Source organism: Marinomonas sargassi (genome assembly GCF_025716875.1).
GTDB classification, from domain to species: domain Bacteria; phylum Pseudomonadota; class Gammaproteobacteria; order Pseudomonadales; family Marinomonadaceae; genus Marinomonas; species Marinomonas sargassi.
The window spans coordinates 1-230,686 of record NZ_JAOVZB010000002.1 but is presented as its reverse complement, the minus strand read 5'-3'; the positions used below and the strand labels follow the sequence as shown (position 1 = coordinate 230,686).

Below are 230,686 nucleotides of genomic sequence, written 5' to 3'. Positions count from 1 at the left end.
CGCTGGTATTGCGGTGGGTATGGCGACGAACATTCCGCCACACAACTTGGGTGAAGTAATCGATGGTTGTCTAGCGGTAATTGATAATGCAGATATTACGGTCGATGAGTTGATTGAGCATATCCCGGGTCCAGACTTTCCAACCGGCGCTTACATCAATGGTCGCGCAGGTATCGTTGAAGCATACAAAACAGGCCGTGGTCGCATCTATATGCGTGCTCGCCACCATGTTGAAGATATGGAAAAAGGCAATCGCCAGTCCATCGTCTTTACAGAAATCCCTTATCAGCTAAATAAAGCTAGAGTAATTGAGAAAATTGCGGAGCTGGTTAAAGAGAAGAAGCTGGAAGGTATCAGTGAGTTGCGTGATGAGTCCGATAAAGACGGCATGCGTATTGTTATTGAACTGCGCCGTGGTGAAAACCCAGAAGTTGTAGTGAATAACATTTTCTCGCAAACACAGCTTCAGTCTGTATTCGGTATGAATATGGTGGCCTTGGTTGATGGTCGCCCACAGCTATTGAATCTGAAACAAATTCTTGAGTGCTTCGTTAAGCACCGTCGTGAAGTGGTTACCCGCAGAACAATTTTTGAATTACGTAAAGCGCGAGAGCGTGGTCATATTCTTGAAGGCCTTGCGGTTGCTCTTGCCAATATTGACCGTGTCATTGAATTGATTAGAACTTCTCCAACTTCAGCAGAAGCGAAAGAGAAGTTGGTAAGCGAGTCTTGGCAGCCGGGTAACGTAGTCGCTATGTTAGAACGTGCTGGCGCTGACGCTTGTCGCCCAGATGATCTTGATGAAGGTTATGGCTTTGTTGGTGGTGCTTATCACTTGTCACCAGACCAAGCTCAAGCCATTCTTGATTTGCGTCTTCACCGCTTAACTGGTCTAGAGCATGAGAAGCTGCTAGGTGAGTATAAAACGCTAATCGATTTGATTGCTGAACTACTTAATATCCTTTCTAACCCTACGCGTTTGATGGAAGTGATCCGTGAAGAGTTGGAAGAAGTTCGTGATAGTTTTGGTGACGTACGCCGTACTGAAATTTTGACGTCGCGCCAAGACTTAACCATGGCAGACTTGATTGATGAAGCGCCAATGGTAGTGACAATTTCTAACACTGGTTATGCTAAATCTCAGCCTTTGGAAGAGTATCAAGCTCAACGCCGTGGTGGTCGTGGTAAGTCTTCAGCAAGCATGAAAGAAGAAGATCATATTGAGCACCTATTAGTGACTAGTAGTCATGACACCATCATGCTTTTCAGTAACTTCGGTAAAGTATATTGGTTGCGCGTTTTTGATATCCCTGTAGCGAGTCGTAATGCCAAAGGTCGACCTATTGTTAACCTATTGCCGCTTAGCGAAGGTGAGTCTATTTCTGCATTGTTGCCTTTGCCTGTGGTTGAATCAGGTGAAACAGCAGAGGGCGAAGAGTCCTCTGAAGACGTTGCTGAAGAGTCTAGTAGTTATATCTTCATGGCGACAGCGAACGGTACTGTGAAGAAAACCGCAATGGAAAACTTTGCTCGACCACGTTCTACTGGCTTAATTGCTCTTAGCCTAGATGAAACGGATGAGTTGGTTGGTGTTTGTGTCACCAACGGCGACGATGACATTATGCTAGTGTCGTCTGCCGGTAAGACTATTCGCTTTAAAGAAGGTGATGTACGCCCAATGGGTCGTACTGCTGCAGGTGTTCGAGGAATTCGCTTGGCTGATGGCGCTAAAGTCGTATCGCTTATTGTTCCTCATGATGACGCGGCAGTCTTGTTTGCTTGTGAAAACGGTTACGGTAAACGAACTTCTGTAGACGACTTCCCAGTTTATGGGCGTGGTGGTCAAGGTGTGATTGGTATTCAAGTTTCTGAACGTAATGGCCCAGTAGTGGGTGCTGTACAGGTAGATGAAACAGACGAAATTATTTTGATCACTGATCAGGGGACTCTAGTGCGTACTCGTGTTACCGAAGTATCTTGTCAAGGTCGAAATACTCAGGGTGTAACTCTGATTCGTCTAACCAATGAAGAGCGCTTGGTGGGTATTGAACGTGTCGTTGAAGACGATGAAGAAGAGATTCTTGATGAGGAGCAGGCTGAAACTAGTGAGGCGGAAGTCGCTGAAAAGCCGACTGAGGCTGACGAAGGCTCTTCTGAATCCTAATTAGTAATTGAATATCATTAATAAAGCGGCGCACCTAGGTGCGTCGCTTTCGTAGATAAGTATTGAAAATATAGAGGTTATCAGCGGAATGAGCCGAGTATATAATTTTTGTTCTGGTCCAGCAGCGCTTCCTGAAGCTGTGTTGAAAAAAGCGCAAGCGGAAATGTTAGATTGGCATGGTACTGGTGTTTCTGTAATGGAAATGAGTCACCGTAGTACTGAGTTTATGTCTATATTGGCTTCTGCAAAAGCGCGCTTGGCTCGATTACTCAATATTAATGACGATTATGAAATCTTGTTTGCTCAAGGTGGCGCGTCGACTCTGTTTTCTCAAATTCCAGCCAACTTGGCGAATGGCTATGATTCTGCTTGTTATCTTGATACTGGTGTTTGGTCAACAAAGGCAATTAAAGAGGCGAAGAAATACCTTGATGTGAACCTGGTAGGCTCATCGAAAGATGTTAATTACATCACAGTACCAAACCTAGATACTTTGCCTCTAGATGAAAGTGCGGCTTATTTGCATATCTGCCCAAATGAAACTATTGGTGGTGTGGAGTTCTCAGGGTTGCCTAAAACAGATTTGCCAATCGTTGCCGATCTGTCTTCGACCATTCTTTCAAGAAAGATTGATGTTTCTCAATACGGCATGATTTACGCTGGTGCCCAGAAAAACGTTGGCCCTGCTGGCGTAGTGATCTGCATCATTCGTAAAGACCTGTTGGCTCGTAGTGGTGACAATCTTCCTTCTACGTGGAGTTTTGCAAACCTCGCTGCTAATGATTCCATGATCAATACACCGCCAACATTTGCTATTTACTTGGCTGATCTGGTTTTTGAATGGCTAGAAGAGCAAGGTGGTGTTGATGCAATGGAAGCGGTCAATATTCAAAAAGCCAAAGCGTTATATGACTTTATTGATTCAAGTGATTTTTATGCTAACCCTATTGAACCTGCCTATAGGTCTCGTATGAATGTGCCTTTTACATTGGCGGATAAGTCTCTGGAGTCTTTATTCCTTGAAGAGTCTGAAGCGGCAGGCTTACGCACTTTAGCCGGTCACCGCTCGGTTGGTGGCATGAGAGCCAGTATTTATAATGCAATGCCAATGGAAGGTGTTTTAGCTTTAATTGATTTTATGAGCGCCTTCGAAAAGCGTCACGGGTAATAAAAAGATGTCGAACTCTAATAAGCAGTCAGTGCCAGATACGTTGCCTTTACTAAGAGACCGTATCGATTCTATAGATTCTCAAATACAAAGCCTCATTAACGAGCGTGCCAGATGTGCTCAAAAAGTAGCCGATGTGAAGTTGGCTGAACAAGGCGATGAAGCGGTTGTGTTTTATCGTCCAGAGCGTGAAGCGCAAGTATTGCGCCGCGTTATGGAGCGTAACGAAGGGCCACTTGGTAACGAAGAGATGGCGAAGATTTTTCGTCAGGTCATGTCTTCATGCTTAGCGCTTGAAAAACCAATGCGTATTGCCTTTTTAGGACCTGAAGGGACTTTTACTCAGCAGGCGGCAATTAAGCACTTTGGTAAGTCTGTGATTAGTGCGCCTATGGCGGCAATTGATGAAGTGTTCCGTGAAGTGGAGTCTGGGGCGGCAAATTATGGTGTTGTGCCCGTTGAGAACTCTACGGAAGGTGTTGTTAATCACACACTGGATACCTTTAGAGATTCGCGCTTAAAAATCTGTGGTGAAGTTGAAGAAAGAATTCATCATCATCTGCTTGTTAGCCCAAATATTAATGCGGACGATGTTACCCATATTTATTCTCATCAACAGTCGTTGGCTCAATGTCGCGCTTGGCTAGATCGCTACTGGCCACATGTTGAAAGAGTGGCAGTAAGCTCAAATGCGGAAGCGGCTCGACTAGCGGCTGATGCAGGTCGCAGTGGTCGTGCAGTGGCTGCTATTGCGGGTGATGTGGCGTGTGAGCTATATGGCCTTATAACGCTATCTGCCAATATTGAGGATCACCCTGATAATACCACTCGATTCTTAATTGTTGGTAATCAAGAAGTGCCAGCGAGTGGTAAAGATAAAACGTCTCTATTGGTAAGTGCGAAAAATGAGCCTGGTGCATTGTATCGCTTGCTGGAAGCTTTTGAGCGCCACAAGGTAGATATGACTCGCCTAGAAACAAGGCCATCTCTCATGAGTCGCTGGGGTTATATTTTCTATATAGACTTCTTGGGACATCACTCAGATGAGCAAAGTGCAGCAGTTATAAATGAGTTGTGCGAGAGAGCATCGGAAGTGAAGGTGCTTGGTTCATACCCTATCGCTGTATTGTAATTTTGCCTTGTTTCAATTTTTAAAGAGTAGCTGTTTGTGACTGCAACAACCGTATCGCAAGAAAAAAATCAATTTGGTAATGTCATGATCGTTGGTCTTGGCATGATTGGTGGTTCTTTTGCCAAAGCGTTAAAGCTTAAAGGTTTAGCAACTTTATACGGTGTAGATAGGCGCCAAGGCGAGCTTACGCTAGGTGTCTCTACTGGAGTTATTGATTTTGCTGCAGAGTTAAATGCAGAAACCGTAGGTAAAATGGATGTTATTGTTCTTGCTACCCCTGTGAGAGCAATGGCATTAGTCCTCTCGGAACTAAAACCTTTCCTATCCAGTACTACCTTGGTGACCGATGTCGGCTCGACAAAAGGTAGTGTGGTTGCTGCTGCTCAACAAGTGTTTGGCCATGTGCCAAAGAACTTTATTCCTGGTCATCCTATTGCAGGGGCTGAAAAAAGTGGCGTCTTGGCGGCTAACCCACATTTATTTGAAAAGCATATGGCGATCGTTACGCCGCTGGTTGATAGTAACCCTGTGTTGCTTGATCGATTACATCGCCTATGGCGTGCTGTTGGGGCGGATGTAGTGAGTATGGATGTGGAGCATCATGACCATGTGCTCGCGTCTTCTAGTCATTTACCCCATTTGCTGGCTTACACCTTGGTGGATGCTTTGGCGAATGGTGAGCGGAATCAAGATATATTTAAGTTTGCAGCAGGTGGTTTTAGGGACTTTACCCGCATTGCGTCCAGTGACCCTGTCATGTGGCGAGATGTATTTCTTGCGAATAAAGAAGCCACATTAGAAACGTTAGATCATTTTACCGATCGACTGGCTGATATGCGTAAGGCCATAGAATCAGGAGATGGGGCAAGCATGTTTGGGGTCTTTACCCGTGCTAAATCTGCCCGAGATCATTTCCTGAGGCTGTTAGAGTCTCGTACTGGTGTTGCGGAAAAAGAAGTGAAGCCTGTTTCTGTTTCTCTGTTGCCTGCCTCAGCAGTGCAGGGTGGAATTTCTTTATTGGGCGACAAATTTCTGTCACATAAAGTGATTACCATAGCTGCGCTTTCTGAAGGGGTGAGTAACCTTCGTAATATCAACCTAGGTTCTGATGTCAAAGTGACCATTCAGGCTTTGCGCGATATGGGTGTGGTGATTGAAGCTCTGGCTGAGAATCAATTGCGTGTACATGGTGTCGGTTTGCGCGGGTTAAAAGCGCCTATTGGGCCGATTAATGTACACACCTCCCGAGAGAGTTTGTATTTGTTATTGCCCGTGCTCGCTGGTCAGTCATTTTCTGTGACGGTTATTGCGGAAGATAACCTGCTGAATGTGCCAATGAATGAGTTGTTAGCTCTGGTACGTGAAATGGGGGGCGAAGTGCGCTCTGAAGTAGGGGATTGTTTGCCTATTTCTCTATCACCAAGTGAACCTAAAGATATATCGATACGTTTAGAAAGTGGCTCCGAGCCTTTACGAATGGCGGCTTTTCTTGCCTCTTTGTATGCACCAACAATGGGGAATGTTGTTCCACTATTCGGTGGTGTGTCTCATTGTGAAGTGCTGTTGCGATATTTTTCGGCGAAAGTAGATTTGGCTAGCGATGGCTTTACTGTGTCATCGGGCCCTCTAGTTGCAAAAGATATGCTGCTGTCTGGTGATGAGTATGCGTCCTCTTGGTTAGTTTTGTTAGCAAACCTTTTACCGGGCTCTGAGTTGATGATTGCTAATGTAGGTCTTGATTCAGTGTCCTATGACTTTATGTCATTTTTACAGTCGATCGGTGGCAACTTAGCGCTCCCTGCTAAAAATGAGCTGGGTATATATGGGGGGCGAGTTGAAGCAGGATTTGCTGAGTTTAAAGGCTTCTCTTTAACGGCAGAGCAGAGTTATCAATTTAGGGATGAGCTGCCTTTACTTTGCGTTGCTGCCGCCTATGCAATGGGTGAGAGTCAGTTAAAAGGTCTGAATGCTTTGCCTTATCATCATGAAGATAGAGTGTTGGCAGTGGTAGAGGCGCTAGAGCAAATGAATATTAAGTGCTCTTACTCGAATGGTGAGCTTTCCGTTCAGGGTGGGGTGCCGAGTGGCGGTGAGTTGGATTGTGCGGGTGACGATAAGCTCGCTCTTGCTTTGTTGGCGTTAGGGGCAAGATCTCAATCCGTTATAAAAGTAAATGACTGTCAAAAATTATTAGAAGAATTTAATGAATTGGAGAGTGTTGCTAGGCAATTAGGTTTTCGTTGTCTAGTGGCTCAGTAGTTTTAAGAGGATTAACTATGATCAATCAAGGCCCAGTAATAACTATTGATGGCCCGAGTGGCGCGGGTAAAGGGACGGTAAGTCAATTAGTTGCGGATAAGCTGGGGTGGCACATTCTTGATAGTGGTGCTTTATATCGCTTACTAGCACTGGCTGTTACTCATCACGGTATGTCTTTTGAAGATGCTGAAACATTAAAGGTGTTAGCTGAGCATTTGGATATTCAGTTTGAACAAACTCCAGAAGGGAAAATTGACATCATCCTTGAAGGGGAAACCGTGACTCAAGCATTGAGAACAGAAGAGGTCGGTAACTTTGCTTCTAAGTTAGCGGCTATTCCTGAAGTTCGAGAAGGTTTGTTAGTTCGTCAAAGAGCGTTTTCACAGATGCCTGGTTTGGTGGCGGATGGTCGCGACATGGGTACAGTGGTGTTTCCAGCGGCTCAAGTTAAGGTGTTTTTAACCGCGTCTGCTGAAGAGCGTGCGCAACGACGTTTTCAGCAATTGCAGCAAAAAGGCGACACGGTCGATCTAGAAGAATTGGTTGCTACGATAAAAGAGCGCGATGAGCGAGATGCCAATAGGCCAGTAGCGCCATTGGTGCCTGCCGCAGGTGCTTTAGTGATCGATAGTACGGATTTAACGATTGAAGGCGTTGTGGATGAAATTATGTCTGAAATAGTCAAGGCAGGACTCATCTAATAGGTTCTTTTTTAGCATGAGATTGTGCTAAAATAGATCGGATATTGTTCAAAGTCGATAAAGAACCAGCAGAGCTTTATCGCATCATTCATAAAACTGTCCCGTATTCGCTGGTAATACGGTTAGGGCTTAGTTTTTACTAACCCCAATATATAGGAAATACAATGACTCAAAGCTTCGCAGAACTGTTTGAAGAAAGCCTGTTAACAGTAGATATGTCACCAGGTTCAATTGTTACCGGTATTGTTGTTGATATCGACAGCGAATGGGTAACTGTTCATGCAGGTCTTAAATCTGAAGGCGTAATTCCTCGTTCTCAGTTCCTAACGGATAGTGGTGAGTTCGACTTAAACATCGGTGACGAAGTTAAAGTTGCACTTGACGCTGTTGAAGATGGTTTCGGTGAAACTAAGTTATCTCGTGAAAAAGCTAAGCGCTCTGAGAGCTGGTTAGTACTTGAGAAAGCTTACGAAGAAAATGCCATCGTTAACGGTGTTATCAACGGTAAAGTTAAAGGTGGTTTCACTGTTGATATCGGTAACATCCGTGCCTTCTTGCCAGGCTCTTTGGTAGACGTTCGCCCAATCCGCGATACGACTCACTTGGAAGGTGTAGACTTAGAATTCAAACTTATTAAGCTTGATCAAAAACGTAACAACGTTGTTGTATCTCGTCGCGCCGTTATGGAAGCGACTAACAGCGCTGAACGTGAAAACTTGTTGGCTTCTCTTGAAGAAGGTCAAGAAGTTAAAGGTATCGTTAAGAACCTTACTGATTACGGTGCATTCGTTGACCTTGGTGGTGTTGATGGTCTTCTACACATCACTGATATGGCTTGGAAGCGCATCAAGCACCCAAGCGAAATCATTGCTGTTGGTGATGAAATCGACGTTAAAGTACTTAAGTTTGATCGTGAGCGTAACCGTGTGTCTCTTGGTCTTAAGCAATTGGGTGAAGATCCATGGGTTGCTATCAAGGCTCGTTACCCAGAGAACACCAAAGTTACTGCTAAGATCACTAACTTGACAGACTACGGTTGTTTCGCAGAGCTTGAGCTAGGTGTTGAAGGTCTTGTTCACGTTTCTGAAATGGATTGGACTAACAAAAATATTCACCCATCTAAAGTAGTTCAGATCGGTGAAGAAGTTGAAGTTATGGTTCTTGATATTGATGAAGAGCGTCGTCGTATTTCTTTGGGTATCAAGCAATGTACTATGAACCCATGGGAAGAGTTCGCTACGTCTTTCAACAAAGGCGATAAGATCTCTGGCGCAATCAAATCTATCACTGACTTCGGTGTATTCATCGGTCTTGACGGTGGTATTGATGGTTTGGTTCACCTTTCTGACCTATCTTGGGATGAAGCTGGTGAAGACGCAGTACGCAACTACAAGAAAGGCGATATGCTAGAAACAGTTGTATTGTCTATCGATGCTGAGCGTGAGCGTATCTCTCTAGGTGTTAAACAACTAGAAGAAGATCCTTTCCTTGCTTATGCAGCTGAAAACGACAAAGGTGCAATCGTAACTGGTTCCGTATCTGAAGTTGATGCGAAAGGTGCTGTTGTAACTCTTGCTGAAGGCGTTGAAGCTTCTTTGAAAGTTTCTGAAATCAGCCGTGACCGCGTTGAAGATGCAAGTGCTGTATTGAACGTAGGTGATGAAGTTGAAGCGGTAATCACAAACGTTGATCGTAAAGCGCGTACAATCGCTATCTCTGTTAAGCAGAAAGCTGCTTCTGAAGAGAAAGCTGCATTGAAATCTCACGCAGAGAAACAACAAACTGAAGCAAACGGTCCTACCACTATCGGTGATTTGATCAAAGCACAGTTAGATAACCAAAACTAAGATACATTTTAGTTTGGTAAAAAGCGGGCTTTAAGCCCGCTTTTTTTATGGCTTATTTTAAAGTTTTTAATAGGGTTTGAACGTCTTCTTCTGTCCACTCATCTTTATCGGTAAGTGCTTTGAAGTCTGGGTTGTCCTGTAGTTGATCGCGGTTCTTTTGGAACTGGGCAAAGTGAAAGTCTTTGATAAGTTTTTCATCATGCTCTGTTTTGTACAGTGATGGCTTCTCTACTTCGTTTTCTTGTTTTTTATGAAGGGCACCTATTTTTTTGTAGGTATTCAAAAACTGCTTTTTATTCATATAATTTGTCCCTCGTGCTCAGCTCTTCTGTCTTCTATTTCAATGACTTCAAAGTGATCCTCCCTTGCACACCATTTAATATTTAAGTCCCAAAGCTGGATTCCGTGGACTCTGTCTGTTTGATCGGATAAGTACGATGGTCTAGGGTCTTGCCCAATAACTTGCTCTATTAATAGTAGGGCATTTTGTTTGGTTTGTTGTTGAAAGTCTTTTCCTTTGCGTAGAGCTTGTTCTGAAAAACGGACGGGTTTAAGGACTATTTTATTAGGTGTTGGCACTTGGCCTTCCGTCGCTTCTTTTATGTTGTCTGAATAAGGTAGGTAAGGTTTGATATCCAGCACTGGGGTGCCATCCAAAAGATCGGCCCCATATAAATCTATAAAAACACGGTTGTTCTCATGGTGAATTTTGCCGATTTTAACGGCGGAAAGGCCTATGGGGTTTGGGCGGTGTGTTGAGCGTGTGGCAAAAACCCCTAGCTTTTTTTTGCCACCTAGTTTTGGTGGGCGAATTTTGGCTTTCCATTTTTCAGAGAGTGTTGCATGAAAAACAAATTGGATCCAAATATGCGAGATGTCCTCTAGTCCATCTAATGTGTCGAGTCGGTTGTATGGGGCGATAAGCTCTAAGCGTGCTGTGGCAGCGGTTACGACACCAGGTTGCCTAGGGATGCCAAATTTTTCTTTGTAGCAAGAGTGTACTATGCCAATAGGAGAGAAAGTATATGGATTATGGGTTGGCACTTGTCTTCCTTATTCGTATAAAAGGGCACTAAATGAATGAAAATATTATGTTAGTATAACGTCTTCGATAAATTGGCCGCAGACTTATTTGAGTCTCTGCTGCTTTTATTCTTTTACTTTTATTTTGAGATTGAACATGTCTTTAGAATCTTATATGAATCAAATTGGTCAACAAGCAAGGGCGGCTTCTCGTTTACTTGCGAAAGCGTCTACACAACAAAAGAACATGGCTCTATTGGCTATGGCTGATGCGTTGGAAACCGCTCGACCTAGGTTGATAGAAGAAAATCTAAAGGACATGCAAAACGGCAAAGAAAAAGGCTTAGATGCAGCCATGCTAGATCGCTTACTGCTTAATGATGCCCGTATTGATGGCATGATTGAGGGGTTGAAGCAGGTCGCAACTTTACCTGACCCAATTGGTGAAATTACAGGTATGGAGTATTTACCTTCTGGCATTCAGCGTGGACAAATGCGTGTGCCATTGGGTGTAATCGGGATTATTTATGAGTCTCGTCCTAATGTGACAATCGATGCTGCAAGCTTATGTTTAAAGTCTGGTAACTCAACCATTTTACGTGGCGGCTCGGAAGCCTTCTATTCAAATCAAGCAATTGCGTTGGCTATTAGCGAAGGCTTGTCTGCTGCAGGTTTACCTCCTGAAGCGGTGCAAGTTATTAATACCACAGACCGTGAAGCCGTCGGTCAACTGATCACTATGCCTGAATACGTTGACGTCATTGTTCCTCGTGGTGGTAAAAGCCTTATTGAAAGAATCAGTAAGGATGCCCGAGTGCCAGTGATTAAGCATTTAGATGGTAATTGCCATGTTTATGTCGATAACGAAGCGGATGAAGCTAAAGCTCTGAAAATTGTGTTGAACGCGAAAACACGTCGCTATGGTGTGTGTAACGCTATGGAGTCTTTATTGATTCACAAAGAGGTGGTTAACCAGCAGCTTCCTGTACTTGCCTCAGCACTAGAAGAAAAAGGTGTTGAGCTAGTGGGCTGTGTGCAATCTCAAGCGGTTGTTAGCTCTATTTCTCCAGCAACGGAAGAGGATTGGTATACGGAATATCATGCGCCTAAGTTGTCCGTGAAAGTCGTTGATAATATGGATGAAGCCATTGCACATATTAATAAATATGGCTCTCACCATACTGACGCTATCGTATCGCAAGATTACACTAAAGCTCGTGCTTTTATGACGGAAGTGGACTCTGCTTCTGTTATGGTTAACGCTTCAACGGCATTTGCTGATGGTTTTGAATATGGATTTGGCGCGGAAATCGGTATTTCGACCGATAAAATTCATGCTCGTGGACCAGTAGGTTTGTTGGGACTAACGAGCCAGAAATATATTGTATTAGGTGACGGTCATACCCGTGACAATTAAGGAATCGGCTGTTACAAAAGGCTCAGGAGTGGCCATTATGGGAGGGACCTTTAATCCTATTCATAATGGCCATTTACGTACCGCGGTGGAAGTATTGGAGAAATTTGAGTTCTCATCAATACGCCTCTTGCCCTGTTTTCAACCTGTTCACAAAAATAGCCCTAGTGCTTCGCCTTCCCAGCGTTTGGATATGGTTGCTTTAGCTGCAAATAGTTGCTCAAAAATAGCGGTTGATTCTCGTGAAATAGAACGGCAAGGTCCCAGCTATAGTGTTGATTCGCTGAAAGAAATCCGCGAAGAGGTTGGGCCAGATGAACCGATTATTATGGTGTTAGGGATGGATAGTTTTTTATCTCTATCGACTTGGCATAAGTGGCAAGAGCTTATTCAATATGCTCATTTGCTTGTGGTTTCTCGCCCCGGCTGGGAGCCAGACTTCATTTCTGAACTAGAAAGCTTTTACGAAAACCATCGTGCCCCTTCTTCTGATGCGCTACAATGCGCGCCATCAGGGCTGGTTTGGCTTGAAACGTTAACGCCCTTGGCTGTTTCTTCTAGCATGATAAGAAAGCTGGCATTTCAGCATAGATCAATTGCTTATTTGTTGCCTGAATCCGTTCAGCAATATATAGAGCGAAATAAATTATACCAATAGGATAACCGAATTATATGAGTGAGCAGAACCTTACCGCTGACCAAATTTTGACTCTTGCTGTTGAGGCATTAGAAGACGTAAAAGGCGATAAAATTACAGTGCTAAATGTGGGTGAATTAACCGACATGATGGATCACATGATTATTTGTACAGGTACATCTAAAAGGCATGTAAATGCATTAGGCCAAAACGTTTTCGAACATCTAAAGCAGCATGGAATGCAGCCGTTAGGTTCTGAAGGTCGTGGCATGGGAAGCGATTGGGTGTTAGTGGACCTGCATGATGTAGTGGTTCATGTTATGACAGAGGAAGCCCGTGCTTTTTATGACCTAGAAAAACTTTGGGATATTAAGCACGAGTCTATTTAATTTTGGAAAGTGAAGGTTTCATATCATGCGAATTCGTTTGATTGCTGTTGGTGTGAAAATGCCAAAATGGATTACGGAAGGATATGAAGATTATGCGAAACGCTTGCCTAAAGACTTTGCCTTAGAATTGATCGAAATTCCCATGTCTCCTCGAGGTAAAAATACGGATATAGCAAAAGCAATTCGTAAAGAGGGTGATGCCATGCTAGATGCGATTCCAGCAGGGGATAAGGTGATTGCCATGGAAGTGCTAGGTAAAGAGTGGTCGACAGAGCAGCTAGCTAAGCAAACAGAGACATGGCGAATGGACGGTTATAATGTGAGTTTGCTAGTGGGCGGGCCTGATGGGCTTGACCCTCGTTGCTCGGCACGAGCTGATCAGAAGTGGTCCTTGTCTCGTCTGACTTTACCGCATCCTATGGTGCGGGTCTTGTTATCCGAGCAAATTTACCGAGCATGGACCTTAATGAATAACCACCCATATCACAGATAAAGGTTAGGACGTGAAGGCTAGGTACCAACACTTTAGAAATTACCATCAGGAGCAGCGTTTAACGAAATTTCGTTTGCTAGCTGCTTTTCTTTTTGTTTTGGTGCTTTCTGGTGTCTTGATAGCTCGTTTGTTTTTTCTGCAAGTGGTAGAGCATGAGCTTTATCAAACCAAGGCCGATGAAAATCGGGTGATGTTAGTCACTGAGCCACCACCACGGGGCTTGATATATGACCGTAATGGCGTGGTGCTAGCCGATAATCGGGCTATACATAGTCTGACTGTCATCCCTGAGCGAGTGAAAAGTTTCGATGAGCTGAAACTTACACTGCAGAATATTATCGAAATTTCTGATGCCGAATGGGAAAGCTTCCATAACCGCCTTAAAGAATACCGTCGCCCTTATCAATCCATCACACTAAAGTCTCAGCTTACTGATGAAGAGTGGGCCAAAATTTCAGTTGATCTTTATAAGCTTGATGGCGTTCGCGTTGAAGATCAATTAACTCGCTTTTATCCCCACGGTGAAGCCTTTGTTCATGCTATTGGTTATGTGGGTCGAATTACCAAGAAAGACTTAGAAAAGGTTGATCAGCAGGCTTATCAAGGGGCTTTATTTATTGGTAAAACCGGTGTTGAAGGCTTTTATGAAGACGAGCTCTTTGGTAGTCCGGGGTTAAGTAAGGTTGAGGTAAATGCCCGTGGTCGTATTATGTCTGAGCTTGGACGTCAGAACCCTACGCCGGGTAAAGATTTGCATCTTCACCTTGATGCTCGACTACAACAATATGCCTATGACTTACTAGGAGACTATGTTGGGTCTGTGGTCGCGCTGGATCCTTCCACTGGCGGTGTGCTTGCTTTAGTTTCTAAGCCGGGCTTTGACCCCAATTGGTTTGTCCGTGGTATTTCTTCAAAAAACTACTCTCTGTTGCGTAACTCACCAAAGTTGCCTCTATTTAATAGGGCATTACGTGGTGGTTATCCCCCTGCATCGACAATAAAACCTTTTATGGCACTGTCCGGTCTGGAATACGGCTTTGCGAGTTGGTCTGAGCGTTATTTTGCCGGAGGGTATTACCAAATCAACCCAGGTGGTCGTCGTTACCGAGACTGGAAAAGAGAGGGGCATGGTTTAATTGACTTAGAGCGCTCGATCATTGAATCAGTCGATACTTATTATTATCAATTAGCTCATAAAATGGGAATCACCCCCATTCATAATTTCTTATCCCGTTTTGGTTTTGGGCAGACAACTTTGCTTGATTTACACGGTGGCAGTGTTGGCTTATTACCTTCGAATGAGTGGAAAAAAGCCAAATATAATGAACCTTGGTACACGGGAGATTCTTTAAATATTGGTATTGGGCAGGGGTATATGGTCGCGACGCCTGTTCAAGTTGCTGCTGCGACATCTGCTTTGGCTGGGCGAGGGCGTTATTATCAGCCTCGCATGGTGGATACAATAGGGGACGAATCAGTTAATTTTGAAGGTGCGGGTGAAGAGAAAAAAATTCAACTGAAAGACTCGCGTAACTGGGAAAAAATGGTAGTGGCTATGAAAAAGGTCATTACAGATTCAAAGGGAACCGCAAGACGTTTGCAGGGCACACAATACGATATTGCTGGTAAAACCGGTACGGGGCAGGTTTTTAGTCTACAAGAAGATGAAGAATACGATGCAGATGCGCTAGCGAAAAAGCTCCATGACCATGCATTGTTTATCGGGTTCGCTCCCGCTGAGAAACCTAAAATTACTGTTTTTGCCATTTTTGAGAATGGTGGTAAAAGCTCCAAACCAGCAGACCTCAGTAAAAAGTTGTTCGACGCTTACTTATATGACGACTATCCAGAAAAATATAATTATCTAAAGGGTAAAGCAGAATGAGAGGTAGCTTATATAGCCGAGCATTAGCTTTTACCAATGCACGTTTATGGCAGTTGACCCATATAGATGTGTTGTTAATTGGCTCATTGTTATTGCTTATTGGCGGTGGCTTGTTTGTTTTGTACTCAGCTTCAGGTCAGAACGAAGCCATGGTTGAACGTCAGGTGTTTCGTTTAGGCTTGGGGATGCTTTTTTGCTTAGCCCTTGCACAATTACCCCCCAAATATATGCGTAGAGCCTCGCCTATTTTGTTCGTGTTTATCACCATGTTATTAATAGGGGTGTTGTTGTTTGGGGTTGGTGCGAAAGGGGCTCAACGGTGGTTGTCTTTACCTGGTGGCCTTAGGTTTCAGCCCTCAGAGTTAATGAAGATTTTTATGCCGATGATGATTGCTTGGTACTTTTCTGATCGTCCATTACCTCCCAGCTTTAAACAAATTTTGGTTGTCTTAGTTTTGATTGCGACGCCTGTTTTGCTGATTGCTAAGCAGCCAGACTTAGGTACGTCACTAATAGTCGCTGTGTCTGGAATTTTTGTACTTTTCCTTGCAGGTTTAGGTTGGCGATACATTTTAGGCGCTGCCGCATTAGCCCCCATTGCTGGTTACAGTTTATGGCAGGTAATGCATGATTATCAAAAACAACGGGTTATGACTTTTTTAAACCCTGAAAGTGACCCACTGGGCTCTGGTTGGAATATTATCCAGTCTAAGACAGCCATAGGTTCTGGTGGGGTGCAAGGGAAAGGTTGGCTGGAAGGTACACAAGCACAACTGGATTTCTTACCTGAAAGTCATACAGACTTTATTATTGCCGTATTTGCGGAAGAATTCGGGTTGATTGGTTGCAGTGTGCTAATTCTGTCTTATTTGCTGGTTATAGCCCGCGGTTTATACATAGCAGCAAATGCTGAGGATAATTACGCTCGGCTACTCGCAGGCAGTCTGACCTTGACCTTCTTTGTGTATATGTTTGTAAACATTGGTATGGTGTCAGGTATCTTACCTGTTGTTGGTGTACCCTTACCTTTGATCAGCTATGGTGGTACTTCAATTATTACTATCATGGCGACATTTGGGATTTTAATGTCAATACAAACGCATAAAAGAGCTAGATAATGATTAGGATAATCTCCTCAATATTTGTTGTGCTTGGTTTGGCCGCATGCAGTGGGTCTGGACAGAAAGGTAATACTTTACCTGCAGGTGTTAGCTCATCTCTACTGGTTGAACAGCCTAGTGATTGGTCTGGGTCTTATGCGTCTAACTCGGAAGTACAGGCTTTTATAGATCGCATGGAAAGTGTCCATGAATATGATAGGCATCAGCTTGAACAAGCTTTTTCTTATATTAAACAGCGCCCTAAAGTCATTGAAAAATCTAATAATCAACCAGAAGTAATCACGCCTTATTACGAATATAAAAAACGCTTCGTAAATGAATCTCGCATAAAGGCGGGAGTGAATTTTACTAAGAGAAATGAAAGTTGGTTAAAAAAAGCAGAGCTTGAATTTGGTGTCGACCAAAACGTAATCGTTGCTTTGCTTGGGGTTGAGACTTATTACGGGCGAATTACTGGCTCAAAAGATGTTTTCACCTCTTTGACGACACTTGCCTTTGATTACCCAAGACGTAAAACCTATTTCCAAAGCGAGTTGGAAGCTTATTTATTGCTCGTGCGAGAAAATGGGTGGAACATTGGCGAGACAAAGGGGTCGTATAGTGGTGCAATGGGAATGACCCAGTTTATGCCCAGTAACTATCGAACTTTGGCGATTGATTATGATCAAGATGGTAAGGTAGATTTGTGGGGCTCCAATGCAGATGCGATTGGCAGTATTGCAAATTATCTTAAGCACCATGGCTGGCAAACTGGGCAGCCGTGGGGAGTAATAGCAAGTGTTACTGAACCAGAGAAAGTGAAAGAATATATAAACAGAGGTCGTAGCCCTAGTCAAAAAATCACTGCTTGGTCTTCATTGGGAGTATTACCTCTTCAAAGTCCAAGCGAAGAGAAAAGTGGCTTGATCGCATTAAGAACCGAAGAAGACATCGTTTCGTATTGGTTAGCCTACGAGAATTTTTTTACTATTATGGATTATAACCCGAGTAGACGATATGCCATGTCAGTTTTAGAGCTTGCTGAGAGTATTTGAATTAATGAAGAATTGTAATCTAATCTGTGTAATTTTTGCCTGTATTATGTTGAGTGGCTGTATGAGTACAGAGCATGTGCTAGGTAAGAAAAATATTGATTATGATAAGGCATCTGGTGGAGGTCGATATTCCATTTTGCAAGACCATGCACCATCAGGCGATATTAAAGTCGACCATTTACCAGATCTAGTCCCCAAATGGGAGCCAAAAAGTCGTGGCGGTAATAAAAACCCATATGAAGTTTGGGGGAAAAAATATTGGGTGTTGGACTCTGCTAAAGGTTATGTAGCAGAAGGTACGGCATCTTGGTACGGTAAAAAGTTCCATGGCCACAAAACTTCAAATGGTGAAATTTATGATATGTATGCTTTTTCAGCAGCACATAAATCTTTACCTATACCAACGTATTTAAAGGTGACTAATTTAGATAACCAGCGAACGATTATTGTCAGGGTTAATGATAGAGGGCCTTTTCACGGTGATCGTCTGATTGATTTATCTTATGCTGCTGCTGCGCGTTTGGATTATCACAAAAAAGGTTTGGCTCGGGTCAAAATCGAAGCTATTACCCCTGAACCAAATGAAACTTATACGCCTACTCAGTCTATTGTAAAAAGTAATGAGAGTACCAGCCAAACTTCCCCTGCCGTTTTGCCTGCACAAGAGCCAATATCAAGTACGGCCAGTAATAGCTCTGCGAACATGGTTTTCAGTCACCTTCAGTTAGGGGCATTTAGCTCAGATGAATCGGCTAGTAGACTTAAAAATCGACTGTTTGAAGCCTATGACATGCAAGTGAAAGTCTTTATTAATAAACAAAATGACAACTTGTATAAAGTATTGGTTGGCCCGTTTGAGGAACTAGGTGATCTAACTCAATGGCAAGAAAAACTTGAGTTAGACGGTTTTGGAAAACCAGTACGAGTGGCTTTATTGCCCAACTAACGTGACCTATGGACTAGAGATTAAGGTCTCTCTCTAGTATTATTTAGCAACTTTTTAATCGATGACATTTTTAATATGAAAAAAATTTGGCTTGTTCTATTTTTTATATTCAGCATAGCGAGTAGTTCAGTTTTTTCTGCTGTTTCACTTATTCCTGCGCCACCTCAATTATCTGCTAGTAGTTATATATTGATGGATGCCTACACGGGTGAAATATTGGTGGAGCACAATGCAAACACGGCTTTGCCTCCAGCTAGTATTACTAAGTTGATGACGGCCTATATCATTGAATATGAGTTAGCGCGTGGCAATATTACTTTAGCCGATAAAGTGCGTATTAGTGAGAAGGCATGGAGAATGAAGGGCTCACGTATGTTTATACGTGAAGGGACTCAAGTCTCCGTAGAAGATCTGCTGCGAGGCATTGTTATTCAATCGGGCAATGATGCTAGTGTTGCTATGGCTGAATATGTTGCAGGTAGTGAGTCGGCATTTGCTGATTTGATGAATCAACATGCGCAATTACTTGGAATGACAAATACTTATTTTGTGAACTCAACAGGTTTTCCTGCTGAAGGGCACTATTCTAGTGCCAGTGACATTGCAAAATTATCCAGAGCAAAAATACTACAGTTCCCTGAGAACTATAAAATGTACTCTGAAAAAGAGTTTACCTATAACAATATTCGCCAGACGAATCGAAATAAACTGTTATGGCAAGACAAAACAGTAGATGGTCTAAAAACGGGTCATACAGAAGAAGCAGGTTATTGTTTGGCCGCTTCTGCGATACGTAATGGCACACGCTTAATATCTGTTGTTATGGGAACAAATTCAGATAAAGCTCGTGCAGCAGAGTCGCAAAAACTACTTAATTATGGTTTTAGATACTTCCAAACACGCAAACTATATAGCCGTGGACAAGTCATTAGTAATGCCCATGTTTGGGGTGGCAGTGCAAACAGTGTGAAAGTTGGTTTTGCTGAAGATGTGTTGGTTACTATGCCTCGCCAACAAAGTGACTCAGTTCCTGCATCACTTGAATTGAATAAAGAGATCACAGCTCCTATCGCTGTTGGTGATGTTCTAGGGAAAATTGTTGTAGGAGTTGATGGTGATGTTCTAGTGGAACGCTCTGTTGTTGCATTAGAAGCGGTTGAAGAAGGCGGATTTTTTAAGCGACTCTTCGATAATATTAAACTTTTCTTTATGAATTTGTTTTAGGTCTTAGCGAGTAAATATAGGTAATGGCATTAATTACAAAAAATGGTGATCAAGCAGCGAATGCTGAGGATGCACCTAAAATAGAGTTTCCTTGTGAGAATTATGTGATCAAAGTAGTTTCTCAGGACCTAGAAGGAATTCAATCTAGTATTACTAATTGCTTGTTAGTTCATGCTCCAGAGATGGATGTGAGTGCAATTAAAGTTAACCGTTCCAGCAAAGGTCGTTTTATTAGCTTTAGTTTTCGTATCGTAGCGCAAAGTGAGAAACAGCTCGCAGCACTACATAGTGACCTAATGTCTATTGAAGCTGTTAAGATGGTCATGTAATGGCATTAAATTTGGTTTGCCGAGATTTAGGGACAATTGAATACTCGGAAACATGGCAACGGATGAAAGAGTTTACACAAACTCGGACTAAAGAAGATGCCGATGAAATATGGTTGTTAGAGCACCCGCCTTTATTTACCCAAGGTCAAGCAGGAAAAGCCGAGCATCTTCTTGCTCCTGGTGATATTCCTGTTGTGCAAGTCGACCGTGGTGGTCAGGTGACCTACCATGGCCCAGGTCAATTAGTGGCTTATGTCCTAATTGACTTAAAAAGGCTTGGGATTGGTGTTCGAGATTTAGTAACAGCGTTAGAAAACGCCATAGTTAGTACTTTATCTATCCATAATATAGAAGCTTATCCTAAACCAGATGCCCCAGGTGTTTATGTTGATGGACATAAAATCGCTTCTTTAGGCTTGCGTGTCCGTCGTGGGTGCTCATTCCATGGTTTAGCATTAAATGTGGATATGGATCTTTCACCGTTTAATCGTATTAATCCATGTGGTTATCAAGGTTTGCAGATGGTGCAAATGGCTTCTTTTAATAAAGAGGTCAAACTACAGAATATTAAAGTTCAACTGGCTAAGCAGCTAGCTGAACAACTCGGATTTGAAAATCCGACGATCCAACAAGGGTGGAAATAGAATGACAGCAGAACGCAAACGCGTTGTTCAAGGGGAAAAACTACGTGGCGCTGAAAAGATGGCACGTATCCCAATTAAAATTATTCCTACAGAAGAGATTCCACGTAAGCCGGATTGGTTACGAGTTAGAATGCCTGCATCACCAGAAATTGCTCGTATAAAAAGTACTTTACGTGAGCATAAACTGGCCTCTGTATGTGAAGAAGCTAATTGTCCTAACTTAGGTGAGTGCTTTAGTAATGGTACTGCCACCTTCATGATAATGGGTGAGATTTGTACTCGTCGTTGTCCTTTTTGTGATGTTGCCCATGGTAGACCAAATCCATTAAGCCCAGACGAGCCAAAAGAACTGGCAGCGGCAATTAGAGACATGAAGTTAAAATATGTTGTTATTACTTCTGTTGACCGAGATGACTTACGTGACGGTGGTGCTCAGCACTTTGTTGATTGTATCAATGAAACTCGTGCAGCGAGCCCAAATATAGAGATAGAGACACTAGTGCCAGACTTTAGAGGGCGTATGGATGTAGCTGTAGATACTTTACAGATGGCTCCACCAGATGTTTTTAACCATAACCTTGAGTCTATACCACGTTTATACCGTCAAGTTCGACCAGGCTCGGACTATCAGTGGTCTTTGGATTTGTTGAAAAACTTTAAAGATCGTTGTCCTGATGTACCAACAAAATCAGGTTTGATGGTTGGTATGGGTGAAACTTTCGAAGAGATTGTGGAAGTATTGAAAGACCTGAGAGCCCATAATGTCGATATGTTGACGATTGGTCAGTATTTGCAGCCTTCTAAACATCACTTCCCTATGGATCGCTTTGTTCCGCCAGAAGAATTTGCTCGTTATGAAGAAGTGGCAAAAGAGTTAGGCTTTACACATGCCGCATGTGGCCCTCTTGTTCGTTCTTCTTACCATGCAGATAAGCAAGCCCATGGTGAGCGAGTTTCATAGTTTAATTTGTTATTGCTAAAAACGGAGTTAAGGAAACTTAACTCCGTTTTTTTATTTATGGGGGGCTTATTTTAGATAAAAAAAACCCGCTAAGGAGGCGGGCATAAAAGCTATCCATATCCCTGATTATTAAGGGGCAAATAATCAGGTAGACCTATTTCAATACTTGGTACTTTTCCTAAAATAAAAGGTGTTTTACTCTGACAGTCTGTTTTTATGAGGTGGAGTTCATTCACAGAATAAGTTTCGATGTCTATAATTTGTCAGTATAGGCCTGTCCATAATATTCTAGACATTAACTATAGTCCTAAAGTTCAAAAAGAGTGCCTAAATGGCTATTTTTATCTAATACTTTTTCATACTTAGAGTTTTTATGACCATATTTAGTTCTCCAGAAAAAGCTCCGTACTACGCTGTTAGTCTATCTAGTTGCTTGATAATCGAAGATATTACATACCGAATTTTACTTGAAAAAATGCTTCAGCTAGCGACAGAGCAAGATGGCTTTCTTGGTCTTGAAAGTGGCGGCGGAGAAGTGGGTTTTGTAAATACCTATTGGCGGACGAAAGAGGCGGCGCAGGCTTGGATAAATCATCCGACTCTTAGAAGGGTGCTCTCAATAGGAGAAAATGTCTGGTATCAAAGTTACTCAGTGAAGCTTGTTGAGGTTTTAGAGTCTAGCGAATTTAAAAATACTTCGATTGATCCGCATGGAGGGCGTTATCCAAAACTTATTACTCCACGTGGCGTTCTCACTATCCTGAATGAATCGCAAGCTCATTTATTACATGAATACGTTAATGAAGAAAAAGCCTTTCTCGCACCTTGGGAGCCATTCCGTGATGAAGGTTATTATTCCTTGGGTACATGTCTGTTAAGAGTTAAGGAAATGCGTCGAGATTTTCTTGAGGATAAGGCTGTCACATTTTGCTTTTTATCTCCTGATGAAAGCAAAATGCTGGGCTATACAAACTACTCAGGCTTTGTCCGCGGTGTGTTTCATGCTTGTAATTTAGGTTATAGCTTACGTGAAAAGGAGCAAGGAAAAGGCTTGATGAAAGAAGCACTTGAAGAAGGAATTAAATACTTACAGCAAAAGTGCCATATGCATCGTATCCAAGCCAGCTATATGCCACGTAATGAAAAAAGTGCCTCTGTGCTGAATAATTTAGGGTTCGAGAAAGAAGGTCGAGCTAGGGACTACTTAAAAATAAATGGAGTATGGGAAGACCATATTTTAACGTCTTTAATATTAGATTAGAGAGTACTTTCAAGGTCTTTTTAGAATCAGTACCCGACCTTTTGATGAGCGTTGGCTTGTTGTGATAGAAAGTGCAATAACGCTTGTGGTGCTCTGGTTCGCTATTGCTCTTGCGACTTTTTTGAAAAATACTTTTCCTAGTGCATCGCATTCTTCCATCTTTGTTTTTTTGTCGGAAATTAAGACCTTTCCATTTAGAGGTAGAAGGTATTGGGTTGCTTCTTTTTGATAATAAAGTGGCTCTGTGTAATGGGGTGGGTAAAGCTCTAATGAGATTCTGCCTAACTGCCCTTGCCATAGTGGCCAGGATTGAGTGTGATTTCGACCTACAACGGACTCCACTGTCCCAGAAGAGACCTTTTGCAGTGGGATTGCGGCATTGTTTGAATGACTTTTTTTAAATTGAATGAGGCAGATCTCTGTGCTCGGAGAGAGAAGAGTGGCAATGTTGAGCTCTCGCGCTCCTAGCCAGACACCTTGTTGCTCCTTTAAGGCTGTTTCTTTGTCATTTTGTTTTAAGTAGATAGACCCTTTAATCACAAAGCAGAATGTATCTTTTTCATACTGGTAGAAGCGTGTAGGGGTTGCGGTTTGGTATAGGTATTCGTGAGTGATATAGAGTTCATCATCTTGAAGGATAATAACGCGTTCGCTTGGTTCACCTAAACTGTAGCGAATTGGCTTGGGCGTTATTGGATTATCTTCCTGCATATGAGTAAACCTTTTTTGAGCAGTCCCTATCGAAAGGGGTTAATATACTTATTTTCATGGTAATCTTATAGACAGTTTTCTGGCCTATAAACATTGTGTCAAATGTTTAAGGTATTGTAATAATTTGAGAATATACTTGTATTGTTTTATTTATACATGCAAATGTTGATAGAAGGAAATCTTCCTTGAGTGAGTTGTCAAATTTTGAGTCTAATGAAACCCTTTCATTAAAAGACTACACCGAAAAAGCGTACCTCAATTACTCCATGTACGTAATTCTAGATCGAGCATTACCCCACATAGGTGACGGTTTGAAACCAGTTCAAAGGCGTATCGTCTATGCCATGAGTGAACTGGGTTTGAAGGCGACAGCCAAATATAAAAAATCCGCACGTACTGTGGGTGATGTGTTAGGTAAGTTTCACCCACATGGTGATAGCGCTTGTTATGAAGCCATGGTTTTGATGGCTCAACCTTTTTCATATCGCTACCCTTTAGTTGATGGTCAAGGTAACTGGGGGGCTCCAGATGACCCTAAGTCCTTTGCTGCGATGCGTTATACGGAATCCCGTTTATCAAAATATGCAGATGTACTCTTAAAAGAAGTTAGCCAAGGCACGGTTGATTGGGTTCCCAATTTTGATGGCACGATTCAAGAGCCATCCGTTTTACCTTCACGACTTCCCAATCTGCTGTTAAATGGTACAACAGGTATTGCTGTTGGTATGGCGACGGATATTCCGCCCCATAACCTACGTGAAATAGGCAGTGCTTGTATTCATCTTTTAAATAACCCAAACGCTGAGTTAGAAGACTTGTTGGAGTTTGTGCAAGGGCCTGATTTTCCTACCGGTGGCGAAATTATTACCCCAAAGAGTGACATCGTAAAACTCTATGAAACGGGTAAGGGCCAAATCAAGTCAAGGGCGCGATACACCTTGGAAGAAGGTGAAATTGTCGTTAATGAACTTCCTCATCAAGTATCGGGAAGCAAGGTTCTCGAGCAAATTGCAGCACAAATGCAATCGAAAAAGCTGCCAATGATTGTTGATCTTCGAGATGAATCCGATCATGAAAACCCGACGCGTTTAGTTATTGTGCCTAAGTCGAATCGTGTCGATATCGAAGCAGTTATGACACATTTATTTGCTACGACTGATTTAGAAAAATCTTATCGCGTCAATATGAATGTCATTGGCCTAGATGGTTTACCACAGGTTAAACCGCTAAAGAACTTTTTAACTGAATGGCTAAAATTCCGCATCGATGTCGTTCGTCGTCGTCTACAATTTCGTTTGGATAAAGTGTTAGACCGCCTGCATATTTTAGAAGGTTTGTTGATTGCCTATCTAAATATTGATGAGGTTATCGATATTATCCGTACAGAAGAGAAGCCAAAGCTTGAGTTAATTTCGCGTTTTGGTTTAACGGATAAACAGGCTGAATCTATCCTAGAGTTAAAACTTCGTCACCTTGCTAAGCTCGAAGAGATGCGTATCAAGGGTGAGCAGGATGAGTTAGATAAAGAACGAAAAAGCCTTGAAGGTTTATTATCTTCAGATAAAAAGCTGAAAAAGCTCATTACTGATGAAATACAAGAAGCGGTTGATCTATTTGGTGATGATAGGCGTACCCCTATTGTTGCTCGAAAGGATGCTCAGGCGTTTAGTGAAGAAGATTTACTATCTAATGATCCAATTACTGTCATTATATCTAAACAAGGTTGGATTCGAGCAGCAAAAGGTCATGAAATTGATGTTCAAGGCCTGAGTTATAAATCAGGGGATGAATTCTCCATTAGTACGAAAGGCCGCTCTAATCAAACATTAGTATTACTTGCTTCAAATGGTCGTACGTATTCTATAAAAGCGCATACTTTGCCTTCTGCTCGTGGACAAGGTGAACCTATTACTGGGCGTATATCATTAGATAAGGGCTGTACTATTGTGGCCGCTATGCTCAATAGTGATGACTCCTATTGCCTTATAGCCAGTGATGCAGGTTATGGCTTTGTGGCCCAGTTGAAAGATCTTTATGCTAAAAACAAAGCAGGTAAAGCAACACTAACCCTTCCTTCTGGCGCAAGAGTGATACCTCCAGTATTGGTTGAAAACCCTGAAGAGGGTCGTGTCGCCGTGGTATCCAATGAAGGGCGCATGTTGGCCTTTCAAGTGGCTTCTCTGCCTAAAATGGCAAAGGGTAAGGGAAATAAGATGATTAATATCCCTGCATCAAGAGCGGCAGAGCGAGAAGAGTTGGTTGTTGCTATGGCTTGTGTGCAACCAAATGACTTATTAACAGCTTATGTCGGTAAGCGTTTCATGTCTTTTACAGAGAAAGACTTAGAAGAATATATGGGAGAGCGAGGCCGTAGAGGTCTGAAGCTTTCAAGAGGCTTCCAGAGAATAGATCGCCTTGAAGTGAAAGTTGGGGAAGGTAAATTGTCGAAAGGGGATTTAACACCTAAACTTGACTTACTTTAAAGAGAAGTCAGGAGAGTTTTAAAGTACAAGTAAGGCTTCTATGTGGCGTTTAGGCATAGAAGCTGATTGTGGATGTTCGTTTCAATAAGAGGAAATAAAAATGAAGGGCAGTCAAAAGGTAATAGACAGTTTAAATGCACTGTTGGCAAATGAGTTAGCGGCGATCGACCAATATTTCATTCATTCTCGTATGTATGATGATTGGGGCTTAGATAAATTATATGAACGCCTCAACCATGAGATGGAAGAAGAGACTCAACACTCAGATTGGCTTATTAAGCGAATTTTGTTTTTAGAGGGTGTTCCTTGCATGACGAAACGCCGTGACCTTCTTGTTGGTTCAGATGTTAAATCTATGATGTCTAATGATTTAACACTTGAATTGGAAGTGGTTGAAAGCGTGCGTAATGCCATTGCCATTTGTGAGTCAGAAGGTGACTACCAAACTCGTGAAACATTAGAGAAGTTGTTGTTCGATACTGAAGAAGACCATGTTTATTGGTTAGAGAAGCAGCTTGGCTTGATCGAAAAAATTGGTATTCAGAATTACCATCAATCTCAAATGGCTAACTAATTAGGAGGCTATGATGAAAGGTGATCTTGAAGTAGTTGCTAGCTTAAATAAAGTATTGGCAAATGAACTTGTTGGTATTAACCAGTATTTTTTACATGCACGCATGTTTAAAGATTTTGGCTTTGAAGCTTTAGATAAAGCGGATTACAAAACATCGATTCAGAAAATGAAAAATGCCGACAGGCTAATTGAGCGAGTGCTATTTTTAGAAGGCTTGCCAAACCTGCAGGACTTAGGTCGTTTGCGCATCGGTGAGACAAGTGAAGAGATGATCTCTGCTAATCTGGAATTTGAATTGGACACTTTGCCTGCTCTAAAAGCAGCAATTGATTTGTGTGAACAGAAAAAAGATTTTATGAGTCGAGATGCGCTTGAGAAAATCTTAGAAGAGCAAGAAGAGCAAATTGATTGGCTTGAAACACAGCAGCACTTAATTAAGAGCTCAGGATTGGAGAATTATTTACAATCAAATATGTAATTTGTTGAGGGTGAATGCATTAAGCCACTTGAACTTGAACTTCTGCAATTTTAATTAGTTCACTATTTAGTAGTTTTTTAGTGCACTGACAGCATTTTCCGCACTGGCTTCCTATGCTGTGTTCTTTGTATAGTTCACGCATGGAAGTCAGGCCTTCTTGGATTGAAGCTTTAATGTCTTTATCTGATACCTGATTACATATGCATATGTACATAAATGAAAATCACTCGCGCTAATGTTCCGATTTTTTGATTCTATTATCAATAGGAATGATTATCAATAGTTTATCTCTTATTATTTTATTAGTAAGTTTAAAAAGATGATTTACGCGATATAAGAAAACAGATATGGAGTTGCTTCCATATCTGTTTTCTTGAAAAAAGATTTTTTTATAGAATAGATTGCAGTGAGAGAATTACTACTTTGGACTGTCTTTTGTAGCAATGTCTGTAAGAACTTTTAGAAAAGATTCCGGATCATGGGCACCGTGAACCATATATTTGTCGTTGATTACATAAGTTGGTGCAGACTTAATATCCAATTGATGCAAACGTTCTAATTTTTTTTCCACAATAGATTTTGCTTTCTCGGTCTGAGCATATTCAATATCTGTTTCCTTCATCCCAATACTCAACGCCACTTCTGTAAGAATACTGTTTGAACCAATATCTTTGCCATCAGTAAAGTAGGCGCGATAAAGCGCTGTTGAAAATGGTGTGGCTAAACTTGATTTGGTTGCCGCTAAAATAAATTGGTGCGCTAACCTTGTGTTTGGAATACGGTCTTTTTCTGAAAAGTTAAACTCTATTCCAGCTTCGATACCAACTTGTTGTAATGCATGAGTCGCTTCATTCAGTTTCTCAGGGCTGCCAAATTTTTTAGCTAAATAGGTTTCTCTGTCTTCTCCAGTAGGGGAAACCTCAGGATGCAATTCAAAGGGTTGCCAGCGTATGTCGATGCGATAGTCATCACCTAGCTGATCGATGGCTTGTTTTAAACGAGTGTATCCTAGGTAACTCCAAGGGCAGGTTACGTCTGCAATGATGTCGATGCGAAGATCGGCCATGGTTTCTCCAAGTAAATATGTTTTTAAGATTAGTTGACGCTAAATGCAATGCATTGGCTGATTTCAGTTAAGGACCGTCCACTTTCTTTATGCCAGTGATTGAAGGCGTCTTGGGCACAGTTTAATGCAGATAAAGTGTTTTTTCCTGTGGTTATTATTCCATGCTGGCGTAAATACCTTTCAACATCTTTAGTTAATAGAAATGTGTCTTTTCCCATAACTCGTAATGTATAGGGGCCAGTATTACCGCCTAAGCGAGCTCCACTCTTTTTTAGGTAAGCCCATAAGTTCACAATATCATTAACAGGCCAGTCAGCGATGAATTGACTAAAAGAAGAGTGATTTTTTTGGCGGTTATGAATCATGAAAGCGTTTTCTTTTATGGTCAGAACTTTGCCAAAATGTCGAATGATACGAGGGTCTTGAGCTTTTTTCTCCCATACTTCATCAGGAAGGAGTAACATTTTCTCTATATCAAAATTAAAGAATACTTCCTCGAAGGCAGGCCATTTATTACGTACCACTTGCCAGCTAATACCGGATTGAAATATTTTTTGAGAAAAAGCCGCTAGCCATCTGTCATCTTTATGTTGGAGGAGCTTTTCTTTAGTGAGAGGCTTTATAAGAGTTGCTTCTAGTTGCTGTATTCCGCCATGGCGTATAACGGCACGTTGATAGATGGTTTCGAACGGTTCGTATTGCATTGCTGACTCCTTGGGGCAGAATGAAGTTTATCATAAGGTCTTTAATAGTTGCAGGCTCGCAGAGTTCTTTGTTGTTTTGCTGCTGATAGAGTTACTTTATAATGCAGATAAATAATTGAATTGAGTAAGAAAATAATGACACATTTAAGTGTGAACCTAAATAAGATTGGCTTGTTGAGAAACTCACGGGGTAGAGATTACCCAAACTTAGTCGATATGGCTGAGCGAACATTGAAGTTGGGTGCGTTTGGAATCACGATTCATCCAAGACCTGATCAAAGGCATGCAACTTATCAGGACGCTTATGATCTAAAAGAATTGATGAAGCGATACCCAGAAGCTGAATTGAATATAGAAGGCTTTCCAGATGCTCAATTTCTTTCAGTCGTTTTAGAGGTTGAGCCTCATCAATGCACATTGGTGCCAGATGACCCTAATCAACTTACATCCGACCACGGCTGGAATGTTGCAAGAGATCAAGATGCCCTAAGGCCTGTTATAGCAAAACTTAAAGAGAAAGGAATTCGTGTTGTTCTGTTTATGGATCCTGTGGCTGAAAATATGGCTATAGCGAAAGAAGTTGGAGCAGACCGTGTTGAACTTTATACGGAGGCTTACGCGAATTCATATGGTAAAGAAGGTTCGACTGACGTGCTCAACCAATATCAGGAAGCGGCACAAGCCGCATTGGATGCTGGCTTAGAAGTTAATGCTGGTCATGATTTAGATTTGGATAATGTACAAGCATTATGTGAATCTGGACGCATCGCTGAAGTGTCCATTGGTCATGCATTGACAGTTGAGGCTTTAAATTACGGTTGGGATAATGTTGTAAAAGCGTATCTAAATAAGCTGGCGTAGTGATGCCTGAAGATATACATCATTGTAAAAGGCAAAAATGCTCACGATGTGATTTTTTGGTGAGCCAGTGTGTGTGTAAGTGGCTGCCAGATCTGGCGACAAAGTTAGACATAATTATTTTGCAAGATGAGAGAGAGGCTAAAAATGCAAAAAACACAGTTTCTCTATTGCGTTTAGCTTTACCGCAAGTAAAGTGTATTTCAATAAAAGACACGAGTAGCGTTAGGAGTACTCTAAACAGCTTAGATAAAGGCTATTGGTATTTGGTGTTTCCTTGCGATAGATCTACACCAATCGAGACCGTAAAGGAATCCGAATTGAAGCAGATGAAAGGGGTTGTATTGCTAGATGCTACATGGCGGAAGGCAAAGAAAATGTATATTACAGAGCCTAGTCTACAATTATTTAAGTCCATTGAGTTTACTTCTGCTCCTGCAGGTAATTATGTCATTCGAAAATCACCGGATGCTCAATCCTTATCAACATTAGAAGCTTGTGCTTATGCTATAGAGAAAATTGCAGGCGAGGATATGGAAGCGTTACGTGTATTTATGAGTAAATCGCAAAGCTGGCAATGGCGAAAACAGCCGGCAGCGCATAAGCATTCCTAACTTTTGTCTTAAATAACAAATGATTTAGAGGGTTATATGGATAATCAAACTGAGATAGAAGCGGCTGTTTTTCGTCGTTTGCTTAAACATTTAGATGAAAATAAAAATGTGCAGAACATTGATTTGATGAATCTAGCAGGCTTTTGTCGTAACTGTTTGAGTAAATGGTATGTGGCAGAGGCTCAAGAGCGGAATGTGGATGTATCATATGATAAGGCTCGAGAGTTTGTTTATGGTGAGCCGTACGAGTCGTGGAAGGTTAAACATCAGCCTAAAGCAACGGCTCAGCAACTTGCAGAGTTTAATAGTAAAATGGTTACTGGTAAGTAACTAGTAGATGAAAAGTTGGCTGCTTTCATCTTTTGGTTTTGTAAAAGCATACAGGCTTTTGGTTTGTATGCTTTTTATGCTGTTAGTTTTGCCTGTGTATCTTTCTGCGAATATTTCAAGTAAATATCAACAATTGGCAAAACAGGCAGGTACAGTTTATGGTGGGAGTGCGGAACAGCGTGTTTTAGCTTGGCGTCAGCTTATTAATGAGTCTCAGTCTTTTACGGTCGCGCAGAAGTTGAAAGCTGTTAATGATTTTTTTAATCAGATGGAATTTGTGAACGACATCGATTTGTGGGGGAAAGAGGATTATTGGGCGACCCCTATTGAATTCTTAGGAATGCAAGCGGGTGATTGTGAAGACTATACCATTGCTAAGTATTTCACTTTAAGAGAGTTGGGCGTTCCAGATGAAAAGTTGCGTTTAGTGTATGTTAAAGCATTAAGTTTAAACCAGCACCATATGGTTGTTGCCTACTATCATAAACCCACTTCTATCCCTGTTGTTTTGGATAACCTTGATAAAGAACTGAAGCCTACGTCCAAGCGTAGAGACTTGTTGCCTATTTACTCTTTCAATGCTGAGAATTTGTGGTTGTCGAAAGAAAAAGGGCGTGGTGTGTTAGTCGGAGGCTCATCAAGATTGAGCTTATGGACAGATTTGAATAACCGTTTAAATACGGTTACCAATTAGGAGAATGTAGATGACACTGTTTCGCCAGTTGATGTTGACAATTATAGCTATCTTTTCATTGATGCTAGCGGTTGTTATGGCAATCAATTTTAATACTACGAAAGGGTATTTGATTGGGCAGTTAGAATCGACCACTCAAGATTCAGCGACATCATTAAGTATGTCTGTTTCTGATTTTATGGCTTTGGAAGATTATGCGTCTGTTGAGAGCAGCATTAATGCTGTTTTTGATAGCGGTTATTTTTCTGAAGTCAAAGTGCATGTCTACAATACGGAGTCTGATATTGTCCGTAGTAATAAGACTCATATTGTAGGGGTGCCATCTTGGTTTGTTGACCTTATTGATTTTGATGTGCCTGTTGCTAAAGCCATTATCTCTAACGGCTGGAGTGAGCTTGGTCAGGTGTATATAACTGGTAGTGCAGGATACGGGTACAATCAGTTGTGGTTGGCGACACGAGATCTCCTTATCTGGTTTTTTGCTATTGGAGCTATCACGCTTGTTTTAGGTAGTATTGCCCTTCGCTATTTGTTTAAGCCCTTATCCGAGTTAGAAAAGCAGGCAGAAGCCATTCAGCAAAGACGCTTTATAAAAATGACGAACATACCGAAGACCCGGGAGTTACGATCGGTTGTTCTGTCTATGAATCGCATGGCAGAGAAACTTGAAAAAGAGTTTGCATCAGAAGTGCAGACAGCGGAATGGCTACAGCAGAAAGCTTTTAGGGATTCTGTTAGTGGCTTAGGCAATCGTAATTTCTTCGAGAGTCAAATGAAGTCTCATTTTGCTGAGCCAGAACGCGGGCAAGATGCATTGGCGCTGATTAGTCTTGCAGACTTAGCAAAGCTAAACAACGAAAGAGGCTATGAATCAGCGGATATGTTTATCCAGTCCGCAGCTGAAATCTTATCTAAAAAAATATCCGCTATTTCTTCTTTTGCTATCTTGGCTCGGTTGTCGGGTGCGGACTTCGTTGTTCTTATTCCAAACTTTGGGCGTAACCAGTTTGAATTGGTATTGTCTGAAATAATGAAGGAGCTTCTAGAGCTGCATACGGCAAGTATTAGCTATTCGTCTGCAGTGGCTAATATTGGAGCGGTTATTATTGATGCAGGTGTTGAGCGCTCAAATGCGATGTCACAAGCTGATGAGGCTTTACGGGAGGCTAAGCGTCAAGGTGAGAACTCAACCAATATTATTGACCTGCAGGCTGTTGGGCGTAGTGTGGCTATTAGCCGGACAGATTGGAAAGGAATTCTCGAGCAGGCCATAGAGCGTCGTTCTTTTTATCTCAAAAAACAGAAAGTAGCGTCTTTGATTGATGGTGGTGAGTCTGTTCTGCATGAAGAAGTTTTTATTGGGCTAGCTCATGGGGATAAACAGTACCATGCAGGCCACTTTATCGGCTTAGCTGGTCAATTTGATTTAATTAGTCAATTAGATCAAGTGATTATCGAGAGGGTGATAGATTGGCTCAAGTCTAAGCATCAATCTGCGCCACTTACGGTGAATTTATCTGCTTCCTCATTTGCTAAACCTGATTTTATTGATTGGTTAGGTGGAGTTTTAAATGGGCTTACGAGCGATGTAAAAAGTAAGCTCATGTTTGAGATGTCTGAGCAAGGTGTTCTAGCAGAAGAGGATCAAACAAAAGTTTTGGTTGATCTGCTTAAGTCCCATCAAATAGCTTTTGGTATCGATAATGTGGGCAAGCAAATATCTGCTTTCCAATATTTACAGGTACTCATGCCAGATTATGTGAAGATTGATTCGTCCTATACACGCATGGCTGCTGGTAAAGAATCTGAAGCCTTCTTTATGCATACGCTATGTAAAGTCTTTAATAGTTTGAATATTGAAGTAATTGCAACGGGCATTGAGAAGCCCGCTCAACTTAAAGCCCTAGCGAGTTTTGATGTTGTGGGTGGGCAGGGGTACTGTATCGGGCGAGCAGAAGAAATGTAATTAAAGCCCTCTTAAAGGACTTTAATGTAGTGGTTAGCGGTGACTCTTATACACAGATGATTAAATAAAATATGGGCATGTAAATTAGATTAAAGAGTCACCATCAATATCTTCATCGTCTGAAATTAGTGTGTCATCGAAGCCGCTATGAACATTACGTACCCATTTTCTACTAAGAAGCTTTTTCTGCGCAGGTATAGGAAGTTCAGTGAAACGGATCAAACGTTTTTCAGTAAGAAGATCGATAAGGTCTTCTATGATACGAAGCATGTCAGAGTCTGAATTCGATAGCATTTCCTGCGTGTCTGCGGTTGTCGACGCAAATTTCTTTTCTAGAATAGCTGCAACAGCGGGTTCGTCAGGGGCAACTAGTAACTTGTAGTCGTCAGATTGCTCTGTTGCGACATCTAGTATCTTTCCTTCCCCGTTTACTTTTGCGTATAACATGTTGATTTCCTTTTATGCGTGGAATAGTATCGAACAGGCTTATTAATTCCATGGTACTAAATAAATAAGGTCTTGATCTAGAGGCATTATTACATTGATTGAGAAAAATTTTAGTTTAGGAGAAATATAGAGTATGTCTGACTCTAAGCAACAGAAACAGGATTCTCGCTCTCCCATCAAAGCTGACCCCTCAAAAGAAAAGGTAGCTGCTAAGGCTAAAGCACCCGACGCATTGGCCAGTGATGCGTCAAAAGAGAAAGTCGCGCCTAAACAGCAAGCAGGAGCGCAAGAACAAGGTGTTTCTAAAGAGCAAGGTGTTTCTAAAGAGCAAGGTGTTTCTAAAGAGCAAGATGTTTCTAAAGAGCAAGATGTATCGGAACAACAGGAGTGGGATACAGAAACTATCCATTTGGAATACCCCAACCCACTTTTAGATTGTTTAGTGCTATTAAGTAAAATTTTCCACAATCCTTATAGTGCGGATGGTGTGGCGTCAGGCTTGCCTATTAACGAGCAAGGCATGACCCCTGAGCTTTTCAGTCGTGCGGCAAAGCGTATTGGCATTAACACTCGTTTTGTTAAAAGATCGTTTAATAAAATTCCAGATATGATCTTGCCTGCTGTATTGTTGCTTAAAGACAAGCAAGCTTGCGTATTAGTTGAGGTAGATCGTAAAAAAAATATTGCGAAAATTTTACGCTCTGAGTCTGGTGAGGGTGAAGTCACCTTATCTCTTGATGAGTTATCTGAGTCCTATACTGGCTATTGTTTCTTTGTTAGACCTGTCTACCGTTTTGATAAGCGTTCTGAAAAGCACCATGAGAAAGCGAAAAAAGGTCATTGGTTCTGGGGAACTATTTCGCAATCGTGGCGTATTTATCGTGACGTTTTTATCGCCTCATTAATTATAAATATCTTTGCAGTCGCCAGTCCTTTATTCGTGATGAACGTTTATGACAGGGTCGTGCCTAATAATGCTTTTGATACCTTATGGGTGTTGGCAATAGGGGCGTCAGTCGTTTATTTATTTGATTTCTTGCTGAGAACTCTGAGGTCTTACTTTATTGATATAGCAGGAAAAAAATCAGATATTCTTATTTCTGCAGCCATTTTTTCGAAAGTAAATAATATTACTATGGCTTCCAGACCTCAATCGATAGGGGCTTTTGCGAAAAACCTCCAAGAGTTTGAGAGTATTCGAGATTTTATAACGTCAGCGTCGGTCACGACTCTTGTCGATATCCCCTTTATGTTTTTGATCATTGCTGTGATTTGGATGATTGGCGGGCCTGTTGGTTACATTCCTTTAGTGACTGTCGGCTTGATTATTATGTATAGCCTGATTATTCAAATACCCTTGCGCAAATCGATAGAGGAAGGTCAGAAAACGGCTTCTCAAAAGAATGCTGTACTGATTGAAAGTCTCTACAACGCTGAAAGCGTTAAACTAAACAATGCAGAAGGTGTATTTCAGACACAATGGGAAAATGCAGTCGGAAACATTGCTGATTGGGGGGTGAAAACTCGCCAGCTATCTCAGTCATGTTCTGCTTTTGCTATGGTGGCTCAACAGTTAACTACTGTTGTCATTGTCGTAGTGGGGGTTTATCAAATATCAGAAGGTTTAATGAGTATGGGGGCCTTGATTGCAACGGTTATGCTTACTGGGCGTGCTCTTGGCCCTATGGCTCAAGTAGCAAGCTTAGCGACACGCTATAACCAAGCTAAGTCTTCATTCGCTTCACTTAATGAAATCATGGCCTCTCCTGTAGAAAACCCTGACGATGTTAAATTTGTTCACCGCCCAGCATTTAAAGGAAACTTTCAGTTCGATTCGATCAACTTTGCATACCCTGAGCAAGAGCAGTCTGCAATTAGTGATATAAATATTAATATCAAACAGGGTGAGAAGGTGGCCATTATCGGCCGTATAGGTTCAGGTAAGTCGACTTTAGGTAAGCTAATGACTGGCTTATACACCCCTGCTAGTGGCGCTATTCGTATTGATGGGGTGGATATTCGTCAAGTTAACCCAACTGACTTAAGGCGTAACATAGGTTCTGTGTCTCAAGATGTGAACCTTTGTTATGGCTCAATAAAAGACAATATAGTAATGGGCGTTCCTTACATGGAAGATGAGGCGATCATTCGTGCGGCTGAGCTTTCAGGAGTTTCTGAATTTGCTAACCGTAAACCGAGCGGTTTAGATAGTTCAGTGGGCGAACGTGGTGCGTTACTTTCAGGTGGCCAAAGGCAAAGTATTGCTATTGCTAGGGCTCTACTGTTTGATCCGCCGATTCTTATTTTGGATGAGCCTACAGCGTCAATGGACAATACCACTGAGACTCGTATGAAACGTCGTCTTATGAACTGTGTAGAAGATAAAACCTTAATACTGATTACTCATAAAGCATCCATGTTGGACATGGTTGATCGTATTATCGTAATGGATAATGGGCGCTTGATAGCTGACGGACCAAAAGCTCAAGTACATGAAGCACTTCGTCAAGGTAAGTTGAAGGTTAGTTAATTATGAGCAGTAATAGCCAGATTTCCCAAACCGACTTGGATTATTTAACCGATCGAAATGCCGCGCTTATGCTTAAAACACCGAGAGGTGGGCGTATCATACTTTGGGTTATTTTTATTTTTGTCGCTACCGCTTTAGTGTGGGCAAATTATACCTCTTTAGATGAAGTTACTGTCGGCGACGGTAAAGTTATCCCATCGAGTCAAGTGCAACAAATTCAAAACCTCGAGGGGGGGATACTTAAGGAAATTAATGCTCAAGTAGGTCAGGTGGTCGATAAAGGCCAAATCCTAATGACGATCGAAAATACTGAAGCCTTATCTTCGTTGCGTGAACAGCAGGCAGAGTATATTAACTTGCAAGTTAGAGCGATCCGTTTACAGGCAGAGTCTTATGGTGAAGCGCCTAAATTCGATACCGATGAGGTGAAGGATTATCCCTTAGTTATTAATCGTGAGTTAGATCTCTATAAGAACAGGGTGGAATCCTTGCGTGCAACTCAGGTGAGTTTTCAGCAGCAAATTGAGCAAAAGAAACAAGAGATTGTTGAGCTGCAAGCCAAGTTGGAAAACTTAAGGCAGAGTTACGGCTTTTCAAAAGAAGAGCTTGATTTAACACGACCTGCTTTCCAGCAAGGGGCGGTATCTAAAGTAGAAATGCTTCAGTTAGAGCGAGAAGTGAATCAGCTAAAAGGCGACTTGAGTGCTACTGAGTTGGCAATTCCTAGAGCTCGTTCTGCATTACGTGAAGTGGAAGGTAAACTGGCTGAAAGTGAGGCGACTTTCCGTACCGAGGCTCAGGAAGAGCTGACTAATGTGCGAAGTAAGTTAGACCAATTGAAAGAAGCCACGGTGTCTTTAGAGGATAAGGTTTCTCGGACACAAGTTCGTTCTCCAGTAAAAGGGATAGTAAAACAAATCCAAACAAATACCGTGGGTGGCGTTATTAAACCTGGTGTGAATATGATGGAAATTGTCCCTATCGAAGATTCATTGTTGATTGAAGCAAAAGTTCGACCAGAAAATATTGGCTTTATTCAGCCTGGGTTTAATGCAGTAGTAAAATTGTCGGCTTATGACTTTGCAATATTTGGCGGCTTACGAGGCAATGTTGAGAATATTAGTGCCGATACTATTCTTGATGAGGAGGGTAATAGCTTTTATCTCGTAAGGGTAAGAACGGACAAAAACTATTTGGGCCCTGAAGATGCGAAACTATCAATCATTCCTGGTATGCAGGCGACCGTAGATATTCTTACCGGTAAAAAAACTTTGTTAGATTATATGCTTAAGCCTATTCTGAAAGCGAAGAATAATGCCTTGCGAGAAAGGTAGTTATAAATAGTTATGATAACAAATGTTAACAGTTAGGCTCTTTGTTACATTTTGTCTTTGTGATGTACTTCTTGGCCTAAGGTTTTCTTTGATAATTTAATTGTAGTATTTGAAAAGGCGAGACTGGTTTGAAAATTTTGTGCTGGAACACTGATGATGCTGTATGGAAACATTGGAGCCAAGTGAGTAGTGAAGAGTCGTCTTTAGTTCGAGTGAATAGCTATCCTGCACTACTAGAAACGCTTGAAAACTCCGTTTTTCAGTATTGTTTTATTTATCTGCCAGAAAAAAACTTTTCTCAGCAGGTCGAAGAAGTCATTGCTTTACGTTCTAAATACTCGAACTTAAAAATTATTGTATTCCCATACCAGTTAGATCAGAGTTCAGCACTTAGGTTGTTTGCTGTAGGTGTTAATGGACAATGTGCTCCTTACATTGGCGAAGAGCAGCTTGGCTTGGTTTTATCTGTTGTTAATTCTGGTGAGATCTGGGGCGGGAAAGCATTTATTCAACAACTTATATCCCAGTCATCTGCAAACGCTGTTTTTGATGAGAAGCCAGAAGATAATCAGCTTCAAGATTTATCTGAGCGTGAGTTGGATGTTGCACGTCTTATTGCCAAAGGCTTTTCTAATAAACAAATCGCTATTGATATGGATATTACTGAACGAACAGTCAAAGCGCATATGACCTCGATTTTTAAAAAAACTCATACCAAAGATAGATTGTCTCTTGCGCTGTTGGCGCAATCTTACTTCCCCGATTAGTCTTGATAGCGTATAGCTAAGAGCAAACTTATCCACTCAGCTAATGATGTTTTGCTCTTTAATCTTTTGTGAAAGATTGTTACGCATTGTTCTCTGCATTTGATAATATATTTTTATTGCGCTCTAAAATGATGCGTTTTGAATGCTCGTTGTAGTAGTTACGTACTTATTTATGCTTTTAGGGAATGTTCTATGTCTCCTCCCCCAGTTAAAGAATTAACCGTCATGCTTGTAGATGATGAGCCTGCACGAGCGGCCATTGTTGAACAGGCTATGAAAGATAGTGGTTATCGAGTTATTAGAAAGTTGGAGAATGCAAAATATTTAACGGAAGCAGTTAATCAGTTTCAGCCTGACATGGTCATTATTGATATTGAGTCGCCAGATCGCGACGTATTAGAGAATATGTCTAGGCTTACGCAAGATAATCCCCGTCCTATTGTGATGTTTGCTGAAGAAGATGACTCTAGGCATGTTGAAGCCGCTATTAGAGCGGGTGTGAGTGCTTATGTGGTTGATGGGGTGAATAGCAGCAGCGTCAAAGCGATTATGCAAGTTGCTATTGCACGTTTTAGAGAGTTCCACGCCCTTCGCTCTGAATTAGAATCCGTAAAAACACAATTAGAAGATAGAAAATTAATAGATAAAGCCAAAGGTTTGATAATGAAGCATCAAAAATGTGATGAGCCTGCTGCCTATCAAGCACTAAGGAAGCTTGCTATGGATCGTAGTCAAAGAATGACGGATGTGGCTAGAAACATCATATCCGTGATGGAATTGATGGGGGATCCAAAATGAGCTTAGTTACTCCAGGTTCTTTAAGTTCTGCATCCGTGCGTATTGGTTTTATCCCACTTATTGATTGCGCCCCTTTTGTTATTGCCCAAGAAAAAGGCTTTTTTAAGAATGAGGGCATTGATGTTGTGCTCTCCAAAGAGGCTTCATGGGCGAGTATTAGGGATAAGGTGGCTTTTAATTTATTAGATGGTGCTCACATGCTTGCTTCTATGCCAATTGCAGCAAGTTTGGGAGTTGGCACCTTGAAAATGCCAATGCAAACAAGCTTTACTGTTAGTCATAATGGTAACGGTATAACCATTGGCAATGCTTTGTATAAGGAGCTGGAGAAGTATGCAGAGTCATCAGTTGATATTCGCACAGGCGTTGCTCTAAAAAGGTTTATTGACGCTCGCCAAGGTAAAACGACACCTTTACGTTTTGCTATCGTTTACCCATATTCATCTCATAATTACCAATTGCGAGACTGGTTTAGTCAGGCTGGTATTGATTCAGACCGAGATGTGCAAATAGTGGTTGTCCCGCCTGTAAAGATGGTAGATGCACTAAAAGAGGGGGATATCGACGGTTATTGTGTTGGTGAGCCTTGGAATAGTCTTGCTGTAGAGCAGGGTGTTGGCCATATGCTCGTAACGGGTTATGAGATTTGGGGAAGCACTCCCGAGAAGGTCTTCGGCGTTAACTCAAAATGGGCTGAGAGCAATGAGTCATCTCACCTCGCTATTATTAGGGCGCTAGAGAAAGCGTGTGTTTGGGTTGATGATGAAGCGAACCAGAAGGAGTTGCTGAGCATTTTAAGCCACCCTGATTATTTAAATTGTACTGTTGAACAGCTTATTTATGGCTTTAGTGTCATTAAGCCTAAGGGGTTGTTTGATTGGCCAATGGAAGCATATCAGCGCTTTTCTGGCGGCGAGATTAATAAGCCATTGCCTAGTTATGCTCTATGGATAATGGGGCAAATGTTTCGTTGGCAACAATTGAGTCAGGTTGATTCATTGAATTCAGTTGCTGAACAGGTCTATAGAGAAGATTTGTACTATAAAGCACTCGGCTTACCTTCGGATCAAGATGATAGCTGGCGTTTGAATGCCAATAGAGAGGAGAAGTGGTTGGCTGATGTCGCTTGTGGGAATGTGTGTTTGCACTCGGATGGAATACTTAAGGGATTTCGATAGTCGTTTTGTGTGCTCTAGTGGTGCAAGATGACTATCTTTGTGCACAAAAAGTAAGTTAAATATCACTTTTTGTTCTTTTTGTATGGCAAAAGCTATGTTTAACAATGGTTTGTAGTTTTTGGCATGGTAAATGCTTTCAAATAGATGAATACATTTTAGAAAGGTTGGCAATGACGCCAACTTATTCGAACTCATTATTTGGTAACTTGATGAAGAGTTACTTAGAAATGGCAAAGGCGCCTACAGACACATTAATTTGTGATCTGTATGCGCCTTTTTTGTTTTTGTTGTATTTATCTTAAGCGGAGCGTAACTATGTATAGGTCTTTGAAATCAGTGTTTTCACTATCGGAATTAGCGTTATCGACAAGGAAAGTTGGTGTTTCTTTATTGGTAGGTTCTGCATTTTTGTCTGGTATCTCCCATGCTGAGTTGGGTTACCCAGAAAAAGAAGAGTTGAAGTTTGGTTTCATTAAACTGACTGATATGGCGCCATTGGCGATTGCATACGAGAACGGTTATTTTGAAGATGAAGGCTTGTACGTTTCAATTGAAGCGCAAGCAAACTGGAAGGTTCTTTTAGACCGAGTGATTGATGGTCAACTTGATGGTGCGCACATGTTGGCTGGTCAGCCTATTGGTGCAACGATCGGTTACGGTACTAAAGCTGACATCATTACAGCTTTCAGCATGGACTTGAACGGTAACGGTATTACTGTTTCAAATGACATCTGGGCGAAAATGAAAAAGCACATTCCAAACGGTGCTGACGGCAAGCCTGTTCACCCAATTAGTGCCTCTTCATTGAAGCCTGTTGTTGATGAGCTTAAAGCGGAAGGTAAGCCATTCAAAATGGGTATGGTATTCCCAGTTTCTACACACAACTACGAGTTACGTTACTGGTTAGCAGCTGGTGGCATCCACCCAGGTTATTACGCTCCTGCTAAAGGTGATACAAGTGGGCAAATTGATGCAGATGCATTGCTTTCTGTAACACCTCCACCACAAATGCCTGCCACTATGGAAGCCGGTACTATCCATGGCTACTGTGTAGGTGAACCTTGGAACCAGCAAGCTGTATTTAAAGGCATTGGTGTTCCAGTTATTACCGATTATGAAATCTGGAAAAACAACCCAGAGAAAGTATTTGGTGTGAGTAAGTCATGGGCTGAAAAATACCCGAATACACACATTCGTGTCGTTAAAGCTATGATTCGTGCTGCAAAATGGTTGGATGAGAATAACAATGCTAACCGTCCTGAAGCCGTTAAGATCCTTGCTAAAAGTCAATATGTTGGTGCCGATTACGACGTAATTGCTAACAGTATGACGGGTACTTTTGAGTATGAGAAAGGTGATAAGCGTGAGATTCCTGATTTCAACGTATTCTTCCGCTACAACGCAACTTACCCATACTACAGTGATGCCATTTGGTACCTAACTCAAATGCGTCGTTGGGGACAAATTGCTGAGCCTAAATCTGATGAGTGGTTCATGGAAACTGCGAAGAAGGTTTACCGCCCAGATATCTATGCTCAAGCAGCACAATCTCTAATCGAAGAAGGTTTGATGGATGCGTCTGAATTCCCTAACTTCGACACAGAAGATGGATTTAAACCTGCAACAAGTGACTTCATTGATGGCGTTACTTATGACGGTAAGCGTCCGAATGATTACCTGAAAAGCTTTAAAATTGGTCTGAAAGGCGATGACCAAATTTAAGTAAGGTATGTATAAGGTGGCCACATAATGGCCACCTTATTATTAATGATATATAGCCTTATTTTATTGAGTAGTGAGAATTGATATATGAATATACCAAGCCTATTTATGGCGTCTTTGAAAGATAGAATCGAAAACTTTTCTATTAAGAGTCTTTTGTTTCCTCTTTTCGGTATTGTTGTTTTTATTTTGTTATGGCAAGTCGGTGCGAGCCGAGTTAATACTTCATTGGGTGTGTTTCCAGGGCCAACTATTGTCTACCAACAATGGAATGGGCTGGTTCAAGAGCACCAAGATGAGCGTTTAAAAGAAGATAAATTCTATGAGCGCCAATATAAACGAATAGAAGCACGTCAAGCCAAAGACCCAAGCTATGTAGGTAAAATAAGAAGCTATACAGGTAAACCGACGTTTTTTGATCAAATTTTTACTAGCTTATACACAGTATTGGCTGGTTTTATTTTGGCTAGCGTATTAGCTATTCCAATAGGTATCTTAATAGGCCTGAATGGTTCTGTGTACAGTGCGCTTAACCCAATTATTCAGGTGTTTAAGCCAGTATCTCCTCTTGCATGGTTGCCTTTGGTTACCATGGTGGTAAGTGCGACTTACGTGTCTGCTGACCCTATGTTCTCAAAGTCCTTTTTAACTTCTATGTTCACCGTGACCTTGTGTTGTATGTGGCCCACGTTAATTAACACTGCTGTTGGTGTGGCTGCTGTCGAAAAAGATTTGTTAAATGTTTCTAAAGTGTTGCGTCTTAATTGGATGACACACGTTATTAAAATTGTTATCCCGTCTGCTATTCCTCTTATGTTTACAGGTTTGAGACTTTCTCTTGGTATCGCTTGGATGGTATTGATTGCGGCAGAAATGTTGGCGCAAAACCCAGGTTTAGGGAAATTTGTATGGGATGAGTTCCAAAATGGTAGCTCTAACTCTTTAGGGCGAATCATGGTTGCAGTCTTGATGATCGGTTTTATCGGTTTTCTATTAGACAGAGTCATGCTGACTATTCAACGTTTTGTCTCTTGGGATAAAACACAAGTATTACGTTAAGGGAGAGCGGCATGCAAACGCATCTTAATATTAGTAAAGTTTCTATTGATTTTCCTACTCCAAAAGGGCCATTTCGCGCTCTGAATGATGTGAGTTTAAAGATTAACAAGGGTGAATTTGTTTCTTTGATTGGTCACTCTGGTTGTGGTAAATCCACCGTATTGAATATTGTTGCTGGCTTATATGATGCAACGGAAGGTGGAGTGCTGTTAGATGGAAAAGAAATACAAGGTCCAGGTCCTGAGCGAGCGGTTGTTTTTCAAAACCATTCACTATTGCCTTGGTTGACCTCTTACCAGAATGTAGAGCTTGCAGTTAAGCAGGTTTTTAATAAGACTAAATCGAAAAAAGAAATGCATGATTGGATAATGCATAACTTAGAGTTGGTGCATATGACACATGCAGCAGATAAGCGCCCAGATGAAATATCTGGTGGTATGAAACAGCGTGTGGGTATTGCTCGAGCATTGGCAATGGAACCAAGTGTTCTATTAATGGATGAGCCTTTTGGTGCCTTGGATGCTTTGACACGAGCGCACCTGCAAGACTCTTTGATGGAAATTCAAAAAGATCTAAATAACACGGTCATTATGATCACCCATGATGTTGATGAAGCCGTACTGCTATCAGATCGAATTGTGATGATGACAAATGGTCCAGCAGCGACAGTAGGTGAAATCCTTCATGTTGATCTGGAGCGTCCTCGCGACCGTCTAGCTTTAGCAAGTGACCCTAAATACGTTGATTATCGTGCTCAAGTATTGACCTTCTTGTATGAGAAACAGCGTAAAGTAGAGCCTATTGCTGCTGGTAAAGACGCTAAGGCATCTGATAAGGGTGAGAAGGCGAGTGCTTAATAGTTTTCCTTCTGACAGCGAACACCTTGTTATTATTGGTGCAGGCATGGCAGGCAGTAAGCTTGCCCATGACCTAATACAGGAGGGAAATGCTCGTTATTCTGTAACCTTGATCGGAGAAGAGGCTCAGGTAGGTTATAATCGCATCATGTTGTCGTCGCTATTGGCTCAAAACATCACCAATGATGAAATGGCCTTAGTTGATACAAGCAAAATGCAAGATGAAGGCGTGAACATTATCTCCGGTGATGGCGCCGTCAATATAGATATAGAAGCGAAATGTATTCGTCTGGAAAGTGGCCGTATTGTCTCCTATGACAAGCTAGTGATGGCCACAGGTTCTCGATCTAGAATGTTGCCAATTCCCGGATCAGATGCCCCAAATGTAATGGGGTTTCGAACATGGGAAGATGTTGATGCAATGATAAACCTTGCAGGCCAACAATCGGTCAGTGTGATTGGTGGTGGTTTATTAGGTTTAGAGGCAGCAGTAGGCTTGGTAAAACAAGGTCATAAAGTGACTGTTTTCCACCTTGCCGAATGGTTGCTGAATCGGCAGCTGGATGAGGAATCTGCAAGCCTTTTATTAAAGCGCATGGAGCAAATGGGAATTGAATTCCGCCTAGAGGATTCGCCCACAGAGTTTATTCAGTCCGAAAACGGAGTGGTTACCCATGCAATTTGTAAAAGTGGCGATAAAATAGATGCTAACTTGGTTGTTATGGCAGTGGGCATTGTACCTGAAGTTGAACTGGCAAAAGTGTCTGGTCTAGAGGTACAGCAAGCTATTTTAGTTGATGATAAGATGCAAACCTCTCACCAAGACGTTTATGCTTTGGGAGAGTGCTGTGAGTTTGATGGGCAAACATTTGGCTTAGTTGCTCCAATATGGGATCAAATTAAAGTACTCATTAACGAATTAAACGGCAATGGTGGTCGTTTCGTTATTGAACCAACTCCAACGAAATTAAAAGTTTCTGGTGTAAATCTTTTTTCAGTCGGAAGGATTGAACCAACTCAAGAAGACTCATGCATCTTTTTCAAGGATGTAGGAGCAAATCATTATCGCAAACTGGTAGTCAACGACGGCTTACTGGTTGGCGCAATTCTATATGGCAACGTGGCCGATGGAAGCTGGTATTTCCAGCTTATTCAAAATAAAACCAATATCTCAGATATGCTCAATATGCTTGTCTTTGGTGAGGCTTATTGTCTTTCTAAAGTCGCATAAAGCTTGAGAATATTGCGTAGTAAAGCAAGGGGAAACTAAATGAGTGCTAATTCACCTCTATCGACCAAAAAACCACGTCTTGTTGTTGTGGGTAATGGCATGGTCGGCCACCATTTTGTAGAACAAATTATTGAGAAGGGCGGCCACGAGAATTTTCATATTACCGTTTTTGGCGAAGAGCCACACTTAGCTTATGACCGAGTTCATTTAAGTGAATATTTTACTGGTAAAGGCGCTGCTGACTTGGCAATGACCGACGGTACTTTATACGATGATAATGGCGTTCAATATTTTACCAACAGCCTAGTGACTGAAATCGACCGCGATAACAAGCAGCTTCTTTTGCAAAGCGGTGATTCGGTTTCTTATGACAAGCTAGTATTGGCAACAGGTTCTTATCCATTTGTTCCTCCTATTCCAGGTCACAAGCGTGATAACACATTTGTGTATCGTACATTAGAAGACCTTGATGATATTCGTGATTGTGCAAAGCAAGTCTCTAAAGGTACAGTCGTTGGTGGTGGTTTACTGGGTTTAGAAGCAGCTAATGCCTTGAAAAATCTAGGCCTTGAAACAAGTGTGGTTGAGTTCGCACCACGTCTAATGCCTGTGCAGCTTGATGAGAAAGGCGGTAGCGTACTGAAAGAAATGATCGAAGGTCTTGATGTAACGGTTTATACCGATACTGCAACACAAGAAATTGTGGATGGTGAATCTTCGTTCCACCGTATGAACTTTGCTGACGGCACCCACCTAGAAACTGACCTTATTTTATTCTCGGCAGGCATTCGTCCACAGGATGCTCTTGCAAAACAGTCTGGTTTGGAAATGGGCGAGCGTGGTGGTATTACCATCAACAATAACTGTCAGACAAGCGATGAAAATGTATACGCGATAGGTGAGTGTGCGTTATGGAATAACAGCATTTATGGTTTGGTTGCCCCGGGTTATACCATGGCGAAAGCAGCAGCAGGACACTTGTTAGGCGATGAGAGTATCTCATTCACTGGTGCTGACATGAGTACTAAGCTGAAGCTTCTTGGCTGTGATGTAGGTTCTATCGGCGATGCACACGCTAAATCTCAAGGTTGTAAAGTCTTTGTATACCAAGATGAAATTCAACAAAGTTACCGTAAAATGGTTGTCTCAGAAGACGGTCAAAAGCTGCTAGGTGCTGTTTTAGTTGGAGATAACAGCTTCTACGATACGCTTCTGCAGTACTACTTAAATGCGATGGACCTTCCAGAACAGCCGCAATCTTTGATCTTACCTGCAATGGATGGGGCACCTGCTGCATTGGGTGCAGATGCATTACCTGCAACGGCCTCTATTTGTAGTTGTCACAACGTAACTAAGCAAGACATCAGTGATGCCGTAGCCAATGGTGCTATGTCCGTTGGTGATGTGAAAGGCATTACTAAAGCGGCTACAGGCTGTGGTGGTTGTGCTGCCTTGTTGAAAAATGTTGTTGATAACGAATTATTGTCACTCGGTGTAGAAGTGAGCACAGACATCTGTGAACATTTCGCTTTTACTCGTCAAGATTTGTACAACATCATCAAAATTGAAGAAATTAAAAGCTTTGCTGAGCTGTTAGAAAAGCACGGTAAAGGCCATGGTTGTGAGATTTGTAAGCCAGCGGTAGGTTCGATTTTGGCATCTGTTTGGAACGAATATGTATTGAAAAAAGAGCATATTGTTTTGCAGGATACCAATGACCGTTTCCTAGGTAATATGCAAAAAGATGGAACTTACTCCATCGTACCTCGTATTCCAGGTGGTGAAATAACGCCAGAAAAACTTATTGTTCTGGGAGAAGTTGCTAAAGAGTACAAGCTGTACACTAAAATCACGGGCGGTCAGCGTATCGACTTATTTGGTGCAACCTTACCCCAGCTTCCTGAAATTTGGACAAAGTTGGTAAATGCTGGCTTTGAGACGGGTCAAGCCTACGGTAAATCACTACGTACCGTTAAATCTTGTGTTGGTAGTACATGGTGTCGCTTTGGTGTTGATGACAGTATGACAATGGCTGTCGACCTTGAGAACCGTTATAAGGGGTTACGTTCACCTCATAAAATTAAGTTTGCGGTTTCTGGCTGTACTCGTGAATGTGCTGAGGCTCAAAGTAAAGATATTGGTGTTATTGCAACGGAAGGTGGTTGGAACCTGTATGTGTGTGGTAACGGTGGAATGAAGCCTCGTCATGGTGACTTGTTCGCTACTGACCTTGATCGTGAAACTTTGATCAAGTACATCGACCGTGTCCTTATGTTCTACACAAAAACAGCCGATCGTTTACAGCGTACTTCTGTATGGATGGACGGCCTAGAAGGTGGTTTGGAATACCTTCAAGAAGTGGTCATCGAAGACAAACTCGGTATGTGTAGCGAGTTGGATGCGGCTATGGATTATGTTGTTGATACATTCCAGTGTGAGTGGAAAACAACTCTTGAAGATCCAGAGGCACTAAAAACATTCCGTCAGTTTGTTAACTATGATGGTGAAGATGAGAATGTTGTGTTTGTTGAAGAGCGTGATCAGATACGCCCAGCAACAGAAGAAGAAAAGCAAAATTTGATAGCGAAGGTGGGTTAAATAAGATGACAATGCAGTGGAAATTAGTGTGTAAGCAGAGTGATCTTGTTAAGGGTGCTGGAGTCGCTGCCATGGTAAATGGTCAGCAAGTAGCGCTTTTCTACGTACCTGAAGCGGAAAGTCAGATCTTTGCGATTAGTAATTGGGACCCGTTTGGTAAAGCAAATGTTTTATCTCGTGGTTTAGTTGCGCACCTTCAAGGTGAATGGACAGTTGCTAGCCCTCTATATAAGCAACACTTTGTTCTTTCATCTGGTAAGTGCTTAGAAGACGATGTGACTATTCCTTCGTGGCAAGCCAAATTAGAAGGTGAAAACGTTTATATAGCAGAGAGTTAATATGTGGATTTGGTAAGGCACAAAGCTCTTTTTGTGCCTTATTGGTGCATTAGAGTTAGATGGAGAAAAATAGGCCTCATTGGTTTTTTTAACATATTGATATATAAGGATTATTTTTATATGTTTTAACTGTTTTTATTGGCTTGTTTATTGCTTGGTATATAATTAAATTATGCATAGCAAGCCGACGAAGGTTTGCACACACAGCATATAGATATTCCAAAAGGCAACGAAGCCCAATCGCTTTCTTTGAAAGCGATTGGGCTTTTTTTGTTTTTGAACATAGTTTGAGGAAGAATCATGTCAGCAACAACTACAAAAACGACTTGCCCATATTGTGGTGTAGGGTGTGGGGTTAAGGTAACGGTGCCTTCTTCTCAATCTGAACCTGTGCCGCCAGTTTCGGGTGATATAGATCACCCTGCTAACTTTGGTCGTCTTTGTGTAAAAGGCAGTAGTCTTGCCAGTACCCTCAAATCGGATGATAGGCTCCTAACGCCTATCGTAGACGGTAAGCAGGTAAGCTGGGACTCCGCACTGGATTCGGTCAGTGAAAAAATATCTCAAGTGGTCAAAGACCATGGCCCAGATGCTTTTGCTTTTTATCTTTCGGGGCAGATTCTTACAGAAGATTATTATGTCGCTAATAAGCTAGCGAAAGGCTTTATTGGTACGGCAAATGTTGATACCAACTCTCGACTTTGCATGGCGTCAGCCGTGGTGGGTTATAAGCGAGCGTTTGGCTCCGATACAGTGCCCTGTAATTATGAAGATTTAGAGCTGTGTGATCTTTTGATTATGATTGGCTCTAATGCTGCTTGGACTCACCCTATATTGTTCCAGCGTATTGTTGAAGCTAAGAAGCAGCGCCCTAATATGAAAGTGGTGGTGATTGACCCTCGTGAGACAGCAACGTGTGATATTGCCGATCTGCATTTAGCCATCACACCCGGTACGGATGCAGCTGTGTTCTCTTATTTGCTGCAACGATCAGCTGCTGAAAATATTCTCGATACAGACTTTATTACAGAACACACCAATGGTTTCCAAGGCACTCTAGATAAAGCCCTAGAAGTCACTCCAGACCTGTCTTCAGCGGCTGAGTTTTGTGGTGTAAGTGAAGAGAGCTTAGAGCAGCTTGCTCGCTTGTGGCTTGCAACAGATAAATCCATTAGTTTTTATTCACAAGGTGTGAATCAGTCTTCATCTGGCGTGGATAAGTGCAACGCGATTATTAACTGCCACCTTGCTACTGGCCGAATCGGTAAAGAAGGTGCGGGACCGTTTTCTATAACAGGCCAGCCTAATGCTATGGGTGGCCGAGAAGTGGGTGGCTTAGCAAATCAACTGGCTGCACATATGGATTTTGCAACACCGGGAGCGCAAAAATTAGTACAGCGTTTTTGGCAAGCACCGAATATGGCGACTGAAAATGGCTTGAAAGCGGTTGACATGTTTCAAGCTGTTGAAGAAGGTAAAATTAAAGTTATCTGGATTATGTCCACAAATCCTATGGTGAGTTTGCCAGATACTGCACAAGTTAGGCGAGCGCTTGAAAAGTGTGAATTGGTTATCGTCAGTGACTGTAAAGCCCACACTGATACTACGGCCATGGGTGATGTTCTATTGCCAGCGACAGGTTGGAGTGAAAAAGATGGAACAGTGACAAACTCGGAACGCAGAATTTCTCGCCAACGTGGTTTATTGCCTGCACCGGGTGAAGCTCAGCATGACTGGTGGGCGATCTGTGAGGTAGCTAAACGCCTTGGCTATCAGTCGGCTTTTTCATACCGTAGTGTTAATGAGATTTTTGTTGAACATGCGGCACTGTCTGCTTTCGAAAATAATGGTAAGCGTGATTTTGATATTGGTCACTTTAGCCAAATGAGTAAAGAAGAATACGATGCTTTAGTTCCTGTTCAATGGCCTGTACCGAAAGGGCGACCAGAGGGAACCAAGCGTATGTTTGAAGATGGACGCTTTTTCACACCGGATAAAAAAGCCAAGTTTATTCCCATCACACCACAACTGCCTATTAACAAAGCTTCTTCTGAGTGGCCTTTTACCTTCAATACTGGTCGAGTACGAGACCAGTGGCATACCATGACTAGAACGGGGGATTCGGCTTTATTAACAAAGCATACGGATCAGCCTTATGTAGAAATACACCCGAAAGATGCCAAAATGTTAGGGATTGGAGATAAATCCTTAGTTCGTTTGATTTCTTCGGTTGGCGAAGCCTTGTTGAAAGCAAAAATTAGCCAAGGTGTTGCACCGGGTAATGTGTTTTCACCTATCCATTGGACACAGCAATTTGCCAATTCAGCCGTAGTATCTAACTTGATACCTCAAGTTTTTGACCCTTTATCTGGTCAACCAGAATCAAAGCATGCACAAGTGAAAGTCGAGGCAGTTAATGATGTGTCATATGGATTAATTATATCTGCCAAGCCATTGTCGAATCTCGATTTTATTTATTGGTGTCTGGTGCCATCGGACGAAGGTTATCATTACGAAGTGGTTTGCCCTGAAGGCCAAAGTGTTGATTCAATTCAGTCTATGTTGAATAAAGAGGAAGATGGAGGAGAGTGGCTAGAATACACTAACCCGACAACTCATCAGGTTAGGTTAGCAAATGTGGTAGATCATAAACTTACCGTTGCTGCGTATTTGCACCCTAAACCAGAGTCTATTTCGTGTGATTGGTTAGAGTCTAAGCTCGTTAAATCTGAGCCACTAACAGACCTAGATAGAATGGCTATATTGGTTGGTATTCCTTCTAATGTTGAAGATAAAGGTGAGATTGTTTGTTCTTGTTTCCAAATTGGCTCTAAACAGATAGAAAAAGCCATTGCTGAAGGCGTGGATTCTGTTGAAGGCTTAGGAAATAGCTTAAAATGCGGCACCAATTGTGGGTCCTGTATACCCGAGCTAAAACAATTTATACCTATTAAGGCGGATCTTGCAGTATGAGTAATGCGTTTACCCAATATGTAAAAATATTAGGTCGAGGAAAAAAAGGGTCTCGAACCCTAACAGTAAGTGAAGCCCACCATGCCATGTCTCTCATACTTTCTGGCGATGTTGAACCAGAACAGTTAGGGGCTTTTTGGATGTTAATACGTATTCGTGAAGAAACCGTTGAAGAAACGGTTGGTTTTACAAGTGCGACACGAGAATTTTTAGCAACTAAGAAAGATGTAAACATCGAGGTTGATTTGGATTGGCCTGCTTATGCAGGCAAGCGAAATGAATTGCCTTGGTTCTTATTAGCTGCGCTAGCCTTGGCTAACAATGGCGTTAGAGTTGCCATGCACGGCCACGCTTTTAAAGAAGAGAATCGAATCTTTGTTGAGCAGGTAATTCAAGCTTTTAAACTGCCGCTTTGCCATACTTTCGATGATGTGCAAGAGGCACTTGATAAGCACCTATTTTCCTATATTGCATTAGAAGATATCGATTCGAAGCTTAGTGAAATGATGGATTTAAAATACACCCTTGGGCTGCGTTCCCCAGTAAATACTGTGGTTCGAATGATGAACCCTTTCTCAGCGAAGCACAGTGTCCACGGTGTCTTTCACCCAGGTTACGATACCTTACACATAGAAGCGAGTGAGCAACTTAAGGACGCTTCTGTATTAGTGTTCCGTGGTGGCAATGGTGAAGCTGAGGTGAATCCAGAGCGTGATGTGACTTTATTGAAATGGCAAAACGGCGAGTCTAACGCGGCCAGCTGGTCAAAGGCCGAGAAAGAGCATAAGAGATTAAAGGATAATCTAGATTTTTCTCGTTTGACGGATCACTGGAGTGGAGAACATATCGATCAGTTTGGTGAGCAAGCTGTGCGTCAGACCCTCGCCTCTGTGGCTGGTTTAGTATACGGCGTATCTTCCCATGAGGAATGTTTATTGTTGGCAGATGAAATCTGGTCAAAGCGTGACCTACAGCTACTCAAATGATTTTTGACTCCTGTTCAGCGGCCATTCTATCAGGGGGGCAAGGTGAGCGAATGGGGCGACAAGACAAAGGCTTGTTGCTTTATCAAGGCAAGCCTATGGTCTCCTATGTAGCTCATGCCTTACGGCCATGTGCTGAATCTCTTTGTATTAATGCCAACAGAAATATTAGTGACTATGCCTCGCTTGGTTTTAAGGTAATTGAAGATGCTTGCGAGGCCTCAGGTAAAGGGCCCTTATCAGGCCTATTTTCTTGCCTTAAGTCTGCTTCTAGCACTCACTTAATTATTTCACCCTGCGATACGCCTCTTATTAGTTGTCAGGCATTTGAAGCATTGCAGCAAGCCTGTAAGAACTCCCCTGAATATATTCACTTTTTATCCACTTCTTCTGGAAAGCATCCGCTTCATGCAATTTTACCTGTTGATTCTGCGTTGAAAGCACTTGTGACGTTTTTTGAGCAGAGCGAGCGCTTTAGTGTGATGGCTTTCTATGATTCGTTTAGCTATCAACCGGTATTATGGGAAAACGAAGAAGAGCTATTGAACGTGAATACGCTAGAGCAGTTGTATTAAGGTGCTTGTTGTTACTTTAAAGACTCTATATTGAGTTGGTAAAGCTCTTTATCTTCTTTGTGTTCAAGCTTTACTAATAAGTAATCGTATTTTGGTGCGAACCAAAAAAAAGTCTGTTTACCTTTGTGCAAATTATCCGTTCTCATGACTTTGATAGCGGATATGTCGCCTATTTTTGTACTTACCTTCTCTGTTCCCTGTTGCTCGAACGTCCAGTTTTTGATGCGGCCACCATCGGCGATTTGATAATCAAGAATGTCTTTTTGGTTTTTTAGGTCTTGGCGGATCTGTAATTGCACCGACAGCTTATCTAAAGTGTCTGGCTGGATTGAAAGATTCCAAGGCTTGTTTTTAATGTCATTACGGACAATGTTTTTGTCCCAGTTAAAAGTAAGAAGAGCTGTTTTTTTCTTACCGAAAACAGAGCTTTTGTATTCATATTCTTGTGGGATTATTTGCCCTTCAGTAACTTGAAATGAGGAGGATTCATAAAGAGAGGCAAAGAAGTTCTTAGCTGAAAAGGTAAATACCCATAAAGATTCAGATTTCTTCTTTAGGGTTTGTGTGCCTTTTACTTTTAAGCTGATGCCTTTTTTCCAAAGGGTGCTGTAAGTGGCTGTGTAGTTAGGAAGGAAGGCGGTTTTCTGCGCATTAGACGCATGAGAGAGGCTAGTATGGCAGCTCAAAAATATACCAAATGCTATTATGGAAATTTTAAGCGCTGCCATACTATCTCCTTAATTACTTCAAGTCGTTATGGTAACGAATACCCGTTTCTGGAAGTGGTGAGCTATCAAAATACGCTTTGCCTGATTCGTAAGAAAGTCTATTTTCACTGAACCATTTAACGGATAAAGGGTAGATTATATGCTCTAAGGAATGCACTTTGGCCGCTAATGACTCTGCTGTTTCCCCTTCTTCAATTGCTGTTGAGGCTTGAAGAATAACGGCACCAGCGTCTAGTTCAGGGCTGACAAAATGAACTGAAACGCCATGTTCCTTTTCATTGTTATCGATTGCTCTTTGGTGTGTATCTAGACCTTTGTATTTTGGTAACAGGGAAGGGTGTATGTTTAACATCTTGCCTTCAAAATGCTTGGTAAAGCCCTCGGTCAGTATTCTCATGAAGCCAGCAAGAATCACCAACTTAGGTTGGTAAGTGTCGATAATGTCTTGTAGCTTTTTGTCGAATTCTTCACGGCTAGAAAATGCTTTATGGTCTAAAACATGAGTATCAATATTGGCTGCTTTAGCGCGCTCCAAGCCATAGGCTTGGGCTTTATTGCTAATGACCGCAGAGATATTAATATCCAGCTTACCTTGCAAGCTTTGATCTATTAAAGCTTGCAAGTTGCTGCCGCTGCCAGAAATTAGGACAACGACGGGGAAACTCATGCTTGGGCCTCAAGGTCTGAGATTAGAACCTCTTTATCACCTTCGCGTGGGCAGATTTCGCCAATGATCCAAGCTTCTTCGCCTTCTGCTTTCAGAATTTCTAAAGCTTGTTCTGCTTTTTCAGCGTCAATCGCTAGCACCATGCCTACACCGCAGTTTAGAACGCGATACATTTCTTCTTGTTCCACATTACCTTGTTCTTGAAGCCAATCAAAAACCGCGGGGCGTTTCCAGCTATCAGCATCAATTTTTGCTGCTGCAGATTCAGGTAATACACGAGGGATATTTTCTAACAGACCGCCACCAGTGATGTGTGCCAGTGCGTTTACTGAAATGCTTTCCATTAATTTCAAAATGGATTTTACGTAAATACGAGTTGGCTCCATTAATGCGTCTTTTAATGGTGTGCCTGCAATCTCTTGATCTAAGTCTGCTTTACTGACTTCCAAGATTTTTCTTATTAAAGAGTAGCCGTTAGAGTGAGGGCCAGAAGAGCCTAATGCGATCAGTTTATCGCCAGCTTTCACTTTAGTGCCGTCAATAATGTCTGCTTCTTCAACAACGCCTACACAGAAGCCTGCAAGATCATAATCGCCATCGTGGTACATGCCAGGCATTTCAGCTGTTTCGCCACCAACAAGAGCACAACCTGCTTGTGAACACCCTTCGCCTATACCAGCAACAACATCAACAGCAACATCAATATCTAGTTTGCCTGTCGCGTAGTAATCTAGGAACAAAAGCGGTTCAGCGCCAGCCACTACCAAATCGTTAACACACATGGCAACAAGATCGATACCAATAGTGTCGTGTTGATTCAAATCCATCGCTAAGCGTAACTTTGTTCCGACACCATCTGTGCCAGAAACAAGAATTGGATTTTTGTATTTTGTTGGCAGACGAGTTAAAGCTCCAAAACCTCCTAGGCCTCCCATTACTTCTGGACGACGGGTTTTTTTGCTTACGCCTTTAATACGTTCAACAAGTTGGTTGCCAGCATTAATATCTACGCCAGCGTCTTTATAACTAATTGATGGTTTGTTCGACTTGGTCATTGCCTATGCCTTATCATGGTACGGAGAAAGTGGGCATTTTAGCATAGTAATATTTAAGGGCTATGGTTCTTTGCTATTAAGACAGTAGAATAGGGAAATAATCGAAGGAAGGGCTATGAATTTTCGTATATTTTTACTATTTATGTGTGTTTTTGGGGCTTCATTATCGAATGCGGTTCCTGTAATTGGGCTTTATGAGGCAGAAATTAAACTGCCGGCATCGGAACCTGAAGATAAAATATTAACAAAAGCGTTTGGCTTGGCAGTGGAGTCGGTTTTAGTCAAGGTCTCAGGGGATAAAGTAGCAATTTCTGCAGACTTACTAAAAGAAGCCAAGTCTAAAGCGCCTACTTGGGTGGCTCAACATTCAGTGGCCTCTTTGAGTGAACTTTTGATGTCAAACGGCGAGTTGGTTGCTGGTAAACAGGTACGCGTCGCTTTTTATGAGGCTTCTATAGATGAGTTTTTGTCAAAGAATAATTTGCCTGTATGGGGGAGTGATCGCCCATCTTCCCTTGTTTGGCTAGTGAATGAGGATAATGGTCTAAGGTCTTTGTCAGGAACGAAAGCGCCGTCAGAAGCTCTTAACATCTTGGCTCGCGCTTCCGGTGCTATTGGATTGCCCGTATATGCACCATTGTTAGATGATGAGGATCAACGCACTATATCGACGACAGATGTGTGGGGCTTTTTTGAAGACAGTATATTAAAAGCCAGTGAACGTTATCAGACAGATGCTGTAGCAGCGTTAAAGATCAGTAATTATGTCGGTAAAGTATCTGGCGGTTTACTGGTTTTATTGAAAAATGGTGAGACCGAAAGGTTTGATTTGAGCGGTGATACACTGAATGATGTGCTGGGTTTGGCTAGTGTGCACATTGCAAAAGTTTTGTCTTCTCGGTATGCCGCGGTTCGCTCGTCAGACTCCATTAATGTTCTTGATGTCCAAGTATCTGGCGTTAGTGATTACGCCATTATGAGAGAGACGCAATCTTACTTAGAAGCTTTAGGTGTGGTTAAAAGTGTTAATCTTGCACAGATTAGCGGTGAAAACGTTAGATTCTCGCTCGAAGTGAATGGAGATAAAGAAAGGCTTCTTAATGGCATTTCATTGAATCGTTTATTGGTAAGAGAGTCGCCATCCACCAGAGAAGTTGAAGATAATAATTTGATAGCTTATCAATACGTTGGGGAGATTAAATGAGTGATTTTTTAGAGGAAGAAGTGATAGAACGTGACTTCTTCTCAAGACCCTTAGAAGTTCAAGAAGACCTATTGCAGCAGACTTGGTGTAATAACTGTGCTGAAGTGGACCTTGGGATGAAGAATCCCAAAGAGTATGAGAGTAAAGATCGTGTATGGATAGAAGGTGAATGCTTGAAGTGTGGCCAATCTACCGTTACCGAAATTGATGAAAGTGAAGAATGATTTGAGCATTAATTAGATCAAAAAAAACCGCATATTAAATGCGGTTTTTTTTGATCTGTTGCGAGCTTTATTTATCGCTTGGGTAATCGCGCTGAGGCTTACCAACATAAAGCTGACGAGGACGACCAATCTTGTAAGGCCCACTGATCATTTCGTTCCAGTGAGTGATCCAACCAATCGTTCTAGACATAGCGAAAATCACTGTAAACATACTTGTTGGTATGCCAATCGCTTTCATGATGATGCCAGAGTAGAAGTCAACGTTAGGGTAAAGCTTACGCTCAATGAAGTAAGGGTCTTCAAGGGCGATTTGTTCAAGGCGCTTAGCAATTTTGAGAAGAGGGTCGTTAGACATACCCAACTCAGCAAGTACTTCATCACAAGTCTCACGCATAACTTTTGCACGTGGGTCGAAGTTCTTGTAAACGCGATGGCCAAAGCCCATTAGGCGGAAAGGATCGCTCTTATCTTTTGCTTTAGCTACGAACTTATCGATGTTTTCGACATCACCGATTTCTTCAAGCATAGTCAATACAGCTTCGTTTGCACCACCGTGAGCAGGCCCCCAAAGTGTCGCGATACCAGAAGCAATACATGCAAATGGATTGGCACCAGAAGAACCCGCTAAACGTACTGTAGAAGTAGATGCGTTTTGTTCGTGATCAGCGTGAAGAATAAAGATCTTGTCCATTGCTTTCGCAAATACTGGGTTCACTTTGTATTCTTCACATGGTGTTCCAAACATCATGTATAAGAAGTTTTCTGCGTAAGATAAGTCGTTACGAGGATGCATAACAGGCTGATCTTTAGAGTACTTGTAGCATGTAGCTGCAAGTGTAGGCATTTTGGAAATCAAACGGAATGCTGCGATTTCGCGATGTCTAGGGTTGCTGATATCCATTTGATCTTGATAGAAAGCAGATAATGCACCTACTAAGCCACACATAATAGCCATTGGATGGGCGTCATTTCTAAAGCCTTCGATGAATTTGTGCATAGACTGGTTAATCATTGTGTGATTTTTAACCGTCTTAACAAATTCTACTTTTTCTTCTTTGCTAGGAAGTTCTCCATAAAGCAATAAGTAACAAGTTTCTAGGTAATCTGAGTGCTCAGCGAGTTGAGCAATTGGATAGCCACGGTGTAAAAGCACACCTGCTTCACCATCTATATAAGTTATAGATGATTCGCATGAGCCAGTAGACATAAAGCCTGGATCGTAAGTGAAAACACCTTGTGAGCCTAAGCTACGAACGTCTACAACATCCGCACCTAGTGTACCTGAAAGAACAGGGAGTTCGATGGTTTTATCGATCCCGTCCACTGTAAGTGTTGCTTTTTTATCAGCCATTTATGGTCTCCTTCGTATTCTGTTTCTAGTGCTTAGAGGTCTTAAAGTGCCTCTTTAGTTCTAGAAGGTGCGGAAAAAATACTGTTTATGTAGTACAAAAGTCAATCTTGATAATTATGACTTGAGATGATTTTAAAGAACATATTTTGTAAGAAACTAACAAAAATTTAGGCTTAATGTTTTTTTTGGATTTGGATTTAACTATTAAGTGTATGATTTATAGGGATTTTTGGTTTTTTCGTTGTTTTTGTTGGGTTGTAATTTTGTACCATTATTGTTTTGGCTTATGCCTACATTCATTTACTGAATGGCGATCATTGAAAACCTCTGCTCTTGTCTATTTGTCTTAATATTTTTTGCTGGTCTATAATTAGCCTCCGAAGTTTTCGTACCGCCTTTATTTTAAAGGTAAATAAAGGATAGTCGCCTTTATTTTGTATTTTGGTTTATGAGACGGTAAGTGAAAAACGGTTTTGTACTAATATGTCAATGCGTCGTGTTTTTACCGATTTGCTGGACTTAAGTACTAACGCCATTAATGGTTAACCGATTGTCTATTTTGATTATGAGCATAAGCGGTGGAGCTTTTTGTCATTAGGTAGCAAAGGTGAAGTTATTTTCATTAATGGTATTTGATTTATAGGTATGCATTTTGGATCCTTGATTGTTGGCAGATCAAGCTGGCTTCATAGATTCATAATTGCAGGTTTTTTCTTTCAGTCAGTATGCGCTCTAGCAGTGTGATTTACATTGTGTGGAACGTTGAAGTTATTTGGGGATTATTAAGTAATGGCAAATATTCGTACGATATCATTCGATGCCATTGTTATTGGAGGCGGTGGCGCGGGCATGCGTGCAGCTCTTCAATTGACAGAATCAGGGTTGAATACAGCTTGTGTAACAAAAGTATTTCCAACTCGTTCACATACAGTATCTGCTCAAGGTGGTATTACTTGTGCGATTGCCAGTGATGATCCTAATGACGATTGGCGTTGGCACATGTATGACACGGTGAAAGGTTCTGATTACATCGGTGATCAGGATGCTATTGAGTACATGTGTTCTGTAGGTCCTCAGGCCGTTTTTGAACTAGAGCATATGGGGTTGCCTTTCTCTCGTACTGATCAAGGTCGTATTTATCAGCGCCCATTTGGTGGTCAGTCTAAAGATTTCGGTAAAGGTGGTCAGGCTGCTCGTACATGTGCTGCGGCTGACCGTACAGGACATGCGTTATTGCATACCCTTTATCAAGGTAACTTAAAAGGCGGTACTACTTTCTTCAATGAGTGGTATGCGACAGATTTAGTTAAAAATAATGAAGACGCTGTTGTTGGTGTGATCGCTATTTGTATCGAAACAGGTGAAACCGTTTACCTAAAAGCGAAAGCGACTGTTATTGCAACAGGTGGTGCGGGTCGTATCTATCAATCAACAACCAATGCTCACATCAATACAGGTGATGGTGTTGGTATGGCGTTACGTGCTGGTTTCCCTATGCAGGATATGGAAATGTGGCAATTCCACCCAACTGGTATTTACGGTGCTGGTACCTTGGTAACAGAAGGTTGCCGTGGTGAAGGTGGTTATCTAATCAATAAAGACGGTGAGCGCTTTATGGAGCGTTATGCGCCAAACGCAAAAGACCTTGCAGGTCGTGACGTGGTAGCGCGTTCAATGGTCCTTGAGATTCTTGAAGGTCGTGGTTGTGGTCCGGATGGTGACCACGTATTGCTTAAATTGGATCACTTGGGTGAAGAAACGCTTAATAAACGTTTGCCTGGTATTCTTGAGTTGTCTCGTACCTTTGCGCACGTTGATCCAGTGAAAGAGCCAATTCCTGTTATTCCTACTTGTCACTATATGATGGGTGGTATTCCAACGAATGTTGGTGGTCAAGCGCTGGCTATGAATGAAGCGGGCGAAGACGTTATTATTGATGGTTTATATGCTTGTGGTGAAGCGGCTTGTGTATCTGTACACGGTGCTAACCGCCTAGGTGGTAACTCATTACTTGATTTGGTTGTATTTGGCCGTTCTGTAGGTATTCAGGTTAAAAAGTCCCTAGATGAAGGTTTTGACTCCCTTGATGCTGACGATACTAATGTTGAGCAAGCTTTGTCTCGTTTGAATCGTTTGAATGCATCCACAGGTGGTGAAAGTGTTGCTGCTGTTCGTGCTGATCTTCAGAAGGTTATGCAGCTTTACTTCGGTGTATTCCGTGACGGTGATGCAATGCAAAAAGGCTTGTCTCAGCTAGCAGAAATTCGTACACGTGTTGAGAATCTACACCTTGAAGATAAGAGTGAAGCATTCAACACGGCGCGTATCGAAGCGCTTGAACTTGAAAACTTGCTAGAAGTTGCAGAAGCGACTGCGATACCAGCAGAATTCCGTAAAGAAAGTCGTGGAGCGCACGCTCGAAATGACTTTACTGAACGTGATGATGAAAATTGGTTGAAGCATTCATTATTCCATCCAGCGGACAAGAAAGTGACTAAGCGAGATGTAAACTTTGCGCCTAAAACAATGGACGCTTTCCCGCCTAAAGTCCGTTCCTACTAAGGAGTTTTGAAAATGTTAGTTAGTATTTATCGCTACAATCCTGAGAAGGACGATGCTCCTTATATGCAGGACTACAACATTGAGTTACCAGAAGGTAAAGACCTGATGGTTCTGGATGTTTTAAATTTATTAAAAGCTGAAGACCCAAGTATTTCATACCGTCGCTCTTGTCGTGAAGGTGTGTGTGGTTCAGATGGTATGAATATGTCAGGCAAAAACGGCTTGGCGTGTATTACGACAGTATCGGAAGCGTCTAAAAACGGTAAGTTGATTTTGCGTCCTTTACCAGGCTTACCTGTTGTTCGTGACTTGGTTGTGGATATGGCGCAATTCTATAAACAGTACGAGAAGATTCGTCCGTACTTGTTGAACGAAGATACTCCGCCGGCAATTGAGCGCTTGCAAAGTCCTGAAGAGCGTGAAAAGCTAGATGGGCTTTATGAATGTATCCTATGTGCTTGTTGTTCAACAGCTTGTCCTTCTTTCTGGTGGAATCCAGATAAATTCATAGGACCTTCTGGTTTGTTGCAAGCATATCGTTTCTTGGCTGATAGTCGTGATACTTCAACCCAAGAGCGTCTTAGTGATTTAGACGACCCATTTAGTGTTTTCCGTTGCCATGGTATTATGAATTGTGTCAATGTATGCCCTAAAGGTCTTAATCCAACTAAGGCAATTGGTAATATCCGTACAATGCTTTTGCAAAGAGCGACTTAATAGATGCTCGTAATGGTCTTCAATGAAAAATTTGTTAATTGACCAATAAAAGTAGGCGGCTTGAACAAAGATTCAATGCCGCCATTTTTGCATGTGTATACCCTCTATATGGACCATGCATTATTATAGAATTTAAAATTTGGCCTTTGTGAATAAGGATGTGCTAAGAAAAGTGACTGGCTTAGTGAAAATGGATTCAGGGTATCTAATTAATAGATAGTCTCAGTTACTTAGTATTGAACACATAAGGTCGAAATAAGCTGTAAGTAAATAAAAAAATCGAGGCTTTAAGCCTTACGAGTCTAATATACGAATGATCTGACTTAATAGATCTCAGTCGTTATATCTATAGTTGGCTCGAATATAAGGGTGATCGAGAATGCACGAAAGTTTAATGGAGTTGCTGTGGGGCACTTCACACTTTTCAGGTGGCAACTTGGAATATGTGGAAGATCTCTTTGAAAGCTACCTTGTTGATCCGAACTCAGTTTCGGAAGAATGGCGTAAATGTTTTGATCAATTGCCTCGCATTAGCGAAGCGCAATCAACTGATCTACCACACTCAGTTGTCCGCGAGCAATTTTTAGAAATTGGTAAAAATAAATTTCGTTCTATGCCCGCATCAGCCGGTCCTGCTATTGGCTCTGACCATGAACAAAAGCAAATCAACGTTGTACAGTTGATTGATGCTTATCGTGTTCGTGGTCATCAACATGCCTCCCTTGACCCGCTTGGACTACAGAAACGCGAGAAAGTTGCAGATTTAGATCTAAGTTATCACCAGCTAACAGGTGCAGATTTAGATACACCTTTCAGTGTTGGTTCTTTGTTTTTCAATAAAGACAATATGAAGTTAAGCGAAATTATTGCTGACTTAGAGAAAACCTACTGTGACACGATTGGCTATGAGTTCATGCATATCGTTGATACGCAAGAAAAAGCATGGTTACAACAACGTGTTGAATCGGTTCGTTCTCGTCCTAAATATTCAAAAGAAACACGTGAAGCGCTGTTAGAGCGTTTAACCGCTGCTGAAGGTTTAGAAAAATACTTAGCAAGTCGCTATCCAGGAGCAAAACGTTTTGGTCTTGAAGGTGGTGAAAGTTTAATTCCAATGGTGAATGAACTGATCCAGCGCTCTGGTACCCTAGGGGCCAAAGAAGTGGTTATCGGCATGGCTCACCGTGGTCGATTAAACGTTCTTGTGAACACGCTAGGTAAGAACCCGAAAGACTTATTTGATGAGTTTGAAGGTAAGAAACTTGTTAACACATCTGGTGATGTTAAATACCACCAAGGTTTCTCTTCAAATGTGATGACGGCTGGTGGCGAAGTTCATATCGCTCTAGCGTTTAACCCATCCCACCTTGAAATCGTTTCACCTGTAGTAGAAGGCTCTGTAAGGGCTCGACAAGATCGTCGCCTAGATGATTCAGGTAAAACAGTTGTTCCTATCTCTATTCACGGTGATGCTGCCTTTGCAGGTCAGGGTGTGGTGATGGAGACATTCCAGATGTCTCAAACACGTGCTTACCGTACAGGTGGTACTGTTCATATCGTCATCAATAACCAAGTTGGTTTTACAACAAACCGCCAAGAAGATTCTCGTTCTACTGAATATGCAACTGATGTAGCGAAAATTATTCAAGCACCTATTTTTCATGTTAACGGTGATGATCCAGAAGCTGTATTGTTTGTTACTCAACTTGCTCTTGATTACCGTTATGAGTTTGGTCGTGACGTTGTTATTGATATGGTTTGTTACCGTCGTCGTGGTCATAATGAAACGGACGAACCGTCTGGTACACAGCCATTGATGTACGGCATCATCAACAAACTTAAAACGACTCGTACTTTGTATGCTGAACGTTTGGTCGCTGAAGGTGTGTTGTCTCAAGCCGAAGCGGATAAGCTGGTTAATGAAAACCGTGAAGATCTGGATAATGGTCGCCACGTTGCCAAAAGCCTCGTGCTTGAATCTCAGACTGGCTCTTTTGTTGATTGGAAACCTTACCTAGGCGTTGAGTGGACTGATGCAGGTGATACTCGTTACCCATTGGCTAAGCTACAAGAAACAGCGAAAAAGCTAACAAACATTCCTGATGGTATTGTTGTTCAGCGTCAGGTTTCGAAGATTTATCAAGACCGCGATAAAATGACAGCAGGTGCGCTTCCTTTAAACTGGGGTTATGCAGAGACTTTGGCTTTTGCTTCCTTGCTTGAAGAAGGTTACCCAATCCGTATTACAGGGCAAGACTCTGGGCGTGGTACTTTCTCCCATCGTCACGCGGTTATTCACAGTCAAAAAGACGGCGAGTCTTACATTCCTCTGAAAAACTTATCTGCGGATCAGCCAACCTTAGACCTTTATGATTCTTACCTTTCAGAAGAAGCGGTTCTTGCTTTCGAATATGGTTATGCAAGTACATCTCCTAAAGGTTTGGTTATCTGGGAAGCGCAATTTGGTGATTTTGCCAATGGTGCACAGGTAGTAATTGACCAATTTATTACCAGTGGTGAGCATAAGTGGGGGCGTCTATGTGGCCTTACTATGTTGCTTCCTCATGGTTATGAAGGGCAAGGTCCAGAACATTCGTCTGCACGTTTAGAACGTTTCATGCAATTGTGTGCGGAATACAATATTCAAGTATGTGTTCCTACAACACCGTCGCAAATCTTCCATATCATTCGTCGTCAGGCGATTCGACCAATGCGTCGTCCTCTGATTATCTTATCTCCTAAGAGTTTGTTGCGTCACAAGCAAGCAACTTCAACATTAGAAGATTTGTCTGAAGGAAGCTTTAAAACAGTATTGCCTGATTCATCAGAAAGCATTGCTGCAGATAAAGTAAAACGCATCGTCCTGTGTAGCGGTAAAGTATATTACGACCTAATTAATCGTCGTGAAGAGCTGAAGAAAGATGATGTTGTCGTGGTACGTTTGGAACAACTATACCCGTTCCCATATGCAGATCTTGAGTCTGTATTGGAACAGTATAAAAATGTTGAAAGCCTAGTTTGGTGTCAAGAAGAGCCGAAAAACCAAGGCGCTTGGCATTCTAACCGTCACCGCATGAATAGAGTATTGGAAAAACTGTTCCCTGAATTGAAAATCCGCTTTGCGGGTCGAATTTCGTCTGCAGCACCTGCAGCGGGTTACATGTCAATCCATGTTGAAGAGCAAGAAGCACTGGTCAACGACGCATTAGTTGGTTAGTACCATCGCCTGTTAGAGATATAAGGGTATAAAATGAGCATTGAAATTAAAGCACCTACTTTTCCAGAATCTGTAGCAGACGGCACCGTTGCTACTTGGTACAAGCAGCCAGGTGAAGCCTGCGCACGTGATGAGCACATTGTCGACATCGAGACAGATAAAGTTGTCTTAGAAGTTGTTGCACCTGCTGATGGCGTTCTTAAAGATATTTTAAAAGGCGAAGGCGATGTTGTATTAAGCGACGAAGTCCTAGCTATGTTTGAATCTGGCGCGGCAGCAGCGTCTGCACCTGCAGAAGCTCCGGCGGCGGCTCCAGCTGCAGCAACAGAATCTGTTGAAATCAAAACACCTACTTTCCCTGAGTCTGTAGCGGATGGCACAGTAGCAACTTGGTACAAGCAGCCAGGTGAAGCTTGTTCACGTGATGAGCACATTGTTGACATCGAAACAGACAAGGTTGTTCTTGAAGTGGTAGCTCCTGCTGATGGCGTTATTGGCGCAGTAGCGAAAGCGGAAGGCGAAACCGTATTAAGTGATGAAGTCCTTGCTACTTTCTTAGTTGGCGCATCTGGTTCTGCAGCAGCGCCTGCAGCGGAAGCGGCTCCAGCAGCAGAATCTGATGACGAAGACGGTGTTGCAGGTCCTGCAGCTCGTAAAGCATTAGCAGAAGCTGGTTTGACTGTTGCGCAAGTGAAAGGTACTGGCAAAGGTGGTCGCATCACTAAAGAAGACGTAGATGCAGCAGCGAAGAGCAAAGCGGCAGCGCCTGCTCCAGCAGCAACGAAAGCGGCTCCTGTAGCAGCGGCGACACCTGCACTTGGTGCAGATGGTCGAGTTGAGAAGCGTGTTCCAATGACACGTCTACGTGCCACTATCGCGAAACGTCTTGTAGAAGCACAACAAACAGCGGCAATGTTAACGACATACAACGAAGTTAACATGGGTCCTGTTATGGAAATCCGTAAGAAGTACAAAGACCAGTTCATGAAGACCCACAACGGCACTAAGCTTGGTTTCATGTCTTTCTTTGTTAAAGCAGCAACTGAAGCACTTAAACGCTTCCCAGCAGTAAACGCATCTATCGATGGTAACGACATGGTTTACCATGGTTACCAAGATATCGGTGTTGCTGTATCAACAGACCGTGGTCTGATGGTTCCTGTTCTTCGCAACACTGAAGCAATGGGGCTTGCTGACGTTGAATCTACTATCATGGACTTCGCTCTTCGCGGTCGTGACGGTAAGTTGGGTATGGATGACATGCAAGGCGGTACTTTCACTATTACTAATGGTGGTACTTTCGGTTCTTTGATGTCTACTCCTATTATCAACCCACCACAAACAGCTATCTTGGGTATGCATAAAATCCAAGAACGTCCGATGGCGGTTAATGGTCAAGTTGTTATCCAACCAATGATGTACTTAGCACTTTCTTACGACCACCGTATGATCGATGGTAAAGAAGCCGTACAGTTCTTGGTAACAATTAAAGAGTTGCTAGAAGACCCAGCTCGTCTTCTACTTGAAATCTAAGAATTCATACCCAAGTACTTGTGTGAATTGAATGCTGATGCGGTGTTTAAAAATAAATGCCGCTCAGTTTGACTGAAAAATGGGACCTGTTATGTCTGATAAATTTGATGTTGTTGTAATTGGTGGCGGCCCTGGTGGCTACGTTGCTGCAATCCGTGCTGCTCAGCTAGGTCTGAAAACAGCTTGTATCGAAAAATGGCTAGATAAAGATAGCAAACCTCGCCTAGGCGGTACGTGTTTGAACGTTGGTTGTATTCCATCTAAAGCATTGCTTGATTCTTCTCACAAATACCATGATGCGAAAGAAGCATACGGTGTTCACGGAATCAGTGTTGGTGAAGTTGGCATGGACGTAAATGCCATGGTTGATCGTAAAGACAAAATTGTTGATCAACTAACAAGCGGTATCACTGGTCTTTTCAAAGCAAACGGTGTTACAAGCTTTGAAGGTTTCGGTAAAGTTTTAGCGAACAAAAAAGTTGAGTTTACTGCTCACGATGGCACGGTAACTGTTATCGAAGCTGAAAACGTAATCTTGGCAACAGGCTCTATTCCTGTAAACATTCCACCTGCACCACGTACAGGTGACATCATTGTTGATAACGAAGGTGCATTGGACTTCCGTGAAGTACCTAAGCGTCTAGGTGTTATCGGTGCTGGTGTTATCGGTCTTGAGCTTGGTTCTGTATGGTCTCGCCTAGGATCTGAAGTTGTTGTTCTTGAAGCACAAGACGCATTCCTAAGTGTTTGTGATCAAGATCTTGCTAAAGAAGCAGCAAAAATCTTTAAGAAACAACATCTAGATATTCGCCTAGGTGCACGTGTTACTGGTAGCCAAATCAATGGTGAAGAAGTAGAAGTAACTTACCTTAATGCGAAAGGCGAAGAGCAGAAAGAAACATTCGACAAGCTAATTGTAGCGGTTGGCCGTAAGCCATTCACTCAAGGTTGTTTCTCTGAAGACTCTGGTGTGAAACTAGATGAGCGTGGCTTTGTATTCGTTGATGAGCAATGCCGTACATCGGTTCCTGGCGTATTCGCCATCGGTGATATCGTTCGCGGTCCAATGCTAGCGCACAAAGCATCTGAAGAAGGTGTAATGGTTGCAGACATTATTGCTGGCCATAAAGCGCAAATGAACTACAGCTGCATCCCATCTGTTATTTACACACACCCTGAACTTGCTTGGGTTGGTAAAACAGAGCAAGAACTTAAAGCAGAAGGCGTTAAATACAAAGTGGGTAAATTCCCATTTGCAGCGTCTGGCCGTGCTATGGCAGCAAATGACACTGACGGTTTCGTTAAAATGATCGCTTGTGAAGAAACAGATCGCATTCTAGGTTGCCATATCATTGGTGGTCATGCGGCTGATTTGATCGCTCAAGCGGTTATTGCAATGGAATTCGGTTCTACAGCGGAAGATATCGCATTGACTGTATTCGCTCACCCAACAGTAAGTGAAGCAGTACATGAAGCCGCACTAGCGGTCGATAACCATGCGATCCATATCGCAAACCGTAAAAAGCGTTAATTAATTCGATTTGCCGGCGTAAGCCGGCAACTTCTGTCTGTTAAAGGGCAGAGCTTATATCAATCACTCAGATGAGCGGAAGAATCAAATGAACTTACATGAATATCAGGCTAAACAGCTTTTTGCTGAATATGGCCTGCCAGTATCTACAGGGTACGCAGTTGATACGCCAGAAGCGGCGATTGAAGCAGCGAAAAAAATTGGCGGTGACAAGTGGGTTGTTAAAGCTCAGGTTCACGCTGGTGGTCGCGGTAAAGCGGGCGGTGTTAAGCTAGTTGATTCTTATGATGATGTTGCTGCATTTGCACAAAACTGGTTAGGTAAAAACCTAGTTACTTACCAAACTGACGAAAATGGTCAGCCAGTAACTAAGATTCTTGTTGAATCTTGTACTGATATTGCTAACGAATTGTACCTAGGTGCTGTTGTAGACCGTTCAACTCGTAAAGTTGTTTTCATGGCCTCTACTGAAGGCGGTGTTGAGATTGAGAAAGTAGCTGAGGAAACTCCTGAGCTAATCCACAAAGCGATCATTGATCCTTTGGTTGGTGCTCAACCTTACCAAGCTCGTGAAATGGCATTCAAAATGGGTCTTAACCCAGCTCAAATCAAGCAGTTCACTAAGATCTTCCTTGGTTTGTCTCAAATGTTCCACGACTACGATTTCGCATTACTTGAAATCAACCCTCTTGTTATCACTGATGAAGGTGACCTTCACTGTCTAGACGGTAAGATCAACATCGATAGCAACGCGGTTTACCGTCAGAAGAAAATGCAAGAGTTCCACGATCCATCTCAAGAAGATGAGCGTGAAGCACATGCTGCACAGTGGGAACTTAACTACGTAGCGCTAGATGGTAACGTAGGTTGCATGGTAAACGGTGCTGGCCTAGCAATGGGTACAATGGACATCGTTAACATTCACGGTGGTAAGCCTGCTAACTTCCTAGACGTAGGTGGTGGTGCAACTAAAGAACGTGTTGCTGAAGCATTCAAAATCATCCTTTCTGATGACAATGTTAAAGCCGTATTGGTTAACATTTTTGGTGGTATCGTTCGTTGTGACATGATCGCAGAAGGTATTATCGGTGCCGTTGAACAAGTAGGTGTTAACGTACCTGTTGTTGTTCGTCTTGAAGGTACAAATGCTGAACTAGGTCGTGAAGTTCTTGCGAAATCTGACCTAGATATTATTGCTGCAGCAAGCTTGAAAGACGCCGCTGAGCAAGTTGTTAAAGCTGCGGAGGGCAAATAATAATGTCTGTCTTAATCAACAAAGATACTAAAGTAATCTGTCAGGGTTTCACTGGTGGCCAAGGTACGTTCCACTCTGAGCAAGCAATTGCATACGGAACAAAAATGGTTGGTGGTGTAACTCCTGGTAAAGGTGGTCAAACTCACCTAGGTCTTCCAGTATTCAATACTGTACAAGAAGCTGTTGAAACAACAGGCGCTGAAGCATCTGTTATCTACGTTCCAGCTCCTTTCGTTAAAGACTCTATCCTAGAAGCAGCGAACGCTGGTATCAAACTTATCGTTTGTATCACTGAAGGTGTTCCAACTCTAGACATGCTTGACTGTAAAGTTGCATGTGACGCTCTTGATGTTCGTCTAATTGGCCCTAACTGCCCAGGTGTTATCACACCAGGTGAATGTAAGATCGGTATCATGCCTGGTCACATCCACTTACCAGGTAAAGTAGGTATCGTATCTCGTTCAGGTACTTTGACTTATGAAGCAGTTAAGCAAACTACTGATGCTGGCTTCGGTCAATCTACTTGTGTAGGTATTGGTGGTGACCCAATCCCAGGTACTAACTTCATCGACGTATTGGAAATGTTCCAAAACGATCCTCAGACTGAAGCGATTGTTATGATCGGTGAAATCGGTGGTACTGCTGAAGAAGAAGCGGCTGCTTACATCAAAGCAAACGTTACTAAGCCTGTTGTATCTTACATTGCGGGTGTTACTGCTCCTGCTGGTAAGCGTATGGGGCACGCTGGTGCAATCATCTCTGGCGGTAAAGGTACTGCTGATGAGAAGTTTGCAGCACTAGAAGACGCAGGTGTTAAAACTGTTCGTTCTTTGGCTGACATCGGTGCAGGTCTTAAAGAGATCACTGGCTGGTAAGCACTTTTTCTTTAATGCAATTTGCATTTAAGATTTAAAAAATCCCTGCTTCGGTAGGGATTTTTTTTGCCTGTATCACCCCTAATAAGGCTAAAGTAGCAGTGGTATTTGAAGCTTTATCTTTTAAGCTAGACACTACCTAGTAGTAGATTTTGATGTTGATCTAAGGAAGTAACATGTCTGCATACGACATTGCGATAATTGGTGCGGGAATAGTAGGTCTGTCTACGGCTTGGCAATTAGCACAAAGCTACCCAGATAAGCGCATTGTGCTCATTGAAAAAGAGGCCAATGTTGGCTTGCATCAGACGGGCCATAATTCAGGCGTGATTCACGCAGGTGTTTACTACGCACCGGGAAGTTTAAAAGCGGACTTCTGTAAAAGAGGCGCTGCAGCGACCAAAGCCTTTTGTCAACAACATCAAATCCCTTTTGATGAGTGCGGCAAGTTACTTGTTGCGACTTCTGAAGAGGAAGTGGTGAGAATGGAAGCGCTTTACCAGCGCTGCCAAGAAAACGAGTTAGAAGTACATAAACTTAGTCAGCGAGAGCTTAATCAGCGTGAGCCTAATGTAAAAGGGCTTGGCGCTCTATATGTACCTTCTACTGGCATAGTAAATTACCGCTCAATATGCCAAAAACTAGCTGAGCTTTTCCTCCAACAGGGTGGTGTAATTCGCTTTGAAAGTGAAGTCATTGGTCTCGAAGAGGACAAGAATGAGGTCACTATATTCCTTAATGACACTCAAATAACTTGTTCTCATTTAGTGAGCTGCAGTGGTTTGATGGCAGATCGTTTGACAAAAATGCTAAACATTCCAACTGACTTTCAAATTATTCCGTTTCGTGGTGAATATTATCAATTACCAGAGAAGCACAATCAGCTTGTTAAGCATCTTATCTATCCCATACCAAACCCAGATTTACCTTTTCTAGGTGTTCATTTAACGCGAATGATTGATGGCTCGGTAACCGTTGGTCCCAACGCAGTGCAAGGCTGGAAGCGGGAAGGTTATGGTCCAATTAACTTCAGCTTCAAAGACACCTATGAAATGATCCGATTTATAGGCTTCTGGAAATTGCTCAAACAATACTGGCGAGTTGGACTTACCGAGACAAAAAACTCTTGGTACAAGCCGGGGTATTTAGATCAAGTTAAAAAATATTGTGACATGGTGTCGTTAGAAGATTTACAACCATACCCAACAGGGGTGAGGGCACAGGCTGTTATGAAAGATGGCAGCTTAGTTCATGACTTTTTGTTTGCGGAAAGCCAGCGAACACTTCATGTCTGCAATGCGCCTTCTCCTGCAGCAACAAGTGCTTTTCCTATTGGTGAATATATTATCGAAAAACTCAGTGCTAAATTTAAAAGTTAATAGTTTTATATGAATTTTAAAAGTTAATTTAAATAGACTTTTACTAGATATATGAATAATTAAATAGCAATAAAAATGGTATTATTTAAATACAGATTTTTAGTTTTATTATTAAAGGGCTAGGTCAATGGAATATAAGAATAAACTAGTACGTTTTACGTCAAACCGTGTTTGGCGAACCTATACTGGCGGTAAAATACTCGACCAATTAGAGAATAAAGCTCACCCTGAAGATACTCACTTTCCAGAAGATTGGATTGGCTCAACTACCCAAGCGATTAATTCAGGGAGAGAAGAGGTTTTTGAAGGCGTTTCCCATGCACTGGTGGGAAATGAGGCAGTGCGCTTTGACCATTTGATCGCCCAAGACCCAAGTTATTTTCTAGGTGATGCACACACCAAAGCCTTTGATAAGAACCCAATGTTATTGGTGAAGTTCTTAGATTCTTCTGTACGTCTGCACTTTCAAGCTCACCCAACAGCAGAGTTTGCTCGCGAGCATTTGGACAGTAATCACGGCAAAGCGGAAGGTTATTATATTCTCGATGTCAGAGAAGGTGTCGATCCTTATGTGTATGTTGGTTTTCAGCATCCACCTTCACGAGAAAGCTTCAAGAAAATGATCGAAGAGCAAGACATCCCAGCTATAGAAGCTTGCTTCGAAAAAGTATCCGTTAAGCCGGGTGACTGCTTGTTCATACCGGGTGGATCACCCCACGCCATCGGTGAAGGTATCCTAATGGTTGAGATTATGGAGCCTTCGGATTGGGCGGTGCGTTTTGAATTCACCAAAGCGGGTTACACCATGCCAGAAGAAGCTCGCTTCATGAAACGAGACCTTGAGTTCTGTATGGATGTGTTCGACTTCTCACAAATCTCAGTGGAACAAGCGTTTGAGAAGTTCTATCAGCAACCTAAAGTAGAGCGTCAATACACAGAAACAGCGTATCAGGAAAGCCTGATCAATGAATCTGTAACGGATAAATTCCGTGTAAAGCGTTCCAAAATTTCGGGGAGTGTTGATAAAGCGGAAAGCGACTTCTACATAGGTATAGTGACAAAAGGTGAGTGTGATCTCACCATAGGTGAAGAGACGATACACTTGAACAGGTTGGACAGGTTCTTTTGCCCAGCAGGCGTTGATAATGTTCATATCGAATCAGAATTGGGTGTTGAAATTCTAGAATGCTATCCACCAGCTATTTAATATAGTTGGTGAATAGAATTTAATATTTTTTATATTCTTCAGACAAAGAAAAAGGAACTAGATATCTAGTTCCTTTTTTTGTTTTATATAAATATCGATTAGATATTAATACACTTCAATTCTATTTAAATGAGTTAGGCATCAATTGAGTAGGTAGCCATAGTGCAATCTCTGGGAAAAGAATAATCAAGAAGAGGATTAATAACATTGGTAATAAAATAATTAACACTGTTTTTAATACGCTTACGACATTCATACCACCAATAGAAGCTGAAATTAACAAACAGAGTCCATAGGGGGGGGTCACCAGTCCGAATGCTAAAGAAATAATACCGATAATAGCAAAGACAATTGGAGATATATCCGCTTGAATCGCAACTGGTAGTAATACCGTACCTAAGATGATGATAGTTGGGATCGCATCAATGAATAGACCAAAGAATAGAAATAGCGAAGCAATGATGAGTGCTGTGCCAAGGGTGCTTAAATTCATTTCCGTGATAAGGCTAATGATCAAGCGTGGCACATTATAGTAAGCCAACAACCAGCCAAAGATAGAAGCGGTACCTATGGCAAATAAAGAAATAGAAGCAAAGCGCCCAGTTTCATAAAGGATAGTACCTACTTCACGAACCGTTACTGTACGGTAGACAACCATACCTAGGAAAAGTGAATAAGCTGCAGCAATGATGGCACTTTCCGTTGGAGTTACAATACCAGCAACGATACCAACGATAACAAATACCGGTGTTAGCATAGCTAATGCAGCACCTTTGAAGGCTTTAAAAGCAGTTCCCCATGTTGGTTTCAAAGCGATTGGGTAGTTATACACTTTAGCGAAACCATATACTGTCGCCATAAGAGCGATACCAATCATTAGGCCGGGAACAGCACCTGCTAAGAATAGGGCACCCACTGAAACCTGCATGACACCACCCCAAACAATCATCAAGATACTAGGTGGGATGATAACGCCCATTACAGAAGAACAAGCCGTGATAGCGATAGCAAAGCGGCGGTCGTAACCTTCTTTAATCATCGAAGGAATAAGAATCTTGCCACAACCGGCAGCATCCGCTGTTGAAGAGCCAGAAATACCAGCAAACAACATAGAAACGGCAACATTAACATGACCTAGACCACCCGGCATCCAACCAGTAAGCACTTTAGCTAGATCAATGAGTTTGTCGGTTATCTTGCCCGAGTTCATCAAGTTGGCGGCTAACAAAAAGAAAGGCACGGCCAATAGGATGAAAGAGTTATAAGACTGGAACATGCGGTCGATGATTAAGAAGGGCGTTAAGCGCACATCAAGGAAGACCACGGGAATGGTTGCCAAGCCTAAAGCGAAGGCAACAGGTACACGTAGTACCACTAAAAGAATAAAACAACCCACTAATAATGAGCAGGCGAGTCCAGTAGAAAGAATCATACGGTAACCTTTTTAGATTGTCTGTATTGTTGGAATGCTTCAACAAGGCGATAAAGAGAGAAGATAGTCCATAAGCTTCCAGCAATAGGAACAGTGACATGAATTGCAGCTAGGTTAGCTTGCATCATCACTGAGTTTTGATTGCTACCAAATTCCGTGTAATCAATGCCGTACCAAAAGAACATAACGCCAAATGCGCCAACTAAGACCATTACGAGTGCTTTTTGGAAAAATAAAATAAGAGGGTTACTGCTTTCAGGAATAACTTGGACATCGAAATGCATCCCATCCCAAACTGCAATAATAGAACCTACCATCACCACCCATACAAAAATAAATGTGGCTAATTCTTCGGTCCAAAGAAATACAGGGATAATGCCAGTGTAGCGTGCAAGAACCTGCATGATAACAGGAATAATGAGAGCGCCTACTAAAGTGCCAAGTAACACTCGTAATGCATTACATAGCAAATCCAAACTGCGTTTAATCATAAAACAACCTTACCATTACATAAAAACCTCCCTGCAGTCATAGACCACAGGGAGTAGAACAAGCTATATCGCTATTATTTGCTGCGGATCGCAGAAAGTAACTCTGTAGCATTGATGCTTGCTGCAAACTTATCTTGAACAGGTTTAACCATGTCTAGAAGTTTTTCGCGGTTAGCGAATTCAGCCACTTTGATTTGACCAGCATCAGCCATTTGTTGAAGCTTGATACCATCTTCACGAGACTCTAGCTCACGACCGTATGCACCCGCTTCTTTACCAGCTTTCATGATGGCAGCTTGAAGGTCAGCAGGAAGTTTACGGAAAGTTTTACCACTGAATACTAGTGGGCGAACTGTGATAGTGTGAGATGTTTTTGTAACGTGAGGTGCTACTTCATAGAACTTCAAGTTCTGTAAGCTTGCTGCTTCGTTTTCAAGTCCGTTTACAACGCCTGTTTGGATAGCATTGTATACTTCGTTGTAGGCAATGGCAGAAGGTGCTGCACCGATAGCGTTAAATACTTGTGCTTGGATTGGCGCACCCATTACACGCATTTTGTGACCAGCAAGCTCGTCCATATTACTAATACGCTTGCTAGAAATAAGGTTACGAGTACCGCCACCAGCGTAACCAACGATTACGATGTCAGCTTTGTCAGACAGTTCTTTTTCTAGAGGAGATAGAACGTCGCTAGACAATACAGTGTTCCAATGATCTAGGTCACGGAACAAGAAAGGCATATCCATTAGCGGGATTGAAGGCGCGAAACGAGCCATGTTTGATGGCGCTAGGATAGTGTAGTCAATCGCCACACCTTGGTTTAGGAAAGTAACGTAATCTTTCTCAACACCAAACTCGCCGTTTAGACGCAAGTCGAATTCCACATCACCTTTATAGTATTGGCCAACTAGCTCGTTGAACTTAACCATAGTTTTAGTAAAAGTATGGTTCTCATCGAACATACTTGCACCGCGTAATGTTTCAGCTGTTGCTGTTGAGGTGATAGCTGCAAAAGCTGCACCGACTAGAGTAGCTTTGAAAATTTTCTTAATGCTTTTATTAAACGTCATGATTTTTATCCTTATTATTTTAGAAAGTTTAAATTTTCTATTTGTATTGCAATAGTACTTAAGCGAACGCTGAAAACTATAGTTAAAAAGTCCTAAGCAGGCTACGCATAATTGCACGATTCGGCTCGTATCCTATTAGACTTTTGTCTTATATGAGGGTTTTTAGCCGATTTTTGATATTTTTTAGCTATCTATTTCGTTCTTTTTATTTTCAATAACTATAGTTTGACGTGTAAGGAAAATACCTTTTGCCTTGTCAGTATAGCCCCAACTTTTGAGGCTGCTTGAATATTCAGGTGGGAGATTGGGTATTAGTGGATAATAAAAGTTTATATTTGAACTGGGTTGCTGCTAAACAAAAAACCGTCAAAGTTTGGGTCTTGATGTTCTGAGAGTGCTAATAGTGAATCCTTCACATTTTCTAAATGTCGCCACATGGACTGGCGAGCAAGGTCAGGTTTTTTTTGTTGTATTGCGAGCAATATATTCTCATGGTCAACCAGCCACTGCTTTCTATAACTTGGGTCAGTGATGTGAGTATGCAGCTGCTTCCACATGGGGCTATTTTCGCGGCGTGTCCATAGGTTTTCAACAAGGTCTATCAAAACGCTATTTTGAGTGGCCTCGGCAATGGCTAGATGAAAAAGCTTATCTCCATCATGGCTTGGCGTTTCCATATTTAGATTAGACGTTCCTATATTTAGATCGCTCATTTCAAGGTTCTGCTTTTCTAGCTCCAATGCCTGACGCATTTTTAAAATGTCTTTCTTAGTCGCTTGGGTCGCCGCAAACTCAGCCACATGGCTTTCTAACAGCTGCCTTGCTTGCATCATCTCAAAAGGACCCACATCGTCTTTTTCAATAGAAGACGCAAGTTCACCTTCTGGTTGCTCTTCGTCTAATTGCTTTATGAGATAAATACCGCTGCCTTTGCGAATCTCTATAAGCTCCATAAGCTCTAGCATAATGAGGGCTTCTCGAACTACAGCTCGGCTGATATCAAAGCGCTCAGCTATGTCACGCTCAGTGGGGAGTTTGTCTCCAACTTGGAAATTTTTTCGGCAAAACTCCTCATAGAGCTTAATGCCGATTTCTTGATATTGACGCTTAGGTTGAGGAAAGGTTTGTATCATTATCTGTCCATGGAGGTATTGTAAATTGGTTGACCAATTTTTAATAATTGGTTGACCTTGTATTTCGATTCCCCCAATATACCCTGCATAAATCAAATATCAAGTTCACTTTTGTTTAAATCTAAAGCTATTTTGACTAGGTAGAACTAAGTGAGTGATGTTGTTAAGTGGCTATTTTTAAAACTCAGCAAGCTAAGGAATCATTGTGATTAAAACAATCACCCGTTCAATCTATGCAAGAGAGAATGTGACTACTGGTATCGTTCATATCGGCTTAGGGGCATTTCACCGAGCACATCAAGCGGTCTATATAGAAAAGAACCTTAATCGTCATAATGGGGGAGACTGGGGGATTTGTGCGGTGAATATCCGTTCAAACCACAAGTTGGTGGATTTACTGACCTCTCAAGATTGCCAATACCATGTTGCTGAGTACACAGATAGCCAACAAGCCCACTTACGAGAAGTGAGCGCCATAAAAGAGGCTCTATTCGCAGGCGAAGATAAAGAAGCATTGTTTGCGCGACTCATCTCATCAAGTACAAAAATTGTGACTTTAACGGTGACAGAGAAGGGCTACTGCTTAACACCGGCAGATAAAAAATTGCGTCTTGATGATAGCAATGTAAAACACGATATAGACAACCCAAGTACCCCGAAAACAGCACCGGGTATTTTGGTGGAGGCACTCTATCGTCGTAAAGCCGCAGGCCTAGCACCCTTTACCATCTTATCTTGCGATAACATGCCTAATAACGGTCAGTTAACGCGCCAAGCGGTATGCCAGTTAGCCTCTTACCGTTCAAAAGACTTTGGCCAATGGGTAGCAGATGAAGTGGCTTTTCCCTGTTCCATGGTCGATCGAATCGTACCCGCCATGTCGGATGAATCATTAACCCGTTTACAAACTGAACTTGATTGCTATGACCCCAATGCTGTGATGTGTGAAGCCTTTAGCCAATGGGTGGTGGAAGATAACTTCCCACTAGGCCGACCTGATTGGGAATTGGATGGCGTGCAAATGGTCAAAGATGTCCACCCATTTGAAACCATGAAACTGCGCTTGTTAAATGGTAGTCACTCATTATTGGCTTACGTAGGGCTAGCGGCGAACTATAAAACCGTGGCGCAAGCGGTGACCGACGAGAAATTGGTCGGCTTAATTCGTGACTATATGAAGCAAGAAGCCGCTCCAACATTGAGCTTGCCAGACGAAGTGAATGTAGAAACCTATATAGAGAGCCTCATTAGTCGCTTTGCCAACGACAGCTTACAGCATCAGCTGGCACAAATTGCCACAGATGGCTCGCAGAAAATCCCCCAGCGCTGGCTAAATGGCTCACAAGAAAGGCTTGATCAAGGTAAGAGTGTATCCGCCGTAGCACTTGGTTTAGCGGCTTGGTTGTTATACAGCTGTGGTGAAAACTTACAAGGTCAGGCGCATTCCGTAGATGACCCAATGGCAGCGACGTTAAAAGATCTTCATGATCAAACAACAGATACGCACCAGCTAGTTCGTCGCTTTTTAGACTTAACGGATGTGTTTCCCAGTCAATTGGCAAATACACCAGAATTAGCTGAATTAATTCATCATATATACCAAACACTTTTATCAAAAGGCCCTCAAGATTGTTTGCCACTTGATCGGTTTTTAGTAGATACGAATTTAGTGAATACGAAAGTACTACCTTCAGGAGAATAACAATGGAACATACTTGGCGTTGGTTTGGACCAAACGACGACACGACTTTAACCGACATTCGTCAGTGTGGCGCAACAGGTGTGGTCACAGCACTACATGAAATTCCCAATGGACAAGTCTGGTCAGTGGAAGCGATTCAAGCTCGTAAAGAGTTAATTGAAAGCTACGATCTTCGTTGGTCTGTTGTGGAGAGTGTGCCAGTCCATGAAGACATTAAAAAACGTACAGGTAATTATCTAGAGTACATCGAAAACTACAGACAAACGCTGGTGAATCTAGCTCAATGTGGCATAGATACTGTGTGTTATAACTTCATGCCTGTGTTGGATTGGACACGTACCGACCTTGCTTATGAGTTACCAGATGGCTCAAAAGCCCTTCGCTTTGACCAAACTGCCTTTGCGGCTTTTGAACTCTATATTCTAGAGCGCAAAGGGGCTGAGTTGGACTACAGTGATGATGAAAAAGCCGCTGCAAAAGCCTTTTTAGACAATGCCACAGAAGACGAAAAGAATCTTTTAGTGGCTAACATTATTGCCGGTCTACCGGGCTCAGAAGAAAGCTACACCCTAGAGCAATTCCGTGACAAGTTAGCGGAATACGACCACATAGACAAAGGCACATTGCGCCAAAATATGAAGCTCTTTTTGGAGGCGATTTTACCGTCGGCCGAGCAGGGTGGTTTAAAATTGGCTGTTCATCCTGATGATCCACCACGCCCAATTCTTGGTTTGCCGCGTATTGTTTCTGTGAAAGAAGACGTGGAATGGTTACTGGATGCGGTACCGAGTCCAGCCAATGGTATTACCTTATGTACTGGGTCTTATGGGGTACGTGCGGATAATGACCTAGTGGATATGATACAGCAATTTGGCGACAGCATTTACTTCACTCATTTACGTTCTACAAAACGTGAAGAGGTGGCAGGCAGTTTCCATGAAGCCGCACACCTTGAAGGGGATGTAGACATGGTTGGCGTAGTAAGTGCGATTTTGCAAGAAGAGCAGAAACGGGAAGGCAAAGGACGTGCTATTCCTATGCGACCCGATCATGGGCATCAGATTTTGAATGACCTCGCGAAAGATGCGAAGCCGGGGTATTCGACTTTGGGGCGAATGAAGGGCTTGGCGGAAGTTAGAGGGTTGGAGCTTGGGCTTAAGAGTTTGATGGGGTCCAAATAGGTTCTTCTTTTTTGTTATATAAACCGCTCTATATGAGCGGTTTTTTTGTTTTTGTAGTTAATAGAGTTTTTTAGGTTTCATTGAAGGGCTTTGTTTGGGGAGCATTTTTCCGCCCTGCTGGGCGGGTAACTTTTTGCTAGCGCCCAAAAAGTAACCAAAAATTCGCTTTAAGACCTTGAACGCCTCGTTTTCTTTTTGTGTATTGTTTATCTCCTACGCGGTATTTAACGTAAGGTATTTAGTTTATTTTTGGTGGTTTTAGAGGCTTTCAAACACGGTAACCCGACTATCGAGCTGTCGTGCAATCGGGATTGCATCGAATTATTTACTAGAGAGTATTAGTTTTTAATTGGATGTATGTCGTACTGGCGATGTTTTTCAAGTACTTTAGTATCAATGAGTAAGGACGTTCACAGAATAAATAACGATCTGTGGACAAAAGAAATGAAGCTCATACGCACTATTAAAAAACATGGAGGCAATGTGCCAATTTCAGAGAAAAATCGCAAAATACTTTGGGGTAAATCAGGAAATAAATGTGCTATATGCTGGCATACCTTAGTCCTAGAGAGTAACGATTTTGATTCTGAGTCAGTTGTTGGAGAAGAGTGTCATATTGTTTCTGGTGCTAAAAATGGCCCTAGGAGTAGCTCTGATTTCCCTTCAGGTAAGATTGATGATGTATCCAACCTGATTCTACTTTGCCGAGTTCATCATAAACAAATCGATGACCAGATTGGAACATACACCGCTGAATTATTGAGAGCAATAAAGGCAACTCATGAGGCTAAGGTTGAAAGAAAGCTGAAGCTTGAACCTCAAATCGGGCTAAGTAAAAATGAAATTCCTGATAAGCTGCCAGTAATTTTAACTGGAAAGGAACTTTTTAATTTGGCCACTAGTGCTTATGCTTTTTGCAATGATTATGGTGACAACTTTACATCTAAAGAGTTAGATGAAGTTGCTGAATTTATTCAAAATGTTAAAGATTGGGGGGAGATTGGTAGAGATCTAGAACCTATAGAGCAGATCAAAGCGGCCAAAGCTCTCGATGACTATTTAAAATTACTACATGATCTTGATATTTTTGTCTTTGCAGCAATAGACAAACAAAAAATTGGAGGGGTGTCTGTGTTTCCCGTTCTCCATTTGTCAGTTCAAAAATCAAGTGATCCAAATGTCAGTGTAATGAAATAAACTTGGGCGGAGTAAACTTAATCTATTTTCAGCCCCTTTATCCAAAGCAGGTTAGAGTTATCATAAGCCGTTGTTAAAGTGGCTTTGGGTCAGTGGTATGAGAGCTTTTAGAAGCAATTACGTAAGATAGCTTATGGTGGAGAGGATGATCATCGTATATTCCCATTTGAAAATGTCAAATTATGAACGTAAATGTGTTTAAGTTCAGTTATGGTGATCTTGCGATGTATCTTCTACAACGTATGATTAATACTTAAGCTATTTAATAAGGAAATTACAATGAGACTAATACTTGCGATATTTTTACCTTGGCTTCAGTTCTTTACTATAGGAAGACCAATTGCTGGTATTGTTTGTTTGATATTACAAATTACATTGGTGGGTTGGATACCAGCTGCAATCTGGTCAGTATATGCCTTAAGTCAGTATAAAACAGATCAGAAAATAAAAAATTCCCTAGGTGGTGAATGATTTTAATAAATTGGGTCGAGTAAAATTCATTTATTTTTAGTCCCTTAATTTGAAGCAAGTTAGAGCCACCATAAGCCACTTATCAGAGTGGCTTTTTTGTTTTTGGCTGGTGGTAGTTGGTGAAAGGTTTTAGTATTGAGTATTAGAGTGTTTTAAAGTTTCAATGTGATAAGTCGGGTTGTAATAAAATTTATTTAATGGTGATTCGTTATGAATAAAATAATAAAAATATTTATGTTGGGGGTTATTTTTAGTTCTTTTACTGCCTCTGCTTCAGAAGAGGTTCTAATCGATTCTGATAGGATTGTTTTTGTAGGGGAAATAAGTAAAGAAAAAGTAGATGAGGTGGTTTTTAAGTATAAGAAAGCAACCCAAAAACCAAAGCTTTTAAGGATAAAAAGTAGTGGTGGAGATCTTTATCAGTCAATAAGGTTGGGGAAATGGGTATACTTAAATGGCCTTGATGTAGAGGTAGCAGAATATTGTTATTACTCTTGTGCTAGCTATATATTTACAGCAGGGAATAAAAAATATCTCGATACTAATAGTTATATTTTTTGGAATGGCGGGGCTTTATCTAAATTTTTGCAAGATGATTACTACTTTCAAAAAATACAAGACAAGTTTATTGCACGACATAGCATAATTGACCCTGAGGAAATTTCTTTAACTCGAGCAAGATTGGATCGACGTAGACAGTTTTTTATCGCGGAAGAAAAAGGCTTTTTTGATTTTGTGAAGGTTGACCCTATGATCACTTTAGCTGGAGCTAGAGAGGGTCAGTATCTTAGTAAAAAGTTTTTTGGTATAAGCTATGTAGATGTGGATAAGTTTAACGGAAAACCTATTGTGTTAGGTTTTTATTATACACTCAAAGAGATGGAAAAATTTGGAGTTAAAAATGTTGTTCTAAAGTCATCAGAGTGGAAACCTCAAACATCTTTTAATCATGGTTTTTATAAAATCATACCTGCAGAAATTAAATAGAGATTAATAGCTTAAGTATTCTTAGAAAAAATAAATGAGGTCGAAGTAGAATTTAGCTTATTTTGATCTCATTAATTCGAAGCAAGTTAGAACCAGCATAAGCCACTTTGAAAGTGGCTTTTTTGTTTTTGCTGGTGGTGCTACAGGTGGTACTAGATAGTAAAAGGTTTTAGTATCGAGGAGTGGGATGTTTTACAGTTTCAATATTACTCATGTGGGTGATTTGGCTGTTATAGGGGGGAGTGATGGATAGTTATTTGTTGTATGTGGGTGTTGCTGCGGCGACGATTTTGTTACCGGGGCCTGCGGTTGTGTTGACGGTTAATAATGCCATTCAGCGAGGTTTGTTAAAGACCTTTGCAGGTATATTTGGTGTGGCGTCGGCGATTCTTTTGGTGGCAGCTATTTCAGCAACGAGTCTGGGGATTATTCTGGCGAGTTCGGTCATGGCCTTTACTGTGGTTAAGGTGATTGGTGCAGCTTATCTAATTTATCTTGGTGTAAAAATGTGGCGCTCTAAAGAAGGTAGTAAAGCGCAATCAAACCATAAAGAAAGCTCGGTATTTAAGTGCTTTGTTGAAGGCTTTTTAGTGTCTAGTTCAAACCCGAAAGCTATTATTTTCTTTATGTCTATTTTTCCTCAGTTTATTGATTTGACACAAGACTACCAGCCACAATTTATCTTATTAGCGGTGACTTTCAGTCTATTAGTTATTGCCATTCATACTGTCTATGCGCTCTTTTCTTCCTTTGCGAAAGCGACGTTGTCTTCGTCGAAAAGTCGTCAACTTATTAATAAAGTAAGTGGTGGCGTATTTATGGGATTTGGGGTTGGGCTAGCTGCTTCGAGCCGCTAAAGTTCAAATATATAAGGCAGTATCCAAATCTAGAACTTTAGTCGGTATTAATTAGCGCTCGACGATACTGAGTAACTTGTAAAAAGGAATCTAAAGTGAAACCACCAGTCGTTACTTTATGTGGAAGTATAAAGTTTAAACAGGCGTTTATTGATGCAAATTACAATGAAACTATGATGGGAAACATTGTATTAAGTGTAGGTGGCTTTGGTCACTCAGAACATCTCAATTTAACAGAGCAAGATAAGCAGATGCTGGGTGACCTTCATAAGCGAAAAATAGATATTTCTGATGAAATTCTTGTTCTTAATGTTGGCGGATATATTGGTAAAAGTACCGAGATAGAAATTCAATATGCCCGCGAAAAGGGTAAAGCTGTTCGGTTTCTAGAAGCATGATTGAGTGTGAGGCAAGAACTAAACAGGGAAAGAACCTTAATAGTCCTCAACCGACTTTATGTGTTGAAGACCGACAATATGAATGAATTTAAGGGGGATATTAAATGACTGAAGATGAGAGTCTTGTGATGATTCATGGCCTTCTTGGTTCATTATCATATTTTGAACCCACAAAGTATCTATCGGGAATGACTACTTATTTGCCTGATATGTACTGCTACGGCGATTCATCTTGTTTAGATAATCTGTCCTTGCAAGATCAAGCAGATTACATTGAAAAAGTGATAATGGAAGACACAAAACAACCTGTCTGGCTACTTGGGCACAGTGTGGGTGGGGCTGTGGCTGTACTGCTTGCCTCAAAGGCGCCGAACTTAGTGAAAGGCATAATAAGTGTAGAGGGGAACTTTACTTTAAATGATGCATTCTGGTGCCAAAAAATAGCCAACATGGATAGTGAAGCTTGGAGCATTGAATACGATAGGATGCGTAGCAGCCCCGAAAACTGGTTAAAAGAATCTGATATCGCTGTTACACCTGAAAGGGCGGCTTGGGCGAATGAAATTTTGAATTATCAAACAGCGCTTTCTATCCAGAAGGTGGCGAAAGCGGTTATAAGCTCGACAGGTTCAGCAGACTATGAGAGTAAATTAGAAAGCCTAAAAAATAGCAAAATACCCATGCACTTAATCGCAGGGGAGTTTTCTGTAGAAGGATGGGATGTCCCTAAGTCATTTATGGGAACGGCTGTAAGTTCGACCATAATGGAGAAAGCAGGTCATATGATGATGCTGGAACAACCAAAAGCGTTTTGCGCCATAGTTCAGAAGATTATTAATGGTTCAATTTAATTTGGTGACAGTGATGGATTCTCTTCACTAATAAATATGCCCCGCAAGTACTATCAACGCTATCTAATGATGAATAAAGCAGAGCCATCATAAGCCACTTTTATAGTGGCTTTTTTGTCTTTGGCTTGTAGATAAGAGGCGAGTAGACTGGTTGGTGACTTTGTGTGTTTGAAGTCGCTGAGTCTTGGTGGCTTATGATTCTTTAAGGTTTATCTGAATCATTAAGCTTGGGTTCCCAGAGTGTTACAAGGTTTCTGCCATTGGACTTGGATTTGAACAGCGCTTTGTCCGCTTGGTCAATCAACTCTTTTGGGGTCTCAGTGTTAAATTGTGCAGAGCTAATACCAAAGCTGCATGTTAATGAAATTTGTTCGAAGCTGTGATGCTCGATGTTGTGTCGCAAGCTTTCTGCAATTTCTACGGCTTGTTCAATAGATGTGTTCGGTAAGATAATACAGAACTCTTCCCCACCAAATCGTGCCACAATATCATTTTCACGAACATTCTTTTGTAATACATTGGCCGCAGCACAAAGTACGGAATCCCCTTTGCTATGGCCATAATTGTCGTTAATAGATTTAAAATGGTCTATGTCGGCAAGAATAATACAGTATTCTTTTGTTCGCTCTGGATCGGCAAAATATCGTGTCATAAAGTCGAATAAAATACGTCGGTTATAACAATTGGTGAGAGAGTCTCGAGCGGCTAAATAATCGAGTTCTTTATTACGTTTGTTGGAATCGATAAAGCGACGGTAAATATACAATGCCGCGATCAAGCAGATAGCCAGCAGTGATGCTAGTGCGACACTGGCATATTTGTTTTTGGTTAAATTAAGCTCTGAAATTTTTCTAGCTTGTTCTGCCATGGCTGTTTCAAAAGCTTGTTGCTCTAGGGCGACTTGATCCAATTGTACTTTATGTTTGAGTGTCTCCAATTCTACCTCCTTTTTATGGGAGTAGAGCTTCGCTCTTTCGAGTATGAGTTGATTCTTTTCGTTCTCTTCTTGTATAGCTTGAGTGAGATAAATTTCTTTTTCTGCATATGCCAATGAAGCTTCGAAATTTCCTCGCCACTTTTCTGTTTCACGAAGTTGGGTGTAAGCATCAAGTTGGTGATAGGTGTGGCCAATTTCAATGGATATTTGAAGCGCTTTTTCTAAAAGGCGCATTGCTTCATCTACATCAGTGTGTCGTAACATGGACGCTAGAGGTATTTGAGCTTTCATTTGATATATTTTGCTGCCAATTTGGCCTGCTAATGCTAAGGATTCCTTGTAATACAAGACCGCATTCTCATTATCACCTAAGCCGCGGTACGCATTAGCAAGGACTCTCGCTGTCAATGAACCTTTCTCCAGCTCATTTTCTTTTTTGTAAATATCGTGGGCTTTCATAGCCATTATTTTCGCAGACTCGTACTGAAGCGAGTTTAGGTCAATGACGGCCATTTCACGGAATGCGGTTGCTAGGGTTTTAGGTTCGATCTGACTTTCTTGTAGGTCAATCGTATGCTGAAAAAATGACCTAGCTTGATTAAATTCTTTGAGCTTAGAGTAGAGTAACCCCATTTCATTTGAGGTTTTAGCGATGCCAATTTCATCATCTATGTCTGTATAGACTAAATAGGCCTGATGGATACTTTTAAGGGAGTTTTCATAGCGTTCGATATGCCGATAAATTATACCTGCCCCCATTAATGCTTTTGCTTGACCTTCTTTATCGCCCGTTCGTTGATGTATATCTAAGCTACGACGTGAATAATCTAGGGCTTTCTCATAATTACCTAAATAGCGTTCGGCTTCAGCTAATGTCTTAAGCGTTCGGGCCATGTTTTTTATGTCGTTTAGAGAGGTGAAAATTGCCAATGCTTCTTTATAAAAAAATGCAGTCTCTTCTCTATTTTTTAAACGTTTATGAATTTCGGCTATCTTGCGAAAGACTGCACCACGTTTCTTTTGTGTCATTTCATCTGGGGCGGTGAGGACTGATAGGGCTTTTTTATACTCTTCTTCGGCTTCTTTGAAATGCTTTTGAGCGAAATAAACCTGAGCTTTCATGGACAGAACCATGCCGTTAAAGAAATCAGACTTCTTCTTATCAATCGAACCAATAAGGTCGTTCACCGCTGAGTCAGCAAGCTCATCGTTTTTGTTTTTTAGCAGTAAGATGACATATTCATTTAGGTATCGAATTTGGTCAATATCACTTTGCATGATGGCATAGGTCTGAGCCGCTTGCCGATAATGCTCTATACCTTTAGATATATTTTTTTCTTTACTGGCAAGTTCTGCTAGTAATACGTGAGTTTGAGCTTTGGTCTTTAGGTTATTGTTGCCTTGAGCCAAAAGAAGGGCTTGGTTTGCCAGTTCGTTACTTTTTTCATACTGGTTATTGTTGAAAAGTGATAAAGCTCGTTGAAGCGTATTTTTGGCAGAAACCGGTACATCTGGGTTCATTTCTGACGAATAAGCTTGTGTAAAGGCGAAAGCGAGCAATATATAGGTAATACACTTAAGTACATAACCACCCAAAGTATAGGGTTTTGTATTTGTGTGTTTTAAAACTTCAACGTGTTGAGTTGATCCTATTTCTTTTGACATACTTGTCCAAGCCTTGACTGTTTTATAAAAGAAAGACGCTTGAATCAAAGACTTTCTATAAGCTTACACTTTATAAGATATGGTAAATATTCAGATTCTTATATTCTCATACAAATAAGCTAAACACACTACTTCATCACTCTATTAATAACGATAAATAGGTTCAGAGCAAAAGCTATTCTATCAAATTTACCAAGACAGTTCCTTATTAGAGCCCGCCTATAAAGTCTGCCATCTTAAATTAATGGATTACTTGAGCTGATGGATATGATAAGTAGATTGATCGAGAAGACAAATTGGCACTATTGATGCTTCGTTACTTCTAATGTTTTATCAATGAAGATGAAGTTATATATGGATATAATGCTACTGTTAAAAAATGATTTTTTTTGTAGTTGTGGTGCTTTTCATAGAAATTACATAGTGATGGAGTGTTATATTACTAAAATATATCTGACACTATTTAGTCTGAAGGGTTTCAAATTCTCTAATCTAGGTAACATAGTAATATGCAAAATACTTTAAGCCAGCTGGGTAATGAAAAGACATTTGATGAGACGACTAAGCTTGTTTCAACAACTGACCTAAAAGGAAATATTGTTCACTGTAATAATGACTTTATTAAGATTAGCGGATTTGATAGAGAGGAGCTGGTCGGTAGCCCCCACAATATTGTGCGTCATCCAGATATGCCTAAAGAAGCCTTTGAAATAATGTGGAAAACCTTAAAAGAGGGTAAAGCTTGGATGGGGCTGGTAAAAAACCGTTGTAAAAATGGTGATTTTTATTGGGTGGATGCTTATGTAACTCCTGTAATGGAGCATGGAAAGGTCGTCGGCTATGAGTCTGTTAGGACATCACCAAAAAGAGAAGATGTTGCTAGGGCTGAGAAGGTTTACCGAAAGATCAATAATGGGCAGAGAATTTTCCCTTTACCATTGTTGTCATGGAAAACTATTGTGCCTATTGTGGGTGGTTTATTGGCATTAATCGCATCTAGCGTTAGCTTTACGTATGGTGTTGGTGTTGTAGCTGTCACCAGTGTCATTATGAATTTACTGTTTATACGTAATGACATGAGCATGAAAAAGATTTTTGAAAAGCGTTTATCTTCTTCTTTTTTGCACCCTTTGGCAGGAATAACATATTCAGATGCGAATTTGGGTATTGCCACGTTAGATGTGGGAATTAAAAGCATGTTTTCACGAATGGACGCTGCTTTAACGCGTTTTGAAGATGAGTCATTAAAGGTTTCCGAACAATCTAAAGCGGGTTTGGAGCTTACTGTCGATATGAGTAAGGCGATGGTAGCGCAGAAAGACCAAACACAAAATGTCGCTAAAGCTATGCAGGACATGGTTGCTACAGTGGATGGTGTGGCAAAGAAAGCACTGGAAACTGAAGACAGCGCAAAATCTTCTTTGTCTTCTGCTCAGACGGGACAAAAAATTGTCAAAGAAACTCGCCAATCTATTAGAGAGTTGAGTGACACCGTAAATAATATTAGTTCGGCAGTTCAAGATCTTGCTAATGAGTCTGAAGAAATTGCTCAAGTCGCGCAAATGATTGATCAAATAGCTGAGCAGACAAACCTATTAGCTTTAAATGCAGCGATAGAAGCCGCTCGTGCTGGTACTTATGGTAGAGGCTTTGCTGTTGTGGCAGATGAGGTTCGTCAGTTAGCTCAGCGCACACAGGGGTCGACTAAGGATATACATAAAATTATCAATACTTTACGCAGTGGTGCACAAAGCTCTGTTGCTGCGGCTGAAAAAGGTAAAGAAGACGCTGTGCAAGGCTTGGATAAAATCATCGAAATGGAAGAGGCATTTGTTAATATTGTGGACTCGGTTTCAAACATCTCTGATATGGCAACTCAAATTTCTGAAGAAGCTCGGCAGCAAACAGAAGTTTCAGAAAGTGTTGGTCAACAAGTGAAAAGTATTTCAGAACTCTCTTCTGAAAGTATGTTGAAATCTGAGCAGTCTAAATTAGGTATCGAGACTTTACAGGGCGTTTCGCAAGGTATGTATGACCTGATTTTACGCTTTAAGTAAAATTTACTTTATAAAATATAGAATGCCATTCTTTTATCCAGAAAGAGTGGCATTTTTTATGCTGCAACCATAAGCCACTTTTATAGTGGTTTTTTGTTTTAGTTCTGCGGTTGTTTTATCCGATGATTTGAGCTGTTCCAGCTCAGGGCGATGTAATAAGATGGTGGAATTCAGTTTTAATTTTTAGCACAGGAAGAGCCTCCGATTTATGTCTACTACTTCATCAAATCATTACGATCAACTTGTTTCCTATTATCAAACCATTAACCACTTTAATCATGCTCAAGCCATGTTGGGTTGGGATGCAGCGGCGAATATGCCAAAGGGCGGCAGTGACGCGCGTTCAAATGCGATGGCTGAGTTGTCTGTCCATGTACATCGTTTATCTACTCAACCTCAACTAGCAGATTGGTTTGCTAATGCGGAACAAGAAAGCCTTACGTCAGAACAATCATCCAGCCTTCGAGAAATGAAACGCCAGTGGCAGCAAGCGGCATTATTGCCAGAAGACCTTGTACAAGCGCAATCTATAGCAGGTTCTAAATGTGAGCATGCATGGCGTACACAAAGACAAGAAAATGATTGGTCGGGTTTTGAAAAAAACTGGAAAGAGGTGGTTAGCTTATCCCGCGAAGAAGCCAAAATTCGTGGTGAGGCATTGGGTCTAACATCTTACGATGCCATGCTAGACAAGTTTGAGCCCGGTACCAGCACCGCGTCATTAGATACTTTGTTTTCCAATGTGAAAACATGGCTGCCTGAGTTAATTGAAAAAGCGTTAGATAAGCAAGCAGCGGAACCCATTATTTTACCCTCTGGCACTTTTTCGACAGAGCAGCAAAAGAGCCTTGGCTTAGAGGTGATGAAACTGCTGAAGTTTGATTTCGACCATGGTCGATTAGATCAAAGTGTCCACCCATTTTGTGGCGGCGTACCATCCGATGTGCGTATTACCACACGTTACGATGAAAGCGATTTTGTGCAAGCACTTATGGGCATAGTGCACGAAACAGGCCACGCCCGTTATGAGCAAGGCTTACCAAAAGCTTATACAGGTTTACCCGTTGGTGAAGCACGTTCTATGGGTATTCATGAGTCTCAATCTCTATTCTTTGAAATGCAGATAGGCCGCAGTAAAGACTTTATTACCCACCTATCACGATTGTCGAAAGAAGCTTTTAATGCCCAGCAAAATCCTGTGTTTGCCGAAGCTAACCTGTACCAAATTTACACACGAGTAAACAAAGGCTTTATTCGAGTGGATGCGGATGAGCTCACGTACCCAGCCCATGTCATCCTGCGTTATGAAATAGAGCGTGACTTGATAAACGGTGTGATAGAGCACACAGATGTGCCAGCCCTTTGGGATGAGAAAATGAAAGCTTCCCTTGGATTGTCAACTCAAGGCAATTATAAAAATGGCTGTATGCAGGATATCCATTGGACAGACCCCGAAGGCAAGAAAGTAGCTCACAATTACAAAAATGGCTGTATGCAAGACATCCATTGGTCTGGAGGAAGTTTTGGCTACTTTCCAAGCTACACTCTAGGCGCTATGTATGCAGCACAATTTATGTCAACGATGAATAAAACAGTGAATGTAGAAGCGGCTATTCAAAGCGGTGATTTGTCGCCAATATTTCAATGGCTCAGCGACAACATCTGGTCACAAGCTTCGCTTCACACCACCGATGAGCTGGTAAAACGTGCTACTGGCGAAACGCTAAATGCCGCACATTTTAGAAAACACCTAGAAGGGCGATACTTGTAGTTAGCAAGCCTTGAAAGTGAGGCAGACTTTAGTGATTTGGCTTGGAAAAAAGCAAATGCCACCGCTCGACATTACTTGTATGAATTGTCGTTTGACCTCGCTCTTGGCGTTCGCTTTGCTCCTTGCTGCTGAAAATAAACACCCTCACTCGTAGGGCACGATAAGTGAAGCGTAATCTGCCTTTGTTCGTAAACGCATAACTCATAAATACTGCTGCCAAGTATCTTCCCCTTTTTCAAGGGGAAGATGGGGGGTTATGAGTCTTAAGTTTCTTCAATTCCCTAAAAGTCTTATGGTTTTACTAGGATTTTCATAGTATTGTCAGTTTAGCGTCATTATGAGATTAGATAAAACATTGGTAAAAATTGTTTGGGCGATACTTGCACGAGATAGAAAATATCAGACTCAAACGGCCTAAGTTTAAAAGAGTGATACACCAAGTTTTGCTGAGTAAAAAAGAGTGATGATAAGATAGGCAAGACGGTGACTTGGAAATTCTGGGACTAACATCGTTTCGTTGAAAACGCCAAAATGATTAGAACCAAGTCAGCGCTTTTATTCGTTGGAATAGCATCAGGGATAAAAGCTAAAAAGCTTTGCCAAAATTCCGAATAGATGACAGCAAAACTACACTAGTTAAAGTTTGATTTTTCTTGCAGAAATTGGGGGGACATAGATGTTAGGGTGTATGCCAGTTTCGTGCACATGAGTCGTCAACCATTTAGTCGACCTTAGTATAAATATAATGATGCTTTGTTATTAATCAATTGGCAGGAGCCACCAGATGAGCGAACGTGATGACCTACTAATTTCCGTCGCGAATGAGATCAAGACATATCGAGAAGGGGACCTTCCAAAGCCGACTCCGGAGCATGTCGACCGTTGGCTTCATCAGTTCACGCCTGCTCAGCAGTTACCGTTCCTGCGTGAGTTTGAGCATGTCATAAAGCAGACCTTCTTCACACAAAAGAACGTAAAGGATTTTCTCCTTGCCCTAGTGACCAACGTAAAGCTGGCTGGTGCCGACCCTGCCGCGTACTGGTCGTCCACGAACTTCCTGAGCATCCAACAGAATGGACAGAGCCAGAAGGAGATGCTGAGGCTCTTCTCGAAGTGTCTCGAAGATAAATGTGGCCTTGACCTTGCTGGTTGTGGAGAAGAAGGTGGTGACTTTATTTACCTAGACGACGTGATGTTCAGCGGCAACCGCGTAGGCAATGACCTTGAACTGTGGGTCGTCAATGACGCGCCGCAGTCGGCTACGGTTCATGTCATCGTTGCTGCACTTCATTCTGGAGGGAGTTACCTAGTTGATAAAAGAATTAAAAGTGTAATTGAGCAGTCGGGGAAGAGGATCGCCGTCAAGTATTGGAGAGCCCTAACGATTGAGAACCGCAAGTGGTACAAGAACAGCTCAGGAGTGCTTTGGCCCACGGCAGTCCCTGAAGTAGACGAGGTTCAATACTACATGGCTCTACCGACGAAGTTCGCTTTCGAATCTCGACAGCAAAGCGCAGCGGCTATCAAACCGTTCTCCTCTGAAGCAGGCCGTCAAGTCTTGGAGAGCGAGTTCCTTATTGCGGGGGCTAAGATCAGGTCGATGAGCGAGAGTCCGAAGCAGTCGATGCGCCCTCTCGGATTCAGCCCGTTCGGCGTCGGTTTTGGCTCGATGATTGTCACCTATCGGAATTGTCCGAATAATTGTCCACTTGCGATGTGGTGGGGAGATCCAGAAGCGACCTCGGGCGCCCTACACTGGTACCCGTTACTACAGCGTGAGGGCTATTCTTCCGCGAGGAATATCTTCGATGACCTCACGCTCTAGCCTAGATCAACATGAGCAAAGTCTCCTGCGGACCTACGTCCGCAGCGAGGTTGTCGTTGTCTACAAAACGAAGGAAGCCTTTGGCGGGCTGTCCAACATGGCGTCGGGCTACCCCTTGCATATCAACGGAGTTAGAATCTTGACGACAGAGGCTCTGTATCAAGCTTGTCGCTTCCCTCACACGCCGGAAGTCCAGCGGGATATCATCGGACAGCACAGCCCGATGACCGCTAAAATGAAAAGTAAGCCACATCGTAAGACCACAAGGCCTGATTGGTACGAGGTCAGGCACAAGATCATGCGCTGGTGTCTGCGCGTGAAGCTCGCTCAGAACTATGAGGAGTTTGGTCGATTGCTACTTTTAACTTGTGATAAGTCGATTGTAGAGCAATCACGCAAAGATGATTTTTGGGGAGCAAGGTTAGCAGACGAGGCTGGCGATACATTGGTTGGACAGAACGTACTAGGCAGGCTCTTAATGGAATTGAGAGAGAAACTCAAAGAGGATGCGGAAGGTGTGTTGAAGACGGTGCCACCTCTTGGCATTCCCGACTTTCTGCTACTAAATAAACCGATTGAGAGAGTCACTGCTAATAGTTCAAGCGACAGTCAAAGACCACAGTCTGAATTATTCTAAGGGCTTCGTTTTATCCGCTATTGAGCCCTAACAATCGGCTGCACGACTACCGATTTTCTGCCGCCCAGCGGCTCCAAACTGGCGCGTGAGCAAGGCGTTAGAGCAACCCCATAGAGCAGAGGGAAGATTTGAAGATTAGTGAAATTTGGGAAAAGTTCGAGCTATATATACTGTCTTTATGGCTTCTCTTTTTCTTAATAATTGTTATTACTGCTGATTTCCCTATATGTTTTGGGGAGGGTTGCTCATTTATTGGCTGGAAATTGCTCTTGTCTAAGAATTGGATTCCATTGGTGTCGCTGTTATTTCTACTTCTTGGAGTGTTTTACTATTTTAGGTTCGACTACAGAATTTCAGGCAGTAAGAAGCTACCTGCAAAAATTGAAAAAATCGAAGACTTAAACTACGAGCATCTTACATTTCTAACTACCTATATTATTCCGCTAATTTGTTTTAATTTAACAAGCGCTCGCTATGTTTTTGCGCTGATATTTTTACTGATAGTTATTGGGATAATCTATGTCAAAACCGATAAATTTTATGCCAACCCAACATTGGCTGTACTCGGCTATAGATTATATAAAGTAACAATAGCAACCAGAACCACAAAAAAGGAAAATATAGTCGTAATAACAAAAGATAGATTGGTGGAATCAGATCAAATAAGAATGTTGGATTTGGATAAAAAAGTTTGCTTTGGAAGGAAAATAAAAAATGGCAATTGATACGTTTAAAGAAAAGGTCTCTGGTGTGCTGTCTGCTGGTGGATGTTCGGCTGAGTTTTTTTTTCTGTTGGATAGCAATGAAGGAATGAACGTAAAATCAGTCGATATTAATGATGAAGATCATGCTGAGCTTGAAAAAATATTTATTAGCTCAGTAAGCGAAACTTTGCTTTTAAATGATGATTTGTCGCTAATACCACTTTCAAGTGCTGACGACCGAAAGAATGCTGTTTATGAATATGATTTGGATGATATCCCACAAGAACTATTGAATCTGAAGTATGTTATTGAAAATGAGGATTTTGAAACGTTTGACTTGAATTCTGATGATTTATCTCATTTGGAAGGGATATTGATTCTTCTGGGGAATCAAGATATTCAACTTGCTTTGTACAAGTATCAATACCCTGTGACGCTTCTTAAAAAAGATAATGGCTTCAATCTAATGAAGCCAAAAGGCGGGAACCGCTTTAAAAAGCTAGATGCTGACATCTTGAAAATAAATTCAAAGTTTGAATTTATAAAAATTGACGGGAAATACTACATTCTTGACATAAAAGTGCTAGAGAGATTTTTTGGTTTTCATGATGCGGTGAAAAATGTCGCTGAGAAAGGTGTTGAAAATATAAAAGCCGCAGACCTTGTGATGGATTGCGCTGTTTTAGAGGCAAGGCTTGACGACATCTCATTTGCTCGGAAATTGGTTAAATCTGCGAGCAATTCACCTGTTCTCGGAAAAATACCAAATGAACAAGTTATTGGGTTTACAAAAAACCATCCTGCATTGCGAGGAAAGTTTAAATATAGTGATGACGGTAGTCAGATTAATCTCAAGACCAAAAAAGCACAAAATCTATTTTTGAAATTACTAAACGATGATTTTTTGCAATCTGAACTAACGAGACTCTACTACGATAGCATTGCTAAGGATAGTGTTGATGAGGCTGAAGCTGCTGGAGCATAAAGCCTTTAACAAGGCGGTCAACGCTTTGCTCACTGTACTCCACCACGTGTAGTTCTTTAACTTGAAGTTAAGTGTCATTTTAGCTCGTGGGATGATTTTTGTATTACTACCCCCCCTTATATTAATTGAATGTTAGAGATCGAATTATGAGTGAAAAATGTCCTAAATGCGGTGCTGAATTCTCTGTTTCAGTCATCGGAGGTGGAGGATTCTGTGGAGCATGTCTAGAACCTATTAACTGCCCTTATTGTTGTGAAACAGTTAGAGAAGAGCGTACAACGGGAACTTTTATGGAGAAACTTTTAAAAGCTCCAGATAGTGCTCTTTCTCAGTATTTTGGAATTTCTGATGCGGAATGGGAAGAGTTAGGCGCAGAACTTAATGCAAATACCGGTAATGATGAAATGACTTATTGTTATTGGTTCACAGTGCCAGACGATACATCAGAAGAAATTTTAGAGAAAACTGGCTGGCAAGTAGGGCAAATTGTCGATGATATACCCGTTGAATTAGTTGATAATAATTAAAGAATCACACGATGAAGAATACTTAACAAGCGCTTGCAGTCTGACGCCCAAACTTTTGCATTACTTGCTTATCAATACAAAAATGCCGACTACTCGGCGTGTGGGCGTTAGGATTTTAATTATACTCCAAGTATGGCCTAATAATTTGCCATAAAGAAAATTAATACTGTTTACACAACTGTTTTGATAAGTGTTCCAATTACTTTTCCTATGACTCGAATCGATTGATTAAAGTCATCTTTACTCAATGTCTCATCATCATATTGTTCAGAATCACAACACACCTTAATCTGTGTAGCTGCTACATTAGGTTTTAAACGTCTTATAGTAACTTCCGTGCTTGTTTCTACAAGAAATAGTCCTGTTGATAGAGTTGCCTTGCTATCTGCTTTTGACACTAAAATGACTTCGCCAGAACTTATAGTAGGCTGCATGGTATTATCTGGCATTTCTAGAGCGAATAGCTGGTTTTGCTCAGTGTGAGGCAAAGGTTTAGGTAAAAAAGCCTTAGGTAGCATCATATGAGCTACTGCCCTAGCTTTACTCCATGTTTTAGCTTTGGCTGAATAAATTTGAATAGTAACCATATCAGAGTCGCTATTTTCCGCTTCTACAGGCTTGTCTAGGCCTTCCAGCCCAAGTGCTACTTGAGTTTCTTTTGGTAGGCTACTTGCGTGATATTCAAAATTAACACCTCGTAAACCCGCTATTTGTCTGTGTTGCCAATTTTTATTCTTCGCTTTGCGTGTCACGTTTGTTGCGTGTGCAGGCATACCGTCGAGTCCGGCGAGCTCTGCTGCTGTAAACCATTCTTTTGTCATTATCACACCGTTAATTTGTGGGTGAAAAATGATTTTGAATAATTTGTGAAATCTTTTTGTGGGATCTTTATTGATTTTAAAAGATTTCACAGATATGATTTCACAACACTGACCAAGTGGTATTCAAAATCTAATTAATTCAATCCTACAAGGTAACTAGAATGCATTGTTTATGTAACCCAGCCGAAAGCGTTTGGGGCGGGTTTTTACGCCTAAAATTTAGTAAAAATAGAAAAAACACTTATTTTTTTAATTTTAAGAGGATATTTCAGATTGTTATGACTACTTTCTGTATATCTTATCTGAGTGTAGTTCATGCTAATGATAGTGTTGTTCGTGCAGGGGATAATCTTCAAATAGGGATTCCAATAGTTGCAGGAGTGATTTCACTGTTAAAGGAAGATAATGAAGGCACCGCTGAATGGGCTGAAGGAGTTTTATGGACTGGAGTTGCAACGCACACACTGAAATTTGCAGTAGATGCAGAGCGCCCCAACGGTAATGACAATAACTCTTTCCCATCAGGCCACACATCCGCGGCGTTTCAAGGCGCGGCCTTTTTACAAATGCGTTATGGCTGGGAGTATGGTTTACCTGCTTATGCTGCTGCTTCATACGTGGGTTATTCACGTGTGCATGGTGAATATCATTATTGGCGTGATGTCGCAGCAGGTGCTGCGCTAGCTGTAGGTATTCAGTATGCAATTACAGGAATGGGAATGAGTGCTAGAAATTTTTTCATTACTCCAGTTGTTACTGATGATCAATTTAGCTTGCATGCATCTTTACACTATTAGCTAACAGGAGTTAGAAATGAAAAAAGCTTGTTCTGTTAGCAGAATAAGCTTTTTTCGTTTTAGGGTGGGGGTCAAAAAAAAGGTTTTTTTTGTTTTTCTTTTGATTTCAAAAAAAGATCTCTTTTTTTTCCGCTTCGCGAAAGATCCAGATATGTGTTTGTTTCAATGTTTTTGTAGATTTTTCTCTCTGTTTTTAAGGTTTTTATAAATTTATTTTCAAGAAGTTTTTTTGTTTTCAAACCAGATATTAGTTAAAGGGTAGCATACAATAATGCAATAATTATGAATCAATTAATTAAATATGTAGAAAAAAGTGGTTGTATTTTTCGTTTTTTAAATAATGAAATTAATTTTAAAAAAATTTTTATATAGATTTATATCTTTATTTATATGAGAGTGTTTAAAAAACTATTATTATACAATGTATTAATTATTTTTATTTTTATTTACGATTTTAATATTATGTTTTTATTGATATAAACTCGATTTTTATATGAGTCTTTATATTATCTATCTCAAAATTCATTTGTTATTATTGTTCTGAATGAATTAGGAGAAGGATTTATGTCGGGGTATCAATTTATACATGTTGAAGCTTATTCTCGTATTCCAAGTAAAAATAATAAAAAACAAAGTGCTAAAGGTATGATTAAAGAGTTAATTAGAGATTCTGATGCATGTTCCCATGTTCCGAAAATCATAAAGCCAATTTTAGTTCATGGTGCAGAACCTTCAGATGTACTTAAATCTGCCGAGAATCAAGCGGATATAGCTAAAGATAATCTTGGGCGAAAATTTCGTAAAGATGGTTTGATACTTGTTTCAGGTGTTGCTTCATATCCTGTTCGTACAGATGAAGTCTCTTTTGAAAATAAAGATCTACAAAAGTGGCTAAAACTTACTATTGAGTTTCTTTCTAAAAAATATGGTGATCAGTTAAAGTCAGTCGTTGTTCATTCAGATGAACCATATTGGCATTGTCATTTCATGCTCGTCCCTAATTTAGATGAAAATAGGAGATTGGATATCGGACAAGTTCATGATGGCATTTATGCTAGGAGTGTAGAGGGTTATAAGTCTAGCGCAAAAGCCAAGCTGAGAGTATACAGTGAAGCTATGAGAGCTTTCCAAGACGCATATTATGCAGATGTTGGTATTCCTTGTGGGCTTACAAGAGACGGTCCTAAACGTCGGCGATTAACGAGAAAAGAATGGAAGATAGAGCAAGAAGCTTCTAAGCGTTTAGCTAATAATTTAAATAGATCTGATTCTATAAAGAAAAAGGTAAAATATATTTATTCTGAATTAGATAAGAAAAGAATAAATCTTAATAGGTATGAAAAAAAATTAATTTTAATTCTGAAAAAAATTGGAATGTCAGATCAATTTATAGAAAAGATAGCTAAAAAACTAAACGATTCTGATGATAATAAAAATAACGTGGAGAATGTAATATGAAATATTCTGAAATAATAATGCTACAAAATAGTCATTATATATATCTTGAGAAGATTAAAAAGATAAGTATTGATAATGAAATTATTAGTGAGCTTCAAAAAGAGCATATGCTGTTTATTGAATTAATGATAAAGCATATGATAAAAGAAAAAACTATTCATAGAGTTGATGAAATGATTGCTATTCAGAAAAAAATGACTAATTTAATGTATGTGCTGTTTTCATCAGAAGCTTCTACTGTTGCTTTCGTTGATTCAATAAAATCATCATTTGTAAAAGTAGATGATAAAAAAAAATCTGATCCACTCGACGGTGAAGGAAACTGTAGCATTGAACAAGCATTAAATGAACTGGATTTATTCGAATTTTAGTTTTTAATAAGAAAGGATCTAATGAGATCCTTTCTTATTAATGGATATTGATTAAAGAGTTTACTCGGTGTTTCTCTGAAAGAGGAAAAATAAAATAATGTATGATTTTTTATAGGTCTAAGAGATACACATAGTGACCGACTATGCTTATTCGTTCCTCATAAGCGTCGGTATAAGACGCTACGCCCTTGTAAATCCAGTTTTACACAGTGAAAAACTATTCCATTTTGTTCATTTTTCTATATATGTTTTTACCATATTTGTCATTCACATACAGATGACTTTGATATGTTCCATTTTTATAGTTGATTGTAAGTATACAGCCATTGTAAAAATCTGCTGTTAAATTTAGTCCTATTAAGTCGACTTTTATTGTTTTTATAGATTGCATTAATATTTGTTTTAGCTGTGATCTATCATGAAAATTATCGATATTTTCTGCTTTAATCGCTAAGGACTGAATTTTTCTTTGCTGTTCTTCATCTATTTTCCAATGAGATTTTTTGCTTTTTAAGCTCTCAAGTTCTTTTTCTTTTATTTCTAGAATCTCACTTGCTTCAATGATTTGCTTTTGTGCTATTTTACGTATGCTTGGAATATCGCTTTCTGAAAATTCATTCATTAAAGAAGATATTTTTTTTTCTTGTTTCTCTATAGTAGCTTGTACAGCTTCAATTGACTTTTGATCATATGCTGGAGGTTCAAAAAGTTGGTTTTCTACATTTCCTATTACAGAATGAATGAAGTGTTTTTCTAACTCATCTGCTTTTATACTACTACAACAATCACCAGTCTCTCTATGTTTCGTGCAATGTAGCCTTAATACACTTTTAGTGTATTCCTTTTGTCGATTCATTTGTTTTTGTAATTGACTAACAAGTGCTTGACCGCAAACTGCACAGATCGAACGACCTTTACCGTATGAAGTTAGTAGATACACGCTTTTTTTATATGACTCTCTGCTACTCGCCTTTTTTTTCTTACGCTCTTGAATTAAATTGTAATATTCCTCAGATATTATAGAAGGGTAATAGTTTTTTAATTCGTGATTTTCACTTATTTTAGTACCATCGATCAGATAACTTAATTTAAAACTGTTACAGCCATATAGCGCTTTACTGTCTAATATTTTTCTTATTGTTGTCACGCCCCATGAGTTGTTTTTTCCGGTTGGGGTTTTTATTTTTGATAAGGTAAGCTCTCTAGCAATAAGATTTAGACCTGTATTATTCAAATACATTTCTATGATTTTTTTCACTATTTTAGATGACTTATTTAATTCAAACCCAGATTTTGTTCTTGTAATCCAAAATGGCACGGATCCAGCGATATCACCTTTACCATTTTTTTCAAAATCATCTATTTTTTTATGAATATATTTTACAGATCTTTTTTGTTTGGATAATGATTCTTCATGAGCTCTCATCATTACGCCTATAGAGATAAACATTTTAGAAGGGTCTTTAGATAAAGTCTTCATGTTATAAACTTGATCATCATTTGCTGTGATGATAGTGATGCCTTTTCCAATTAATTCATTAAATTGTGTCTGTGCCTGCCAAGGTGTTTGTCTACTTAATCTATCTAACGATTCAACTATAAGTATCGAACCAGCTTTAACTATCCCTTTTTCAACTGCTTTTATGAATATGCCTAGTGCGCCTTTGGTTACATGTTCTGCATGAAAGGCCGAGAGCCCTTTATCTGTCATGACTAAATCTTTATTCAATCTTAATTCATGTTTTTCTGCGACTTCGATTGCATAGTCTGTTTGTCTTTTTAAAGATGTTCCTTTTTCTTGGAGAGGGCTAGAAAACCTTTGATATGAATAAACTTGAGCGTTCATGTTAATACCTTACTCTATGATAAAGAATATAATAAATGCAGGTTACTTTTAACACAAGACTGACGGCGCCTTTGGTTACTTCCCGTCCTACACGCTAGGAGCCATGTACGCGGCTCAATACAAGGCCACCATGACAAACACCGTCGACATCGAAACTGCTATCCAAAGCGGTGACTTAAGCCCAATCTTCCAATGGCTCAGCGACAACATCTGGTCACAAGCCTCACTTCACACCACAGATGAATTGGTGAAACGCGCCACAGGTGAAACACTCAATGCAGCGTATTTTAGAAAGCATTTAGAAGAGCGGTATTTGTAGTTTACAAGGGGTATAGGGAGAGGTTTTGTCTCTCCCTTTTATTATATCATTACATAAAGGAGCTGTTATTTATTAGCTTTCCCCGTTGGTGATTTGCCAAAGACTTTTTTAAAGGCATACCCAAAGGCGCTTTCTGATGCGTACCCTACTGTTTCGGCAACGGTCGCTACTCTTTCGCCTCCAATAAGTTTTTTACGGGCAACTTGCATACGCCACCTAATTAAATATTGAAGTGGTGGAATACCAACACAGGTTTTAAAGTGTTCTGAAAATGCTGACCGCGACATTCCTACTTCTTGAGCAAGACTTGCGACTGTCCATTTACGATCTATTTGGTTATGCATTAAGTGTAATGTAGCGGCTATTTTAGAATCTCCCAACGCGCCAAGCCAGCCAACTTGATTGTCTCTATGCGAATTATGTGATGAATAAGCCCTAAGAAATTGTATAAGTAATATTTCGGCTAAATATTGACGCATTAAATTAACGCCAAACTCGGACGTTTGTAGTTCTTGATCCAGTATCTCGATCGACTTTTTCAAGGTCTGTGCCGTAAGGTGGCTCGCGTCAATGAGAAAAAAACTGGGTAAAGCGTCAATTAAGAGACTTGCATTATCAGTATCCAGTTCGAAGCTGGCGGCAAGCAATACAGTATCAGAACCATTGTAATGACCAACATTGATATGTTGCCAATCAAATACACTAGCTGACTCCAGCGAAGGAAGGATAGGGTCGCTTGTAAGTGTGTAGGAGGGCGAGTGGCACAGTAAAAAGGTATCACCGACCGATATCCAGACAGGCGCTTCATTTGCCTGAACCATCCAGCAGCCCCCAGATAAAACCGTGACCAATTTTATAATGTCTCTTTGAGGCAGCCGAAAAGACCAATCCCCACCGGCTTCAAGTCGAGTGCAGCGAGTGGATTTCAAATCTACGACTGCAAAAATGTCTGTCAGTATATCGAGCATAATTTGGATGATTTAGATGAATAAATGGATTTATATGCTATATAGTATTTATTGTTTGTCTATATAGTCAATCACTTCCGTAAAATATGTTGAGAGGCTATCTGATGAGTATTGAAAATAAAGTTGTCGTTATTACTGGGGCAAGCAGTGGTATCGGTAGAGCAACCGCTATTATGTTGGCGAGGCAAGGTGCAAAGCTGGTATTGGGAGCAAGAAGAGAAGCGCCTCTTAAAGAACTGGTTAATGAAATTTCTGCTTACTCTTCAGAGGTAACTTATGCGTTAACCGATGTGAGTAATAGAGAGGATATGCAGTGCTTGGTTAATTTTGCCTGTTCGAGGTTTGGTCGACTTGATGTGTTAATTGCTAACGCAGGGATTGGTCCAATTTCTCCGCTAGATGAATTACGAGTTGATGATTGGGAAGCGATGATAGATATCAATCTTAAAGGCTATCTTTATGGCGTTGCCGCGGCCTTGCCTATTTTTAGACAACAAGAAGCTGGTCATTTTGTCAGTGTTATTTCTACATCAGGGCTTAGGATTGTAGCTGGCCAAGCAGTGTATGCAGGAACAAAAAATGCAGTTCGAACCATTAATGAAGCGTTGCGTATAGAGGCAGGCGAAAAATTGAGAGTGACTGGTGTTTCACCTGGCTTTGTAAAAACACAGTTTGCGGATTCAATGACAGATCCAGCCACACAAGAAAAAGTCAAAGCAGCGATGGATATGATGGGAATGTCGCCTGATGCTATTTCGAGAGCGATTGTGTTTGCTATCGATCAACCAGATGATGTTGATGTGGGAGATATTGTTGTTCGTCCAACAGCGCAAGCTTAGACATGGGTTACAAATATCGAGCGTCGTTACGTTAATTATGTAAGTCACTTTTAGCATGAGATCGACGGAGCCTTTGGTTACTTCCCAAGCTACACCCTAGGAGCCATGTACGCAGCCCAATTCAAAGCCACTATGGCGAAAACGGTGAACATAGAAGCCGCTATCCAAAGTGGTGACCTAAGCCCAATCTTCCAATGGCTAAATGACAACACCTGGTCACAAGCCTCGCTTCATACTACAGATGAATTAGTGAAACGCGCCACAGGTGAAGTATTGAATGCAGAACACTTTAAGAAACATTTAGAAGGGCGTTATTTGTAAGGACAAAAATACTGTAGATGCATGATCAAAGTAAATGCCAACGCTTAATATTTGGTGTTTGCTTTGCTGGCTTTTTACAGGGCTTAATTACTGTATTTCAAGGAGAGGGTGTTTTCGAATGGAACTGGATTTTAGTCAATATACATTAGGTGAGTTGTATGAAGCCCATGAGTACATTGATGCTAAAGCATACCCAGAAAGACTTGCTGAAATAGAAAGGCAAATTCGTAAAAGGGAAAGCGAATCGTTCCATAGTTTTAGTAGCGATGAAAATGGTGTGTCATTAACTATCAATAGGGCAAGTAATGACACTTTTAATGTGGCAATTCATGTTACTTACAACTTTCTTATTTTCTATCAAAAAAATGGTTTGGTCATCTGTCTAACTACTCAAGAGTTAAAGCATTTAATACATTGCTTAGAAAAAGGGATTGAATCTAAACATGGATCGTCAAATATTTGGGGCGCAGATCAGATCATAGTTAAAAATCGAAAGAGGCCTGCTAATTACTGCGCTATAAAAATACATCACAGGCTTTTTGTATTTGGCTTTTTTACTGTGCCTGCAACATTGTCAGGAAAAGCTATCGCTGCTTTAAAGGGGATAGTTGATGAACTGTAAAATAATTAAACTTTTATACTTAAAGGTGTTTCAGTGCTGAAATCCATTCATCATGCCGCGATAATTTGCTCTGATTATGAAAAGTCTAAACACTTTTATACCTCAATATTGGGGTTAGAGATAATTGCCGAAAACTATAGAGAAAACCGAGATTCCTTTAAGCTTGACCTGAAATTGCCCTATGGTGGTCAAATTGAACTCTTTTCCTTTCCTAATTCACCTGAGAGACCTAGCTTTCCTGAAGCTCAAGGGTTGAGGCACTTAGCGTTTAACGTGGATTCCGTTGAGTCGGTGAAAGAGTACCTCTTGTCTCAGGGCGTAGAGGTGGAGCCTATCCGTGTAGATGAATACACCAACAAAAAGTTTACCTTTTTTAGTGACCCTGATGGTTTGCCATTAGAGCTATATGAGCAGGCTGAAATATAGACTATTTACTTTAGTGAATGAGTTCATTAAATGGGCTTAGCGGTTTAATGGCGAGCCATGACAAGACAAAAAAGGCCGATCTTAACTTCATAACATCGGTCTTTTTTAGTTAGGAACGTTTTAGGCTTTCAATGCCATTTCTGCCATTTTCATGGTGTTTTCAAATGAGACACAGCCAGCGATAAACAAACCGTTGTGGCAGAATGTTGCATCTTCTAATCCTGTTACTGCTTGGAGTTCTTCATTAGATAAACCGGCCCAAGGTGCAGGGAGTTTTTTACGGTCTTCAAAGGAGCCTAGTTCAACAGGCACGGTTTGAATACGCCATTGACCTTGTGATGGGTAGACCATGAACAAGGCTTCTTCTGACAACCTAAGCACTGTCGTTTTCCATGGTGTGTATTGCTCTAATACTATCACTCTTGGATCAGCGGATTTTTCGATGGCATTGGCTACTATACTCTTAGCATTTACGCCGCCACTTGCTGTAGCAATAAAGCGAGTTAATAGTCGTGATGCAAAGGCGACGGCTTCATCAAAGCAAGCGTCAAAATCGCTTTCTTCCTGCCATGTAGGGTTAAACATGGAAATGGTTTGACTAAGGCTGATGCCTGTTGAAACACCTTCTACGTGACCACAATCTATCGCATCTATGGTAGAGACTAAGTTCTTGTCTAATGAATGGGCGATTTCTTTATTGCCACCACATATTTCTAAGCCGTATTTTTGCCAAATTAACCCAAATGATGAAAAGGGAATACCGTTTTCACGGGCACCCGCACCGCCTTTTTGGTGGTGATCGAAACGGTCTGTTTCTGCGTCGTATATGCCGCCTACGTCGACGACTATGTCAGCCTTGGCGATGATTTCTAAGTCTCGTGTACGTATTAATTCTACCGATGGGAATATACTTTTCAGTGCTGCTACCGCAAATACGTCATCTGCGTGGAAGTTGCCATTGTGTGTTGCGATTACTTTAACTTGTTCGGTCATTCTATCGTCTCTTGTATGGGTAACATGTTGCTTAAGGAAGGCACGAACAAGTCCACTGGCTTCAGCGTGTGAATAACTCTTTATTATTCGAGGCAAGTTTCGCCGTCCAATATTGAGCATATTGGCAAGAAGCTTAACAAAGAATAAAAAGAGTTTGGTCACGCCCTTCGGGTCTTTCAGAGAAACGCTCTCTCTGTGTTAAGAGTGATTGAAAGGTATTAACATTCCTACTCACTCTTGCCTTGATAGATCGTTTCTCTGAGGAGACTGAAGTTCAGAAGACTTATTCGTACCTTCCTTATCTGCACACGTACTAAAGGCCGAATTTTACGGGGTTTTTAGTGCGGGGGACACTGTTCATTTTAAAGTGTACGTTTTATCTCTAGCGCAACTAGACAGCTGGCCAAGAGATTGGCTGCCTTTTATATAGTCGTCTCTTATATTATATATTTTTAGTAATATCTTAAATTATGCGTTTTGCTCTAGTAGAAGGTGGTATGGCACTTTAGTATCAATCAATAAGGGTGTTCGCAATAGGGAGAAATGCTTGTTGGGAAGGTGAAATAATAGGTTCAATCAAAGGAGCAGTAATTTAAATGGAAACATTACTCCATTCCATACAGAAGTGTTCATCGGGAAAGTTCGTAAGCATATTATTTATATTAACTATGGGGATTTATGTTGGGATGCTTTCCTACACTATGCCTGCGGTTTCAGTGTTCGCCCCCGACTTCTTACTGTTCGATTCATTACCTTCTGGCTATTCGTTTAATTATGCTTATGAGTTACTAGACTCATTAGGCGTAGACGGTCGAAATGTATATCTAACGACTCAATTGCCCTTAGATTTCATTTATCCTGGGTTATTTTCTATCACATACTCATTAATGCTAATTTGGCTATACAGCAAAACGCTCTCTAGAAGCTTCAAAGCTTACTACTTCGCATTAGTGCCTTTTTTAGCGGGTGTCTTTGACTACATTGAGAATATATTTATCATCCGAATGATAAATTCGTTTCCAGATTTACAATTATCAACGGTTAAGTTAGCGAGCATATTTACTGTTTTAAAAAGCAGCTTTACTATGGTTTTCTTTGTCTTGCTACTCGTAGGTTTTATCCTATTGCTGAAGAAAAAACTGTTCAAAACCCCCTGACTTACTCTACTTTGTTTTGATAAAACTTAAGATAGTTTTATCAGTCAGTGACAATGAGGTCTAATCGGAACAAGGGAAAGATCTCATTTAACACGTAAAATACGAATTAAATACAGCTATAAAGTGAGTATGCTTTTTATGATTGACTCGTCCATTTTACCCATTTTTTTTACTGCCATATTTTTTCTTGTCATCTCTCCTGGGCCTGACTTAATTTTGATTTCCACTTACTCCTCAACGAGAGGCTTTAAATCAGGCTTGATGATATCTGTGGGGATATTTTTAGCAGGAATAATACAAACTCTATTGGTCGCTTTTGGCTTAGGGCAGTTGATGGAATCGACGCCTTTGCTTGCTTATACGATTAAAGCGATAGGGGCGCTTTATTTAATCTGGCTCGGTATGAAAATGCTGAAAAGTTGGGTGAAACCTCAGGGTTCTGCTCAACCTAGCAATATAGAAGCTGTCAGTCGATCTAACTTAGTCAGTAAGGGACTACTTAATAATTTATTGAATCCTAAAGCATTGGTGTTCTTTAGCTCATTCTTGCCTCAGTTTATTAATGGAACAGGCTCTATTCCTTTACAGATTTTGGTATTGGGAATACTACTAAGTAGTTTTGCTCTAATAATGAATATTGCCTTCTCATTATCTTTTAGTAAATTAGGCCGACTTGTTGGGAAGAAGTTTAATATGGGGCGTCATATTGATGGTTTGTTAGGTGTTGTTTTTTTGGGGTTAGCAGCACGCTTGGCGGCCAGTAAATAAAAGAATTCTTACTCCAAACATAAGGAACTATTGATATGTCAGAAACAATTGGTCTTAATCACTTAGGGCTTTCCGTTAGTGACTTGCAAGCCAGTAAATCTTTCTTTGTTGATGTGCTTGGTTGGAGTGAGTCTGGTTATGATCCATCTTACCCTAGAACGGCTGTATCGGACGGAAAGCTACGTTTAACTTTATGGCAGGTTGATAAAAGTCTTAACGGTGCTGATTTTGATCGTAAGAAAAACGCAGGCTTGCATCATCTCGCTATACAGGTTGAGTCAGAGCTTAAGCTTGATGAGTTATTTAAAAAGATTGATGAGCATCCATTGTGTGAGATTGAGTTTGCTCCTGAATTGTTATCAGGTGGTCCTCGTAAACATATGATGTTCAGTGAGCCTTCAGGGTTACGATTAGAACTAATCTGGCAGGGTGAGTAAGGGCTAAGTGGCAAGCCTCTATTGTGTTTGTCTGTAGCATCTCCCCATCAATCTATGGAAGTCAGTGATTTAATTATATGAAATTGTAAGGAGTTTAAGGTGAGTTTAGAAACTTGGTTATTGTTTTTTGTTGCTTATTTAATTGTGACTCTCTCTCCAGGTCCTAATGTTTTATTGGTTGTAAAAAATGCAGTACGACATGGTTATAAAGCAGCGAGTGTGACTATTTTAATGAATTTATTATGTCAGCTCTTTATCATTATTTTGGTCGCTTTGGGGGCTGGTGCTTTATTGGCAAGCTCACCTATGTTGTTTTTCTTGCTGAAGTTAATTGGAGGTGTGTATCTAATTTATTTAGGGGTCACAGGCCTCCTCTCAAAACGAAACTCTCGAAGAGTTGGAGTCAAAGAGGTTATCACTACATTCTCCTATAGGAAATTATCTAAAGAAGCATTTTTTGTTTCTGCCAGTAACCCTAAAACAGTTATTTTCCTTTCTGCTTTTCTACCGCAGTTCCTATCTCCCGATTCATCTATTCTGATTCAATTTGGAGCCATGTTTTTAACTATCTGCTTTATTGTTGCTTTGGTTCATTTAGCCTATTCGTATATCACCAAAAATATCAGCAATAAATGGTCGGAGTTAGGGTCGAAAAAGCTATTTTCTAACATAACAAATAGTGCATTTATTGCTTTTGGCTGCGGTGTTCTATTCAGTCATAGGGCGACGTAAGACGAGTTGAGCGGCCAGTTTAGTTTTAGCTCTAATTGTCTTCTGAATAGAAAAACAGTTGTTTTTAGGAGTGTCTAGTTTGAATGTAATAAGTTTAACGGTTTTGTCTTCACCAGTGCTAGAAAGCGAGGCTGGTTCTGAAACTGGGGCTTCAGTTTTTAGTGAGGTTTCCTATTCATTAGAGGATTACAACGGCTTGTTTATAACTGAGCGAATGGATGCGCTTAATTTCCGTCACCGTATTAGCGAAGCTGGTTATTTCAGTTCATGGCATGTGGCGGGCGACCCTACCTTAATTATTATTCGTTCTGGCACCTTGCGGATTACACTGCGCAGCGGGGAATACCGTGACTTCTCAGCAGGGGGTATGTTTATCGCCCAAGATCGTTTACTCCCTAATGAAGAATTTAATGATGAGGTGCATGGACACACAGCAGAGTTGGTGGGCGAGCAAACACTGGCAGCGGTTCATATTAAGTTATCTAACCAAGAAACTAGTTGATCGGACATGATTAAAATCCGCGAATACAAAGAATCCGATGCTAGTGAATTATGGTCGATTTTTTATAATACTGTTCGTTGCGTTAATATCCGAGACTACACCCAAGAGCAAGTAGAAGCTTGGGCACCAGATACATTTCCTTTTGATATTTGGCAGCAAAAAATGCATGAGGCTCAGCCGTTTATTGCAGAGATAGGTAATGACATTGTGGGATACGCTGATCTACAAGAGAATGGCTTAATTGACTACTTCTATTGTCATTCGGAGCATCAGGGGAAAGGCGTTGGCCGCCGTTTAATGGAGCGCATTCTCCATTTTGCTGAATCGAAAGGCATGGCGTACTTTTACTCAAATGTGAGTATTACTGCACGGCCTTTTTATGAGAAGTTTGGTTTTAAAGTAACACAAGAGCAAAGAGTCCAAGTTAGAGGCCAACAACTTATAAACTTCGTCATGGAAAAGAGAATTTAATCTCTTAATTTACTACTGGTAGCTAAAGTACCACTAATGGAGACTCATGAAATTATCATTGATCGCAGCTGTTTCTGAAAATGGAATAATAGGTTCGGGCTTAGATATACCCTGGTCAGTTAAAGGGGAACAATATTTGTTTAAAGCCATGACATTTAATCAATGGTTAATTGTCGGTAGAAAGACGTTTGAGTCAATGGGCAAGCTTCCCAATAGAAAATATGCGGTTATTACTCGTTCTGAAATGAAATCAGATGATAAAGACGTGTTCTATTTTTCTTCTATTGATAATGCGCTATCCACACTGAAAAACATTACCAATCATGTGTTTGTCTCTGGTGGCGGTGAAATATATAAAGCGCTGATTCAGCGTGCTGATACACTACATATATCGACAGTGCATGATGAAATAGAAGGTGATGTGTTTTTTCCTGACATTCCAGAAGGTTTTAGCAATGTATTTGAGCAAGCTTTCCAATCCAACCTAGATTACACCTATCGAATTTGGCAGAAGACTGAGTAAACCATACTAGGTTCTCTGGTTAAACTGGCGTTATCTTATTAAAGTACCTTCACCTTGAATATTGACACACAAGTAAATTATGACTGAATTAATTGAAAACATGCTTTCTGGAAAGCTCTCAGATGAAGAAATAGCCGAATCGATAATTTCCCTTCGAGAAAAGGGCGAGACCTCAGATGACATTTACAACTATGTTGGATGTATCAATAAACATGCGAAACCTATATCCACCTCAGAGGAATTGTTAGATGTATGTGGCACAGGGGGAAGTGGATTAAGTCGATTCAATGTTTCTACAGCAAGTGCTTTTGTTATCAGTGCGCTTGGTGTTCCTGTTATTAAGCATGGTAATAGAGGGTCACGAAGGCCAAATGGCAGTTTTGATTTGCTTGAAGGACTGGGTATTGGTATTGAGCAATCACCCGAGCAAATTAAGGCAACAATTAAACAGACAAACCTTGGGTTTGTCTTTGCAAAGCATTACCACCCTAGCTTAAAGTCAGTTGCTAATGGTAGAAAACTGGCTGGTGGAAGAAGCATTTTTAACTTGGCAGGGCCTTTGAGTAACCCTGCTCAAATCACTTATCAGGTGATTGGCACAGCAGATCAGAGTAAAGCAGAAGCACTTGCAAAGGCATGTATTAAACTGGGAAGAAAAAGAGCTGTTGTGGTTTATGGTGAACCAGGTATTGATGAGGTCTCCATTTCTGGGGTGTCTCATATATATGAATGTTCAGAAGGTCAAATTAAGTACTATAAAATTACCCCTGAGGAATTTGGCATTTCACCCGTGAAATACGATGATATCCCCGGTGGGTATGTAGAAGCAAATAAAGCGATTTTTATAAAACTGCTGAATGGTTCAGCTGAGCAATCCATTATTGATATGGTGGCGATTAACTCGGGTATTGCCTTGTATATATCGGGGCAAAGCTCTTCTATTAAAGGGGGTTATGACTCAGCTAAGGCGTGTATTTTATCGGGCAAAATGAAGGCTCAATTTAATACCTACTTTTCTGCTCTGGAAAAAGTGTAAAACGATTTATAAGGCAGATTATGAATACAGGTAGTTGTCACTGCAAGAAGGTGGTGTTCGAGGTTCAAGAGCCTTTGTCAGCAGTGAATCTTTGTTATTGTCATTCATGCAGGCATTTAAGTGGGGCTGCATATTCTGTTGTGGCGCGTATTCCTAAAAATGCGTTTCGAATGTTAAAAGGTAAAGAGTCCCTTCATATATATGAGTCGAGTACAGGTAAGTTTCGTCACTATTGTCGGGATTGTTGCTCTCCTATATTTGTTACCGTTAAGTCACAGCCAGAGTTTGTTCGTATTCGCCTTGGAGTGTTAGATTTTAACCCTGTCGTGAATATTGTTGGCCATATTTGGGTCAGTGAAAAACCGAACTGGCATACTATCAATGATCAGCTCCCTCAATATGCTGAATGGCCAGATACTATTTAAGAACTTTATTTTTCTTTTCTCTAATCCACAAACAATCGAATACCAAAACCCGTTAAGAAAACACCCGATACTCGTTCAATCCATGCTTTTAAGGTTTGGGTTTGTTGTTGAACTCTCTCTGCGGTGAGTAGACAGGCAACAAGGGAAAACCACACGAAATGAGCCAGAGCGATATAGAGACCATAAGCCAGTTCCATTTGCCAAGATGTGCTTGTTGAGATGACTTGGCTAAATAAGGAAACGATAAAAAGCATAGTTTTAGGGTTAAGAGCATTACAAGTAAACCCTGTCCAAAAAGGCGACTGACTGTTTATAGTTCTGGTGTTTGAATTGCTATTTATCACTGATTTGTTGCGCTTGCCGAGAGCGCGTTTTATATCGGGCCATAATGCAGAAAGTCCTAGCCAGATTAAGTACATAGCACCTAAATAGCGTAATGTATTTAATACCCAAACATTTTCTGCAAAAAGTATTCCTAAGCCAAATAGAGTGTATGCAAGATGAACGCTAATGGCGGCACCTATTCCTAATGCACACAACATGCCTTCTTTTCTGCCGTTCAGTAATGCCATTTTTGACACCATCGCGAAGTCTGGTCCTGGGCTAATGACGGCTAAAATCGTAATAATGGCGACGGAATAAAGTTCAAAGTGATCGATATTTAACATGGAAACGCTTCCTTATTTGTGAATAATAAGATCATGAACTCTTCTGTAATTTAATAAAAACGATTAAAAGTGAGAATATCTGTGAGTAAAATTCACAATAAGAGACAGCTACCTCCTTTAGGGGCGTTAACGGCTTTCGAAGCGGCGGCTAAACACCAAAGTTTTTCTCGTGCCGCGGAGGAGGTCAATCTAACTCACGGGGCAATTAGTCGAGCGGTTGCTCAGCTGGAAGAGCGCATAGGTGTTGAATTGTTTGTTAGGCGTAATAGACGTGTCTATTTAACTATGGCTGGTCGGCGCTTATTAAAAACCGTGAGTGAATCCTTAAATGCACTAAGTGACACAGTTGAAGAAATACATAGGCACGACAAAAATTCTCCTTTTTTAACTGTATCCTGTGAACCCAGTTTAGCAATGAGGTGGTTAATGCCTCGTTTAGGAAGCTTCAAAGAACAACACCCTGAATTGAATATTGATTTACGCATGGCGGGTGGCCCAATAGATTTATTGTCAGAAAACTGCGACCTTGCAATACGTCGTAATGATTTTGGTATTCCTGATAACTATTCTCAGACTTTTTTATGCTCCGAAATGGCGGGGCCAGTTTGTACTGATAATTATTGGCAAGAGCAAGCTAATCAAGCGTTAGATCAAGCGCACTGGCTACACAGTCGTACTCGTCCAAATGCTTGGGAGGACTGGAGGAAGCAGCAAGAGCTAATGGCGCTAAAACCCCAAAGTGAACAATATTTCGATCACTTTTTTTATGCCTTGCAAGCCGCTCAGGCAGGTTTAGGGATTGCTATAGGTTCAACGCCATTAGTTTCGGATGACTTAGTCTTAAATCAGCTTGCCCCTCAAACATTGATTAGTCCAATGGGAATGCAGTTAACGGGCTATGATTATGTGCTTTTATCCCTCACCGAGCCTACACAAGACCAAAGAATAGATGCTTTTACTCGTTGGTTAATTGTACAATTTGAGCAATCAAATTGTTAACGAGTTTATATTTTTGAAAAGGTACTGTTTATTAATAGCAACTTTTGTACTTTATTCTTCACAAAGTTTTGCAGAAAGTCGTATTCAGCTGGGTATCAACACCTCTTCAATTACTTACACCGAACCAGGTGTAATGAAACAAGAAGGGAGTATGAGTGGGTTTCATGGACGGTATGCTTATATATCACATGAAAGGTTTCGAGCTATAGAAGTGCATTACTCCACAGGGTTTGTGGATTACCAAGGCTCTGGCACCATAGAAAATATCCCAGATACTTTGCTTGAAGTACGAGGCTTGTTTGGGGGAAAGGCGGATATAAATCCAACCTACGATACATTTGTTTATATTGGTATTGGCTATCGAAACCTTAACGATGATATGAGTGGTAGAGTATCGAGTACATCTGCGCTGGGGTATGAAAGAGACCAAACCTACATTTATATGCCTATTGGCTTGGAATTTCAGCCAAAGCAGATAGATCGACGTTGGGGGCTAAGTGGACGCATTGAATACGACCTTTTTCTTTCGGGTACAAACCATAGCTATTTAGGTGAAATAAGTGGTTACGATGATATCACTTTGCACCAAAACTCAGGTTATGGATATCGAGTGAGTTTGGGTCTAACACGGCACTTTCAAAATGCATCTGTTAGCGTTGAGCCTTTTTACCGCTATTGGTACCTAGATGATTCTATGGTGACTTATGACAGTAAAAACGAGCCACGGATTGAACCCTATAACAATTCTAAAGAGCTAGGCATTTCTTTCTCTGTCACTTTTCATTGAGTCTCTAAAAATAGACATTTTTTTGGTGTGGCTTAGTATAGGAAGAAGCCTTGTTAATACCCCAGAGGAATAGCAAGAATTCAACTTGCTGCAAGAAGTGAGTAAGGAATAAACATGAAATACCTTGTTTCGATGATTTTGATTTTACTTACTGCCTGTGCGAGTCAACCTCAGCCGCCTCCGGCTCATTTAATTCCTTATCTTGGAGACTGGTACGAAATCATTCGTCAGGATCACGCCTTCGAAGAAGGGCTTACCAATGTCACCGCCAGCTATGTGTTTGATCAAGGCACGATCAATGTCAAAAACCGTGGTTACTCTTCCTTTGATAAAGAGTGGCGAGAGGTGAAAGGGCGAGCAGAATTAGCCAGTTCAGATGGACATGATTACTTGAAAGTATCTTTCTTTCGCCCCTTTTATGGCTCTTATGTGGTGTTTGAACTAGATAAAAAAAGTGACCAATACGCGCTGGTTATGGGGTTGAATGGCGAGCACTTTTGGTTATTATCCAAGACACCTACTATGCCAAAAGCCGTAAAGAACAGGTTACTAGCTCGTATTAAAGCACTAGGCTTTCACATGGATAAACTGGTTGAAGCGAAACATGCTGCTTTATAAAAATTAACCAAGTAGATTTCCTAAAAGAGGGAGCAGGTCACGGTACTTTTATTGTTTCCTGTTAAACACACGGCTTGGTAGGCTTTTGAGTTATTAATCATCTGATAGTGGGTATCTGAGTCACGGCACAAGGCAAAAAAGTCGGCCTGCTGTTGCTCAAAGCTTTTTGAGGTGATGTCGTCTTCTGCTTCGTTTGAACTCTCAAAATAGTTGAGTTTATCTTTTTGCTCTTGTATTAAACGGGTTATTTCATTGTATTTTTTGCGAGTGTCATGGCAAAAAACGCTATTGGGTTGGGTCTAGGTACACTCTTTTTTTCTTGCTTCCAGCTGTGTTAATTCTTTTTGGTATTGTTGTACTGTCTCAGTAACCCGCCCCGACTTTTCTTTTATAATTTTTTCATCTGCATTCAGCTTAGTGAGTTGTTGTTTGGTCATATTCAAATGTTTCTCTTTTGCTAAACAACTCAGGCCAAACTTTACTAGGTCTTCTCCATAGCCAATATTTGCATAACAGGAAATTATGACAGCTAGTGTGATTTTATGTGAAAAAGTCATCGCTTCTACCACCTTTTTCTTAGAATTTTGCCTTAAAAGGCACTGATTTGAAAATAGGGAAAATAACACTATCTATCTCATGTCGATCTCTATATTATGCACTTGCAAGCTAGAAAGAAGTCTCTAATTATTAACTCCGTAATGCGTTTTTTTATAAATATTCGTTTTGAAGTTTTTAAGTGCCAGTCTGATTTTTTTGCAATTCCAGCCTATTTATTGGCTAATCTTAAATTAAAATTCAGGTGAATATTTATGTCTAACAAAGTTAAAGGAACTGTTAAGTGGTTCAACGAAACTAAAGGTTTTGGTTTCATCGAGCAAGAGTCTGGTCCAGATGTTTTCGCTCATTTCAGCGCTATCGTAAGCGACGGTTTCAAAACTTTGGCTGAAGGCCAGCAAGTTGAGTTCGTTGTTACTCAAGGCCAAAAAGGCCCACAAGCTGAGAACATCACAGCAATTTAATTCTCTAGCAAGAATTTAAATATAAAAAGAGTAAGTTTTTCGGAACTTACTCTTTTTTTTTCCTTCAAATAAGCATGTGTTAATTGAAGGAAAACAAAATGAACCGTAGACACTTTTTACTTGCTGGTGTGTGTGTCATTGGTGGCGCTGCTTACTTAACTCGTTCATTGACGAAAGAAGAGGTAGCTAACGCCAATTTCGAAGTGGTGTTTACCGACGCCGAGTGGCGCAAAAAATTGACTGACTTTGAATACCAAGTCATGAGGCACGAGAAAACCGAACCAGCGGGAAGCAGTTCACTTCTCAATGAAAAACGTTCAGGCTACTTTTCGTGTAAAGGGTGTGAGTTACCCCTTTATCACTCCAGTACTAAATACGACAGCCGAACAGGCTGGCCGAGTTTTTATCAAAGTTTGCCTAATGCGGTTGCCACTAAGGTAGACAAAAGTTACTTCATGATCCGAACTGAGGTGCATTGTCGACGTTGTGGCAGCCACCTAGGACATATTTTTAATGACGGCCCTGCACCAACAGGCAAGCGCCATTGTATAAATGGTATCTGCTTAACCTTTCGAGTTGCTTAGCTGAGGCACTTTCCCAACCTTTTACCTCTTTAGTGAAGCTATTAGGGTGGCGGTTAGAATAGATCCGCCACCTATCATTTGAATGAGTGACAGGCTTTCCCCCAACCAAACGATAGCGAACAGCGCACCAAAGGCTGGCTCAGATCCGGTTAATAAGGCGACTTTAGACGGTGTTGTGTGCTTCACGCCATAGTTCTGTGCGAACAGAGAGAATATGGTACAGAAGATAACTAGATAAAATGTTAGGCTCCAAAAGTTTAAGCTCATGGGGAGCAGCTCAGTTACTTTTACATCGCTAAAAAGGAATACTGCCAAAGCGCCTAGCACCACTACATTGGCTTGCACACTGGTAACATTCAGAGAAGATAAGTGCTTGCCTTTGAGTAGGATCTTCGTAGAGACGACCATACAGGCCCGTAAAAAAGCGGCGAGTAAAATACAATAATCGCCAATATTCAGAGCAGTCCAACCTAATTCTTTTTGTGTTAACAACAACACGCCAATCACGGATAACACAGCGCAGAAAAAAATGTGTCGATGTGGCCATTCTTTATTGCATATTGCTTCTACAAAAGGCGTCATCAAGACGCATAAGCTAATTAGAAAAGCGGCTCTTGATGCCGTGGTGTGAAAAATTCCATAGGTTTCCGCTAGGAAGATACAGAGTAAAATACAGCCTGTAGGCACAGCGTACTTCCAATCCTTAGTGTGTCCGTTAAAGGTATCTTTCCAGAAGTTTGGTACTAGCAACAAAGACGTTAGTCCAAAACGAATGACCAAGAAAGCCAGTACGCTTGTAAAGGCCAACGCCTCCTTAGTTATGCCATAGCTGGTACCCCAGAAAATAGCGGTCAGTAAGAGAGCCAACTCAGCCATTGGTAGGCGATGAAGTATAGGTGTGTTGGAGATAGTTTTAGTTGTCATTGTGCCTCGCTTAATTGTGTCTTCTATAAAAGCTGAAAGCCTGTATTTGAATAAAAAAGTAAACAGGTGGATTGAACGAGTAAGTATGCTAACTTGTGTTTTATATTGTGATAATTGCCTCATAAAGAAAAAGACTTATGTATCATGGACACAAATAAACTAATCACTTTACTGCCTGACATGGCGGCCTATGTCGCTGTGGTAGAAACGGGGAGCTTTACTAAAGCAGCCCAACAACTTGCTGTGACACCTTCCGCTGTGAGCCGACAAGTATCCAGAATGGAGAGCGTATTGTCGGTTGTGCTGGTGGAAAGAACCACCCGCCGGCAAACCATAACGGCTGTAGGTATGGCCGTTTATGAGCAATGTCGAAATATGTTAGACAGCGCGAAAGAAGCGGTGACAGCTTCCGAAAGTAATATGACAGAAGCTAAAGGCCGTTTACGAATTGCGGTACCAGATGCGTTCGCTAGGCAGGTTCTAGAGCCTTTCCTATTAGAGTTTATGGCACTTTACCCAGCGATATCTTTGCATGTTCAGGTAACGGATTTACGCCTTGATCCTGCCTATCAAAATGTAGACTTAGTATTTCATATTGCCGAGCAACCCCATGAGCATTTGGTCTGTAAAAAACTAGGGGAGGTGCGTTCGATTCTCTGTGCCAGTGAAGAATATTTGTCAGAACGTGGTATTCCAAAATCACCTAATGACTTGGTTTCACACGACTGTTTACCTCTTGGCTTTTTCGATGGCGATAATGTTTGGTCTTTTATTCAGGGAGACAGAACAACTCAGATCACGGTAGACGGACGTTACATCATTAACGATGCTGATATGCGCTTAAATGGTGTCAAACAGGGCTTTGGTATTGCTCTGTTTCCAGACTTTGTTGTACGTGAAGCGTTAGAAAAAGGCGACGTTATCGAAGTCTTAAGTGATTGGCAGCTAAGCAGCGATTTTCAAGGTGGAGTTTATATGCAGTTTCCTGCCATGCGCTTCATGCCAAATAAGCTGCGGGTGTTTATTGATTTTATGGAAGCGGTGTTTAAAAAGGGAAGTTGTTAAAAAGCCAATTCTTAAAAACTCAACTGTTAAAAGGGTAATGTAAAACCGTAAGCTATGGGGTAGCAATGAACATAGTTTACGGTTTGTCATTCTATTTTGTAAAAAGCATTTTAATTAGCTCAATACCAGCCTCTTGACCGCCTTCGTTGTAGGCATCCAATAATGCTGACCCTAAGATAGCAATGTCTGCCTTGCCAGTTAACTGCTCGATTTGTGATCTTTCCCGCAAGCCGAACCCTACACCAATTGGTGCATTAGCATGGCTGTTTATCTCAGCTAAATAATCATCTAATTGATTGGTTTGATCTTTCTCTTCATGGGACTTTCTTTCATGAGACTTTCCTTCGTGAGAAGAGTGCCCTGTAACACCAGAGCGTGCCACGCAATATAAGAATCCGCTGGCTTGACCTGCCAACATGGTAAGGCGATCTTTTGGCGTGGCGGGGGTGACCAACCAAACTGGGTCGATATTGTTTGCTTCACAGGCGGTGCGATAGGTAGCGGACTGCTCAATCGGTAAGTCTGGCAATATCAGACCCAGAATATTTTCTTCCGCGGCACGTTTGGCAAGCTTTTCTAATCCAAAGCGATACATAGGGTTGAGGTAACTCATCAAGACAATACGGCTTTCGGGAAAGTCTTTCGCTAGTTTGCCAAGCTGTGACAAACAGGTGTCCACATCCAGCTTTTGCTCTAAGGCTCTGTGACAGGCCGCGACAATACTTGGGCCATCGGCAACGGGATCAGAAAAAGGGAATTGCACTTCGATGAAGTCCACACCTTCTTCCATCAGGCGTGCCATCCAATCTAAACTTTCCTGCACACTTGGGTAGCCGTACACCACATGGGTCATGGCCAGAATGGGCTTTTTTTGGCGTTTTTTATCAATAAAGGTGGCTAACTGACTCATGCGTTTTGCTCCTTATTAGCATGGCTATTATCCGCAGGGAAGGTCGGGTACGAGGCTAGGTAATCATTTAAAAACTGCGGGAAGGTCTCGTCTTCTACCGCTTTTGCCACGTTGAAAATGTCTTTATCGCCACGGCCAGACAGGTTAATCACAATACGTGATTCCTTTGGTAAATTTGGCGCATCTTTAAAGGCGCCCGCCAAAGCATGGGAAGATTCCAAAGCAGGGATAATGCCCTCTTTTTTCAGTAATAAAGTACAGGCCTCAATCACCTCATCGTCCATGGCATAAGTCATTTGTACTCGACCTGTTTCTGCAAGGTGCGCGATGATGGGCGACACACCCACGTAATCTAACCCTGCAGCGATAGAATGGGTTTCCTGCAATTGACCTGCGTCGTCCTGTAAAAACATGGTGGCAAAACCTTGTGCAATACCGGGTTGGCCGAGGTTGTGAGACAAGCGAATAGAGTGCTCACCCAGTTCCAAACCTTTACCACCAGCTTCGACGCCAACCATTTCTACATTTTCGTCTTCAAGGAAAGGTAGGAACAAACCACAAGCGTTTGAACCACCGCCCACACAAGCATAAAGGCGATCTGGGAATTGGCCGAATTGGGCTACACTTTGCTCACGGACTTCGTTACCAATCACAGATTGGAAGAAAGCGACCATTTCAGGGAAGGGCGCACAACCACAAGAAGTACCGATTAGGTAATGGCTTTCCTCATGGCTAGAAGACCAATCGCGCAAGGCTTCATCCAAAGCATCCCGCAACGTCTGAGCACCGGTGGTAACAGGCACAACGGTTGCACCTAATTGCTTCATCCAGAAAACATTTGGGTATTGGCGTTCTATGTCTTTTGCCCCCATGTAAATTGTGCATTCAAGGCCTAAACGGGCTGCTACCAGCGCTGTGGCGATACCGTGTTGACCGGCACCCGTTTCTGCGATGACACGCTTTTTCCCCATGCGTTTTACCAACAAACCTTGGCCAATCACATTATTCATCTTGTGGGCGCCACTGTGATTTAAATCTTCACGTTTTAGATAAATCTGCGCACCACCAAAGTGATTGGTTAGGTTCTCACAAAAGGTCAGTGGCGTAGGGCGGCCAGAAAACTGCTGCCATTGTTTATTCAACTCAGCGAGAAACTCAGGATCATTTTTAGCTTCCTCAAACGCCTGCAAAATCTGCTGCTGACTGGAATAAAGAATCTCAGGAATGTAACTACCACCGTACTGACCGTAGAAACCGTTCTCGCTTTTCATGGTGTTCTCCATTTATTAAATTAACTATACCGTTTAGTTAATTTAATATTTGTGCATTATTTCGTCAAGGGATTTATTTCTATAGATAAGAATAAATTTATGTAGGAAGAGTAAAGGTGAAACTAGGTGATGGAGTTATAAAGTGTGTGGGGGTATGAGTTTCTGTAATGGTAAATGAATAATGCTTACGATAATTTCAGTAGTAAGCATTATTCAAACTAGCGTTGCGCTATTTCTATGAAGGTTTATACAACCAAGCATAGCGTTTGGCAGAAAGTCTTTTTAAAGCTTGTGATAGCAGTGCAACGATGACAAAGGCAAAGGCTAATCTGGCCCATAAAATGGTGAATAGATCAGGGCCGAGTAAGAGTATCAGCAGTGTGTCTTCGATTAGGCTGTGGGCGAGGGCCAGAAAAGCCATAGTTAGGAAGATGTCTTTCTTCTCAATATTCCCCGATTTTGATTCTTTGATTAATAGGCTTCCGCCGTAACTTAGTCCAAGCATCACGCCGATAATAATAATGTTGGTGGCCTTTGGGCCAACACCGATGAGGCGTAAAAGAGGGGAAAGCAGGGCATGAATCAGTTTCTCTACACCGAGGAATCTTAATAGGCGAATAACAAGCGTTAGAACAGAAATAATGACAAAGGCGATGACAAGAGTCTGAGCTTGTAAGATAAACCATTCACTCCAGCTATTTCCCTGAACTTCTGGTTGCCATGTAATGGTGACTGGCGTTTGTAATAGGTTTAGTGCCGTGTAGGTGTGGTGAAGAATCACGCCCATCAGCATAGCGCCACCAATACGAAAGCATAGGGCAAACCAGAGTTTGGTTCCGGTTGCTGCTGCGATGGAGCCTTCTACGGGTAAACCGTGGGCAATGAGCATCATGGTAGATAACACACTGACTTGTGCGACGGTTAATTGCTCTGCACCTCCAAGCTGATAAAAGACAGCCATTGCTGAATACAAGTTACTGGTCATGGCTGTCATCCAAACCAGTCCCATATCCCCTGGGAGTCCGAACCAAATCATAAGAGGGCTGATTGCTTTGCCTAATACGGTTACCCAACCCAGCAATTCAATGACTCTTACAATGATTAAAACGGGAACCATGATTTTGATTAATCCCCAAAAAATATACACCACTTCAAGAAACCAACGACCAATAATATTGGCTTGTAAGGCTCGTGTGAGATTTGTGAAGGAGGAGCTGAGAGTGTTGTTTGAAGTCTTATCCATTTGTACAACCTATAAGAAACGATAAAAAGAAGTGGTAATAGATTAACAAGAAGGAAAATAATTAATGCTTTTTGTTAGTTTATTTTGAAACTATAATTTCTTTTTTAATTAATATGAGAAATATAATTAGTGAAGCTGGATGCCATTGATATTTCTATCCTAAAAGAGCTGCAACAAAATGCTGATCAAACCAACCTTGCATTGGCTGACAAAGTAGGTTTGTCCGCACCTGCTTGTTTGAAGCGAGTTAAAAGATTGAAAGAAGAGGGCGTAATAGAGCAAGTGGTGGCGGTGGTTTCCCCTAAAGCCGTTGGTAAGCGGCTGAACATGGTGGTGGAAATTTATATGAAAACGGATGATTTCGCAGCATCGAATGCTTTTATTGAAGATACGAACCAAGCACCTGAGGTAAAGCAATGCTACAAGGTGACTGGCGAAGTGGACTTTGTGTTGATCGTAAATGTCTCTGACATGTTTGAATACGATGCTTTCTGTAAGCGAGTGATTCATAAACAAGCCAACATGAGAAAATTCACCACCCTTATTAGTATGAGGTGTACCAAGTTTGATCTTACTCAAGCGCTGTCGTTATAAGAACATTAACCTAAATGACTAATTTAATCGGGAGTTGTCAGTGATAGTAGAAGTGGTTCCTTATAGTCCACAGTGGCCAAGTCTTTTTGAATCGGAAAAGAAAGCGCTACTTTTGGGGCTGAAGAGTGTGGTCTCACAAGTGCATCACATTGGTAGCACTTCTGTGGTTGGACTTTCAGCTAAGCCCATTATTGACATCATCCTTGAAGTGCCCAGCCTTACAGAGCTTGATGCTAACTCGGAGGTTTTTCAAGGTTTGGGGTACGAGGTGATGGGGGAATTTGGCATCGAGAGGCGTAGGTATTATCGAAAAGGAGGGGATAATAGAACTCATCAGATACATGCGTTTGAAATTGATGATCCACATATCACTAGGCATATTGCTTTTAGGGACTATTTGATCGCTCATCCAGAGGTGATGTTGGCATATCAGGAACTTAAAGTTCGCCTAGCCCATGAATGTAATAATGATATAGATAAGTATTGTGATGGTAAGGATGACTTTGTTTTGCACCATGAGCAAAAAGCCATAGAGTGGGTAAACGCGTGCCTCTATACGAGCCAAATGAAGATGCCGATAAGGTGATACATAAATAGCGGGGTTAATTTAAGTTGGCAATTCTATATATTTTTTCAGGTCTCCCAGCTTCTGGCAAATCGACCTTGGCTAAGCTGCTTGCAAGTAAAACAAGTTCAATGTATGTGCGGGTAGATACTATTGAGCAGGCTCTAAAAGACCTTTGTGGATTGCAAGTCGAAGCTGAAGGGTACCAACTAAGTTACCGACTTATAGAAGAGAACTTAGCACTAGGTATAAGCTGCATTGCAGACTCATGTAATACTATTGCTTTATCACGGCATGAATGGCAAAGCGTTGCTGATAATCTTGGGGTGAAGTTCGTTAATATTGAAGTGTGTTGTTCAGATAAAAAAGAGCATGAAGATAGGGTGAGTAGTCGTAAAAGTGATATTAATAATTTGACTCTTCCTAATTGGCAGCAGGTACAAAACCGTCATTATGAACCATGGCAAACGGACATAATTACCATAGATACGGCGGGACAAACTATTCAAGCTTCCTTTGCTGAATTACTAGAAAAGTTGGCTAGGTGACTTTCTTCGAAATAAGCATGAAAGCCTTATAAAAATTAAGTTAGTCACTCTAATAGTGGTACTGACGAATACATATTAGGTAAAAGATATGTCGGAAGGAAATGTCGTGATAAATATGTTTCGTGATTCACCATGGCCCGGAAATATCTTATCTAACTTTGCCCAAACTCCCTTTGTTATTGATGATATTCATTGCGCGTGTTCTGAAGCTTTTATTCAGTCACTAAAACTACCTGACGCCAATGAGCAAAAGGTTTTTTGCGGACTACAGGGGCAAGATGCATGGGAGAAAGGCTCGAAGCTAACAGCTTCTATTTTTGTTTCTGGAAAAATTTGGTGGCGTGGAGTTTCGTATCCACTTCATTCTAAAATGCATTTTGACCTAGTGAAAAAAGGTTTGCTTGCTAAGTTTTCCCAATCAAAAGTGGCGCGAGACGCATTGTTAGCAACGGCTAATACGAGATTGATCCATGACTATGGGCAAAGCCCTAGCAAGCAGCAGTCATTGCCTGTGGATGTCTTTTGTCAAATGGTCACTGAAATAAGAGATGAGTTAAGAGCATCTTGAAACTCATAATTTTATTTCGTTAACCTCTTTCTATAAACTGTGACAGTGTTAACTTCATTGGAGGAAGTATGCGTCATTCGAAGAAATCAGTATGTCATTGCGGTTCAGTTGAACTTAAAATCAATTTTGATAATGGGCTGGAAAATATTCGACGTTGTGGCTGTTCCCTTTGTAGCCGCAAGGGTTATGTAATGGCGAGTGTTCCCACTAAAAACGTATCTATCATCAAAGGGGAAGAGCTCTTAACTTTATATCAGTTTGATTCTATGACGGCAGAGCATTACTTTTGTTGTAAATGCGGAGTTCATACTCATCATAAAAGACGCAGTAACCCGCAGCAATATGGAATCAATATAGCTTGTATTGAAGGGGTTAACCCACTGACGATTAAAGACATTCCTATTGGAAATGGCGGTTTAAACCTAGACTTTGACTATTTTAATAAATAGTCAAAGTCTGCCAAGAGAAGAGCCTTGAGATTGATAAGAAAGCTCCCTGCACAAGAAGGCCTAGTGCTCTCTCAATAGCGCTATTAACTCTGGCATTTTTGCCATCATAGCGTCGTATCCCGCCTGAATACCGGCTTCTTTTGAGCTTAAAATTCCACTGCCCTTTGGCTCATATGTAGGTCTTACCACAATGTCTGCGCTGTTAATTTCTTTTTCACTGTGCCTACAAGCGAGCAATCTAAAGGTAGCTAGCTGCATACCCAACGCCGTAATTTCCGCCGCGGGTTGATTACCACAATAGATATCGACACCAATAACAATGTCGGCTCCCATGGTTTTGGCATAATAAACAGGGACTACATTGAGAATGCCGCCATCGACTAAGAGGTTCTCTTTGTGTTCGACAGGAACAAAAGCCCCGGGAATAGAGGATGAGGTTTGAACGGCTTCGCCGGGATTGCCATCTGTTATGAGTACAGATTCAAGAGTTGTCATATTTGTAGCAGTAATGCCTACAGGGATCTCTAGCTCAGAGAGTTTCTGCTGGGAGATGGATTGGTTAATCCAATCCGCTAAGTTTTGACCATTTACCAAACCTTTTCGAGATAAAACGAAGTCCATTAAGTCAAATTCACTGAAGTCATTCATTATTTCTTCTAGTTCATGGTAAGGCTTGCCAGAAGCATACAGTGTTGCGGCAACAGATCCTGCAGAAGAGCCTGTTACTAGATCTGCTTTAATATTGTTTTCTTCCAGTGCTTTTATCACGCCTAGGTGCATGTAGCCCCTGATTCCGCCGCCACCAAAAGCGATAGCTAATGACTTAGTTTTTATTTGTTGGGGTTGCAGGTCAACTTCCTTTACCAACTCAAGCTCTTGATAGCTATTGCGCTGTGCGCAGCCCATAAGGGTTAACAATGAAAGCAAGGTCAATAAGATGGATAGCTTTTTCAGATTTAGCATTGGCGTTTTTCTCTATTCTTAGTAAAAATAATATCTGATACCTAGTGTGGTACTTGTGGCATATTCAGTATTTGGGGAGAGGATTAAGGTAGGCACAGCTTCCGCATACAATCCGATTGACGAAGTCATCCATTCAATGCCGATAGGGAAGCGTAATCCCCAATTCTCTTCATATACCTCTGAGCTATATTGATGGGTGTAGTTATCTGTATCTTGCACAAATAGACCACCAATACCCGCGTAAACAATGGGTTTTATGCGGGCTGCTGAGCTGGATAGGGGGCGATAAATATGGGCGTCTATGTACAACATATGGGATTTATCAAGATCGGAATATAAGCCTAAATCCATACTGAAATTTTGATAGTAAGCTTTGTCTGTATAGTGAAAATACTCATCATCGTAATTGGCTATCCCAGCGCCAAAATGGAGCGCAGCGTGCGCTCCTATTGGAAGTATGGATAAAGCAAGTAAGATTCTAGATAGCATATTTATCGACATGATAGCGCCCTTGTTGGTAGTGAATTGCATAGCTATTTCGGTATTGTTGGCTTATAAGGGCCAGCGTATGGAGGTTTCCTTTTCAGATAAAGTCCATAGTTTGCTCAACACACTTTCCTCAAGTACGAATGACTCAAGCTCACATTCGGCAACAGGCCCTGACCAATTCCACCTTCCTGATGGGCCGTAATAGGCTAGTTCTTTTAGGTTATCTTCTGTGGCGCACATAACTTCTGGATAAGAGCCCTGTTCTGCTGTTTGCACCATGCCAAGCTTGACCATTAAGGACCATGTGATTCTTGTCGGAATACTGGCTTTTTCATTGATTAACGAAGTGCTCGAAGCTCCAGGGTGGCACACATAGACTTTAGTGGTTTTATTGGCTGCTTTGATTTTTTTCTGCAGTTCGTAGGCGAACATCATTTGTGCTAGTTTACTGTGACAGTAGGTTTTGTTTGGGTGGTAGTTTTTGTCCCAGTTCATATCATCAAATTGCATGGTTCTTAGCCCCATTCTATGGCCTTCACTGGCGACCACAACAATACGCCCTTTTGACTCTTCTATTCGCTCAAACAGTAAGCCGCATAAAAGAAAGTGGCCGTAGTGGTTTACCCCTAACTGGCTTTCAAAACCGTCTACTGTAAATTCTTGCTTGGCGATTTGGGCTATAGCGCCGTTGCACATAAGAGCGTCTATTTGAGGGACGCTGGTTAATAGTTTCTCGGCTGCATTACTGACGGATGCAAGGTCTGATAAATCCATTTGAATAAAGCTGACATCTGCGCCATTACCAAACTCTTTTTTGAGTTTCGTTATAGCAACAGTGGATTTACTGGCATTGCGGTTAAGCATGATGACTTGTCCACCTCTAGATAAGAGCAGTCGAGATGCTTCAAATCCTGCACCCGTATTGGCGCCTGTGATGACGAAGGTTTTACCTGTAAGAGAGTTAAGGCGCTCTGGTGTCCAGCCTTGAGGGCCAAATGAGTTCGATGTTGTCATGTTTCGTTCCTATCGTTATTTATTACTGAGCTGGGATTACATGACGAAATAAAGAATTCTTATTTCGTCATGTAAATGCTCGATGGATATTGAGTAAAATTGTTTATTTTGTAAGCTGAATATTACTCTCAGTGATGTTTATAACTAGGCGATATACTCTCTAAAACATGCCTATTTGTATCACTTCGTTGAGGGAGCCGGTTTTTGCTGCTAGTTTGAATATGTGTGTTATGAAACTGAGTAAGGGAAATGAGCAAACAAGAAATTAAAAAGTTGATTGAAAGTAAAGTTGATGAAGATGGCATGGTGGGCATAGGAATTAAAGGTGTTTCTTTGTTTCGTGTAAGCAACTCCGTTCGTTGTGCACCTGCTGTCTATGAGCCTTGTATTGTCGCTATTGTTAGTGGCTCTAAGGAGGCGATATTAGATGCGCAGCATTATATTTATGACGAGCAGCAATACTTGTGTTGTTCCATGACAATGCCTGTCGAAGCGGGCACCCCTAATGCTTCACCTGATAACCCATTACTTGGGGTGATGGTCTCTTTAGATACAAAAGTAATGACTGAGTTGGCAATAGAAATGGCCTCAGGTGCTGGAAGCTCACAAAAACTAAGAACTCAAATGCCAAAACATCGTTCTATTTCTCAGGGCTTAACACTGTCCTCATGGGACGAGGGCTTTACGGATGCTTTATACCGCTTGTTGCAACTAGCGGAAAGCTCAGCAGATAGCTCTGTACTTGGCGATGGGCGTTTACGAGAGCTCTATTATGCGATCATGAAAGGAGGAGCTGGAGAGTCTGCGAGGAGGGCATTTGGAGTAGGCAATGAAATTGCTAGGTCGATTGAATATTTATCTTCACGTCTCGATGAAGGTGTCACTATTGAAGATATGGCTTTACAGGTTGGTATGAGTAGAGCGGCTCTACACAGAAAATTTAAAGAGGCGACTTCTATGTCTCCCATCCAATTTGTTAAAGCGATGCGCTTGAATACGGCTGCTATGAAAATAGCTGGTGGTGTGAATGTGAATGTTGCTGCGCAGGAGGTTGGCTATGTTAGCTCCTCTCAATTTAGTCGAGAGTTTAAACGTATGTATGGGCAATCGCCTAAAGAATGGCGAAATATAAAGAGCCATTGAAAGGTTAAAATGGGAGTTAGTATGATGGAAAGTACATGGATTTTTAAACTAGTGGGCGCGGTATTTATTCTTATTGGTCTTGTTTTAGCTGCAGCCCCAGAGCTAGTAAGTAACAAGCCCGTTCCTAGTGATATATTTAAGGCGGTAGAAAGACGAATATGGTGGGGGTTGTTTATTGGTATTGGCATATTACTACAGTTTCATTACCAGATATCACCTTGGCAGCTCACACTTTCGGCAACCCTTTCTTCACTTCTTGTTGGTTTATTGGTTGCTCGTCTTATTGGCATAGTATTAGATGGATCAGTGGCTAAACAGTGGTTGAATGTTGGGATTGAATTAATACTTTTAGTACCTTTAATATGGTGGTATTCGAAGATTAGTAACGAACTAGGAATTTGAACATGGCAGGTATTACAGAGTTGGATGAACTATTGAGCTCAATGAGCCCTAAGTTGTTGGACTCAGAATTTGTTTTTTGTTCTGTGTCGGGGGATCTAGCTGATTATATTAGGCTGGAGCCGGTAGCGACTTTTATGGAAACTGAAGGTTTAACACTGGTTCTAGAAAAGTCTAAGGCGGAGAAAGTTGGTTTGGTTTTTGATGGCGTATTTAAACAGATTACCTTAACCGTGCATTCCAGTTTAGAGGCTGTTGGTCTAACCGCCGCTGTAGCGAGCAAGTTAACCTCAAAGGGAATCAGCGCGAATGTAATTGCGGCTTATTATCATGACCATATTTTTATACAAGCTAATAAGGCAGAAGAAGCTTTATCTGCACTGCAAGAATTTAGTTGCTAGTTGAGGCTACTCTTCACCAATAAAACACTTATGCCAGTCTGCTAATTCTTTTGTTTTCATCGGCTTGCTAAAATAGAAGCCTTGTAGGCAACTTATGCCCATTTCTGAAAGTACCCGCGCTTGCTCATGAGTTTCTACTCCTTCAGCGACAACATGGTAACCCAATTCATTTGCCATATATTGCATGGCTTGAATAATTGGCTTTCCACCTTGCTCTATAGATTGAATAAAGCTCTTGTCTATTTTTACTATGTCGGCGGAAAGGGATTGAAGCAGAGCGAGGGACGAGAATCCTGTGCCAAAGTCATCAACGGAAATTTTAACCCCTAGAGATTGTAATGCTTGTATTTGTTCTAAGACGAAATTGATGTCTTCTGCAAATATGGATTCTGTAATTTCAAGATGTAGTTGTTGGGCTGGAAAGCCCGATTCTTGCAATGCGCTTTTCACTGTCGCTTTCAGTTCGCCGCGCATTATTTGTGCAACAGATACATTAACTGAAAGGGCAACAGATGAATCAAAATGCCAGTTTGCCGCGAGTTCACAAGCCTTGTGAAGAACCCAAGAGCCAATAGGGTGAATCATGCCGTGTTGCTCTGCGGCAGGAATAAACTCAACGGGAGATACTGATTTTCCATTTAAAGTCCAGCGTAATAAAGCCTCGCAAAAACTTACATTTCCAGTAGAGCTATTTATAACAGGCTGAAAGGCCATGTGCAGTTCGTTTCTTTCTATTGCTTTGGTCAGCCCTTCTTTTAGTTCTATGTGTCTTAGTAAGTTTTCTTGCATGTGTTGACTGAACACACAAACTTCAGACTTTGTAGTTTGTTTTTTTACATACATTGCTGTGTCAGCTAGCGCTATTAACTGTGTGCTGTCGGAACTGTGTTCTGGGTACATAGCAATACCAATAGTTGCACCAATGGACAGCTGGTTATGTTCAAGTTTGATAGGTTTAGATAATAATGTGATCAGCTGTTTACCAAACTCATATGCCTTATCTACATTCGTTCCTTCTAAAGCGATTAAAAACTCATCGCCTCCCCAGCGACTTAAGCTGTGACCTTTTGCCTGCGAGCATAGTCTTTGCGCTGTTTCTTGCAGAACAAAATCTCCAATTGAGTGATTATAAGTATCATTAATGGCTTTAAAACCATCTAAATCGACAAACAAAACGGCTAGTGGTTTGTTTTGAGATTCGCAGGATAGTATTAGTTCTTTAAGGTGATTGGAAAAAGCATTGCGATTATATAACCCTGTTAAGGGATCAATATTAGAAAGTTTGAGAATTTCTTCCGTTCTGCTTTTCACTTTTTCCTCAAGGTTTGAATTGATTTCAACTATTTCTTGGTTCTTAAGTGCCATTTGGGATAATAAGTCAGCGTGCTGATTTTTAATCAGAATAGACTCAGTGGTGAATTTATAAGAAGAGCGAGCTGAGAAAAATATAATGATGACAAAAAGAATTCCCAGCATACCTAAAATATTTTGATATCCAAAAGGGGCTAACAGACCCATTATAGAAGCCGGGGTAAGGAGTATGGCTGCAAAGCTGTAGGCAAGACCTCTGTTTGCTGAAAATATAGAAGCCCCACCCCCTGCCATTGCTGACATAATAGTCATGGTATACGAAAATTCAATTATCTCCATGGTGTAGAAGAAAATAACAAAGTAAGCACTAAATCCTATTGCGGTTGCATATCTTGTGGCTAGAAATCGGTATAGAGGGTAGCTGACGTCATAGTTTTTATCGTTTTGAGTACGCTTCCATAGCAACATATCCATGAAGCGTAATAAAAATATTACGCACATAGCTCCCAGCCAATATAGCTTTTCGTGTTGATAAGGATTATCAGGGAAACCGAAAACTAAGGCCAAACTTAATATTAAAGTAACGATTAAGCCGCCATTACTGTTGCCATGTAGCAAGCACAAAGCATCTTTATGTAGTCGTTGCGATTTTTTAGAAGGGAGAGTTACGATGTTATCTTTCCTCAACTCAATAAAATATAAAATAACGGTATTATAGATAAAGCTGTTTAATTTATATGCAAGAATAGAAATTAAATCTACAGGTATATAGTAGGTATGGTCAATACGACTATGGTATTTAAGCTTATTCAATATAATTGGGAGAGAATAGAATTTAAAGCTTGTAGTTGAATTACTTTGCTATGATGCTTGCTCTATTACATGTGACTTGGGCTTATTCGCTACAATGAATACTTCATCTTTATTTTTACAAATATTTAATACAGTGTTTCCTTTGGTCTGCATTGTTTTGGTAGCATTTTTTTACGCGCGAGTTCGGCCTACAGACATGTCCGTAGCCAACCGATTAAATGTGAGCGTATTTGTTCCTGCACTTATTTTTTCTGTGATGTCTTCTAAATCATTTCAAATATCTGAGTACGTCGACTTAATTGTAGCCGCAGCAGTCGTTGTTATAGGCTCTGGATTATTGGTCTGGCCATTATGTCGATATTTAAAGGTGCCTGTTAAAACCCTTGTGCCTCCTATGATGTTTAATAACAGCGGTAACCTTGGTATCCCGCTTATGGTGCTGGCCTTTGGTGAAGCTGCGCTACCCATTGCTGTGGTCTTATTTCTTACAGAAAATATTCTTCACTTTACGTTAGGCATGTATATGTTGAACCCTAGGTCTAATTTTCTAAATATTATGAAAATGCCAATGGTTGTAGCAACTTTTGTGGGTCTGGTGTGGAGCCTACAGGGTTGGAGTGTGGTTCCTGCAGTAAAGGTACCTATTGATATGCTAGGGCAAATTGCCATTCCTCTTATGTTGTTTGCATTAGGAGTGAGAATGACCAGTGTGGACTTCAGCCATTGGAAACTAGGTGTTGTAAGTGGTTTTCTAAGTCCGATTAGTGGCTTATTAGCCGCTTTAATTTGGCACTGGATAGTAGGAATCCCTGAGGACAGCTTGGGTTATGTATTGGTTTTTGCCTGCTTGCCACCTGCTGTATTGAATTACATAGTGGCAGAAATGCACCAGCAAGAACCTCATAAAGTAGCGTCAATGGTCTTAATTGGTAATCTAATGAGTATTGTTATTGTGCCCTGTGTTTTGTTTTATGTTCTCTAAAGCTAAGCACTCGATTGGCATTCGAGCTCTTAGGGTTAAATCTATATAAAAAGTTATTAGGTGATTGTTATGGTAAATACCACATTAGAAAAGTTTGGTTATCCAGATACTTTGATCAAAGAATATGACCATTGGATTGTACTGTTACGGAAAGAGCAAGTCACTATTGGCTCCTTGGTATTATGTGCCAAGTCGGATGTAACTGAATTTTCAGCTTTATCCCCAGAGGCATTTACTGAAATGAATGTGGCCATTAGTGATATTGAACGTACACTAAAACAGGCTTTTGATTACGATAAGATCAATTACTTGATGTTAATGATGGTTGACCCTCATGTACATTTTCATGTGTTTCCTCGGTATGCGGATAAGCGCGACGCTTGTAATTTAAGTATGATAGATGCAGGTTGGCCTGCAGCACCCAAATTGGTTGATGCTAAAGTGCTATCATCACAAGAAATGGATGAATTACGGCACCATATATTGCGCTTTTGGTAATTTTTTAAGTAGAGATAAAAAACATAATTAGAGGTATTCATGGCAAGAGGTAGACCCAGTAAAAAGGCGCATATTGTAGAGGTGGCATGTGGTCTATTTTCCAAACAGGGGTATCAGAGTACCAGTATCGATCAAGTCGTTGCCGCAGCAGAAGTCTCTAAACCGACTGTTTATAGTAACTTCCCCACTAAACTTGTGCTCTGGGAGTCTGCTTTGACCTTGTTGACCCAAAGAGCTGAAACAGAAATGGAAGCTGAACTAATCAAATTACAGCAGGATGAGGATCAAGGTTTTTTCTCTGGTTGGGTGAGTCTTTGGGAGTTATGGGTTAGCAAGCAAGAGCGATTGGCCGTTTATAGAGTATTTATGGGTGAGCAACATAAGATGGAGGCATCCAGTTATCTGTTGCTGTCGAAATTTGAATCTGTCATGACATCCGTTTTGCAAAACTGGTTAAAGGAATGGGATGTCGCGCAGGAGAGGCTTTTCGTACTAAAAGCAGTGACTAAAGAATGTTTATTAACACCCGCTCTATTAGGAAAGGAAACGCAGCTTCAGTCTGAAATGAAGCTAGATGATTTACCCTTACTTCTTAGTGAGTTTATAAAGCTAAAAAAGTGATATTGTCAGTTATCAATTAATTTAAGAATAAAAAAGCAGCCTCTGTGGGGCTGCTTTTTTATTTCGACTCATCTTTTATGAACACATTTTCCTGCTGAGTAAGTCTCTGCAATGGCTCTGTCGTCACCTATGGTCATAAGAACAAATAGAGTTTCCTCGATATTTTTTGATTGGGCAAGGCGAGAGGTCAGCAGCGGAGTTGCTTTCTTATCTAAAATTACGAAATCTGCTTCGCTTCCCACAGCGAGGTTACCTATTTTATCTTCTAAACGCAGTGCTTTTGCCCCGCCCAATGTTGCTAAGTAGAAAGACTTAATTGGACTAAGGTTTTCATTTTGTAGCTGAATCACTTTATAAGCTTCGTTTAGGGTCTGGAGCATAGAGAAACTTGTGCCACCACCGACATCTGTTCCTAAACCTACGTTCACTTTATGTTCTTCAGCCTTTTTCAGATTGAATAAGCCACTGCCTATGAAAAGGTTTGAAGTGGGGCAGAAAGAAATAGCCGATCCAGTTTCATGGAGTCTATGGTACTCATGGTCACAAAGGTGAATGCCGTGGGCAAAGACAGAGCGCTCACTTAATAGTTTGTGCTGATCATAGACATCTAGATAGTTCTTACTTTGTGGAAATAAGCTTTGCACCCAAGCACATTCATCTTTGTTCTCAGACAAGTGGGTATGTAAGTAAACGTCGTCGTACTCACTTAGCAGTTTTCCTGCTAAGTGAAGTTGCTCATCGGAACTGGTGGGGGCAAAACGCGGCGTGATGGCATAATGTAAACGGTCTTTGTTATGCCATTGCTCAATGAGTGTCTTGCTCTCGTCGTAGCTGGTTTCTGGTGTGTCAGTCAGATAGTCTGGTGCATTTCGATCCATCATGACCTTGCCACAAATCATTCTTAGGTTATGGACTTCACAAGCTTCAAAGAATGCATCCACGGATACCTTATGAACTGTGCCGAATACTAGAGCAGTTGTGGTGCCATTGCGTAGTAACTCTTCCAAGAAGCGTTTGGCCACATCACTAGCATGGTTCTTATCACTAAATTTTCTTTCTTCGGGGAAGGTATAAGTATTGAGCCAAGTAAGAAGTTGCTCACCGTATGAGCCAATCATGTCTGTCTGCGGATAATGGATGTGAGTATCAATAAAGCCCGGCGTGATAATGCCGTCGGGATGATGCTCGATAATAATACTGTTAGGTAAGCTTGGTAGTAGTGTTTCCGCATCACCAATTACCTGTATTTTATCGCCTTCAACGATAAGTAGACCATCGTCAAAGTATTCATAGGCGGCTTCATTGCCAACTTCTTTTGGGTCCGCAATACAATGAATAATAGCCGCTCGCCATGCTTTTAATTGCTTCATCTTTTGTAACTATCCTGACTTTGGTAGTAAATATCTTTAATTAATAGAGAGTTATCTTTGAGTGTTTTACGCATAACTCTGACCGATTGGTTATACATTATCAGGTCTGTATCGTGTTTTCATTAAGAGGATGAGATTGATCTTGCAATTCGTAGATGAAAGAGTGTTTTGATTGTGACAGTACATAGGACTCCCAAGCTATTGGCAAAGAAATCGAGCCACTCCCCATATCGATTCACATAAGGTTGAATTAACTCAATTACACCGCCCCAAAGAGCGATGAAAGTTGCCATGATCAGGAATTGCCTGAAGGGACCAAAGGCACACATTAGAGCCCAACCACCAAAGCCAATAAGGTGGTGTAACTTGTCCGAACCAGGCGCAGGAGGGAGGTGTTCTATAGGGGTTAAAGTAGAAAGGCTTATAATGACGCCCCCTAACACAAATCCAATCCATTGAGCTTGCTTGGATGTTAATAAGATGAGAAGGGGAGCCATTTTGATTACCTTAGAATTCGGGTGCGAATATTTTTACCTTTGATTTTTTTATTTTGCAATTCTTTAACGACGGTTTTGGCCGTATCATTATCAACAGAAACATAGGCATGGAAATCAAATATGTCGATTTTTCCTACTTGGGACTTCTCTAGCCCAATACCAGCCGTTAAGGCACCTAAAATATCACCGGGGCGGAGCTTATTTTTACGACCAGCATCAAAGGCAATGGTCGTCTTTTTAGGCACTAGACGATAATGGGAAGAAGCCTCGTCAAGTTCGATAAAGTTTGCTGTTATATCAAAGCGCTCTTCAATATCCCTCACTTTATAGTCGTCTTTTGAGGTAACTAAATTTACTGCAATACCCGCCGCTCCCGCACGACCAGTTCGGCCAATACGATGTGTATGAACATCTGTGTCACGAGTAGTATCGTAGTTGACAACTAGGTCTATCTCTTTCACGTCGATACCGCGAGCAGCAACATCTGTAGCGACTAAAACACAGCTACTTTGGTTGCTAAACTTGACCAAAACTTGGTCGCGCTGCTTTTGTTCGAGGTCACCATTTATAGCTTGAGCTGCTACTTTGTTGTCTGAAAGGAAGTCCGCGACTATCTGCGACTCAGCCTTAGTATTACAGAAGACGATTGCTTGGCGGGGCTCAAAGTGTTGTAAAGCAGAAAGTAACGTTGCGCATTTTTCTTTGTTCTCACTACGCACGAAAAACTGTTCAATATTAGGTTTAAGGTCTTCTTGAGCTTCCACCTTGATATTCACAGGCTTCTTTTGAAACTCAGCACTTAAAGCTTCAATTGTATCTCCATAGGTGGCAGAGAATAGTAATGTTTGTCTGTTTTCAGGAGTCAGTTCAACCACTTCTCGAATACTGTCGACAAAGCCCATATCCAACATACGATCTGCTTCATCTAATACTAAAGTGCTTAATGCATTTAGGCGCAAGGTGCCTTTTCGAAGGTGTTCCATCAAGCGGCCGGGGGTGCCAACAACGATATGAGCGCCATGTTCAAGGGAGCCTATTTGTGGGCCAAAGGGCATGCCGCCACATAGGCTTAGAACCTTTATGTTGCTTTGAAATCGAGCCACTTTGCGAATTTCTTTAGAAACTTGGTCAGCTAATTCTCTTGTAGGGCACATGACCAAAGCCTGCACTCCAAAAAATCTAGGATTGACCTTCAACAATAAGCCAATGGCAAAGGCGAGTGTTTTGCCACTCCCTGTTTGAGCCTGTGCCAAAATGTCTTTGCCATCAATGATGACAGGTAAGCTTTGCTCTTGGACTGGGGTAAAGGTTGTGAACCCCATATCGGATAATAAAGAATTGAGCTTAGCGGGAAGTTGTTTTGTCAAAGGGTGATTAAATTGAGTCACAAAGAGCCTGTTTGAATAGAAGAAATAATGCGTGGATTGTAACAGAAATAAACATTAAATAGTGCGATAACCGTTCAGTATGTATAGGCTTTGTATTTTTTAAGTGTCTTTTTGGGTAAAGTTGGTAATTCAGCACTTACATTTAAATTCAATTCGTTAATTGAAGTGGTAATGCTGCCAGTTTGGTTGTGTATTTTAGAATATTAATGAGTGAGCAATGATTTCGCTAAAAAGTCGTGTAATGAATAAACGTGTACTTTATGTCGTCTCAGGCATCATTTTATTGTGTGGTGTTGCGACCAGTTTAACCATGTATTATGAAGAGACAAAACGCGTTTACTCCGCTCAAAATTTATCGGGCTCACATCTTGTTAATACACTGACGGCTAAATTGGATGAGCAGTCGGCAAATATTCTGTCTGTAGCTTCTTTAATAAAAACCAGCCATAACACTCTTACCCAAAGACAGTTTGAAAGCTTTATTCGTGGTTTAACAAACGTTGGCGATGTGGGGTTTTATTTCGCACAATATGTACCCCATAACCGTAAAACAGACTATGAAATGAATCAGCAGTTGGCTCTAGGTAATCCTGATTTTTTTATTAGCCCAGCTGGTGATCGGGAGGAGTATTTACCACTGACACTTGCTTACCCAAATCAGTTAGAACATGGCTATGATCTGCTGTATCCTCAATATAGTCATGCGGAGTCTGTTAGGCTTGCTAGAGATTCCTTTGATGTAACACTTTCTAAACCGTCTAGCATTGCTTTACCAGGGTGGGTAAAGCGCACCATAGCTGATACTTTTATTCTCAAGGCACCTGTTTATTTACCCTTTGATATAAGGCGAAATAAATTAACAGATAGAGTTGGCTTTCATGGCATTGTTGGTTCTTACTTTCGTATGGGAGCGTTGCTAGAGAGTATTTCCACGTTAAATGAGCGCCCCATATCTTACCGTATGGCGAATATCGAAGAGGATGGTGCGGTTAATTGGTTTCTGCAAACTGCGGAAGATTCCGTGTGGTCTAGCCGAAAATTTTTCTCGCATACCATGACTTACTCAGGCCGTCAGTATCGTGTTGATATGATTCATACTACGCCCGTAAAAGGTCTAATTAATTGGAGTGTGGTGATTACGCCTTTACTCTTCTTTGCACTGTTGGCTTGTATTTTAACTTTCTATGTACACAAACTGTCAACGGCCTACCACAGGGCTTTAGATGTAGTGAGAAAGAATATTGAAGAAGATGAGTTGACGGGCTTACATAGCCGCTACCGTATTCAGCAAATAATAGATAATCAGCTTAACGCCTGTAAGCAAGAAGAAAAGTGCCTTGCAGCACTAGTCGTTGATTTAGACGACTTTAGAAATATTAATGATGCCTTTGGTTACGACGTGGGCGATAAGTTATTAGCCTCTGTTGGACAGCGTTTGCTTTCTTTATTCTCTAATAGAGCTGAAATTGGTTATCTAGGTGAAGATGGCTTTTTAATACTTTTATCTCGCGATGATGTAAACGATTCTTCTCAGTTAGAGGCTCTTGTTCAAGATAGTATTAAGCAACTGGGGCAAAGTTATTTTGTTGCTGGACGAACCTTAAGTATAAGCTGCTCGGTTGGCGTTGCTTTGGCTCCTGAGTTTGGGCAGGATGCAGTGACATTGATGAAAAATGCTGATATGGCTGTATATCAGGCTAAATTTTTAGGTCGATCAAGCTATTATTTCTATAACGGTGAGATGGGCGAGCGTCTTGAGCGTAATAGACGTATTGAATCGCGTTTAAGGTATGCACTTAAGAAAGGGGAGTTTGAGCTTCACTTTCAACCCAAAGTAGACCTTACATCTGATGCATGTGTTGGCTTAGAAGCATTATTACGATGGAATGATTCGGAATTAGGTAGTGTTTCCCCAGCAGAGTTTGTGCCTATCGCTGAGCAGACAGGGATCATTGTGCCGTTAGGTGAATGGGTGTTTGAACAAACCTTTCGTCATATACTCGCATGGAAGGAGCAAGGTTTATCCGTTCCTCCTGTTGCAATTAACTGCTCAGCAGAGCAGTTAAAACGAGCCAACTTTTTACCACACTTACTCTCTTTGTTAGATGAATACAGAGTTGATCCTAGTTCATTGGAAATTGAGTTGACGGAGTCTATTTTAATTGAAGATCCTGAAGGCTGCGCAGAGGTGCTTCGCCACATAAGTCGCTTAGGTATTACCATTGCCTTAGATGACTTCGGTACAGGCTATTCTAGTATGAGTTACTTGAAAGATTTACCTTTTGATTCAGTCAAAATCGACCAAATTTTCATTCGTGAAATTATGCTAAATAAAAGTGATGCGGCGTTAACCAAGGCCATTATTAGTCTAAGTCATGATTTAGGAATGAAAGTTGTAGCTGAAGGCATAGATAACGAGGAACAACTGGTTTTGTTAAGGGAGTTCGGGTGTGATATTGGTCAAGGCTATTTATTTAGTAAGCCCATATCTTCTCAAGCTCTAGAGGTAGACCCTATGATAGTTGAGTTATCAAAATAAATGGATTTATCATTTTCTATAAATGAATTATTTAGCGCACTTACATATTGCTCAGCTAACTAACACATCCCCTGCGGGTAACTTACTGGGCGACTTTTCTGTTGATGTGAACAGCCTAGATTCAGACTTGTATATAGGCTGGCAACTGCACCAACAAGTGGATGTGATGGTTGACAAGCATCCTGCGAGTTTAGCCTTTAGAGCATTACCACGTAGTGGTAGACGTCGCTTTGCTGGCATCATTCAAGATATTTTAATGGACTATTGGCTGGTGCAAAATTGGCAGAAATTTGGCTCCCTTTCTTTGACTGACTTTTGCGAGCAAGTGGTAATCGATTTATCGAGAGATAAGGGCCGTTGTCCAGTACGTTTGGCGAATATGATCACCTCACTAGAACATCATAATTGGCTGGCAGGATTAGGTACTTATAGTGGGGTGGAAAAAGCGATATTTTCTATTATGAAACGTTGGCGGTATGGTCATTATCTACAAGATTTTGTTGATGAACTACCTGAAGTGATTTTGCAAGCAGAGCAGCCTTTCTTATCTCTATATCCTGATTTACTTTCTTATGTAAAAGAGTTGCAGGATAAAAAAGCCGAGGCGAATGCACCTCGGCAAACAGGTCTATGATTAAGCCGATCGAGCAATGATCGAATAATAGAAGTTTACGGCAGGTTCCATATTCTTGTTTGTTCGACAATATTCAGTATAGGTACTTTCTTTGTTTTTCGTCTAACTTTCATTCTCTTAGATGGGGCTCTCTCCATGGAAGCTATGTCTTCAGTTGTTAGGGAAGAGGATTTTTCCTACTCTTTATAGAAGTTGTGGTAGAATCCGCCACCGAAAAAATACTAGGTATAAAGGGGGATTAGGTGAGCGTTCAGTGGTATCCGGGGCACATGAACAAGGCACGTCGAGAAATCGAAGATGTCATGACACAGGTCGATGTGGTTATTGAGGTATTAGATTCTCGCATTCCTGACTCTAGTCAAAACCCAATGTTAAGCACATTAAGGGGTGACGTTCCTGTCCTCCGTTTATTAAACAAAAAAGACTTAGCAGATAAAGACCGCTTGGATTTATGGCTCAAGCATTGGGCGGGTAATGAAGGTATATTAGCCCATCCTTTTTCGACATTAGACAAGGCCGATGTCAGTAAAATAAGCCATTGGGTAAAGCAGATGGTGCCACATAGAGGCAGTGCGGAAAAGCCAATACGTGCCATGATCGCAGGTATTCCAAATGTTGGTAAGTCTAGTCTGATGAACGCTCTACTTGGGCGACGAATAGCGAAAGTGGGCGATGAGCCTGCTGTCACCAAATCGCAGCAAAAACTGAAAGTCACAGAAGGCTTTCAGATTCTTGATACCCCCGGAATTCTATGGCCAAAAATCGAAAACCCAGATGCCAGCTACCGTTTAGCCGTAACCGGAGCGGTACGTGATACTGCGATTGATTATGAAGATGTGGCTCTAGTTGGCTTAGCCTTTTTTATCAGTGATTATTGGGATGCATTAGCTACCCGCTACAAGCTAAAAGAAAAAGTTTCAGATGCCTATGAACTGTTAAAAATCATTGGCTCAAAAAGAGGTGCTTTGCGCGCTGGTGGCAAGATAGATATGCACAAAGCTGCTGAGGTATTTTTGAATGATGTTAGGGGCGGAATTATTGGCCCTTATATCATGGAAACGCCAGAGATGATCGCCCGTGAAGAGCTTCTGGTAGAAGAAGCCAAGGCGAAAAAAGAAGCCGCTAAACAAGCCCGATTGGCTGCCGCTATGCCTCAACGTCAACAAGCGAGTCAGCGTGCTTACCAAGATAAGAAACATGACAAATAGTTAACAAGGGGAGGAAAAGGTTATGGACTATGAAATAGCCTTTGATCAGGAAGAAAGTAGTTACAAAGTACAAACAGATTATCAATTTTCAGCGATTGCTGAATGGGTATCTGTGTATTTGAAAGATGTAGAGACAGTACAAAAAGTGTTAGTCGCTGCCCGATTAGCCGAAGCGGATAAAGAAGTGACAGAGTTCAATCATGGCCCCTTTAAAGTGATCTTTAGCGAAGAGGGTACTTTGGTTTCAAGACAAGTGGATATGCAATCTGCAGAAGAAGAAATTAAAGCCATGTTTGATTCACAAGATAGTTTTTATCGCGCATCGACGGATGGTATTCAAGCAGAATGCGGTTTAGAAGACCTTATTAAAATGGTCGAAAGCTGGTATGAGGTGCTGCAATAGTTGTTCCTTGCGCTGGCTAGGTTTACACTAGCCGAAGTTTATTTTTTTATGTTTTTTTAAGGGATCCGATATGCTCATCGAATTAGAGAAAGCCCGCACGCGAAATAATGTTGTTCGTATATTTCGTGAAGAACTGGATGGACCAGATAATTGGACTGATGGTTTTGTTGTGGATGCCAATGAAGAAATGGTTCTGCTTCAATTGGTAGATGAAAGTGTTCGATTGAATGGCTATCAAATCCTGTTTTTAGAAGATATTAGTGATTTTGTTCACCCAGCCCCTTTCAATGATTTTCAAAAGAAAGTGTTAGAGCTTCGTGAAGAAGAAGTTGTTGATCCAGAAGTCGATCTCGACGACTTGGCAGTATTGTTGACTGATATAAGTGAAGAGTTTGGCCTAGTAACACTGCATCGTGAAGAAGTAGAACCAGACAGCTGTGAGATAGGCCGTATAATACGAGCAGATGCTGTCACTTACGAGCTAGAAGAAATTGGCTCTGATGCGCGCTGGTTTGATGAAACCTTTGATTATGATTTATATGACATCACTCGTATTGAGTTTGGTGGTTCCTATGAAGAAGCTTTGCTACTTGCTAATGATGATATGGGCGAAGAAGCTTACGAGTTATCGGAAGATTACCCTGACGATGATATGCTTGTTGACGAGGAAGATAAGTAGCTAGCGTCTCATTGGCTTCAATGATTTACATGAATTATTTAATGGAGTGTGACTTCATAGGTGTGAAGTCACTTGTAAATTATTGATTATAATAGAGTGTTTTCTGTACCTGCCCTAACAGTGCACTAACATTTTTTGTTAAGTAATTTAACCTTGAGTGAACCATTTACATTCAGCTCGCTGGAGAGTAATTCGTTGGATGTACCCCAGATGAGCTTCCTTGCTTTTCCTTTTCTTAATTAGCTATCTTGAATCTACTTAAACCGGCTGAATACAACTCAATTGTAAGTGGGTTTTAGTTTACCTATTTTTTGAAGTGACCAAAGGAAATACTTTATGTCTCGGTGGTTAACTCTTCTTTGCTTTTTTATGCTGGTATCTGGTTGTACTGCATACGCGACACATCAATTTGACAACCTTTTTGGTGTCGAAAACCCTTCGAATCGTTTTAGTAACGTTAGTGAAGAAAATGAAGCCTTTTACAATGAGCAAGTTAAACCAATTCTAGAGACTCGCTGCGTGTCCTGTCATGCTTGTTACGATGCACCTTGCCAGCTTAAGTTAACGACATCTGCAGGCATTGAACGAGGTGGCTCAAAAGATCTGGTGTATGATGGAACTCGTTTATTAGCAGCGACACCGACACGGTTGTTTATTGATGCCCAAAATACTCAAGAGTGGCGAAAGAAAGGGTTTCACCCTGTTTTGAATGAGCGTGGACAATCACCATCTGCGAACTTACAAGGTAGCTTACTTTATCGTTCAATAGCCTTACGCAAAAAACAAGGTGAGTTCACACAACCTATTTTATCTGATGATTATGATTTTTCGTTAGCGCGTGAGCAACAGTGTTCAAGCATCGAAGCGTATTCTCAGTTTGAAAAAGATTACCCAAACTGGGGAATGCCGTATGGACTGCCAGCATTAACTAATAATGAATATGGTATTTTGACTCGCTGGTTGGCTAAGGGAGGAAAAATGCCAGCCGCAAAAGCACTGCCATTATCATTGCAGAGACAAGTCGAGTTATGGGAGTCTCGGCTCAATGGTGATGACTTAAAAAGTCAGCTGATCTCACGCTACATCTATGAACATTTGTATTTGTATCGCTTGTATATTGATGATGGTGAAGATTACCGCTTTCAATTAGTACGATCTAAAACACCGACGGGAGAACCTGTTGACCGCATCGCAACACGTCGACCTTATGACCATCCTGGTGTTGACAAGGTGTACTATCGCCTTGTAGTTGATCATGAAACCAAAGTACAAAAAAACCATATTCCTATGCAGCTAGATGAGGCTCGTTATACTCGCTGGATATCTTATTTTTATGGTGAAGATTATCAAGTAACAAAAGATCCTGGCTATTCCAGAGAAGTGGCGACCAACCCCTTTAAGGTTTTTCGCGAGATTCCTTCGCATGCGCGTTATCGCTTCTTATTAGATCATGCTCAAAATACCATTATGGCATTTATTAAAGGGCCTGTGTGCCGAGGTCAAGTGGCGGTAAATGTCATTAATGAACAGTTTTGGGTCTACTTTCTTGAACCTGAGCTTGGGCAGAATAAAACATCAGCTGACTATCTTGAAGATCAAGTACAAGGGCTTGATCTTCCTGCTGTTGGTACCAGCAATACATTGCCTTTGGCTTCATGGGTGATCTTTTCTGAGCAACAAAAATCTTACCTTTCTGCAAAAGCAGATTTAATTGAAAGTGATGTCGCCAAAAAAATCCCATTGGATTTAAATATTTTGTGGGATGGTGACGGTAATAATCAAAATGCAGTACTGACTATTTTTCGGCATTTTGATAATGCTTCCGTTGTCAGAGGAATGGTTGGACAACACCCTAAAACTTCATGGATTATTGATTATCCTTTATTGGAGCGCATTCACTATCTATTAGTTGCTGGGTTTGATGTATACGGCAATATAGGTCATCAGTTGGTAACACGCTTATATATGGATTTTTTACGCATGGAAGGGGAAATGAACTTCTTAATGCTGTTGCCCAAAAAGGATAGAGAAGAAATACGTAAGTATTGGTATCGAGACGTGAGTCAGACTATCAAAAATTATATTTTCAGTGATTACATAAAAATGGACCGAGATACTCAAATCCAATATCAAACTAACGACCGTCAAGCTGAACTCTATGAAAAACTGCGTCAAAACCTGGCCAACGTGCTCGATTACAGTTATGACCTAGAGCAAAGCGACTTATCTTCGGCACATATAAAAGCTCTTCATAAACTTCAGACAGTTCAGGGCGGTGGATTAGCTTTCTTGCCTGATGTCGCCACTATTTTAATTACCAAGCAAGGTGATCCTGCAGAAGTGCTAAGCCTGATTCATAACAAAGCCCATTCGAATATTTCTAGCTTATTGGGTGAGGCCTCGACTCGATTACCTGCAGAAGATAGCGTTACGATTGTAAAAGGTGTATTGGGAGATTACCCGAATGTCTTGATGCAGGTTGAAGAGAGCGAATTGATAAATTGGGTCGATCAAGTTTCTAGATTAAAATCTCGGAAGGACTATACAGTACTTTTGGATGATTTTGGTGTCCGACGAACACACCCAAATTTCTGGCTTATTAGCGATGCTATAGCCAATCTAAACTCAATAGACAGGCCAAGAGAAAGTGGTATTTTGGACTATAATCGTTTGGAAAACCGTTAGTTTAGCAATACGATTAATATCACTTTCTTGATGGTGTAGTGCTATGAGGAGCTGCTAATAAACAATAAAAACCCATTTAATAGATATTCTATTTAATGGGTTTTGCTCAGCCCCGTACCGTATATAGAAGCTTCTTAATATGGAGAAGGATCAGCTTTATTTACTTGTGTTTTAAAGCGGCGGTGCCCCCAAAAATATTGCTCTCGTTTTTTCTCAATGGCCGTTTCCATTAATGAGTTCATTCGTGTCGCGTTTTCTACATCGTCTTTTGTAGGGAAGTCTATTACTTCAGAAAAGCTTAAGTGGTAACCTGTTTGAGTTCTACCGTAATCGTAAAGTACAACGGGCGCATTGGTCATTTTTGAAATGCGGGCTATGTGTGCGATGGTCGCGCACTCGCGTCCGTAGAAAGGTGCAAAAACAGAGTCTGATCGGCCATAATCTTGGTCAACCGCATACCAAACCGCTTTGTTTTGTTTCAGAGACTTTAGCACTTCTCGCATGCTTCTTCGTTCAATTGTTTTGCTGAAGAGGGCTTTGCGTTGCCTTTCCATTACCCAGTTTAAAACAGGGTTTCTTTGTAATTTGTAAATTGGGTGAACATCTAGGATGCGAGGGACTTGGCTTCCACAGATGTCTAAAGGAGAAAAGTGGCCGCTAATAAGAATGCAGCCTCGGCCTCTCTCTAGCACATCTTTGATAACTTCCTCACCTTCAAAAGTGATCTTTGAAGCAAAGCGGTTTTTGTTCTGAAACCATGAGGCAAAGGTTTCTAGTAGACCTTGTCCTTGGCTTTCAAAGTGTTCTTTAGTGAGCTTGATTCTTTCTGCTTTCGTCATGTCTGGATAGCAAATTTTGAAGTTCACATCGCATATATGGCGGCGTCGTGAAGCAACCAAATATAAGACTTTACCTAGTACTTTACCTACACCTTGAAGGGCGGACCAAGGTAGAAAACTTAATAAGTACGCAATGCCCATTCCAATCCATGTTGGCCAGTGTTTAGGGCCAATAAATTCTTTAATGCTCTTATTCAGTGTGCTTTGCTTAGCCATTGTATCCCTCCAGAAAAGACAGCCACATCTCTTCTGATACGTTAAAAGTATTGTGTAAATTGGACTCTTTATCTAATGAGCGCTTTAAACGATCTATGTTGGCTTGTTTCCAATACGCATCGCCTGTTTTTTGTTGGCATTTATCAAAATCGATAAGCCAAATTTTGGCGTCTTTATCTATCATGATGTTGTGACAATTTAAGTCCGAGTGGTAAATATCGCAATCATGAAAGCGCCTAATGATTTTACCAATATCATGCCAAGGAAGGTGTGAGCTTTCTTTGCTTTTTATTAATGTAAACAAATCTTCCGCGTTGGGGATGGTTTCGATTAATAATGAGGCTTGGTAAAAACCATATTTAATAGAATATAGGCCACCAACCGGTTTGGGGACAGGGAGGTCTAATTCACGCATTTTTTCTAATAGCTCAAGCTCTTGCCACGGGCGAGTGGTTTGTTGAGTTGTAAATAAAAATGAGGACTTATTAAACTTGGAGATTAACCCTCCGCGACGATAACGGCGGATGACAAATTGGCCGTATTGGCTATCTACAAACCATACCGCGCCTCGGCCATTGCCTGTGCCTGCTAATGCTTGTTGAGAATGCCAAAAATCAGGGTCAAACCAAGCTTCTGTAATAGGTTGTGCTAAGTCACTTTTTAACAAAAAGGTCTTTGGCGACAATGGAGTGGCTTGTGGCATAGGGCTCGCTTCAATTCAATTTTTCTTATGGCCATAAATATGGACACATTCAAGGGTGACTATTCTATAATACTTGCTGAATTTTAGCAGCACTAGAGATCTATATGTCGCAACAGAGTATTCAGCATTTGGCTGTCGTTCGTTTGTCTGCTTTAGGGGATGTTTGTCATGCCATGGCTGTCGTACAAGCCGTGATGAAAAAGCACCCTAATATGCAGGTTACATGGATAACTTCCCCCTTAGAGGCGAATTTAGTTCGCTTATTAGAGGGCATTAATGTAGTGGAGTATGATAAAAAAAGCGGCTACTCAGGTTTGTTTGCTTTGCGTAGACAATTAAAGTCATTTCACTTTGATGTGCTACTGCATATGCAATGGTCTTTACGAGCAAGTATGGTATCTCGCATGATTAAAGCAAAACGACGTATTGGTTTTGCTTTATCCCACTCCCGCGAAAAACAACATTGGTTTGTTAACGAGCAGGCGCCTGAGCCTAAAGGGCAACATGTCCTCGACTCGTTTTTGTCTTTAGCAAATGTACTTGGGGTGGATAAGCCTAATTTACCCTGTGATCTTGTGTTACCTAAGGCTGATTTAGACTTGCCAAGCTCATATGTTGTTCTTAATCCTTCTGCTTCCAATTCAGAGCGTAACTGGACGCTAGAGGGCTATCATGCTGTGCTTGATAAGCTTTTAGATAAAGGAATCTGCCCAGTGATTACTGGCGGCCCTTCTGACGAAGAAAAGTCGTTTGCGCTTGAGGTGATTGGAGAGCGACAAGGTCAGATTATTAATCTTGTTGGTAAAACCAAGTTAGATGTCATGTTGTCTGTTTTGAAAGGGGCAGTGCTAGTCATTAGCCCTGATACTGGTCCTGCCCATATGGCGACTTTGGTTGGAGCGCCTGTTTTGGGGCTATATGCTCACTCAAATCCGGAAAGAACTGGCCCTTATCAGGATTTAGATAAGGTAGTGAGCGTTTATCAAGAGCTTGTAGAACAAGAGTATGAAAAGCCGCTCTCTGAGTTGAAATGGTCTACACGTGTGCATGACCCGAAGGCCATGCAGCATATTCGTGTCGAAGAAGTGCTTTCTAAGTTAGAACAAGTTATTGGATAGCTTGTTCTGCTAATTTAAGATCCAGTGTTGCCCTAAGTAGCTTGTATAACTGAATAGAAGCGTCTATTTCTTCTTTACGGTTAGTTAGGCTTTCAATGTTAAGGCCAAGCGGCACACCAAGCGGCAATGCGGTTTCGATAATCTGTTCGAGTGCGTTACGGCAGATTTTGATTGATTCTGCTAATGGCGCTTCTGAATCTAGAATTCTGTGCTTAGTGGCGTCCGGTACAGATATACCTAACCATTCCATGAACTCTAAGGTTTTGGCACTACCGCAAGGTGTAAAAGTAAGAATGATACGCTTCGGCGTCTGCTCTTGTTCTTTACACGCTCTAGCGTATTGGCTGATAAGGTCTGCTGTAGCCTGAGGGTTATAGACAGCCTGCGATATAAAGAATTCACAGCCCGCTTCTGTTTTCTTCATCAAGCGCTGATGTTCATCCCCTTTCTTAGCGTGGCGTTCTGCTATGGTCACTCCCCCAAGATTAAAAGGGTGGGCAGATGCTTCTAGTGTCTTATAAGCTTGTGGCAGAGGGAGCTTAATATCGCCGTCAGAGGAGGGGGCGCCAACCAGAACCAAATCACGAATATTGTAATCTTGCCAAGCTTCAGAAAGCCAATTTGAAAACTCTTCAGAGCTACGGGAAGAAACAGACTTATAGGTAATGACAGGTTTGCCAGATGCTTGGCTTAAGCGTTTTGACCATGCTCTAGGGTCATGGGTTTCCATAAAAGGGAATGGACGTGGCTTGTCAATTCGGCTAGTTTCATCTTGAATGTCGTAAACAATGAGCCCATCTACTTCAATATGTTCAAGGCGTTCAAGCAGTTTCTGGCTTACTTCTTCTAATTTAGGTTCTTCAAATGTCGACTTTGGTGGTGTTGTGCCGATGAAATACACCCCTCGACTAGGGTCTTGAAATTTTTTACTCAACTCGGATGTCATAATTCTGTGCTCTGAAAGAATATGGCTTTAAATGCCTTGGTATAAATTATCATGCGGCCTCATTAGAATATTGATGGAAGCTCGCCTGATTAGATTTGAACTATTCTAACAGTGAATTTAATTCAAGGCTTTGCTTTAAAGTTGAATAATATTGTAGGTGATGTGAAGTAAGTTAATATGTTACTAATGAAAATTTGGTTTCATATCTAACTGGGGGCTTAAGGTGTGACGACGATAGAATTAAAAGGGCTTAAAAGGTTTGACCAAAACGACTTGCCGCCTGTGCATCTATGGGCTCCGGAATTTTGTGGCGATATGGATTTGATTGTTAAGTCTAACGGTGATTGGGTTCATGAAGGTGGAAAAATTTCTCGGCCTGCTATGGTGCGTATGTTTAGTCGCATTCTTTGGTTTGAAAATGGCGACTATTTTTTAGTAACGCCCGTAGAAAAAGTTCGAATTCAGGTGGAAGATGCGCCATTTCTTGTGACTGAGTGGCGCTGGCTAGAAACAGATAAAGGTCAAACTCTTGAGTTACAAACACTGACGCAAGATATTCTTCAAATAGGCATAAATAGTGATCTTTGGTTAGAGCCTTTTAAAAATGAAGGGAAAAGTGAAGAGCGGCCGTATGTTTCTATGCGCTATGGAATGAAAGCATTAATAAGCCGAAATGTATTTTATGCGTTAATGAATGAGCTGCAGCCAGTGGAAAATGAGCTTGGTAAAGGAGTAGGTATCATAAGTGCGGGTAAATCGTATTTATTGATGAAAGATGAGTGACGCTATTTGCAAAGGCTGAGGTATAATAAGTCATTGATTTATTATTATGTGAAAGAGGTGTTTTTTGTTATTCGAAGAATTTGGTTTTGATAATCGTATTTTAAACTCCATTGGCCATTTAGGGTTTGAACATGCCACTGAAATTCAGGCGCGTGCGATACCTGAAGCGATGGCTGGGCGAGATTTATTGGCATCATCAAAAACGGGTTCGGGTAAAACACTTGCATACCTTTTGCCTGCATTGCACAGGGTTTACAAGAAGAAAGCGTTATCAAGACGTGATCCTCGTGTGGTGGTATTAGTGCCTACACGTGAGCTAGCTAAGCAAGTATTTGGTCAACTTAGGCTTTTACTAGCAGGAAGTCGTTTTACGTCTGTGTTAATTCAAGGTGGTGAAAACTTCAATGATCAACACAAACAGCTGCAAAAAGATCCTCACTTTATTGTTGCCACACCAGGTCGCCTTGTAGACCATTTAAAGCAGCGAAACTTTTACCTAGAAGGGTTGGAGTTGTTGATTCTTGATGAAGCTGACCGCATGTTAGACCTTGGCTTTGCAGAAGCCATGCGAGCGATTAACTCATCTGCAAACCATAGACAACGACAAACGCTATTCTTTTCGGCTACATTAGATAATACAGATGTGAGCGATATCGCAGCAGAGCTATTAAAAGAGCCATCACGAGTGGCGATTGGACAAGGTTTTGATGAGCATAAAGATATCTCTCAACACATTTTGTTGTGTGATCACTTAGACCATAAAGAGGCGTTGCTTAAACACTTATTAACTAACCAAACCATGAAGCAAGCCATTGTTTTTACCGCGACAAAAAGTGATACGGTTCGTTTAGCTGAGGTGGTTAACTCTTGGGGCTTTAGTACCCAGTCACTTAATGGGGATTTATCGCAAAGTGCCCGTAACAAAACGATGGAAAGCTTCGCTAAAGGCCAATTTAATGTATTGGTCAGTACGGATATCGCTTCCCGTGGTTTGGATATTGCTAGTGTCTCCCATGTGTTTAACTTTGACCTTCCTAAGCAAGCGGAAGAATTTGTACACAGAACAGGCCGTACAGGTCGAGCTGGTTTTAAAGGCGAGGCCTATTCATTAGTAGGCCCTAAAGATTGGCCTAGTTTTAAGGCCATAGAAGCGTTCCTAAAAAAAAGCTTTGATACAGAAGTGATAGAAGGTTTAGAACCCAAATTTAAAGGGTTAAAACCCGTGAAAGATACGCCGAGTAAAGGCAAGAAAGCGGATAAAAAAGAAAAACCTAAAACCTCTAAAAAGGTTCATAAGAAGTCACCAGCTAAAGCGGCTTTCCATGAGAACCAACAAGATGGCTTTGAGGCCTTTAAATTACCGCCTAAGCGTTTCGCACCGAAAAATCGTATTGATGATGAATAAAAGTAACGTTTTATGGTTTTTTATCATCTGACAGGTAAGTTGTATTCATTTTAGAGTGATTCTTATCTATAGGAGATAGGCTTATTAATCGTTTACCCCCTCTCAACTCATTAAAGTGTTTTGAGTCAGCAGCTCGTCATGGCAGCTTTAATAAAGCGGCTGAAGAGTTGTTTGTGACCCCTTCTGCCATTAGTCACCAAATTAAAGGCTTAGAAGCCTTTTTGGGGTTAGAGCTATTTCGACGCACTAAGCGAAAAGTAGTTCTAACAGAGGCTGGTGAGTCTTATATCAAGCCAATTAAAAGCATATTTGAACAACTAGATAACGCTACTTCTGAGCTGAAAAGTAAACAGAAAGCTGGTTCGTTGAAGTTGGCGGTTGCCCCCGCATTTTTGACGCGGTGGTTGATGCCAAGAATGCAGAGTTTCCAAACTCGCTACCCAGATATTCAAATCGAAATTAGCTCACTAACTGGCCTAGTAGATTTCTCTGCAAACGATATTGATATGGCTGTGTATTTTGGTGAAGGTAAGTGGGATGGTGTCGAAGCACATTATTTGCGTCCAGCAAGGCTAGCACCAGTGTGTCACCCAGATTTAATAAAAGATAACCAACCTATTAATAGTCCAGAAGATATGCGTTTTTATCCACTTTTACACGTCACTAAGCGTAAAGATGAGTGGCATGACTGGCTAAAACAGCATGAGTTAGACCCAACGTTATTTAGGCGAGGCCTCATGTTCTCGAGTGGCTCATTAACGGCAGGTGCCGCGTCACAGGGCTTAGGTATTGCATTGTCAGATCCAGAATTGGTAATGCCAGAGATAGAATCGGGCTCTCTAAAGGTGCTTTTTGACCAGCACCTTATAACGAATCGATCGTTTTATTTAGTTTATGAAAAACGCCGTTCTGTAACGTCCGCTATGATGGCCTTTAAAGAATGGATAATTGAAGAAATGGTGGGCAATAAACCCGCCTCTAAGATGTAAAAGTGAGAGACAGAGTATGAGTACAGAGTTAACAGTAAACAGCTATTTTGATAATCAAGTAAAGTCGATAGGCTTAACTAACTCGCAAGGTGTATCTACTGTTGGAGTAATGGCTGTAGGTGAGTATGAGTTCGGTACTAGTCAGAAAGAATATATGACAGTGGTATCAGGTTGCTTGGAAATTTTGTTACCTGAGCAAACAGAGTGGCAGCGCTTTGAAAACGGCGAAACTTTCATTGTTGAAGCGAATAAGAGTTTCCAAGTGAAAGTAGCAGAAACAACAGCATACTTATGTCGTTATGAGTAAATATCACTCATAAAAACTATAAAAAAAGGGCTGATAATAATCAGCCCTTTTTTGTTTTATCCCCCAACCACATTAACCAATAATGTGACCTTATCTCCTGGTTGAACATACTTTTTACTTCCAACCTTGGGGTTCCATTTTTTAATATCGCTGACTGATACTTTAAACTTCTGCGCTACGACGCTAAGTGACTCGCCCGAGCGGATGGTATATACCACTCTTTTCATAACGCTTCGGCTTAAATTACTGGACGTTGAACTTTGGTTATTTTGAGATGCTTTCAACCAGACCACAAGCTTTTTGCCCGGTATGAGGGGGTCGCCCAAGCCCATATTATTCCAGCGGGCAAGGGTTTTACTGTTGGTGTTGTATTTTTTTGAAATAGACCAGAGGCTGTCACCTGAAACTACGGTGTGATTGATTTTTACACGGTTGTTGCTTGGCGCTCGTGACTGCTTTGCAAGTAAACGCTGATGAGAGCTTAGTGTGTAGCTTTCAATCTTGTTACCCGCCACAGGAATCATTAGCTCTTGTCCGACACGTATAAAAGAAGATGAGATCTTATTGACGCTCTGTAATACCTTAGTGGTGGTGTTGTGTTGCTTAGCAATCAACAACAGATTATCACCTGCTTTAACGGTATAACGCACCCAAGTGACGCGATCTTGTGGTGGGATTTGAGCCAGCTGAGTTCTAAAGTTTTGTGCTTTATCAACAGGGATCAGCAGTCTATGGGGGCCATCAGGGGAAGTGGCCCATTGGTTGAAACCTGGGTTAAGTAAATAGATTTCATCTATGCTAATGTCTGCCATCTCTGCAGCTTGTGCAAGATCTAGCTGACCGCCGATGTTAACGACTTCAAAATAAGGCTCATCGACAATTGGATAAGTAGAGTAGTTGTATTTCTCTGGGTTTTTAATCACCTTGGCGATAGCGATCAGTTTTGGCACGTAATCACGTGTTTCTTTGGGTAAATCAAGAGACCAAAAATCGGTTGGTTTACCTGCTTTTTTATTCTTTCTAATAGCTCTGGATACAGTACCTTCACCTGAGTTGTATGAAGCGAGAGCGTGGAACCAGTTGCCATCAAACATCTTATGAAGACGAGTTAAATAGGCAATAGCCGCCTGTGTTGAACCTATGATGTCTCGGCGCCCGTCATACCACCAAGTCTGGTGTAAACCATAGATATGGCCTGTTGAAGGAATGAATTGCCAAGGGCCAGATGCTCGACCGTGGCTATAACCAAAAGGGTCAAAGCCACTTTCAACAATGGGAAGTAATGCGATCTCGGTGGGCAAGCCAGCTTTTTCTAATTCATCTACTATGTAGTATAAGTAGCGAGATCCGCGTTTAGATACTCTATCTAAGTAAGATGGGTGAGACTGCATCCAGCGAAGCTGAGAGGAAAGTTGAGGGCGGTCAATATCTAGGTCTAATTGGTAGCCATCTCTAATTCTGTCCCACAGGTCTTTAGGCTCTTCTGGTTCTTCGATTACTACAGAAGGTTCAGGAAGCTTTTCCAAAATAAGCGGTTGTTGAACCTCTTCATCGATAATGCTCAATTCTTCAGTTGGTGTTTCTGAAGGAGAGTCTGCGATAGGCTCCTCAAGGTCTGTCGCCGTAACATCTGAAGTCTCGTTAGAGACTGTTTGGCAGGCACTTAAAAGGGCAGAGAGGATGCAAATCCAGAGAAGCTTATAAAACATGAATGTCACTATCTTGATTAAAAGCTAGCCATTTTAAAGATGTGGTCTAATAGGTCAACTAAAAGTATCTTTAGCCCGTCGTACTTGAGCGAAAGAGTCGATAGGATTTACCGCAGGAGGCTCGTTAAGTTGTTGTGCTGCATTACTTTTTAACTCAATGTTATGAGTTCGTAAAAAAGGGTTGGTTTTCTTTTCTAAAGCTAGGTTCGAAGGTAAGGTGGCTTTATTACGATTACGTAGCTGTTGGCAGGAGGTATTGCTTTCAATTAAATCTGGGTTGTTAGGTTCTAACGACAAAGCAAATCGGTAGTTGGCTAGTGTGTATTCGTGGGTGCCATAAACTAAAGTGTTATCAGGTAGCGCGGCAATTTTGTTCATAGCAAGTAGCATTTGTTCCGCAGTGCCTTCCATCAGGCGTCCACATCCCCCTCTAAATAAGGTGTCGCCGCAAAATAAGATAGGCGTAGTTTGTTTACTGAAAAAACACAGGTGATCAAGAGTATGCCCTGGTGTTTCAAATACCTCATAGATTTCTGAGAAAATGGTAACTTCACTGCCTTCTTTGACGGGGTGAGTTACTAAATGGCTGAGATGCTTTGGGCCGTAAACAGGACACTTCGCAGCTTCTCTTAATACCGCTATACCGCCAGTATGGTCCTTGTGATGGTGGGTGATTAAAATACCAACGAGTGTTTTTGCGTGTGTATCACAATGCTCCTCAACCACGGCCGCTGAACCCGGATCAATGGCCCAAATTTCTGAGCTATCTTTATCTTCAATAATCCAGATATAATTGTCTTGAAAAGCGCGAAGCGGATATATAATCATGTGCCGTCTACTGTTTGGTTGGTGGTTTGAATATTACAGGCTTTAATAAGAATAAAAAATCATTGTATGTACAGTGTAGAGATGGATTTTATGCCGGATGATCAAACAAGACAATTTTTTCAAACTTGGTATGAGACTGACCTAGGTAAGCAACTGTTGGCCGGAGAGCGAAATAAAATTGAATCTAAGCTCGATGCAACGGTAGGCTATTACCTAATTACTCAATCCCCTCTTAAAGTTCTGCCTATTGATAATCACAGATTGCGAAAAAGCTTCCAAGTTGCTCCTGTCCTAGAGTTAGGGGCTTCTTGCTCTACTATTGTGGCCAAGGCTAATGAGTTGCCTTTTGATAGTGATGGTATTGATGTGCATATTTTGCATCATACTTTAGATATTTCAGAAACGCCTCATGATGACCTAAGGGAAGTGGCTAGAACCTTGTTGCCAAGTGGCAAGCTTATCATTGTTGGCTTTAACCCCTTCGGTTTATGGGGCTTTTTCCGCTTGTTTGCCAATAAAAATAAAGCCCCTTGGTGTGCGCGATTTATTGCTCCGCACCGTCTAGAAGACTGGTTGAAAGTGGCTGGGTTAACTTTGGAAAGTAAAAGTTTTATTCATTATGAATTGCCTTTGCAAAGTGGTACGTGGCGATCCCGCTTCAAGTGGATAGATAAAATATTACGGCCCTTAAAGCTACCCTTTAGTGGCGTATATATATTAACAGCGACTAAACAGGTTAAACGTTATACTCCGATGAAACCTGTATGGACCCGACCTCGGGTCCGAGTTTCCCCTTTAACAAAGCCAACAATAAAAGAGATGAGAGATTGAAAGAAGTAATAATTTATACCGATGGAGCTTGTAAAGGGAACCCTGGCATCGGCGGCTGGGGAGCTTGGCTGACATTTGGTGAGCATGAAAAGCGCCTTTGTGGTGGTGAGCAAGATACGACCAATAATAGAATGGAATTGATGGGGGCTATTGAAGGCCTAAAAGCCTTAAAAGAAAAATGCGTTGTCACCCTCTACACAGATTCATCTTATGTCCAAAAAGGCATTACAGAATGGCTAGCGGGCTGGAAGCGAAAAGGCTGGAAAACAGCGTCTAAACAGCCTGTTAAGAATAAAGACTTATGGCAAATGTTGGATGAAGAATGCCAACGACATGAAGTGACTTGGAAATGGGTGAAGGGGCATGCTGGAATCGAAGGCAACGAAATCGCCGATGAGCTTGCCAATCAAGGCATTGAAGAGTTGAGAGCAGCATCATGAGACAGGTTATATTAGATACAGAAACAACAGGAATTGACCCTAAACAGGGTCACCGCATTATCGAAATCGGTTGTGTGGAAATGATAGAAAGGAAGCTAACTAAACGACACTTTCACGTCTACATTAACCCTGATCGTGAAGTAGAAGAGGAAGCTTTCAAAGTACACGGAATTAGTAATGAATTTCTTGCTGACAAACCACGTTTCCATGAAATTGCCCAAGAGTTCTTTGATTTCATTAAAGGGGCTGAGTTGATTATCCATAATGCGCCATTCGATGTGGGTTTTATGGATCATGAGTTTGGTTTGGTTGGCGGGTTCCCAAAAACTGCGGAAGTGTGCGGTATTTTTGATAGCCTTGTGTATGCCCGCAAAAAGCATCCCGGTCAGAAAAATAATCTAGATATACTGTGTAAACGATACGGCATAGACAATTCACACCGAGAACTTCACGGCGCCTTGCTTGACTCGGAAATTTTGGCTGATGTGTATTTGCTGATGACAGGTGGTCAAACGAGTTTGGGTTTGGCGACAGGCTCTGAGTCAGAATCAAAACAAGAAGGTGATGTTGGAGGGATACGACGTTTAGCAAGTGACCGTCCAGCACTAAAAATCATTCGAGCGAATGACAGTGAGCTGCAAGCCCATGAAGAACGTTTAGATTTAATTGATAAAAAATCAGGACAGGCACTTTGGCGTATTAAGCATTAACCTTATAAATAGACATAAAAAAAGCCCGTTTCTAAACGGGCTTTTTTTATGTCTAAGGGCGAGTGCTCATATAGTTAATTTATAAGAAAAGGTGAACGCACAAGCCACCCACTAAACTCAGTACTATGGTGTATGGCAAAGCCATCCAAACCATTTTTCCGTAGGATAATCTTAGTAGAGGAGCGATCGCAGACGTGAGTAGGAATAAGAACGCTGCTTGACCGTTTGGAGTGGCGACACTGGGTAGGTTAGTGCCAGTGTTAATGGCAACTGCCAGTTTGTCGAAGTGCTCTCGCGTAATCGTCCCTGCTTCTAATGCCGATTTGATTTCACTGATATAAATGGTTGCAACAAAGACATTGTCACTAATCGCAGAGAGTATGCCGTTGGCCACAAAAAACATTAGAGGCTGAGAGTGGATAGGCATATTTAATACGAAATCAATAATTGGCTGAAATAAATGCTGATCATGGATAACAGAGACAATGGTAAAGAACACAACCAATAACGCGGTAAAAGGTAGTGCTTCTTCAAAAGCATGGCCGATCTGGTGCTCTTCGACTATGCCATTGAAAGAGGTAAGTAAGATGATCACCATAAGACCAACAAGACCCACTTCTGCCACATGAAACGCGAGAGAAAGAATAAGCAATAAGGCGACAATACCTTGAATAACCAGCTGTGCTTTATGTTTTGGGGTGCTTTTCTGGGACTCTTCTTCTTCAAAATTCTTTAAAATATTGCGAACATTTTCAGGTAGCTTAGCACCATAATCGAAGCACTTGGTTTTTTCTAAAAAGACAACTGTGACCAAGCCACAAGCAATGACAGGTAAAGAAATAGGGGCGACCTGTAGAAAGAATTCAAGGAAATCCCAGCCTGCCACTTTAGCGATTAATAGATTCTGTGGCTCGCCTACCATGGTGGATACCCCGCCTAAGGCGGTGCCAATTGCGCCATGCATGAGTAAGCTACGTAAGAATGAACGGAATTGTAATAAATCATCGTAGTTAACGGGCAGGACATGTTCATCATTAATAGGATTGTGTTTGCTGTTTTGTGGCTGACCTGAAGCGACTTTATGGTAAACAGAATAAAAACCAACGCTGACGCTAATTAAAACGGCGGTCACAGTTAAAGCATCCAAAAACGCGGATAAAATAGCAGCACTAAAGCTAAATACCAAAGAGATGATGATCTTCGAGTGAATTTTTACTAATAACTTATTGAAGATGAAAAGCAGCATGCTTTGCATGAAGTATATGCCGGCCACCATAAACATGAGTAGCAAGATAACGTCAAAGTTTGCTACCACTTCATGGTGCACACCTTGTGGGGTGGTGAGGTTTAACAGTATGGCCTCAATAGCAATTAATCCACCGGGTTGTAGCGGATAGCATTTTAATGCCATCGCTAGTGTGAATATGAATTCAATAATTAATAGCCAACCAGCAACAAAAGGGCCTAACGTGGAAGCTACGATAGGGTTGATGATCAAGAAAGCGATAATAGCTTGCTTGTACCATAAGGGGGTATTTCCTAGAAAGTTTTTCCCTAGTGCTTGAGGTATTGAGGTTGTCATCAAGGTTTCCTTTAAAGCATGCCAACTGGGGCAAATATGTTAAAACTCGGCGATGATAAGGGATAAAGAAATGAGTATCTATTGTGATTTATATAAATACCCCCATAAAGTCAAAAACGTATGTTTAATTAGGGGAATAGTATCTTGGAATTTTTAACTGACTACGCCGGCTTCATGTTAAAGCTCATTAGTATCGGAGTATTTATTGTTGTTGTGATGGCACTGGTTGCTAGCGGAAAGCGCAAAGACAAACCAGGCAGCTTATCTATAATAAAATTGAATGAAAACTATGACGCAATGAAGGCGGACTTAGAAAGTCAATTGTTAGATAAGAAAGACCTTAAGAATAAAGAAAAGGAAAAGAAGAAACAAGAAAAGCTTGATAAGAAAGCTCAAAAGAAAAAGTCAGGAAAAGACACAGAGGAAAAGATCAAAAAACGCCTCTATGTTCTAGATTTCGATGGTGATATCAAGGCCTCAGCAGTGGATTCTATGAGAGAAGAAATCACGGCTATTTTGAGTATCGCTCAGCCCCATGATGAGGTTGTAGTCCGCCTAGAAAGTGGCGGCGGCATGGTGCATGGTTACGGTCTAGCCGCTTCTCAACTACAACGTGTTAGAGAAGCCAATATTCCGCTTACAATTTGTGTTGATAAAGTGGCAGCAAGTGGTGGTTATATGATGGCCTGTGTTGCCGACAAAATCATTGCTGCGCCTTTTGCGATTTTAGGTTCCATAGGTGTTGTCGCTCAAGTGCCGAATGTACATCGATTGCTAGACAAAAGCTTGATTGATGTGGAGTTGCATACAGCAGGTAAGTACAAGCGTACATTGACCATGTTGGGTAAAAATACCGATGAAGGTCGCGAGAAATTCAAGCAAGATTTAGAAGATACCCATGGTTTATTTAAACGTTTTGTGTCTGGTCAGAGGCCCCAGCTAGATATTGAAAGCATTGCCACGGGTGATACTTGGTACGGTAGTGAGGCATTAGATAACAAGCTGGTGGATGCTGTGATGACCAGTGATGCTTACCTAGTGTCTAATCTTGCTGATAAAGATGTGGTTCAGGTGGCTTATAAGCAGCCGAAGAAAATGGCCGAGCGTTTAGGTTTGTCGGTATTGTCCGCATTTGAGCATAAGGCGTTGGCTTGGATGAGTAAGTTGACTCAAAGCCGAGGTTTTTAGTCGATGGGCTAAAGAGGCTTTTATAGAGCTCTTTTTTGTATAACTTATTTCAAATAAGTGCTTTCAAGAAGAAGGCGATCTAGAAATAGATCGCCTTTTTTATGGTCACCGTTATGGGACTGAAATACCTGGTGACTTAAAAGTCATTGAAAAGGGTTTAGTTTAATAACTCGTTCGTGCTTTGAAGGTTATTGTAATTTAAACCTTCCCCTGTTTCTGGCGGGTTTGATTGAGATGTTAATGTCGCCATGGCTTCTTCTAACTCGATTGGCTCAAAGTAAAGCAGTGTGCCAATGGTTGGGTGGTCTAAGTAATTAAGTTTTTTACTGGCGGTTTTGTTGCTTTGGTTGAGTGTTAATACCAGTGCGGGTTCAAACGCCTTAAGTTCAGCGGGTTCTTGATCGTCGATGAGTACTTCAGGAATCGGCTGAGTAAAACTATCAAATAAGTAATGCTGATACGAAATGTCGGACTCTAGATAGCGGCCAAGTTTTATGGCTATTTTTCCTGTCAGTTCTGGGTAGCCGTCTTTAATTTGTTCACTGTGAAACTCTTTGTAAATTTTGTCGCCTGCATGTTTGAAAATGAGCGTCCACTTCTGGCTTACCAGTATCGGTATGCGTTTACCTATCTGTGTTTTCAAACCTTCTTCAAATGCGCTTAGAGTTTGCTCTATATTTTCACTCTCTAAGGTTTCTTGCTCTGTATTTTCTATAATTCGTGTCAGGCCATCTAGTGACAGCACATTTTCGTATTCAATAAACTCTGTCGTCTGATTGTCAGGCCATAGGAATGTCAGTAAGTAGCCCTCGTAAGCTCTTGCTGTATCTGGGTTGATTTCTTCTGTATTTGCCAATGAGCGGGTACTGAAGAGGCTTAGTGTTAGTAAGATAAAAGCTAAATACTTCAATGTAATAGTCCTAACGTTTTGGTTGTGTGTTGGAAGCGCTGTTCTGCACTTTCCATAACAGCTGAAAATTTCAAAGTGTCTGATCCTACTAGTTTATAGGTATCCGGCTTCGTTTGGATGAGTTTTATTAGTTTCATCGGGTCAACAGGCGTTTTGCTATTAAAGAATATTTTACCTTCTTTTGCATTAGCTTCTATTTTGTTTATGCCAAGGCTTTCGGCCTTAAGTTTCAGCTCGGTTTGTCGGAAGAGGTTTTTGGTTGCATCAGGCAATAAACCAAAACGATCTATCATTTCAACTTGTAGATCTTTCAATTCGTCTTTTGTCTTGGCGCTGGCAATACGTTTATAAAGTATTAAACGCGAGTGGACATCCCCTAAGTACTCATCTGGAATGAGAGCTGGTACGCGCAGATTGATATCGGTTTGCGATGGTGAAGAAATATCCACATCAGGCGACTCACCATTCTTTAAAGAGGCGACTGCGCGGTCGAGCATTTCCATAAATAGAGAGAAGCCAACATGTTCAATGTGACCACTTTGGCCATCACCCAATAGTTCACCTGTACCACGAATTTCTAAATCGTGTGTTGCTAGAGTGAAGCCCGCGCCTAAAGTATCGGCGAGGCTAATGGCTTCAAGTCGTTTCTCAGCGTCACCTGTAATTTTTCTGTCACTAGGCGTTAGCAAATAAGCATAGGCTTGGTGGTGGGACCGACCAACACGTCCTCTTAGTTGATGAAGCTGTGCTAAACCAAACTTATCAGACCTTTCAATGATGATGGTATTAGCGTTAGGGATGTCTATCCCTGTTTCAATAATGGTAGAGCAGACTAAGACATTGGCGCGTTTGTGGTAAAAGTCCGACATCACTTGCTCTAGCTCTCTTTCCCGCATTTGACCATGACCGACAATCACGCGTGCTTCTGGAATGAGCTCTTCTAGTTCTTGTGCGGTTTTCTCTATGGTCTGCACTTCATTGTGAAGATAGTAAACCTGACCGCCACGGTGTAATTCTCTTAAGATGGCTTCTTTAATTTGGTGCTCATCCTTTTGTTTTACAAAAGTCTTCACGGATAAACGTTTTGCGGGCGGTGTGGCGATGATGGATAGGTCACGAATCCCAGACAAGGACATATTTAAGGTTCTTGGAATAGGGGTCGCGGTCAGAGTTAGAATATCTACTTCAGCGCGTAATGATTTGAATTGCTCTTTTTGTTTGACGCCAAATCTATGTTCTTCATCAATGATAACAAGGCCTAAGTTGGCAAATTTAATGTCGCTTTGAATAAGTTTATGAGTACCAACGACAATGTCGGCTTTCCCTGACTCGAGGCGATCAATAGCTTGATTGGTCTGTTTGCCTGAGCGGAATCGAGAGAGTAGCTCTACCTCTACAGGCCAGTCGGCAAAGCGGTCGCAGAAGTTTTCATAGTGCTGCTGGGCAAGTAGGGTGGTTGGAACCAAAACAGCGACTTGCTTTCCATCTTGTACGGCAAGGAATGCTGCACGCATGGCAACTTCTGTTTTACCGAAGCCCACATCGCCACAGACTAATCTGTCCATCGGCTTTTTCGATGACATGTCTTTCATGACGGCATCAATGGCCATTTGCTGGTCTGGTGTTTCTTCAAAAGGGAAGCCTGCTGAAAAGATCTCGTATTGATCATCAGGTTTGGCGAAAGCGTAGCCAACTTTTGCTTCACGTTTGGCGTAGATTTCGAGGAGCTCGGCAGCTGTGTCGCGGGCTTTCTCTGCGGCTTTTTGTTTAGCAACACTCCATTTTTCTGAGCCCAGCTTATGCAATGGTGCGGTATCTTCATCTGCGCCAGTGTATCTTGATATCAGCTGTAAAGAAGATACAGGCACATAGAGCTTAGCGTCATTGGCGTAGCCTAAAGTTAGTAGCTCAGTCTCTTGTCCGTCTATCTGTAAATTAGTTAGGCCCAAATAACGACCTACACCATGATCTATATGCACAACAGGGGCATTTAAACGCAATTCTGTTAGATTGCGAATAATGGCGTCTTCATTGATGTTATTTTGCTTATTGCGCCTGCGGTGTTGGGAGACTCGTTCACCTAATATTTCATTCTCGGCAATGAGTGTGATGTCATTGTTAATAATGAAACCACGGCCAATGTTGCCTTCAGTGATCGCAATCGAGTGGTTTGAAGAGGTGAAGGCTTGCCAGTTTTCTACATAGGTTGGCGCTATTTGGTGCTTTTTCAGAAGCTCCAGTAAAGCTTCTCTGCGCCCTGCAGATTCCGCAACGATCAGCACTCTTGTGTCGGTTTGAGTGATAAAACTTTGTAACCGATTAAGTGGTTTTTCTGCTTTTGAATCGATTTTTAAGTTATTGAGTGCTCGATAATTAGGATGCGTTTCTTGACTTGAGAACACTACGTTGGTGAAGTGGTTTAGCTGCTGGAAAAAGTCGCTTTCTCTTAAGCATATTTCTTCTGGCTTTAATATTGGTTGTTCAATGTTGTAGCTAAGAGATTCGTAGCGGGTGTTGAAGTCTAACTGTACGCTGGCAACCTGCTCGTTGAGAGTATTGGTGCGAACAACAAAGGTGTCCTCAGATAAATAATCAAATAAGCTAGCCGTTTGCTCGAAAAATAATGGCAGGTAATACTCTATACCTGCTGGGATAATACCACTGGTAATATCTTGATATATAGGGCTATTTAATGGGGCTGTCTCGAAGCGCTCCCGAAAGGCTTGGCGAAACTGCTGGATGCCTTGAGTAGTGGTTGGGAACTCTTTTGCTGGCAGCATTTTGATTTCGCTTACCTTGCTAATACTTCTTTGTGTTTCAGGGTCAAACCATCTAATAGTGTCTATTTCATTATCAAACCAGTCTATTCGAATGGGGTTGTCCGCACCCATAGGAAAAACGTCCATGAGTGCCCCACGAATAGTATATTCACCATGGGCGTTTACACTATCCACATGCAGGTAGCCTGCGCTTACCAATTTTGTTGATAACTTCTCCAGCGGAAGGTTTTGGCCTTCTTTTAAATGGAAGCGTTGGGCATCAAGGTGTTGTTGTGGGCATAGTCGCGTTAAGCAGGAGGCAACCGTTGTTAAGATAATCGGAGCTTGTCGCTCAGTAATCTCTGCCAATGTTTCAAGACGTTGAGAAATAATATCTTGGTGAGGTGAAAAAGCATCGTAGGGGAGTGTCTCCCAGTCTCCAAACCTCAGTATGTCTTTTTGGTGTTGATTAAGAAACTGTAGCTCATCCTCGAGTTCATTTAACTCGGCGACTGTATTGGCGATAAAAAGAATAGGGTTTTGGTGTTGCTCGGAAATGGCTAAAAGTTGTAGTGCTTTAAGGCTCCCATCTAGACCGTCGATTTGATTTTTATAGCCGGGCTTTGATGTGATGGATACAGTATTTGACATCTTGTTTTAATGGTCTCTTGTTGCTGATAGCGTAAGCGATACTGAGTCAGCAAAGCGAAGCGCATGAGGCTTGGCCACCTCTACTTTGGCTGTTGTTACTGTTTCTTGTTTCATGCACAACTCAAGTAAATCAGCAGTTAACTTTTCTAATAGTAAAAAACGGTTGTCTTCCGTGAAGGTGATCATTTCTTTGCATATGGTTCGATAGTTGACGGCGTATTCTACGTCATCTGTATTGGAAGCACTGGATGCGGAATAATTGATCCAAGCGTTGATCACGACATCTTGTTTGTTTTTTTTCTCGGATTCATTGAAACCAATGTAGGTTCTCAGACGTAAGTTCTTAATATGTATTTGAGCTTCTGAAATGATCATAATGGCAGCTTCACTTATGGACTCATTAATGAGTTGGATATTGTGCGTTTTTCCATCTTTGATGGCAACTTTAAAAAGTAATCTTGTGAAGACTTATACGGTGGCTCTAAATAATTGGATTCGCTTATTTTTATAGGCTGTGCTTTATTTAAACTTGCTTTGCTGTCTATAAATCAAACAGGTGGAAGATGTGTTTGTGTAAAATATCAACAGATAGACAGCAGTTTGTATTTAATGTGTAAGTTTTGAGGGCAAAAAGGTGCCACTGCCAGCTAGTCAAGGCTGGTAATCAGCTTTATAATAATTCGGTTTTTTGGTGAAGTGAGTTTGTGTATTCAATCTTCTTAAGATGATTGTTTGTTTGTGCATGTTTTCCCGGAGGGGGGTATAAGCAGTACACATTGCGCTTTTTGTGTTCAATCTTTTGTTGGGCAGAACATATGTTTAAAATTACAAAAGGCCTAGATTTACCGATATCAGGTGCTCCTAATCAAGTTGTTGAGAGTGCTGCAGCTGTGAAATCAGTTGCTGTTATCGGCCCTGACTACCATGGTATGAAACCTACCATGCTGGTTAAAGTAGGGGATAAGGTCAAAAAGGGACAAGTCTTATTCACGGATAAGAAAATGGCAGGGGTAAAATATACTGCACCTGCTGCTGGAACAGTGTCAGAAATCAATCGTGGTGAACGACGTGCCTTCTTATCAATTGTTATTGATGTTGAAGGTGATGAGTCTGAATCTTTTGCTTCTTACTCTGGCTCCGAATTAAAAGCGCTAGAGCGCTCTAAAGTGGTGTTAAATCTAGTTGATTCAGGATTGTGGACTGCGTTTCGTACACGCCCTTTCTCGAAAGTACCTGAAGTAGATTCTACGCCGAACTCTATTTTTGTTACGGCAATGGATACCAATCCGTTAGCGGCCTCTCCTGAAGTGGTTCTTGCTGATTCTGCAGAAGCTTTTGCAGACGGTCTTACGGTATTGACTCGTTTGACAGAGGGTAAGGTCTTTTTATGTAAAGCACCTGACGCGAAAATCCCAACAACTTCAGATGTAACTGTTGAAGAGTTCGCAGGTGTTCACCCTGCTGGCCTTGCTGGCACACACATCCATTTTCTTGATCCGGTAAGTGATAAGAAAACGGTTTGGTCAATCAACTACCAAGATGTTGTAGCGATTGGTCGGTTGTTTGTGACGGGTGAATTAAACTCTGAGCGTGTTGTGGCATTAGCTGGACCTCGAGTTAAGAACCCACGTCTGGTTCGCACTCAACTAGGTGCAAGTCTAGAAGACCTTACTGCGGGTCAACTTTCTGAAGGTGAGAACCGAGTTATATCAGGTTCGGTACTCTCTGGTCGTAAAGCGACTGGTTCTTTTGCTTTCCTAGGTCGTTATCACACACAAGTTTCTGTGTTGTTAGAAGGCCGTGAACGTCAAATGATGCATTATTTACGTGCGGGTGTAGAAAAGCACTCCTTGCTAAACGTTTTTGTATCAAAGCTAACAGGTAAGAAGTCGTTTGATATGACAACGACAACAAATGGTAGTGATCGTACTATGTTGCCGCTTGGTAACTTTGAACGAGTAATGCCATTAGATATCTTACCCACTCAATTGCTACGTTCATTAGTGGTGAGTGATACGGAAGAAGCGCAAAAGCTTGGTGCGCTTGAATTAGATGATGAAGATTTGGCTTTATGTACTTACAGCTGTTCTGGTAAGTTCGAATACGGTCCTATTCTTCGTGATTGTCTAACTCTAATAGAGAGAGAGGGTTAATTCATGGGGCTTAGAAAAGTACTCGATAAAATAGAACCTGAATTTCATACAGGTGGGAAATACGAAAAGTGGTACGCTCTTTTTGAAGCAGTAGATACCATCTTTTACCGTCCGAGCTCTGTGACAAAAAGCGGTTCGCATGTTCGCGATGCTGTTGATATGAAACGTATTATGATCTTGGTTTGGATGTGTACTTTCCCCGCCATGTTCTTTGGTATGTACAATATTGGTCTACAAGCAAATACAGCAATGGATTTTATGGGTGTTGCTGCACCTGATACATGGCGCCATGCTATTGTTGGTTGTCTAACTAATTATGATGTGTCCTCTATATGGGACAACATGATTTATGGTGCAACCTACTTCTTGCCAGTTTACTTGGTAACATTTGCTGTCGGTGGTTTCTGGGAAGTTTTGTTCGCTGCTGTACGTAAGCACGAAGTTAACGAAGGTTTCTTTGTAACCTCCATTCTTTTCTCACTGTCTTTACCTGCAACTATTCCGTTATGGCAAGTTGCTCTGGGTATCACTTTTGGTGTGGTGCTTGCGAAAGAGGTGTTTGGTGGTACAGGTAAAAACTTCCTTAACCCAGCATTAGCGGGTCGTGCATTCTTGTTCTTCGCTTACCCAGCTTCTATGTCTGGTGATGCGGTTTGGACAGCAGTAGATGGTTTCTCTGGTGCAACGGCGCTGAGCCAACTTGCTGCTGATGGTGTGGCAGGATTAACTGTTGCATGGTCTGATGCATTCTTTGGTTTTGTTCAGGGATCTATGGGTGAAACATCAACGCTTGCGATTCTAATTGGCGGCTCTGCGCTGTTGATTATGAAAATAGCGGCTTGGCGTATCGTAGCCGGTGTTATGTTGGGTATGGTGTTAACTTCAACACTACTTAACTTGATTGGCTCAGACTCTAACCCTATGTTCTCAACGCCTTGGTATTGGCACCTAGTTTTAGGTGGCTTTGCATTCGGCATGATGTATATGGCAACAGATCCTGTATCAGCTTCTATGACGAGTCGTGGTAAGTGGTTTTATGGTGCTCTGATTGGTGTCATGGTGGTCTTGATTCGCGTAGTGAACCCAGCGTACCCAGAAGGTATGATGCTGGCGATTCTCTTTGCAAACTTATTTTCGCCATTTATTGATCACTTTATTGTTCAGGCGAACATTAAGCGGAGGATTGCGCGCAATGGCTAATAACGACAGTATTCAAAAAACGATTACAGTTGCTTTGTCTTTATGTTTGGTTTGTTCTGTATTTGTTGCAGCAGCAGCGGTTGGCTTGAAGCCAATACAGAAAGCCAATAAAGACTTAGACCGTAAACGAAATATTCTTTCTGCAGCAGGCATGCTGGACTCTAATGTTTCTATTGATCAAGCGTTTGAGACAATTGAAACGCGCTTAGTGAATTTGGAAACAAGCAGCTTTCTGACTGCTGAAGAGTTAAGTTCAGCTGGCATTGATCCTGCGACTTATGATCAACAAGCTGCAGCGAAAGATCCTGCTATGTCTGTTGCTCTAAATGGTGCCAATGATCCTGCAAGTATTAAACGTCGTGCTAATTACTCGTCTATTTACCTAGTGAAAGATGGTGATCAAATCGAACGTATTATCTTGCCGGTACACGGTTATGGCTTATGGTCGACAATGTATGGCTTTATCGCTTTAGAGAATGACTTTGACACCATTATTGGTTTCGGCTTCTATGATCAAGGGGAAACTCCTGGTCTTGGTGGTGAAGTAGATAACCCTAACTGGAAGGCTTTGTGGAAAGGCAAAAAAGTTTACAACGACCAAGGTGAAGCTATTATCCAGCTTGCTAAAAGTAGTGTAGACAGTGCTGACCCATTGGCTATTCATAAAGTAGATGGATTATCTGGTGCTACGCTAACGAGCCGTGGTGTCACCAATCTTGTTCAATACTGGTTAGGTAATGAAGGTTTTGGTCCTTTATTAGCGTCGCTACGTAGTGAGGGAGCTCAATAATGTCTAATGTAAAAGAAGTTCTATTTGGGCCAATTCTTGCGAATAACCCAATCGCTTTGCAGATTCTAGGTATTTGTTCTGCATTGGCGGTAACGAGTAGTCTAAGTGTGAGTTTAGTAATGTCTATCGCACTGACTTTAGTTACTGGCTTTTCAAGCTTTTTTATTGCCATCATTCGTAATCATATTCCGAACAGTATTCGTATTATTGTTCAGATGATTATTATTGCCTCTTTGGTAATTGTGGTTGATCAGGTGTTAAAAGCGTTTGCCTTTGAAATCAGCAAGCAACTATCTGTATTTGTTGGTTTGATTATTACTAACTGTATCGTTATGGGACGTGCAGAAGCCTTCGCTATGAAGAATGGCCCTGTGATGAGTTTCCTTGATGGTGTTGGTAATGGTTTGGGATACAGTGTGATGCTAATCATCGTTGCTGTTTTCCGTGAACTGCTAGGTGCCGGTAAGCTGTTTGGTGTGGAAATTTTCACAACAATTCAGAATGGCGGTTGGTATCAGCCAAATGGCTTGATGTTATTGCCACCAAGTGCTTTCTTCGTAATTGGTTTGGTTATTTGGGCATTGCGTGCTTATAAGAAAGATCAGGTTGAGGCACCAGAGTTTAAAATTGCTGCTAATTCACGTTCTCAGGAGGGGGTGTAAATGGAACATTATATAAGTCTGTTTATTAAAGCGGTTTTCGTTGAAAACATGGCTTTAGCCTTTTTCTTAGGCATGTGTACTTTCTTAGCGTTGTCTAAGAAAGTCGAAACGGCAATTGGTCTTGGTATCGCAGTTGTTGTTGTATTGGCAATTACTGTACCTCTAAATAACTTGCTATATCAGAACCTGTTGGTAGATGGCGCTCTTGAGTGGGCTGGTTTACCAGGTGTAGATCTGAGCTTCTTAGGCTTGTTGAGCTACATTGGTGTAATTGCCGCATGTGTTCAGATATTAGAAATGACATTGGATAAATACGTACCGTCGTTATATAACGCATTGGGCGTGTTTCTACCTCTTATCACTGTAAACTGTGCAATCTTGGGTGCTTCGTTATTCATGGTTGAGCGTGACTATAACTTTAGTGAAAGTCTTGTTTACGGTGTAGGTGCTGGTGTTGGTTGGGCGCTTGCTATTGCTGCGCTTGCCGGTATTCGGGAGAAGCTTAAGTATTCAGATGTTCCTGCAGGTCTACGTGGTCTTGGTATTACGTTTATTACTGTTGGCTTGATGAGTTTGGGCTTCATGTCATTTTCTGGTGTACAGCTTTAATTTGCTGTGCAGTCAGACAACCAAGAATAAGGTTTAACTAACATGATCAACTTAGAGATTATTCTGGGTGTGGTAATGTTCACTGCAATCGTACTGGCGCTGGTAGCAATTATTCTTGCTGCTCGTGCACGCTTAGTAAGTACGGGTGACGTTACAATTCGCATCAACGGTGAAAAGGAAATTACAGTACCTGCTGGCGGTAAATTACTGCAGACACTAGCTAATAGTGGGGTGTTCTTATCCTCCGCTTGTGGCGGCGGTGGTACATGTGCTCAGTGTAAATGTAAGGTGACAAGTGGTGGTGGTTCAATGCTATCTACTGAACAGTCGCACTTTACACGCCGTGAAGAGAAAGAAGGGCAGCGTTTGTCTTGTCAGGTTGCTGTTAAGCAAGACATGGACGTAGAAGTTCCTGAGGAAGTATTTGGTGTTAAAGCATGGGAATGTACTGTTGAATCAAACCCTAATGTTGCGACTTTCATCAAAGAGCTGACTTTGAAACTGCCTGAAGGTGAGAACGTTGACTTCCGTGCTGGTGGCTATGTTCAGCTGGAAGCGCCTGCTCATACTGTTCACTACAAAGACTTTGATATTGAAGAAGAGTATCGCGGTGACTGGGATAAGTTTAATTTGTGGAAATTTACTTCTAAGGTAGATGACACTGTTATCCGAGCATACTCGATGGCAAACTACCCTGAAGAAAAAGGTTTGGTGAAATTTAATATTCGTATTGCTTCTCCGCCTCCAGGTAAAGATGATTTGCCACCTGGTCAAATGTCTTCATATGTATTTAGCTTGAAACCAGGTGATAAGATTAAGGTTTACGGTCCATTCGGTGAGTTCTTTGCGAAAGATACTGATGCTGAGATGGTGTTTGTAGGTGGTGGTGCTGGTATGGCTCCAATGCGTTCACATATCTTTGATCAGCTGAAGCGCCTTAACTCTACTCGTAAAATATCTTTCTGGTATGGCGCTCGTAGTATGCGAGAAGCTTTCTATATGGATGAGTACGATAAGCTTCAAGAAGAGAATGAAAACTTTGAGTGGCATTTAGCATTATCTGATCCTCAAGAGGAAGATAACTGGGAAGGTAAGACTGGCTTCATACATAATGTCTTGTACGAGAGCTACCTTAAAGATCACCCAGCACCAGAAGATTGTGAGTTCTACATGTGTGGACCTCCAATGATGAACTCTTCTGTTATCAAAATGCTAGAAGATCTAGGTGTAGAAAAAGAAAACATCCTTCTGGATGATTTCGGAGGCTAGCACCTCATAAAAGACCCACCAAATGGTGGGTCTTTGTTTTTGATCCTTGTAAAAAAGATTTCTTATGCGCAAAAAAATATTAATTCCTGCTGTTTTAATGCTTGTTTTGGCGATTGTTTATCGCTTTTTTTCTTTTTCTCCTGAGCTTGTTGGTTTTTCTGGCCCGACAATGGGTACTACATATACGGTGAAGTTTTACACTACACCTGATACTGAAAATTCTTGGGGACTTAAATCTGACGTTGACGCTGTGCTTGCTAGAGTAAATAGCCTAATGTCGACTTATGATCCTTCTTCCGAATTGTCTAGGTTTAATAAGCTGCCAGCAGGTGAAAAGGTAGACGTAAGTAAAGACTTGGCTTATGTTGTTGATCAGGCTCTTTTAATCAGTGAAATGAGCGATGGTTTGTATGATGTTACCATTGGCCCGTTAGTAAATTTATGGGGGTTTGGTCCGGGGAAATCAAAAGATCAAATTCCTAGCCAAGCGGATATAAATGCCGCTAAAGCGAAAATTGGTTATCAGTATTTGCAACTAGATAATCAAAGTTTAAAAAAAGAAAAAAATATTTACGTAGACTTGTCATCTATTGCTAAAGGCTATGGGGTTGATGAAGTCTCGCGAGTATTAGAAGTGAACGGTATTGAAAGCTACTTGGTTGAGATAGGTGGCGAGATCTTTACGAAAGGTAAGAAGCCTGACGGCACTTTGTGGAAAGTAGCAATAGAAAGTCCAGCCGGTGGTCACGAAGTGGTCAATAGGGTGATTGAATTGGAAGGGGGAGCTGTGGCTACTTCTGGTGATTATCGTAACTATTTTGAGAAAAATGGTGTTCGTTATTCACATACAATTAATCCTAAAACTGGTAAGCCTATTAATCATCGTTTAGTGTCGGTTACTGTGATTGATAAAACTACAACCATGGCAGATGGTTTATCGACAGCAATTACTGTGTTGGGCCCTGATAAGGGGTTAGCCTTTGCTCAAAGAAACGGTATTGCGGCATATTTATTAGTGAAGAATGATTTTGGTTTTGAAGAGCGCTCTTCCGATGCTTTTCAGGCCTACTTGAATTAAACAGATTGGATATTTAAGGAGAAGGTTATGTTGACTGCGTTATTTGTATTTCTCTTTATGCTACTTGTAGTCACTGCGATGGCTGTGGGTGTTTTGATGGGAAGAAAGCCTATTTCAGGTTCATGTGGTGGCATGAGCTCTCTAGGAATGGAAGTCGCCTGCGATATTTGTGGCGGAGATAAAGGTAAGTGTGAGAAAGAATCTAAAAAGGATGCACTAGAAAAAGTTTCTGATGACACGTTTTACGACGCATCCAAATAATTGAGCTGAGAGGGTATTATGACAACGAGACATTATGATGTTGTGGTTTTAGGTACTGGTCCTGCAGGTGAAGGCGCGGCAATGAGTGCAGCTAAAGCAGGAAAACGAGTAGCGGTGGTTGAGGCAAGCTCACAAGTGGGCGGTAGTTGTACTCATTTAGGTACTATTCCTTCAAAAGCATTACGTCATGCCGTAAAAGAAATTATCGTGTTTAATACCAATCCAATGTTCCGTGATATTGGTGAGCCTCGTTGGTTCTCTTTCCCAAAAGTAATGGATAGAGCAAACAAGGTCATTGAAAAACAAGTAATGGGGCGTACTGAATATTATGCTCGAAATCGTATTGATATTTACTTTGGTAAAGGTAAGTTTAAAGACGCTAATACTATTGAGGTAAATACCTACGAACAAGGTCCAGAGCTTCTGGTTGCTGATAAAATTGTTATCGCTACAGGCTCTCGTCCTTACCGACCAGCTAATATTGACTTTTCCCATCCTAGAATTTATTGCTCAGATACAATTTTGGGCTTAAGTCATACTCCAAGGTCTTTGATTATCTATGGGGCTGGTGTAATCGGTTGTGAATATGCGTCGATTTTCTGTGGTTTAGGGGTTCGAGTCGAGCTGATTAACCCAGCCAAAAAACTATTGAGTTTCTTAGATGATGAAATTACGGATGCGTTGAGTTACCACCTTCGTGATAGTGGTGTACTGATTCGACATAATGAAACCTATGACTCTGTTGAAACATCAGAACGTGGTGTCATTATGAATATGTCATCAGGTAAAAAACTTCGTGCAGATGCATTGTTATTCTGTAATGGCCGTTCTGGTAATACTGATAGTCTAGCTCTGGATAGCATTGGTCTAGAAGCGAATGGCCGTGGTCAGTTGGCGGTCAATGATACGTATCAAACCCAAGTTGAAAATGTTTATGCCGCAGGTGATGTGATTGGTTGGCCTAGCTTAGCGAGTGCCGCGTATGACCAAGGTCGATCTGTTGCAGCTAATATGTTCGGCATCGAAGGTGGTGAATTTATTAGTGAGGTGCCAACAGGTATCTATACTATTCCTGAGATCAGTTCGGTAGGAAAGACTGAGGCTGAGCTAACTAGTGAAAAGGTGCCTTATGAAGTAGGGCGTGCGTTCTTCAAACATACTGCTCGTGCTCAAATTACGGGGGAAGCGGTTGGTATGCTTAAAATCCTTTTCCACCGAGAATCTTTAGAGCTTCTGGGAATACATTGTTTTGGTGACCAAGCGTCTGAGATTGTTCACATCGGTCAAGCTATAATGAAGCAGCCGGGAGAGCAAAATACTTTGAAGTATTTCCTTAATACAACATTTAACTACCCAACAATGGCGGAAGCTTATCGTGTGGCGGCCTTAAATGGCTTTAACCGAGTTTTCTAAATATTGTAGAAGTGATTTCATGAAGTTAAAAAAAACGCCCATTCGGGCGTTTTTTTTGTGCTGTGTAATGAGGCTTCGTTAGCTATCTTTTACAGCGTATATCGCTTTTAGGTTTCTGAAGAATCCTTTGTAATCCATGCCAAAACCAAAGACAAAGCGGTCTTCCACATCTGTACCCACGTAGTCAGGCGTCATATCGGTTTTGCGGTTATGTAATTTGTTGATCACGGTTGCAGTGTGAACGCTACTAACGCCTTGCTCTTTCACCCAGTCTTCAATGGCTTGTAGTGTGTGGCCTTGGTCGAAGATGTCATCAATAATAAGTACGTGTCGGTTGCTAAGATCTGTTTGTGGGTAGCTTAACCAGTTGAGAGCATTACCCTCTGTTTCCATTCCATACCTTGTTGCATGGATATAGTTGATTTCCAGTGGAAAATCGAGGCGCTCAATTATTGCAGCGGTTGGTATTAATCCGCCATTCATAACGCATAAAACTAGAGGTAATTTGTCTGATAGGTCAGTGGTTATTTGGGAGGCCATTTTGTCTAGTGCTGTGTTAAGGCTTGCCTCATTAATTAGGCAGTCGGCCTCATTTAAAATGGTGTTTAGGTCAGTAATGGTATTCGTCATGTGCAACCTTAAAGTAATGAAAAAAATCTGCCAAGATTCTACATGAATCCCAGCTGAAAGCTAAGAATTTGTATTGTGTAAAGAAGAGCACAAGCAAATAGAAGCGAGTACTATCAGCCAAGAGCTTTGCATCCAGATTAAGAAGATTGGTATTGCTGCAAATGCGCCATAGATAACTTGGTAGTTTGCAAAAAATTGTGCGAATGATCCAAAAATCATGTTGAGTAGATGCAAGCCTATACTACCAAATAAAGATGCAATGGCTGCCCATTTCAACGAAACATCCGCGTTTGGGGTGAGGTAATTCAATGTTAAAAGCATTAAGAAGTAGAGTGTGAGATTTCCAAGCTCTAAAAGTAGGTTTATTAAGCTGTTTTCGTCTTGATCTCCAAATTGAATAGACATTAGTTTCCCAAATAAACTGAGTGAGGCAATAAATATAATGGGACCTAAGGTTAAAATTGCCCAGTAAGTTAATAGTTTTTCACGCAGCTTGCGTGCTCTCTGAATGTTCCATATTGCTTGTACACTATTTTCAAAATTATTAAGTAATAGTAGAGCGGTTAGGAGTAGACCAATGAGGCCGGCAATAGGTAGATTTTTTGTCTGGTTAGCAAACTGGATCAGGTAGGGGAGTAATATGTCGCTTGAACCAGGTGCTAGGTGCTGTTCTATCAATTGGAATAGTTGCTCTTTCATTGCCTCTAGCGTAGGTGTGAAACTTAGAATGCTAATAATGATGGTGATAATTGGTACGGCGGCTAATAGGCTGGATAGCGTTAGCTGTGCTGCTTTTTGTGGGAGTTGGCTCTTTTTAAAATGGATTAATATGAGTGCTGCGTATTGTTTGCCAATAGAATAAATTAGAGATAACTGTGAAGGCATGCTAGCCCCTTTTGTTAGATATTTAAAATAGCGTTATATGTGACCCTTTCATCCAGATGCATTATATCTACTTATGCCTTTCTTTAGTAAATGAGAAGGGAAAAAGTTTGTGCACATTTGTGCGGAATATTAGTTGTGGCTGTAAGCGTTATGCTTTTGTTTAAAAAAAAGAGTGTTTTTACGTCTATCTGTTGACGATTGCTGCTCCATCTCTATAATAGCCGACCACAAGAAATGTAATGAGTATTGCGCCTGTAGCTCAGTTGGATAGAGCATCCGCCTTCTAAGCGGACGGTCAGGGGTTCGAATCCCTTCAGGCGCGCCATTTTCTACTTAATTACTTTGGCCAATTTTCATTTAAATATTGTTAATTGTATCTGTGATTTTGTTCGCATATTAGACATTAACAATTTTAAGCGCATTCCCAAGAGGAAGTTTTATGCAAGTTTCTGTAGAGACATCGTCTTCAATTGAACGTGTTCTAACAATAAGCGTACCAGCTGCTCGTATCGAAGACGCAGTTAGTGCTGAAGTAGCGAAAACAGCAAAAACCATTCGTATCGATGGTTTTCGTAAAGGTAAAGTGCCAGTAAGTGTTGTTAAGAAACGTTACGGTCAAGGTATCCGTATGGATGCTATCGAAAAGATCATGAGAGACTCTTATGTAGAAGCCGTTCAACAAGAGAAGTTGCAGCCAGCTGGCGCTCCTTCAATTGAGCCGAAAAACTTCGAAGAAGGTTCTGATCTTGAATTTATCGTTAAGCTTGAAGTTTACCCAGAGATTGAATTAGCTGATAACGCAAAAATTGCTGTTGAGCGTGTAGTATCTGAAGTTCAAGATGCTGATGTTGATACTATGTTAGAAACACTGCGTAAGCAGAATGCAGAGTGGACTGCGGTAGAGCGTGAGTCAGCTGATGGCGACCAAGTGACTATCGATTTTGTTGGTTTCTTGGGTGAAGAAGCGTTTGAAGGCGGCTCGGCGCAAGGCCATAAATTGGTATTAGGTTCTAATACTATGATTCCTGGTTTTGAGTCCGGTATCTTAGGTGCTAAAGCTGGTGAAGAGCGTACTATCTCTGTTACCTTCCCTGAAGACTATCAAGCAGAACACTTGAAAGGCCAAGAAGCGACTTTCAAAATTACTGTATCTGAAGTAGCTGAGCAGGTATTGCCTGAGCTTGACGATGCATTTGTTGAGAAATTCGGCCTTGAAGAGGGCACTGTTGATGCTTTGCGTGCTGAAGTTCGTAAAAATATGGATCGCGAATTGAATCAAGCGATTAAAGCGAAACTAAAAACAGCTTTGTTTGAAGGTTTAGCTTCAATCAACGATGTTGAAGTTCCTAGCACTCTTATCGACCAAGAAGTTGATGGCTTACGTAAGCAAGCGGGTCAGCAATTTGGTGGAGATCAACAATTCGACGTTTCTCAATTGCCAGCCGAGCTTTTCCAAGACGAAGCTAAGAAGCGTGCTAAGCTTGGTTTGTTGATTTCTGAAGTTATTCAGAAAAATGAAATGAAAGTTGATGAAGATCGTGTTCGCTCTTTCTTAGAAGAGATGGCACAAGCTTACCAAGAGCCTCAGCAAGTCATTGATTACTACTTGAAGAACAAAGAGCAACTAGCGCAAGTGCAATCTGCTGTACTTGAAGAGCAAGTTGTTGATAAACTGTTAGAATCTGCTCAAGTTACTGAAGTAACTTTGGGTTATGAAGATGCTATCAAGCCAAAAGCCCAAGCTGAAGAGGCAGGGGAAGAAGCATAAGACTCGTCTTATCTTTTTTAATAAGGTCGACATAGCATCTGTTATGTCGACTTTTTTGTTTTAAGGAATACATATGAATTTGACTAACCCAACTACTGGCCCTGTTGCAATTACTAGCAATGGCCTTGTTCCTATGGTTATTGAACAAACTGCTCGTGGTGAAAGATCTTTTGATATTTACTCTCGACTATTAAAAGAGCGAGTGATTTTTCTAGTGGGTCAAGTTGAAGATCACATGGCTAATTTGGTTGTGGCTCAGTTACTGTTTTTGGAGTCAGAAAACCCTGATAAAGACATTCATTTATATATCAATTCACCAGGTGGCTCTGTAACAGCTGGTATGTCTATTTACGACACTATGCAATTTATTAAACCAGACGTAAGTACCATGTGTATTGGCCAGGCTGCAAGTATGGGTGCATTATTGTTAACCGCTGGAGCAGCTGGAAAGCGTTACTGCCTACCAAATTCAAGAGTGATGATTCACCAGCCATTAGGTGGTTATCAAGGTCAGGCGTCTGATATTGAAATACATACTCGTGAAATTTTAAGTATTAAGCATAAACTTAATGAAATTATTGCTTCTCATACCGGTAAGCCTATTGAGCAAGTCGCTTTAGACACGGATCGTGACAACTTTATGAATCCTGAAACAGCGAAAGAATATGGTTTGATTGACGAAGTTTTACAGAAACGAGAAGTTTAACAAAGGGTCGAATAAATGTCGGATGATAAATTTAGCCGTGGCGACCAATCTGATCGGCTATTGTATTGCTCTTTCTGTGGAAAGAGTCAGGATGAAGTTAAGAAGCTTATTGCAGGGCCTTCGGTCTATATCTGTAACGAGTGTGTAGATCTATGTAACAACATTATTACTCAAGAATTATCTCAAATTGATGCTGTGGGTGAAGAGTCTAGCGATGAATTGCCGGCACCTTCCAAGCTTAGCGCAGCATTAGATGATTATGTTATAGGTCAGGATAGAGCTAAAAAAGTATTGGCTGTTGCCGTTTATAATCATTATAAACGCCTTCGTCACCAAGGGCTTTCTAGCTCAACAGTTGAGCTCGGTAAAAGTAATATACTTTTAATTGGTCCTACTGGTAGTGGTAAAACGTTATTAGCTCAAACTTTGGCGCGAGTTTTGGACGTGCCTTTCACTATTGCTGATGCGACTACTCTTACTGAAGCTGGCTATGTTGGTGAAGATGTTGAAAACATTATTCAGAAGCTGCTTCAGAATTGTGATTACGACGTAGAAAAAGCGCAGCGCGGTATCGTCTATATTGATGAAATCGATAAAATTTCGAGAAAGTCGGATAACCCGTCAATTACTCGTGATGTTTCTGGTGAAGGTGTTCAGCAAGCGTTACTGAAGTTGATTGAAGGTACAGTGGCTTCAGTGCCTCCACAAGGTGGCCGCAAGCACCCGCAACAAGAGTTCTTACAAGTAGACACATCTAATATCTTGTTTATTTGTGGCGGTGCTTTTGCTGGGCTTGAAAGAGTTATAAGTGACAGAACTGAGAAAAGTAGTATTGGCTTTTCTGCGACGGTTAAGAGTAAAGATGAAGGTAAATCTTTCTCAGAAGCTGTACACCTTGTTGAAACGGAAGACTTGGTTAAGTTTGGCTTAATTCCAGAGTTTGTAGGTCGTTTGCCTGTCGTGGCAACACTTTCAGAATTGGATGAAGAAGCTCTAATGACTATTCTAAGTAAGCCTAAGAACGCGCTTGTTAAGCAGTACCAACATTTGTTTGAGCTTGAAGGTGTTGAGCTAGAGTTTACTGAAGAGTCGTTGCGTGAAGCAGCATCGCTTGCGTTGCAGCGTAAAACGGGCGCTCGTGGTTTACGCAGTATTTTAGAAACATCACTTTTGGATTGCATGTATGATTTACCATCGCGTACGGATGTTTCTAAAGTAGTGATGGATGCTGGATCTATTCGTGGTGACTCTGCTCCACTAATGGTTCTTGAAAAGGAAGATATTGCCGAAAACGGCTAAAGACTTCTTTTAGTTGAGTCGTGGCTCAATGCTTTTAAAAAACCGAAATTGAGGTGCTGCCTTAATTTCGGTTTTTTTATTTGTGTTATTTAAAAATGCTTTCTATTGAAATCATACGCTTAGCGCTCTTGTAATTTATTGCTTTGCCCTTATCTTTAATATTAATCAGTATTTTAATATTTAAAAGTGCGCTCCCTTTTGCGCCCAGACTGGAAAAAAATATGTCCGATTCTTTGCTTCTTCCTATGCTGCCACTAAGAGATGTAGTGGTATACCCTCATATGGTACTGCCTTTATTTGTTGGTCGCTCTAAGTCTATAGCTGCTCTAGAGTCCGCTATGGAGGGTGATAAAGAAGTATTTTTAGTGGCTCAGCAAGATGCTTCTAAAGATGATCCTTCATTAGAAGATCTTTATACCATAGGTACGATAGCCAAAGTGATGCAGCTTCTACGCCTCCCCGACGGTACTGTTAAGGTATTGGTAGAAGGGGGTAAGCGGGCTCGACTGGAAAAAATAGAAGAGGGCGAAGATTTTGTCTCTGGAGTAGTGGTAGAGCTAAGTCTACAGGAGGAAGATCAAGCAGAGCATGGTGTAATGCGAAGTGCTTTGCATAAGCAGCTAGATGAATATGTTGCAGGTAGTAAGCGCATTCCTTCTGAAGTGGTTCAGTCACTTAAGTCAATTGATGACCTATCAAAATTGATTGATAACATTACAGGCCATATGAGTTTAAAACTCGAAGATAAGCAAAAGATCTTAGAGATAGATTCTTTGGTTGAGCGCGGTGAGTTTTTAATGAGTCTGATGGATGGCGAGTTAGATATTGCCCATCTTGAAAAGAACATCCGCAGCCGTGTTAAAAAGCAGATGGAAAAAAGTCAACGAGAGTACTATTTGAATGAGCAAATGAAAGCCATTCAAAAAGAACTTGGTGATATGGATGACGGTGGCAATGAGTTGGATCTGTTGCAAGAGAAAATTCTTGAAGCGGGTATGACGGAAGAAGCGCAAGCGAAAGCTGAAGCTGAGTTGAAGAAATTGCGCATGATGTCTTCTATGTCGGCTGAAGCTACTGTGGTAAGGGGATATATCGAATGGCTTATTTCTCTACCATGGAAAAAACGCAGCAAGGTGCGTAACGATCTTTCTTACGCAGAAAAAATCCTCAATCAAGATCACTATGGGTTGCAGGATGTTAAAGAGCGTATTCTAGAGTTTTTAGCTGTGCAGCAGCGTGTTAAAAAAGTGAAAGGTCCTGTTCTGTGCTTGGTTGGGCCACCAGGCGTTGGTAAGACCTCCCTTGGCCAGTCTATTGCTAAGGCGGTTAACCGAAAATATATTCGAATGGCGCTAGGTGGTGTGCGAGATGAAGCTGAAATACGAGGTCATCGTCGTACTTATATTGGCTCTATGCCGGGTAAGTTGCTGCAAAAACTGGCTAAAGTAAAGGTGAAAAATCCGCTGTTCTTGCTTGATGAAATTGACAAAATGGGTATGGATCAGCGTGGCGATCCAGCATCTGCGCTATTGGAAGTGCTAGATCCAGAACAAAACCACACTTTTAATGACCATTATTTAGAGGTGGACTTCGACCTTTCAGATGTTATGTTCATTTGTACTTCCAACAGTATGAATATTCCTGGGCCTTTGCTTGATCGTATGGAAGTTATTCGTATTCCAGGTTACACAGAAGATGAAAAGCTCAATATTGCCAAACGTTATCTTTTACCTAAACAAGTGAAATTAGCGGGTCTGAAAGAAGGTGAGATAAATGTCACTGATGACGCTTTGATGGGGGTTATTCGCTTCTACACGAAAGAAGCGGGGGTTCGTGGGTTAGAGCGTGAGTTAAGTAAGATTTGTCGACGTGTGGTTAAAAAACAGGCTTTAAGTAAGGCCAAAAAAGTCACTACGGTAAAGGTTACGGAAAAGAATTTAGAAGATTTCTCTGGTGTTCATAAATTTACTTACGGTAAGGCAGAAGAAAAAAATCAAATCGGTCAGGTAACTGGATTGGCTTGGACTTCGGTTGGCGGTGAGCTATTAACAATTGAAGCGGCTGGTGTGGCTGGTAAAGGGCGTCATGTGAAAACAGGCTCTTTGGGTGACGTGATGCAAGAGTCAATTCAAGCTGCTCTGACTGTGGTGAGAAGTCGTGCGGCAGGTTTGGGAATTGATGAAGATTTTCATGAGAAAATGGACCTTCACTTGCATGTGCCAGAAGGTGCAACACCAAAAGATGGGCCGAGTGCTGGCGTAGCAATGTGTACGGCTATGGTGTCTGTGTTAGCTAAGGTGCCTGTTAAGGCCTCTGTGGCTATGACTGGCGAGATTACCTTGCGTGGGGAGGTTCTACCTATAGGGGGCTTAAAAGAGAAGCTTCTGGCGGCTCATAGAGGTGGGATAAAAACGGTTCTTATTCCGCAAGAAAATGCTCGCGATTTGAAAGAGATTCCAGATAATATCAAAGCCGATATTAAAGTGATTCCTGTTAAGTGGATCGACGAAGTTTTGGACGTGGCGTTGGAGTACATTCCAGCACCTAAAAAGGTCGATGATTTGCCAAAAACAGAGAAAGAAAAAGAGGAAAAAGGCACGTTAAATCACCATTAAAGTTAGATCCTGTGTTGACAGGGAGTAGGTCGGGCTTGTATAACTTCTGGCTCGGCCTTGTGAGATGGCATATATTTATTGCGCCGAATAATAATTCTAAGGAACCACGAAAATACTGAAGGGGTACAACGTGAACAAATCTGAACTGATTGATGCTATTGCGGCGTCTGCTGATCTATCTAAAGCTTCTGCAAGTAATGCTCTTGACGCAACTTTAAAAACAATTGAAACCGCGTTAGCAAAAGGTGACCAGGTTACACTAGTTGGTTTTGGTACTTTTGCAGTGAAAGAACGTGCGGCGCGTACAGGTCGTAATCCTCAAACTGGTGAGGAAATCCAAATTAAAGCAGCGAAAGTACCTGGCTTTAAAGCCGGTAAAGGTCTTAAAGACGCTGTAAACTAATGTCTTTGGAGCAGTAGTTCAGTTGGTTAGAATACCTGCCTGTCACGCAGGGGGTCGCGGGTTCGAGTCCCGTCTGTTCCGCCATTAGATACAAAAGGTGTATTCCATGCGGAATGCACCTTTTTTATTGGTCATTTTATTAACATAGTACGGAGGCAGTAATGCTCCAGGATATAAGAGATAAGTCGCAAGGCATTGTGGTAAAGATCATAGTTGGTTTTATCGTTGTGACTTTTGCTCTATTTGGTGTTGAAGCTTTAGTCGCTAGTTTTACTTCTTCTGACACGGTCGCTGAAGTTGATGGTATAGAAATTACAAGGACTGAAGTGTTACAAGGTGCGGAGACTCAACGCCGCCAGTTAATTTCTGCAATGGGTGGGCAGCTTCGCCCTGAGTTGTTGGAAGATAATTTATTACAGCGTCGAGCATTGGATGATCTGATTCAACGTGCGGTGTTGGAAGGTCAAGCTGAAAAACTTGGTTTGAGTGTATCAGATAGTCAAGTTGATGCTTTCTTAGTTGAAGCTGAGCAGTTTCAAACAAATGGTGTATTTGACCAAGATAGATACCTTAATTTTATTCGATCTCTAGGTTTCACGCCTTTGGCCTTTAAAGAGCGTATTAAGCAAGATGTACTTATTCAGCAATCACGTAATGCTGTCGCCGGCTCAGAGTTTGTTTTGCCTTATCAAATTGAAGGTGTAGCCGCTTTACAGTCACAAGAGCGTTCTTATGACTATGTGACATTTTCTTTGGCGGACGAGTCCGAAGTGACTTCGGTAACTGACGAAGAGTTGATGGCATACTATGAGGAAAACAAAGATAACTTCAAACAGTCTGAGCAAGTTAAGGTAGATTATGTTGTTATTTCTTCTTCTGATTTTGAAAATAAAATATCTGTATCGGATGCTGAGCTTCAAGATGCTTATCAAGCTTCAATTTCAGGTTTTTTAAAAGAAGAACGTGCGGCATCTCATATTTTAATAGATACCTCTGACCGTACTGATGAACAGGCTCAAGCTATTTTAGCTGAAGTTCAAGCCAAATTAGACTCAGGTGAAAGTTTTGAGAGTCTTGCTCAGCAGTATTCTGATGATATTGGCTCAAAAGACGCAGGAGGAAGTATTGGCTTCTTTGAGAAGCTAGAAGGTGATGCTTTTAATGACGCTCTATTTTCAATGGCCCAGGGTGAATTCAAGTCGGTTCAAGGGCAGTTCGGTCTGCATTTAATACGACTAGATGAAATTGCGAAAGCTGAAGCTCCAAGTTTTGGGGCTCAAGAAGCTGAGTTGAGAGAAGAGCTTGTTGCTGAAAAAGCCAAAGCTGCCTTGCTTCAGGCGCACGAAGATATTACCGACCTTGCTTATGCTAGTGATGAGTTGCAAACATTGGCTACCGAGTATGGTGTTGATGTTCTTCAGAGTGACTACTTTGGTAGAGAGGGCGGCTCTGACGATGTGACGAGTAATCCTGTTGTGGTTGCAGCGGCATTTGATGTTTCTGTTCTGGAAGATAATCAAAACAGCAGTTTAATTGAGTTAAGTGATGAGCAGGTTGTTGTATTGCACCTGAATAATTATAAGGCAGCTGCAGTACAGGCGTTTGAAGAGACTAAAGATCAGATTGCTTCAATCGTTGTTCAAAACAAAGCTTTAGTTGCTTTAAATGAAAAAGCTGAAGCGGCTAAAAATGCTCAAGATACTGAGTGGCAAGAGGTTGCTAATGCTAAGCGTGGTCAGGATGAAGTATCTGAACTTGCTTTTACCCTTCCTCACCCTACGGAAGGTGCTGTACTTGACGTTAAAGGTCTAGCGAACGGTGATTTGGCTTTGATTAGATTGAATGACGTAGTGTCGGTTGATGGCGCTGTAGAAGAGAGTGAGAAGCTTGCTTATGGGCAATACTTGAGTCAGGTACAATCAAGACTTAGTGCTCAAGGGCAGCAAGATTTGCTTCAAAATAGCGCTGAAATCGAAAGATAAAACCTTCTTTCAGGTAGACATTCTAAAGCTAGGCTTATGTTTTACATAGCCTAGCTTTTTTATTGAATGAAACGACATTAAGGGGGTGTTGTCCCTCTAAGTTGACCTGCAACATAGTTTTTTGTTTTGGAAAATTCCTTTTTTGTATTACAATAGCATCATTAAACACTAAGTTAAAAAATGTGCCGCTTATTTGCCATTCTCTAAAATGGTAATTGGCGGTATGTTTTTATTAGATGCTAATACAATAAATATAAATTTAGTGACGGAGATGATTGATATGCAATCAGCATTGTTTACGCACAATGAGCTTGAGCTATTAGAAAGCCAAGTTGGAAACTCAAGTCTGATGGGAATAACCATCTCTAATCATATTGATCAAGTTGATGCTTATATGCGCCTTCCATTAGAAGTGCCAGGCCACGGTGAAGCCGGTGGTTATGAGCATAATAGACATAAGCAAAACTACAAATATATGTATATGGCTGGTAACCTTTTCTCAGTTACCAAAGAAAAAAAATACGCTTCTTTTGTTATAGAACTACTGTCTTTATATGCTGATAAGTATCTTACTTTCGGCTTCCACGTCCAAAAAAATACCAACCCTACAGGTCGACTTTTCCACCAAATTCTCAATGAGCATTGCTGGTTGCTATTTAGCAGTTTGGCGTACTCTTGTGTGTCAAATGAAATGACCGACGATCAACGAGGCCACGTTGAAAGCCAATTGTTCGAACCTATGCTAGATATGTTCACCGTTAAATATGGACATGACTTTGATCGAATTCATAATCACGGTATCTGGGCTGTTGCCGCTGTTGGTATTTGTGGGTTAGTGCTAGGAAAACGCGAATATTTAGAAAAAGCCGTTTACGGTCAAGATAACAACGGTACGGGTGGCTTCTTAGCTCAGCTATCCAAATTGTATTCGCCAGCTGGTTACTACATTGAAGGCCCTTACTACCACCGTTACGCTATCTACCCAACCTGTGTGTTTGCCGAAATTCTTCATCGTCATATGCCAGAGATTGCTATCTACGAATATAAAGATGGCGTTATTGGCCGCACTGTAAAAGCCTTGCTTGCCACAGCTTATCCAAATGGTAAATTCCCAGCTTTAAATGATGCGTCAAGATCTATGGGTGTCACTGATGCCGGCGTACAGGTTGCTGTTAGTGTTCTAAGTAAGCATTACGGTTGTGATGAAAATATTGTTGGCATGGCTGAAATACAAGGTGAAGTTTGGCTGCATTCTTGTGGTTTAGCTCTTTCTGATGAGCATCAAAAAGCAAAAGATAATAATGCCATTGTGACACCTTACTGGCCAAGTATTGAGCTAAATGAAGGTGCCGAAGGTGACAAAGGTGCACAAGGCTTCATGCGTTTAAAAGGCTTTGATGGCGATATTACTCAATTGAACATGAACTATGGTCAGCACGGTATGGGGCATGGTCATTTCGATACACTGGGCATTACCTTCTTTAACCGTGACCAAGAAGTGTTGAACGAATATGGTTTTGCTCGTTGGGTTAACGTAGAACCGAAATTTGGCGGCCGTTACCTTGATGAAAACAAATCTTATGCTCGCCAAACCATTGCCCATAATGCGGTAACAATTGATCAGCAAACGCAAAATGATTTTAGCGTCGAAAAAGCGGATAGCGTACACGGCATCCCTCACTTCTTTATTGATGATGCAGAAGACTGCATAGGCATTAGTGCATATGCAAATGATCATTACGACAATGTTGGTATGCAGCGTAGTGCTTTCTTGCTAAAAGATGAACGTTTTGAAGCGCCTCTATTAGTTGACCTATTCAGATTAAAAGCTGATGCAAACCATACCTATGACTATTCTCACCAATATACTGGGCAGATTGTTCGTACTAACTTTAGTTACGATACTTACTCAGAGTTAGAGCCTCTAGGTTCTGATAATGGCTACCAGCATCTTTGGAAGTTAGCGTCTGGTAAAGCTGAAGATTGTGCTCTGGTTAGCTGGCTACAAGGTAATGCTTATTACTCTTGGATTGGTACAAGCTCGAACTCAAATGGAGAGGTTATCTTCACATCGGTTGGTGCTGCAGACCCAAGCTTTAATTTACGTGATCAATCTAGCTTCATACTACGTAGCCAAGGTGAAACAACCTTATTCGCTTCTGTACTCGAGACTCACGGTTACTTCAATGAAGAATTTGAGCAATCTACAAATGCTCGAGGTCAAGTTACTGGCGTTAAGGTCATTGGTCATGATGACATTGGCTCTGTTGTTGAAATCACAACGAATAACAATGTATTCACTTTGATGGTGAGTAATCAGCTTGATTGCACTAAAGAAACAACACACCAAGTTAAATTTGCTGGCGTTGAATATAACTGGACAGGTTTTTATTCACTAGATATGTCTGCTAGTGAAGGGGATAAGTAATAATGAGTTATCAGCCTTTATTGTTAAGTTTTGATGAAGCGGAAACGCTTTCTCTTGAGTTATCAAAAGATACTTTGATTGGTCGCGGTTTACGCCGTGATATTAAGAAAGTCGATGCTTATATCCAAGAGATTGGTATAGAAGTACCTCGACAGCACGGTGAGGCGGGTGGTTATGAACATAATCGCCATAAGCAAAACTATATCATCATGGATACAGCGGCTCGTTTGTTCTTGATTACGAAGAACGATGCTTACCGTGCATTCATTGTTGATATGTTGACAGAATATGCAACGGTTTATCCGACCTTAGAAGACAACACCAGTCGCGATACAAACCCTCCGGGCAAGCTGTTTCATCAAACACTGAACGAAAACATGTGGATGCTTTACTCCTCTTGTGCGTATAGCTGTGTTTACCACACCTTGTCTGATAGCCAGAAAACGTTAATAACAGATAACTTGTTCAAGCCAATGATTCATATGTTCGTTGTGACTTACGGACATGACTTCGACATCGTTCATAACCATGGTTTGTGGGCTGTTGCCGCAGTGGGTATTTGTGGTTATGCAATTGGTGATCAAGAGTCTGTTGATAAGGCTTTATACGGCCTGAAGCTAGACCGTACGAGCGGTGGCTTCTTAGCGCAACTTGATAATTTGTTCTCGCCAGATGGCTATTACATGGAAGGGCCTTATTATCACCGTTTCTCGCTACGCCCAATCTTTATTTTTGCCGAGGCCATTGAACGCCGTCAGCCAGATTTGAAAATATTCGAATACAATAACTCGATTATTAAAACGACATCTTATGCCGTTATGGCAACGGCTTTCCCAGATGGCAGCTTACCTGCGCTTAATGATTCATCTAAAACCATCAGTATTAATGATGAGGGTGTCATCATAGCGACCAGTGTTTGTTTTAAGCGTTACGAGCAAAACGACACCTTGGTGAGTATGGCAAATCACCAACAAGATGTTTGGGTTCATTCTTCAGGTGCGGCTTTATCTACTGCTGTAGAGCAAGCTGAAGAAATTAAACCTTTCTCATGGGGAAGTATCTTATTAACAGATGGTCCTAAAGGCGAAAAAGGTGGTGTGAGTATTTTACGTCACCGTGATGCCCAAGATGATGACACCATGGCTCTGCTATGGTTTGGTCAACATGGCTCAGATCATCAGTATCATGCTGCTTTGGATCACGGTCACTACGACGGCTTACACATGAGTGTATTTAACCGTGGGCATGAAGTATTTCAGGATTACGGCTTCGGACGTTGGGTGAATGTAGAGCCTAAATTTGGCGGTCGCTACATACCTGAAAATAAAAGCTACTGTAAACAAACAGTGGCTCATAATACCGTTGTTGTAGATCAAAAAACTCAAAACAAATTCAACACTGCTTTAGCTGAGACTAAGTTCGGTAAAAAGCATTTCTTTGAAGTGAGTGACGAAAAACTACAAGCTGCCAGCGCCACTATCGAAGGTTACTACGATGGTGTTGATATGCAGCGCAGTATTCTAGTTGCTGACCTTGAAGAGTTTGAAAAACCGTTGGTGATTGATGTGTATCGCATCCTTTCTGACGAGGAGCATGAGTACGATTTACCTTTCCACATTAAAGGTCAAATCATACGTACTGACTTCGATTACACAGCGGCAAAAAAATTGACGCCTTTAGGTGCAGATAATGGTTATCAGCACCTATGGAAATTAGGAGAGGGTCAAGTTGAAGGGAGTGCCTTGGTTAGTTGGTTGCATGACAGTAGTTATTACTCGCTTGTGTCAAGTGCGCCAAAAGGTGGAAAGGTTATCTTTACTCGTTTGGGGGCAAATGACCCAGATTTTAACCTTCGAACTGAACCTGGCTTCATATTAAGACAGTCTGGAAGCAATCATGTTTTCGCATCTGTTTTAGAAACACATGGCCATTTTGATGAGTCTTTTGAAGTCTCTGAAAATGCTCATGGTCTAATCTCAACTGTGACTATATTAGCAGATAATGCTGATGCAACAGTTGTTCAAATAGAAACGGTAACAGGTTCTGTTTATCGCTTTGGTTTATCAAACCGTTCTTCTGATGGTCAAAATACTGAACATAGTGTTGAAACCAGTGAAGGCGTATTTAGCTGGAGTGGTGCCGTCTCTATCCTATAGAAACTAAGAATGCTTTTCCGTCACAGAAACGTTGGCTGATGCCATTATCTGCTTGATCGTTTCTGTGTGGAGTTTTAGTACGCTCATATTTTTCTTTCATTTCGAAAAACAAATTTGATGTCCTAAAAGGGCTTTCTTAGTGTGTTTTTATGTCCAATCTATGCAAATAGAATGGTTTTTTTAATGTTGTAATAATAAAAATTACACAAGATAGAAGGACAACATAATGGATGTTTTTATTGTTGGAATTTACTTTGTATTCTTAATACTGATAGGTTGGATGTTTAGAACATTCACAAGTACAACAAGTGATTACTTCCGTGGTGGCGGTAACATGTTATGGTGGATGGTAGGCGCAACTGCATTTATGACGCAGTTCAGTGCTTGGACATTCACCGGTGCGGCAGGTAAAGCCTATAACGATGGCTTTGCCGTTGGTGTAATCTTTGTTGCCAATGCTTTTGGCTATCTCATGAACTACTTGTACTTCGCGCCTAAGTTTAGACAGCTTCGTGTTGTCACTGTTATTGAAGCGATTCGTATGCGTTTTGGTGCTGCAAACGAGCAAGTGTTTACTTGGTCAAGTATGCCTAACAGCGTCGTATCAGCTGGTGTTTGGTTAAATGCCTTAGCAATTATTGCATCTAACATCTTTGGCTTTGATATGGTCACAACAATCTGGGTAACTGGTCTTGTTGTATTGGTAATGTCTGTAACAGGTGGTTCTTGGGCGGTTATCGCATCAGACTTCATGCAGATGGTTATCATCATGGCTGTGACAGTAACTTGTGCGACAGTTGCTATTATTCAAGGTGGTGGTGTAGGCGAAATCGTTGCAAACTTCCCGCTTGATGAAGGTGCTAATTTCCTTTCAGGTAACAACATTAACTACCTAAGCATTTTTGGTATTTGGGCTGTATTTATTTTCTTCAAACAGTTCAGTATTACCAATAATATGTTGAACTCTTACCGTTACTTAGCGGCTAAAGATTCTAAAAATGCTAAGAAAGCAGCCTTGCTAGCTTGTATCTTAATGACAATGGGCCCACTAATTTGGTTCATGCCTAGTTGGTTTATTGCAGGTCAAGGCGTTGATCTAGCGGCTATCTACCCAGAAGCGGGTAAAAAAGCAGCTGACTTCTCCTACTTATACTTCGTAGAGAATTACATGCCTGCTGGTATGGTTGGCTTGTTGATTGCGGCTATGTTTGCAGCAACTATGTCTTCAATGGACTCTGGTCTAAACCGTAACTCTGGTATTTTTGTTAAGAACTTCTACCAAACTATTTTACGTCCAGATTCGACGGAAAAAGAATTGGTATTTGTATCTAAATTGACTTCTACCTTCTTCGGTGTAGCGATTATCTTAATTGCCTTATTCATTAACTCGTTAAAAGGTTTGAGCCTATTTGACGCTATGATGAATATCGGTGCTTTCATTGGCTTCCCAATGACAATTCCTGCTTTCCTAGGTTTCTTTATCAAGAGAACGCCTGACTGGGCTGGTTGGGGCACACTCGTAGTTGGTGGTCTTGTATCTTACTCTGTCGGTGTATATTTAACGCCAGAAATGGTACAGAACATTTTAGGTATTGATGAATTAACGAAACGTGAATGGTCAGATATGAAAGTTGCGATCGGCCTGATATCTCACATTGTCTTCACAGGTGGATTCTTCATCTTGTCTATGCTGTTCTACAAGCCTCTATCTGAAGCGCGTCAGCGTGATGTTGACCTATTCTTCAACAATCTTGATACACCTCTAGTGTCTGAAAGCAGTAAGCAAAAAGCATTAGATAACAAGCAACGTAAAATGCTTGGTACTTTGATTGCTATCGCAGGTGTTGGTGTTATGGGTATGTTTATCATCCCTAACCCATTATGGGGACGCTGTGTGTTCTTATTCTGTGGTGCCATCGTGCTTGGTGTAGGTTTACTACTTGTTAAAGCTGTTGATGACTCTGTAGAGTCTGAAGAAGAAAATGCCTAATTAAATTTTTAATAGCATTTACTTAAAAGAAGGGGGGACAATAATTTGTCTCCCCTTTTTATTTGAAGGAAGTGCTTTCTAGTTAAGCTGCTTTTCATTAAATTCGAGATCAAAAAAAAGCCCATCTCAGATGGGCTTTTTATTAAGAGGCTACATAGATAAGGTTTAAATTGCCTCTGGAAGTCTGTGTTTTTTAGATTGAAGGTGATCAACGGAAGCGGCTTTTGCTCTGTCTCCATCACCTGCCATAATCGCTTCATATATTAAGCGATGCTCATCTAAACAAACTCCGCCATGCTTAGACGAATGAAGAATAAATGTCTTAAACATGGTAGTAAGTATGTTACCGAAAGGTAAATAGAAGTCGTTATTTGTTGAGTTGAAAATTAGGCGGTGAAAGCTCAGGTCGACTTCAGTCCACGAATCTAGGTCAAAATTTTCTGTCACTTCAACCATCTGATTAAAGATACGAGATAATTCCGTACGTTGCTCTTCTGTGGCGTGAATTGCAGCAAGAGCGCAGGCTTCAGGTTCAACTGCTCGTCTTAGGCCAAGGAACTGGCTACAGAAATATTTTGAGTCGCTTAAGCCATCCATCCACTCAATCATCTGAGGGTCTAAGAAATTCCAGTAGGCACGGTTAACGACTTTAGTACCAATTTTGGGGCGAGATTCCAATAGCCCTTTAGAAGTTAACAGCTTGATCGCTTCACGTAATGCGGTACGACTAACGCCAAACTGTGAACAAAGTGTCATTTCATTTGGTACGATAGAGCCTTCTGCGAGCTCTCCTGACAAGATGCCACGGGCAATGCTCCGAGCAACTTGTACATGCAAGCTTCTTGAAGAAGTTGATATGCTGGAAAAATTATTATTATTAGTCATGCTTTCCTTAATTTCGATTCTTTGTATAGGTGCTGTTATAAACCACTTTTATGATAGATAGTTGGGATATAAAAATACTAACACAAGTTATGTGGCTTTTTGTTATATAGTACTATTTATAGCTTTTTCTAAGGCTAAAGTCTTATAACTTCTCGCCTTTTCCTGTACTAATTTGTTGGATTGCCTTCAAATTGTTACTTTTTAGTAACTGTGCTTTTTAATACGGCTTGTAGAATAGCGAGATAGCTTCTATATTAAATTGTCATACAAATAATAAAAAAGGTGATGAAATGTTTGCAGATCTAGCAGGTAAGAGAGTTTTAATAACAGGGTCAACCGCAGGAATTGGTTTAGCCATTGCTAAACTGTTTGTGACAATGGGAGCGAAAGTTGCCATTAATGGTCGTTCTGCGAATGCTGCAGCTGAGTCTGCTCTAAGTGAATTGGCGGCGGTAGGCTCAAAATACGATATTGTTTTCCTTCCTGCTGACCTCACCAAAACCGATGAATGTGAAAAGTTAGTGAATGCCTTTGTCGAGAAGTTCGGTGGCATGGATGTATTGATTAATAATGCGGGTGGTTTGGGCGGCCGTTCTAGCTTAGAAAACATTGATGATGATTTTTATGACCATGTTATGGACTTAAATGCTCGCTCTGCTTTGATGGTTACTCGTTTTTCAATCCCATTTTTACGGGAGTCAGCCAAAGCCTCTGGCAAAACAACCTCTGTGATTAGTACGGGCTCTATTGCTGCACGAGAAGGTGGTGGTTTAGGGGCTGGCATTTATGCTGCTTCTAAGGCTTGGTTGCATAACGTACATCGTAACTGGGTTAAGGAATACACCAAGGACAATATTCGCTTCAATATAGTTTCTCCTGGCACCATTGATACTGTTTTCCATGCAGATAAAAGTGATGAATTAAAAGATAAAATTGCTGGAAGTATTGCCTTTGGTCGTTTTGGAGAGTCGGCTGAGCTGGCACCATCCTATGCGTTTTTTGCCTCGCATGCTTGCAGTGGCTACATTACAGGCCAAATATTAGATGTAAACGGCGGGCAAATGTGCCCATAAAATAGCAAGTGTTATTTAAAATAAAAAAGGCCAAGTGATTGAATTTTACCTGGCCTTTTTTATGTTTTTCTTATTGTATTAAGCGAGTGATTTTAACCAATCAATTGATGGCACAAAGAAAGCTTGTCCTGTTTTGATACTGGTATATTTCATTAGATGGTCGGTATGGCCATGTTCATCACCAAGTAACATGCTTTCTAGCATACGGTTAAAAGGCATAGGGCTTTTGCTATAGCTAGCAAACATCAGGCCTTTTTCATGGAGTGAAGCGAACGGCATGCTTTGGCGAAGAATTTCTAGTGATTTGCCGTGCTCGTCTTTTAACGATGTTCGTTTAGTGTGGGAATGCAAGGACTTGTCAGCACCAGCATATTCAATGTTGTCTTCTTTAGTTCTACCATAAATATCTTCTTGAGTTTTTACTTCTTCTTTTTCCCATTTGGGCAGGTTGTGAACAAATTTCATCAAATTGAGGTAAGAGCCATTTTTAAAAGCTTCATCTTCTTTGACTAGTGCGACTTCTTTGCGGCTCTCGCCAGCTGGGTTTTCAGTACCGTCAACAAAGCCTGTTAAGTCTCGAGAATCTAAGTATTGAAAGCAGCTAACTTCTTCTACTAAAGCCACACTGTCACCTAATGAGGAATGTAGTTTAGTGGCCAGTAGGTAGGTCACATCTCTACGTAAAGAGCGAATGTGCAAAACTAAGTCGACATCCGTTGATACCGCCTCGGCATCTTGCCCTTTAATATGGGGGAAGGGGGCAAGCTCTTTTGGTTGTGAGATATCGAAATTTTGCCACGCCTGATGGCTAATACCAACAGCCATGTGTAAGTCTGCATTTGGGTATTTTTCTTGGAGTTCAGCCGTAAAGGTAGGCGCCATTACTAGAGTAGCTTTGACACTTTTAAAGTTTTGATTCTTCACATTGAAGGTTAAAAATAGAGCATCACTGGATGCTTCAGCAATTACTCCCGATTGAAAGTTTGTCATTGTTGTTAGGCCTTTATAAATCGTATTTAGACTAAAAATTTGGGTAAAGTGTTTTTAATTGTTCTGACTGGGCGGGTTTAGCTTGTCCACTGGTGAATTCATCCAGTGCATCAGCCAAAGGAGTCCCTTGCCATTCTGTTGTTGGATTGCTGGAATACATCATTAATTCTGCTTCCATTAATAACTGAGTGACCTGAACAGAAGTCAGTCTTTTGATATCTTCGATGCTTCTAATTTCTTCGTCCCCCCAGCGATGCCTTGCCCACTCTAAAAGTTTTAACCTTAGTTCTTGAAGGTTGTCGAGTTGGCAGCATTCTATTAGAGCATCATAAGCTGAGTCTTCATCATGGGAGCTTAATGGGGCGAAGTCTTGCAAGGTTGGAACTTCTGGCTCAGAAGGAAGTGCATTTTGGCGCTTCTTTTTGAATAACAAAAGTAGCCAAATCAAAAGCAATGCACTGGCAACTGAAAGTAATGCCAATATCGCGTAATCACGGATAGAAAAAGTGTTTTGCGCCTCATGCAAGTCTACTGTGATAGAAGGTTGCTCAGGACTTTCTTTAACAGTCGTTTTCGCCAATGAGATAGGAGCAACCGAGCTTGGTTGAGCAGGCAGCGGTTCACTGGTTGCTATGTCTGCTTCAGTCTCTTTTTCTTTAGCTGTATCTGGTAGTGGACCAATAATCATGCTGTTTGTTTCAGCTGTCGCTGTCTTCAAAAAGCGGTTTTCTGTGTCCCAATAGCTCACTTCAATATCAGGCAATACGAGTGTGCCATCTTCAGTAGGAACAACTTCCACAATGAGTGTTTGTTGTCCTGTAATCCCAGCGGTTGTTTTACGTGTATTAAATTTGGCGGGTTTTGGATACAGCTTATAACGGCGGGTGCTGTTAAATTCGATTGCAGGAATCTGTTCTGGCAATGACCCTTTTGCACTGATATCTATAGTCCAAATCAAAGTATCGCCTATGCGAGGTTGATCACTGGTTTGTTCTAGCCTTGTGTTGATGCTTACTTGGGAGCTGGGTAACCAAAAGTCATTAGGGAAGGTTGCTGGAATTGGCAGCACCTGCAAGCTTATAGGGGAGCTTTGTACTTTGATGATGCGTCTTCCACCAGACGTATTGATCATGGCTTGAATGGTTTGGGGAGGAATCGTGACTAAACCGCTACGTTGGGGAAACATCAAATATTCTTGTGTGATTACCTGATATTGCGTGCCATTAATGACTTCAAAATCCATTTGGTCGTCAATCAACCTTTCTATAACCAGATCAGAATGGGATGGAACGGAGCGGTTAGCGTTCATCAAATCGACGGAAGTGTATAGCTTTACGCTTAGAATCACTTCCTGTTGTAGGTAAGGCTCCACTTCCGATACATCGGCTCTTACAATAACAGGCGGGTTGCCATTGTGATCCAACAATTGAGGTGCATTTTTTACCACTAGGTTAATGGGATTTGAGGCATGTTCTCCTATTTTAATAGAAGGAATCTCAAAGCTACCTACAGACTTGGGCTTAAGTGAGATGCTCCAAAAACGTAGCGCGGTAGTTGAATTAAGGTTAAAGCTAAACTGACTGTTTTGGCTTTTACCTAATATTTCGAAGTCTCTTTCTAGAGGTGTGAGATCAGGGCCATTGCCAGTATCACTGAAGTCTGCTCTAAGTGTTAATTGGACGATTTCATTTTCTGTAACTGTGCTTTTATTTAGAGAGGCGGTCACACCCTCAGCGAGCACTTGGCTTGAAGCGAGTAACACCAAAGGAAATAACCAAGCTAGAATCATTCGAATCTTGCTTTTTATAGTGAATGAAAAGAACCCTTGTTTATCTACCATGGCGTTCTTTGTTCCTCTTGGCTGTATAGTCTTTCATTACGTTTCTCTTGATGCATGTACCAAAGCTTACGCTGTAATAGTAACCCTGGATTATCTTGAATCTGATTGAGCCACTGGTTTAATGCTTGTTGCTGCTCTTTATCTAGACTTTGCTGCTGAGAGTCGGCGCTTTCTGATGCATCGTTTTCGTCAGTGTCCTTGTTATTATCCTCAGGTGTTTTTGTTTTGTCTTGTGTTTCATCGCTTTTATTGTCTTTTTGTTCGTTTGAGTCAGAGTTTTGATCTTGTTCTTGGTTGTCAGATGAGCTCTGTTGATCTTTTGAGTCTTCACTTTGCCCTTGCTGATTCTCTTGATTCTGTTTTTCTTGTTGCTCTTGCAGCTTCTTTAGGTAGGTTAGGTTTTCTTTTGCTGCATCTAAAGACGGGTCTTGTTCTAGAGCTTTTTCATAAGCTTGAATAGCATTTTCTATGTCGCCAGATAGGGCTAAAGCATTGCCTAAATTGTAGTTGTCCGCTGCATTGCGATCTATTTTATCTAAGGTTTCTACTGTTTCTGGGTAGTTTTCTAAAGCGTATGAGGAAGCGCTTTTCCATTTAGGGTCAGTAAATAGTGAATCCGCTTCTTGCCAATTTCCTTCATCAGCTGCTTTTTGGCCTTTTTGATCTTGAGTTAAGAACCAATCAAGAGGAGCAGCTTGCAATGATGGTTGAGGTGACAGATAAAAGCAGATTAATAGCCCAAATAGAGCGCCTCTTCTAAACTGCAAAGCCAACCAAACTAACAAGGGTAATGCGAACCAATGGCCTTGTTCTACCCAGTGAATACTTTGGTTGTCGGCTTCTTGTGTTTGGCTATTATCGAAATAAACATTAGTGATTTCAGCCAGCTCGGTGGTGCTTAATCTACCCTGATAGTAGTTGCCACTAAGTCTATTTGAGAGTGTCTCTAAATCTGAAAAGGGGGTTTTAGGGTTAACATTACGACCGTTACGCTTCAAAATTTGCCCATCTGGAAGGGGAATATAGGAGTCCTCTTGGCTGCCAATAGCGATTAAGTCGAACTTAATATTCTTATCAGCAAAAAGTTCAGGGATAGCCGCTTGATCACTTTCTGTTACATCATCGGTTAAAACAATAATGTGAAGAGGCGTTGATGAAGAGTTATGCAACGATAAGGCAGCGCTAATACCATCAGTAAGGTTACTTCCATAACTTGGCATTATGACGGGCTCTAGCGCTAACAGGAAGTGCCCAGCTGTTTTTCTATCTTGGCTGAAAGGGCTAATAACATAACCTTCACCGGCAAAGGCGACTAAGGCTAGTTCACCTTCTGTTATTTGTGACAAGAGATCGCGGGCCGTTTGTTTTAGTTGTGTGAGCCTATTTGGTTTAATGTCGTTAGCGTACATAGACAAAGATTGGTCGACGACCAAGATAGTCTTTTGGGTGCTCTCTAGCATTTGTGTGGGGTGCTTTGTCCAGCTTATGCCAGATAGGCTAATCCAAGATAAGCAGATGACAAGCAAAGTCAGCCACTTATAGCTTGGTCCAGAGGCATTTTTATACTCCAAATGCACCATTAGATTAGGGTCAATTACCTTGTCTAAATTGTGTTTTTTAGAACTTGAAGCGACGAAAAAGTAGGCCGCCACTAGGGTAAGTGGAATAGCTAATAACCAGTAGGGTCGAGCAAAATAGAGAGTGTCTAGGAGTGTCATAGGGACCTCCTTGTAATTTTAAACGAACCGTTTCGGTTAACCAGAGATAACCCTAAAAACACCATAGATGCCAAACACAGCCAATGAAATAAAGAGCGAATAGGACGCTGCCAGATATCTTCAGAAGGAGTGGGTTCTAGTTCGTCCAGAGTCACATATATTTCACGTAAATCATCCGTGCTTTTAGCGCGGAAGTACTGGCCACCGGTTTCTGCTGCAATGTTTTTGAGTAGCTCTTCATCTAAATCTCGAGATGGATTGACGGCGCGTTGACCAAAGAAGCTTTGCACCATCATGCTTTCCGCACCAATACCTATGGTATGTATACGTACATTTTGCGAAGCTGCAAAGGTGGCCGCTTGTTGTGGTTGGATGCGACCCGCTGTATTAGCGCCATCTGTCATCAGAATCAGCACTTTTTTGTCGGAGGGTTTTTCTTCTAAACGCTTAATACCAAGTCCAATAGCATCACCTATGGCTGTATTTTCGCCTGCAAAACCAATCTGTGTTTCTTGAATGAGTTTATTGATAGTTTCTGAATCAAAGCTTAAAGGGGCTTGTAAATAAGCCTTGGAGCCAAACACAATAATGCCAATACGGTCACCATGACGCTCGGTTATAAACCGAGCTAGAACCGATTTTGCAGCTTCAAGTCGGTTGGCTGGCTCATTTTCTAAAAACATATCTTCAGTTTGCATGCTGCCTGACAAATCCAACGCTATTAATAAATCACGACCTGAAGGGGTGACTTGGGTTGGCTCTCCGAACCAGATGGGTCTGGAAAACGCGAGTACTAGTAGGATCCAGCTACAAACCAGACAAATAGCTCTTAATGATAAAAAGCGAGACAGTTCTTTATTCTTCTTTTCTGTAGAAAACTGTTTGATGCTGGGCCACCAAATGGCTTCCCCATTTGGCTTAGTTTTTGGTAACCAGTAAACAAGCACAGGTAGGGGGAGAAGCAGCAATAACCAAGGCCAAGTCAGCTCAAGCATGGTGACTCCTTACCCAATAGTCTGTCGTTTTCAAAATTTGCTTTCTTTGCTCACTATCCAATTCAATATGTGGACGATATTGACCGTTAATGAAGATATCTCCCAGTAACGCAAATTGGTGTTTACTTGAAAGATCCTTGTCTAGGGTATTAAAGAGCTCAGGGCTGGGTAATGCCGCTTTAATAACGGCGCCTTCACTGATAAGGCAACGTCGAATCGTTTCATGGCAAAGCAAGATCACTTCTTTGTCAGAGAGGTCGTCGGCTCGGTTTTTTAATAATGCTCGAGCCTCACGGCGGTAGATTCTTTGTTTGTGGCGGCGATAAAAATAGACAGCCCCGTAGGCTATACAAATAAGTAGGGCTGCAAGTATGAGCCAGCTCCACCAAACAGGCGGCCACATGGGAATAGCCTCTGGTAATAAGTAGGCTTTATTCGGTAGCTCTATACTGGCTTGTACTGCTTGATCAGCCATTAGCGTAGGGCTCCTTGGGAAAGTAGGTAGCGAGCGATTGTCTCTGGTGATTCACTAATATCAAACAATTGATAGCGAATGCCAAAACTAGCGAGTTTTTTAGTAAGTGCTGTATTTTCTTCAAGGAAAAGCGCTTTTGACTTCTGCATGCTTTGCTGTGTGACATTAACCTGTTTAATACCTTCACTGTCCGCCATTTGATATTGCCCCGGAGGGAGTTTGAATGTATTGCTATCAAACACCTGTATCCAGTGAACCATGTTGTGCTTAGCGAGTTGCATTAGGCTGATGTCATCTTGCTGGGACCAGTTTTGTTTGTCTGTCAGAATGATCACGTCTTTATTGTGTGATCTTTGTGCCATTAAATTGTTTGCCCATACGCTGGTGGATGGTGAGGGCGCTGACCTATGATGCAATTCTGAAGCATCTTTTAAAGACTGCATTAGCAGGGGAAAATCTTTTGCTTTATTACTGCCTTTATTTTGTTCGCCATAAGACAGCTGGTATGAGAGCGTGTCCCCTTGTTGCTTAGAGCGCCACGCAATTAGTCCTGCTAATTGGATAAGGCGAGTCGAAACAAAGGTATGACGAGTGCCAAAATAAGCACCGTTCGATAAATCCAAAAGTAGCAAACGCTGGTGGTCATTTTCCTGTGCATATAAACGAGTATGAGCTTGGCCTGTTCGTGCCGTGACTCTCCAATCAATATGCCTTAAATCGTCGCTGGCCTGATAGCTGCGCAACTCCAGCATCTCCATGCCATGGCCCTTCTTACGGGAACGCGATTCTCCAGCCGTGCTTGAAAAACGCATGGCTTTTGGCGCTCGACCAAGGTGCTTAGCGTAATGGGCTAATAGGGTGAAATGAGCTTCATCTAATATAGGTGATGGTGGCGACAACAAAGGCATCATAATGGTTACAGTGCTGGTATGTGACTAATCAAACGTTTCAACAAATCATCTACTGACAAGCCGGCCGCTTGTGCCTCAAACGTAGTAATCACGCGGTGACGTAACACGGGTAAAGCCACAGCACGAACATCATCTGGTGTGACAAAATCTCTACCATTTAAGAGTGCATTAGCGCGGGCACAACGATCCAGTGCTAAGGTGGCACGTGGACTAGCGCCAAATTCAATTAAGTTCTCATCTGCGGAGTTATTGCCTAAATACAACTCAGGTTGTCGAGTCGCCATGACTAGCTGAACTATGTATTGCTCGACACTTTCCGACATATAAAGGTTTAGTGCTTGTTGCTGTAAGGCAAGAATGTCACTTGGTTGACATAAGGCTTGGGGCTTATTATTCGCTGTTTTATGCAGATCTTGCTGGCGGACTAACCTTAGTACTTCCAATTCACTTGATGCATCTGGGTAGCCTAGCTGTACCTTCATCATAAAACGATCAAGTTGTGCTTCAGGTAGAGGATAAGTACCTTCTTGCTCGATCGGGTTTTGAGTGGCGATAACAAAAAACAGTGGTGGTAGGGCATAGCTATTATTACCAACTGTGACTTGTTTCTCCCCCATTGCTTCTAAAAGAGCTGATTGAACTTTCGCTGGCGCACGGTTGATTTCATCAGCTAAGACAATCTCATTCATAATTGGGCCAGAAACAAAGCGAAACTCGCCAGTTTCTTGCTGATAGATGTCCGATCCTGTGACATCCCCCGGCAATAAATCAGGGGTAAATTGAATGCGTTGGAAACGACTGTCGATAGCATTCGCTAAGGCTTTTGCTGCGGTGGTTTTAGCAATGCCAGGAGGACCCTCTAAAAGAACATGGCCATTAGCGATTAAAGCCACAAGTAGTTCATGGGTTAACTCTGTTTGACCTATAATAGCGCGGTTAAGGTGGGCTTTTAGTTGCTCAATTACTGTTACCATTGAAGCTAGGTTCCTTATACTTCTGTCAATAAAAGTGTCAACACAATATAATAGGGATCATCTTAACGATTTCAATTCTTTGCATGCAGAATGATGTTGGCAAAGGTAAGCGAATATTAGGAATAAGAATGGCAAAAATTGTATTGAATGTGGCTTTACCCGTATTTAAATATGAAGCTCTATACTCAGGTGCAGCAAAGAACCTAGTGGCACATAGTTTGGATGGCCGAAAAGTCCAACTACCATTAGCGTCTTTTCAACGTTTTTTAACGCACCAAGGGATAAATGGTTTTTTTGAAGTAGAATTTGACGACAATAATAAATTGATTGGTGTGACTCAGCTTAAATAGTCACCTTAACTCTCTAGGAGCCTTTAACATGTATAACCTCGCTCGCTCATTGCTTTTTAAACTGGACCCAGAAGTCGCCCATGAATTGTCGTTAGACCTTTTAGCAGCAAGTAGCCGACTTGGCGTAAATAAGTTGTTAGGTGGTTTGCCAGCAGCCTCTCCAGTGGAAGTGATGGGACTACGTTTTCCCAACGCGGTTGGTTTAGCAGCTGGCTTGGATAAAAATGCCGATGCTTTTGAAGCATTAGGGGCTTTAGGTTTTGGTTTTGTAGAAGTCGGTACTATTACTCCAAAAGGGCAAGCTGGTAATCCTAAACCTAGATTATTTCGTTTGCCTGAGCACGAAGCCATTATCAACCGTATGGGGTTTAATAACAAAGGGGTAGATCATCTTGTTTCTCGAATTAAATCCCATAATTACCCTGGTGTTTTAGGCGTCAATATTGGTAAGAATCTAACCACCTCTGTTGAAGGTGCGGCAGCGGATTACTTGGCTTGTCTAACGGCTGTTATTCCTTACGCGGATTACATAACGGCTAATATCAGTTCACCGAATACGCCAGGTTTGCGTAGCCTACAATTTGGTGAAAGTTTAGCAGAGTTGATTTCGCCCTTGATTGCGGCTCGTAACCAATATGAAGCAGAGCATGGTAAGCGTGTTCCTTTGGCCGTGAAAATTGCACCAGATATGACGGATGACGAAATAAAGTTAGTGTCAGACACCTTAGTTGAACAAGGGGTTGATGGTATTATAGCGACCAATACGACTTTATCTCGCGACGCAGTCGCTGGCCATCAATTTGCCGAAGAAGCGGGCGGCTTGAGCGGTGCACCTGTTCGCGACGCTTCTACTCATGTGGTGAAAACACTAGCAGAGCACTTGAAAGGCACACTTCCCATTATCGGTGTTGGTGGTATTTCAAGTGGTGCAGATGCCGTTGAAAAATTACAAGCTGGCGCGAGCCTAGTGCAAATTTATTCAGGCTTTATTTATCAAGGCCCAGAATTGATTAAAGAAGCAGTAGCCAGTACGGATGCATACTTCCGTGAGTGTGATTTAGGCATTTAATTATTAAATTTAATAGCGCCACTTTTATTGGCGTTTTGTGAAGAAGGCGAGGCTTGATCTCGCCTTCTTTTTTGAATATTCATAGACACTTAAAAAGTAACTTTAAAATGAGCACGATATTAGAGACGCCGGAGATAGCAGACTCGCTATATGCCTTAGAAATAACCTGTCCCCTAGGGTTAGAAAATGTTCTAGAAAAAGAATTACACAGGGAAGGTTTAACGCAAACTCGTTTAGGCGAAGCGCAGGTTAAGCTAACGACGGATTTAGAGGGCATTTATAAAGCCTGTCTTTGGTCTCGTGTTGCAACAAGAGTGATGCTGCCGATTGCGAATTTCAAAATGGAATCCGCAGATGACCTATACGATGCGGTAAAAGCCATTCCGTGGTCGGACCATATGAAGGCGACGAACACCATAGCGATTGATTGCCATGGTACTAACCATCATATTCGTAATACACAATTTGGTGCAGTGCGCGCAAAAGACGCTATTGCAGACTACTTTGTCGCTTTAACGGGCGAACGCCCAAGTGTTGAAAAAGAACAACCAGATCTGCGTATCGCATTACGCATTAAACGCGATGTGGTGACTGTCAGTATAGATCTATCCGGTGAAAGTATGCACCGCCGTGGCTACCGTCAACATGGTGGCATGGCACCATTAAAAGAAAACCTAGCTGCTGGTTTGTTGTTAAGAGCTGGCTGGGGAACGGATTGTGAGTTAACTCAACTGATTGACCCTATGTGTGGCTCAGGGACCTTCCTTGTTGAAGCGGCACTTATGTCGTTAGATATTGCACCGGGTTTACGTCGTCAGTATTGGGGATTTAAAGGCTGGTCTCAACATCAACACAGAATGTGGCAACAGTTGATGGATTTTGCGAAAAACCGCAAAAAAGATCCTAAAACACTAGGTATTCGCTTCCAAGGTACGGATCGAGAGCAGAAAGCCATTGCTGCTGCACGCGAAAATATTAAGCGTGCCGGTTTAGTTGGTGTGGTAGAAGTGTCGATGACGCCTTTCCAAGAACACGAGTTTGATATTGTGCCTGATGCCCCGGGTTTGGTTATTACTAACCCACCTTATGGTGAACGCTTGGGCGATGAGATGGCTCTTATTGCTCTTTATAGCCAGTTAGGAGAGTGGGTTGTAAACCATGCTCGTGGTTGGCAGTTGATGATGCTGACCAGTAACGAACAATTAGCTCGCCAAATACCGGCTCGTCCAGAAAAGAGCACTCGTGTTATTAATGGTGGTATTGAGTGTCGCGCATATCTATTCCCATTGCATTCGGGCAATATCAAAGAAGACGTTGTGGCCAAGTCTGTCATGTCACCCGGTGCACAAATGTTTGCGAACCGCCTACAAAAGAATGCTAAGAAGCTTAAAAAGTGGGTCGCGAATAATAAAATCCAGTGCTATCGCGTATACGATGCGGATATGCCTGAATACGCAGTCGCCATTGATATTTATAAAGATTGGGCGCACGTACAAGAATATCAGGCACCAAAAAGTGTTGACCCTGAAAAAGCTAAGCAACGTTTGTTTGATGTTATGTCTGCGATACCAACAGCACTGAATATTTCTGAGTCGAATGTGGTTCTTAAACATAGACAAAGACAAACGGGCAAAGAACAATATGAAAAGTTAGACCAGTCTAAGCATGAAATGGTGGTAGAAGAACACGGTTGTGAATTCATCGTGAACTTGAAAGACTATCTTGATACTGGCCTCTTTTTAGATCACAGACCTGTGCGAAAGCTGATTCAGGAAAAAGCAAACGGAACACGATTCTTAAATCTATTTTGTTACACCGCTTCTGCGTCCGTGCATGCTGGACAAGGTGGTGCGCGTTCGAGTTTAAGTGTTGATATGTCGAACACCTACACAGAATGGGCGCGTCGTAATATCGAATTAAATGAGTTCTCTGAACGAGACCATCAGGTAGAACGAGCAGATTGCATCGAATGGCTAAAACAAAGTCGTGATGAATTTGATTTGATCTTCATGGATCCGCCGACTTTTTCTAATTCGAAAAAAATGGCCGATGTTCTTGATATTCAGCGAGATCATGGCGAGCTGGTGAGATTAGCAATGGCAAGGTTATCTGAAAAAGGCGAACTGATTTTTTCAAATAACTATCGTCGCTTTGTATTAGACGATTCTTTAGAGCAAGAGTTTGATGTGGCAAACATTACCCGTCAAACACTGGATCTAGACTTCGATCGCAACAATAAAATCCATCAATGCTATGTGATAAAACACAAGGCTTGATTTACATTAGGGTAATACCATTAATAGTGGTGGTCGAATATCGATGCCCAACATTTTTATAGTAAAAGGTTTAAACGTTTTTATATGATAAAGAAAACATTTCGATTGGTTATTAGTTGCCCCGACAGAGTGGGGATTGTTGCAGCAGTAAGCCAGTTTTTAAATGAACGTACAGGTTCCATTATCGAAGCAAGCCACCATACCGACCTAGAGCAAAAGTGGTTCTTCATGAGACATGATATAGATGCTGAGAGCCTATCTGTAGATGTGGAAACCTTCCGTAAAGAGTTCGAGCCTATAGCGCAAGAATACAACATGCGTTGGTACGTGAAAGACAGTGAAGATCGCCCTAAGGTAATGCTATTAGCGACGAAAGAATCCCACTGCCTTAACGATATTATGCACCGTTGGCATACAGGTGAATTAAACTGCGAGATTGTTGGTGTTATCGCAAACCACGAAGATCTTCGTTCTATGGTGGAGTGGTATAAGATTCCTTATCACTGTATTCCGGTACCGAAAGAAAACAAGATGCCAGCTTTCCAAGAAATTGAAGCGCGTATTGATGAGTCGCAAGCGGATACCATAGTGCTGGCTCGTTACATGCAAATCTTCCCTGAGTATCTATGTGAAAAGTACCGTCATAAAGTGATCAATATTCACCATAGTTTCTTGCCTTCATTTATTGGTGCTAAGCCATATCATCAGGCTGCTGTAAGAGGTGTGAAGTTGATTGGGGCAACCTGCCACTATGTGACAGCTGATTTGGATGCTGGTCCTATCATTGAACAAGATGTAATACGAGTACGCCATAGCCATGCTGCGGAAGACATGGTTCGTCTCGGTAAAGACATTGAGAAGTTGGTTTTATCTAGAGGCTTGCGTTACCACTTGGAAGATCGTGTGTTAGTACATGGTAATAAAACGGTAGTCTTTTCAGAGTAAGGCTTTTTTATCACTTCCTCATGGTGGCCTTTTAAAAGGAGAAGATAGCGTATCTTCTCCTTTTTTGTTTTTTTAGGAACTTTTATGCATTTTTCTGTCTTATATTTAAAACAGGCTATAGTTACCTAAGAATCAAATTAAAGAGACGGCAAGTGAGGGGATTTATGAAACTCAAGTTAACGCCAACTCAGAATCTATGTGTTGGCTTTTTAGAATCAGGATTTGAACTCATTGAATTGGACGAACAATTTTTCTTTGTTAAAGGAGATAAGCGTCAGAAAGTGTTGCCTAAGACTCTAACGGCTTTGATCGATCGAGGCGCATTATCTCGTACCGACAGAGGTGAATATCTGCTGACGGACGAATTTATAGAACACCGTAAGAGTATGTGTAAGAAAGGAAATGTGAGATCTATGCATTAGCCTTTTTTAAAGTACGAAAAAAGAGCTCAATACCTCGCGGTATTGAGCTCTTTTGGTTTCAGTATATTGAATGTTTTTAATGCAGAGATCTAGGTGTCTCTGAAAATAGATGGCTCACTGCTTGGGCAAGCTTTTGGCTAATATGCGGGCTGCGCAATAAGTTCCACAATACTGGTTTTGTATCTGCATGTTGGCTGAGTTCAGCCGTCACTTGTTTAAAGGCGATATAGCCATCTTCTCTATGGGCCAGTTTTTCCATAACAATTCGAAGTAACTGGGGGTTCTGTTTTAACCAGTGAGGGCATTTCGCGGCTAGTGCTGCGATAGGGTGGACTTGATCATCATTGCATTCAGTGAGGCTGCCTAGAAGCGCAAAGAGAGGCAATAATACTTGGTCATTTAACTCGGATCGTGAAATGGCTCTTATGTAACTTGAGACGATAAGAGGGTCGTTTTCATTGTTTAGACGTTCAATGAATAAGGCTTGTAGCTCATCTGGTAGAACTTCATGTTCCAATGCATGACAAAGAGGCCCCACAATTTGTGGTACAGCGTATTGAACCGCTTTGCTAATTAAAGCTTGGTATTGGCTTTCATGAACACGACAGGCTAGTTCAGCGATGCCTTGTAAACCGAGGTTTTGCCATTCATCACTGTTTTGAAAGTTAGTGGCGGATAGGTAATCAACCACTTGCTCAAAGTATTGTGATGGCGGCTGTTTAAGGTCTTTGCCTAAAATAGCATGTAGGCTTGCCATTCTTTCTTGATCTGGCTTGAAAACATATGGGCTGTCTTCGAGTGCTTCAGATAAACCGGCTTCTTCACCTTTATGTAAAATCTTATCGACAATGGTTTTGATGAAGTGGTCTCGTGTCCCTAAATTCAAACAGCCTGCTTCATCTAATGGCAATTTTAAGAACCAAATAACCCCTTGTTCTTCGATGTTTTTCGCGTTTGGTTTTTTAAGTAGGCAAGCTAACCAAGCATGCTGACGGAAAGGGTATGGGTAAGCTTGTTGTTTACGGTCAAATTGTACGCTTTGCTGGGGTGTTATTTTGGTAATGTTGCGCCCCAAATCATAGTAGCTTACGTCGCAGCCGACCATTTCGAATAAGTCAGCAAGGGATTCTATTTTGCTCATGGTAAAGTATTGACTCGAATTGCTTATACCCATCATTTAATAGGTATGAGATTAATTAAATTGGCCGTATAGTACCTTTTTTTACAGGAGAAATCAGGTTGAATAAAGTCTTCACTCCCCATCATACTTTGGCGGATTTGTTAATGGATCTACAGCTTGCTATGCAAGAATGTGAGATTTGGCATTGTGAGCAGCCTAGTATTGATGCAATGCAGAGTGTGGAGCCATTTTGTATTGATACCATGTCGTTTGAGCAATGGTTGAGGTTTGTCATGATAGAGCGCTTTAAAGTGCTCATAGAGCAAGGGATGACTTTGCCAAATCGTTGTAATATAGCGCCAATGGCCGAAGATGCGTTTAAAGATAAGCCTTCTCATAAAGTAAGAAAGCTAGCTGAATGCTTGATAAAAATAGATTTGCACCTGAGTGAGCTTTAGTGAATCCAAATCAATTCAATTCCCCTTATGTTCAGGATCTTGCTTGGCTGGTGGAAGGTCATTATATAGTTCAAGATTTTGACCTTAATGCCTATTGGTATCCTGATATCATGGATAGACTCATGCGGTTGGATGCTTCCCCTGAGTCTTTAAACTCCGCCATCTCCTCTTGCAAGTCCCACTTTCTAGGCAGCTATTTTGAAACTTTGTTTTCTTATGCGATTCGACACCTATCGACTCTTAAGGTTGTGCTAGAGCACATACAAATAGCCAATGACACACGAACGCTAGGTGAAGTGGATATGGTTGTGAAGACTCCTGATGGACAGCTGCATCAGTTTGAAATCGCCATAAAGTTTTATCTGGAGCGTAAAGATTTAGCACCTCATCATTGGGTGGGGCCTAATAAAAATGACAGCCTATTGAAAAAAGAGACTAGGGCGAGAGAGCATCAGCTTGAGATTTTGAATACAGAAGAGGGGCGAAAAACACGCCATCACTTAGTAGGTGAGCAAGAGATACAGCCACATTTATTAATTTTTGGTCGTTTATATTATGCGCTAGACGAAAATAATATAACTGAAATAAATGGTAGGAATTATGATGTTGGATATTGGGTCAGGGCATCTGACTTCCCGTCTATTACAGGGAATTTTTCGTATATGAAATTGCTTGAAAAGCCCCATTGGATGGCCATGGAAAATGAGTTGAATTCTGCTATTTACATTTCGTTACAGTCGGTTTACAGTTTTATCCGCATTATTAACGAAGATTGTCGTCCTAGCCACTTTGCGCTTTGGCATGATAACGATCAAATAAACACCGTTCTCTTTATAGTGCCAGATACATGGTGAGTAGATGGCTAAAGCTAATTAACTTAATTGAAGTATGTAGTATTTAATGTAAATGGCGAGTTTAACTAGGTTGTCTCATCATAATAGTTCATTAGCTTCGTGGATTCTTGACTTGGAAGATGCAAGTGTCCCTTGGTGTAATGGCGCTGCGGAAGAGCTGCTATCCCATTCTTTGAGTGATATCGGAACGGGTGTGCGAGTTATTGATCTGCAATTTAAAGACTCTTGTTCTTGTGACTTAGACGGTTACGTGGAAGGAGAACTTGTGGCTTTAAAATCGCCTTGCTTTTCTAAGAATGGCTTATTTTATAATATGGTTGGCACAGTCACTTTGTTAGACGACAACCGTAAAGCTTTATCTATACAAGCTCACCCAATACAATCTGGCCAGATGGATGCTTCTCATCCATTCACTTTCTCTTCAGTCTTTGATCCATTAACTCAATTTAAAAGCTTATCTGCTGCCATATTTACGCTAGATGGAAGATTTATCACCGCAAGTGAGCACTTTTCCGAAATATTTGGTTCTATTCGGAATATTCGTGACCTCTTTGCTATGTCGGGCTCGGCTAATAGTTTTATCCAAGGTGCGACACAATATTCTGGATTTAGTCAGGAAATTAGGCTATCGACCCGCCGAGGTGTACGCTGGCATAAAGCGGAAACTTCTCTCGATAAGTCATCGAACTACATTTATTTACTTACCCACGATATTCAGCAAGAACGAAATCATGAGGGCGCTCTATATCGTTTAACGAATTACGACAAACTAACAAATTTACCCAATAAAAATCTGTTGAACGAGCAATTAGAAAATACCCTTGCCACAGCGCACAAGTACCAGCGAGATTTTGGTGTTCTATATTTGAACCTGGATAGCTTTAAAGTTATTAATGATAATTTCGGCTATCAAGTCGGTGACGAACTTATTCAGAGAGTCGCAGACAGGATGAAAGTTACCTTACCATCCAATGCTTGCTTGTATCACATGGGAAGTGATGAATTTGTTGTTGTTTTGGATAACTTAAATAGCACAGAAGAGCTTACTCTTATTGCAGAAAAGGTTATGAGTAATGCGGATGACACTTATTCTGTTGCTAATATGGAAATGATAATTACCTCTACTATTGGTATAGCTAGCTATCCGCAACATGCTAAAGATGTTGATGGCTTATTGAAAAGTGCTAATGCTGCCATGTACCACGCCAAGTCAATTGGTCATAACATGAAAGTGGTTTATGAAGAGCACATGGCTGAAAATATCAATGTCCACTTAACTCTCGGACGTTGCCTGAGGAAGGCGATAGATCAAGAAGAGTTCGTTTTACACTATCAACCAAAAATCCGTTTGCCAGAAGAAACCGTGGTTGGCGCTGAAGCACTGATCCGCTGGATACACCCTGACTTTGGCATGGTCAGCCCTGATCAGTTTATACCTCTGGCAGAAGAAAGCGGTTTGATCTTACCTCTTGGCAGATGGGTGATACGTAAGGCTTGTCTACAGCTTAAAGAGTGGCGAGAGGCTGGTTATCCTCCGATTAAAGTCTCCGTCAATCTTTCTAGTCGGCAGTTTATGCAAGCCGATTTAGTGGATATGGTAAGAGATATACTTGAGGAAACGGATGTTGACCCCCAGTATTTAGAGCTGGAACTGACTGAAAGTATGTTGATGGCAGATGCCCAAAAGTCGATCGAGAAACTACATGGTTTTCGGGAATTGGGTTTAACCCTTTCTATTGATGATTTTGGTACTGGTTATTCCTCTCTTGCTTATCTTAAAAAATTCCCCATTCAAGCCCTCAAAATAGATCGCTCCTTTATTAATGATTTAGGTTTAGATAGTGATAATGACGCTATTGTTAAAGCAACCATTGCGATGGCAAAAAGCTTACATCTAGACATTATTGCTGAAGGTGTTGAGAACTCTTTTCAAGCAGACATTCTAAATAGTTACGACTGCCTTGATGTACAGGGTTACCATTTTTCTAAACCCCTAAGTAGTGATGATTTTGTATCTTATTTAAAGCAAAATGCCTTTATTGAGCGTGATGCCTTTATTAAAAGTGATGGTTTTAATCACACCGATATATTTAATGATCAAAATATTGGCATGATGCTTACCTTAGATTAAGGCTAACAGATGTTTGTTATTGTTTATTAGGGTATTCTTGCCCATTGAATGATAACGAATAAACTCTGGATACTGTGTGCTAACGTTAGAAAACCTTTCTTGTCCGATTGACTCAGAACCTCTGAGTCGAGATGCGGCTAGCCTTAAATGTAAGAACGGCCATACATTTGATCTCGCAAAAACAGGTTATGTAAATCTTTTGCCTGTTCAAAATAAGCGTTCAAAAGACCCTGGCGATAATAAGTTAATGGTAAATGCCCGTCAGAGCTTTCTAAATCAGGGGTATTATTACTCTGTTGTTGAAGCGATTTTTTCTTCTTATCCAGAAGATGCCTTGGGTGACTCTCCGCGGATACTCGATGCAGGCTGTGGAGAGGGCTACTATTTGGATAAACTAGGTGAGCTCTTTCAAATACAAGGCATTGTTAATGAAAGGATTGGCTTAGATATTTCAAAGTGGGCTGTTACTGCTGCCAGTAAACGAGATAAAACCGCCAGCTGGATTGTCGGTAGTAATGCCAGTTTACCTATGCCGAATGAACGATTTGATGCCGTATTGTGTTTGTTTGGTTTTCCTGTATTTAAAGAATTTGCTAGGGTGTTAAGTGCTAATGGCCTTCTACTGTTAGTAGAGTCAGGCGCAGAACACCTTATTGAGTTGAGAAGAATCTTATACCCTAGTGTTCATGAGTATAAGCCAACCTATGCTGATGGCATTGAGGGCTTTGAGTTACTTTGTGAACAAGTCGAAACCTATCAATTTAGCTTAGCCTCGCAACAAGAAATACAAAACTTATTAGTTATGACGCCCCATATTCATAAAGCTTCCTTTGAAGGGCGTGAAGCGGTTAAGCAACTTACCTCTATTGACCTTACTGCGGATGTAAAGCTCCGTTGGTACCGTAAAATGACAGGAGTAGAAAGTGTCTAAGAACTTAGATGAACTTTTTGAAAAGAACAGAGAATGGGCAGCAAAGGTAACAGAAGAAGATCCAGATTTTTTTTCTACTTTATCTAAACAGCAAAAACCTGAGTATTTATGGATCGGTTGTTCAGACAGTCGAGTGCCCGCAAACCAAATTATTGACCTTTTACCCGGTGAGGTGTTTGTTCACCGTAATATTGCTAATGTGGTTGTGCATACGGATTTGAATTGCTTATCTGTTATTCAATTTGCTGTGGATGTGCTTAAGGTGAAGCATATTATGGTGGTGGGACATTATGGCTGCGGTGGTATTAAAGCGGCTATGGGAGAGGAGAGCCATGGGCTGATCGATAACTGGTTGGGACATATCAAGGACGTCTACCGTCTCCATGAGCATGAAATTGATGGTATAGAAGACTCAGTAGAGCGTTTTGACCGTATGTGTGAATTAAATGTGGTTGAGCAGGTGTCCAATGTATGCCGCAGTAGCATAGTGCAAAATGCATGGCGTAAAGAGCAAGAGCTACATGTTCATGGCTGGTGTTACCGTTTGGATGATGGACTAATAAAAGATTTAGACGTCTCCGTTTCCAGTGCTAAAGAGTTTAATATGAGTAGCTAAGCGGAAGTGGAATTTCTGAATAAAAAAACGAGCCTGTAGCTCGTTTTTTTATGTCTAAAATTGCTCGTGTATCTATAGATCGTTATTTTCGGCAATGGTTCTTGCGCAGCCGGCAATGGTCGATCTTAGCCAAATATGGCCGGGGTCATGTTGTAATAGAGGACTCCATAGCATCTTTAATTCCACTGGTGGAATGTCAAATGGTGGTGGTACCACAATTACATTACTACTGTCTTTTAGCAGTCTTGTTGCCAGAGATGGTAGAGTGGCAATAAGACCTAGTTGCTCGGTAGCACGCATGGCGACATTATAGTTTCTGGTAAAGAGGCGAATATTTCGCTTGTGGCCCATGTCAGCAAGAGCACTGTCTACCCAGCCTAATTTCTGAACTTCCTCTGGTTGTATTCCTACACCCACGCCAAAGCCTGTTTTACTAACCCAAACATGTCGACCGTTTAGGTAGTCTTCTAAGGTAAATTGTTCTGCAAGGTCAGAATCCGCTGGTACTAGACAAGAGAAATGGTCAACCCAAACAGACTTTTGATGAAAAGATTGTGGCAGGGTATCAAAGCGGTTGATGACCAAATCTACCTTGCCTTTTTCTACATCATGGAAGCTCACATCACTGGGATTCATCACGTCTAAAATAACGCTTGGTGCTTCATTCTGGAGCTTTTCCATAAGCGGTGGAATGAGTGTTGCTTCAGCGTAGTCGCTGGCCATGATTCGAAAAACACGGGAGCTTGACGCTGCTTCAAAACTTTGACCTAGGTGTAAAACTTCATCAATAGACTGGAGAATGTTTCGCACTCTCGGCTGCAGCTGTATTGAAAGTGCGGTAGGCATCATGCCTTCACTGGTTCTAACAAGAAGAGGGTCGTGGAATAAATCACGCAGACGTCGTAATCCATTACTCATTGCGGGTTGGGTAATACCCAGCTGGTTAGCAGCGTGAGTGACATTTTGCTCTCTTAACAAGGCGTCTAAATAACGAAGTAAGTTAAGATCAATTTTGTCTAATTGCATTGAGGGGGAGGCTCCGACCTATAAACTAGGGGCTGTATAATACAGTATTTTGCTAAAAAATTGAATGATAAGCTTCGAGCTATGCGAATGCTAATTAAGCCTATCGAGTTTGAATACTGTATGTGATTAAATCAATTAGCTTTATTAATTTGTATTTTAGTAAATGGTTTTCAACGAGGGCAAAAATAGGATGAAATCCTTTGGAAGTACCGCTGAACAAAGTCGTATTTACAATGAGCGGGTGATTCTTCATTTAGTTCGTCAGTTTCCCGATATCTCTAGGGCTAATTTAGCCAAGCAGACAGGGCTGAGCGCGCAAACCATATCTGTTATTACTTCATCTTTATTGGAACGGCAGTTACTTAGTTTAGCAGGTAAGGTCTCGGGGCGACGTGGGCAGCCTTCTATTAAACTGAAGATTAATGAGCAAGGAGCATATGGACTAGGTATTAATCTAGATAGAGATCATATTAGCGCTGCTTTAATCGACTTTAGCGGTGCTTGTGTTTTACAACTTGAGCGTGAAGTATCTTTTCCCACGGAAATCGTTGCTAAGCAAGTAGCACAGGATTTAATAGCAGAAGTTCAACAAACTCTTGGCTCAGATTGGTGTAAGGTGGAAGGTATAGGGCTAGCCCGACCAGATTATATGCATGGCTGGCTAGAGAGCTTAGTGACTGACATAAATCAGAGAAGTGACCTCTCGAGTTTACAGCTCGCTCTCGAATATTGGACTTCGAATGCATTTGAAGAGTGGTTGGCTGAGTTCACTGGGTTGCGTTGCTATAGCGAGCTAGACTCTGTAGCCGCGGTGAATTATGAATTGCTCTTAGCTGGAACAGCAGCACCAAAACACTTCTTTTATCTGTTTGTGAGTACGGCGTGTGGCGGTAGCTTTGTGGCGAATGGTGAATGTTATTTTGGGGCGACAGGAAAAGCAGGAAGTTTTGGCCTTATTCCTTCTGCCACAGGAAAACATGGAAAGTGGGTGCTTGAAGCCTTATCTTTATCTTCTTTAAGACGATATTTTATTGTTAATCAGCAAGCTTTTCCTATCAATGAGCAAGCATGGCAGGAAGAAAAGAATCAGCAGTTGATTGATCAATGGGCTGGCGAAGTTGCGCAAGAAGTACAGCCAGCTTTGGCCTCAGTGATTGCCTTGTATGATGCTGAAGCTATTCTGATAGGAGGGCGTTTACCCTCAGTCGTAATGACGTCTCTTATTCATCATATTGAAGTCACTCAAAAGTCCCATAGTTTATTGCCTGTACCTCCCATTCATATTGCGCAAACAGCCCATGCCGCCAGTGTATTAGGTGCCGCTGTTTTGCCCTTGTATGAAACCTTTGCGCCCCATAAAGATGTTTTATTATTGAATGGCGCCAAGTAAATTTTGGCTTAAGTCGTTTTAGCTTATTTAGGAATCAAGATGAGATTAGAAATACAGTGTGAAGATAGAATAGGCATGGTGAGTGAAATTCTCAGCCTCTTAGTTTCTTCTCATATTGATATACGACTCATAGAAATTGATAGTAATCGACGCTGTATTTATTGCGGGTTCAGCGATATTCCTTTTCCAACCTTACAAAAGCTGCTGGCCGATATACGTCGATTAGAGAGCGTGAAAGATGTTAGAACAGTAATGTTCACACCTTTTGAGCAAGAGCACAGCTCTTTGTATAGTTTGCTAGAAGCGCTGCCAGATGGGGCAATTCTGGTGGACTTAAAAGGCAATATCACCATGATGACCAGAAAGGCTGAAGCGGCTTTTAAGGTAACTGGGGCTGATTTTCTACATGTGCCTTTTTCACAGTTGGTTAAAAGCCTGAATACCTCAAAAGGCATGTGGAGTAGGCCTCAGAAAAGCGTAAAAAAATACGTCCGCATTGCTAATCAAAAGCTATTGCTTGAAATTAATCCAATTTTAGCCGCTGATGAGGAGGGAGTTAAAAAGCCAGTAGCCTCTGCTGTCTATGTGAAAACAGAAGCGGGCCGATTTGATCGAGAAATAGATCATCACCCATTAGCTTCTCGCAATGCTTTAGCAACTAGCCTCAAGAATGTTTTTAGCGAGAATGAAGTGAAAAGTGCTGCTATGCAACGTGTCTTGTCTGATGCCGAAGCCTTCTGCTCATTAGACTTCCCAGTCTTGATTCAAGGGGAATTTGGGGTAGGTAAAAAGCGTCTTTCTAAAGTGATGTTTGACTATTGGGAGCAGCAACAGTGCGATACCCCCGTGCTGGTTACTCATCATGCTAAAGACATTACTCTTGAGAATATTGATGCACTTTATTCGTCGTCCGATTGGCTGGTTATTGAAGATATTCAGCAACTTCGACCTTCAGTACAAGCATGGCTCTTAGATAAACTTGCTCATAGTGATGAGCCTAATGAAAATTTTGATACTGTTCAAAATAAAGCCCGAATAATAGGCTTAACGTCTTTGAATACCGCCCAAATTCTAGAAGGGTGTGGTTTTAGTAAAGCGTTATATTTTTCTTTATCGAAATTGTCTTTGTCGATTCCTTCATTAAGAGATAGAAAGGAAGATATCGCTGGATTACTAGAAAGTACACTTTCAGAGCTTTCTACACGACACGGTATTCCTACTCCCAGTGTTTCGGAGAAGGCCAAACTTAAATTGTCTTTGTATGATTGGCCTGGAAATCTTAGCGAACTTGAGAATATTTGTACGCAGCTACTATTAACCAAAACGCATAGCCACTTGGAAGCAGAGGATATTGATTTTCCAAGCATGGAAGCCGCTATCCCAATTAGCTTGATAAACAACTCTTTAGAGTCGACGGTTAAGCACTGGGAATCGGCTTTATTGAGGAAAATGTATGTGGATTTCCCAAGTTCACGACGCCTAGCTAAAGCGGTTGGCGTCAGTCATAGTACAATTGCGGTCAAATTGAAGGAATATGGTATACAGAGCAAAAAGCCAGATTAAGTAGAACTTAATCTGGCTTTTAATAAAATTGTAAAAGTCTTAGCTTAGTCTTGATGTTTACGAGCAGGATGACGACGCTTTTCTTTACGGTCAATCTTGATCGGTTGAAGCTTTGTTTTGGGTTGCATTAGGTTGTTCTGGATATTCTTTACCAAGAAAGCAATGGCAGCACAGGCTGCTACGAATAAAATAAATTCAACCATGGTATTTCTCCAAACTAATTATTCTTATTAACCATCATGTTTTATTACGAGGGTTGGGTAAAGTCTTTTTTCTGTTTTTTTACCCATAGATATAATATGGGGGATTGTTCTGATAATTCAAGCTCACAGGTTATATCTTTTTCTTAAGTACTTGGCCACCCCATCTTCATCATGATGACCTATGATTTCTGTGGCGGCTTCTTTTACGTGCTTGGCAGCATTTTCCATAGCAAAAGCCTCATCAGCAATCGAAAACATGGATAAATCATTATCGCCATCTCCAAACACCAACATAGTATTGGCACCCATTTCTTGTTTTAGTTCCATTAATGCTGAGCCTTTGTCCACATTACTATGGTGTATGTCTAGCCAGTAGGCATTAGGGTGATATATGCCGCCACCAGAGTAAGCAGTAAGGTGGTCATGGTTATGGCTTTCACTAACAATATTGTTAATTACCCCAGGCTCCCCCATCGCGCTGATATTGGTGATCCTAGTTTGATCTGGCAATTCTGTTAAAGGGTAAAGACTCATGTTTTTGTGAGACCCTAATTCGTTCGCAATATGGTCGCTTAGGGGACCACTTAATGGTGCATGATAGACTTTGTGGGTACCATCTTCGTCTAAGTAAAAAACAAAAGGTGTTACATTGTTTTCTTCAAATGTTGAAAGAAGACAAGCGATATTATCTTGGGAAAGTAAGTGTTGGTGACGGTACTGTTTTTCTGTTGGGTGCCACCATTCAACGCCATTTTTGAATATTTGCCAGTTTGAGAAATCGTGCCCTTGAATGCAGGGCGCAGCGGCGAAGTGAGTTCGGCCTGTTGCTAACGTATACATGACGCCAGCAGACTTCATACGTTCTAAGGTTTCAATGGTGAAATCGGAAAGGCGTTGGTGCCTATTAAGTAAGGTGCCATCTAAATCAAATACAACTAATTCCATACTTACCTCATGCCCTAGAAAGAGACACTATCTCACTTAGTGTTAGTCAAATACAACCGTTAACCTGTTTTTGGCTTGGTGAGCGTGGGTGCTCAGTAAGGAAAAGCACGTAATGGGTTAGGTGGCCCATTACGTAAATCTAAGTTTAGCTTTTAGGTGTTAGGGCAATGGACTCAAATTTAATACCGGACCAGCCATGAATCATAAATTGACGGATATTTTGATGGTCGCTTGCTTCAGGGTTTTGCAGTACGTCAACACGGTAAAAGTCGCCAAATAATTGCAGCGTTTCGCTTTCAGCTAATTGATGGACAGCAGCAAAAGAAAATATCTTACAAGAGCCATTGTTTTCATTGGCTGCATTCGCTTGGTTGCCGTTTGTGAATGAGGTCGGCGTGAACTCGTATTCGTTTTCAATAACACTAATAACGTCTTTAAACTGAACGCTTGTTGGGTTTTGTTTTAGCGTATCAATAAGTGTTTGACTGTTTAACATGAAGTCTCCATTAGATGAGGATTGAGTAAATGTTATAACGACTCTTCATCGGTTGTGACACCTTGGTAGTGAGACGTTATTTTATAAATAATAAAAGAAATTATGCCACAGGTGGCGATGGTTCCAAGCATAGGAGTAAATGAACCGTTATGGAGCAAGCTTACAACTGTCCCTCCCAAGGCGCCAAAAGCAAACCGAGATGCACCTGCTAGAGCGGTAACACTGCCATTATTGTTACCTGCATTTCTTAATGCACCAGCCATAAAACCACTACCTAATATTCCCATAGGCCCAATGAATAAAACACTTGTTATGATGATTAACTCCAAAGCAGGCCGTTCCATAAAACATAAAATAATCATGGCTACAGAAGCAATAAGGGCAATATAACTGGTGTATTTAGAAAGTATTTGCGTGCCTAGCCTTTCTACATAACGGCTATTAATTGCAGATGCGATCATCAAAGCAATGACATTTAACCCAACAAGAAAGCCATAATAAGCAGGGTCAACACCGTACAGCTCAATATAAACAAAAGCAGAACCGGTAATAAAACTCATCATTCCTGCGAAATAAAATGCCGATGCGCTTAAGTAGCCAAGAATAGATTTATTTTTTAATAGCGAATAATAGTTTTTAAGAGCTGAACCAAATGAAAAGGCAGTGCGTTTTTCGACTGGTAATGTTTCTGGAATGGTTATGGCAAAAAGGAACATACCAATAAGCGCTAATACGCTTAAAAATATGAAAATATAATGCCAATCAGAAAAAGTCAGAATGGCACCACCAATTATTGGCGCAGCTAAGGGGGAGATTGCCATCACAAGCATGATTAAAGACATGGCTTTAGCGAATTGAGTAATAGACATGCTGTCCTTAACCAATGCAGGTACGCATACAGCAACAGCGGCACCGCCAAGGGCTTGCAATGCGCGGCCAGCGAGAAGCATTTCATAGTTGAAAGCAAGGGCGCAGACTAAGCTACCAACAGCGTATCCACCAAGACCGCCTATCACCACTCTTTTTCGGCCTAATGCATCGGAAATAGGTCCAAACAAAATCTGCAATAAAGCAAAGACTACTAGGTACATACTGACGGTCATTTGTACCAAATCAATACTGGTGTCTAAATCGCGAGATATGGTGGGGATGCTAGGCAAGTAAGCGTCGATTGCCATAGGGGTTAAGCCGGAAAGCAAACCAAGAACTAAAATGATGGGTAAACTGAGTTTCATGAGGTCTCTTACATTAAAAGGAAAGGTTATTTGGCTATGTAACCTTATATGGCGAAATTATATCTCACTTCCTATTTTATGTATTTAAGGAAGGTTGGCTGAATCGAGTAAACAGTATGAAACCCTAGGGCAAGTAATCAAAAAGGAAATAGTAAGTTGCACCATATTGTCTGGTGTTAAATTTTATAACGTGTTTCAATTTTGCTTTGTTATTCATTCTATTTTTATTTTGACGCGTTAGTTTATTTCAAATAGCTCAAAACAGCGCTTGCTAAGGAAGATTATGTTACGTTTTTTTGAAAAGTGGATTTCTGCTTTTCCTGAGGTCGAGGTAACTCAAACACCTAAAACCTTGTTTGCCTTTTGTCGCCACTTTTCAAAAGGAGTCGAGGTTCCTCTTTTCTTTATGTCTTTATCCACTGCCTTGTTGGCTATTTTAGAGGTGACTCTGTTTAGCTTTATGGGGCAGCTGGTGGATTGGCTCGTTAATAAAGACCCAGATACCTTTTTTGCAGATGAGGGCTGGCACCTTGTAATGATGTCTTTAATGGTGCTGGTGGCTATGCCTGCATTAACCTTTATACATTCTGCGATTATTCATCAGACTCTGCTGGGTAATTACCCAATGAGAGTTCGCTGGCTTTCACATCATTATATTCTGCGTCAAAGCATGTCTTTCTTCCAAGATGAGTTCGCTGGGCGTATTTCTACTAAAGTCATGCAAACGTCCTTGGCACTTAGAGAAACTGTTATGAAATTGCTCGATGTGCTGATGTATATCGCCGTGTATTTCATTTCAATGTTGGTGCTGATTGCAAATGCAGATTACCGATTAATGCTCCCTATGTTGGGATGGTTAGCCTGTTATATTGGTTTGCAGCTTTATTTCGTGCCAAAACTGAAGAAGGTTTCGGCAGAGCAGGCTGATGCGCGTTCCACCATGACAGGTCGAGTCGTTGATAGTTATAGCAATATCTCAACGGTAAAGCTTTTTTCTCATCATCAACGCGAAACCGAATACGCTAAAGAAGGCATGGATGGTTTTCTTAAAACTGTTTACACACAAATGCGTCTGGTGACGTTTTTGAGTGTGGGAGTGCAAACCTGTAACTATGTTCTGGCTTTTGTTATTGCGGCTTTGTCTATTTGGTTGTGGACGGACAGCGTGGTGAGTGTTGGCGCGATTGCTATAGCGGTTAGTCTTGCCTTGCGTTTGAACGGTATGTCCCAATGGATTATGTGGGAGATCAGTGCGCTGTTTGAAAATATAGGTATGGTTAATGATGGTATGAAAACCCTATCACAACCTATTGAGATTCAAGATAAAGCGAATGCCAAAGCGCTAACAGTGACGAACGGCAGCATTCATTATGATGCTGTGAACTTTCACTACGGCAAACAAGATAGCAAGGTGATTGAAAACCTAGTCTTATCCATCCAAGCGGGTGAAAAAGTAGGCTTAGTGGGACGATCTGGTGCAGGTAAATCAACCATAGTGAATTTGCTAATGCGTTTCCATGATGTGGAATCGGGGAAGATCTCTATAGACGGGCAAGATATAAGCGCTGTTCAGCAGGATTCCCTCCGCTCGCAAATAGGTATGGTGACGCAAGATACTTCCTTACTACATCGTACCGTGCGCGAGAACCTACTTTATGGTCGTCCAGATGCTACAGAAGAAGAAATGATTGCTGCGGCGAAGAAGGCTGAGGCGCATGAGTTTATTCAAACCTTAACTGATCCATTTGGCAATGTTGGCTATGATGCTATGGTCGGCGAGCGAGGTATTAAGCTATCAGGCGGGCAGCGACAGCGTATCGCGATTGCTAGGGTCTTGCTTAAAGATGCTCCGTTATTAATTCTCGATGAAGCAACTTCTGCATTAGACTCTGAAGTGGAAGCTGCGATTCAAGATAGCCTCTATAAGCTGATGGAAGGCAAAACGGTTATTGCGATTGCCCATAGGTTATCTACGATTGCGGCGATGGACCGTTTAATTGTATTGGATAAAGGGCAAATAGTTGAAGTAGGCAGTCATGAGGAACTCATCCAGCAAGCAGGTATTTATTCGGCTTTATGGGCCCACCAAACAGGTGGCTTTTTAGCCGAAGAGCTTGATGAGAACTTAAGTTAAGGAGAGTAAAGTGGCCTATGCCCTGTTATTGCTAGCGATATTGTCGGAAGTGATCGCCACCACGGCACTTAAAGCGTCGGATTCATTTACAAAGTTAGGCCCAAGTGTGCTATCTGTTGTAGGCTACGTCATCTCTTTTTACCTATTAAGTGTGGTGATGCGGACGATCCCAACAGGTGTGGCATACGCTATCTGGGCAGGGCTTGGCATAGTATTGGTTTCTATATTTGGGTACTTGTTTGCGAATGAGAAGCTCGACTTAGCCGCTTGTATTGGAATGTCATTAATTATTGCAGGTGTGGTGGTAATGAATATATTTTCAAAGACAGTCGGGCATTGAGCTATTTGATTGGTACTTTGCAAATAGCATAAAAAAACGCGACTTAGAGGTCGCGTTTTTTAATATCAAAAGAAAGTTTTAACGGTTTGCTCCGCTTCGATTGGTTAACCAAACAAATTGGTAAGGCATTAATACCGCTTTGCTCAAGTGGTCTTCATATACTGTGTCGCTAATGAGATCCACCCATTCATCTGTCGCAATGAGATTAAGCTCGAAGAGGTTAAAGTCTTGAGGTTGGTCTGTCATGTTATAGATAGCGAATAAACTTTGTTTTCTATCCAAGCTCTGGCGCCAGAAAGCAAATAAATGTTCACCCATATGCAGAGTATATTGTGTCGCATTTGGATGGAATGCCGGCTGAGCTCGACGAATTTTTGCTAACTTCGAAATACTCTCAAACACTTTCTTATGATGTGTCGGACTTTCTAGTTCGTGATTAAGCTCATCCATCTCCCAGATATGTCGGTTAATAGAACGGTAGTGTCCTGTGTTATCAACACGTTCTAAATCATTTTCTGTACCGAATAAACTATGGATGTAGATTGCTGGTACACCTTCCAGTGCCATCATGACCCCCGCCGCACTAAAGAAGCGAGCAAATTGCCATTGGTCTGGCCCTTGGTGAGCGGTACCCGCCATGGCATTCCATAGACTAATGTTAATTTCGTAAGGTTTCGCAACACCTTCCAATGTTGTTCGAGAGCTGATTTTGCCCCCAAAACGCTTCATGGTATTGATTAAAGTTTCTAATTCCCACTCTGAAAGTAGTCCTTCAGTAGGGCGTAAACCAATACCGTCATGGGAGGCCACAAAGTTAAGATAGGTTGTACCTTGTTGCGCTGGTGGCATGCTCATCAGCCATTGTTTTAAGTGGCTACTATTACCCGTTACCAAGCTGTTGATCAACAGAGGCGGCAATGAGAAATTGTAGATGAGGTGTGCTTCGTTACCGTTACCGAAATAAGTAAGGTTTTCTTGGTTCGGGATGTTGGTTTCCGTGATAATCACAGAATCCGGTGCATAATGTTCAATCATCAGACGTAACAAACGAATAATTTCGTGTGTTTGTGGCAAGTTAATAGAGCTTGTACCTGGCACTTTCCACAAAAAGGCAACCGCATCCAAGCGGAACCAGCGAATGCCTTTTTCAAGGTAAAGTCTGATGATGCCGAGTATTTCCAGCAGCACTTCCGGTTGTTCGAAGTTGAGGTCTACCTGATCGTGGCTAAAAGTACACCAAACATGTTTTTCACCATTTGCTGTTTGTACTTCGCGTAATAGAGGAGAGGTTCGCGGGCGTACAACAGCACTCAAGTCGGAATTAGGGTCTGCTTCATAGAAAAAGTTAGCCCCAGGATGAACGCCTGCTTTGTAATTTTCAAACCACAGGCTTCGACTTGAGCAATGGTTGATAACTAAATCCCCCATTACTTTAAAGTCTTGCGCAAGGTTGGAAACATGATCCCAATTACCGCAAGACGGATTAACCGTGGTGTAGTCCATCACACTAAAGCCATCATCCGAACTGTACGGGAAGAATGGCAGTAAATGCACAGCTGAAATGCTTTCAGATAATTTGCTTTTAACGAACTTATGAAGCGTCTCTAGCGGAGCTTCATCTTGGTCTCGCAAAGAGTCAGCGTAGGTGATCAGCATAATGTCTGACTGATCCCAGATATTGCTGTTTGGCGGAGGAGACTCCGTTTTTGGGTCCAAATGGAAGGCAGCTAAACATCTCTGGGCAAGATTAATGGTGTCTAAATTTGGATAGATTACTTGCAAATGAGCAATGAGTCTTTGTTCTAAGAACGAAAGAGAAGCGTTTTCCATGTTTACCTGCCTAGTTACTATAAAATATACACAAGAATAGGGCTGTCTATAAAGTATCTTTACTTCTTGCCAAATTCCGCCATGTCCAGCTCAACGGCTTCAGCTAATTGAGACATTACATCTGGGAATGCGCTGGTGACACGCTTCCAACTTGGGATGAAAGGAGTTTCCATCGGTTTTTCTAGGAATTGATTACCCGCTTTCATAATGTTGCTTGCGAATAGTTCAACGGCCTGTTCTTCTGAATGGGTATCCAGTTTTAAACCGTTGATTTCAGCATCGTTACGATAAGTTTCTATAAAGTCTAACGCTACTCGGTAGTAGGTAGCTTTCACTGTACGGAAGGTTTCTTGGTTAAGTACCGTACCATTTGTCGCAAGCTTTCTAAATATTGCTTTAGTGATATCGATAGACATCTTCGATAGACCACCGTCATCATTATCTTTAGAAAGGTCTTGGTGTTTGTGGTCATAAATATCGGCAATATCAACCTGACAAATTTGATTGGTTGAGTAGTTACGGTACATCTCACTAAGTACACCAATCTCTAATCCCCAATCACTAGGGATACGTAAATCTGTCATCACATCTCGGCGGAAAGAGAACTCGCCCGCGAGAGGGTAGCGATAGCTGTCGAGGTAGTCTAAGTAGTCTAGATGACCAAATACTTTTTTCAATGACTGAAGTAATGGCGTGACGAGTAATCGACTAACTCGGCCATTCATCTTGCCATTGGCTGCTCTGGCGTAGAAGCCTTTACAGAACTCGTAGCTAAAATTGGGGTTGGCAACAGGGTAAATGAGGCGTGCTAAAAGTTCTCTATCATAGGTCACAATGTCACAGTCATGCATGGCAATAGATTCTGCTTTGCCTGCGGCAAGGTTATAGCCCATACAGAACCATACGTTTCGACCTTTACCTGGGTCAGAAGGAGAGAGGCGCTCTTCTTTTAGTACCTTATCAATCGCACGTAAACGAGGGCCATCATTCCACAAGACTTTATAGTTCTGTGGCAAAACACTGAAAAACTCCAGTGCGTGCTTATATTGTTCTTCTGTTGCTCTATCAAGACCAATGATGATCTCAGAAATGTATGGGACTTCTTTCAGGTGTTTGATGATGTTGGGCATAGCATCTGTTTCTAATTCAGAATACAGACAAGGAAGAATAAGAGACATAGGTCGTGTTTTAGCAAACTCACACAACTCTTTCTCCATCTCTTCTAGTGGCCTTTGTGCCAGATTGTGAAGCGTTGTGATTATGCCATTTTGATGAAAGTCACCCATTGGTATTCTCCTAATAAATTGGTATATGTTTTTATTCTTGTTGCTTTAAAAATTAAAAATCTTTGTTAAATCAGTTTTAGTTGAACTAATGCTTTATTTATTGCTTGAGTCCAGCCTGCAGGCCCATAATCATCTGTTAGCCATGCGTCCTTTCTCTCGGGAACAACAGGTGGTGTATGAGACGGTGACCGAATAACAACAGGAATGTCAGCTTTACTTAACATACCTAGGTCATTTTCGCCGTCACCCAGTGCTATGGTTGTTATATCTCCTGACTGTTCATAAACCGATTTTAGCCAGAGCATGGCATTGGCTTTGTCACAGTTTTTTCCCATTAAGTGAGAAAAGCGCCCACCTTTTTGTATCTGAATGTCGTGTGGGGAAAGCTCATTCCTAAGTTGGTCTAGAGCTGAATCAGTGTCTTTCCATAGCATTGGCTCAGTGAACTCACGCATGAGAGCTAACTTAGCGGTTGCTTCATCCAGCCCAGTGACTAGCATTAAGTCTTGGTACGACATATCGTTAAAGCGTGTGAATTGGAATTGGCTGCGATAGACGTCACTCAAATGGACTAGAGTCTCCCGTTTAGGACCAAAAGCTTTTAACCAATAGTCACCATGATCTTCAAGTTCTTCGTTGATCTCCAAGCTTAGGCTTTTGGGAATATAAACGGCAGAGCCATTTTCAACGATAAAAGGGTCTTGGTGATTTAGCTTTTTTCTGAGTTCTATAAGCTCGTGGAATGTCTTACTTGTATTAATGACACAAGGGACGGAGAGTTTGTTTAAAGAGGATAGTGCCGGCTCGGCCGGAGCAAAGCTATATGTATGATGATCTAGTAGTGTTCCGTCTAAATCTGTAAATACCAAAAGATTTGTCATGAAGTTTCCATATTTAGTCTGACCATAAACTGCGCATCAGTGTTACCTTAAGTCCTGCAAATCTGGTGCCACATTATTTGGCATTTTTTAAATGCTAAATGCATTCACTCAAATGAGGTAGGGTTTCAGGTTAACTGAATTCATCAACAAATTTATGACAGTTTCTTTACGTGTGATTACTTTGGTCTTTTTGTCGCTACTTGCTTTCGCTGCAAATTCTGTACTTTGTCGGTTAGCTTTAGATGGCGGTTTAATAGATCCTGCGAATTTTACTTTACTACGTTTGGTTAGCGGAGCTGTAACATTAGCCTTACTTTGTATGTTACAAAAAACGCCTCAAACTCAACCTAAAATATTACAGGTTTGGTATGAAGGGAACTGGATATCTGCGCTCGCGCTTTTTGTTTATGCAATAGGTTTCTCTTACGCTTACGTTACTTTAGAAACAGGAATTGGCGCTTTAATATTGTTTGGCTCTGTGCAGCTGACTATGATTTTATTTGCTGTATTAATGGGACAGAAATTAGGGCGTCAGGAACTGTTAGGCCTTGTCATTGCTTTTATTGGCTTTGTTTACTTGGTGTTGCCAACCTTATCCTCACCATCATTATTTGGCTTTATTCTCATGACATTCTCGGGGATAGCTTGGGGCATATATACATGGCGTGGGAAAGTATCTTCTTCTCCTTTATTCGCAACGGCATCTAACTTTATTCGTACGCTCCCTGTTTTAGCTGTGAGCTTAATAGTCATTCATTTTTTTCAGCCATATAGCTTAGGTAATGTGCAATATGAAGGCGTGATCTTAGCGTTAGTGTCAGGTGCGATAATGTCAGGAATAGGCTACGCACTTTGGTATGCTGTCTTGCCATCTTTAGCGACATCTTTAGCAGCCGTTTTGCAATTGCTGGTACCCATTATAGCGACCATTGGTGGTGTTGTTTTCGCTGGGGAAAACGTAACTTTACACCTTCTTATTGCGACAGCAGGTGTATTAGGGGGAGTGCTTTTGGTGATTTTTGCAAGAAGCAAAAAAGTTTAGCCTGCCTCGTTTTGGTGCGATATTGGTTCGATGTTATAAAGTGGGGAGTAGATGAGCACTAAATTGGTTGCGGTGTTAAATTATTTCTTTGGCTTAAAAAGGACTGGTTTATCCAGTCCTTTTTAAATGATTGTTGGCATTAACCATTACTCTCGGAAAGAGCAACATAGGCAACCGTAAATGCATTTTCTTGGAAGGCTCTTAATCCAGTTGCTTTGAATGGAATAGGCATAGGGTTATTTTTTAATACTTCTTTTATTCTAGTGGTATTAAATAGGTCTACTTGTACGGTATCAATAAGCTGTATTGCGGACTCTATTTTAAAACCGACTGCGCCACCTGCAAACTTACCCTTGGTTGGTCGTTCTCGAATGACGACTCTTTCAACCTTATAATCTTCAAATAATTTTTTTAGTAAAAAGTGAAATTTACGTACGTTTTCGCTGTCATCTGAATTGGTCAGTGTGTGTCGAATCTGACGACAATCTGTGATTTGAAATAAGCCATCTTGCTTCGATAGAAGACATAGAATGACTTCACTGCCTTTTATCTCGATACCACAAGTAATCATAAAGTCTTTCCTAAAAAGAGGTGTATGGTCATTATCGCATAATTCATCTTTACTCACAGAGTAAAAACAACTGCTTGTGTGAAAAGAAGCAAGTCAGATATTTGGTGTAAAAAAGTGAATCTGGTCGATTGTACTCTTTTGCTTGCAGGCTATCTTATTTTTAAAGCGTATATTGTAATATCTCGATATATTATTTTGTAAATTTTGAATTTTCGATATTTTATCCTGATATTTTCGAAATTATGTTTCTTTTTATCGAACCGTTACTGACTCTCGCTTTATTAAGGTTGTACTAAATGACTTCTGCATCATCTCAAGGAATTCCTCGACCCATTGTAAAAACGTTAGATGAAATTCTTCCTCACGAACCTTTACTTATGATGGGGGCAGGGCCTGTACCTATTCCTGAGCGTGTTGCGAGAGCCAATTCTATGGTTATTAATCATCTGGGTGATGTAATGGCGAGTGTGATTGATCAAGTTAAGTCAATGGCTCGTTATGTTTTTCAAACAGAGTCCAAGTGGGTTTTGGGGGTCGCGGGACCTGCATCGGCCGCAATGGAAATGGCCGTTTCAAATTTACTTGAACCTAACGAAAAAATCCTTTGTATTAATAATGGCTTTTTTAGTCATCGAATGTCAGAAATGGCAACAAGAGTTGGTGCAGAGGTTCATCAGCTGGATATCGATACGCATCAGGCTGCTGACCCTGATAGGGTTGAAAAAGTAATAAAAGAGGTACAGCCTAAAGTTGTCACTCTAGTGCAAGGGGAGACTTCTAATACGGTTTTTAATCACACTCTAGAAGAAATCTCTAAAATGGCTAAGCGTTATGGTTGTTTGGTGGTTGTGGATGCAGTTTGTACTTTGAGTACTATGCCTTTGAAAATGGACGAATGGCAAGTGGATGTGGTGATCACAGGGGGGCAGAAAGGCTTATCCTCTATCCCTGGGGTATCTTTGTTAGCGTTTTCTGATGAAGCCTGGAACACTGTGAAGACTCGTACCGTACCGACAGCCCAGTGGTGTTTTGATGCTCAATTGGCTGCAAACTTTTGGCATAATGATGGCTATCACTATACGGCACCAGTATCAGGGATTATGGCTCTTCATGAAGCTTTGAAGTTAGTCTGTGATGAAACATTAGAAAGCCGTTTTGCTCGGCACTTACGTTGTTCAAAAGCCTTGCAAGAGGGAATTGAAGGCTTGGGTCTGTCTCTGTTTATTCCTCCTTCTGCGCGTTTAAACTCCGTGGTGGGCATTAATATCCCCGATGGTTTAAATGCTAAGCAAATTTGCCGGCATATTTCGGAAGTATATCGTGTTGAAATTGCTGGCTCATTTGGACAGCCCATTGTCCGCATAGGTCAAATGGGTGAGCAATGTCGAGAGCATAATTTATTTAGAACGTTACATGCGTTTGGCAGCACTATGAGAGACCTAGGAGTTAAAGTCGATCAACCAAACGGAATGGCGGCTATGGAAGCATACTTACAGAGTATACCTAGGGAAGGTGCGAATAAGTCTTCTGAGCTTCAGTCTTATCAGAGGAATGATCAATCAAGACAAGAGTGAGCAGGAATGTTAATACCTTTCAATCACTCTTACTTTTGACCACTATTAATCTAGAGAGACCATTCCTCTGAAAGACCCGAAGGGCGTAGTCTAAACACTTTTTATTCTTTGTTAAGCTTCTTGCCAATAGGTTCAATATTGGGCTGCGAAACTTGCCTCGAATAATAAAGGTTTATCCATACGCTGAAGCCAGTGGACTTGTTCGTACCTTCCCTAGAGGTAAGCTATAAAAACCTCTCTATTATCACTATGCCTTGGGTGCTTTCTTGCTGGTCGCTAGGCTGGCAAATAAGGCGCCTAATGTAATCATTGAACACGCAATCCACTGGCCCTTACTTAATTGAAGGCTAGTAAAAAGTGCTAGCCAAATCGTAGATATGGCTGGGGTTGTATAAGCTAATACCCCAAGTAAAGATAAATTGCCTTTTTTAACTCCTAAGTCCCAGCAAAAAAAAGCTATACCAACAGGGCCTAGCCCCAACCCGATAATAGCTACCCAAGTATCAAAATTAATCGATTTTACTGAAAAGCTTGATTCCTGCGCCTCAGTAAATATATAGAAAATAGCTGCTAACAAGGCTGTTATTAGGCAATACCAAAGTACAGCGCTAGAAGGCACATCTTGGTGTTTACGATTTGAGACTGAATATCCTGACCAAATGAATGCACAGGCGAATGCTGCAGCGTACCCAGTCCAATGGAAAGTTTCTTCGTATCCAACGTCTGTGGCACCTTCTTTACTGTAAAGCATTATCCCTGTACCTATAAAGGCTATAGTTGCTCCGATTAAATGTGTCCATAGGAGGTGATTTCCTTTGGTAAAACCTACCATTAATACAATTAATAGCGGCCAGAGGTAAGCTATCAGCCCAGCTTCCACAGGCGGAGCATTTTGGAAGGCATAGAAATAAAGGTAGTGATAGAAAAAGAAACTTAGGCCTCCGGTCATAACGGTTTTTAAAGGTGTTTTTTTCCAAGATGATTTAACTTCACCTTTTAATAAGTAAACCCCTAAAAATAAGACACTAGCGACGGAAAAGGTGATTGTTAAAAGTAGCATTGGTGGAACTGAGTTAGCTTGTGTCGTGAAAAGGGCCAGAGTACTCCACAAAAAAATGGCAAGGCAGCCAATTGCTGTGGCTTGTTTTCGGTTTATGTTCATTTTTATCTCATTTAATTACGGTGCGTGTTTTTAATAAAGTAACTGTTTTCGAAAGCAAAATGTTGTCATAAATAAGTGAAATAAATTGTCAAAATTAGGTATTAGGGCTGTTAATTGAGATGCATTTTTCGATATTTACCGGGTGTTACCTTTTGGTTTTTTGAAAATAGCTTTACTAGTTGGCTTGCATTGTTAAGTCCAACTTTTTGCGCAATGAAATCTAAGCTCTTATTACTAGTGCATAATAAACTGCGAACTTCTTTTAACCTACGTTCTAATAAATACTGTTTTGGTGTCATGGCGAAATATCGTTTGAATAACACACTTAATTGGCTAGAGCTTAAATGCACTTCATTTGCTAGGGACTCCAGGCTCCAGTGTTCTTGAAACTCGGTATCGATAAGGTGTTTTGCTTTCTCTAAGCGTGTATCCGCTAAAATAATTTTTTCTTGTGGTATAGGGATTAAGTGTTCCAACATATTTAATGCTTGGCGTGCTTTTATGCTTTGACTTGGTTCATCTTGTAAGCAAGATAAAAAAGGTAAATAAGCTTGGACTTGCTCAGATAAGTCGATGAACTTGTGTTTACTTTCTATTTTTTTATCCCATATAGGAAGAGAGTTGAGTACCAAACAATGATTTTTTACCTCAGCTAAATGAGTGTGATTTTGCTGAACAGAAATCAAGCAGGCCTGTCCAGAGGATATTAATTGCTGATGGCTTTCAACTTCTAGGACGATGCTGCCAGAAAGAGGAATGACGATCTGGGTATGTTCATGATTGTGAACTTTTTCTGTACCTTGGTAGTCAATGACTTCTATAAGCTTTCGCATATTGCTTTCCTTGGTGCTTCGATATACTGAGCTATTATATGGTATGTTAAAATTTGGTTACTTATTATGGCTTGGAGAAGTCTCCAGCTTTAGCGTTTAAAACGCTATTAATATAATCTTTCTGATTTAATTTGAGGATATGTCATGCGCTATTTATTTTCTGTTGTATGCTTTTTTTTATCTTTTAGCGTCTTGGCTGAAGTGACGTTAACTATTGTAGATCAAGATGGTTTGCCTGTTTCTGATGCAGTAATAATGGTGCCAGGTGAATATGTTGAAACCCCAGCAGATATTGCTGTTATGGAGCAGATTAAGTCCGATTTTTTACCAAGAGTATTAATTGTTCAAAAGGGGCAATATGCCACTTTCCCTAATCTAGATAATTATCGTCATCATGTATACAGCTTTTCTATCCCAAAAGCTTTTGAACTAAAGCTTTTTAAAGGTACAGAAGTTGAGCCTGTGTTATTTGATAACTCTGGTGTTGTAGTTCTCGGGTGTAATATTCACGATAGCATGATTGGCTACGTTCTAGTGGCTGATAATGCTTATACTGTTAAGACAAATCAAAAGGGCATGGTTACTATTCCAGCAACCATTGATGACAATATTTTATTATGGAGCGAAAGGTTAATTGAAGGTGTGAACTTTCAAAAAGAGATTAAAATTACGAACAGTTCAGAACAGACAATTCAGCTAGAACTCTACCCATCTATCTAAACTTACTATTGTGTTTATTTTTGTTACATAAGCTATTTAATCCATGTTGATCTGATGGCTTTGTTTGCTTTTGTAAGGGATTATTGTAATACCTTGATATGTATTACAAAAAGCAACTTAGAACTGTACCAAGGTACTATGGTTGGGGTTCTAACCTTCCCTTATCCTAAATTTCATAGATTTCAGAAATTTAGGATGTTTCATCATGAGCGATAGTCAAATACCATTTTCCACTTTAGGTTCCAAAGTAGCTTCAGTTTCTGACTTGAATGGTTCAGTTGTCGTCTTATCAATTGATGGACAAGAACGATTTGTGACAAAAGGTGATCCTGTTTATTACGCCGAAATTGTTTCTACACAAAGTAACAGTAATGTAGTTATCACTTTCTTGAGTGGTTTGGAATTTCAGTTATCCGCGTCTTCATCAGTAGAAATAACCGAAGAGCTTCTAGAAAATCTCTCTAGTTCTGCAGATTTATACGAAGTTAAAGATGAAATAGATGAATTTAGTGATTTACAACTTGCTGTTTTAGCTGGTGAAGATCCAACTGCAATACAAGATGCTCCTGCAGCAGGCGATGGCCTAGATGGCTCACTTCACTCAATTGTTTCAGTTTCGAGAGATAATAATATATCAAATCCAGACTTTGGGTTTGAGAGTGATCGTATAGGTAAGTCTGATGCTGAATTTAGTGTTACTAACCTTGCTAGGTCAAGCAGCAGCGACTCTACTAGCAATAATACTAGTAGCTCACGTAACTCGAATATTACTCTGGTGGCAGGTGCTGTCGCTTTAGGTGCTATCGCTGAAGATGGCACGATTAATTCAGCAGAAGCTAACGATACAGTCACTATTACTGGCACAGTGACAGTAGAGGAAGGTATTACCAATACTATTGAAGTAGAAGTTAATGGTCAAACATATACAGCAACAGTAGATGAGAATGGTAGCTGGTCGGTAGAAGTGGACGGTGAAGATGTTATCGCTGCTATTGAATCTGGTACCGATATTACAGTGACAGTGACATCGACAGATGAAGCTGGGAATACTGCAACTGAAACCACAACTATTGATGTGTCTGATATAGATGTGGACACGGAAGTAATTGTTGCGGAGGTTGACGGTATTAGCCTTGCTGAAGATGGAATTATTAATGCTGATGAGTCTGAAGGCATCGTTACTATTACCGGTACAGTGACGATTGAGGAAGGTGTAACTAATACCATTGAAGTAGAAGTCAATGGCCAAACCTATACAGCAACAGTAGATGAGAATGGTAGCTGGTCGGTAGAAGTGGACGGTGAAGATGTTATCGCTGCTATTGAATCTGGTACCGATATTACAGTGACAGTGACATCGACAGATGAAGCTGGGAATACTGCAACTGAAACCACAACTATTGATGTGTCTGATATAGATGTGGACACGGAAGTAATTGTTGCGGAGGTTGACGGTATTAGCCTTGCTGAAGATGGAATTATTAATGCTGATGAGTCTGAAGGCATCGTTACTATTACCGGTACAGTGACGATTGAGGAAGGTGTAACTAATACCATTGAAGTAGAAGTCAATGGCCAAACCTATACAGCAACAGTAGATGAGAATGGTAGCTGGTCGGTAGAAGTGGACGGTGAAGATGTTATCGC

At 41.3% G+C, this 230,686-nt stretch carries 216 protein-coding genes, 2 tRNA genes and 1 pseudogene (1 of these 219 cut by a window edge); 155 read left to right on the top strand and 64 right to left on the bottom strand.

The annotated features are described in order from the left end of the window. From gyrA to rpsA, 6 genes are all read left to right on the top strand, one after another. A protein-coding gene (gyrA, locus tag OFY17_RS05575; protein WP_263529736.1) for a DNA gyrase subunit A crosses the window boundary here: on the top strand, positions 1-2,164 show its 3' portion. Its footprint begins 512 nt before the window's first position; the window shows 2,164 of its 2,676 coding nt (coding positions 513-2,676); the start codon falls outside the window, past its left edge; it ends in the stop codon at positions 2,162-2,164. A gap of 88 nt (positions 2,165-2,252) precedes the next feature. After that, entirely contained in the window at positions 2,253-3,332 is a 1,080-nt protein-coding gene (gene serC / locus OFY17_RS05570; protein ID WP_263529735.1) for a 3-phosphoserine/phosphohydroxythreonine transaminase, read from the top strand. A 7-nt stretch (positions 3,333-3,339) separates the two neighbouring features. Next, on the top strand, positions 3,340-4,464 hold the full coding sequence (gene pheA / locus OFY17_RS05565) for a prephenate dehydratase (protein ID WP_263529734.1): 1,125 nt from the start codon (positions 3,340-3,342) through the stop codon (positions 4,462-4,464). Between the two features lie 36 nt (positions 4,465-4,500). Continuing rightward, positions 4,501-6,723 (top strand): prephenate dehydrogenase/arogenate dehydrogenase family protein, encoded by a 2,223-nt coding sequence (locus tag OFY17_RS05560; RefSeq protein WP_263529733.1) that lies wholly within the window; start codon positions 4,501-4,503, stop codon positions 6,721-6,723. A 17-nt stretch (positions 6,724-6,740) separates the two neighbouring features. After that, on the top strand, positions 6,741-7,424 hold the full coding sequence (gene cmk / locus OFY17_RS05555) for a (d)CMP kinase (RefSeq protein WP_263529732.1): 684 nt from the start codon (positions 6,741-6,743) through the stop codon (positions 7,422-7,424). A 164-nt stretch (positions 7,425-7,588) separates the two neighbouring features. Continuing rightward, entirely contained in the window at positions 7,589-9,271 is a 1,683-nt protein-coding gene (gene rpsA / locus OFY17_RS05550; RefSeq protein ID WP_263529731.1) for a 30S ribosomal protein S1, read from the top strand. A 52-nt stretch (positions 9,272-9,323) separates the two neighbouring features. Here the strand turns inward: rpsA and OFY17_RS05545 are convergent, their stop codons facing one another. Together OFY17_RS05545 and tsaA are read right to left on the bottom strand one after the other, a co-directional pair. Further along, positions 9,324-9,572 (bottom strand): hypothetical protein, encoded by a 249-nt coding sequence (locus OFY17_RS05545; RefSeq protein ID WP_263529730.1) that lies wholly within the window; start codon positions 9,570-9,572, stop codon positions 9,324-9,326. After that, complete coding sequence (gene tsaA, locus OFY17_RS05540) at positions 9,569-10,315, bottom strand: tRNA (N6-threonylcarbamoyladenosine(37)-N6)-methyltransferase TrmO (protein WP_263529729.1); 747 nt, start codon at positions 10,313-10,315, stop codon at positions 9,569-9,571. The genes OFY17_RS05545 and tsaA overlap by 4 nt, the downstream gene beginning before the upstream one ends. Positions 10,316-10,451: 136 nt before the next feature. On the opposite strand from tsaA, the gene OFY17_RS05535 reads away from it, so the two are divergent. From OFY17_RS05535 to OFY17_RS05475, 13 genes are all read left to right on the top strand, one after another. Further along, on the top strand, positions 10,452-11,711 hold the full coding sequence (locus OFY17_RS05535) for a glutamate-5-semialdehyde dehydrogenase (protein ID WP_263529728.1): 1,260 nt from the start codon (positions 10,452-10,454) through the stop codon (positions 11,709-11,711). Next, positions 11,701-12,366 carry a nicotinate-nucleotide adenylyltransferase gene (gene nadD, locus OFY17_RS05530; RefSeq protein ID WP_263529727.1) on the top strand — a complete coding sequence of 222 codons (666 nt, stop codon included), beginning with the start codon at positions 11,701-11,703 and terminating at the stop codon, positions 12,364-12,366. Before OFY17_RS05535 ends, nadD begins: the two co-directional genes overlap by 11 nt. A 14-nt stretch (positions 12,367-12,380) precedes the next feature. Then, positions 12,381-12,734, top strand: a complete 354-nt coding sequence (gene rsfS / locus OFY17_RS05525; protein ID WP_263529726.1) for a ribosome silencing factor — start codon at positions 12,381-12,383, stop codon at positions 12,732-12,734. 25 nt (positions 12,735-12,759) lie between these two features. Then, entirely contained in the window at positions 12,760-13,227 is a 468-nt protein-coding gene (gene rlmH / locus OFY17_RS05520) for a 23S rRNA (pseudouridine(1915)-N(3))-methyltransferase RlmH (RefSeq protein ID WP_263529725.1), read from the top strand. Between the two features lie 10 nt (positions 13,228-13,237). Further along, complete coding sequence (gene mrdA / locus OFY17_RS05515) at positions 13,238-15,112, top strand: penicillin-binding protein 2 (RefSeq protein ID WP_263529724.1); 1,875 nt, start codon at positions 13,238-13,240, stop codon at positions 15,110-15,112. After that, positions 15,109-16,230, top strand: a complete 1,122-nt coding sequence (gene rodA, locus OFY17_RS05510) for a rod shape-determining protein RodA (RefSeq protein ID WP_263529723.1) — start codon at positions 15,109-15,111, stop codon at positions 16,228-16,230. The genes mrdA and rodA overlap by 4 nt, the downstream gene beginning before the upstream one ends. Further along, the gene (mltB, locus tag OFY17_RS05505; RefSeq protein ID WP_263529722.1) at positions 16,230-17,267 is read left to right on the top strand and encodes a lytic murein transglycosylase B; all 1,038 of its coding nucleotides are present in this window, start codon (positions 16,230-16,232) and stop codon (positions 17,265-17,267) included. The genes rodA and mltB overlap by 1 nt, the downstream gene beginning before the upstream one ends. Before the next feature lie 61 nt (positions 17,268-17,328). Continuing rightward, positions 17,329-18,213 carry a septal ring lytic transglycosylase RlpA family protein gene (locus OFY17_RS05500; protein WP_263529721.1) on the top strand — a complete coding sequence of 295 codons (885 nt, stop codon included), beginning with the start codon at positions 17,329-17,331 and terminating at the stop codon, positions 18,211-18,213. Between the two features lie 75 nt (positions 18,214-18,288). Next, complete coding sequence (locus OFY17_RS05495; protein ID WP_263529720.1) at positions 18,289-19,437, top strand: D-alanyl-D-alanine carboxypeptidase family protein; 1,149 nt, start codon at positions 18,289-18,291, stop codon at positions 19,435-19,437. Positions 19,438-19,460: 23 nt separating this feature from the next. Next, positions 19,461-19,766, top strand: coding sequence for a YbeD family protein (locus tag OFY17_RS05490; RefSeq protein ID WP_263529719.1), 306 nt, complete (start codon positions 19,461-19,463; stop codon positions 19,764-19,766). Continuing rightward, entirely contained in the window at positions 19,766-20,410 is a 645-nt protein-coding gene (lipB, locus tag OFY17_RS05485) for a lipoyl(octanoyl) transferase LipB (RefSeq protein WP_263529718.1), read from the top strand. Before OFY17_RS05490 ends, lipB begins: the two co-directional genes overlap by 1 nt. A gap of 1 nt (position 20,411) precedes the next feature. After that, positions 20,412-21,371, top strand: coding sequence for a lipoyl synthase (gene lipA, locus OFY17_RS05480; RefSeq protein ID WP_263529716.1), 960 nt, complete (start codon positions 20,412-20,414; stop codon positions 21,369-21,371). A 373-nt stretch (positions 21,372-21,744) separates the two neighbouring features. Beyond that, positions 21,745-22,632, top strand: coding sequence for a GNAT family N-acetyltransferase (locus tag OFY17_RS05475; RefSeq protein WP_263529715.1), 888 nt, complete (start codon positions 21,745-21,747; stop codon positions 22,630-22,632). A gap of 9 nt (positions 22,633-22,641) precedes the next feature. Here OFY17_RS05475 and OFY17_RS05470 read toward each other — a convergent pair whose 3' ends face one another. Further along, positions 22,642-23,343: a hypothetical protein gene (locus OFY17_RS05470; protein ID WP_263529714.1), complete on the bottom strand. Its 702-nt coding sequence runs from the start codon at positions 23,341-23,343 to the stop codon at positions 22,642-22,644. A gap of 185 nt (positions 23,344-23,528) precedes the next feature. Between OFY17_RS05470 and parC the strand changes: the two genes are divergently transcribed. From parC to bfr (OFY17_RS05455), 3 genes are all read left to right on the top strand, one after another. Beyond that, positions 23,529-25,826, top strand: coding sequence for a DNA topoisomerase IV subunit A (parC, locus tag OFY17_RS05465; RefSeq protein ID WP_263529713.1), 2,298 nt, complete (start codon positions 23,529-23,531; stop codon positions 25,824-25,826). A gap of 100 nt (positions 25,827-25,926) precedes the next feature. After that, on the top strand, positions 25,927-26,400 hold the full coding sequence (bfr, locus tag OFY17_RS05460) for a bacterioferritin (RefSeq protein ID WP_263529712.1): 474 nt from the start codon (positions 25,927-25,929) through the stop codon (positions 26,398-26,400). 13 nt (positions 26,401-26,413) lie between these two features. After that, complete coding sequence (gene bfr, locus OFY17_RS05455; protein WP_263529992.1) at positions 26,414-26,878, top strand: bacterioferritin; 465 nt, start codon at positions 26,414-26,416, stop codon at positions 26,876-26,878. Between the two features lie 19 nt (positions 26,879-26,897). On the opposite strand, the gene OFY17_RS05450 is transcribed toward bfr (OFY17_RS05455), so the two are convergent. From OFY17_RS05450 to OFY17_RS05440, 3 genes are all read right to left on the bottom strand, one after another. Next, complete coding sequence (locus OFY17_RS05450) at positions 26,898-27,092, bottom strand: (2Fe-2S)-binding protein (protein WP_263529711.1); 195 nt, start codon at positions 27,090-27,092, stop codon at positions 26,898-26,900. Between the two features lie 204 nt (positions 27,093-27,296). After that, on the bottom strand, positions 27,297-27,944 hold the full coding sequence (locus OFY17_RS05445; RefSeq protein ID WP_263529710.1) for a DsbA family oxidoreductase: 648 nt from the start codon (positions 27,942-27,944) through the stop codon (positions 27,297-27,299). A 29-nt stretch (positions 27,945-27,973) separates the two neighbouring features. Beyond that, complete coding sequence (locus tag OFY17_RS05440; RefSeq protein WP_263529709.1) at positions 27,974-28,648, bottom strand: DNA-3-methyladenine glycosylase I; 675 nt, start codon at positions 28,646-28,648, stop codon at positions 27,974-27,976. Between the two features lie 135 nt (positions 28,649-28,783). On the opposite strand from OFY17_RS05440, the gene OFY17_RS05435 reads away from it, so the two are divergent. The 5 genes from OFY17_RS05435 to OFY17_RS05415 all read left to right on the top strand — a co-directional run bounded on the left by OFY17_RS05435 (position 28,784) and on the right by OFY17_RS05415 (position 33,110). Further along, on the top strand, positions 28,784-29,509 hold the full coding sequence (locus OFY17_RS05435) for a pyridoxine 5'-phosphate synthase (protein WP_263529708.1): 726 nt from the start codon (positions 28,784-28,786) through the stop codon (positions 29,507-29,509). 2 nt (positions 29,510-29,511) lie between these two features. Next, entirely contained in the window at positions 29,512-30,120 is a 609-nt protein-coding gene (locus tag OFY17_RS05430; RefSeq protein WP_263529707.1) for a tRNA-uridine aminocarboxypropyltransferase, read from the top strand. A 36-nt stretch (positions 30,121-30,156) separates the two neighbouring features. Next, on the top strand, positions 30,157-30,450 hold the full coding sequence (locus tag OFY17_RS05425) for a DUF1244 domain-containing protein (protein WP_263529706.1): 294 nt from the start codon (positions 30,157-30,159) through the stop codon (positions 30,448-30,450). Positions 30,451-30,526: 76 nt separating this feature from the next. Beyond that, positions 30,527-31,144 carry a transglutaminase-like cysteine peptidase gene (locus tag OFY17_RS05420; RefSeq protein WP_263529705.1) on the top strand — a complete coding sequence of 206 codons (618 nt, stop codon included), beginning with the start codon at positions 30,527-30,529 and terminating at the stop codon, positions 31,142-31,144. 10 nt (positions 31,145-31,154) lie between these two features. Further along, positions 31,155-33,110: a bifunctional diguanylate cyclase/phosphodiesterase gene (locus OFY17_RS05415; RefSeq protein ID WP_263529704.1), complete on the top strand. Its 1,956-nt coding sequence runs from the start codon at positions 31,155-31,157 to the stop codon at positions 33,108-33,110. 84 nt (positions 33,111-33,194) lie between these two features. On the opposite strand, the gene OFY17_RS05410 is transcribed toward OFY17_RS05415, so the two are convergent. Continuing rightward, positions 33,195-33,557 carry a hypothetical protein gene (locus OFY17_RS05410; RefSeq protein ID WP_263529703.1) on the bottom strand — a complete coding sequence of 121 codons (363 nt, stop codon included), beginning with the start codon at positions 33,555-33,557 and terminating at the stop codon, positions 33,195-33,197. A gap of 133 nt (positions 33,558-33,690) precedes the next feature. Here OFY17_RS05410 and OFY17_RS05405 point away from each other — a divergent pair, with 133 nt between their 5' ends. The 14 genes from OFY17_RS05405 (at position 33,691) to OFY17_RS05340 (ending at position 52,500) form a co-directional block, all read left to right on the top strand. Further along, positions 33,691-36,087 (top strand): type I secretion system permease/ATPase, encoded by a 2,397-nt coding sequence (locus OFY17_RS05405; RefSeq protein WP_263529702.1) that lies wholly within the window; start codon positions 33,691-33,693, stop codon positions 36,085-36,087. Between the two features lie 2 nt (positions 36,088-36,089). Then, positions 36,090-37,421, top strand: a complete 1,332-nt coding sequence (locus tag OFY17_RS05400) for an HlyD family type I secretion periplasmic adaptor subunit (protein WP_263529701.1) — start codon at positions 36,090-36,092, stop codon at positions 37,419-37,421. A 128-nt stretch (positions 37,422-37,549) separates the two neighbouring features. After that, complete coding sequence (locus OFY17_RS05395; RefSeq protein WP_263529700.1) at positions 37,550-38,188, top strand: response regulator transcription factor; 639 nt, start codon at positions 37,550-37,552, stop codon at positions 38,186-38,188. Between the two features lie 192 nt (positions 38,189-38,380). Continuing rightward, on the top strand, positions 38,381-38,986 hold the full coding sequence (locus OFY17_RS05390; protein WP_263529699.1) for an ANTAR domain-containing response regulator: 606 nt from the start codon (positions 38,381-38,383) through the stop codon (positions 38,984-38,986). Then, a complete protein-coding gene (locus tag OFY17_RS05385; protein ID WP_263529698.1) occupies positions 38,983-40,164 on the top strand; it encodes a CmpA/NrtA family ABC transporter substrate-binding protein in 1,182 nt (393 codons plus the stop codon). Before OFY17_RS05390 ends, OFY17_RS05385 begins: the two co-directional genes overlap by 4 nt. Positions 40,165-40,479: 315 nt before the next feature. Further along, positions 40,480-41,886, top strand: coding sequence for a CmpA/NrtA family ABC transporter substrate-binding protein (locus OFY17_RS05380; RefSeq protein ID WP_263529697.1), 1,407 nt, complete (start codon positions 40,480-40,482; stop codon positions 41,884-41,886). A gap of 87 nt (positions 41,887-41,973) precedes the next feature. Further along, positions 41,974-42,945, top strand: a complete 972-nt coding sequence (locus OFY17_RS05375) for an ABC transporter permease (RefSeq protein WP_263529696.1) — start codon at positions 41,974-41,976, stop codon at positions 42,943-42,945. A gap of 11 nt (positions 42,946-42,956) precedes the next feature. Continuing rightward, positions 42,957-43,802, top strand: coding sequence for an ABC transporter ATP-binding protein (locus OFY17_RS05370; protein WP_263529695.1), 846 nt, complete (start codon positions 42,957-42,959; stop codon positions 43,800-43,802). Continuing rightward, positions 43,795-45,033: an NAD(P)/FAD-dependent oxidoreductase gene (locus OFY17_RS05365; RefSeq protein ID WP_263529694.1), complete on the top strand. Its 1,239-nt coding sequence runs from the start codon at positions 43,795-43,797 to the stop codon at positions 45,031-45,033. Before OFY17_RS05370 ends, OFY17_RS05365 begins: the two co-directional genes overlap by 8 nt. 39 nt (positions 45,034-45,072) lie before the next feature. Further along, positions 45,073-47,631, top strand: coding sequence for a nitrite reductase large subunit NirB (nirB, locus tag OFY17_RS05360; RefSeq protein ID WP_263529693.1), 2,559 nt, complete (start codon positions 45,073-45,075; stop codon positions 47,629-47,631). Positions 47,632-47,636: 5 nt separating this feature from the next. Continuing rightward, positions 47,637-47,969, top strand: coding sequence for a nitrite reductase small subunit NirD (gene nirD / locus OFY17_RS05355; protein WP_263529692.1), 333 nt, complete (start codon positions 47,637-47,639; stop codon positions 47,967-47,969). 300 nt (positions 47,970-48,269) lie between these two features. Further along, a complete protein-coding gene (locus tag OFY17_RS05350; protein WP_263529691.1) occupies positions 48,270-50,942 on the top strand; it encodes a nitrate reductase in 2,673 nt (890 codons plus the stop codon). Then, positions 50,939-51,928: a glycosyl transferase family protein gene (locus tag OFY17_RS05345; RefSeq protein WP_263529690.1), complete on the top strand. Its 990-nt coding sequence runs from the start codon at positions 50,939-50,941 to the stop codon at positions 51,926-51,928. The genes OFY17_RS05350 and OFY17_RS05345 overlap by 4 nt, the downstream gene beginning before the upstream one ends. After that, positions 51,925-52,500 carry a molybdenum cofactor guanylyltransferase gene (locus tag OFY17_RS05340; RefSeq protein ID WP_263529689.1) on the top strand — a complete coding sequence of 192 codons (576 nt, stop codon included), beginning with the start codon at positions 51,925-51,927 and terminating at the stop codon, positions 52,498-52,500. Before OFY17_RS05345 ends, OFY17_RS05340 begins: the two co-directional genes overlap by 4 nt. An 11-nt stretch (positions 52,501-52,511) precedes the next feature. On the opposite strand, the gene OFY17_RS05335 is transcribed toward OFY17_RS05340, so the two are convergent. The 3 genes from OFY17_RS05335 to purM are packed head-to-tail and all read right to left on the bottom strand — an operon-like array spanning position 52,512 to position 54,950. Beyond that, positions 52,512-53,228: a DUF3108 domain-containing protein gene (locus OFY17_RS05335; RefSeq protein WP_263529688.1), complete on the bottom strand. Its 717-nt coding sequence runs from the start codon at positions 53,226-53,228 to the stop codon at positions 52,512-52,514. Positions 53,229-53,241: 13 nt separating this feature from the next. Beyond that, positions 53,242-53,895: a phosphoribosylglycinamide formyltransferase gene (gene purN / locus OFY17_RS05330; RefSeq protein ID WP_263529687.1), complete on the bottom strand. Its 654-nt coding sequence runs from the start codon at positions 53,893-53,895 to the stop codon at positions 53,242-53,244. Next, positions 53,892-54,950, bottom strand: coding sequence for a phosphoribosylformylglycinamidine cyclo-ligase (gene purM / locus OFY17_RS05325; RefSeq protein ID WP_263529686.1), 1,059 nt, complete (start codon positions 54,948-54,950; stop codon positions 53,892-53,894). The genes purN and purM overlap by 4 nt, the downstream gene beginning before the upstream one ends. Before the next feature lie 115 nt (positions 54,951-55,065). Between purM and OFY17_RS05320 the strand changes: the two genes are divergently transcribed. Next, positions 55,066-56,154 (top strand): DUF2066 domain-containing protein, encoded by a 1,089-nt coding sequence (locus tag OFY17_RS05320; RefSeq protein WP_263529685.1) that lies wholly within the window; start codon positions 55,066-55,068, stop codon positions 56,152-56,154. Next, positions 56,151-56,378 (top strand): hypothetical protein, encoded by a 228-nt coding sequence (locus OFY17_RS05315; protein WP_263529684.1) that lies wholly within the window; start codon positions 56,151-56,153, stop codon positions 56,376-56,378. The genes OFY17_RS05320 and OFY17_RS05315 overlap by 4 nt, the downstream gene beginning before the upstream one ends. A 67-nt stretch (positions 56,379-56,445) precedes the next feature. On the opposite strand, the gene gltA is transcribed toward OFY17_RS05315, so the two are convergent. Beyond that, complete coding sequence (gene gltA, locus OFY17_RS05310) at positions 56,446-57,729, bottom strand: citrate synthase (RefSeq protein WP_263529683.1); 1,284 nt, start codon at positions 57,727-57,729, stop codon at positions 56,446-56,448. A 789-nt stretch (positions 57,730-58,518) separates the two neighbouring features. On the opposite strand from gltA, the gene sdhA reads away from it, so the two are divergent. From sdhA to OFY17_RS05265, 9 genes are all read left to right on the top strand, one after another. Beyond that, positions 58,519-60,291: a succinate dehydrogenase flavoprotein subunit gene (gene sdhA / locus OFY17_RS05305; protein ID WP_263529682.1), complete on the top strand. Its 1,773-nt coding sequence runs from the start codon at positions 58,519-58,521 to the stop codon at positions 60,289-60,291. Between the two features lie 12 nt (positions 60,292-60,303). Next, positions 60,304-61,008 (top strand): succinate dehydrogenase iron-sulfur subunit, encoded by a 705-nt coding sequence (locus tag OFY17_RS05300; protein ID WP_263529681.1) that lies wholly within the window; start codon positions 60,304-60,306, stop codon positions 61,006-61,008. A gap of 379 nt (positions 61,009-61,387) precedes the next feature. Continuing rightward, positions 61,388-64,225, top strand: a complete 2,838-nt coding sequence (locus tag OFY17_RS05295; RefSeq protein ID WP_263529680.1) for a 2-oxoglutarate dehydrogenase E1 component — start codon at positions 61,388-61,390, stop codon at positions 64,223-64,225. Between the two features lie 33 nt (positions 64,226-64,258). After that, entirely contained in the window at positions 64,259-65,758 is a 1,500-nt protein-coding gene (gene odhB, locus OFY17_RS05290) for a 2-oxoglutarate dehydrogenase complex dihydrolipoyllysine-residue succinyltransferase (protein WP_263529679.1), read from the top strand. 91 nt (positions 65,759-65,849) lie between these two features. Continuing rightward, positions 65,850-67,289: a dihydrolipoyl dehydrogenase gene (gene lpdA, locus OFY17_RS05285; protein WP_263529678.1), complete on the top strand. Its 1,440-nt coding sequence runs from the start codon at positions 65,850-65,852 to the stop codon at positions 67,287-67,289. A gap of 88 nt (positions 67,290-67,377) precedes the next feature. Continuing rightward, positions 67,378-68,544, top strand: a complete 1,167-nt coding sequence (gene sucC / locus OFY17_RS05280; protein WP_263529677.1) for an ADP-forming succinate--CoA ligase subunit beta — start codon at positions 67,378-67,380, stop codon at positions 68,542-68,544. A gap of 2 nt (positions 68,545-68,546) precedes the next feature. Beyond that, entirely contained in the window at positions 68,547-69,419 is an 873-nt protein-coding gene (sucD, locus tag OFY17_RS05275) for a succinate--CoA ligase subunit alpha (RefSeq protein ID WP_263529676.1), read from the top strand. Between the two features lie 176 nt (positions 69,420-69,595). Beyond that, positions 69,596-70,798: an L-2-hydroxyglutarate oxidase gene (lhgO, locus tag OFY17_RS05270; RefSeq protein WP_263529675.1), complete on the top strand. Its 1,203-nt coding sequence runs from the start codon at positions 69,596-69,598 to the stop codon at positions 70,796-70,798. Between the two features lie 127 nt (positions 70,799-70,925). Continuing rightward, positions 70,926-72,005: a class I mannose-6-phosphate isomerase gene (locus OFY17_RS05265; RefSeq protein ID WP_263529674.1), complete on the top strand. Its 1,080-nt coding sequence runs from the start codon at positions 70,926-70,928 to the stop codon at positions 72,003-72,005. A gap of 121 nt (positions 72,006-72,126) precedes the next feature. On the opposite strand, the gene OFY17_RS05260 is transcribed toward OFY17_RS05265, so the two are convergent. The 4 genes from OFY17_RS05260 to OFY17_RS05245 form a co-directional block, all read right to left on the bottom strand. After that, entirely contained in the window at positions 72,127-73,437 is a 1,311-nt protein-coding gene (locus OFY17_RS05260; RefSeq protein WP_263529673.1) for a TRAP transporter large permease, read from the bottom strand. Beyond that, the gene (locus OFY17_RS05255) at positions 73,434-73,928 is read right to left on the bottom strand and encodes a TRAP transporter small permease (RefSeq protein WP_263529672.1); all 495 of its coding nucleotides are present in this window, start codon (positions 73,926-73,928) and stop codon (positions 73,434-73,436) included. The genes OFY17_RS05260 and OFY17_RS05255 overlap by 4 nt, the downstream gene beginning before the upstream one ends. A gap of 74 nt (positions 73,929-74,002) precedes the next feature. Beyond that, positions 74,003-74,998 carry a TRAP transporter substrate-binding protein gene (locus tag OFY17_RS05250; protein ID WP_263529671.1) on the bottom strand — a complete coding sequence of 332 codons (996 nt, stop codon included), beginning with the start codon at positions 74,996-74,998 and terminating at the stop codon, positions 74,003-74,005. Positions 74,999-75,327: 329 nt separating this feature from the next. After that, a complete protein-coding gene (locus OFY17_RS05245; protein ID WP_263529670.1) occupies positions 75,328-76,131 on the bottom strand; it encodes an FCD domain-containing protein in 804 nt (267 codons plus the stop codon). Positions 76,132-76,336: 205 nt separating this feature from the next. On the opposite strand from OFY17_RS05245, the gene OFY17_RS05240 reads away from it, so the two are divergent. The 8 genes from OFY17_RS05240 (at position 76,337) to OFY17_RS05205 (ending at position 83,775) form a co-directional block, all read left to right on the top strand. Then, positions 76,337-77,833 carry a mannitol dehydrogenase family protein gene (locus OFY17_RS05240; protein ID WP_263529669.1) on the top strand — a complete coding sequence of 499 codons (1,497 nt, stop codon included), beginning with the start codon at positions 76,337-76,339 and terminating at the stop codon, positions 77,831-77,833. 2 nt (positions 77,834-77,835) lie between these two features. Beyond that, positions 77,836-79,014, top strand: a complete 1,179-nt coding sequence (gene uxuA / locus OFY17_RS05235) for a mannonate dehydratase (protein WP_263529668.1) — start codon at positions 77,836-77,838, stop codon at positions 79,012-79,014. A gap of 444 nt (positions 79,015-79,458) precedes the next feature. Continuing rightward, entirely contained in the window at positions 79,459-80,211 is a 753-nt protein-coding gene (locus tag OFY17_RS05230; protein ID WP_263529667.1) for an HNH endonuclease signature motif containing protein, read from the top strand. Between the two features lie 279 nt (positions 80,212-80,490). After that, on the top strand, positions 80,491-80,682 hold the full coding sequence (locus tag OFY17_RS05225) for a YqaE/Pmp3 family membrane protein (protein WP_263529666.1): 192 nt from the start codon (positions 80,491-80,493) through the stop codon (positions 80,680-80,682). A 210-nt stretch (positions 80,683-80,892) separates the two neighbouring features. Then, a complete protein-coding gene (locus OFY17_RS05220; protein WP_263529665.1) occupies positions 80,893-81,669 on the top strand; it encodes a hypothetical protein in 777 nt (258 codons plus the stop codon). Between the two features lie 245 nt (positions 81,670-81,914). Beyond that, the gene (locus OFY17_RS05215; protein WP_263529664.1) at positions 81,915-82,526 is read left to right on the top strand and encodes a LysE family translocator; all 612 of its coding nucleotides are present in this window, start codon (positions 81,915-81,917) and stop codon (positions 82,524-82,526) included. 95 nt (positions 82,527-82,621) lie between these two features. Further along, positions 82,622-82,924 (top strand): hypothetical protein, encoded by a 303-nt coding sequence (locus OFY17_RS05210; protein ID WP_263529663.1) that lies wholly within the window; start codon positions 82,622-82,624, stop codon positions 82,922-82,924. A gap of 104 nt (positions 82,925-83,028) precedes the next feature. Then, on the top strand, positions 83,029-83,775 hold the full coding sequence (locus OFY17_RS05205; protein WP_263529662.1) for an alpha/beta fold hydrolase: 747 nt from the start codon (positions 83,029-83,031) through the stop codon (positions 83,773-83,775). 202 nt (positions 83,776-83,977) lie between these two features. Here OFY17_RS05205 and OFY17_RS05200 read toward each other — a convergent pair whose 3' ends face one another. After that, positions 83,978-86,377, bottom strand: a complete 2,400-nt coding sequence (locus OFY17_RS05200) for a tetratricopeptide repeat-containing diguanylate cyclase (RefSeq protein ID WP_263529661.1) — start codon at positions 86,375-86,377, stop codon at positions 83,978-83,980. A 509-nt stretch (positions 86,378-86,886) separates the two neighbouring features. On the opposite strand from OFY17_RS05200, the gene OFY17_RS05195 reads away from it, so the two are divergent. The 7 genes from OFY17_RS05195 (at position 86,887) to OFY17_RS05165 (ending at position 94,883) form a co-directional block, all read left to right on the top strand. Beyond that, complete coding sequence (locus OFY17_RS05195; RefSeq protein WP_263529660.1) at positions 86,887-88,434, top strand: methyl-accepting chemotaxis protein; 1,548 nt, start codon at positions 86,887-86,889, stop codon at positions 88,432-88,434. Positions 88,435-88,642: 208 nt separating this feature from the next. Continuing rightward, positions 88,643-90,205, top strand: a complete 1,563-nt coding sequence (locus OFY17_RS05190; protein ID WP_263529659.1) for a carboxypeptidase M32 — start codon at positions 88,643-88,645, stop codon at positions 90,203-90,205. A 784-nt stretch (positions 90,206-90,989) separates the two neighbouring features. Beyond that, a complete protein-coding gene (locus OFY17_RS05185; RefSeq protein ID WP_263529658.1) occupies positions 90,990-92,030 on the top strand; it encodes a phosphoribosyltransferase-like protein in 1,041 nt (346 codons plus the stop codon). Beyond that, the gene (locus OFY17_RS05180) at positions 92,014-92,667 is read left to right on the top strand and encodes an NADAR family protein (RefSeq protein WP_263529657.1); all 654 of its coding nucleotides are present in this window, start codon (positions 92,014-92,016) and stop codon (positions 92,665-92,667) included. The genes OFY17_RS05185 and OFY17_RS05180 overlap by 17 nt, the downstream gene beginning before the upstream one ends. A gap of 128 nt (positions 92,668-92,795) precedes the next feature. Further along, entirely contained in the window at positions 92,796-93,392 is a 597-nt protein-coding gene (gene kwaA, locus OFY17_RS05175; RefSeq protein WP_263529656.1) for an anti-phage protein KwaA, read from the top strand. Beyond that, entirely contained in the window at positions 93,382-94,356 is a 975-nt protein-coding gene (gene kwaB / locus OFY17_RS05170; RefSeq protein WP_263529655.1) for an anti-phage protein KwaB, read from the top strand. The genes kwaA and kwaB overlap by 11 nt, the downstream gene beginning before the upstream one ends. Positions 94,357-94,502: 146 nt before the next feature. Continuing rightward, positions 94,503-94,883, top strand: a complete 381-nt coding sequence (locus tag OFY17_RS05165) for a hypothetical protein (RefSeq protein WP_263529654.1) — start codon at positions 94,503-94,505, stop codon at positions 94,881-94,883. 170 nt (positions 94,884-95,053) lie between these two features. Here the strand turns inward: OFY17_RS05165 and OFY17_RS05160 are convergent, their stop codons facing one another. After that, the gene (locus tag OFY17_RS05160; protein ID WP_263529653.1) at positions 95,054-95,704 is read right to left on the bottom strand and encodes a helix-turn-helix domain-containing protein; all 651 of its coding nucleotides are present in this window, start codon (positions 95,702-95,704) and stop codon (positions 95,054-95,056) included. A gap of 278 nt (positions 95,705-95,982) precedes the next feature. Here OFY17_RS05160 and OFY17_RS05155 point away from each other — a divergent pair, with 278 nt between their 5' ends. The 3 genes from OFY17_RS05155 (at position 95,983) to OFY17_RS05145 (ending at position 98,330) form a co-directional block, all read left to right on the top strand. Further along, on the top strand, positions 95,983-96,501 hold the full coding sequence (locus tag OFY17_RS05155; RefSeq protein WP_263529652.1) for a phosphatase PAP2 family protein: 519 nt from the start codon (positions 95,983-95,985) through the stop codon (positions 96,499-96,501). Positions 96,502-97,065: 564 nt separating this feature from the next. After that, positions 97,066-97,959 carry a plasmid recombination protein gene (locus OFY17_RS05150; RefSeq protein ID WP_263529651.1) on the top strand — a complete coding sequence of 298 codons (894 nt, stop codon included), beginning with the start codon at positions 97,066-97,068 and terminating at the stop codon, positions 97,957-97,959. Beyond that, entirely contained in the window at positions 97,956-98,330 is a 375-nt protein-coding gene (locus tag OFY17_RS05145) for a hypothetical protein (protein ID WP_263529650.1), read from the top strand. Before OFY17_RS05150 ends, OFY17_RS05145 begins: the two co-directional genes overlap by 4 nt. Before the next feature lie 217 nt (positions 98,331-98,547). Here OFY17_RS05145 and OFY17_RS05140 read toward each other — a convergent pair whose 3' ends face one another. Continuing rightward, entirely contained in the window at positions 98,548-100,176 is a 1,629-nt protein-coding gene (locus OFY17_RS05140; RefSeq protein ID WP_263529649.1) for a recombinase family protein, read from the bottom strand. Between the two features lie 64 nt (positions 100,177-100,240). Between OFY17_RS05140 and OFY17_RS05135 the strand changes: the two are divergent. Further along, positions 100,241-100,495, top strand: a pseudogene (locus OFY17_RS05135) (carboxypeptidase M32); the annotation flags it as partial. Between the two features lie 65 nt (positions 100,496-100,560). Here OFY17_RS05135 and OFY17_RS05130 read toward each other — a convergent pair. Next, positions 100,561-101,463, bottom strand: a complete 903-nt coding sequence (locus tag OFY17_RS05130; protein WP_263529648.1) for an AraC family transcriptional regulator — start codon at positions 101,461-101,463, stop codon at positions 100,561-100,563. Positions 101,464-101,567: 104 nt separating this feature from the next. On the opposite strand from OFY17_RS05130, the gene OFY17_RS05125 reads away from it, so the two are divergent. The 4 genes from OFY17_RS05125 (at position 101,568) to gloA2 (ending at position 103,671) form a co-directional block, all read left to right on the top strand. Then, complete coding sequence (locus OFY17_RS05125) at positions 101,568-102,302, top strand: SDR family oxidoreductase (RefSeq protein ID WP_263529647.1); 735 nt, start codon at positions 101,568-101,570, stop codon at positions 102,300-102,302. A gap of 60 nt (positions 102,303-102,362) precedes the next feature. Next, positions 102,363-102,623, top strand: coding sequence for a hypothetical protein (locus tag OFY17_RS05120; protein ID WP_263529991.1), 261 nt, complete (start codon positions 102,363-102,365; stop codon positions 102,621-102,623). Positions 102,624-102,741: 118 nt separating this feature from the next. Further along, positions 102,742-103,245, top strand: a complete 504-nt coding sequence (locus OFY17_RS05115; protein ID WP_263529646.1) for a hypothetical protein — start codon at positions 102,742-102,744, stop codon at positions 103,243-103,245. A 33-nt stretch (positions 103,246-103,278) separates the two neighbouring features. Continuing rightward, the gene (gene gloA2, locus OFY17_RS05110; RefSeq protein WP_263529645.1) at positions 103,279-103,671 is read left to right on the top strand and encodes an SMU1112c/YaeR family gloxylase I-like metalloprotein; all 393 of its coding nucleotides are present in this window, start codon (positions 103,279-103,281) and stop codon (positions 103,669-103,671) included. Between the two features lie 120 nt (positions 103,672-103,791). Here the strand turns inward: gloA2 and OFY17_RS05105 are convergent, their stop codons facing one another. Continuing rightward, positions 103,792-104,664 (bottom strand): MYG1 family protein, encoded by an 873-nt coding sequence (locus OFY17_RS05105; protein ID WP_263529644.1) that lies wholly within the window; start codon positions 104,662-104,664, stop codon positions 103,792-103,794. Between the two features lie 596 nt (positions 104,665-105,260). Between OFY17_RS05105 and OFY17_RS05100 the strand changes: the two genes are divergently transcribed. From OFY17_RS05100 to OFY17_RS05060, 9 genes are all read left to right on the top strand, one after another. After that, the gene (locus OFY17_RS05100; RefSeq protein WP_263529643.1) at positions 105,261-105,821 is read left to right on the top strand and encodes a hypothetical protein; all 561 of its coding nucleotides are present in this window, start codon (positions 105,261-105,263) and stop codon (positions 105,819-105,821) included. A gap of 138 nt (positions 105,822-105,959) precedes the next feature. Beyond that, positions 105,960-106,589, top strand: coding sequence for a LysE family translocator (locus OFY17_RS05095; protein WP_263529642.1), 630 nt, complete (start codon positions 105,960-105,962; stop codon positions 106,587-106,589). Between the two features lie 35 nt (positions 106,590-106,624). Continuing rightward, on the top strand, positions 106,625-107,026 hold the full coding sequence (locus OFY17_RS05090; RefSeq protein WP_263529641.1) for a VOC family protein: 402 nt from the start codon (positions 106,625-106,627) through the stop codon (positions 107,024-107,026). Positions 107,027-107,125: 99 nt separating this feature from the next. Next, positions 107,126-107,758 carry a LysE family translocator gene (locus OFY17_RS05085; protein WP_263529640.1) on the top strand — a complete coding sequence of 211 codons (633 nt, stop codon included), beginning with the start codon at positions 107,126-107,128 and terminating at the stop codon, positions 107,756-107,758. A gap of 79 nt (positions 107,759-107,837) precedes the next feature. Beyond that, a complete protein-coding gene (locus tag OFY17_RS05080; RefSeq protein ID WP_263529639.1) occupies positions 107,838-108,260 on the top strand; it encodes a cupin domain-containing protein in 423 nt (140 codons plus the stop codon). A gap of 6 nt (positions 108,261-108,266) precedes the next feature. Further along, a complete protein-coding gene (locus OFY17_RS05075) occupies positions 108,267-108,731 on the top strand; it encodes a GNAT family N-acetyltransferase (protein WP_263529638.1) in 465 nt (154 codons plus the stop codon). A 46-nt stretch (positions 108,732-108,777) separates the two neighbouring features. Continuing rightward, positions 108,778-109,254: a trimethoprim-resistant dihydrofolate reductase DfrA gene (gene dfrA / locus OFY17_RS05070; RefSeq protein WP_263529637.1), complete on the top strand. Its 477-nt coding sequence runs from the start codon at positions 108,778-108,780 to the stop codon at positions 109,252-109,254. Between the two features lie 79 nt (positions 109,255-109,333). Further along, complete coding sequence (gene trpD / locus OFY17_RS05065; RefSeq protein WP_263529636.1) at positions 109,334-110,290, top strand: anthranilate phosphoribosyltransferase; 957 nt, start codon at positions 109,334-109,336, stop codon at positions 110,288-110,290. 20 nt (positions 110,291-110,310) lie between these two features. Continuing rightward, a complete protein-coding gene (locus tag OFY17_RS05060) occupies positions 110,311-110,715 on the top strand; it encodes a GFA family protein (RefSeq protein WP_263529635.1) in 405 nt (134 codons plus the stop codon). A 20-nt stretch (positions 110,716-110,735) separates the two neighbouring features. Here OFY17_RS05060 and OFY17_RS05055 read toward each other — a convergent pair whose 3' ends face one another. Beyond that, positions 110,736-111,383, bottom strand: coding sequence for a LysE family translocator (locus tag OFY17_RS05055; RefSeq protein ID WP_263529634.1), 648 nt, complete (start codon positions 111,381-111,383; stop codon positions 110,736-110,738). A gap of 81 nt (positions 111,384-111,464) precedes the next feature. Between OFY17_RS05055 and OFY17_RS05050 the strand changes: the two genes are divergently transcribed. From OFY17_RS05050 to OFY17_RS05040, 3 genes are all read left to right on the top strand, one after another. Next, the gene (locus OFY17_RS05050; protein ID WP_263529633.1) at positions 111,465-112,382 is read left to right on the top strand and encodes a LysR substrate-binding domain-containing protein; all 918 of its coding nucleotides are present in this window, start codon (positions 111,465-111,467) and stop codon (positions 112,380-112,382) included. Between the two features lie 151 nt (positions 112,383-112,533). Further along, positions 112,534-113,169: a hypothetical protein gene (locus OFY17_RS05045; RefSeq protein ID WP_263529632.1), complete on the top strand. Its 636-nt coding sequence runs from the start codon at positions 112,534-112,536 to the stop codon at positions 113,167-113,169. A 114-nt stretch (positions 113,170-113,283) separates the two neighbouring features. Continuing rightward, a complete protein-coding gene (locus OFY17_RS05040) occupies positions 113,284-113,787 on the top strand; it encodes a lipocalin family protein (RefSeq protein ID WP_263529631.1) in 504 nt (167 codons plus the stop codon). Positions 113,788-114,086: 299 nt separating this feature from the next. Here the strand turns inward: OFY17_RS05040 and OFY17_RS05035 are convergent, their stop codons facing one another. Continuing rightward, positions 114,087-114,344, bottom strand: coding sequence for a hypothetical protein (locus tag OFY17_RS05035; protein WP_263529630.1), 258 nt, complete (start codon positions 114,342-114,344; stop codon positions 114,087-114,089). A gap of 252 nt (positions 114,345-114,596) precedes the next feature. On the opposite strand from OFY17_RS05035, the gene OFY17_RS05030 reads away from it, so the two are divergent. Both OFY17_RS05030 and msrB read left to right on the top strand, forming a co-directional pair. Beyond that, positions 114,597-114,806 carry a cold-shock protein gene (locus OFY17_RS05030; RefSeq protein WP_263529629.1) on the top strand — a complete coding sequence of 70 codons (210 nt, stop codon included), beginning with the start codon at positions 114,597-114,599 and terminating at the stop codon, positions 114,804-114,806. A 98-nt stretch (positions 114,807-114,904) separates the two neighbouring features. Further along, positions 114,905-115,390 carry a peptide-methionine (R)-S-oxide reductase MsrB gene (gene msrB, locus OFY17_RS05025; RefSeq protein WP_263529628.1) on the top strand — a complete coding sequence of 162 codons (486 nt, stop codon included), beginning with the start codon at positions 114,905-114,907 and terminating at the stop codon, positions 115,388-115,390. Between the two features lie 21 nt (positions 115,391-115,411). Here the strand turns inward: msrB and OFY17_RS05020 are convergent, their stop codons facing one another. Continuing rightward, positions 115,412-116,314, bottom strand: a complete 903-nt coding sequence (locus OFY17_RS05020) for a DMT family transporter (RefSeq protein ID WP_263529627.1) — start codon at positions 116,312-116,314, stop codon at positions 115,412-115,414. A gap of 144 nt (positions 116,315-116,458) precedes the next feature. On the opposite strand from OFY17_RS05020, the gene OFY17_RS05015 reads away from it, so the two are divergent. After that, positions 116,459-117,379, top strand: a complete 921-nt coding sequence (locus OFY17_RS05015) for a LysR family transcriptional regulator (protein ID WP_263529626.1) — start codon at positions 116,459-116,461, stop codon at positions 117,377-117,379. Between the two features lie 91 nt (positions 117,380-117,470). Here the strand turns inward: OFY17_RS05015 and trpA are convergent, their stop codons facing one another. The 3 genes from trpA to OFY17_RS05000 all read right to left on the bottom strand — a co-directional run bounded on the left by trpA (position 117,471) and on the right by OFY17_RS05000 (position 120,803). Beyond that, positions 117,471-118,289 (bottom strand): tryptophan synthase subunit alpha, encoded by an 819-nt coding sequence (gene trpA, locus OFY17_RS05010; RefSeq protein WP_263529625.1) that lies wholly within the window; start codon positions 118,287-118,289, stop codon positions 117,471-117,473. Then, positions 118,286-119,560 (bottom strand): tryptophan synthase subunit beta, encoded by a 1,275-nt coding sequence (gene trpB, locus OFY17_RS05005; protein ID WP_263529624.1) that lies wholly within the window; start codon positions 119,558-119,560, stop codon positions 118,286-118,288. The genes trpA and trpB overlap by 4 nt, the downstream gene beginning before the upstream one ends. A 235-nt stretch (positions 119,561-119,795) precedes the next feature. Further along, the gene (locus OFY17_RS05000) at positions 119,796-120,803 is read right to left on the bottom strand and encodes a nucleoside recognition domain-containing protein (RefSeq protein WP_263529623.1); all 1,008 of its coding nucleotides are present in this window, start codon (positions 120,801-120,803) and stop codon (positions 119,796-119,798) included. Positions 120,804-120,932: 129 nt separating this feature from the next. Here OFY17_RS05000 and OFY17_RS04995 point away from each other — a divergent pair, with 129 nt between their 5' ends. From OFY17_RS04995 to OFY17_RS04975, 5 genes are all read left to right on the top strand, one after another. Then, positions 120,933-121,397 (top strand): Lrp/AsnC family transcriptional regulator, encoded by a 465-nt coding sequence (locus OFY17_RS04995; protein WP_263529622.1) that lies wholly within the window; start codon positions 120,933-120,935, stop codon positions 121,395-121,397. 40 nt (positions 121,398-121,437) lie between these two features. Beyond that, positions 121,438-121,983, top strand: a complete 546-nt coding sequence (locus OFY17_RS04990) for a GrpB family protein (RefSeq protein WP_263529621.1) — start codon at positions 121,438-121,440, stop codon at positions 121,981-121,983. Between the two features lie 26 nt (positions 121,984-122,009). Further along, positions 122,010-122,510 carry an AAA family ATPase gene (locus OFY17_RS04985; protein ID WP_263529620.1) on the top strand — a complete coding sequence of 167 codons (501 nt, stop codon included), beginning with the start codon at positions 122,010-122,012 and terminating at the stop codon, positions 122,508-122,510. Between the two features lie 88 nt (positions 122,511-122,598). Continuing rightward, positions 122,599-123,078 carry an NADAR family protein gene (locus OFY17_RS04980; RefSeq protein ID WP_263529619.1) on the top strand — a complete coding sequence of 160 codons (480 nt, stop codon included), beginning with the start codon at positions 122,599-122,601 and terminating at the stop codon, positions 123,076-123,078. Positions 123,079-123,146: 68 nt separating this feature from the next. Continuing rightward, complete coding sequence (locus tag OFY17_RS04975; RefSeq protein ID WP_263529618.1) at positions 123,147-123,527, top strand: GFA family protein; 381 nt, start codon at positions 123,147-123,149, stop codon at positions 123,525-123,527. Between the two features lie 60 nt (positions 123,528-123,587). Here the strand turns inward: OFY17_RS04975 and OFY17_RS04970 are convergent, their stop codons facing one another. The 3 genes from OFY17_RS04970 to OFY17_RS04960 are packed head-to-tail and all read right to left on the bottom strand — an operon-like array spanning position 123,588 to position 125,993. Continuing rightward, positions 123,588-124,490 carry a patatin-like phospholipase family protein gene (locus OFY17_RS04970; RefSeq protein WP_263529617.1) on the bottom strand — a complete coding sequence of 301 codons (903 nt, stop codon included), beginning with the start codon at positions 124,488-124,490 and terminating at the stop codon, positions 123,588-123,590. A gap of 18 nt (positions 124,491-124,508) precedes the next feature. Next, complete coding sequence (locus tag OFY17_RS04965; RefSeq protein ID WP_263529616.1) at positions 124,509-124,991, bottom strand: hypothetical protein; 483 nt, start codon at positions 124,989-124,991, stop codon at positions 124,509-124,511. Positions 124,992-125,042: 51 nt separating this feature from the next. Further along, a complete protein-coding gene (locus OFY17_RS04960; protein WP_263529615.1) occupies positions 125,043-125,993 on the bottom strand; it encodes an SDR family oxidoreductase in 951 nt (316 codons plus the stop codon). Between the two features lie 249 nt (positions 125,994-126,242). On the opposite strand from OFY17_RS04960, the gene OFY17_RS04955 reads away from it, so the two are divergent. Genes OFY17_RS04955 through OFY17_RS04945 form a run of 3 tightly spaced genes read left to right on the top strand, consistent with a single transcriptional unit; the run spans position 126,243 to position 127,936 of the window. After that, positions 126,243-127,136, top strand: a complete 894-nt coding sequence (locus tag OFY17_RS04955; RefSeq protein ID WP_263529614.1) for an AraC family transcriptional regulator — start codon at positions 126,243-126,245, stop codon at positions 127,134-127,136. Positions 127,137-127,157: 21 nt separating this feature from the next. Continuing rightward, a complete protein-coding gene (locus tag OFY17_RS04950; RefSeq protein WP_263529613.1) occupies positions 127,158-127,538 on the top strand; it encodes a DUF4345 family protein in 381 nt (126 codons plus the stop codon). 2 nt (positions 127,539-127,540) lie between these two features. Next, positions 127,541-127,936: an ACT domain-containing protein gene (locus OFY17_RS04945; protein ID WP_263529612.1), complete on the top strand. Its 396-nt coding sequence runs from the start codon at positions 127,541-127,543 to the stop codon at positions 127,934-127,936. Between the two features lie 6 nt (positions 127,937-127,942). On the opposite strand, the gene OFY17_RS04940 is transcribed toward OFY17_RS04945, so the two are convergent. Further along, a complete protein-coding gene (locus OFY17_RS04940; protein WP_263529611.1) occupies positions 127,943-129,748 on the bottom strand; it encodes a putative bifunctional diguanylate cyclase/phosphodiesterase in 1,806 nt (601 codons plus the stop codon). Between the two features lie 406 nt (positions 129,749-130,154). Here OFY17_RS04940 and OFY17_RS04935 point away from each other — a divergent pair, with 406 nt between their 5' ends. The 3 genes from OFY17_RS04935 to OFY17_RS04925 all read left to right on the top strand — a co-directional run bounded on the left by OFY17_RS04935 (position 130,155) and on the right by OFY17_RS04925 (position 132,161). Then, positions 130,155-131,042, top strand: coding sequence for an AEC family transporter (locus OFY17_RS04935; RefSeq protein WP_263529610.1), 888 nt, complete (start codon positions 130,155-130,157; stop codon positions 131,040-131,042). Between the two features lie 69 nt (positions 131,043-131,111). Further along, the gene (locus OFY17_RS04930) at positions 131,112-131,540 is read left to right on the top strand and encodes an HIT family protein (protein ID WP_263529609.1); all 429 of its coding nucleotides are present in this window, start codon (positions 131,112-131,114) and stop codon (positions 131,538-131,540) included. A gap of 39 nt (positions 131,541-131,579) precedes the next feature. Beyond that, a complete protein-coding gene (locus OFY17_RS04925; protein WP_263529608.1) occupies positions 131,580-132,161 on the top strand; it encodes a TetR/AcrR family transcriptional regulator in 582 nt (193 codons plus the stop codon). A 68-nt stretch (positions 132,162-132,229) separates the two neighbouring features. Here the strand turns inward: OFY17_RS04925 and guaD are convergent, their stop codons facing one another. The 3 genes from guaD to dbpA all read right to left on the bottom strand — a co-directional run bounded on the left by guaD (position 132,230) and on the right by dbpA (position 135,416). After that, on the bottom strand, positions 132,230-133,531 hold the full coding sequence (gene guaD, locus OFY17_RS04920; RefSeq protein WP_263529607.1) for a guanine deaminase: 1,302 nt from the start codon (positions 133,529-133,531) through the stop codon (positions 132,230-132,232). A gap of 122 nt (positions 133,532-133,653) precedes the next feature. After that, positions 133,654-134,028: a VanZ family protein gene (locus tag OFY17_RS04915; protein ID WP_263529606.1), complete on the bottom strand. Its 375-nt coding sequence runs from the start codon at positions 134,026-134,028 to the stop codon at positions 133,654-133,656. Between the two features lie 5 nt (positions 134,029-134,033). Next, positions 134,034-135,416 (bottom strand): ATP-dependent RNA helicase DbpA, encoded by a 1,383-nt coding sequence (gene dbpA, locus OFY17_RS04910; RefSeq protein WP_263529605.1) that lies wholly within the window; start codon positions 135,414-135,416, stop codon positions 134,034-134,036. A 217-nt stretch (positions 135,417-135,633) separates the two neighbouring features. On the opposite strand from dbpA, the gene OFY17_RS04905 reads away from it, so the two are divergent. From OFY17_RS04905 to OFY17_RS04880, 6 genes are all read left to right on the top strand, one after another. Beyond that, on the top strand, positions 135,634-137,955 hold the full coding sequence (locus OFY17_RS04905) for a bifunctional diguanylate cyclase/phosphodiesterase (protein ID WP_263529604.1): 2,322 nt from the start codon (positions 135,634-135,636) through the stop codon (positions 137,953-137,955). Positions 137,956-137,977: 22 nt separating this feature from the next. Next, the gene (locus tag OFY17_RS04900; protein WP_263529603.1) at positions 137,978-138,589 is read left to right on the top strand and encodes an acyl carrier protein phosphodiesterase; all 612 of its coding nucleotides are present in this window, start codon (positions 137,978-137,980) and stop codon (positions 138,587-138,589) included. Positions 138,590-138,831: 242 nt separating this feature from the next. Further along, positions 138,832-139,797, top strand: coding sequence for a ribosome biogenesis GTPase YlqF (ylqF, locus tag OFY17_RS04895; protein ID WP_263529602.1), 966 nt, complete (start codon positions 138,832-138,834; stop codon positions 139,795-139,797). A gap of 22 nt (positions 139,798-139,819) precedes the next feature. Then, positions 139,820-140,200 (top strand): YacL family protein, encoded by a 381-nt coding sequence (locus OFY17_RS04890; protein ID WP_263529601.1) that lies wholly within the window; start codon positions 139,820-139,822, stop codon positions 140,198-140,200. Positions 140,201-140,270: 70 nt separating this feature from the next. Continuing rightward, positions 140,271-140,879, top strand: a complete 609-nt coding sequence (locus OFY17_RS04885) for a hypothetical protein (RefSeq protein ID WP_263529600.1) — start codon at positions 140,271-140,273, stop codon at positions 140,877-140,879. A 336-nt stretch (positions 140,880-141,215) separates the two neighbouring features. Beyond that, positions 141,216-143,564 (top strand): fatty acid cis/trans isomerase, encoded by a 2,349-nt coding sequence (locus tag OFY17_RS04880; RefSeq protein WP_263529599.1) that lies wholly within the window; start codon positions 141,216-141,218, stop codon positions 143,562-143,564. Between the two features lie 134 nt (positions 143,565-143,698). On the opposite strand, the gene OFY17_RS04875 is transcribed toward OFY17_RS04880, so the two are convergent. Continuing rightward, positions 143,699-144,619, bottom strand: coding sequence for a lysophospholipid acyltransferase family protein (locus OFY17_RS04875; protein WP_263529598.1), 921 nt, complete (start codon positions 144,617-144,619; stop codon positions 143,699-143,701). Next, a complete protein-coding gene (locus OFY17_RS04870; protein WP_263529597.1) occupies positions 144,612-145,322 on the bottom strand; it encodes a 3-deoxy-D-manno-octulosonic acid kinase in 711 nt (236 codons plus the stop codon). The genes OFY17_RS04875 and OFY17_RS04870 overlap by 8 nt, the downstream gene beginning before the upstream one ends. Before the next feature lie 104 nt (positions 145,323-145,426). Here OFY17_RS04870 and OFY17_RS04865 point away from each other — a divergent pair, with 104 nt between their 5' ends. Continuing rightward, positions 145,427-146,440 (top strand): glycosyltransferase family 9 protein, encoded by a 1,014-nt coding sequence (locus OFY17_RS04865; RefSeq protein ID WP_263529596.1) that lies wholly within the window; start codon positions 145,427-145,429, stop codon positions 146,438-146,440. Here the strand turns inward: OFY17_RS04865 and OFY17_RS04860 are convergent. After that, positions 146,430-147,386, bottom strand: a complete 957-nt coding sequence (locus OFY17_RS04860; protein ID WP_263529595.1) for a methylenetetrahydrofolate reductase — start codon at positions 147,384-147,386, stop codon at positions 146,430-146,432. The two genes, OFY17_RS04865 and OFY17_RS04860, sit on opposite strands and share 11 nt — an antisense overlap. A 225-nt stretch (positions 147,387-147,611) precedes the next feature. On the opposite strand from OFY17_RS04860, the gene OFY17_RS04855 reads away from it, so the two are divergent. From OFY17_RS04855 to ppnP, 4 genes are all read left to right on the top strand, one after another. Beyond that, on the top strand, positions 147,612-148,169 hold the full coding sequence (locus OFY17_RS04855) for a DUF1285 domain-containing protein (protein WP_263529594.1): 558 nt from the start codon (positions 147,612-147,614) through the stop codon (positions 148,167-148,169). A 64-nt stretch (positions 148,170-148,233) separates the two neighbouring features. Then, positions 148,234-149,574, top strand: a complete 1,341-nt coding sequence (locus OFY17_RS04850) for a DEAD/DEAH box helicase (RefSeq protein ID WP_263529593.1) — start codon at positions 148,234-148,236, stop codon at positions 149,572-149,574. A gap of 68 nt (positions 149,575-149,642) precedes the next feature. After that, positions 149,643-150,563: a transcriptional regulator GcvA gene (gene gcvA, locus OFY17_RS04845; protein WP_263529990.1), complete on the top strand. Its 921-nt coding sequence runs from the start codon at positions 149,643-149,645 to the stop codon at positions 150,561-150,563. 16 nt (positions 150,564-150,579) lie between these two features. Next, on the top strand, positions 150,580-150,870 hold the full coding sequence (ppnP, locus tag OFY17_RS04840; RefSeq protein WP_263529592.1) for a pyrimidine/purine nucleoside phosphorylase: 291 nt from the start codon (positions 150,580-150,582) through the stop codon (positions 150,868-150,870). A gap of 56 nt (positions 150,871-150,926) precedes the next feature. Here ppnP and OFY17_RS04835 read toward each other — a convergent pair whose 3' ends face one another. Both OFY17_RS04835 and gloB read right to left on the bottom strand, forming a co-directional pair. Beyond that, positions 150,927-152,579 carry a LysM peptidoglycan-binding domain-containing protein gene (locus OFY17_RS04835; protein ID WP_263529591.1) on the bottom strand — a complete coding sequence of 551 codons (1,653 nt, stop codon included), beginning with the start codon at positions 152,577-152,579 and terminating at the stop codon, positions 150,927-150,929. A 54-nt stretch (positions 152,580-152,633) separates the two neighbouring features. Continuing rightward, the gene (gloB, locus tag OFY17_RS04830) at positions 152,634-153,407 is read right to left on the bottom strand and encodes a hydroxyacylglutathione hydrolase (protein WP_263529590.1); all 774 of its coding nucleotides are present in this window, start codon (positions 153,405-153,407) and stop codon (positions 152,634-152,636) included. A 90-nt stretch (positions 153,408-153,497) separates the two neighbouring features. On the opposite strand from gloB, the gene OFY17_RS04825 reads away from it, so the two are divergent. Genes OFY17_RS04825 through dnaQ form a run of 3 tightly spaced genes read left to right on the top strand, consistent with a single transcriptional unit; the run spans position 153,498 to position 155,388 of the window. After that, positions 153,498-154,238, top strand: a complete 741-nt coding sequence (locus OFY17_RS04825) for a class I SAM-dependent methyltransferase (RefSeq protein ID WP_263529589.1) — start codon at positions 153,498-153,500, stop codon at positions 154,236-154,238. Continuing rightward, on the top strand, positions 154,235-154,678 hold the full coding sequence (rnhA, locus tag OFY17_RS04820; RefSeq protein WP_263529588.1) for a ribonuclease HI: 444 nt from the start codon (positions 154,235-154,237) through the stop codon (positions 154,676-154,678). The genes OFY17_RS04825 and rnhA overlap by 4 nt, the downstream gene beginning before the upstream one ends. Beyond that, positions 154,675-155,388, top strand: coding sequence for a DNA polymerase III subunit epsilon (gene dnaQ, locus OFY17_RS04815; protein ID WP_263529587.1), 714 nt, complete (start codon positions 154,675-154,677; stop codon positions 155,386-155,388). The genes rnhA and dnaQ overlap by 4 nt, the downstream gene beginning before the upstream one ends. 79 nt (positions 155,389-155,467) lie before the next feature. Here dnaQ and nhaB read toward each other — a convergent pair whose 3' ends face one another. Next, complete coding sequence (gene nhaB / locus OFY17_RS04810) at positions 155,468-156,970, bottom strand: sodium/proton antiporter NhaB (protein WP_263529586.1); 1,503 nt, start codon at positions 156,968-156,970, stop codon at positions 155,468-155,470. 144 nt (positions 156,971-157,114) lie between these two features. Between nhaB and sohB the strand changes: the two genes are divergently transcribed. Next, positions 157,115-158,158, top strand: a complete 1,044-nt coding sequence (gene sohB / locus OFY17_RS04805; protein ID WP_263529585.1) for a protease SohB — start codon at positions 157,115-157,117, stop codon at positions 158,156-158,158. A gap of 157 nt (positions 158,159-158,315) precedes the next feature. Here the strand turns inward: sohB and OFY17_RS04800 are convergent, their stop codons facing one another. The 3 genes from OFY17_RS04800 to folX are packed head-to-tail and all read right to left on the bottom strand — an operon-like array spanning position 158,316 to position 162,853. Beyond that, positions 158,316-159,068 (bottom strand): hypothetical protein, encoded by a 753-nt coding sequence (locus OFY17_RS04800; RefSeq protein WP_263529584.1) that lies wholly within the window; start codon positions 159,066-159,068, stop codon positions 158,316-158,318. After that, a complete protein-coding gene (gene mfd / locus OFY17_RS04795) occupies positions 159,065-162,478 on the bottom strand; it encodes a transcription-repair coupling factor (protein WP_263529583.1) in 3,414 nt (1,137 codons plus the stop codon). Before mfd ends, OFY17_RS04800 begins: the two co-directional genes overlap by 4 nt. Before the next feature lie 6 nt (positions 162,479-162,484). Further along, positions 162,485-162,853, bottom strand: a complete 369-nt coding sequence (gene folX / locus OFY17_RS04790; protein WP_263529582.1) for a dihydroneopterin triphosphate 2'-epimerase — start codon at positions 162,851-162,853, stop codon at positions 162,485-162,487. Between the two features lie 440 nt (positions 162,854-163,293). Between folX and OFY17_RS04785 the strand changes: the two genes are divergently transcribed. The 9 genes from OFY17_RS04785 to sthA all read left to right on the top strand — a co-directional run bounded on the left by OFY17_RS04785 (position 163,294) and on the right by sthA (position 171,913). Next, positions 163,294-164,631 (top strand): Na(+)-translocating NADH-quinone reductase subunit A, encoded by a 1,338-nt coding sequence (locus OFY17_RS04785; protein WP_263529581.1) that lies wholly within the window; start codon positions 163,294-163,296, stop codon positions 164,629-164,631. A 3-nt stretch (positions 164,632-164,634) separates the two neighbouring features. Further along, positions 164,635-165,831 (top strand): NADH:ubiquinone reductase (Na(+)-transporting) subunit B, encoded by a 1,197-nt coding sequence (locus OFY17_RS04780; protein ID WP_263529580.1) that lies wholly within the window; start codon positions 164,635-164,637, stop codon positions 165,829-165,831. Continuing rightward, positions 165,824-166,621, top strand: a complete 798-nt coding sequence (locus tag OFY17_RS04775) for a Na(+)-translocating NADH-quinone reductase subunit C (protein ID WP_263529579.1) — start codon at positions 165,824-165,826, stop codon at positions 166,619-166,621. The genes OFY17_RS04780 and OFY17_RS04775 overlap by 8 nt, the downstream gene beginning before the upstream one ends. Then, positions 166,621-167,283, top strand: a complete 663-nt coding sequence (locus tag OFY17_RS04770) for an NADH:ubiquinone reductase (Na(+)-transporting) subunit D (protein ID WP_263529578.1) — start codon at positions 166,621-166,623, stop codon at positions 167,281-167,283. The genes OFY17_RS04775 and OFY17_RS04770 overlap by 1 nt, the downstream gene beginning before the upstream one ends. Beyond that, complete coding sequence (gene nqrE, locus OFY17_RS04765; RefSeq protein WP_263529577.1) at positions 167,284-167,892, top strand: NADH:ubiquinone reductase (Na(+)-transporting) subunit E; 609 nt, start codon at positions 167,284-167,286, stop codon at positions 167,890-167,892. A 42-nt stretch (positions 167,893-167,934) separates the two neighbouring features. Then, positions 167,935-169,161 (top strand): NADH:ubiquinone reductase (Na(+)-transporting) subunit F, encoded by a 1,227-nt coding sequence (gene nqrF, locus OFY17_RS04760; RefSeq protein ID WP_263529576.1) that lies wholly within the window; start codon positions 167,935-167,937, stop codon positions 169,159-169,161. A gap of 64 nt (positions 169,162-169,225) precedes the next feature. Then, positions 169,226-170,239, top strand: a complete 1,014-nt coding sequence (locus tag OFY17_RS04755; protein ID WP_263529575.1) for an FAD:protein FMN transferase — start codon at positions 169,226-169,228, stop codon at positions 170,237-170,239. A 27-nt stretch (positions 170,240-170,266) separates the two neighbouring features. Next, complete coding sequence (gene nqrM, locus OFY17_RS04750) at positions 170,267-170,500, top strand: (Na+)-NQR maturation NqrM (RefSeq protein WP_263529574.1); 234 nt, start codon at positions 170,267-170,269, stop codon at positions 170,498-170,500. A gap of 18 nt (positions 170,501-170,518) precedes the next feature. Beyond that, the gene (sthA, locus tag OFY17_RS04745; RefSeq protein ID WP_263529573.1) at positions 170,519-171,913 is read left to right on the top strand and encodes a Si-specific NAD(P)(+) transhydrogenase; all 1,395 of its coding nucleotides are present in this window, start codon (positions 170,519-170,521) and stop codon (positions 171,911-171,913) included. A 78-nt stretch (positions 171,914-171,991) separates the two neighbouring features. Here sthA and OFY17_RS04740 read toward each other — a convergent pair whose 3' ends face one another. Together OFY17_RS04740 and OFY17_RS04735 are read right to left on the bottom strand one after the other, a co-directional pair. After that, on the bottom strand, positions 171,992-172,543 hold the full coding sequence (locus OFY17_RS04740; RefSeq protein ID WP_263529572.1) for a hypoxanthine-guanine phosphoribosyltransferase: 552 nt from the start codon (positions 172,541-172,543) through the stop codon (positions 171,992-171,994). 60 nt (positions 172,544-172,603) lie between these two features. Next, the gene (locus OFY17_RS04735) at positions 172,604-173,428 is read right to left on the bottom strand and encodes a YihY family inner membrane protein (protein ID WP_263529571.1); all 825 of its coding nucleotides are present in this window, start codon (positions 173,426-173,428) and stop codon (positions 172,604-172,606) included. A gap of 248 nt (positions 173,429-173,676) precedes the next feature. Here OFY17_RS04735 and OFY17_RS04730 point away from each other — a divergent pair. The 11 genes from OFY17_RS04730 (at position 173,677) to OFY17_RS04680 (ending at position 188,775) form a co-directional block, all read left to right on the top strand. Continuing rightward, positions 173,677-173,753: transfer RNA gene (locus tag OFY17_RS04730), tRNA-Arg, on the top strand. Positions 173,754-173,867: 114 nt separating this feature from the next. Then, entirely contained in the window at positions 173,868-175,196 is a 1,329-nt protein-coding gene (tig, locus tag OFY17_RS04725; protein ID WP_263529570.1) for a trigger factor, read from the top strand. A 73-nt stretch (positions 175,197-175,269) separates the two neighbouring features. After that, positions 175,270-175,902 carry an ATP-dependent Clp endopeptidase proteolytic subunit ClpP gene (gene clpP, locus OFY17_RS04720; protein WP_263529569.1) on the top strand — a complete coding sequence of 211 codons (633 nt, stop codon included), beginning with the start codon at positions 175,270-175,272 and terminating at the stop codon, positions 175,900-175,902. A gap of 15 nt (positions 175,903-175,917) precedes the next feature. Next, complete coding sequence (gene clpX / locus OFY17_RS04715; RefSeq protein ID WP_263529568.1) at positions 175,918-177,201, top strand: ATP-dependent protease ATP-binding subunit ClpX; 1,284 nt, start codon at positions 175,918-175,920, stop codon at positions 177,199-177,201. 221 nt (positions 177,202-177,422) lie between these two features. Beyond that, a complete protein-coding gene (gene lon / locus OFY17_RS04710; protein ID WP_263529567.1) occupies positions 177,423-179,816 on the top strand; it encodes an endopeptidase La in 2,394 nt (797 codons plus the stop codon). A 130-nt stretch (positions 179,817-179,946) separates the two neighbouring features. Beyond that, a complete protein-coding gene (locus OFY17_RS04705) occupies positions 179,947-180,219 on the top strand; it encodes an HU family DNA-binding protein (protein WP_263529566.1) in 273 nt (90 codons plus the stop codon). A 7-nt stretch (positions 180,220-180,226) separates the two neighbouring features. Then, positions 180,227-180,303: transfer RNA gene (locus OFY17_RS04700), tRNA-Asp, on the top strand. Between the two features lie 77 nt (positions 180,304-180,380). Then, entirely contained in the window at positions 180,381-182,201 is a 1,821-nt protein-coding gene (locus OFY17_RS04695) for a SurA N-terminal domain-containing protein (RefSeq protein WP_263529565.1), read from the top strand. A gap of 280 nt (positions 182,202-182,481) precedes the next feature. Next, positions 182,482-184,629 (top strand): heparinase II/III domain-containing protein, encoded by a 2,148-nt coding sequence (locus OFY17_RS04690; RefSeq protein ID WP_263529564.1) that lies wholly within the window; start codon positions 182,482-182,484, stop codon positions 184,627-184,629. Positions 184,630-184,631: 2 nt separating this feature from the next. Further along, positions 184,632-186,785 (top strand): heparinase II/III domain-containing protein, encoded by a 2,154-nt coding sequence (locus tag OFY17_RS04685; RefSeq protein WP_263529563.1) that lies wholly within the window; start codon positions 184,632-184,634, stop codon positions 186,783-186,785. 226 nt (positions 186,786-187,011) lie between these two features. Continuing rightward, positions 187,012-188,775 carry a sodium:solute symporter family transporter gene (locus tag OFY17_RS04680; RefSeq protein WP_263529562.1) on the top strand — a complete coding sequence of 588 codons (1,764 nt, stop codon included), beginning with the start codon at positions 187,012-187,014 and terminating at the stop codon, positions 188,773-188,775. A 165-nt stretch (positions 188,776-188,940) separates the two neighbouring features. Here the strand turns inward: OFY17_RS04680 and OFY17_RS04675 are convergent, their stop codons facing one another. Beyond that, positions 188,941-189,660: a FadR/GntR family transcriptional regulator gene (locus OFY17_RS04675; protein ID WP_263529561.1), complete on the bottom strand. Its 720-nt coding sequence runs from the start codon at positions 189,658-189,660 to the stop codon at positions 188,941-188,943. 290 nt (positions 189,661-189,950) lie between these two features. Between OFY17_RS04675 and OFY17_RS04670 the strand changes: the two genes are divergently transcribed. Then, positions 189,951-190,733: an SDR family NAD(P)-dependent oxidoreductase gene (locus tag OFY17_RS04670; RefSeq protein WP_263529560.1), complete on the top strand. Its 783-nt coding sequence runs from the start codon at positions 189,951-189,953 to the stop codon at positions 190,731-190,733. 78 nt (positions 190,734-190,811) lie between these two features. Here OFY17_RS04670 and OFY17_RS04665 read toward each other — a convergent pair whose 3' ends face one another. The 7 genes from OFY17_RS04665 to OFY17_RS04635 are packed head-to-tail and all read right to left on the bottom strand — an operon-like array spanning position 190,812 to position 198,654. Next, entirely contained in the window at positions 190,812-191,723 is a 912-nt protein-coding gene (locus OFY17_RS04665; protein WP_263529559.1) for a Dyp-type peroxidase, read from the bottom strand. Positions 191,724-191,754: 31 nt separating this feature from the next. Continuing rightward, entirely contained in the window at positions 191,755-193,563 is a 1,809-nt protein-coding gene (locus OFY17_RS04660) for a BatD family protein (RefSeq protein ID WP_263529558.1), read from the bottom strand. After that, positions 193,557-195,281 carry a VWA domain-containing protein gene (locus tag OFY17_RS04655; RefSeq protein ID WP_263529557.1) on the bottom strand — a complete coding sequence of 575 codons (1,725 nt, stop codon included), beginning with the start codon at positions 195,279-195,281 and terminating at the stop codon, positions 193,557-193,559. The genes OFY17_RS04660 and OFY17_RS04655 overlap by 7 nt, the downstream gene beginning before the upstream one ends. Beyond that, complete coding sequence (locus OFY17_RS04650; RefSeq protein ID WP_263529556.1) at positions 195,278-196,276, bottom strand: vWA domain-containing protein; 999 nt, start codon at positions 196,274-196,276, stop codon at positions 195,278-195,280. Before OFY17_RS04650 ends, OFY17_RS04655 begins: the two co-directional genes overlap by 4 nt. Then, complete coding sequence (locus tag OFY17_RS04645; protein WP_263529555.1) at positions 196,269-196,751, bottom strand: DUF4381 domain-containing protein; 483 nt, start codon at positions 196,749-196,751, stop codon at positions 196,269-196,271. The genes OFY17_RS04650 and OFY17_RS04645 overlap by 8 nt, the downstream gene beginning before the upstream one ends. Further along, positions 196,751-197,662, bottom strand: coding sequence for a DUF58 domain-containing protein (locus tag OFY17_RS04640; RefSeq protein ID WP_263529554.1), 912 nt, complete (start codon positions 197,660-197,662; stop codon positions 196,751-196,753). The genes OFY17_RS04645 and OFY17_RS04640 overlap by 1 nt, the downstream gene beginning before the upstream one ends. A gap of 5 nt (positions 197,663-197,667) precedes the next feature. Beyond that, the gene (locus tag OFY17_RS04635) at positions 197,668-198,654 is read right to left on the bottom strand and encodes an AAA family ATPase (RefSeq protein WP_263529989.1); all 987 of its coding nucleotides are present in this window, start codon (positions 198,652-198,654) and stop codon (positions 197,668-197,670) included. 110 nt (positions 198,655-198,764) lie between these two features. On the opposite strand from OFY17_RS04635, the gene OFY17_RS04630 reads away from it, so the two are divergent. From OFY17_RS04630 to OFY17_RS04610, 5 genes are all read left to right on the top strand, one after another. Continuing rightward, positions 198,765-198,986, top strand: coding sequence for a DUF2835 domain-containing protein (locus tag OFY17_RS04630; RefSeq protein WP_263529553.1), 222 nt, complete (start codon positions 198,765-198,767; stop codon positions 198,984-198,986). Between the two features lie 28 nt (positions 198,987-199,014). After that, a complete protein-coding gene (locus tag OFY17_RS04625; protein ID WP_263529552.1) occupies positions 199,015-200,055 on the top strand; it encodes a quinone-dependent dihydroorotate dehydrogenase in 1,041 nt (346 codons plus the stop codon). Positions 200,056-200,162: 107 nt separating this feature from the next. Beyond that, positions 200,163-202,331: a bifunctional 23S rRNA (guanine(2069)-N(7))-methyltransferase RlmK/23S rRNA (guanine(2445)-N(2))-methyltransferase RlmL gene (gene rlmKL, locus OFY17_RS04620; RefSeq protein WP_263529551.1), complete on the top strand. Its 2,169-nt coding sequence runs from the start codon at positions 200,163-200,165 to the stop codon at positions 202,329-202,331. Positions 202,332-202,418: 87 nt separating this feature from the next. Further along, positions 202,419-203,276 (top strand): formyltetrahydrofolate deformylase, encoded by an 858-nt coding sequence (purU, locus tag OFY17_RS04615; protein WP_263529988.1) that lies wholly within the window; start codon positions 202,419-202,421, stop codon positions 203,274-203,276. Between the two features lie 164 nt (positions 203,277-203,440). Next, positions 203,441-203,698, top strand: coding sequence for a formyltetrahydrofolate deformylase (locus tag OFY17_RS04610; RefSeq protein ID WP_263529550.1), 258 nt, complete (start codon positions 203,441-203,443; stop codon positions 203,696-203,698). 76 nt (positions 203,699-203,774) lie between these two features. Here the strand turns inward: OFY17_RS04610 and OFY17_RS04605 are convergent, their stop codons facing one another. Next, the gene (locus OFY17_RS04605; protein ID WP_263529549.1) at positions 203,775-204,839 is read right to left on the bottom strand and encodes a DUF3549 family protein; all 1,065 of its coding nucleotides are present in this window, start codon (positions 204,837-204,839) and stop codon (positions 203,775-203,777) included. Between the two features lie 98 nt (positions 204,840-204,937). Between OFY17_RS04605 and OFY17_RS04600 the strand changes: the two genes are divergently transcribed. From OFY17_RS04600 to can, 5 genes are all read left to right on the top strand, one after another. Continuing rightward, positions 204,938-205,276, top strand: coding sequence for a YqcC family protein (locus OFY17_RS04600; protein WP_263529548.1), 339 nt, complete (start codon positions 204,938-204,940; stop codon positions 205,274-205,276). Further along, a complete protein-coding gene (locus tag OFY17_RS04595; RefSeq protein ID WP_263529547.1) occupies positions 205,276-206,130 on the top strand; it encodes a DUF1853 family protein in 855 nt (284 codons plus the stop codon). Before OFY17_RS04600 ends, OFY17_RS04595 begins: the two co-directional genes overlap by 1 nt. A gap of 112 nt (positions 206,131-206,242) precedes the next feature. After that, on the top strand, positions 206,243-208,261 hold the full coding sequence (locus OFY17_RS04590) for a putative bifunctional diguanylate cyclase/phosphodiesterase (RefSeq protein WP_263529546.1): 2,019 nt from the start codon (positions 206,243-206,245) through the stop codon (positions 208,259-208,261). A 76-nt stretch (positions 208,262-208,337) separates the two neighbouring features. After that, entirely contained in the window at positions 208,338-209,192 is an 855-nt protein-coding gene (locus OFY17_RS04585; RefSeq protein WP_263529545.1) for a putative RNA methyltransferase, read from the top strand. After that, positions 209,185-209,808 carry a carbonate dehydratase gene (gene can / locus OFY17_RS04580; RefSeq protein ID WP_263529544.1) on the top strand — a complete coding sequence of 208 codons (624 nt, stop codon included), beginning with the start codon at positions 209,185-209,187 and terminating at the stop codon, positions 209,806-209,808. The genes OFY17_RS04585 and can overlap by 8 nt, the downstream gene beginning before the upstream one ends. 72 nt (positions 209,809-209,880) lie before the next feature. Here the strand turns inward: can and OFY17_RS04575 are convergent, their stop codons facing one another. Continuing rightward, a complete protein-coding gene (locus tag OFY17_RS04575) occupies positions 209,881-210,834 on the bottom strand; it encodes a LysR family transcriptional regulator (protein WP_263529543.1) in 954 nt (317 codons plus the stop codon). Between the two features lie 190 nt (positions 210,835-211,024). Here OFY17_RS04575 and OFY17_RS04570 point away from each other — a divergent pair, with 190 nt between their 5' ends. Both OFY17_RS04570 and OFY17_RS04565 read left to right on the top strand, forming a co-directional pair. Beyond that, the gene (locus tag OFY17_RS04570; RefSeq protein WP_263529542.1) at positions 211,025-212,224 is read left to right on the top strand and encodes an ROK family protein; all 1,200 of its coding nucleotides are present in this window, start codon (positions 211,025-211,027) and stop codon (positions 212,222-212,224) included. Between the two features lie 39 nt (positions 212,225-212,263). Beyond that, positions 212,264-213,787 (top strand): TyrR/PhhR family helix-turn-helix DNA-binding protein, encoded by a 1,524-nt coding sequence (locus tag OFY17_RS04565; RefSeq protein ID WP_263529541.1) that lies wholly within the window; start codon positions 212,264-212,266, stop codon positions 213,785-213,787. A 44-nt stretch (positions 213,788-213,831) separates the two neighbouring features. On the opposite strand, the gene OFY17_RS04560 is transcribed toward OFY17_RS04565, so the two are convergent. The 4 genes from OFY17_RS04560 to OFY17_RS04545 form a co-directional block, all read right to left on the bottom strand. Next, a complete protein-coding gene (locus tag OFY17_RS04560; RefSeq protein ID WP_263529540.1) occupies positions 213,832-213,990 on the bottom strand; it encodes a hypothetical protein in 159 nt (52 codons plus the stop codon). Between the two features lie 123 nt (positions 213,991-214,113). Further along, positions 214,114-214,935 carry an HAD family hydrolase gene (locus OFY17_RS04555; protein WP_263529539.1) on the bottom strand — a complete coding sequence of 274 codons (822 nt, stop codon included), beginning with the start codon at positions 214,933-214,935 and terminating at the stop codon, positions 214,114-214,116. 145 nt (positions 214,936-215,080) lie between these two features. Further along, positions 215,081-215,431, bottom strand: coding sequence for a HopJ type III effector protein (locus OFY17_RS04550; protein WP_263529538.1), 351 nt, complete (start codon positions 215,429-215,431; stop codon positions 215,081-215,083). 32 nt (positions 215,432-215,463) lie between these two features. Further along, positions 215,464-216,666: a Bcr/CflA family multidrug efflux MFS transporter gene (locus OFY17_RS04545; protein WP_263529537.1), complete on the bottom strand. Its 1,203-nt coding sequence runs from the start codon at positions 216,664-216,666 to the stop codon at positions 215,464-215,466. Between the two features lie 283 nt (positions 216,667-216,949). Here OFY17_RS04545 and OFY17_RS04540 point away from each other — a divergent pair, with 283 nt between their 5' ends. Together OFY17_RS04540 and OFY17_RS04535 are read left to right on the top strand one after the other, a co-directional pair. Continuing rightward, on the top strand, positions 216,950-218,800 hold the full coding sequence (locus tag OFY17_RS04540) for an ABC transporter ATP-binding protein (RefSeq protein ID WP_263529536.1): 1,851 nt from the start codon (positions 216,950-216,952) through the stop codon (positions 218,798-218,800). A gap of 10 nt (positions 218,801-218,810) precedes the next feature. Further along, positions 218,811-219,140 carry a DMT family transporter gene (locus OFY17_RS04535; RefSeq protein ID WP_263529535.1) on the top strand — a complete coding sequence of 110 codons (330 nt, stop codon included), beginning with the start codon at positions 218,811-218,813 and terminating at the stop codon, positions 219,138-219,140. Positions 219,141-219,218: 78 nt separating this feature from the next. On the opposite strand, the gene OFY17_RS04530 is transcribed toward OFY17_RS04535, so the two are convergent. The 3 genes from OFY17_RS04530 to OFY17_RS04520 form a co-directional block, all read right to left on the bottom strand. Further along, complete coding sequence (locus OFY17_RS04530; protein ID WP_263529534.1) at positions 219,219-220,970, bottom strand: sugar phosphorylase; 1,752 nt, start codon at positions 220,968-220,970, stop codon at positions 219,219-219,221. Positions 220,971-221,029: 59 nt separating this feature from the next. Then, the gene (locus OFY17_RS04525; RefSeq protein ID WP_263529533.1) at positions 221,030-222,256 is read right to left on the bottom strand and encodes a glycosyltransferase family protein; all 1,227 of its coding nucleotides are present in this window, start codon (positions 222,254-222,256) and stop codon (positions 221,030-221,032) included. Between the two features lie 65 nt (positions 222,257-222,321). Continuing rightward, positions 222,322-223,137 (bottom strand): HAD-IIB family hydrolase, encoded by an 816-nt coding sequence (locus OFY17_RS04520; RefSeq protein WP_263529532.1) that lies wholly within the window; start codon positions 223,135-223,137, stop codon positions 222,322-222,324. Between the two features lie 154 nt (positions 223,138-223,291). Between OFY17_RS04520 and OFY17_RS04515 the strand changes: the two genes are divergently transcribed. Then, positions 223,292-224,179 carry a DMT family transporter gene (locus OFY17_RS04515; protein ID WP_263529531.1) on the top strand — a complete coding sequence of 296 codons (888 nt, stop codon included), beginning with the start codon at positions 223,292-223,294 and terminating at the stop codon, positions 224,177-224,179. 139 nt (positions 224,180-224,318) lie between these two features. On the opposite strand, the gene OFY17_RS04510 is transcribed toward OFY17_RS04515, so the two are convergent. Beyond that, positions 224,319-224,750, bottom strand: coding sequence for a DUF3010 family protein (locus OFY17_RS04510; protein ID WP_263529530.1), 432 nt, complete (start codon positions 224,748-224,750; stop codon positions 224,319-224,321). A gap of 296 nt (positions 224,751-225,046) precedes the next feature. Here OFY17_RS04510 and OFY17_RS04505 point away from each other — a divergent pair, with 296 nt between their 5' ends. Next, on the top strand, positions 225,047-226,324 hold the full coding sequence (locus tag OFY17_RS04505) for a pyridoxal-phosphate-dependent aminotransferase family protein (RefSeq protein WP_263529529.1): 1,278 nt from the start codon (positions 225,047-225,049) through the stop codon (positions 226,322-226,324). Positions 226,325-226,571: 247 nt separating this feature from the next. Here OFY17_RS04505 and yddG read toward each other — a convergent pair whose 3' ends face one another. Together yddG and OFY17_RS04495 are read right to left on the bottom strand one after the other, a co-directional pair. Then, positions 226,572-227,486 carry an aromatic amino acid exporter YddG gene (yddG, locus tag OFY17_RS04500; RefSeq protein WP_263529528.1) on the bottom strand — a complete coding sequence of 305 codons (915 nt, stop codon included), beginning with the start codon at positions 227,484-227,486 and terminating at the stop codon, positions 226,572-226,574. A 110-nt stretch (positions 227,487-227,596) separates the two neighbouring features. Further along, entirely contained in the window at positions 227,597-228,319 is a 723-nt protein-coding gene (locus tag OFY17_RS04495; RefSeq protein ID WP_263529527.1) for an AraC family transcriptional regulator, read from the bottom strand. A 144-nt stretch (positions 228,320-228,463) separates the two neighbouring features. Here OFY17_RS04495 and OFY17_RS04490 point away from each other — a divergent pair, with 144 nt between their 5' ends. Beyond that, positions 228,464-229,039, top strand: coding sequence for a cupredoxin domain-containing protein (locus tag OFY17_RS04490; RefSeq protein WP_263529526.1), 576 nt, complete (start codon positions 228,464-228,466; stop codon positions 229,037-229,039). Positions 229,040-229,244: 205 nt separating this feature from the next. Further along, positions 229,245-230,686, top strand: a 1,442-nt coding sequence (locus OFY17_RS04485; protein WP_263529525.1) for a retention module-containing protein, incomplete at its 3' end; no start/stop codon positions are given.

What these genes read in the sequence shown, in the direction of transcription:
- OFY17_RS05245 (WP_263529670.1), bottom strand. Translation starts at nt 76,131, where the DNA reads ATGATACAAACCTTTCCTCAACCTAAGCGTCAATATCAAGAAATCGGC.
- OFY17_RS04915 (WP_263529606.1), bottom strand. Translation starts at nt 134,028, where the DNA reads ATGGCTCCCCTTCTCATCTTATTAACATCCAAGCAAGCTCAATGGATT.
- OFY17_RS04900 (WP_263529603.1), top strand. Translation starts at nt 137,978, where the DNA reads ATGAATTATTTAGCGCACTTACATATTGCTCAGCTAACTAACACATCC.
- OFY17_RS05015 (WP_263529626.1), top strand. Translation starts at nt 116,459, where the DNA reads ATGGACACAAATAAACTAATCACTTTACTGCCTGACATGGCGGCCTAT.
- OFY17_RS05150 (WP_263529651.1), top strand. Translation starts at nt 97,066, where the DNA reads ATGTCGGGGTATCAATTTATACATGTTGAAGCTTATTCTCGTATTCCA.
- OFY17_RS05265 (WP_263529674.1), top strand. Translation starts at nt 70,926, where the DNA reads ATGGAATATAAGAATAAACTAGTACGTTTTACGTCAAACCGTGTTTGG.
- OFY17_RS04785 (WP_263529581.1), top strand. Translation starts at nt 163,294, where the DNA reads ATGTTTAAAATTACAAAAGGCCTAGATTTACCGATATCAGGTGCTCCT.
- OFY17_RS05030 (WP_263529629.1), top strand. Translation starts at nt 114,597, where the DNA reads ATGTCTAACAAAGTTAAAGGAACTGTTAAGTGGTTCAACGAAACTAAA.
- OFY17_RS04680 (WP_263529562.1), top strand. Translation starts at nt 187,012, where the DNA reads ATGGATGTTTTTATTGTTGGAATTTACTTTGTATTCTTAATACTGATA.
- OFY17_RS04685 (WP_263529563.1), top strand. Translation starts at nt 184,632, where the DNA reads ATGAGTTATCAGCCTTTATTGTTAAGTTTTGATGAAGCGGAAACGCTT.
- OFY17_RS04870 (WP_263529597.1), bottom strand. Translation starts at nt 145,322, where the DNA reads ATGCCACAAGCCACTCCATTGTCGCCAAAGACCTTTTTGTTAAAAAGT.
- OFY17_RS04490 (WP_263529526.1), top strand. Translation starts at nt 228,464, where the DNA reads ATGCGCTATTTATTTTCTGTTGTATGCTTTTTTTTATCTTTTAGCGTC.
- dnaQ (WP_263529587.1), top strand. Translation starts at nt 154,675, where the DNA reads ATGAGACAGGTTATATTAGATACAGAAACAACAGGAATTGACCCTAAA.
- OFY17_RS04510 (WP_263529530.1), bottom strand. Translation starts at nt 224,750, where the DNA reads ATGATTACTTGTGGTATCGAGATAAAAGGCAGTGAAGTCATTCTATGT.
- OFY17_RS04865 (WP_263529596.1), top strand. Translation starts at nt 145,427, where the DNA reads ATGTCGCAACAGAGTATTCAGCATTTGGCTGTCGTTCGTTTGTCTGCT.
- OFY17_RS05385 (WP_263529698.1), top strand. Translation starts at nt 38,983, where the DNA reads ATGAGCTTAGTTACTCCAGGTTCTTTAAGTTCTGCATCCGTGCGTATT.
- OFY17_RS04525 (WP_263529533.1), bottom strand. Translation starts at nt 222,256, where the DNA reads ATGGGTGACTTTCATCAAAATGGCATAATCACAACGCTTCACAATCTG.
- OFY17_RS05320 (WP_263529685.1), top strand. Translation starts at nt 55,066, where the DNA reads ATGAATTTTCGTATATTTTTACTATTTATGTGTGTTTTTGGGGCTTCA.
- OFY17_RS05445 (WP_263529710.1), bottom strand. Translation starts at nt 27,944, where the DNA reads ATGGCCGATCTTCGCATCGACATCATTGCAGACGTAACCTGCCCTTGG.
- rpsA (WP_263529731.1), top strand. Translation starts at nt 7,589, where the DNA reads ATGACTCAAAGCTTCGCAGAACTGTTTGAAGAAAGCCTGTTAACAGTA.
- dfrA (WP_263529637.1), top strand. Translation starts at nt 108,778, where the DNA reads ATGAAATTATCATTGATCGCAGCTGTTTCTGAAAATGGAATAATAGGT.
- OFY17_RS05535 (WP_263529728.1), top strand. Translation starts at nt 10,452, where the DNA reads ATGTCTTTAGAATCTTATATGAATCAAATTGGTCAACAAGCAAGGGCG.
- nirD (WP_263529692.1), top strand. Translation starts at nt 47,637, where the DNA reads ATGACAATGCAGTGGAAATTAGTGTGTAAGCAGAGTGATCTTGTTAAG.
- nirB (WP_263529693.1), top strand. Translation starts at nt 45,073, where the DNA reads ATGAGTGCTAATTCACCTCTATCGACCAAAAAACCACGTCTTGTTGTT.
- OFY17_RS04940 (WP_263529611.1), bottom strand. Translation starts at nt 129,748, where the DNA reads ATGTGCGTAATATTTTTATTACGCTTCATGGATATGTTGCTATGGAAG.
- OFY17_RS05255 (WP_263529672.1), bottom strand. Translation starts at nt 73,928, where the DNA reads ATGATTAAACGCAGTTTGGATTTGCTATGTAATGCATTACGAGTGTTA.
- trpB (WP_263529624.1), bottom strand. Translation starts at nt 119,560, where the DNA reads ATGAAAAGCGAGAACGGTTTCTACGGTCAGTACGGTGGTAGTTACATT.
- OFY17_RS04650 (WP_263529556.1), bottom strand. Translation starts at nt 196,276, where the DNA reads ATGCTTGAGCTGACTTGGCCTTGGTTATTGCTGCTTCTCCCCCTACCT.
- OFY17_RS04605 (WP_263529549.1), bottom strand. Translation starts at nt 204,839, where the DNA reads ATGAGCAAAATAGAATCCCTTGCTGACTTATTCGAAATGGTCGGCTGC.
- OFY17_RS04610 (WP_263529550.1), top strand. Translation starts at nt 203,441, where the DNA reads ATGAAACTCAAGTTAACGCCAACTCAGAATCTATGTGTTGGCTTTTTA.
- OFY17_RS05415 (WP_263529704.1), top strand. Translation starts at nt 31,155, where the DNA reads ATGACACTGTTTCGCCAGTTGATGTTGACAATTATAGCTATCTTTTCA.
- OFY17_RS04970 (WP_263529617.1), bottom strand. Translation starts at nt 124,490, where the DNA reads ATGCTAAATCTGAAAAAGCTATCCATCTTATTGACCTTGCTTTCATTG.
- gltA (WP_263529683.1), bottom strand. Translation starts at nt 57,729, where the DNA reads ATGGCTGATAAAAAAGCAACACTTACAGTGGACGGGATCGATAAAACC.
- uxuA (WP_263529668.1), top strand. Translation starts at nt 77,836, where the DNA reads ATGGAACATACTTGGCGTTGGTTTGGACCAAACGACGACACGACTTTA.
- OFY17_RS05165 (WP_263529654.1), top strand. Translation starts at nt 94,503, where the DNA reads ATGAGTGAAAAATGTCCTAAATGCGGTGCTGAATTCTCTGTTTCAGTC.
- serC (WP_263529735.1), top strand. Translation starts at nt 2,253, where the DNA reads ATGAGCCGAGTATATAATTTTTGTTCTGGTCCAGCAGCGCTTCCTGAA.
- OFY17_RS05375 (WP_263529696.1), top strand. Translation starts at nt 41,974, where the DNA reads ATGAATATACCAAGCCTATTTATGGCGTCTTTGAAAGATAGAATCGAA.
- OFY17_RS05105 (WP_263529644.1), bottom strand. Translation starts at nt 104,664, where the DNA reads ATGACCGAACAAGTTAAAGTAATCGCAACACACAATGGCAACTTCCAC.
- OFY17_RS04965 (WP_263529616.1), bottom strand. Translation starts at nt 124,991, where the DNA reads ATGTCGATAAATATGCTATCTAGAATCTTACTTGCTTTATCCATACTT.
- OFY17_RS04655 (WP_263529557.1), bottom strand. Translation starts at nt 195,281, where the DNA reads ATGACACTCCTAGACACTCTCTATTTTGCTCGACCCTACTGGTTATTA.
- nqrM (WP_263529574.1), top strand. Translation starts at nt 170,267, where the DNA reads ATGTTGACTGCGTTATTTGTATTTCTCTTTATGCTACTTGTAGTCACT.
- OFY17_RS04875 (WP_263529598.1), bottom strand. Translation starts at nt 144,619, where the DNA reads ATGGCTAAGCAAAGCACACTGAATAAGAGCATTAAAGAATTTATTGGC.
- purM (WP_263529686.1), bottom strand. Translation starts at nt 54,950, where the DNA reads ATGACCAAGTCGAACAAACCATCAATTAGTTATAAAGACGCTGGCGTA.
- OFY17_RS05020 (WP_263529627.1), bottom strand. Translation starts at nt 116,314, where the DNA reads ATGACAACTAAAACTATCTCCAACACACCTATACTTCATCGCCTACCA.
- OFY17_RS05350 (WP_263529691.1), top strand. Translation starts at nt 48,270, where the DNA reads ATGTCAGCAACAACTACAAAAACGACTTGCCCATATTGTGGTGTAGGG.
- ppnP (WP_263529592.1), top strand. Translation starts at nt 150,580, where the DNA reads ATGAGTACAGAGTTAACAGTAAACAGCTATTTTGATAATCAAGTAAAG.
- OFY17_RS04515 (WP_263529531.1), top strand. Translation starts at nt 223,292, where the DNA reads ATGACAGTTTCTTTACGTGTGATTACTTTGGTCTTTTTGTCGCTACTT.
- OFY17_RS05205 (WP_263529662.1), top strand. Translation starts at nt 83,029, where the DNA reads ATGACTGAAGATGAGAGTCTTGTGATGATTCATGGCCTTCTTGGTTCA.
- lon (WP_263529567.1), top strand. Translation starts at nt 177,423, where the DNA reads ATGTCCGATTCTTTGCTTCTTCCTATGCTGCCACTAAGAGATGTAGTG.
- OFY17_RS05435 (WP_263529708.1), top strand. Translation starts at nt 28,784, where the DNA reads ATGACACATTTAAGTGTGAACCTAAATAAGATTGGCTTGTTGAGAAAC.
- OFY17_RS05215 (WP_263529664.1), top strand. Translation starts at nt 81,915, where the DNA reads ATGGATAGTTATTTGTTGTATGTGGGTGTTGCTGCGGCGACGATTTTG.
- OFY17_RS04835 (WP_263529591.1), bottom strand. Translation starts at nt 152,579, where the DNA reads ATGTTTTATAAGCTTCTCTGGATTTGCATCCTCTCTGCCCTTTTAAGT.
- rodA (WP_263529723.1), top strand. Translation starts at nt 15,109, where the DNA reads ATGAGAGGTAGCTTATATAGCCGAGCATTAGCTTTTACCAATGCACGT.
- OFY17_RS04935 (WP_263529610.1), top strand. Translation starts at nt 130,155, where the DNA reads ATGAATACTTCATCTTTATTTTTACAAATATTTAATACAGTGTTTCCT.
- nqrF (WP_263529576.1), top strand. Translation starts at nt 167,935, where the DNA reads ATGATCAACTTAGAGATTATTCTGGGTGTGGTAATGTTCACTGCAATC.
- OFY17_RS05425 (WP_263529706.1), top strand. Translation starts at nt 30,157, where the DNA reads ATGGATAATCAAACTGAGATAGAAGCGGCTGTTTTTCGTCGTTTGCTT.
- OFY17_RS05545 (WP_263529730.1), bottom strand. Translation starts at nt 9,572, where the DNA reads ATGAATAAAAAGCAGTTTTTGAATACCTACAAAAAAATAGGTGCCCTT.
- sucD (WP_263529676.1), top strand. Translation starts at nt 68,547, where the DNA reads ATGTCTGTCTTAATCAACAAAGATACTAAAGTAATCTGTCAGGGTTTC.
- OFY17_RS05495 (WP_263529720.1), top strand. Translation starts at nt 18,289, where the DNA reads ATGAAAAAAATTTGGCTTGTTCTATTTTTTATATTCAGCATAGCGAGT.
- lipB (WP_263529718.1), top strand. Translation starts at nt 19,766, where the DNA reads ATGGCATTAAATTTGGTTTGCCGAGATTTAGGGACAATTGAATACTCG.
- gloB (WP_263529590.1), bottom strand. Translation starts at nt 153,407, where the DNA reads ATGATTATATATCCGCTTCGCGCTTTTCAAGACAATTATATCTGGATT.
- OFY17_RS05315 (WP_263529684.1), top strand. Translation starts at nt 56,151, where the DNA reads ATGAGTGATTTTTTAGAGGAAGAAGTGATAGAACGTGACTTCTTCTCA.
- OFY17_RS05045 (WP_263529632.1), top strand. Translation starts at nt 112,534, where the DNA reads ATGAGTGGGTTTCATGGACGGTATGCTTATATATCACATGAAAGGTTT.
- rsfS (WP_263529726.1), top strand. Translation starts at nt 12,381, where the DNA reads ATGAGTGAGCAGAACCTTACCGCTGACCAAATTTTGACTCTTGCTGTT.
- OFY17_RS05160 (WP_263529653.1), bottom strand. Translation starts at nt 95,704, where the DNA reads ATGACAAAAGAATGGTTTACAGCAGCAGAGCTCGCCGGACTCGACGGT.
- OFY17_RS04825 (WP_263529589.1), top strand. Translation starts at nt 153,498, where the DNA reads ATGCCGGATGATCAAACAAGACAATTTTTTCAAACTTGGTATGAGACT.
- OFY17_RS05180 (WP_263529657.1), top strand. Translation starts at nt 92,014, where the DNA reads ATGACCTCACGCTCTAGCCTAGATCAACATGAGCAAAGTCTCCTGCGG.
- OFY17_RS05145 (WP_263529650.1), top strand. Translation starts at nt 97,956, where the DNA reads ATGAAATATTCTGAAATAATAATGCTACAAAATAGTCATTATATATAT.
- tig (WP_263529570.1), top strand. Translation starts at nt 173,868, where the DNA reads ATGCAAGTTTCTGTAGAGACATCGTCTTCAATTGAACGTGTTCTAACA.
- OFY17_RS05260 (WP_263529673.1), bottom strand. Translation starts at nt 73,437, where the DNA reads ATGATTCTTTCTACTGGACTCGCCTGCTCATTATTAGTGGGTTGTTTT.
- OFY17_RS05225 (WP_263529666.1), top strand. Translation starts at nt 80,491, where the DNA reads ATGAGACTAATACTTGCGATATTTTTACCTTGGCTTCAGTTCTTTACT.
- cmk (WP_263529732.1), top strand. Translation starts at nt 6,741, where the DNA reads ATGATCAATCAAGGCCCAGTAATAACTATTGATGGCCCGAGTGGCGCG.
- sthA (WP_263529573.1), top strand. Translation starts at nt 170,519, where the DNA reads ATGACAACGAGACATTATGATGTTGTGGTTTTAGGTACTGGTCCTGCA.
- rlmKL (WP_263529551.1), top strand. Translation starts at nt 200,163, where the DNA reads ATGAGCACGATATTAGAGACGCCGGAGATAGCAGACTCGCTATATGCC.
- OFY17_RS05475 (WP_263529715.1), top strand. Translation starts at nt 21,745, where the DNA reads ATGACCATATTTAGTTCTCCAGAAAAAGCTCCGTACTACGCTGTTAGT.
- bfr (WP_263529712.1), top strand. Translation starts at nt 25,927, where the DNA reads ATGAAGGGCAGTCAAAAGGTAATAGACAGTTTAAATGCACTGTTGGCA.
- OFY17_RS04980 (WP_263529619.1), top strand. Translation starts at nt 122,599, where the DNA reads ATGTCGGAAGGAAATGTCGTGATAAATATGTTTCGTGATTCACCATGG.
- OFY17_RS04735 (WP_263529571.1), bottom strand. Translation starts at nt 173,428, where the DNA reads ATGCCTTCACAGTTATCTCTAATTTATTCTATTGGCAAACAATACGCA.
- OFY17_RS05075 (WP_263529638.1), top strand. Translation starts at nt 108,267, where the DNA reads ATGATTAAAATCCGCGAATACAAAGAATCCGATGCTAGTGAATTATGG.
- guaD (WP_263529607.1), bottom strand. Translation starts at nt 133,531, where the DNA reads ATGAAGCAATTAAAAGCATGGCGAGCGGCTATTATTCATTGTATTGCG.
- msrB (WP_263529628.1), top strand. Translation starts at nt 114,905, where the DNA reads ATGAACCGTAGACACTTTTTACTTGCTGGTGTGTGTGTCATTGGTGGC.
- lipA (WP_263529716.1), top strand. Translation starts at nt 20,412, where the DNA reads ATGACAGCAGAACGCAAACGCGTTGTTCAAGGGGAAAAACTACGTGGC.
- OFY17_RS04930 (WP_263529609.1), top strand. Translation starts at nt 131,112, where the DNA reads ATGGTAAATACCACATTAGAAAAGTTTGGTTATCCAGATACTTTGATC.
- OFY17_RS05490 (WP_263529719.1), top strand. Translation starts at nt 19,461, where the DNA reads ATGGCATTAATTACAAAAAATGGTGATCAAGCAGCGAATGCTGAGGAT.
- OFY17_RS04575 (WP_263529543.1), bottom strand. Translation starts at nt 210,834, where the DNA reads ATGCAATTAGACAAAATTGATCTTAACTTACTTCGTTATTTAGACGCC.
- OFY17_RS04550 (WP_263529538.1), bottom strand. Translation starts at nt 215,431, where the DNA reads ATGTTAAACAGTCAAACACTTATTGATACGCTAAAACAAAACCCAACA.
- OFY17_RS04540 (WP_263529536.1), top strand. Translation starts at nt 216,950, where the DNA reads ATGTTACGTTTTTTTGAAAAGTGGATTTCTGCTTTTCCTGAGGTCGAG.
- OFY17_RS05140 (WP_263529649.1), bottom strand. Translation starts at nt 100,176, where the DNA reads ATGAACGCTCAAGTTTATTCATATCAAAGGTTTTCTAGCCCTCTCCAA.
- OFY17_RS04770 (WP_263529578.1), top strand. Translation starts at nt 166,621, where the DNA reads ATGTCTAATGTAAAAGAAGTTCTATTTGGGCCAATTCTTGCGAATAAC.
- yddG (WP_263529528.1), bottom strand. Translation starts at nt 227,486, where the DNA reads ATGAACATAAACCGAAAACAAGCCACAGCAATTGGCTGCCTTGCCATT.
- OFY17_RS05410 (WP_263529703.1), bottom strand. Translation starts at nt 33,557, where the DNA reads ATGTTATACGCAAAAGTAAACGGGGAAGGAAAGATACTAGATGTCGCA.
- rlmH (WP_263529725.1), top strand. Translation starts at nt 12,760, where the DNA reads ATGCGAATTCGTTTGATTGCTGTTGGTGTGAAAATGCCAAAATGGATT.
- OFY17_RS05200 (WP_263529661.1), bottom strand. Translation starts at nt 86,377, where the DNA reads ATGTCAAAAGAAATAGGATCAACTCAACACGTTGAAGTTTTAAAACAC.
- nqrE (WP_263529577.1), top strand. Translation starts at nt 167,284, where the DNA reads ATGGAACATTATATAAGTCTGTTTATTAAAGCGGTTTTCGTTGAAAAC.
- OFY17_RS04560 (WP_263529540.1), bottom strand. Translation starts at nt 213,990, where the DNA reads ATGGTTGAATTTATTTTATTCGTAGCAGCCTGTGCTGCCATTGCTTTC.
- OFY17_RS05295 (WP_263529680.1), top strand. Translation starts at nt 61,388, where the DNA reads ATGCACGAAAGTTTAATGGAGTTGCTGTGGGGCACTTCACACTTTTCA.
- OFY17_RS04740 (WP_263529572.1), bottom strand. Translation starts at nt 172,543, where the DNA reads ATGACGAATACCATTACTGACCTAAACACCATTTTAAATGAGGCCGAC.
- OFY17_RS04630 (WP_263529553.1), top strand. Translation starts at nt 198,765, where the DNA reads ATGGCAAAAATTGTATTGAATGTGGCTTTACCCGTATTTAAATATGAA.
- trpD (WP_263529636.1), top strand. Translation starts at nt 109,334, where the DNA reads ATGACTGAATTAATTGAAAACATGCTTTCTGGAAAGCTCTCAGATGAA.
- OFY17_RS05420 (WP_263529705.1), top strand. Translation starts at nt 30,527, where the DNA reads ATGCTGTTAGTTTTGCCTGTGTATCTTTCTGCGAATATTTCAAGTAAA.
- lpdA (WP_263529678.1), top strand. Translation starts at nt 65,850, where the DNA reads ATGTCTGATAAATTTGATGTTGTTGTAATTGGTGGCGGCCCTGGTGGC.
- OFY17_RS05470 (WP_263529714.1), bottom strand. Translation starts at nt 23,343, where the DNA reads ATGCAGGAAGATAATCCAATAACGCCCAAGCCAATTCGCTACAGTTTA.
- OFY17_RS04670 (WP_263529560.1), top strand. Translation starts at nt 189,951, where the DNA reads ATGTTTGCAGATCTAGCAGGTAAGAGAGTTTTAATAACAGGGTCAACC.
- OFY17_RS04880 (WP_263529599.1), top strand. Translation starts at nt 141,216, where the DNA reads ATGTCTCGGTGGTTAACTCTTCTTTGCTTTTTTATGCTGGTATCTGGT.
- OFY17_RS04495 (WP_263529527.1), bottom strand. Translation starts at nt 228,319, where the DNA reads ATGCGAAAGCTTATAGAAGTCATTGACTACCAAGGTACAGAAAAAGTT.
- bfr (WP_263529992.1), top strand. Translation starts at nt 26,414, where the DNA reads ATGAAAGGTGATCTTGAAGTAGTTGCTAGCTTAAATAAAGTATTGGCA.
- OFY17_RS04885 (WP_263529600.1), top strand. Translation starts at nt 140,271, where the DNA reads ATGCTCATCGAATTAGAGAAAGCCCGCACGCGAAATAATGTTGTTCGT.
- OFY17_RS05340 (WP_263529689.1), top strand. Translation starts at nt 51,925, where the DNA reads ATGATTTTTGACTCCTGTTCAGCGGCCATTCTATCAGGGGGGCAAGGT.
- OFY17_RS04645 (WP_263529555.1), bottom strand. Translation starts at nt 196,751, where the DNA reads ATGGCTGATCAAGCAGTACAAGCCAGTATAGAGCTACCGAATAAAGCC.
- OFY17_RS04975 (WP_263529618.1), top strand. Translation starts at nt 123,147, where the DNA reads ATGCGTCATTCGAAGAAATCAGTATGTCATTGCGGTTCAGTTGAACTT.
- OFY17_RS05115 (WP_263529646.1), top strand. Translation starts at nt 102,742, where the DNA reads ATGGAACTGGATTTTAGTCAATATACATTAGGTGAGTTGTATGAAGCC.
- OFY17_RS04660 (WP_263529558.1), bottom strand. Translation starts at nt 193,563, where the DNA reads ATGGTAGATAAACAAGGGTTCTTTTCATTCACTATAAAAAGCAAGATT.
- OFY17_RS05300 (WP_263529681.1), top strand. Translation starts at nt 60,304, where the DNA reads ATGTTAGTTAGTATTTATCGCTACAATCCTGAGAAGGACGATGCTCCT.
- OFY17_RS04675 (WP_263529561.1), bottom strand. Translation starts at nt 189,660, where the DNA reads ATGACTAATAATAATAATTTTTCCAGCATATCAACTTCTTCAAGAAGC.
- kwaB (WP_263529655.1), top strand. Translation starts at nt 93,382, where the DNA reads ATGGCAATTGATACGTTTAAAGAAAAGGTCTCTGGTGTGCTGTCTGCT.
- mfd (WP_263529583.1), bottom strand. Translation starts at nt 162,478, where the DNA reads ATGTCAAATACTGTATCCATCACATCAAAGCCCGGCTATAAAAATCAA.
- OFY17_RS05380 (WP_263529697.1), top strand. Translation starts at nt 40,480, where the DNA reads ATGTATAGGTCTTTGAAATCAGTGTTTTCACTATCGGAATTAGCGTTA.
- folX (WP_263529582.1), bottom strand. Translation starts at nt 162,853, where the DNA reads ATGATCATTTCAGAAGCTCAAATACATATTAAGAACTTACGTCTGAGA.
- nhaB (WP_263529586.1), bottom strand. Translation starts at nt 156,970, where the DNA reads ATGACAACCTCAATACCTCAAGCACTAGGGAAAAACTTTCTAGGAAAT.
- OFY17_RS04890 (WP_263529601.1), top strand. Translation starts at nt 139,820, where the DNA reads ATGGACTATGAAATAGCCTTTGATCAGGAAGAAAGTAGTTACAAAGTA.
- odhB (WP_263529679.1), top strand. Translation starts at nt 64,259, where the DNA reads ATGAGCATTGAAATTAAAGCACCTACTTTTCCAGAATCTGTAGCAGAC.
- OFY17_RS05230 (WP_263529667.1), top strand. Translation starts at nt 79,459, where the DNA reads ATGAAGCTCATACGCACTATTAAAAAACATGGAGGCAATGTGCCAATT.
- OFY17_RS04695 (WP_263529565.1), top strand. Translation starts at nt 180,381, where the DNA reads ATGCTCCAGGATATAAGAGATAAGTCGCAAGGCATTGTGGTAAAGATC.
- pheA (WP_263529734.1), top strand. Translation starts at nt 3,340, where the DNA reads ATGTCGAACTCTAATAAGCAGTCAGTGCCAGATACGTTGCCTTTACTA.
- lhgO (WP_263529675.1), top strand. Translation starts at nt 69,596, where the DNA reads ATGTCTGCATACGACATTGCGATAATTGGTGCGGGAATAGTAGGTCTG.
- OFY17_RS05405 (WP_263529702.1), top strand. Translation starts at nt 33,691, where the DNA reads ATGTCTGACTCTAAGCAACAGAAACAGGATTCTCGCTCTCCCATCAAA.
- OFY17_RS04625 (WP_263529552.1), top strand. Translation starts at nt 199,015, where the DNA reads ATGTATAACCTCGCTCGCTCATTGCTTTTTAAACTGGACCCAGAAGTC.
- OFY17_RS05040 (WP_263529631.1), top strand. Translation starts at nt 113,284, where the DNA reads ATGAAATACCTTGTTTCGATGATTTTGATTTTACTTACTGCCTGTGCG.
- OFY17_RS04945 (WP_263529612.1), top strand. Translation starts at nt 127,541, where the DNA reads ATGGCAGGTATTACAGAGTTGGATGAACTATTGAGCTCAATGAGCCCT.
- OFY17_RS04755 (WP_263529575.1), top strand. Translation starts at nt 169,226, where the DNA reads ATGCGCAAAAAAATATTAATTCCTGCTGTTTTAATGCTTGTTTTGGCG.
- OFY17_RS05500 (WP_263529721.1), top strand. Translation starts at nt 17,329, where the DNA reads ATGAGTACAGAGCATGTGCTAGGTAAGAAAAATATTGATTATGATAAG.
- OFY17_RS05100 (WP_263529643.1), top strand. Translation starts at nt 105,261, where the DNA reads ATGGAAACATTACTCCATTCCATACAGAAGTGTTCATCGGGAAAGTTC.
- OFY17_RS04565 (WP_263529541.1), top strand. Translation starts at nt 212,264, where the DNA reads ATGAGATTAGAAATACAGTGTGAAGATAGAATAGGCATGGTGAGTGAA.
- OFY17_RS05185 (WP_263529658.1), top strand. Translation starts at nt 90,990, where the DNA reads ATGAGCGAACGTGATGACCTACTAATTTCCGTCGCGAATGAGATCAAG.
- OFY17_RS05190 (WP_263529659.1), top strand. Translation starts at nt 88,643, where the DNA reads ATGTCTACTACTTCATCAAATCATTACGATCAACTTGTTTCCTATTAT.
- purN (WP_263529687.1), bottom strand. Translation starts at nt 53,895, where the DNA reads ATGAGTTTCCCCGTCGTTGTCCTAATTTCTGGCAGCGGCAGCAACTTG.
- OFY17_RS05440 (WP_263529709.1), bottom strand. Translation starts at nt 28,648, where the DNA reads ATGCAATACGAACCGTTCGAAACCATCTATCAACGTGCCGTTATACGC.
- OFY17_RS05155 (WP_263529652.1), top strand. Translation starts at nt 95,983, where the DNA reads ATGACTACTTTCTGTATATCTTATCTGAGTGTAGTTCATGCTAATGAT.
- OFY17_RS05125 (WP_263529647.1), top strand. Translation starts at nt 101,568, where the DNA reads ATGAGTATTGAAAATAAAGTTGTCGTTATTACTGGGGCAAGCAGTGGT.
- OFY17_RS05060 (WP_263529635.1), top strand. Translation starts at nt 110,311, where the DNA reads ATGAATACAGGTAGTTGTCACTGCAAGAAGGTGGTGTTCGAGGTTCAA.
- OFY17_RS05390 (WP_263529699.1), top strand. Translation starts at nt 38,381, where the DNA reads ATGTCTCCTCCCCCAGTTAAAGAATTAACCGTCATGCTTGTAGATGAT.
- OFY17_RS04640 (WP_263529554.1), bottom strand. Translation starts at nt 197,662, where the DNA reads ATGATGCCTTTGTTGTCGCCACCATCACCTATATTAGATGAAGCTCAT.
- OFY17_RS05095 (WP_263529642.1), top strand. Translation starts at nt 105,960, where the DNA reads ATGATTGACTCGTCCATTTTACCCATTTTTTTTACTGCCATATTTTTT.
- OFY17_RS04925 (WP_263529608.1), top strand. Translation starts at nt 131,580, where the DNA reads ATGGCAAGAGGTAGACCCAGTAAAAAGGCGCATATTGTAGAGGTGGCA.
- clpX (WP_263529568.1), top strand. Translation starts at nt 175,918, where the DNA reads ATGTCGGATGATAAATTTAGCCGTGGCGACCAATCTGATCGGCTATTG.
- OFY17_RS04665 (WP_263529559.1), bottom strand. Translation starts at nt 191,723, where the DNA reads ATGACAAACTTTCAATCGGGAGTAATTGCTGAAGCATCCAGTGATGCT.
- OFY17_RS05195 (WP_263529660.1), top strand. Translation starts at nt 86,887, where the DNA reads ATGCAAAATACTTTAAGCCAGCTGGGTAATGAAAAGACATTTGATGAG.
- OFY17_RS04505 (WP_263529529.1), top strand. Translation starts at nt 225,047, where the DNA reads ATGACTTCTGCATCATCTCAAGGAATTCCTCGACCCATTGTAAAAACG.
- OFY17_RS05400 (WP_263529701.1), top strand. Translation starts at nt 36,090, where the DNA reads ATGAGCAGTAATAGCCAGATTTCCCAAACCGACTTGGATTATTTAACC.
- OFY17_RS04570 (WP_263529542.1), top strand. Translation starts at nt 211,025, where the DNA reads ATGAAATCCTTTGGAAGTACCGCTGAACAAAGTCGTATTTACAATGAG.
- sdhA (WP_263529682.1), top strand. Translation starts at nt 58,519, where the DNA reads ATGGCAAATATTCGTACGATATCATTCGATGCCATTGTTATTGGAGGC.
- OFY17_RS05130 (WP_263529648.1), bottom strand. Translation starts at nt 101,463, where the DNA reads ATGCTCGATATACTGACAGACATTTTTGCAGTCGTAGATTTGAAATCC.
- OFY17_RS05450 (WP_263529711.1), bottom strand. Translation starts at nt 27,092, where the DNA reads ATGTACATATGCATATGTAATCAGGTATCAGATAAAGACATTAAAGCT.
- OFY17_RS04955 (WP_263529614.1), top strand. Translation starts at nt 126,243, where the DNA reads ATGAGCAAACAAGAAATTAAAAAGTTGATTGAAAGTAAAGTTGATGAA.
- OFY17_RS05035 (WP_263529630.1), bottom strand. Translation starts at nt 114,344, where the DNA reads ATGACTTTTTCACATAAAATCACACTAGCTGTCATAATTTCCTGTTAT.
- OFY17_RS05345 (WP_263529690.1), top strand. Translation starts at nt 50,939, where the DNA reads ATGAGTAATGCGTTTACCCAATATGTAAAAATATTAGGTCGAGGAAAA.
- OFY17_RS04860 (WP_263529595.1), bottom strand. Translation starts at nt 147,386, where the DNA reads ATGACATCCGAGTTGAGTAAAAAATTTCAAGACCCTAGTCGAGGGGTG.
- OFY17_RS04690 (WP_263529564.1), top strand. Translation starts at nt 182,482, where the DNA reads ATGCAATCAGCATTGTTTACGCACAATGAGCTTGAGCTATTAGAAAGC.
- OFY17_RS04905 (WP_263529604.1), top strand. Translation starts at nt 135,634, where the DNA reads ATGATTTCGCTAAAAAGTCGTGTAATGAATAAACGTGTACTTTATGTC.
- OFY17_RS04545 (WP_263529537.1), bottom strand. Translation starts at nt 216,666, where the DNA reads ATGAAACTCAGTTTACCCATCATTTTAGTTCTTGGTTTGCTTTCCGGC.
- OFY17_RS04950 (WP_263529613.1), top strand. Translation starts at nt 127,158, where the DNA reads ATGATGGAAAGTACATGGATTTTTAAACTAGTGGGCGCGGTATTTATT.
- sucC (WP_263529677.1), top strand. Translation starts at nt 67,378, where the DNA reads ATGAACTTACATGAATATCAGGCTAAACAGCTTTTTGCTGAATATGGC.
- trpA (WP_263529625.1), bottom strand. Translation starts at nt 118,289, where the DNA reads ATGAGTCAGTTAGCCACCTTTATTGATAAAAAACGCCAAAAAAAGCCC.
- OFY17_RS04780 (WP_263529580.1), top strand. Translation starts at nt 164,635, where the DNA reads ATGGGGCTTAGAAAAGTACTCGATAAAATAGAACCTGAATTTCATACA.
- OFY17_RS04555 (WP_263529539.1), bottom strand. Translation starts at nt 214,935, where the DNA reads ATGGAATTAGTTGTATTTGATTTAGATGGCACCTTACTTAATAGGCAC.
- OFY17_RS04520 (WP_263529532.1), bottom strand. Translation starts at nt 223,137, where the DNA reads ATGACAAATCTTTTGGTATTTACAGATTTAGACGGAACACTACTAGAT.
- mltB (WP_263529722.1), top strand. Translation starts at nt 16,230, where the DNA reads ATGATTAGGATAATCTCCTCAATATTTGTTGTGCTTGGTTTGGCCGCA.
- OFY17_RS05090 (WP_263529641.1), top strand. Translation starts at nt 106,625, where the DNA reads ATGTCAGAAACAATTGGTCTTAATCACTTAGGGCTTTCCGTTAGTGAC.
- clpP (WP_263529569.1), top strand. Translation starts at nt 175,270, where the DNA reads ATGAATTTGACTAACCCAACTACTGGCCCTGTTGCAATTACTAGCAAT.
- OFY17_RS05220 (WP_263529665.1), top strand. Translation starts at nt 80,893, where the DNA reads ATGAATAAAATAATAAAAATATTTATGTTGGGGGTTATTTTTAGTTCT.
- OFY17_RS05250 (WP_263529671.1), bottom strand. Translation starts at nt 74,998, where the DNA reads ATGACGTTTAATAAAAGCATTAAGAAAATTTTCAAAGCTACTCTAGTC.
- OFY17_RS05000 (WP_263529623.1), bottom strand. Translation starts at nt 120,803, where the DNA reads ATGGATAAGACTTCAAACAACACTCTCAGCTCCTCCTTCACAAATCTC.
- OFY17_RS04530 (WP_263529534.1), bottom strand. Translation starts at nt 220,970, where the DNA reads ATGGAAAACGCTTCTCTTTCGTTCTTAGAACAAAGACTCATTGCTCAT.
- OFY17_RS04960 (WP_263529615.1), bottom strand. Translation starts at nt 125,993, where the DNA reads ATGACAACATCGAACTCATTTGGCCCTCAAGGCTGGACACCAGAGCGC.
- OFY17_RS05370 (WP_263529695.1), top strand. Translation starts at nt 42,957, where the DNA reads ATGCAAACGCATCTTAATATTAGTAAAGTTTCTATTGATTTTCCTACT.
- OFY17_RS05335 (WP_263529688.1), bottom strand. Translation starts at nt 53,228, where the DNA reads ATGGCAGCGCTTAAAATTTCCATAATAGCATTTGGTATATTTTTGAGC.
- OFY17_RS04775 (WP_263529579.1), top strand. Translation starts at nt 165,824, where the DNA reads ATGGCTAATAACGACAGTATTCAAAAAACGATTACAGTTGCTTTGTCT.
- OFY17_RS05430 (WP_263529707.1), top strand. Translation starts at nt 29,512, where the DNA reads ATGCCTGAAGATATACATCATTGTAAAAGGCAAAAATGCTCACGATGT.
- OFY17_RS05055 (WP_263529634.1), bottom strand. Translation starts at nt 111,383, where the DNA reads ATGTTAAATATCGATCACTTTGAACTTTATTCCGTCGCCATTATTACG.